Raw genomic sequence first — 229,062 nt, 5'->3', positions numbered from 1 at the left:
CGGCCGATCCGGAGTGCACCGTGCGGATGGAAGCGAGCAGGAACTCGGGGTCGGCGTCCTTGAGCAGGAAGCCGCTCGCGCCCTGGCGGATCGCGCGCGCCGCGGCTTCGTCGAGGTCGAACGTGGTCAGCATGACCACGCGCGGCGGGTCGGCGCCGAACGAGTCGTCGCGCAGCAGCTCGGCGGTCGCCTCGAGCCCGTCCATGACCGGCATCCGAATGTCCATGAGCACGACATCGGGCCGGGTGGCCCGCACGACGGTGAGCGCCTCCCGGCCGTTGGCTGCCTCGCCGACGACGTCGAGGTCGGCCTGCGAGTCGACGAGCATGCGGATGCCCGCGCGAAACAGCGCCTGATCGTCGACCAGGACCACGCGGATGCCGCTCACCGGTGGCACCCGGACCGGCGCCGGGGCGCTCGCACGATCCTCACAGGCCCGCCCCCCGCCCGATCGGCAGTTCGGCCCCGACCACGAAGTCGCCGCCGGAATCCGCCGCGCTGAGGTGGCCGCCGACCAGGTGGGCCCGCTCCCCCATCCCGAGCAGCCCGTGCCCCGACTCTCCCGGATGATGACCCGGCCGCAGCCGGTTGCGCACCTCGAGCGCGACCCGGTCGGGATGCCACGCGAGCGTCACGGCGACCGGCGCGCCGCCGCCGTGCCGGAGCGCGTTCGTCAGCGCCTCCTGCAGGATGCGGTACACCGCCAGCTGCACGGACGCCGGCGGCTGGCCGAGAGGTGCCGGGTCCACGTCGATGTTCAAGTCCACGCCCGCCGCGCGCACCTGGGCGTACAGCTCCTCGAGGTCGGCCAGCGTCGGCTGCGGGCCGGCGGGTTCGCTGTGGCGCAGCTGCGTCAGCAGCACCCGGACGTCGGCGAGCGCCGCCCGCGCGATCGTCGAAATGGTCCCCAGCGCGGCGGTGGCCACCTGAGGATCGGATGCCGCGGCATAGCGCGCCCCGTCCGCCTGGGCGATCACGACCGCCAGCGAGTGGGCGACGACGTCGTGCATGTCCCGGGCGATCCGCACGCGCTCCTGCTCGATCGCGGCATCCGCCTCGGCGACCTCCTGCGCTTCGCGGTTCAGCCGGGCGCGGAGGGCGGTGCGCACCAGGGCGCCGACCGTCCACGCCAGCAGCAGCGCGAACGCCGCCGCGACCAAGAGCGCCACGGCCGCCGAGATGGTGCGCGGCGACAGGTCCCCCCCGCCGATGATCGACGCGGAGAACAGGTAGACGGTGATGACGATCGCACCGAACACCGCCGACGCGAAGCCGGCCCAGTACACCCGCGTCGTGCCGTACGCGGCGGTGGCGTACAGGACGCCGAAGATCGCGACGTCCGCCGCCGTGGGCGGGCGTCCCAGGGACATCTGCACGATGGCCCCCGCCCACGCCAACCCCAGGGCGATCGGCGGCGACCACCGGCGGATCGCGAGTGCCGCGGCGAAGATCAGGACGATCGTCACGCCGCCCAGAATGCTCCCCTCCGAGACGTCGCCGACCGCGAACTCCAGCGGCAGCGCGACGGCGAGGAACGCCGCCGCGACGACGAGGTCGACCACGACCTGATATGTCTTGAGGGGGCGGAACACGGCTTCACGCTACGGGAGACGCAGTGCCGCGGCATCCGTCTTCAGATGTATCTGCAAAACGCTTGCCGGGGATCACCCTCAGGCTTTACTGTCCGGACACAGGCTGAAACCGACGGGAAATGTGCGGGCACCAAGATCGACCCGCGGGGAAGATCCCACCGGCACCCGAACCGGTCCCGACGGCATCGGCGGAAAACGGATCAGCGACGGACGGACGGACGGAGACCGGCATGACGACGGTACGCGCGGCGATCACCCAGACCACCTGGACAGGCGACAAGGAGTCGATGCTCGACAAGCACGAGCAGTTCGCTCGGGATGCCGCGGCCCAAGGGGCGCAGGTCATCTGCTTTCAGGAGCTGTTCTACGGCCCCTACTTCGGCATCACGCAGGACAAGAAGTACTACGACTACGCGGAGCCCGTCGACGGGCCCATCGTGACGCGGTTCGCGGCGCTCGCCAAGGAGCTGGGCATGGTGATGGTGCTGCCGATCTACGAGGAGCAGCAGACCGGCGTGTACTACAACACGGCCGTCGTGGTGGATGCCGATGGCACCGTCCTGGGCAGCTACCGCAAGAACCACATCCCCCACGTGGAGAAGTTCTGGGAGAAGTTCTACTTCCGCCCGGGCAACCTCGGCTACCCGGTGTGGGACACCGCGGTGGGCAAGATCGGCGTCATCATCTGCTACGACCGGCACTTCCCCGAGGCATGGCGAGAGCTGGGCCTGAACGGCGCCCACCTCGCCTTCAATCCGAACGCGACCAAGCCCGGGCTGTCCAACCGCCTGTGGGAGGTCGAGGGGCCCGCCGCCGCCGTGGCGAACGGGTACTTCGTGCTGCAGCCCAACCGGGTCGGCCTCGAGGACAACGAGTACGGCGATCAGGCGGTGAACTTCTACGGCACCAGCAACGTGATCGACCCGCGCGGCAACTTCGTCGGGGAGCGCGGCTCGGGCGAGCACGAGGAGCTGCTCATCCGCGACCTGGACATGAACCTGGTGCGCGAGATGCGCGACGACTGGCAGTTCTACCGCGACCGCCGGCCCGACACCTACGGCGAGATCAGCGCACCATGACCGCGCCGCCGCCTCTCCGCCCCCGCTCGCCTGTCGCAACACGCCGGCGCGGGCGGCGGAACGTGACAGGCGAACCGGGTGGGCACTCCCGCCACCCCCGCTCGCCTGTCGCAACACGCCGGCGCGGGCGGCGGAACGTGACAGGCGAACAACAGGCAACGAGGGAGACTGAGGGATGACGACCACACTGATCACCGGCGGAACGGTCGTCTCGGCGACCGGGCGGTCGCAGGCGGACGTGCTCATCGACGGCGAGACCATCGTCGCGCTGCTGCGACCGGGCTCGGAGCTACTCGGGACGGATGTCGCGGCATCCGTCGACACTGTCCTGGACGCGACCGGCAAGTACGTGATCCCGGGCGGCATCGACGCGCACACGCACATGGAGCTGCCGTTCGGCGGCACCGCGGCGATCGACACGTTCGAGACCGGCACCCGGGCGGCCGCCTGGGGCGGGACCACGAGCATCATCGACTTCGCGGTGCAGCGCTCCGGCGAGCGCATCCAGGACGGTCTGGCCGCCTGGCACGCCAAGGCCGCGGGCAACTGCGCGATCGACTACGGCTTCCACCAGATCATCGGCGGTGTGGACGAAGACGCCCTCGCCGCGATGCCCGGCCTCATCGACGAGGGCATCACGAGCTTCAAGCTGTTCATGGCCTACCCGGGCGTCTTCTACTCGGATGACGGGCAGGTGCTGCGCGCGATGCAGGTCTCGCGCGAGACCGGACTGCTGACCATGATGCACGCGGAGAACGGACCCGTCATCGACGTGCTCGCCGCCCAACTGGTCGCCGAGGGCAAGACGGACCCGTACTTCCACGGCATCGCCCGGGCGTGGCAGATGGAGGAGGAGGCCACACACCGCTCGATCATGATCGCGAACCTCACCGGCGCGCCCCTCTACGTCGTGCACGTGAGCGCGAAGCAGGCCGTCGCCCAGATCGCGACCGCGCGGGATCGCGGACAGAACGTGTTCGGCGAGACGTGCCCGCAGTACCTGTATCTCTCGCTCGAGGAGCAGCTCGGCGCCTCCAGCGAGGAATGGGGCCGGTTCGAAGGCGCGAAGTGGGTGTGCTCCACGCCGCTGCGTTCCCGCGCCGAAGGCCACCAGGACCACATGTGGCAGGCCCTGCGCACGAACGACCTGCAGATGGTCTCAACCGACCACTGCCCGTTCTGCATGAAGGATCAGAAGGAGCTCGGGCGCGACGACTTCCGCGCGATCCCGAACGGCATCGGGTCCATCGAGCACCGCATGGACCTCATGTATCAGGGCGTCGTGACCGGAAAGATCACACTCGAACGCTGGGTGGAGCTGACCTCGACCACGCCCGCGCGCATGTTCGGGCTGTACGGCCGCAAGGGCGTCCTGCAGCCCGGCGCCGACGCCGACGTGGTGATCTACGACCCGAAGGGCCACACTTCGATCGGGCTGAACAAGACCCATCACATGAACATGGACCACTCCGCCTGGGAGGGCTTCGAGATCGACGGTCACGTCGACACCGTCCTCTCGCGGGGCAAAGTGATCGTGGACGGCAACGAGTACCTGGGGGCCAAGGGCGACGGGCGATTCCTCAAGCGCGGCCTGAGCCAGTACCTCACATGACACATGACTGACGGGAACGATTGACATGGACTTCGGCGTTGTTCTGCAGACCAACCCGCCCGCCGCCCGCACGATCCAGCTCGCCAAGCTCGCCGAGGCGCACGGATTCAACCACGTGTGGACATTCGACTCGCACCTGCTGTGGCAGGAGCCGTACGTCATCCACTCCGCCATCCTCGCCGAGACCAAGCGGGTCACCGTCGGGCCCTTCGTCACCAACCCCGCGACGCGCGACTGGACGGTGACGGCATCCGTCTTCGCCACCCTCAACGAGATGTACGGCAACCGCACCATCTGCGGCATCGGCCGCGGCGACTCGGCGGTGCGCGTCACCAACGGCAAGCCGGTGACGATGAGCGAGCTGCGCGAATCGATCCACGTCATCCGCGAACTCGGCAACTCGCGGGCGGTGGAGTACAACGGCGCCACCGTGCGGTTCCCGTGGAGCCGGGGCTCCGAGCTCGAGGTGTGGGTCGCCGCCTACGGACCCCTCGCGCTGAAGCTCACCGGCGAGGTGGGCGACGGGTTCATCCTGCAGCTGGCCGACCTCGACATCGCCGCGTGGATGATCAAGACGGTGCGGGATGCCGCGGCCAATGTGGGCCGCGACCCCGACTCGATCGCGTTCTGCGTGGCGGCGCCGATGTACATCGGCGACGACTGGCAGCACATGCGCGACCAGTGCCGCTGGTTCGGCGGGATGGTCGGCAACCACGTGGCGGACATCGTCGCCAAGTACGGGCACCACGGCGCGGTGCCCGACGCGCTCACCGACTACATCGCCGGACGCCAGGGGTACGACTACAACACCCACGGCAAGTCCGACAACGACCACGTCGATTTCGTCCCCGACGAGATCATCGACCGCTTCTGCATCCTCGGCACGGCGGACCAGCACATCGCCAAGCTCGAGAAGCTCCGCGCGATCGGGGTGACCCAGTTCGCGGGCTACCTCCAGCACGACAACAAGGAAGAGACGCTCCGTGTGTACGGCGAGACGGTCATCCCGGCCCTGTCCGAGCACATGAACGCCAAGGAATGACGCGCCCGCCCATGACGACGACCCTGGAGCCGATCCGCGAGCAGCCGGTGCCGCCGACCCGCGCACGATCCGCGCGCACGGGTCGGCCGCGCGCCCTGTCGGCGTGGGCATGGGGTGCCGTCGGGGTCCTGCTGGTCGCCCTGGTGTGGGAGCTGTACAAGCTCCTCGGGCCCGCGGACGGCGTCGTGATCCTCGGGTTGCGCGTGCTGCCTCGGACCACCGACCTGGCGATGCCGCACATCTGGGACATGATCGCGCGACTGATCGCGCCGGTCACCCGCGCGGAGGGCTCCCCGCCGCTGTGGGGGGTCATCGCGATCGCCGCGCTGACCACCCTGGGCATCGCGGCGGTGGGCTGGATCGTCGGCGTCGTCGTGGGCATCGGCCTGGCTCTGGTGATGCAGCGCTGGCGCCTGGTGGAGTGGGGCCTGCTGCCCTGGATCATCCTCAGCCAGACGGTGCCGCTGATCGCGTTCGCGCCGATCGTGAAGAGCTGGGGTTCGCGGGTGGAGATCGGGCCGGTCCAGTGGCAGGACTGGATGTCGGTCGCGCTGATCGCCTCGTACCTGGCGTTCTTCCCGGTCGCGGTCGGCGCGCTGCGTGGTCTGCAGTCCCCCGATCGCATCCACACCGAGCTGATGCGCACGTACGCCGCCGGCTACTGGCAGACGCTGCGGCGACTGCGGTTTCCGGCATCCGTCCCCTACCTGCTGCCGGCCCTCCGCCTCGGCGCGGCCAACGCCGTGATCGGCGCCGTCGTCGCGGAGGTCTCCACCGGGCTGCAGGGCGGGATCGGACGGCTGCTGATCCAGTTCGCCGGCCAGGCGTCCGGCGATCCGTCGAAGGCGTGGGGACCGATCTTCGGATCGATCGCCCTCGGACTGGTCGCGGCCGGCGCGGTGGCGATGCTCGGACTGCTGTTGAAGGATTACCGACGAGGAGAAGCGACCTGATGGCCGTTGGACACGCGCAGCACGACTCGACGGAGGCCACCGGCACGCACTCCGTCGTCGTACGGGACGTCGCCAAGACGTTTCCCACCAAGACGGGCGACGTCAGCGCGCTCCAAGGCATCGACCTGACCGTCGCGGACGGCGAGTTCGTCGCGCTGATCGGCCCGTCGGGATGCGGCAAGTCCACGCTGCTGCGCCTGATCGCCGACCTCGATCCCCCCACGGCGGGCACGATCGAGGTCTTCGGCAAGCCCGCGGACCGGGCACGCCGGGATCAGGACTACGGCATCGCGTTCCAGCAGGCCGGCCTGCTGCCCTGGCGGACGGTCGCGGCCAACATCTCCCTCCCCCTCGAGCTGCACGGCGTCGGCGCGGCGGAGCGCAAGACCCGCGTGGCCGAGCTCGCGGAACTGGTGGGGCTCACCGACTTCGCCGACCGGCATCCGGATCAGCTCTCCGGCGGGATGCAGCAGCGGGTCGCGATCGCGCGCTCGCTGGCCGAGCGCCCCCGGCTGCTGCTGATGGACGAACCGTTCGGCGCGCTGGATGAGATGACCCGCGAACACATGCAGACCGAGCTCTCGCGCATCGCCGCCGAGACCGGCGCGGCCGTCGTGTTCGTGACGCACTCGATCCCCGAGGCGGTGTTCCTCTCCGACCGCGTCGTGGTGATGTCCCCCCGCCCGGGCCGGATCACGCACATCATCGAGACCGGGTTCGGGAAGGATGCCGCGCGCGACGAATCGCTGCGCGAATCACCCGCGTTCTTCTCCCGGGTGACGGCGGTTCGCGAAGCCCTGCACGGCACCCCGGTGCCGACCGGCGGCCGGGAGCTGCGATGACCACCCTTCGACAGGCTCAGGGACCCGGAGCCGGCGCCCGGGAAGCGCCGGCGGGCTGGAGCCCGGCGACCGAGCGGCGCCTGCGGGTCATCGCGCCCATCGCGGTGGGGCTGCTGGGGCTCGGGACGTGGCAGTTCCTGGTCAGCGTCGTCGGCGTCTCCGACTACCTGCTGCCCAGTCCCGCCGCCATCGCGGCGCAGTTCGCCGAGTTCGGCGGCGCCATCTGGCAGGCGGCCCTGATCACCGGGACCAACGCCCTGATCGGCCTGGTCGTCGGCACGATCCTGGCGATCGTGCTCGCCGCGCTGGCATCCCGCTGGCGGGCCGTCGACGGGATGTCCGCGCCGATCGTCGCATCCCTGGCCGTCGTGCCGATCGTCGCACTGGCTCCCGTGCTGAACTCGATGTTCGGCGCCGACAGCCAGTTCGGTCGACAGGCCATCGCGGCTCTGGCATCCTTCGTCCCCGTCTTCCTCAACACTCTCCGCGGCCTGCGCCAGACTCGGCCGGTGCATCGCGACCTGATGCGCAGCTACGCGGCCACCGGCGCGCAGTCGTTCCGCACCGTGACCCTCCCCACCGCCCTGCCGTACCTGCTCACCGGTGTGCGGATCGCCAGCTCGCTCGCCGTGATCTCCGCGCTCGTCGCGGAGTATTTCGGCGGCCCGCGGGGCGGCCTGGGCAGCGCCATCTCGACGTCGGCGGCCACGAGCGCCTACGCCCGCGCGTGGGCGTACGTGGTGGCGGCGATCGTCGTCGGCCTGATCTTCTACCTCGCCACGGCGCTCGCCGAGCGCCTGGTCTTGCGCCGCATCCCGGTCGGAGGCGTGCAATGACGCGCTCTCCGCAGGATGCCGCGCCCCCTCGTCCTCGCCCGGCGAGGTCGGATCCGCACCACCGCAGCACTCCGCAAGAGAACCCGAAAGGAACGACATGAGACACAGCACACGTCGCGGCCTCACGAGGCGCGCAGCAACGGCGGGCGCCTTCGCGCTGTCGGCCGCGCTCATCCTGACCGCCTGCTCGGGCGGAGGCGGCGCATCGCCGACCTCCGACGGCGGCGAGGACGGTGAGCTGACCCAGGTCAAGCTCCAGCTCCAGTGGCTGCCCCAGGCGCAGTTCGCCGGCTACTTCGCCGCGGCCGAACAGGGCTACTTCAAGGACGAAGGACTCGAGGTCGAGATCATCCCCTCAGGCGGGGACATCGTGCCGCAGGACGCCCTCGCCAACGGCGACGTCGACTTCGCGGTCGCGTGGGTGCCGAAAGTGCTCGGATCGATCGAGGCCGGCGCCAACCTCACCGACATCGCGCAGATCTTCCAGCGCTCCGGGACGCTCCAGGTGTCGTGGGCGGACTCGGGCATCGACTCGGTGGCCGACTTCGAGGGCAAGAAGATCGGATCGTGGGGCTTCGGCAACGAGTGGGAGATCTTCGCGGCCATGGCCGCCGAGGACCTGGACGCGAGCACCGTCGAGATCATCACGCAGGACTTCAATATGAACGCGTTCCTGCAGAACGACATCGACGCCGCCCAGGCGATGACCTACAACGAGTACGCGCAGCTGCTCGAGACGGAGAACCCCGAGACCGGCGAGCTCTACCAGCCGGACGACTTCAACGTCATCAGCTACCAGGACACCGTGGGCGCCATGCTGCAGGACGCGATCTGGGCCGACACCGAGCGGCTCGATTCGGATCAGGAGTACGCCGACACGGCCGTGAAGTTCCTCAAGGCCGTCATCAAGGGATGGGTGTACGCGCGGGACAACGCCGAAGAGGCCGCGGCGATCACGATCGCCTCCGGCTCCGCCTGGGGTCCCAGCCATGAGCTGTGGATGATGAACGAGACCAACAAGCTCATCTGGCCCGCGCCCGAAGGCATCGGCATCATCGACGAGTCTGCGTGGAAGCAGACCGTCGAGGGCGCGCTCGCCGCCGTCAACGAGACCGGCGCGCACCTGATCACGAAGCAGCCGCCGGCGACCGCGTGGAGCAACGAGTTCATCCAGAAGGCGCTGGATGAGCTCGAGGAGGAAGGCGGCATCGACCTGACCGGCGAGGGCTTCACGCCGATGGAGGTCAAGCTGGAGGCGGGCGGCAACTAGCCGAACACCGGATGCCGGTCGCTGAGCGCGCGCGTGCCGCGGCGCTCAGCGGCCGGTTCCGAGTTGCCAATCGGTCGCCGAGCGAGGAGCGTGGCCGTAAGAGACGAAGAGACTACGGAAAGCCAGACGAAAAGGACACGACGATGACGACGACATCCGCCACAGACCTGGACGAGACCACCAAGCAGCTCGACCGGGAGTACGTCTTCCATTCCTGGTCCGCGCAGGCGTCCCTCGACCCGATGGTCATCGCCGGCGGCGACGGCACCGTCGTCTGGGACCATGCCGGCAACCGCTACCTGGACTTCTCGAGCCAGCTGGTGAACGTCAACATCGGGCACCAGCATCCCGCCGTCGTCCGAGCGATCCAGGAACAGGCGGCCGTCCTTTCCACGATCGGGCCGGCGACCGCCAACCTCACCCGCGGCCAGGCCGCGGAGCGCATCGTCGCGCGCGCCGGGGCACCGTTCTCGAAGGTCTTCTTCACCAACGGCGGTGCGGACGCCATCGAGAACGCGATCCGGATGGCGAGGCTGCACACCGGGCGCGACAAGGTGCTCTCGACCTACCGCTCGTACCACGGCAACACCGGGGCGGCGATCGTCTCGACCGGGGACTGGCGCCGCATCCCGAACGAGTACGCACGCGGGCACGTCCACTTCTTCGGACCGTACCTGTACCGCAGCGAGTTCTGGTCCGACAGTCCCGAGCAGGAGAGCGAACGCGCCCTGCACCACCTCGAGCGGGTCATCCAGTCCGAGGGCCCGAGCGGCATCGCCGCCATCCTGCTGGAGTCCGTGCCCGGCACCGCCGGCATCCTGATCCCGCCGCCGGGCTACCTGGCCGGAGTCCGTGCGCTCGCCGACAAGTACGGCATCGTGCTGATCCTCGACGAGGTGATGGCGGGCTTCGGGCGGACCGGCCGCTGGTTCGCCTTCCAGGGGCACGACGTCGTACCCGACCTGATCGCCTTCGCGAAGGGCGTCAACTCGGGATACGTGCCGGTGGGCGGTGTCGCGATCTCCGAGGAGATCTCCGCGACGTTCGACGAGCGGGTCTTCCCCGGGGGACTCACCTACAGCGGCCACCCCCTGGCCGCGGCATCCATCATCGGCGCACTCGACGCGATGGAATCCGAGGGTATCGTCGATAACGCCCGCCGCGTGGGAGCGGACGCGATCGGCCCCGCCCTCGCGGAGCTGCAGGAGCGGCATCCGCTCGTCGGAGAGGTCCGCGGCGAGGGAGTGTTCTGGGCGATCGAGCTCGTGGCCGACCGCGCGACGCGCGAGCCGGTCGCGGCCGGTGTGATCGGGCAGCTCAAGAAGGAGCTCGTGACGCGCGGCCTGCTGCCGTTCGCGGCGGACAACCGCATCCACGTCGTACCGCCGTGCGTGGTGACCGACGACCAGGTCGCTCAGGCGATGGAAATCTACGACGAGGCGCTCACCGCCGTCGAACGCGCCTGACCCGCGCCCGCGAGGCGGGCGAACTACCGAGACCAACGACGGCGATTTACGCTGGTCGTGCACCCGTGGCCCAAGAGGCCAGGAAGAGAAGGAAACACACCATGACCGACACGACCACACTCGAGCAGACGAAGCAGTCCGCCACCACGATCCTCGACCACTGGGTCGACGGAAAGACCTGGGCAGGCTCGTCCACCCGCACCGCGCCGGTGTACAACCCGGCGCTGGGCACCGTGCAGCGCGAGGTGCGCCTGGCCTCCACCGCCGACGTCGACCAGGCCGTCGCCTCGGCGTCCGCCGCCTGGGCGCAGTGGCGCGATTCGTCGATCTCGAAGCGCACGGCTGTGCTGTTCGCGTTCCGCGAGCTGCTGAACGCTCGCAAGCAGGAGCTCGCCGAGATCCTCACCTCCGAGCACGGCAAGGTGCTCTCCGACGCCCTCGGCGAGATCGCCCGCGGCATGGAGGTCGTCGAGTTCGCGTGCGGGCTGGGGCACCTCACGAAGGGCGCGTACTCCGAGAACGTCTCGACCGGCGTCGACGTGTACACGCTCAAGCAGCCGCTCGGGGTCGTCGGGATCATCAGCCCGTTCAACTTCCCGGCGATGGTGCCGCTGTGGTTCTTCTCGATCGCGCTCGCCGCCGGCAACGCCGTGATCCTGAAGCCCTCCGAGAAGGACCCGAGCGCGGCGAACTGGATGGCCGCACTGCTGAAGGAAGCGGGACTGCCCGACGGCGTCCTGAACGTCGTGCACGGCGACAAGGAGTCCGTCGACGCGCTGCTGGAGCACCCGGACGTGCGGGCGATCTCGTTCGTCGGGTCGACGCCGATCGCGAAGTACGTGTACGAGACGGCGACCGGGCACGGCAAGCGCGTGCAGGCTCTCGGCGGCGCGAAGAACCACATGCTCGTACTGCCGGATGCCGACCTCGACCTCGCCGCGGATGCCGCGGTCAACGCGGGCTTCGGCTCGGCCGGTGAGCGTTGCATGGCCATCTCGGTCGTGCTCGCCGTCGACACGATCGCCGACGAGTTCGTCACCAAGGTCTCCGAGCGCATGGCGACGCTCCGCACCGGCGACGGCACCCGCGGCTCCGACATGGGACCGCTCATCACCGAGGTGCACCGCGACAAGGTCGCGTCGTACATCGACGTCGCCGCTGCCGACGGCGCGTCCGTGGTCGTGGACGGCCGCGGCATCGAGGTGGACGGCGACCCGGACGGCTTCTGGCTCGGACCGACCCTGATCGACAACGTGCCGACCTCCTCCTCGGTGTACCTCGATGAGATCTTCGGCCCTGTGCTGTCGGTCGTGCGCATCGACGGATACGAAGAGGGCCTCGGCATCATCAACAGCAGTCAGTACGGCAACGGCACCGCGATCTTCACGAACGACGGCGGCGCGGCCCGGCGCTTCCAGCGTGAGGTGCACGTCGGCATGATCGGCATCAACGTGCCGATCCCGGTGCCGGTCGCGTACCACTCGTTCGGCGGCTGGAAGGCGTCGCTGTTCGGCGACGCGAAGGCATACGGCCCGCACGGCTTCGACTTCTTCACGCAGGAGAAGGCCGTGACTTCGCGCTGGCTCGACCCGTCGCACGGCGGACTGAACCTGGGGTTCCCCCAGCACGACTGATCCGGCCCACCCGTCCGCCCCGCTGCCCGGGGTGCACGCCCGGGTCGCGAGGGTGCACGCCCCGACTGCCGAGAGTGCACGCCCGGCTGCCGAGAGTGCACGTTACCGCCGCCGAGGGTGCACGTCGCCGCCCACGAAAGTGCACGTCCCGCTCGCGAGAGTGCATCCCCTGCCCCGAACTTGCACGTCCGGGGCGGAGCGACGTGCACTCTCGCAAGCAGCAACATGCACTCTCGCGAGCCGGGACATGCACTCTCGCGAGCCGGGACATGCACTCTCGCCAGCCGGGACATGCACTCTCGCCAGCCGGGACATGCACTCTCGCGAGCTGGGACATGCACTCTCGCGAGCTGGGACATGCACGCTCGCGAGCGGCGGGGGCGGCACGGGTACGATTTACCGAAACCACCCACCGCCGCGCGCGCGGCCCGACCTCGCAGATCGGAGGTTCCCCACATGTCCAGCACGATGCACACCACCCCCGGTGCACAGAAGGCGATCATCGGCGAGCCCGAGGTCGTCGAGGACACCCGCGCCCTGGCCCGCGACGTCGAGAGCTCGCCCGCGTGGCTGAGCCTCAAGGCGTCGGCCACGGCGCTCCAGTCCATGCAGGCCCAGGACGGTTCGGTTCCGGATGCCGCGGACCACGCCGCCGCCAGGCAGCACGTCGCCGCGATCGTCGCCGCGATCGGTGACCTCAGCCCTCGCTTCCCGCATGATGCCGCGTACTTGCGGACATCCGTGACGGATTTCGAGCGCTGGGCCGAGGGGGACTTCGGCGTACCCGACTTCTTCGACTCGCTGGTCGCGTTCCAGCCGCAGGAGCGGCGCGTGGACGGCATCCGTCACCTCGTCGTGTTCCCGATGTACACGCAGAACGGGTCGTCCAACCGGTACGTCGAGGCGCTGATCGTCGAGGTGATCTGGCCCGAGTTCATCGCGCAACTCGAGACCGAGTACGCCAACCGGCTGTTCGTCTCGCTGCGGCTCGTGGACTTCACACCGGGGTACGACACGAACTCGGCCGTCCTGTTTCCCGAGACCGTCGCCATGCGCGAGATCCCGGCGTTCACGTGGGGCGCGATCTTCCAGGACCGCGAGGCGGCGCGCTACCGGCGCGTCGTGCACGCGGCATCCGCCATCACGAAGCTCGACCTGCCCGCTGAGGCGGAGCGGATGCTGGAGGACCAGGCCCTCGCGGAGAAGACGTTCGTGATGTGGGACATCATCCACGACCGCACGCACATGCGCGGCGACCTGCCCTTCGATCCCTTCATGATCAAGCAGCGGATGCCGTACTTCCTGTACTCGCTCGAAGAGCTGCGCTGCGACCTCACGGCCTTCCGCGAGGTCGTGGCGATCCAGAAGCGCCTGAGCGAGAGGGTCGAGTCGGGCGCGACGCTCTCGAACGCGGAGTCCGAGATGCTCGAGCACGCGCGCCTCGTGCAGTACGCCGTGATCTTCGACCGGATCTTCCGATTCGCGATCACCGGCACGCGCGTGCGCAACTACGACGCGGTGGGCGGACAGCTGCTGTTCGCCTGGCTGCACCAGCGCGGCGTCCTGCACTGGACGGACACCTCGCTCGCCTTCGACTGGGCCGACGTGCCGGCGGCGGTCGTGGCGCTCGGCGACGCGATCGACGAGCTGTACTGGCGCTCGATCGACCGGCCGAAGACCGCGCACTGGCTGGCCGCATACGAACTCGTGCGGGGCACGCTCACACCGAACCCGGCGTCGCGCTGGGCGCGCGGCCTGCCCGACGACGTCCTCGCCGGCCCGCCGAAGGGGTACACCGACGCGGTGCTGGACGACGAGTTCCCGCTGTCGATGTTCTTCGAAGCGCTGGAGAAGAAGATGCGCCCGGTGATCGAGTCCACGGCCGGCATCCGCGCAGACGATGCCTGACATCGCGAACCGTCTGGTGCTGGTCGCAGGAGCGACCAGCACCAGCGGGCTGACCTGCGCGCGCGCCCTGACTGCGGCCGGAGCGCGGGTCGTGGCGGTCGGGCGGGATGCCGGAAAGCTCGACGCGCTCGCCGCAGAGGTCCCCGGCATCTCGGTGCGCGCCTGCGACCTCACCGACGAGTCGGCGGTGCAGGACCTGGCCCAGCAGGTGCACGACTCCGATGGCCGGGTGGACGGCATCGTGCACCTGGTCGGGGGCTGGCGCGGGGGCGGCGGACTGGCCGGCCAGAGCGACGAGGACTACCGATTCCTCGAGCGCTCGTTCACGGCTCTGCGGCACGTCAGTCGCGCTTTCGACTCCGATCTGCGTGCGTCGCCGGCCGGTCGCCTCGCGATCGTGTCCTCGACCTCGGTCACCCGGCCCCTCGCGGGCGGGGCGAACTACGCCGCCGTCAAGGCCGCGAGTGAGGCCTGGACCCGTGCCGTCGCGCAGGGCTTCGGCAAGAGCGCGAGGGATGCCGGCGCCGAGCTGTCCGCGGCGGCCGTGATCTTCCGCGTGAAGACCCTGGCGGGGCTGGAGGACGCGCTCGCCGCGCGCGTGGTGGGCCTGTGGGACGCCGACGCGGCATCCCTCAACGACACCGTCGTCACCCTCGGCGACGACTGAGGCGCGGCGCACCATCGAGCTCCGGGCCCCCGGCGCGATCAGGCGACCGGGTCGGCTTCGAGCGAGCCGACACGATCAGGCGACCTGGTCGGCTTCGAGCGAGCCGACACGATCAGGCGACCGGATCGGCTACGAGCGGGCCGACACGATCAGGCGACCGGGTCGGCATCGAGCGGGTCCGGAGCGCGCTCGTACTCCTTCGACAGCGTCCGGTAGCTGCGCGTGGTGAACGCGAGCAGCGCCACGACGACCATGATGAGACCGCTGACGAGGAACACGAGCGCGATGCCCCGCGCCTCGCCGTCGCCGAGGAGCCACCCCCACGCCTGCTGACCGGCATCCGAATCCATGTACGGGATGATCCAGAACTGCGCGATCGGTGCGATGAGGAACGCCGTGATCGGCGCGGCGGCCGACTCGAACGCCGCCGCGAAGCCGAAGACCCGCCCCTGCGTGCGGAACGGCACGACTTTCTGGATGACGGTCTGCTCCGACGCCTCGACGGCGGGCACCAGCGCCATGTAGACCCAGATGCCCGCGGCGTACAGCCACCACCAGTCGCGGATCGTGAAGAGCGCGCCCAGTACCCCCATGGCCACGACGACGAGCAGCATCGTGCGGATCGGGTTGCGGCCGAGTCCGCGCGCGGCGATCACGATGCCGCCGATGATGAACCCCGTCGAGGCGACCCCGAGCACCACACCCCACCACTCGACGGGGAACAGCGTCAGTCCGTAGGGGTCCATCAGCGCCATGTAGACACCGCCGATGAGGTTGTTGAACGTGGCGAAGATGATCAGCGCGAACAGGCCCGGAGCCGACCGGATCGCGCGGATGCTGCCGCGCACGTCCACGACCGGCTGGCGTTCGCCCTCACGGACGGGTCTGTCTTCGGGGATCCGCAGGAATGCGACGTGAAGCAGCGCCAGCAGCGTGAAGGCTATCGCGATGACGAGTGTCCAGCCCATGCCGAGCAGACCGATCGCCAGCCCGCTGAACACGCTCGTGACGGTGAACGCGATCCCCTGCACGGTGCCGACCATGCCGTTGGCGTTCGCGTGCCGCTCTACGGGGACCAGCAGCGTGACGGTCGTGGACAGCGCGATGTTGCGCATGTTCTCGATGACCCCACCGAACAGGATGATGCCGGAGAACAGCCAGAACCACGGCCCGCCGATGTCCAGGAGCGCGGACTCGGGCTGGGCGAGGTAGAGCGCGCCCGCGACGAGGAACGACGCCAGCGTGATCAGGCTCGAGAGCACCATCACCACGTGCTTGCGGTAGCGATCGACGATCGTGCCGAACACCATCGAGAAGATCGCGACGAACAGCATGTACGCACCGCCGATGATGCCGGTCGCCAGCACCGACTGCGTCTCGATGTAGACCCAGAAGGTGAGGGCGAACCACAGAAAGCTCGTGGTGATGTTCGCGATCGCCGTATTGACCAGCACTTGGACGAACGTGCGCATGCCGCCGGGCGGCGGGGCCGGCGCGTGGTGCGCAGGTGACTGCTCCGCGGTCCCGTTCTGTGCGGCCGCCATAGCGCCCGAGTCGCCTGGGGAGGTCATTTCGCGAGGATACCCACGGCTCCCGACATCCGGAACCCCGCATCCGCTCGCGGAGCCCGTCGGGCTCCGCAGCCACAAGTTGCGGCATCCCGCACCAACGCGCCCGCAGAACGTGACTGCGGATCGGCTGGGTCGCGCAGCCCCATCGCGCTCCGCAGTCACAAGTCGCGGCATCCCGCACCAACGCGCCCGCAGAACCTGACTGCGGAGCGCCCGGGCTGCGCAGCCCCGTCGCGCTCCGCAGCCACAAGTTGCGGTATCCCACGCCAACGCACGCGCAGAACCTGACTGCGGAGCACGGGGCTGCGCAGGCCCGTCGCGCTCCGCAGCCACAAGTTGCGGCATCCCGCCCCAACGCGCCCGCAGAACCTGACGGCGGAGCGCCCGGCTCGCGCAACCCCTCGGCTTCCGCAGCCACAAGTTGCGGCATCCCACACCAACGCGCGCGCAGAAAGGGACTGGGGAACACCGGGCACGGCCCCGCGCGGGACGCAGCGCGCGCCCGGGAGAGGGACACCCGGCGGCCGTAGGCTTGAGGCGTGACTCCGCTTCATGACACCGCCCTGCGCGGCTTCGCGTCCGACAACTACTCCGGCATCCACCCCGAGGTGCTCGCCGCCATCGTGGTCGCGAACGACGGCCATCAGGTCGCCTACGGCGAGGACGACTACACCGCGCGGCTGCAGGAGGTCTTCGCCCACCACTTCGGCGACGGCGTCGAGGCGTTCCCCGTGTTCAACGGCACCGGCGCGAACGTCGTCGGCCTCCAGTCGATGCTCCCCCGCTGGGGCGCGGTGATCGCGGCGTCCACCGCCCACATCAACGTGGACGAGGGGGGTGCGCCGGAGCGCGTCGCCGGCATCAAGCTCCTCACCGTGCCGACCGACGACGGCAAGCTCACGCCCGAGCTCATCGACCGCGAGGCCTGGGGGTGGGGCGACGAGCACCGCGCTCAGCCGCTCGTGGTCTCGGTGGCCCAATCCACCGAGCTCGGCACGGTGTATTCCGTCGACGAGCTGCGGGCGATCGCCGATCACACGCACGCGCTCGGGATGAAGCTGCACATGGACGGCGCCCGCGTCTCCAACGCCGCAGCCTCGCTCGGACTGCCGCTGCGCGCCTTCACGCGGGACATCGGGGTGGATGTCCTCAGCTTCGGCGGCACGAAGAACGGCGCGATGCTGGGCGAGGCGATCGTCGTCCTCGATCCCGAGGCCTCGACCGGCCTGACCTTCCTGCGCAAGCTGAACATGCAGCTCTCATCGAAGATGCGCTTCGTCTCGGCGCAGCTCATCGCACTGCTGGAGGGCGACCTGTGGCTGCGCAACGCATCCCACTCGAACGCCATGGCGGCGCGCCTGCGGGCCACCGTCGAGGCGGGCCTGGCCGACGGATCCCTTCGTGGCGTGGCATTCACTCAGCCGACCCAGGCCAACGGCGTGTTCGCGACGCTCCCCGCCGGTGTGGCCGACCGGCTGCGCGAGGCGTTCCGCTTCTACGACTGGGATGCCGCGAAGAACGAAGTCCGCTGGATGTGCTCCTTCGACACCAGCGAAGCCGACGTGGACGCCTTCGCCGCAGAGCTCGCCCGCCTCGTCGCCTAGACACAGAGCGGCATCCTCATATCTATTCACCGGAATATAACTCGCGCATTCGGGTTGTAACCGGTACGCCCCCAGCACATTCTGGGAGGGCGGAAGACGAAGAGGAAGAGGAAGATCATGGCTCGGTTCGATGACCGTGTCGCCCTGGTGACGGGCGGCGCAAGCGGTATTGGCAAGGCGACGGCACTCCGGATCGCTTCGGAAGGCGGCGCGGTCGTGATCGCGGACGTGCAGGACGACGCCGGCGCGGCCGTCGTGGCCGAGATCGAGGCCTCCGGAGCGAAGGCCGCCTTCGTGCACCTCGACGTGACCAGCGAGCAGGGCTGGGCCGACGCGGTCGCCGCGACCGTGCAGAAGTTCGGCGGACTCGACGTGCTGGTCAACAACGCCGGCATCGGCGACACCGAGCCGCTCGAAGTGACCACCCTCGCCACGTGGGACAAGGTCGTCGCCGTGACGCAGACCAGCGTCTTCCTGGGCATGAAGGCCGCCGCCGATGCGCTCAAGGCGAGCGGCAACGGATCCGTCGTCAACATCAGCTCGATGTACGGCATCGTCGGCTCGGGCGTCAGCCCCGCCTACCACGCCGCCAAGGGCGCCGTCCGGCTGCTCACCAAGACGACAGCGCTGGGCTGGGCGAAGGAGGGTGTGCGCGTCAACTCCGTGCACCCCGGCTTCGTCGACACCCCGATCCTGGGTGAGACCGACCGCGACATGCTCATCGCCGGCACCCCGATGGGTCGGCTGGGCCGCCCCGAGGAGATGGCGGCGCTCATCGCGTTCGTCGCGAGCGACGACGCGAGCTTCGCGACCGGCGCCGAGTTCGTCGCCGACGGCGGCGTCACCGCCGGCTGACACCAGGCATCCCCGCAGCCCCGAGAGCGGGTCGCTCATCGACGCGGCGGGACCGGAAGGTCCCGCCGCGTCGTCGTTCCCGCCACGCACAGCCGGCGGCCGCTAGGACAGGACGTCCTTCGTGACGAACCGTGCGATCGCCGCGCCACCGAAGACCAGCACGTATCCCGCCTGAAGCACGGCGTTCCCGGCGAAGGAGTCCCAGACCATCGGCGAGCGCAGCAGATCGGCGAACTCCAGCCAGCGATCCGTGAACAGCCAGGGATGCAGCGCCTCCAGCTGCGGGATCGCTCCGACGATCTGCGCGGTGACCGCCAGGATCGCTGTCGCCGCCATGGCTCCGATGGGCACGGTGGTCAGCGTCGAGAAGAAGAGTCCGATCGCCGACAGTCCGAGGAGCGAGACGGACACGTAGGCGGCGATCGCGAGCAGCCGGATCAGCCCTTCGCCGACCGAGACCTGCGCTCCCGACAGCAGCGTCACCGGTCCGACCGGAAACAGCGCCCAGCCCGCGAGTGACCCGACCACCACGACCGTGAGCGTGCCGGCGATACAGAACGCCGCCGCGAAGAGGTACTTCACGACCAGCAGCCGTACCCGCCCGGCCGGCGCCAGCAGAAGGTACCGGAGCGTTCCGTGACCGGCCTCGCCGGCGATCGCGTCGCCGGACGCGACGCTCACCGTGAGCGGGAGGAACAGCGGGATGGCGACCGTCATCGCCGCCAGCCCCACGAACAGGCCGTTGCCGGCGATCTGATCGAGGAAGGCGGGACCGCGTCCCGGGTTCGAGCCGCCCACCAGCCGGATGGCGATCGCGATCAGAATGGGGATCAGCGCGAGCGCCCCGAGCATCGCCCACGTCCGCCGGCGTCGGAACTGCGTGGCCATCTCATTCCCCAGCAGCTGCACCGTGCCGCCTGCCGGGCGTCCGCCCCGGACGCCACGCCCGTCCGCCGTGGAGGCGGCACGCTCACGCGAGGACATCGAACCCCTCGCCGGTCAGTTCGACGAACCGCTGCTCGAGACTCGCGCCGACGACCTCGAAGCCGCGCACCCGCACGCCCGCGGCCACGAGCGCCCGGACGATCGCCTCGGGCTCGACGTCGTCGGGCATCGCGGCGGACACCTGATCCAGATCGGATGCCGCGCCCTGCGCGTCCGCCTGGACACCCAGGTCCGCGAGCACGCCGCGCGCGAGCGGAAGGTCGGGCGTGCGGACGCGGACGCGACCCCGCCCACCCGAACGTCGGAAACCCTCGAGCGTGCCCTGGGCCACCAGGCGCCCCGCGCTCATGACCCCGACGTGCGTGCAGAGCTGCTCGACCTCGGCGAGGAGGTGGCTGGAGACGAAGACGGTGGTGCCGTCCGCCGCGAACGAGCGGATGAGCGCCCGCACCTCGCGGGTGCCCTGCGGGTCGAGGCCGTTCGTCGGCTCGTCCAAGACGAGCAGCTCCCGCGGCATGAGCAGGGCGTTGGCCAGACCGAGCCGCTGCTTCATGCCCAGCGAGTACGCGTGGGCCTTCTTTCCCGCCGCGTGCGAGAGCCCCACCCGATCCAGCGCTGCGGCCACCCGCGCCTGCCGAGTGCGCGGAGACGAGTGCCGGTCGGCCGCGTCGAAGCGCCGCAGATTCTGCTCGCCGGTGAGGAACGGTGAGAAGGCCGGTCCTTCCACGAGCGCACCCACCCGCGGGAGGACCGCATCCAGCGCCTGCGGCATCGGCGAACCCAGCACCTGCGCTGCACCGCTGGTCGCCCGCAGCAGTCCGAGCAGCATCCGGATCGTGGTGGTCTTTCCTGAGCCGTTCGGCCCCAGGAAGCCGAAGACGGCCCCTCGCGGGACGGCAAGATCGACCGCGTCGACCGCCGTCTGCGCGCCGAAGCGCTTGGTGAGGCCGGACGTCTCGACGGCCAGCTCGGCGGCGGGATCCGCGCGCGTCACCGGGTCAACGGCCAGTCTGTGCGGCCTCGACCAGGCGAGACGCCGGAACAGCGCCTGCCAGCATCCGCCCGTCGTCGGTGATGAGCACGCTCACCAGCGAGGTCTGCAGCACCCTTCCGCCGTCGACGGCGGTGGTGACCGCCTCGAGCAGGGCACGCTGTTCCGCGTCGAGCTCAGCGGTGCCGTTCGATCCCGGCAGCTGGACCACCGCGGACCAGCCCTTCCCGGAGACGATCGGCGCGTCCGGGTTCGCGCGCGACGCCGAGTCCTCGGGTGCGGGCAGCGGCAGCTCCTCGTCCACGACGGCGATGCCCTCGCCCGGAGTGAAATCGAACACCGACGGGTCGGGAGCGTCGAAGCTGACGCGCGTGAACGCGATCTCGAACGCCGGCTCGTCCGCCCCGCGCGCGGAGACCGAGGCAGCCAGCGCGACGCCGTTCTCACCGTCGATCGCGAATCGGACGTCGCCGACGAGCGTGTCCGCGGTGCGCGGGGTCAGAATGAGCTCGTACACGTCGCGACCGGCGACGCGTGCGTCGGTGCCGACGGTGACCTCGGTGGTCTCGTCCAGGCGGGCCAGAGCGTCATCGAGCATCCGGTCGGGCGTGGGTATCGCCGGGTCCGCGGAGGAGTCCTCGCGCCGGCTGTGCCCCTGCTCGAACTCAGCGCCGGCCGGGAGGGTGAAGCGCGTGGCTGTCTGGGTCTCGCTGTCGACATACCAGGCCTGTCCGGCCTCGCCGTCGACGTACACGTTGCGCTCGGCGAGCGGGTCGAGAACCTGCAGGCGGGCGCGCTCACCGTCGAGGTACACGTTCGCGGTGTGCGTGCCGGTGACCAGCGCGAGAAGGTCCGCGACGTCGGGTGCTGCCGGCCCCGTGTCGCCCGAGCCGGACGTGCCGGTCAGCGCATCGAGGTCGGGAAGCCCCAGCGCGGAGGTTTGAGCGATCGTGCCGCTGAGCGCGTCCACCTCGCTGGCGCCGGCGAATTCGATCAGCTCCGCAGGGCTCTTGTCCGGCAGATCGACCGCTCCGCTCGCTGCCATCGGAACGAGGATGACCGCACCTGCGACCAGCGGCACCGCCAGCGCGGCGGTCCACGCGAGCGCACGGGCGCGACCGGCGGGGCTCATGCGCCCCAGGCTACGCCGGTCGCGGCATCCCGTCCCCGGTCACAGAGAACACTCAGGATGCCGCCTCAGCGCAGCGCGCCGACACTGGCCAGACCCAGGCGGATGAGGGTCCCCCGGCCGCCCTCCATCTCGGCGGCGACAGCGTCCGATGCCGCCTCCCTCGGCGGCATCCAGGTCACCTCGAGCGCATCCTGGCGCGGCTCGCACGTGCCCGTGACCGGCACCATGAACGCGAGGGAGACCGCGTGCTGCCGGTCGTCGTGGAATGCCGAGATCCCCGGCATCGGAAAGTACTCCGCCACCGTGAACGGCACCGGCTGCGGCGGAAGCAGCGGGAACGCCATCGGTCCGAGGTCGTTCTCGAGGTGCCGGAACAGCGCGTCGCGCACGGTCTCGCCGTAGCGGACGCGTCCGCTGACGATCGTGCGCGTCATCTCACCCAGCGGGGTGGCGCGCAGCAGGATTCCGACCTCGGTGACCGCGCCGAGACCGTCCGTGCGCATCGGGATCGCCTCGACGTAGAGGATCGGAAGTCGGCGCCGCGCCTCGGCGAGCTCGATCTCGGACAGCCAGCCCGGGTTGGCCGCGCTGCTGGGTGTCGGGGAACCGAAGGACCCGTTTCCGAGCGAGCGCGGGTCCCCGCCGAAGCCCTGGCCCCGGAGCGGGTCGTCCACGCCACCCGCGTCGTCGCGGTCGTCAGGGTCGGGATCGGGGGTTCGGACTGCCATGTCTCCTGTATACCTCAGGCATCCCGTGCGCGCCGCACGTCGGCCGGGACTGGAATGATGGGCGCATGGCCGAGCACCCCGCCCTCGACGACTCCGTCGCCCTGTGGTCCGCCCCCGCTGCGGAGCGGGCGGGCAGACCGCTGCTGATCCTGTTGCACGGCTACGGCGCCGACGAGCACGACCTGTTCGGGCTCGTCCCGTACCTGCCGCCGCAGTTCGTCGTCGCGGCCCTGCGGGCGCCGCTCGCGCCGCCCTTCCCCGCTCCGGGCTACTCCTGGTACCCGATCGAGGGTCTGGACGGACGTGATGCCACTCATGTGACGGATGCCGCATCCCTCGTCGTCGACTGGATCGACGCGGTCTCGGCCGATTCGCCGGTCGGGCTGCTGGGCTTCTCGCAGGGCGCGGCGGTCGCGCTCCAGGCGATGCGGCTGCAGCCGGAACGCTTCGCTTTCGCGGTGAACCTCAGCGGTTACGCCACTCCGGGAGCGCTGCCCGGAGACGCAGCGCTCGCCATCCGCCGGCCGCCGGTGTTCTGGGGACGCGGGACCCACGACGACGTGATCCCGTCCTTCCTGGTCGAGCACACGGTGATGTGGCTTCCCGAGCACGCCGACCTCAGCGGACGCCTGTACCAGGGGCTGACCCACAGCGTCTCGGAGCCGGAGCTCGACGACGTGCGGATCTTCTTGGACAAGCAGCTCGAGCACATCGCGTCGGATTCGAAAACCTGAAAAACGGCGGATGCTGCGGCCGCGACATCCGCTATTCTGGTGGTCCTTGTTCCCCACGTGAGGATCCTCCGGTGAGACTGTTCGACCCTTCCGCGCCCGCATCCGCGCGCTGACCCGTCGACGCTCACCCTCCGGGGCTCCGCCCCCGTTGAGCATCGCCCGACGCCTCTGAGCGAGGCCGGGTGACCGGTGTCAGTGCTGTGACCGCTGGGGCTCCGCCCCAGATCCGCGGCCCGCTCACGCGTGGCCCTGAACTCCAGGCACAGACATCCGGGAGGCCTCATGCCTGCTCACACCCTCATCCCCTCGGTCCTGCTGGACCGTGTCACCTTCGCGTGGCCGGACGGCTCCGTCGCGCTCGCCGATGTCACCGGCGCGTTCGGTACGGGCCGCACCGGGCTGGTCGGCCGCAACGGCTCCGGCAAGTCCACCCTGCTCCGGCTGATCGCGGGCGAGCTCGCACCCACCGCGGGTGAGGTCGCGACCGCGTCGGAGGTCGCCTATCTGCCGCAGCGGCTGACGCTCGACGTGCGGCGATCCGTCGCAGAGCTGCTCGGCGTCGCCGAGACCCTCGCCGCGCTGCGCGCGATCGAGTCCGGGGACGCCGACCCGCGGCACTTCGACGCGGTCGGCGACGACTGGGACATCGAGGCCCGCGCCCACGCGGCGCTGGCCGAGGCCGGTCTGCAAACCGACATGCTCGACCGCCGCGTCGGCGAGCTGTCGGGCGGCGAGGCCGTGCTGACCGCGATCGCGGGCATCCGGCTGCGCGGTCCGTCGGTCGCGCTGCTCGACGAGCCCACCAACAACCTCGACCGCGATGCGCGGGCTCGGCTCGCCGACATGGTGCGCGGCTGGCGTGGCGCGCTCATCGTCGTGAGTCACGACCTCGCGCTGCTCGAGCTCATGGACGACACCGCCGAGCTGTACGAGAACCGGCTGTCGGTGTTCGGCGGACCGTACTCGCAGTGGCGGGAGCGATTGGATGCCGAGCAGGACGCGGCGCGCCAGGCTCAGCGCGCCGCGGCCCAGCTCGTCAAGCGGGAGAAGCGCGACCGGATCGAGGCGGAGGTGAAGATCGCGAAGCGAAGGGCGGTGGGTCACAAGGCGCAGGTCGAGAAGCGCGTCCCGGGGATCGTCGCGGGCGGGCGCAAGCGCGCCGCCGAGGTGTCGGCCGGGAAGATGCGCACCGAGATGCGCGATCGCGAGACCACAGCGCGCGCGACCCTGGATGCCGCGGAGCGGAACGTGCGGGAGGTCGACGCGATCCGCATCGACCTGCCCGACCCCGGTGTGCCGGCCGGCCGGCGCATCGCGACGATCGGCGACGGACGGCACTCGTGGGTCATCCAGGGCCCGGAGCGGGTGGCCCTGATCGGACCGAACGGCGTCGGCAAGACGACGCTCCTGGAGCGGCTCGTCGGTGGCTGGTCGACCGGCGCCGCGGCGGCGGGTGCCGCGGCGGGCGCGGCCGCAGACGCGCACACCGACCGGATCGGCTATCTGCCGCAGCGGGTCGACAGCTTGGATGACGCGGCGTCAGTGATCGAGAACGTGCGGAGTGCGGCATCCGCAGTGCCCGTCGGAGAACTGCGGAACCGGCTCGCGCGCTTCCGCATCCGGGGCGATGCGGTCGACCGGCCGGTCTCGACGCTGTCCGGCGGCGAGCGTTTCCGAGTGGCACTGGCTCGGCTGCTGCTGGCCGACCCGCCGCCCCAGCTGCTCGTGCTGGACGAACCCACCAACAACCTCGATCTGGACACGGTGGACCGCTTCGTCGAGGCGCTGTCGGCGTACCGCGGAGCGGTGCTGATCGTCAGTCACGACGACGCGTTCCTGGACCGGCTCGGCATCGATCTGCGCCTCGAGCTGAGCGCCGACGGGTCGATGACCGCGGCGTAGCCGGAGTGCGGCGCGGCATAGCCGGGGCACGGCGCGGCATAGCCGGGGCACGGCGCGGCACTTTCCTGCTCGCGCGCCACAGATCCGCGGCGCGCGAGCAGGTTTCCGCCGCTCATGCGCACACCGACCGGGTCTCCCCACCGTCGATGCCCGCGGGGCGTTGCGCAGGCCCTGGCGCGCGGCCGAGTCGGCCGTCAGGATGGTGGTCATGAACCGACTCGTCCGTCCTCACCAGGGTCGCCTGATCGCCGGCGTGTGCGCGGCGGTCGCGGATCGCTTCGGATGCAGCGTGCTGCCGGTCCGGATCCTCACGGTCGCCGCGACGGTGTTCTTCGGGCTGTCGATCTGGATCTACCTCGTGCTCTGGATCCTCATTCCGTCCGAGAGCTGACGAAGCGATCCTGCCCGCCTGCCTCCGGGCGGGGCACTCGGGGGGGTCAGGGCAGGATCGAGTCCACGTAACCGCCGTCAACCCGCACCGCGCCCCCCGTGGTCGCCGAGGCGAGCGGCGAGCTGAGGTAGACGACCATGTTCGCGATCTCCTCGGGCTCGATGAACCGCTGCAGCAGCGACTGCGGCCGGTGGGTCCTCATGAACTCGCGCTCGGCCTCGTCCCAGGGCAGATCGCGGTCGACGAGCTCGTAGACGAAGTCCTCCACGCCGCCGGTGCGGGTGGGTCCGGCGATCACGGAGTTGACCGTGACGCCCGTGCCGGCGGCCGCCTTGGCGAAACCCCGCGAGATGGCCAGCAGCGCGGTCTTCGACATCCCGTAATGGATCATCTCGGCCGGAATCACCACCGCGGAGTCGCTGGCGATGTTCAGCACACGACCCCACCCCCGCGCCATCATTCCCGGCAGGTAGGCGCGGATGAGGCGGACCGCTGCGAGATCGTTGACCACGAAGTACCGCAGCCACTCGTCATCGCTGATCTCGAGCGGATCGGCCGCGCCGAAGATCCCCAGATTGTTGATGAGGACGTCCGGATCGGGAAGGGCGGCCGTGACCACGGCGGCCCCCTCGGGTGTGGTGACATCGGCCACCACCGGCACGAGATCCGCGCCCGGCACCGCGGCGGCGAGCTCGGCGATCGCCCGCTGGACGGATGCATCGCTGCGCCCGTTGACGCCGACCCGCGCGCCCGCCGCGGCGAGTCCGCGCGCGATGGCCAGTCCGATGCCCTGCGTGGACCCGGTCACAAGGGCGGTGCGTCCGGTCAGATCGATGAGCATGCTGGTCCTCTCGACGTCGGCGACACTCACCTGCCCGTGCGCCTCGTCGCGTCGGCACGCACGCAGGCATGTGGAGCAGCTGCGAAAACGTGTCGCAGGTGCGACGGCAGAAAGCCTAGCGAGACGACCGGTCGGCCGGGGAACACGTCGCCAGGCGCGGCAGCGGGGCTCGATCGCCCTCGGCGCAACCCCGCCCCGATGTCGTCCCCAGCGACCAAGATGGAGGAATGGCCAACGTGCTCGAGCGGTTCGGTCCTGCCACGCAGGACTGGTTCCGCGGCGCGTTCGCGGCAGCGACGCCCGCGCAGCTGGGCGCCTGGGACGCCATCTCGCACGGCAAGCATGCGCTGGTGGTCGCACCGACCGGGTCGGGCAAGACGCTCTCGGCGTTCCTCTGGGCGATCGACCGGGTCTTCTCAGAGAAGGATGCCGCACCCGCACCGGCCGCGAAGGCGCGCGGTCGCGCATCGCCGGCACCGCTCACCACAACGCGGATCCTCTACATCTCGCCGCTGAAGGCGCTCGGCGTCGATGTGGAGCGGAACCTGCGCTCCCCGCTCGTCGGGATCAGTCAGTCCGCGCGGCGCCTCGGGATCACCGTGCCCGGAGTGACGGTGGGCGTCCGCTCGGGCGACACGACCTCGTCGGACCGCCGCAAGCTCGTCACCGCGCCCCCGGACATCCTCATCACGACTCCGGAGTCGCTGTACCTGATGCTGACCAGCCAGGCCGGTGAGACTCTTCGGGGCGTGCACACCGTGATCATCGACGAGGTCCACGCGGTGGCTGCCACCAAGCGCGGCGCGCACCTCGCGGTCAGCCTGGAACGCCTTGACGACATGCTGGACCGGCCCGCGCAGCGCATCGGGCTCTCCGCGACCGTCCGTCCGATCGACGAGGTCGCCCGCTTCCTGGGCGGCTCGGCGCCGGTCGAGATCGTCGCTCCGCCCGCGACGAAGACCTTCGATCTGACGGTGGTGGTCCCCGTCGACGACATGCTCAACCCGCCGCCCCCGCCGGGCGCCGAGGTTCAGCCACCGGGCGAGGGCGCCGGATCGGAAGGGGGCGCCCCGATCGACGAGGACTGGTTCACCGACGGTGGCCGGCCCGGGACCGGCTCGACGAGCGCGCCGACCTCCTCGACGACCGAGATGACCGGCTCGCTGTGGCCGCACGTCGAAGAGGCGATCGTCGACCGCATCCTGCAGCACCGCTCCACCATCGTGTTCTCCAACTCCCGGCGCCTCGCCGAGCGGCTGACCGGACGCCTCAACGAGATCTACGCCGAGCGGCTCGGCCTGGGTGTTCCGGAGGCCGCGATCCCGGCCGCGATGATGGCGCAGGCCGGTATCAGCGCAGGTGCCGACGCGGTGCTGGCGAAGGCGCACCACGGCTCGGTGTCCAAGGAGCAGCGCGCCCAGGTCGAGGAGGAGCTGAAGGCCGGCATCCTTCGCTGCGTCGTGGCGACCAGCAGCCTCGAGCTGGGAATCGACATGGGCGCCGTGGACCTCGTCATCCAGGTCGAGGCGCCGCCGAGCGCCGCATCTGGGCTGCAGCGGATCGGCCGCGCCGGGCACCAGGTCGGTGAGGTCAGCCGCGCCGCCCTGTTCCCGAAGCATCGCGGCGACGTGCTGCACACCGCGATCGTGACCGAGCGGATGCTGGCCGGCCAGATCGAGGCGATCTCGGTGCCGCAGAACCCGCTCGACATCCTCGCGCAGCAGACGGTCGCGGCCTCTGCGCTGGGCCCGGTCGACGTCGAGGGCTGGTTCGAGACGGTCAAGCGCAGCGCCCCGTTCCGCACCCTCCCCCGCTCGGCGTACGAGGCGACTCTCGATCTGCTCGCGGGCCGATTCCCCTCCGACGAGTTCGCCGAGCTGCGGCCCCGTCTGGTCTGGGATCGTGACCAGGGAACGCTGACCGGCCGGCCGGGCGCGCAGCGCATCGCGGTCACGAGCGGCGGCACCATCCCCGACCGCGGGCTGTTCGGCGTGTTCGTCGCCGGCGAGTCGCAGAACGCGCGCGTCGGTGAATTGGACGAGGAGATGGTCTACGAGTCGCGCGTGAACGACGTGTTCACCCTTGGCACCACCAGCTGGCGCATCGTGGAGATCACGCACGACCGGGTCAACGTGCTCCCCGCGTACGGGCAGCCGGGCAAGCTGCCGTTCTGGCACGGCGATGGCCTCGGCCGCCCGGCGGAGCTCGGAGAAGCGCTCGGAAAGTTCTCCCGCGAGGTGTCGGCGTCTCCGCCCGCGAAGGCCCGCGAGCGCCTCACCGACGCGGGGCTCGACGAGAACGCATCCACCAACCTGCTCGCCTACCTCGCCGAGCAGCGCGAGGCCACCGGAACCCTCCCGACCGATAAGTCCCTCACCGTCGAGCGCGGTCGCGACGAGGTCGGCGACTGGCGCGTGATCCTCCATTCCCCATACGGCATGAAGGTGCACGGGCCGTGGGCCCTCGCAGTGAACGCGCGGATCCGCGAGCGCCTCGGGGTCGAAGGATCCGCGGTGGCCAGCGATGACGGCATCATCGCGCGGGTTCCGGATGCCGCGGCAGAACCCCCGGGCGCCGAGCTGTTCGTCTTCGAACCCGATGAGCTCGAGCAGATCGTCACCGACGAGGTCGGCGGCTCCGCGCTGTTCGCCTCGCGCTTCCGCGAGTGCGCCGCCCGCGCGCTCCTCATGCCGCGCATGAACCCGAACCGCCGGTCGCCGCTCTGGCAGCAGCGTCAGCGTTCTGCGCAGCTGCTCGAGGTGGCGCGGCGATACCCGACGTTCCCGATCATCCTCGAGACACTGCGCGAAGTGCTGCAGGACGTGTACGACGTTCCCGCGCTGCTGCGCATCGCGCGCCGGATCGGAGAGCGCAGCATCCGTCTGGTGGAGATCACGACGAGCCAGCCTTCGCCGTACGCCCGCGATCTGCTCTTCGGATATGTCGGTGCGTTCATGTACGAGGGCGACTCGCCGCTGGCCGAGCGGCGAGCGGCCGCACTGTCGGTCGATCCTGCGCTGCTGAGCGAATTGCTCGGCAAGGTCGAGATGCGCGAGCTGCTCGACCCCGAGATCATGGCGCAGTTCGAGCGGGAGGCACAGCGGCTCGACCCCGACCGTCATGCCCGGGGTCTCGAGGGCGTCGCCGACCTGCTGCGGATGCTGGGACCCCTCGACGCCGCGGAGGTCGCGGCTCGGCTCGAGCCATCGGGCTCGGGCTCGGGGTCGGGGTCGGAGGAGCACCTTCCGTCGATCGTGTCCGCGGAATCCGACGAGATCGCGTCGTCGCGGGATCAGACCGCGGCAGAGGTTCCTCGGGCTCGTTCTGACACCGCGACGACGGCCGAAGCATCCGCTCATCTGGATGAGCTGATCGCCACCCGACGGGCGATACCCGTGACGATCGCGGGGGTCACGCGCGTGGCGGCCATCGAGGACGCCGGACGACTGCGCGATGCCCTCGGTGCCGCCCTGCCCGTCGGCATCCCCAACGCGTTCCTGGAACCCTTCGCCGACCCGCTCGGCGACCTGGTCGCCCGCTTCGCGCGCACGCACGGACCCTTTCCGACGCATGCCGTCGCCACCCGACTCGGCGTCGGCGTCGCGGTCGCACGGCTCACCCTGCAGCGTCTGGAGGGCCAGGGGCGCATCGCGAGCGGGTTCTTCCTGCCTCAGACGGATGCGACCGGCGACGAGACCGAGTGGTGCGACTCGGAAGTGCTGCGGCGGCTGCGGATGCGCTCGCTCGCGGCGATCCGCGGAAGCGTCGAGCCGGTCTCGCCCGAGGCTTTCGCCCGATTCCTGCCGGTCTGGCAGCACCTCACACGACCGCTGGAGGGCATCGACGGGGTGGCCGCGGTCATCGAGCAGCTGGCCGGCGTGCCGATTCCGGCGAGCGCCTGGGAATCCCTCGTGCTGCCGTCGCGGGTCTCCGATTACACCCCCGCGATGCTGGACGAGCTCACCGCGACGGGAGAGGTGATCTGGTCCGGCCACGGCGCGCTGCCGGGCCGTGATGGGTGGGTCGCGCTGCACCCCGCCGACACGGCACCCCTCACCCTGCAGTCGCCCGAGGACGAGCTGGTCGCCGGCTCCCTCGAAGAGCGCCTCGTGGACGCGCTCGCCTCGGGCGGTGCCTACTTCGCCACCCAGCTGCGCCAGCTCACCGGCGCCGAGAACGAGCAGTCCGTGGTCGAGGCGCTGTGGAGCCTTACCTGGTCCGGCCGGGTCACCAACGACACGTTCGCCCCGATCCGGATGCTGCTCGGGGGCGGATCACAAGCCCACCGCACCGCGCGCAAGGCCCCCCGCGCGCGGCTGTATCGTGGCGCCGCGATCCCGCGGACGAGTGCGCCACCGCGGCCCCCGGCGCTCGGCGGCCGCTGGTCGCTGCTGCCCGAGCCGGAGCCCGAGCCCACGCTGCGCGCGACGGCGGCGGCGAGTCTGCTGCTGGATCGGTACGGCGTGGTCACGCGGGGGTCGGTGCAGGCCGAGGGCTTGCCCGGCGGATTCGCGCAGGCGTACCGCGTCCTCGCGGGGTTCGAGCAGGCCGGCCACTGCCGGCGCGGCTACGTCATCGAAAAGCTCGGCGCCGCACAGTTCGCGGCGTCGGCCACCGTCGATCGCCTTCGCGAATTCGCGGGGCTGCAGGACCCGCCACCGCTGCGGGCGGTCACGCTCGCCGCCACCGATCCGGCGAACCCGTACGGCGCCGCGCTGGCCTGGCCGGCGCTGGAGGGCATCGCGCATCGCCCCGGCCGCAAGGCGGGCGGCCTGGTCGTCGTCGTGGACGGCGCACTGGTGCTGTACCTGGAGCGCGGCGGCAAGTCGGCGCTCGCCTTCACGGACGATGAGGCGGTTCTGGCCGCCGGCACCCGCGATCTGGTCGCGACCGCGCGCGCACGGCGCCTCGCGACGTTGACCATCGAGCAGGTCAACGGTGTGTTCGTCTACGGCACGCCCGTCGGACGCGCACTGCGCGATGCCGGCTTCGTCGAGTCGCCCCGGGGCCTCACCCTGCGCCGCGCGACGGCCGGAGACGCGCTTCGCGAGGCGGCGCGTGCCTGAGGGCGACACCGTCCATCGCGCCGCGCAGCGGCTTCACGACGCGCTGGCCGGCAGCGAGGTCACCCGCTTCGAGCTGCGGGTGCCGCAGCTGGCCACGGCGGACCTGCGGGGCATGCCCGTGCATTCCGTCGTCGCCCGCGGCAAGCATCTGCTGCATCGCATCGGCGAGTGGACCCTGCACTCACATCTGAAGATGGAGGGCGAGTGGCGGGTGTACCGCCGGGGTGAGCCCTGGCGCAAGCCCGCGTTCCAGGCGCGCGCGATCGTGGGCACCGAGGAGTGGGACACGGTGGGGTTCGACCTCGCCGACATCGATCTGGTGCCCACGCGCGATGAAGGCAGCCTGGTCGACTACCTCGGTCCCGACCCGCTGGGCCCCGACTGGGACCCGGCGGAGGCCACCCGCAGGCTGGGTGCGGATCCCCGGGCCGCGCACGTCGCCGTGCTCGACCAGCGCAACGTCGCCGGATTCGGCAACGTGTACGCCAACGAGATGCTCTTCGTCCGCGGCATCCTGCCGACCAAGCCCGCGACCGAGGTGGATGCCGCGGCCCTTCTCGATCTGGGCGCCCGCATGATCCGCGCCAACGTGCACCGCGCGGCGCGCACCTTCACCGGCGAGGACCGCCCGGGTCGCCGGTTCTGGGTCTACGGCCGCGCCGGCAAGCCCTGCCGGCGCTGCGGCACCCTGATCCAGGAGGGCAGTCTCGGAGCGGGGCCGACGAGCGAGCGGAACGTGTTCTGGTGTCCGCGGTGCCAGGTCTGACGACGGCGGCCTCGCGCCGTCGTAGGGCTGCGCGGACACACCGCCCTCGATCGAACGGGCCCGACCCGGCAGGATGGGGACACCAACCGACAGGGGAGTGAACCCGTGGGCACGACGGTCTTCGAGCGACAGCGGCCGGCAGCATCCATCGTCGAGCACAGCCTGGCCGCGACGCGGCAGAGCATCTTCTGGCTCGACGATCTGGCAGCGCCGCCGTCTCGGGCCGCGCTGGCGGGGACCCATGACGCGGACCTCGTGATCGTCGGTGCCGGATACACCGGGCTGTGGACGGCGTTGCTGGCGCGCCGCCGCGATCCGGATGCCCGCATCGCGATCGTGGAGGCGCGGACGGTCGGCTGGGCGGCGTCCGGGCGCAACGGCGGGTTCTGCGAAGCGAGCCTCACCCATGGCCGCGACAACGGTCTGGCACGGTGGCCGGACGAGATCGACGCGCTGGATCACCTCGGCGAGCAGAACCTCGACGCGATGGGCGCCGACATCGCGGAGTGGGGGATCGACGCGGAGTGGGAGCGGGTCGGTGCGCTCTCCGTGGCGACGGAGCCGCACCAGCTCGCGTGGCTGGACGAATGGATGCAGGATGCCGCGGCCCGCGGTGAGAGCGGACTGGTGCGGCTCGATGCGGCGCAGGTTCAGGCATCCGTCGCCTCCCCGACGTATCTGGGCGCCGTCTTCGAGACGCAGTCGAACGCCCTCGTGCACCCCGGCCGACTGGCCACCGGGCTTGCGCGCGCGGCAGAGGAGCGGGACGTCCGGATCTTCGAGCACTCGCCGGTGCGGCGCATCGACACCTCCGCCGACGGCGTCGAGGTGATCACCGAGAACGGACGCATCTCCGCCCGCAAAGCGGTGCTGGCCACGAACGTGTTCCCGTCGCTGCTGAAGCGGAATGCGCTGATGACCGTGCCCGTCTACGACTACGTGCTCATGACCGAGCCGCTGACGGACGAGCAGCGTGCGGCGATCGGATGGAACGAACGGCAGGGACTCAGCGACCTCGCGAACCAGTTCCACTACTTCCGGCAGAGCGCCGACGGGCGCATCCTGTTCGGCGGGTACGACGCCGTCTACCACTACGGCGGGCGGGTGCGGGCGGCCTACGAGGACCGGCCGGAGACTTTCCGCACGCTCGCGAGCCACTTCTTCACGATGTTCCCCCAGCTCGAGGGTCTGCGGTTCACGCACCGCTGGGCGGGGGCGATCGACACCTGCTCACGTTTCTGCGCCTTCTTCGGCACGGCGCGCGGCGGAAAGGTCGCGTACGCCGCCGGGTTCACCGGTCTGGGGGTCGCGGCCACCCGCTTCGCCGGCGAGGTGATGCTCGACCTGCTCGACGGCATCCCGACCGAGCGGACGTCGCTGCGGATGGTGCGGGAGAGGCCGCTGCCGTTCCCGCCAGAACCGGCCGCCGCGATCGGCATCAATGCGACCCGGTGGTCGTTGGATCGCGCCGACCACCACGACGGGCGCCGGAATCTGCTGCTTCGGACGCTGGACGCGCTCGGCCTGGGTTTCGACTCGTAGTCCGCAGTGCTTCCGGCGGGTGCGGTGAGGGGTGCACAACGTCGCGACCGCCGCATCACCCGGTGCGCTGACCCGCGGAATTCCGCCGGCCCCCGCGCGGTCGACGCGGGAATGGCGACGTTGTGCGCACCCGCGCGCGCACGGACGCGCCGGCAGGGACGTGGCGGCACCGGCGGGGCCGTTGATGGGCGTGTGCACAACGTCACCACCGCCGCATCGGCCGGTGCGCCGACCCGCGGAATTCCGCCGGCCCCGACGCGGTCGACGCGGGAATGGCGACGTTGTGCACACCCGGGCGCCGATACCGACTCCGAAGGAATCCGATCCGCCGTCGAGACCGAATAACAGCTGCCGAGGGGTGGGTGCGGCCAAGCCGATGCGAGGGAATGAATTCGCGGCGGGTCAGGTTATTCATGTATCGGCTTGAATGCGCCGTTGGAGGGCACCGTGGGTAAGAATTACATCGACATCGAGAACGACCGTGGTGAGATGCTGCGCTACCGCAAGCACACGAACGGACGGGGCCTGATCGCGCACGGCGCGAAGGTGCACCCGAGCGCGATCGTGGAGATCGGCGCCTACGTCGAGCCCGGAGTTCACATCGCCGCCGGTGCACACGTGGGCCGCGGCGTGTGGGTGGAACAGGATGCCGTGATCGGGCCCGAGGCCGACATCGCCCCGCACGCGCACATCGGCTCGGGCGCTGCCATCGGCGCGGGAGCGAAGATCGGCGTGCGCACCTATGTCGGCACCGGCGCCCGCGTCGCCGTCGGCTCGCTCATCGGAGACGACGAGACCATCGGAGACGGCGAGCGCGTCGCGACCGACCGCCGCGGGCTGCGCCTGGCGGCCTGATCCCGCACGCCCAGCGCGGGCGGGTTGCGACCTCTGAACCCGGGGTTCTCCTTTCGAGGGCACGGGACCAGGGTCGACAGACCGGGCACGTCGACGATGCCGCCTAGGCTCGCAGCGTGATTCGACAGTTCGCGATCGGCATCCTCTGCCTCGCAGCGGTGGCGGTCGCGATCTGGCTGGCCGTGCCCCGCGATCCCGGCGATCCGGTCGGCTCGACGGCTGTGGCGGTCGAGGATCCGCCCGGCATCCCGGACGACGCGTTCGAGATGACCGTCGAGAGCGTGCACGACGGCGACACCCTGCGCGCGCACGTTGCGAAGCCGAACGGCGTCGTGACCGATGCCGGCTCGACCCGCGTCCGCCTCATCGGCGTGGACACACCCGAGATCGCGCCGGAACCGGAGTGCTGGGGCACGGAGGCGACAGCCCGGCTTCGCGCGCTGCTCCCGCCGGGCTCCACGGTGTGGGGCGCCCCTGACCGCGAGGTGCTCGACCGGTACGACCGGCACCTGCTGTACCTGTGGACGCCGGACGGGCTCTTCGTCAACGCCGAACTGGTGGCGCAGGGCGACGCGGCCGTTCTGCCCGTGGCCCCGAACACGCGTCACGAGACGCTGCTGCGTTCCCTCGAGGCGGAGGCATCCATGGCCGGACGCGGACAGTGGGGCGCGTGCTGAGCCCGGTCAGCGGTCAGGCGAACAGGAACAGCACGAAGCCGATCAGCGGCAGGGTGCCCTGGATCAGCGCCGGCCGCAGATAGGTGCGGCCGCTGGTCAGCAGCACGAGCGACGCCGCGACCATCGAGCCGAGGCTGAACAGCACCAGCGTCACGCCCCCGACCCGTAGCGCAGACTCTCCACCGCCGGCCCAGAACAGCACCAGCCCGAGGGTCGCCCCGATCGCGAGGAACAGGTTGTAGAACCCCTGGTTGTACGCCATCGGCTTGGTCGTATCGGCTGCGGCCTGGTCGGGAACTCCGAAGCGCTTCCACACCCGCGGCTGCGTCCACTGCACGCTCTCCATCACGAAGATGTACACGTGCAGGAGCGCAGCGAGGGCTGCGAAGACCGTTGCGATGATCGCGATCATGAGCGAACACTAGCGCCCGACTACGCTTGCCGCATGGCGAAAAGCGGTGGTTCGCGCGGCCGTTCCGGTCGACCGGCGGGATCAGCGCGCCCGGCGCGACGCAATCGCGCTGCGGTACCTCAGCGGACGGCGAAGGCGAAGACGCCCAAGGCCGTCACCCCGGCGCCTCCCCCACCGCCGGCCGCGGCCAGGTTCGTGCTCGGGGCGATTCCGGGCGCTACTCTCGGCGGCTGGGTCGACGCGTGGCGCGAGCGGATGCCGCGGACCGAGTTGCAGCTGCACCCCCTCGATTTCGCGACGCAGCGCACCGCGCTCCTCGAGCAGGGCCTCGACGCGGCGGTCGTGCGTCTGCCGATCGACACCGACGGCCTGTCCGTGATCCCGCTCTACGACGAGACGGCTGTCGTGGTCACCTCGGCCGAGTCGCACCTGACGGCCGCTGACGAGCTCGAGATGGGCGATCTCGCCGGGGAGATCCTGATCGTGCCGCGCGACGATGTTCTCGGCCCCGTGGTCCCGGGCGCCGCGTCGGCGACCTTCGCCCCGCCGGAGGACACCGAGCAGGCGATCGCCACCGTCGCCGCCGGGGTGGGGATCATCATCGTCCCCATGTCGCTGGCGCGTCTGCACCGCCGCAAGGATGCCGCCTACCGGCCGTTGCGCGACGGGCCCACGTCCACGGTCGCCCTGGTCTGGCCGACCGAGCGCACCACCCCGGAGGTCGAGGCGTTCATCGGAATCGTCCGCGGGCGGACACCGAACTCGTCCCGCGGCTGAGACGTCGATCGGGGGATGTCGCCGACCTGGGTCTCTGCGACATCCCCCGCGGAACGGCCGACGAAGACCGACGCGCCCCGATCGCGCCCCACCGGTCTTCGTGCCCCCAGCAGACGATGCCCCCCGGTATCGCCCTGCGTGGGCCGTTCTACCCATCAGGAGCCGGCATCCGCCGTCCTGATACATCCGTGGCGAACTTTCCTGCCGGAGACTCAGAAACCCGACCCGTGCACCTGGAAGGGGGCGACGATTCCCGTGCGATCGGACGCCGCGGCCAACGCCACGCTGGGAGCCTCCCCCGCGGCAAGCCCCTCGTGCATCGCACCCAGCAGCTCGCAGGCGTCGTCGTCGGCGACGACCACGGGCGCGGCGACGACGCAACGCACGCCGGCGTGCAACCAGACCCGCGTCATGCCGATCGCCTCCTCGCCCCAGCGCACTGACGAACGGCCCACCTCGCACGCCGACAGCACCACCGTGTCGGGAACACTCTCGATGAGATCGACGTCGTAGCCGAAGAGCGTGCCGTCGGCGAGTTCGAGACCGGAGAACAGCGGATGGTCGACCGCGTGGCGGCCATGTGCCGCGATATGCAGCACATCCACGCGCGAGGCCAGCTGCGTGGTCTCGGCGATCCCCGCCGGGGCGAGCGTTGCGGCTCCGGGCCACGCCGCGGCTCCGGCAGTCGCCTCCTCGAGGCCGCGCGGCACGCGAGGACCGACGGCGAACCCTGCCGACACCGGACGCCGAGGCTGTCGCTCGAAACGCAGCCACCGGGATGCCGATGCGGCGAGAGTGAATGTCCGTCCGCGCATGGCAGGCAGCATCGCCCAGGGCACTCCGTTCAGGACGCCCGGCACCGTGAGGACGATCCGGCGCCCGTCGACCAGAGCAAGGGCCGGATCGAGCAGGGACCGCGACAGTGCGGCGAGGCGGTGCTCGAGAGAGCGGCGAACGACGTCCGCCATCGGCCCCTCACGGACGGTCGCCACCATGTCGAGATCCGACCGCAGCCCCGACATCAGCCGCTGGATGCCGGACCACTCATCGAGCGGGACGATGCGCGTGCCCTCGGTCGTGACGATCAGAACCGACAGCCCCTCCGGCGAGAAGACGAAAGCCGCGAGCGCCGTCGAGTCGTCGAGTGCCGCGTGGAACTCGTCCAGTGTCGCGCGCTTGTGGACTTCGACCGAACCTGTTCCGGACCACTGCCGCTCGCGTGCCCGGTTCCGCAATTCGGCGGCACGTGGACTGGCGGGCCAGTCATCGGAGTCGGCCTTCAGCATGCGCAGCTCGGCGAGGTCGTCAGCGAGTGCCTCGTCGCGGGGGGGACGCAGCGGCACGACTTGCAGGCTCAGGTGCCGCGCGCGTTCCGCCCACTCGAACATGACGTCTGGCCGCCCCGATCGCATCGCGGAGCTCAGCCCTGCGCCCATCAGCCCGTTCCCGTGCATCGCGATCGACGTCTGCAGGTCGAGGCTGCCGAAGTCCCGTTGCCAGTCCGCGAATGCGTCGAGGCCGCGCGCAGCGTGCCGACCGGCCTCGGAATGCCGACCGCGTGCCGCCGCACGTACCGCGCGCACCTCGTGTGCGAGCAGCCGCACATCCAACGTCGCCGTCGCCGGCACTCGGGTGGAGGATCGCTCGCCCGCGCCCGCGAGACCGGTGCGCGCCGCCCACAGCTGACGCGTCAACCGCAGTGCCGCCGCTTCGCTGCGCAGCCCCTCCCGGTCGAGGGCCGACGCCGCCTGATCGACCTCCTCCGCGCGCGGCACGCGCGCGGGGCCGGGCACCACGGCGCCGCCGTGGACGACCTGCCCGCCGCTGAGCTCAGCCCGCAGCCGAACGGCCTCCGCTCGCTGTGCCCACGGGTCGTTCCCGATGGCGCGAAACCGTCTGGTCGCGGTCGCAGCGACTCTCCGCGCGCGGGCCGGGTCGTGCGTGAGCAGCGACGATGCGAGCTGGAATTCGGCTTCAGCGCGCTCCTTGGGCATCCGGGCCGATCCGAACACCCTCGCCGCGCGAGTCAGCAGTTCCTCCGCCTCCCGCGTCAGGCCGGCCTCCCGGAGGACTTCCGCGCGATCCAGGTCGCTGATCGCGCTCCCCGGCCGCGATGCGGCCGCCAGCGTCTCCCGGGCGGCAGTCATCTCCGTGAGAGCAGCCACGAGATCACCACGAAGCAAATCGATGTACCCGAGGTTGTGCCGCGCCTCGGCCTCGTCGACGGCGAGGGCGCTCCGCGCGTAGATCTCGGCGGCCGTACCGGTGTCTTGCGCGGCGCGGTCGAGTTCGCGACGCTGCATGCTGATCAGGCTGCGGTTGATGAGCAGATGGGCGCGGGCGACCGGCTCATCGATCGTGGCGATCGCGCGACTCAACCACTGGTCGGCGTCGTCCAGCCGCCCGGCGAATTCGGCGATCGATCCGAGCTGACCCTCGAGGATCGCCGTCGTCGCGCTCGACAGCCCGGGACCCTGCAGGGTCTCAAGACACAGCTGCTCCGCCTCTGCCACCCTTCCCGTCCGCACCAGGATGACCGCTCGGGTACCCGCGATGCGCCCACGGAGGTCGACGTCGTCGGTCAGCGCCTCGGCGCGCGCCAGCGTGCGCTCCGCAGCGGTGAGCCTGCCGCGGTTGGCCAGCTCTACCGCCGCGCGGTGAAGAGACTCCGCCGAACGCCCCATCCCCACATCATGCCGTCATCGGCGAACCCGGGCACAGCGCCACCTCATCGCGACGGCGCTCGCCCATCTCGCAGGGAACGGAGCACGCGCTTGTTCGCCTTCCGCAGCGCCGCCACTCGATCCGACGCCGTGGTCAACGCGCCGGCCATGAGAGGCTCGGCCAGTTCCGCGGCCAGCCGCGCGGCCGCGTACGGCGCGGCGAACGAGGTGCCGCTCCACAGTGCGAAGCCGCCGGTCAGGTCATCCGGGTCGATCGTCTCGCGCGGCAGCTCGCCGCGGTCATCGCGCACGCTCGGCTGCATTCCGCCGTTGAAGGGCGGCTGCGTGCTCATCACGGTCGCCCCGGGCGCGAAGGTCGACACCCACGGACCGAGGTTGCTGAACAGCGCAACCGTTCCGTTGGGGTTGAGTGCGCCGACCGACAGGTGCGGCGCCGCGTCCCGAGGATCGGGCACGACGAACTCGGCATCCGGCCACGCCCACAGCGCCGCCGGGAAGGCCGGCCGGTCCGTCGCGTCATTGCCGGCGGAGCAGACGATGGCGCACCCCCGACGACGCGCCACGAGCAGCATCTCGGCGAGCGTGCGATCGAACAGGTGGTCCTCGGGCGTCTCGTGGTAGTACCCGAGCGACAGGTTGATGACGTCGATCTGACGGCCTCCCTGGCGCGGAGTGCGGGCCATCCACTTCACGAGGGACCGCACCGCGAGGATGAAGTCGCCCTCCAGCACATGGCCTTCACTGTCGGCCACGCGCACGCTGATGACATCGGCTTCCGGACAGACCTGCCGGATGATTCCCGCGATGAAGGTGCCGTGTCCGGCGGACTCGTCGAGGGCACCGTCGAACGGTCCCGCGAGGTCTCCGGTGAGCTCGGGATCCGTCTCACGGTCAGCCAGACCGATCACCTTCCGGTCCAGTTGCGGATAGCGCGTCACCACGTCATCGGGCAGCCACTCGTGCGCACCGCACCCGGTGTCGAGCACAGCCACCACCGGGCGGCGCCCGCGTTTGGAGAGCGTGGCCGTCCGGACGGGGGGCGGGCCGACGTAGGAGACGACCTGTCTGCCGCCACTGCCCGGCTCCCCGTAGCTGTCGATTCCGTAGGGATTGGTCTTGGTCCCGAACGGGTTCGTCTTCGTTCCGAAGGGGTTCGTCTTCGTCCCGAATGGGTTCGTCTTGGTCCCGAATGGGTTCGTCTTGGTCCCGAACGGATCGACCGACATGACGTGGTCCAGGGTCACGCCTGCGAGCGCCTTGCCATTTCGCGCCCGCGCCCGCTGGAGCAGCCTCCACGCGTCGATGGGCGGCACCGGCTGATCGTCCTTGTCAGGGCTGGGCTGCGGGAAGATCCGCACCCGGTAGATCGTCGGCAGGTCCAGCTCGCGCCGGCCGCGACGGGCGCGTTCGGTCGCCGTAACGACGTCCAGATCGGTCCCGTCGATATTCTGCAGTTCGATACCCCAGCCGAAGTCCGCCGCGGCGGGGCGAAGCGCGTCGAGTACGGGTTCGAGGTCCTCGGTGCTGGTCACGAGAAGGTGGTCCGGAGCATACGAGGTCGGGTAGGCGTTGACTCCCTCGACCGGCTCACTCGTCGGGTCCAGGGGCACGCCGGAGGCGCGGGCCGCATCGTAGCGATGGCGCCAGTTATGCGGGCGACCGCCCGCTGAACCGCGCGCGGGATCGCCGGGGGGCAGAGTGCTCATCTCTTCTCCTCGTCATAGAAAGGATGCCGGGCCCACGGCCGCGGCATCCGCTCGGTTCACACCTCGAATTGTGGGGTTTGGAAGTCACGCATATCGCCGTCTCCGGCGCGGACGATCAGACGCAGACGAGACGCGCCGCGGGGCACATCCTCGAAGGCGAACCTTCCGTGCTCGCCGGGCTCGGTGGTCCACTCGCGCTCGCCTTGGCTCAGGCGAATGGCAAGCGCCGCGGCATCCACCCAGCCGTCGATGCGGCGCGTGCCCTCCTCGGTCGCGGACACGTGCACCAGGATGCTCGTCGTGCCATCGGTGAACTGCAGGGTCGCCGTGTCGGTCTCGCCCCGCACGGCGGACAGTTCGGAGGCTTCGACGAGCGTGAGCATCGCGTACTCGCGGGAGAGGTCTTCGACGGCGACGGTCGCCACCATCCGGTCGACGAGGTCGGCCGGCATCGGGTCGGCGTCCTGCCACATCGCACGCATCCGGGCGAACAGGGCCGCGTCGGCGGCGAAGTCTTCAGTCTCCATCGGAATACCCTCCTTCGCCGTCGCCCTCCAGCAGGGCGCGGAGCTTGCCGAGACAACGCCGACGCGTCGGCCCGATCGACCCGATCGGCATGGCCATGTCCTGCGCGATGCGCGCATAATCGGGTCGCTCCTCGAACGCGACGATGCGCAGCAGGCGCTGGCACCGCTCGTTGAGTCGCGTGACGGCGCGCCACAGACGACGGGATCGGTCGTCGGTGACGGCGGTCTGCTCTGCGGACTCCTGGGTAGGAAGATTCGGTTCGAGGCTCTCCATCTCGGTCGGGTCGGCGCGGCGCTGCAGCTTGCCCACCCGCCACGCCTCGCGGCGGGCGACCATCGTCAGCCACCCCGAGACGGCCAGCGGCTCGGTGATCGCCGTGTGCCGGCGCACCAGCGTGAGCCACGTCGTCTGCACGACGTCCTCGGCCAGCGCGCGGTCCAGACCGTACGCACGGACCACGTGCCACAGCAGCGGGGTCATCAGCCTCACGAGCTCGTCCATCGCGCGGGTATCGCCATCGCGCCATCTCAGGAACAGGGCTGCGGCGCGCTCCCACCGCGTCGGCTCGGCGGAGCCGACTGATGCTTCGGCGCTCTCGTGCGTCATAGCGCCCATTGTGTCCACTCCCAGAGGAGCGCGATAGGAGCAATCCTGATACACCGGGCCTCAGCACACCGAGGTTCGTCGCCTCAACGCCGCTTTGCGGCATTGACCCGACCCCTCGGCGCAACGGAGCGGAAGATGTCTCGATACGCGCGCTGAGCGCGCTACTCGACCTAGACCCGGGTCGCCTCAACGCCGCTTTGCGGCATTGACCCGACCCGCGTCTAGACTCACGCCATGACGACGGCGCCGCTGCTCTACGTGTGCGTGCGGCCGCAGCAGGGTGCGGCCGCAGCGGAATACGAGTCCTTCCGCGCGGGCGCCCGCCTCGACGACGCGCAGCTGGTTCAGCTCGACCTCGTCCGCGACCCGCTGCCCGATGACGCCTTCGAGCGCTACAGCGGATTCTTCGTCGGCGGCAGTCCCTTCAACGTGACCGACCCGGAATCGTCGAAGACCGACGTGCAGCGCCGGCTCGAAGCCGATCTGGAGCGCATCGCGACCGCGACCATGGATTCCTCCGGTCCGGCCGCGCTGTTCACGTGCTACGGCATCGGCATCGTCACGCGCCTCCTCGGCGGCGAGGTGACCCGTGCCTACCGGGAGGACACCGGACCCGTCTCGGTCGACCTGACCCCCGACGGGGAACGCGATCCACTGCTGGGGACGCTCGCCCGCCGGTTCACCGCGCTGGCCGCCCACAAGGAGGGGTCCGGTCACGTTCCGCCCGGAGCCACGCTGCTCGCCACGAACGAGGCATCCCCCGTCCAGGCGTACCGCGTCGGCGACCGCCTCTACGCGACGCAATTCCACCCCGAGCCCACGACGCAGGCATTCACCGAGCGCATGGCCGTCTATCGCGACGACGGCTACTTCCCCGCCAGCGACTACGAGACGGTGGCCGGTCGCGTGCTGGCGGCATCCGTCACCGAGCCGGCACGGTTGCTGCGCGCCTTCGCACGCACGTTCGGCCCGGGCTGACGCTACGCGCCCGCCGGCGGGTGCAGCAGCAGGTCGACGCGCTCATCGAGGTACTGCGCCAGCGGCATGAAGCCACCCGCGGCGCTCCAGCGCACCCGGGGGGTGCCCTCCTGCAGCACGAGCGGGCCGGATGCCGCGCCGCGATCGACCGCGTCGACATCGAGCAGCTGCCACCCGATGTGCACGGTCTCGCCCTCCGCGATACCGCCGAGAGCGGCGGCGGCGGCCAGCTCGGCTCGACGGCGCTGCGATTCCGCGGTGAAGCCACGGCGCACCTCGCGGCGCGCGCGCACGATGTCGCCGGTGGCCAGCACCTCGTCGTCGGTGAGCAGCAGCACCCCCAGGTGCCAGGCGGCGCCACGACGGACGATGCGCGTCGATCGGCCGATCCCGAACAGCCGCCGCGGCGTGATGAGCTCGCCGAGGGCCTCCTGCGGCGCGCCGGCGAGGCGAGAGCGTGCCTGCTGGATGAGCGCGTTCGTGCTCACGCGCGATCGTCCTCCAGCTCGGCGGATGCCGTCACCTTCCGCTCACCGCGCAGGCTCATCGCGATCAGCGGGAACAGCAGCACCGACAGCATCCCCGCGCCGACCAGCACGGCCGCTGCGGCGCTGGGCAGGATGCCTTCGTCGACGCCGATCCCGGTGACGGCGACGATGATCGGCAGACCGGTCGCCCCGAGCAGGGCGACGGCGATCCGGTCGCGCGGCGTGGAACCGGCCGGTGCGGCGAGCATCGACGGAAGACCGCGCACCAGGAACAGGAGGATGACCACGAGCGGCACGACCGCCAGCAGGATGGGGGTCTCCATCAACGAGGCCAGGTCGAACGTGACGCCCGTGTAGATGAAGAAGACGGGCACCAGGAAGCCGAAGGCGACGGCCTCGACCTTGCTCTCCACGACCCTGCGGTCCGATTCCCTGGCGTCGCGCATGAGCAGGCGCCAGACGATTCCCGCGGCGAACGCGCCCAGCAGCAGGTCGAGGTCCAGGACGATGCTCAGCGCAACCAGAGCCGCGAGGATCAGGAACACGACGCGGATCGCGAACTGACCGGACGTGTGCAGCGAGGCGTTGACGGCACGGTGCATCGCGCCTCTCGGCATCCGGAACGCCAGCCAGATCGCCAGGCCGGCGACCACGCCGAAGATCAGCAGCACGATCGACTCGATGCCCGGATCGCGCCCGCCGAGGAACAGCGAGATCGCGATCAGGGGTCCGAACTCGCCGACCGCGCCGATCGCCCCGATCGCCCGTCCGAAGGGTGTGTGCAGCTCGCCGGCGTCGCGCAGGATCGGAAGGATGGTCCCGAGCGCTGTCGAGGCCAGGGCGACGCCGACGATGATCGCGATCTCGCCGGGGAAGAGGATCCACGTGAGCGCCACGCCGGCGGCGAGGCTGATCAGCCAGCCGCCGGCGGCCGCGCGGCCGGTGCGGCCCCGGAAAGCGGTGAACTCGATCTCGGATCCGGCGACGAAGAACAGCATGGCCAGACCGAACTCCGACAGCGCCCCCACGAAGTCCGACGCCTCCGCCCAGCCCAGCAGCGACGGGCCGACGAGAATCCCGAGCAGAAGCTCGAACACCACGATGGGGATGCGCACCCACCTGCCCAGGCTGCGCGCGAACAGCGGCGCCAGCACGGCGAGCAGCGGAATGACGAGAAGGGTCGGCTCGAGCTGGTCCACGATTCACCGTACCGACTCGCCGGGGCCGCCGCGGTCAGCGCAGCACGTCGTCCAGCCATTGCATGAGACCGGGCAGCGCAAGGTATGCGACGGTGCCGTGCGTGGCGAAAGGAATCGTCTCGTAGGTCACGCGGACGCCGAGAGAGGCCTCGTGCTGCACGAAATCGGCCGTGTCATCGGGGACGACGAGCTCGTCGTCCAGTCCCTGCGCGATGAACAGGGGCGCGTCGAACCCGGTCGAGCCCGCCGAGTTCTCGGCCAGCAGCGCGGACCACGGCGCAGTGGTGGTGGGGTCGCTGGTCGTGAAGTCGCCGATGAGCGGCTGACCGATCTCGTGCAGTTCGGGGATGTTGCTGAGCAGGCACAGCCGGTTCATGCGCGGCACGGTCTCCAGAGCGGCGGGCGTCAGGATGTCGGCCAGCTCGGCGTCGGGATACACGGATGCGAACGCCGTGAACGCGTAGGAGCCGATCGTGACGCCGGAGATGTCGTCCAGGTGGGCGCTCATCAGGTCGATGAGGTTCGCGGCGGGCGCTGCGGCGGCGACCGCCTCGATCCGCAGCTCGGGGGCGTACGAGGCCGCCCCCTCGGCCGCGAACAGGACTGCGGCGCCGCCCTGCGAATGCCCCCACAGCACGACGCGGTCACTCGCCCGCGCCTCGGGCACGCTGCGCGCGGCGCGCACGGCATCCAGCACGGCGTTGCCGCCGGTGACCCCGACGAGGTAGGAATCGGGACCGTCGGTGCCCATCCCGACGTAGTCGGTCGCCACGACCGCGTACCCGCGATTGAGCAGGAAGCGCAGACCCTCGATCCCCAGGAACGGATCGAAGCCGTACGACGGCGCGCAGTCGCGGGCGGCTCCGGTCGTCGGATGCCCCCACGACACGACGACGCGTCCGCCCGGCGGGGCGGGCAGAAGCGGAACGACGAGCACACCGGTGGCGACCACGCCGTCGCCGTGGACATCCGTCGTGCGGTACATGATCCGCCAGGCTCGGGCGGCGAGGGGCGCCCCCAGCAGCGGGTCGATCTTCACGAGCGATCCGGGGTCGCCGGTCGCGGCATCCGGGGGCTGTTCGTAGAACGCGTCGATCCCGGCCCGCTCCAGCGCATCACCGGCGACCCGCACCGCCTCGACGGCGACCACACCGCTCAGCACGGCCAGCAGAGCCGCCATGAAGACGGTCGCCCACCGGTACCCGGGTTTCACGCGGTCGTCTTCGCACTCATCCGAGCGTCTCGCGTGCCCGGTCGGCCTGCCGCGCCGCCGCGCGCGCCTTGTCCGCAGCTTCGGACCGAACGGTTTCCAGGCGCGCCGCCTCGTGATCGGCCTTGTCCGCGTCCACTTCGAGACGAGCGAGCTCGGCGCGCAGATCCCCGACCCGCTCCCGCAGCAGGTCACCCCGCTCGCGGACCTTCGCCAGTGCGGTGTCGATGCGGGTGAGTTCACGCTCCGCTTCGCCCGAGGCGCGCTCGGCCTCGCGCAGCGCGCGCTCCGCCGCCTTGCGCGCCCGCCTCTCGGCGAGGTCGTCACGGGTGGGAGCAGGTGCGTCCGGGACTCCCGGCAGGCTGCCTCCGACGGCATCGGACACGTCGACGGCGTCGAACCCGCCGGCCTCCAGCGGGCGGATGAGGCGCCCCGTCATGACGGCTGCGGCAGCCGCGGCATCCATCACCGCCGCATTGAGGGTCTTCTCCACGTCCGTGCGCGCCGAAGCGCTGACCGCGACGCCGCGATCGCGCGCGAGGTCGACCGCCTGCGTCGCGAGGGCAGTGACCAGCGCGCGACGCTGACGGCTCAGCCGGCCGAGCTCGGCGGCGTCGAGGTCGTCCTGCGCCTCGCGCAGCGCGCCGGCCAGCTCGAGGGCCTCGCCGAGTTGCCCGTCGCGCGCCAGCAGATCGACGGCCCAGGCCGACGCGGTCGGCTTGCGCAGAGCCTTCACCTTGGCGGCGAGAGCCCGATCGGATGCCGCGGCCCGCACGTTCCGCGCCGCGGTGAACTCCTCGGGGGGCAGTGCGTACAGCTCCGCGGCGATCTCGTCCAGCTGCGCTTGGTCGGCGGCGGCCTTGTCGGCGGAGGGGTGCACGGGACCATTCTGTCGGGCGGGCCCCCCGAGCGCGAGAAGCCCGCGGCTCGTGGCTCGCGTTCGGTGGCTCCCCTGTCACAACACGCCGACGCCACCCGCAGATCGCGACAGGCGAGCACCCCGGCTCCGGCGCGACCCCGGGGCTCCGCTGTCACGACATGCCGACGCGACCCACAGATCGCGACAGGCGAGCACCCCGGCTCCGGCGCGACCCCGGGGCTCCGCTGTCACAACACGCCGACGCCACCCGCAGATCGCGACAGGTGAGCAAGACTGACCGGCGGCGAGCCGGGGACTCAAGGCGAGCTGCGACCCCGGCATTCGAGGTGGCTGCGAGCCGCGGACTCGCGGCGAGCTGCGACCTGGGGACTCCTGGCAAGCGCGACTCTGGGGTTCCCCTGTCACAACATGCCGACACCGCCCACGCATCGCGACAGGCGAGCACCCGGGTCCGGCGCGACCCAGGGTTCCGCTGTCACAACACGCCCCCGCCACCCACGCATCGCGACAGGCGAGCCAAAGTGCGCGGCTGCGAGTCGGCGCGGCGCCCCGGGGGGCTTCCGACTCAGGCTCGAGCGACGAGCGCCGCCTGTCGCGCCGCTCCGAGCGCGACGTACTCCCCCGGGGGCGGGACCTCGACGGGAATGCCGAACACCTGGGGTGCGATCGTGCGCACCGCCTCCGACTGCGCGCCTCCGCCGATGAGCAGCGCCCGCTCCAGCGGAACACCCAGCGACCGCAGCGCGGAAAGCCCCGCGGCGAGGCCACTCAGCATCCCCTCGACCGCAGCCCGGGCGAGGTTCTCGCGGGTCGTGGAGGCGAGGGTCATGCCGGTGAGGGATGCTGTGGCATCGGGCAGATTCGGCGTCCGCTCGCCCTCGAAATAGGGCACCAGACGAAGTCCGCGCGCGCCCGGTTCGGCGGCGAGCGCGAGCCGGCCGAGCTCGGCGTGGTCGACCGCCAGGAGGCCGGCGACGGCGTCGAGCACACGGGCGGCGTTCAGCGTCGCGACCAGTGGCAGGAACCGGCCTGTGCAGTCGGCGAACCCCGCGACCGTGCCGCTCGGATCGATCGTGCGCTGGTCGCTCACCGCGAAGACCGTGCCGCTCGTGCCGATCGAGACCACGACGTCTCCGGGGCCCGCGCCGAGGCCCAGCGCCGCGCCGGCGTTGTCGCCCGCCCCTGGCCCGACCCTGCGGCCGGCGTCGTCGAGCACCCATTCCGCCGGGCCGAGCACGCGCGGAAGGATCGCGTCGTGTCCCAGAGCCGCGGCGAGCAGCTCACGGTCGTACCCGCCGCTCGCCGGGTTCCAGTAGCCCGTGCCCGAGGCATCCGATCGATCGGTGACGAGCTCGTCGAGCACCGGCCCACGCGGGGACTCCCCCTCGGGACCGAACCCGCGCAGCCGCCAGGTCAGCCAATCGTGGGGCAGCGCGACCGCGGCCACGCGTGCGGCGTTCTCGGGCTCGGAGTCGCGCAGCCACCGCAGCTTCGTGATCGTGAACGACGCGACGGGCACCAGTCCGCTCCGCTGGGCGAGGGCCTCGGCGCCGAACTCGGCGATGAGGTCCACGGCCGCCGCTGCGGAGCGCGTATCGTTCCACAGCAGCGCGGGACGGATGACGCGGCCGGCGTCGTCGAGCACGACCATGCCGTGCTGCTGACCGCCGATCGCCCACGCCGCGAGATCCGCCGTCCCGCCCGCCGCCGCGATCGCATCCTGCAGCGCGCTCCACCAGGCGGCCGGATCCACCTCGGTGCCGTTCGGGTGCGTAGCGCGGCCCTCGCGCACGATGGCGTTGGTCTCGGCATCCGTCACCACGACCTTGCAGGACTGCGTCGACGAGTCGACTCCCATGACCAGCGTCATCGCTCGCCCTTCCCTTCAACCGTGTCCCACTTCTGCATCCGACACGCCGTGCCGGGCATGCAGAAGTGGGACACCGAAACCGATCAGCCGCGCGCGCCGAGCAGGTGCTCGGTCGCGAGCTGCTGCAGGCGGACGAACCCGAAGCCCTTGCCGCCGAGGTACACCGACGGGTCGAAGTCCTCGTAGGCCGAGCGGTCGGCGAGGAAGTCCGTGTAGCTCTCGCCCTCGTTCAGCGTCGGCACCGACAGCTCGGCGACCTTGGACGCCTCGAGCGCCTCCTGCACCTCGGGGTCGGCGCGGAAGGCCGCGGCGCGCTCCTTGAGCAGCAGGTACGTGCGCATGTTGGCGGATGCCGAATCCCACACGCCCTTCTCGTCCTCGGTGCGGCTGGGCTTGTAGTCGAAGTGGCGAGGGCCCTCGTAGGCGGGCACGCCACCGGGTCCGCCGTTCTCGAGCAGATCCACCAGCGCGAAGGCGTTGTGCAGATCGCCGTGACCGAAGACGAGATCCTGGTCGTACTTGATGCCGCGCTGGCCGTTCAGATCGATGTGGAACAGCTTGCCGTGGTACAGCGCCTGGGCGATGCCGGCGGCGAAGTTCAGCCCGGCCATCTGCTCGTGCCCGACCTCGGGGTTCAGGCCGACCAGCTCGGGGCGCTCGAGCGAGTCGATGAACGCGAGCGCGTGGCCCAGGGTCGGCAGCAGGATGTCGCCACGGGGCTCGTTCGGCTTCGGCTCGATGGCGAAGCGGATGTCGTAGCCCTTGTCGGTGACGTAGTCCCCGAGCAGGTTGACGGCCTCGCGGTAGCGCTCGAGCGCCTGGCGGATGTCCTTGGCCGCGTCGTACTCGGCGCCCTCGCGGCCGCCCCACATCACGAACGTCTTCGCGCCCAGCTCGGCACCGAGGTCGAGCTGGCGGAACACCTTGCGCAGCGCGAAGCGCCGCACATCGCGGTCGTTCGAGGTGAAGCCGCCGTCCTTGAACACCGGGGCGCTGAAGAGGTTCGTCGTCACCATCGGCACGATCATGCCGGTGTCGGCGAGCGCACCCTTCAGGCGGTCGATCTGCTTCTGGCGTTCGGCATCCGTCGAGCCGAAGGCGAACAGGTCGTCGTCGTGGAAGGTGAGGCCGTAGGCGCCGAGCTCGGTGAGCTTCTCGACGGCGTGGACGACGTCAAGCGCAGGACGAGTCGGTCCGCCGAATGGATCGGTGCCGTTGTATCCGACGGTCCAGAGTCCGAACGAGAATTTGTCGGCAGTTGTGGGGGTAGGCATGACGCTCCTTCGCGGGAATTGTTGCGTGTGACAACGTATACCAGAATGGATGCCGCGTCCAGCCCGGGCGGACCGATCTCGGAGGCCCTCTACAGTGAGAATATGAACGAACCCGTGGGCAGCCGCCAAGCGAACCTGTCCCGGCTTCTGCGCCTTGCCCACCTCGAGGGTCCGCTCTCGCGCGCCATCTTGACGGGCGCGACGGGCCTGAACCGCTCCACGATCGCAGACCTCGTCGGCGACCTCGTCGCGCTCGGCCTGGTCGAAGAGCGGGCGCCGGATCCGAGCAGGCGCGTCGGGCGGCCGTCGCCCCTGGTGACCGCGCATCCTCGGGTCGTGGCCGTGGCCGCCAACCCCGAGATCGACGCCCTCACGCTCGCCGTCGTCGGGCTCGATCGCACCGTGCGCCGCCGCGAACGCATCGAGATGACGGGCCTCATCGGCCCCGTGCGCACCGCCGAACTCATCGGCGAGCGCGTCGCGGCGTGGCGCAACGATGACCTCGCCGACACCGCGATCGCCGGAGTCGGCATCGCGGTGCCGGGCCTGGTGCGCACGTCGGACGGGATGGTGCGCGATGCGCCCCACCTGAGGTGGACCGACACCGCGCTTCGCGAGCTCGTCGAGGCCGAAACCGACCTGCCGACCGTCGTGGGCAACGATGCCGCGCTGGGCGTTCTCGCCGAGCACCTCTTCGGCGCCGCGCGCGGGATCGACAACGTCGTCTACCTCAACGGCGGGGCGAGCGGCATCGGCGGCGGACTGATCGTGCACGGGATGCTGGTCTCCGGCGCCTCGGGCTACTCCGGCGAATTCGGCCAGAACCGTCCGGGAATCGCATCGATCGCCGATCGTCGAGCCGCCGACGGCGTCCTCGAGGACGAGGTCAGCCGCACGCGCCTCCTGGCGGTCCTCGGCCGGGACAACGCCGACGAGCCTGCTCTCGCCCACCTGCTGAGCACCACCGACGCCCCCGACGTTCTCGAAGAGATCGCCCGCCAGCGCCGCATCCTGGCCACCGCTCTGGCCAACGCGGTCAACGTGCTCAATCCCGCCGTGGTGGTGCTCGGCGGATTCCTCGCGATGCTGGCGGCGAACGACGCCGAAGGACTGACCGCGGCCGTCGCCGCCCAGACGATGCACGCCAACGGCGAGGATCTCGACATCCGGCCGGCTGCGCTCGCCGAAGATCGACTGCTCATCGGCGCCGCGGAGGCGGCGTTCGGCGAGCTGCTGCGGGACCCGTCAGGTTTCGTCCTGAAGTGACACACCGCCGCCTCGTCAGGCGGGCGGGGCTGTCGTGTCCCGCGGGACGAGCCGTGTCGGAAGCGCGATATGCGTCGACGGGGGAACCTCGCCCTGCATCAGCGTGAGCAGCAGCCGGGCCGCCTCGGCTCCGAGCGTCTGCATGGGCTGGCGAACGGTCGACAGTGCGGGGGTCGCCTTCGCCGCCTCGGGCACATCGTCGAACCCGATGATCGAGAGGTGACCGGGAACGTCCAGCCCGAGCTCCCCCGCGACTTTGACGATCTCGAGCGCCGAGATGTCGTTGGCAGCGAAGATCGCCGTCGGTCGATCGGTGCGCCGGAGCATCTCGAGGGCGGCCACCCGGACGGCGTCCTGACGGTAGCTGCCGGAGCCGACCAGGCCCGGATCCACGGAGATGCCGGCATCCGCCAGTGCGCGCCGGTACCCGGCATCGCGTGCGATCGAGGAGCGCAGGTCGCGCCGACCGGCGATGAAGCCGATGCGGGAATGGCCGAGCTCGATGAGGTGTCGCGTCGCCTGCAGCGCTCCGCCGTAGCTGTCGCTCTCCACGGTCGGGAGGTCGGCCGGTCCGGTGTGCGGGTCGATCGCGACGACGGGCACCTCGGTGCCGACGTTCACGACGGTCGGTGTGACCATGATGGCGCCGTCGATCAGAGTGCCGCTCAGCCGCGACAGCGAACGACGCTCCCACCCCTCGGCGGCGCCGCGTGAACCCGCGTACGCGAGCAGGTCGTAGCGCGAATCGCTCAGCGCCTGACCCACGCCTTTGAGGATCTCCGCGCTGAACGGCTCGAAGTCTGCGACGAGCACGCCGATGACGCCGGTCCTGCGAGATCGCATGCTGCTCGCGATGAGGCTGGATTCGTACCCGAGGTCGGCGACGACCGCGAGGACACGATCGACGGTCTCGCTGGCCACGCCATACCGCCCGTTGACCGCCTTCGAGACGGTCGCGACCGATACGCCGGCCGCGGCAGCGACATCCATGATCGTGGGACGACGGCTCATGTTTCGAAAGCATAACGGCCTCGAAACCGTTATTGAAAACGTTTGACAACCTTTTTGTTGTGACCACACACTTTTGCTGATCGGCTTGCACGCCGAGCAACTGCGCGACCGGATCGCGCTGACCAACGGCATCTCGGAGCAGAGGTGCTCCTCAACGAAGAGAACGGGAATCACATGAAGGGCAAGAGAATCCTCGCGGGTTCGGCAGCACTCGTCGTCGGCGCGCTCGCGTTCGCCGGCTGCAGTGCGGGCGGCTCAGGCGAGAACAGCGACGGCACGGTCGAGATGACGCTGTGGCAGAACTCGACGACCGGGCCCGGCCAGCAGTTCTGGAAGGACGCCATCGCCGCGTTCGAGGAAGAGAACCCGAACGTCACGATCAAGATGCAGTCCGTCCAGAACGAAGACATGGATGGCAAGCTGCAGACGTCGCTGAACGCCGGCGACCCGCCGGACATCTTCCTCCAGCGCGGCGGCGGCAAGATGGCTGCCATGGTGCAGGCCAATCAGCTGATGGACCTCACCGGCAAGATCACGGGCGAGGCGGCGGACAACATCCCGGAGGGCTCGTTCAAGGCCGAGACCTATCAGGACAAGCTCTGGGCGATCCCGCTGTCCGTGCTGCCCGGTGGCATCTTCTACAGCCAGGACCTCTACGAAGCCGCCGGTGTCACCGAGACGCCGACGACCATCGACGAGATGGTGGCCGCGAACGACAAGCTGAAGGCGACCGGCGTCGCGCCGCTCGCCCTCGGCGCGAAGGACGCCTGGCCCGCAGCGCACTGGTTCTACTGGTTCGCCCTGCGCGAGTGCTCGCCCGCGACCGTGGAGGAGACCGGCGACTCGAAGGACTTCAGCGACCCTTGTTGGTTGAAGGCCGCTCAGGACCTCGCGGACTTCAACGCGACGGAGCCCTTCAACGAAGGCTTCCTCACGACCGCGGCCCAGCAGGGTGCCGGCAGCTCGGCCGGTCTCGTCGCCAACCACAAGGCGGGCGGCGAACTGATGGGCGCATGGGACCCGGGCGTGATCGCCTCGCTGACGCCCGACGAGAAGCCGCTGCCGGATCTCGCCTGGTACCCGTTCCCGGAGGTTCCGGGCGGAGCGGGTGAGCCCGGCTCGATGATGGGTGGCGTCGATGGCTACTCCTGCTCGGCGCAAGCGCCGAAGGAATGCGTCGACTTCCTCAGCTTCGTCGGCTCGGACGCTCAGCAGACCGCGTACTACGAGGCGTTCTCGTCCCCGCCCGTCAACACGGTCGCCCAGGAGGCTGTCACCGAGTCGTACCTGATTCAGATCCTCGAGGCCTACAACAAGGCGCCGTTCGTCTCGCAGTGGCTCGACACGGTGCTCGGTCAGAACGTCGGCAACGCACTGAACGTCTCGGTCGTGTCGCTGCTCGCCGGGCAGAGCACGCCGCAGCAGATGATCGACGAGGCCAACGCGGCCGGGGCGAAGGGCTAGGAACACTTCCCATGCATGCAAGCGAGACACCGAAGACGGACGATCGCCCGGAGACGGATCTCGCGCAGCGCACCGGGGGCGGCGGCGTCACGTCGCCGCCCCCGGCATCGCCGCGCCGCCGACCCCGAGGAATCGGATGGTCAGGCCGATTCGAGATCGCCCTGCTGGCTGGGCCGGCAATGATCGTCTTCGTCGGCTTCGTCATCTTCCCGATGGTCATGGCGGCGTACTACGGCTTCTTCAGATGGCAAGGCTATGGACCGCCGACGGATTTCGTGGGCCTGCAGAACTACTTCCTGATCCTGACCGACCCCGACTTCCAAGAAGCACTCGGCCACAACGCATTCATCGTGGTGATGTCGATCGTCATCCAGGGACCCGCGGCCCTGCTGATCGCGCTGCTGCTGAACCGCAAGATGCGCGGGCAGTCGATCATCCGGGTGCTCATCTTCGCGCCCTATGTGATCGCGGAAGTCGTCGTCGGCACGGGCTTCGCCCTCCTGCTGGCGACCAATGGCGCCCTCAACGGAGTGCTCGAGAACCTCGGACTCTCCGGACTCGCCCGGGACTGGCTCGCTGATCCCAGCATCGCCATCTGGACCCTCATGGCGATCCTCACGTGGAAGTACGTCGGCTTCGCGGTCATCCTGTTCCTCGCGGGACTCCAGGGCATCCCCGACGAGCTCTACGAGGCCGCCGCGATCGATGGCGCCAGCTACTGGCAGATCCAGCGACGCATCACGATCCCGCTTCTGAGCCCGACCCTGCGCATCTGGGTATTCCTGTCGATCATCGGGGCACTGCAGCTGTTCGACCTGGTGTACATCATCTGGGGGCAGTACGTCGCGCCGGTGGCAGGCACATCCACGATGGCGACCTACATGGTCTCCAACGGCCGCAACGCGGGCAACTTCGGCTACGGCAACGCCGTCGCCGTCGTCATCTTCCTGATCTCCCTCGTCGTCGCCCTGATCTACCAGCGCTTCGTGCTGCGCCGCGACACCGCCGGCGCGCTCACTGAAAGGACCACCCGATGACCGCCGCCTTGGCGACCATTGAGCTGCCGCCACCACGACGTCAGCGCATGCAGGCCGGCACGCCTGCCGTGTACTTCGTCTCGCTGGTCGTGATCGCGCTCATGCTGGGACCGATCATCTACATCATCCTCGGTGGATTCCGCTCGAATTCCCAGATCACGGCGGACCCCGGCGGGTTTCCCGACCCGTGGGTCTGGGAGAACTACTTCGAGGTGCTGACGGGCGGCGTCTTCTGGCAGCTGGTGCTCAACTCCACGATCGTCGGGGTCGCGACCACTGTGGGCGTCATCCTGCTCGGCCTCATGGCGAGCTACGTGCTCGCCAGGTACCGGTTCCGGGGGCGAGGAGCGATGTACGCGCTGTTCGCGGCGGGACTCATGTTCCCGATCACCGTCGCCATCACCCCCCTCTACATCGTCGTCCGCGACCTCGGCCTCATCAATACGCTCGCCGGCGTCATCCTGCCCCAGATCGCGTTCGCCCTGCCGGTGACGATCATCATCCTGGTGCCGTTCCTGCGTGCGATCCCCGATGAGATCGAGGAGGCCGCGTTCATCGACGGATGCAGCCGCCTGGGATTCTTCTGGCGCATGGTGCTTCCGCTGGCGATTCCGGGCGTCATCACGGTTGGAATCCTCGCCTTCATCGGCAGCTGGAACAGCTACCTCCTGCCGCTGTTCCTCCTCAACGACAATGCGAACTTCACGCTGCCGCTGGGCGTCCAGGCGTTCTCATCGCAGTACTCGCAAGACACCGCAAAGGTGCTTGCCTTCACGTCGCTGTCGATGATCCCGGCGCTTGTCTTCTTCAGCCTCTTCGAGCGACGCATCGTCGGCGGTCTGACGGGGGCGGTCAAGGGATGAGCGGCGTCGGCCTGCCCGCCGTCTCGGCGCGGGTGCGATCTCTGCACGCGCAGATGACCATCGACGAGAAGCTGGCACAGCTCGTCGGCTACTGGGTCGACCAGGGCCACGAGGTCGTCGCGCCGATGGCGGGCGAGATGGTGACCTCGACCAAGTACGAGGACGCCACAGTGAACGGCATCGGACATCTCACGCGTGTCTACGGCACGCGTCCCGTGGATCCGGTGGAGCGCGCGTCTTGGCTCTGGGCGGAACAGCGTCGGCTGCGGGAGCAGACCCGACTCGGAATCCCCGCCATCGTCCACGAGGAGTGCCTCACCGGCCTCGCCGCGTGGAAGGCCGCGACCTTCCCCACTCCTCTGGCGTGGGGTGCGGCCTTCGATCCCGAGCTGACCGAGGAGCTCGGTCACGCGATCGGCCGCTCGATGGCGGAGCTGGGAATCCATCAGGGCCTCGCCCCGGTGCTGGACGTGGTCATGGATCCCCGTTGGGGTCGCGTCGACGAGTGCATCTCGGAGGACCCGTACGTCGTCGGAACGATCGGCACCGCCTACGTGCGCGGGCTCCAGTCCGCCGGGGTGCACGCCACTCTCAAGCACTTCGCGGGCTACTCGGCCTCGCAGGCGGGGCGCAACCACGCGCCGGTGCACATGGGCCGACGCCGCCTGCAGGACATCATGCTGCCGCCGTTCGAGATGGCGGTGCGCGACGGAGGTGTGCGCTCGGTGATGAACTCGTACGCCGAGATCGACGGCGTGCCGGTCGCGTCCGACCCCGAACTGCTCACCGGGCTGCTGCGCGACGAGTGGGGGTTCGACGGCACGGTCGTCGCCGACTACTTCTCGGTCGCTTTCCTGCACGCACTGCACGGCGTGGCCGCCGATCTCGGCGAGGCCGCGCTGCTCGCCCTGCGGGCGGGCATCGACGTCGAGCTTCCCACCGGAGACGCGTTCGTCGATCCGCTCCGCGAGCGGCTCGGCACGGATCCCCAGGCGCTCGCCGACGTGGATCGCGCGGTCCTGCGGGTGCTCTCACAGAAGGAGGAACTGGGACTGCTCGACGAGGACTTCTCGTCGCCCCCGACGAGCGTCGAGCTGGACGGTCCGCGGATGCGTGAGCTGGCGCGGCGGGCGGCCGAGGAATCGATCGTGCTGCTGCACAACGACGGGATGCTGCCGCTCGCCGAACCGCGGACGATCGCGCTGATCGGCCCCAACGCCGACGCGGCCGAGGCGCTCATGGGCTGCTACTCGTTCGCCAACCACGTTCTCGCGCACCACCCGGGCACCGAGCTCGGCTTCGAGATCCCCACGGTCGCGGAGGCATTGCACGCGGAGTTGCCGCACGCCGTGTTCGTGCACGAGCGGGGCTGCGACGTCGAGGACGGCGACCCCACCGGCATCGCGGCCGCGGTCGAGGCCGCGACACGCGCAGACGTGGCAGTCGTCGTGGTCGGCGACCGTGCGGGGTTGTTCGGTCGCGGCACGGTCGGCGAGGGGAACGACGTCGACGACCTCGAGCTGCCCGGCGCGCAGCGCCTCCTCGTCGAATCTGTCGTGGCGACGGGCACCCCGACGGTCGTCGTGGTCATCTCGGGTCGCCCCTACGCGATCGGCTGGATGCTGCACGGCGCGTCGGCTGCCGGCGCGGTCGTGCAGGCATTCTTCCCCGGCGAGGAGGGCGGTCCCGCGATCGCGCGCGTCCTCTCCGGCGCGACCGTCCCCTCGGGCAGGCTTCCCGTGTCCCTGCCCCGCTCGGCGGGCGCCCAGCCGTACACGTACCTGCATCCCGTGCTCGGCGGTCCCACCGAGATCACCAGCGCGGACAACACCCCCGCCCTGCCCTTCGGACACGGGCTGAGCTACACCACGTTCACCCACGAGGACCTCGCCGCCGCGGATGCGGCCACCGACGGGGCGATCATCGCGAGCGTGCGGGTGTCGAACACCGGCGCCCGGACCGGCACCGATGTGGTCCAGCTCTATGCGCGCGACCTCGTCGGCTCGGTGACCCGCCCGGTCGCCCAGCTTCTGGCGTACCAGCGCGTCACCCTCGAGCCGGGCGGCTCGGCGACCGTGACGTTCACGGTGCCGACGTCGCGGTTGGCCTTCACCGGCCGCGACGGGCGTCGCATCGTCGAGCCCGGCGCCGTCCAGCTCTGGGTGGGACCGTCGTGTGCGCAGCGGGAGGCCGAGGCCCTGGTCCAGCTCACCGGTCCCGTGCGTGCGATCACCGGGGATTCCCCACGGATGGCTACCGCGACGGTCTCTCTGCTGGTCGCCGAACGCCGCTGATGCTGAGGCCCGGGGTGCCGATTCCCGCACCCCGGGCCTCGTCGTCCGCCGGATGTCCTACCTGGTCGAGAACGGCGCGCGGGCCGTGGTCACGGATTCCGCCAGGATGCCGCGGGGGTGAGGGGCACGATCGGCGGGCGCTCCACGGTGGTCCGCAGCGGCTCGCGCACGCCCGACGACGCCGAGGCCGTGAGCGCGGTCATGATCTCGAGCACGTGGAGCGCCATCGCCCCGCTCGCACGCGCAGGCCCGGCCACGAGGTCGAGCAGGCCGATCCCGCGGCCCGCGTCGACGTACCCGGCGGACGGCTCGAGGGTCTCCCACGAGCCGCCGCGGCGGTGCACCTGCACGTCGCCGGCGAAGGCGTTGGGGTCCGGCACGACCAACGACCCGTCGATGCCATGGACCTCGATGGGCGCGGTGGCGGACGCGACAGCGTCGAAGCTCATGGTCACGGTCGAGATCGCTCCCGACGCATGGTGCAGGATGCCGGTGAGGTGCGTGTCGACCTCGACGGCGATGCTCTCCCCCGCCCGCGGCCCCGCGGCGATCACGCGCTCGTCGCGCGAGCGCGAGGCGGCGCCCGACACCGCCCTTACCGGCCCGAGCAGCTGGACGAGGGACGTGATGTAGTACGGGCCCATGTCAAGGAGCGGGCCGCCGCCCGCACGGTAGTAGAAGTCGGGATTCGGATGCCACGACTCGTGGCCCGCCGAGATCCACATGGCCGACGCCGCCACCGGGGGCCCGATCAGGCCGTCGTCGATCGCGGCGCGCGCCGTTTGGACGCCGGTGCCGAGCACGGTGTCCGGCGCCCCGCCGACGCGGACGCCCGCGACGGCCGCGGCATCCATGATGCGTGTCGCGTCGGCGAGCGTCGCCGCCAGGGGCTTCTCGCCGTAGACGTCCTTGCCCTGCGCGATCGCAGCGAGCGCCACCTCGGCGTGCGCAGCGGGGATGGTGAGGTTGAGGACGGTGCGGATGCCGGGATCCGCGAGCAGCTCGTCGGTGGTGAGCGCCCGGCATCCGGGGATCGCCTCCGCCGCCGCCTGCGTCCGCGCCGCGTCGAGATCGGCGACGGCCGCGATGCGAACGCTCGACGCGCGGGCGAGCGTGGCGAGGTACTGACCCGAGATGACGCCGAGCCCGACGATGCCGATGTCGGTCACCGGGCCGCCCACAGCATCCCCCGCTCGATGATCGTGCGGACGTTGTCGTCCTGCAGCACGTCGAGGCTGTGCCCCGGCGTGGATACGAAGACGCGGCCCTGCCCCCAGTCACGCGTCCAGACCGCGGGCGAGGTGATGGGTCGATGCCACGGATGGTACGGCTGCACGGGGTGGGTGGTCGTCGCGAGCACGTCGATCAGATCGTCGTGGAGCACCCAGTACTGCTCGGTGGTCAGCACGAAATCGTCGATGCCGGCCATGATCTCGTGGGTGCGGCCGAGGTCGGTGATCTCGACGGTGTGGTCGAGGTAGTTGTCGGTCTGATCGCCGCGCACCTCGTCCGGGTGCTTCGACGGGTGGGTGGCGAACTGCCCGCCCACGAGCTGCAGGTAATCCGAGTTGGCGCGGAACGAGTCGGCGATGCCGCCGTGCCAGCCGGCCAGGCCGGTGCCCGCGGCGACGGCCTCGCGCAGTCCGCGCACCGCCTCGGCAGAGGCCTCGGACATGGTGACGGACTGCACGACGAGGTCGGTGGTCGCCATGCGGTCGGCGTCGGCATACACCTGCGGATCGTCTTCGACGGTGACGTCGAAGCCGCGGTCGCGGAGGAACGGCAGGAACAGGTCGGTCGCTTCGACCGGGTGGTGTCCGTCCCATCCGCCTCGGACGACGAGGGCGGTGCGAGTCATGCGTGGGGGTCCCTTCGGGGGAGCGGCGTCGGCGGAAGTCGCCGGCGTGAGGTCATCGACGATGCCACCGCGGCTTCCGCCGGTCGAGAAGCTTGCGCAAAACCTCGCCGGTGCGCGAAAGTGGTCCGATGTCTTCCCGCGTGACTCTGGTCGCGGTCGCGGCCGAGGCCGGCGTCAGCGTCGGGACGGCGTCGCGGGCACTGTCGGGACGCGGCGACCTCGCCCCCGCGACGCGGCGCCGCGTGCTGACCGCCGCCCGCGAGCTGGGCTACCTCCGGGACCCCGGGCTCGGCGGGCGCCCGTCCCGATCCGCGCTCCTGCTCGACCTCGTGCTCGGTTCGTACCACAACGCCTACTCCGACGAGGTGACCGCGGGTGCCCGCAGCGCCGCCGCAGTGGCCGGCTACGACCTCGTGCTCACCGAGGAGCGCGACACGCCCGACGACGACTGGCCCATGCGCATCCACCGCCGAGGCTCGGCCGGCGTGGTGCTGGGGCTCATCGCGCCGACCGCCGCGCAGCTGGCGGCGCTGACCCATGCCGACATCCCCGTCGTCCTGATGGATCCGCGGGCCGAGACCTCTCGGGGCCTCACGAGCGTGCAGACGACCGACCGCGAGGGTGGGCTGGCGGCGGCGCTGCACCTCGCCGAACGCGGCGCGACCCGGTTCGCGATCGTGCTCGGCTCCCCGCCATACCGGTACGGCCGCGCGCGCAACACCGGCTTCCGCGCCGGGCTGCGGCTGGTCCGGCCCGGCGCCGAGCTCGCCGCGGTGCAGGCCGACTGGGGCGGGGCGTCCGCGCGCCAGGCGGTGCTGCCGCTGCTGCGCGCACTCCGGCCGGGCGAACGGCTCGGGGTGTTCGCCTGCTCCGACGAGATGGCGGCAGGGGTCTACGCCGCGGCCGCGGCGACCGGGCGGCGCATCCCGGAGGACGTCCTCGTCGTCGGCTTCGACGACCTCCGCGGTGCGCGCTGGCTCACGCCCCCTCTCACCACGGTGCGGCAGCCGATCCGCGAGATGGCCGCGGCCGCGGTCACCGCCCTCGCCGAAGCCGCGGGCGGTGCTGTCCTGGCGCCGTCGCCGATCGTGCTGCCCGCCCGGCTCATCCCGCGCGGCTCGACCTGAACGCACCCACGTCCGGTGGGACTCGACACCGTGAAACATCGGGCGCGTGACCGAAGGCCGGCGCGTGGAGCGCGGCCAGCCCGCGCACGTGGACCCCAGACGCGCGGAGAGCCGGTCGCGGGATCCGCTGACCAGCGACCGCTTCGCACCGCTGCGAACGGCGACATGATCCGATCACGATTCCGCAGTTTGTTCACGCGAGCGGCGCCACGAGGGCTTAGGGTGACTCGGTGGGCACCATTTACTACGGCGGATCGGCCACGCCGATTCACATCGAGGATCGCGCGCTGGCGCACCTCAAGGTCGTCATCGCCACCAAGCTGCGGCGGAGCGAAAGCTTCACGGTGACGTGGCGGCATCCCGACGGCCAGCCGCGGGGGCGCAGCACGATCTGGCTGCACCCGTCGATCCCTCTGCGCTTCGTCTTCGACGACCCAGAGCCGGCGGTTCTCAGTCGCGAGTGGATCGAGGAGCTCGCGAGCTCGGCGAACTCGTCGGGCGGCATCACGCTCATCGCCGAGCACTTCGACACCGGCCCGGTGGAGGTCATCGAGGCGAGTGAGCCCGCACTCGCGGTGGGCAAGGTCGAAGTCGAGGAGCTGTCGATCGACAAGCTCACGGTCGGGGGCAATGAGGTAGGCGGGTCGAGCCTGGCCACCGGCCACGACGTGCTGCAGACGTCAGAGCTTCCCGCGCACACCGAGAACTGACCGCTCGCGGCTGCCGACGAGCGTCACTCCTCGATGGGAGTGTCCTCCGACGGCTCCGGCGTGATCGTCAGGCCGTTCGGACCGCTCGCGGCCTGCATCAGTTCTTCGATCCACGCGCGATTGATGCGCGGGTTGCGGCTGCCGAAGAAGTGGAACTGGATCGGCACAGACGGGTGCATCCAGAAGCTGCGCCGGCCACTGCCGTCGCCGACCTCGACGTCGAACATGAAAGCCTCTGTGCGACGCAGCTTGTTCATCACCACGATGCGAAGATGCGCCAACGTCCGGTCGTCGATGTCGACCGAGTTTGCCATCGTGTCGTAAATGAACCTGCCCATGAATGCGAGCCTACTCGCGCGCGCGCGGATCCGGCGGCGACCCCGCGGAGACGACCGGCTCGACGATCTCGCGCTCGCCCGGCATCCCGCGCTCGACGACGGCGCCGGTGGTGACGCTGCGATACGCACGGAACACGATCGGCAACCCGCGCGCTCGGCTCCACTCCATGGAGTCGGTGACCTGGACATGCACGCACGGCTCGGTGCTGTTGCCCGAGTTGCCGCACTCCCCCACCTGATCGCACGCCGCTACGACATCGCCCACGTCGACCCGCACGCTGCCGAGCTTCAGATGCACGAGAGCCACGAACGGCCCGGTCGGGCCGAGGGCGATGACGACGTGGTTGCCGGCGATCGCACCGATCCCTCTCCGTACCCGCGCGGGCTGCCCGAGCAGATAGGGCAGGAGCGTCAGCTGCGACCGTCTGCCGACGTGATCGGGTTCGCCGTCGTGGGCGGCGGCGACGGTCCCCGCGGCGGGGGCGAGGAGCGGCTGCCCGAAACCCCTGAACGTCTCGGGCGTCTCGGACGCCAGCCACGCCCGCCATCCGGGCGGCGCCGACCGGCCGCGCTCGTCGACGGCGACGAAGTCGACCGCGTATGTGACGCCGAACAGGTGCGTTCCGTGGCTGGGGACCCGGCGGGCGGGGCTCATCTCCGTGCGCCACGTGCCACGGAAGGGCAGCTCCAGAACGACCGGTGTGCTGGGGGTCATCGCGGTCACCCCCGCAGCGTCGCGAGTCCGGCGACGTCGTAGGCGAGCTCGACGGCCTCGAAGATCGCATCGTCGATGGTGCGCGGTGTGAAGGCGTCGCCGATGGCGACGATCCGCGTTCCCGGCCACGGGTCGTCCGCTCCGATTCCCGCGATCGCGACCGACGCGCGTGGTTCGATCGCCACGATCGCGTCCAGCCCATCGCGGACCCCGACGGCGCCGGTCACGGTGTCGGTCAGCGCGAGAGAGCCCGGGGCCACCAGGTCCACGCGGTGGGATACGCAGCGTTCGAAGCCGCGATGGGAACCGAGGCTCTCCAGCAGCAGGGGGCGGTCGTAGCCGGCGCCGACGTGCGGGAACACCGTCTCGAACGGCGTCACCAGGGTCAGCTGGTCCACCTTCGTGAGCAGGGTGAGGACGATGCCCGAGGCATACGCCGTGCCATCGGCATCGATGACGGCGACCCTTCTGCCCAGGGAGGCGGGATCGGATGCCGCGGTGAACGCGTCGACGGTCCAGCCGTCGGGGAATCCGCCGCGGTACGCGCCGCCGATCGCCAGTGAAGTGGCGCGGGGAGCGATGGCGCCGGTTGCGATCACGATCCCCTCCGGCTGCCCTTGGCGAAGCAGCTCCGCGGTCGCATTCACCCCGAGTCGCACCCGCACGCCGGCCGCCGCCAGATCCCGGCGCAGATCGTCGATGAGCAGATGGATGCTGTCACGGCCGGGCACCGCGCCGGCGAGCCGCAGCTGTCCGCCGAGGTGCGCGGTCCGCTCCAGCAGCGTCACCGCGTGGCCGTCCGAGGCGAGTTCGACCGCGGCACGCATGCCGGCCGGTCCACCGCCGACGACGACCCAGCGCTGCGCGGACGCCGCCGCCGGGCGCGGAGTGCGCTCCCGCTCACGGCCGGCCAACGGGTTCACGGTGCACGACATGGGGAGTCCCCGACTGCCTCGGCCGAGGCATCCCTGATTCAGACGGATGCAATGACGGATGCTGTCCTCGCGGCCATCGCGCAGCTTCAGCGCCAGGTCGGGGTCCGCGATCTGGGCGCGGGTCAGGGCCACCATGTCCGCGATCCCGTCACGGATCACCGCGTCGGCCTGTTCGACGGACAGCGCGGCGCCGACCCCGAAGACCGGGATGCCGGGGTTGGCGGCCTTGACCGCTGCGACCTCATCGCGCAGCCATGCGTACGGCATCGCCGAGGACGGGAAGACGTAGTGGACGTTGTGGTAGCCGCCACCGGCGAGATCGAGGAAATCGATGCGGGAGGATTCCTGGAGCATTCCGATCACGGTGCGCAGGGCGGCGGCATCCATTCCCTCCGGATGGAACTCGTTCGCGACGATGCGGATGCCGACCACGAAGTCCTCACCCACCCGCTCGCGGACCGCTGCCAGGACTTCGCGGGTGAATCTGACGCGGCCCTCGAGATCGCCGCCGTATTCATCGGTGCGCGCGTTGTAGAGGGGCGAGAGGAACTGGTGCAGGAGATAGCCGTGGGCCATGTGCACCTCTACCCCGTCGAACCCCCCTCGCTGGGCGATCTCGGCGGAACGCGCCCAGGACTCCGTGAACTCTCCGATGTCCGCGACGCTCATCTCGCGCGTCGCGTGCGCGGTAGACGGCGAGAGTATGCGCGAGGGAGCATATACCGGTCGCGGGCCGTCGGGACCGTCGGGCATCGCCTGGGCTCCGTGATGGTTCAGCTGGACGAAGATCTTCGCGCCGGCGTCGTGGATCGCATCGGTCATGCGCCGGTCTGCGTCTGCAGCCTCCGGGCGGAAGGCATCTTGGAAGCCGCGGATCGATCCGGAAGGGTGCACGAACTGATTGCCCGCGACGAACAGCCCGCAGCCTCCCTGCGAGCGACGGACGAAGTACGCGGTCTCGCGGTCGGACTCGACGCGATCGGAGTACTGCTTGGAGTGGGCGGCCTGCATGATCCGATTCGGCACGGTGATGCCGCCGATGCGCAGCGGTTCGAACAGCGGCGACGCAACGCTCGGAGGGGGGCTCATACGCCCATCCTTCCGCGGAGCGACCGCGAGGGCGAGTCGCGATGACCCTGGCGGGAATGCGGCGGGTGCGGTTGGCTGAGAGGAGGCACTGCAGGATCGTGGCGCGCAGCGTCACCGAAGTGGATCGGAGGAACTCCCATGCGGGAATTCGCAGACGAAGCCGTGACGGAGATGACGCAGGACGAGTGCTGGCACCTGCTCGAGCATGCCGAGGTGGGGCGGCTGGCGCTGTCGGTGCGGGATGAGGTCGACATCTACCCGCTGAACTTCGTGGTGTCCGAGGGCGCTCTGTACTTCCGGACGTCGCCCGGATCGAAACTCGCCGAGCTGACCGCGAACCCGCGCGTCGCGCTGGAGGCGGACCGCTACGACGACGTCGCCGCAGCGAGCGTCATCGTGAAAGGACTGGCCGAGCGCCTGGAGCTGCAGAGCGAGATCGACGCCGCCGACGAGCTGCCGCTGCACCCGTGGATCCCGACGCTCAAGTACCGCTGGGTGCGCATCGTCCCCACGCGGATCACCGGACGCCGCTTCACCCGCGCGCCGGAGCCCGACCGCTACAGCGTCGTCGACGGAGGACCGACCGCCTGAGCTCGATCCGTACGCGTTGCCGACGACCCGTGCGAGCGAGCGGACGGGCCGGGCACCGCAGGACGCCCGGCCCGTCCACCGGCTACTGCGCGATCTGCACGACGCCGAAGTCGGTCTCGGCCGCGGTGCGGTACAGCAGCAGCAGACCGGTCTGCGTGGACGGCGCGGTCGAGCCGGTCGCCTGGACGGGGACCGTGGCCCGTCCCTTCGCGGGCACGGTGACGGTGCCCGACGGGGTGTATTTCGCGTCTCCCCACGTGTACGTCTGGTCCTCGATGGCGTCCGTAAGAGCCCCGCTGAAGTAGTTGTCGTACGCGTACACGCTGTAGCCGAACGTCTGCCCAGGCGTGATCCCGAGCGCCTGCAGTGGCACCGTGAAGATCTGCGTCGACGAATCGAACCCGCCGTCGACGTAGAAGTACGCCGACGACGCACCGGTGTTCAGATCCGCGACGTAGACCGCCGTCTGCCCGGTGACGGCGAAGCCGCCGACTTCGGCGTTGTACACGACGTAGTCATCGGCGCCGTCGTTGTTCGCATCGACGTAGATGTCGAACTCCGCCGGGTAGGGCAGCACGGTGCGGCGGTCGTAGGTCGCGACCGCGAATTGAACGGCGCCCTCTCCGCCGTCTCGGACACCGACCGCGGCGAGGTCGATGACGGCGGCGTTGCTGCCCGGCGAACCCGGCTCGCCCGGCGCGGGGTCGGGATACTCCGGGCTCGTGCCGGTGAGCGCGAACAGTTCCACGTCGCCCGCGGCGAGCAGAGAGCTGTTCTTGAGCTTCAGGGAGCCTGCGCCGGACTTCTTGACTGTGACCGTCGAATCCGCGCTCACGTCCGCAGCCTTCTTGGGAAGCACGGTCCAACCGACCTTCACGCTGTCGCTGTCGGAGGTGGCGGTGATCCAGCCGTCGAACTCCGGGCCGTTGAGCAGCGAGCCATCGCCGCCGGTCGCTCCCACGCTGTCGAACGGCCAGTCCGGCAGCGTGGACCCGTCGATGCTCACCATGACCTTGATCTTCTGCGTCTTGCCCTTCGGGACCATCACATTCTCGGGAGCGGTGCGAATGGTCACCGCGCCGCCGGCCCGGTCTGCCTCGTCGCGGTAGCTCACCGCCAGCGCGTACCGACGGTTCTGGTCCGAGGTATTGGTGAGGGTCAACTCGACATCGGTCTTGTAGACCTTGGTGACCGACGGGATGCCGAGACCGATGTTGCCGCCCGTTCCCGTGGTGGCCAGCACGCCGACCGCGTCGGCCGAGGGCGCAACGCGTACCTCACCGGCACCGATCCGCGAGATCGGGGTGGTGATGAAGCCATCGGCGGTGGGCGTGCGGTTCGTGTTGTCGGCGCCGTTGAGCAGACGCGCCTTGATCACCGACGGTGGGGCGCTCTCGAACTTGTCGATCAGAAGCGCCGCCGCCCCCGACACGACCGGGGCCGCTCCGGAGGTGCCGCCGAAGTTGGTCTCCTCGGTGGCTGTCCCGGTCTCGGCCGAGAGCCACGCGCCCGGGGCGCCGATGTCCGGCTTCGCGCGGTGACCGTCGATCGTGGTGCCGCGGCTGGAGGTCCCCACCATCGTGTTGGTCAGTGCGATCGCGTCGGCCGGGTCGATGGTCACGCTCGACGCGCCGTCCGCGATGAGCCGGGCACCGGCGGCCTGCGAGATGCTGAAGGTCGGAACGACCACCGGGACGGTGCTGCCGAAGCTGAAGCTCGGCGGGTCGCCGGGCGCGTTGTTGTAGATGATGACGGCGCTGGCACCGGCATCCTGTGCGAAGACCGCCTTGTCCGACACGTTGCAGGCACCGCGCTGGACGAGCGCAACCGCACCGTCAGGGAAGGAAGCATACGCGTCGGCCGAGCAGCCGACACCGCCGTCGTCGGCCGGCCGGGCCAGTGACCCGCTGAGCACGGACGTCGGAGCCGGTGACCAGGTCTGCAGCACCGCGTTGGTGATCGCCGGTCCGGCATCCGGCTGGATGACCCACTGCCGGTCGTCCGGAAGAGCGGTCTGCGCCACACTGATCACCCCGGCTGCGGATGACGGCGATCCCACGATGAACGGGCGGTCCGCCGAGTTGCCGGCCGATACGACCACGACCACGCCGGCGTTCACCAGGTTGTCGGCGGTCGTCGTCGAATCGTCCTGCTCCTGACCGTACGAAGATCCGAGCGACATGTTCACCACGTCGACCGCGTCCGAGATGTCACCGTCGCCATTGGGATCCAGCGACCAGTCCATGCCCAGCAGCATGGCCACCCCGTCGCACGAGGTCGACACCGCCGAGCAGACCTTGACCGCGTAGAGATCGGTCCCCGGGGCTATGCCCTGGTGGCTGCCGTCGGCGCTGCGGCCCCCGATGATGTCGGCGACGTGCGTGCCGTGGCCCGCCCCGGAGCCGGCGTCGATGGGGTTCGGGTCGAAGACCGCAGGACCGTTCGGCCACTCCTCGCCGACGAAGTCGATCCCGCCCTTGACCTTCGGCGCGTCCGGCCCGAACAAGGTCGCGCACACGCCCGTCGGAGCCGCTGCCGCGCCGGCGAAGCACTCGTCGGTGACCGCCTGGTCGCCGGGGCCGCCGAGGTTGGCGTGGGTGAAGTCGATGCCCGAGTCCAGCACGGCGACCTTCACCCCGGTTCCGTCGAAGCCCGCGTCATGCAGCGGCCGCGCCTGCACGTAATCGATGGCTTGGGCCAGACTGCCCGACTCGGCAGCGTCCGAGGGCGCCGCGTGCGTCTCGTAGGTGCGGATGGGCCGGACCGACAGGACGTTGGGGAGTGCGGCGATGTCCGCGAGCCGGCCGGCGTCGACCGAGAGCACCACCAGATTGGCCGCCAGGTCGGTGCGCCCGAGCTCGGTGACGCCGAGCCCGCTCGCTTCGGCGAGGAACTGATCCTGCTGAGCGGCGACCTTGTCCTTCTGGGCGCGCTGGTCCGCCTGGCCGGGCACCTGTCCGTCGGCGAGCGCACCCTCCGGCAGCGACTCGGCGATCGCCGGCTCGGCGAGCCGCACACTGACCTCGACCGTGCCGCTGGCTCTGCGCAGCGAGTCCGCCAGCCCGCGGGGAGCCGGGGCGGTCGATCCGTCGTCGGTCACGGCATCCGGCAGAGTCGGTGCAGATATCGGATCGTCCGCCCACGCGGCCGAGGATCCGAAGACGAGGGCGGGGACTGGGACAGCGGCGACGAGACCGGTGACAAGCGTGCGAAGGCGACGGTTCATGACACTCCCGGGGGGTTGAGGTCGTGACGACGCGAAACGAACGGCGATGTTCGCGTCACGGCTGGCAGACAGCGGCACGAGTCTATGTGCGCCCCCGACGGCAAGGCAATGCTCGCCGCCCACCCGGCAGCATGGCTCGCGCCACCCCGGGAAACGACGCCGTTCCCGCACGACGACGACAGGGCCGCAGCATCGGATGCTGCGGCCCTGTCTCGGGTGACCGGTCAGACGGTCGAAGCGGTGTCGCGCTTCGGGAGCACCCAGCCGGGCCGCACGAAGTGGCAGGTGTATCCGTGCGGGATCCGCACGAGGTAGTCCTGGTGCTCGGGCTCTGCCTCCCAGAACGGGCCCGCGGGCTCGATCGTGGTGACCGCCTTCGCGGGCCAGAGTCCCGACGCATCCACGTCGGCGATGGTCTCGCGGGCGATCTCCTCCTGCTCGGGCGTGAGCGGGAAGATGGCCGAGCGATAGCTGGACCCGATGTCGTTGCCCTGACGGTTCAGCGTCGACGGGTCGTGGATCTGGAAGAAGAACGCCAGGATGTCGCGGTACGTGGTCTGCGTGGGATCGAACACGATCTCGACAGCCTCGGCGTGACCGCGGTGGTTGCGGTATGTCGCATGGTCGTTGCTTCCGCCGGTGTAGCCGACACGGGTGTCGAGCACGCCGGGCTGCTTGCGGATGAGGTCCTCGACGCCCCAGAAACAGCCGCCGGCGAGCACGGCCGTCTCGGTGCCGGGGGTGCGGGTGATGGTTCCTGTGTCGGTCATGATGCGTTCTCCTGATTGGTGGTGGTGTCCTCGAAGAGCCTCCGGTAGTCACCGTAGCCCTGCTCCTCCAGCTCTGCGACGGGCACGAAGCGCAGCGCTGCCGAGTTCATGCAGTAGCGCAGGCCGCCGGCCTCCCGAGGCCCGTCGTCGAAGACGTGGCCGAGGTGACTGTCCGCGCCGGACGAACGCACCTCGGTGCGCTTCATCCACAGCATCCGGTCGACCTTCTCCGTGACGGCCTGCGCATCGATCGGCTTCGTGAAGCTCGGCCATCCGGTGCCGCTTTCGTACTTGTCGGTCGACGAGAACAGCGGCTGACCCGAGACGACGTCTACGTAGATGCCGGCCTCGTGGTTGTTCCAGTACTCGTTGCGGAACGGCGGCTCGGTGCCGTCGTCCTGGGTGACCCGGTACTGAGCGGGTGTGAGGCGACTGAGGGCATCGGCAGTCGCGCGGTAGTCCTGTGACACGTTTCCTCCTTGTGCGACGCGGCTGGCTGCTGCGTCACAGAGAAGAACAGAGGGCACGGCGTTTTTGGTCCCGTGAAGCTGAAAGCACGCCGTGAGTTCGCAGCGGCATCAGAGCGCGGGCCGACGCATCCTGTTGGAGAAGCTGGAGCCCGCCAGGACGCCGAGCGCGACCGCGACCATCGTGGACAGGGTCGCGATCAGCGATGACGACCCCGCCGCATCGCCACCCAGCACGTCGGCCACACCGACGAGGCCCAGTGCGCCGGGAACGAGGAGCCAGAATGCCGGAGTGAAGCTGACCAGTGCGGCGGGACCCGACGGCTGCCGTGCCACCAGGGCGGCGACGGGGGTCACCACCAGACCGCCGACGAAGGCGGACAGCACGCCTCCCAGCAGCACCCCACCGAGCACCTGCGCCGCATAGCCGACGGCCAGCACCAGCAGGATCCAGGGCATCGTGCGGCGCGGGGCGCTCCGGTGCACGCAGATGGCCACGCCGAAGACGGCGACGGCGATCCACGGCGCGATCGGACCGAGCGCGGTCGGCTGCGAGGTGAACTCGAAGTCGGGCACGCCCACCACGGCGGCGGCGGTGACGATCCCGGCGCCGAGGAGGAGGAGCTGCATCACACCGGCTGCCAGTCGCCCCGCGCCGGAGATCATGTGCCCGGTGCACAGTTCGAGCACGGCCGTCGTCAGCAGCGCTCCGGGCAGCAGCACGACCAGCGGAGCGAACAGCGCCGGCAGGATGCCGCCCTCCGACCCCGATCGAAGGAGAAGAAACACCGCGAGGGCGACGCCGAAGGCGATCGCCACCGTGATCAACGCCCCATAGCGCCGCGGCAGCCGCTCGCTCACGAGCAGAGCCGCACCGGCCAGGAGGCCGAGTGCAGCGGAGAGCGAAACGCCCGTCCATGACGCGCCCAGCAGCACTGAGAGCGCCCCGCTGAGAAACGCGTAGGCCACGATCCTGGCCACCCGCGGATACGTCGGTCGCATCTGATGGATCCGGCCGATGCGCTCCACCGTCGAGCGCGCATCCAAGACGCCGGTGCGCGCAGCATCCACGGTGCGCTGGACCTCGTCCACCTGGGACAGCAGGAGCTGACCGTCGCCGCTCGCCACGGCGCCGGTCTGCTGCTGCCCCTCACCGCGTGCCGAGACCAGGAGCGCGTTGGGGAATACCAGCGCCTCGCTCTGCGGCAGCCCGTTGACACGAGCGATGTCGCCGAGCACGTTCTGAATCGTGTCGACGGAGTACCCCGCCTGGATCATCGCGCTGCCCACCGCCTCCGCCGCCGCGAGCGCCGCGGAAGCGTCGGGCTCATCCTCGCCGGTGACCGGGAGGGAGCCGGTGATCACCGCCGCGCGCGCGCTGATCGCGATGTCGTGCTGGGCCCTCGGTCGCAACGCGAGAAGGAGGATCACTGCGCCGACGAGCACGCCGATCGCGATGAACGTCGAGGTCACAGTGGGGTCCAGGTCTGCCGGGGATGGTGTGCATTCTCACACGCGGGCGTCGGAGTTGGCAGAGAATCCGACGCCCGAGAATCCGGAGGCCGGGAATTCGGATCCCCGAATTCGACTTGTCGCCGTGGTGGAGGTCGACGAGAATGCACACAAATGTCCGACTTGACGCGCACCCCGTCGACGCCCAATCCCGAACCCGCTGAGCAGCGCTCGCGCACTCGGCGCTCCATCGCGGAGAAGATCGGCGATCTGGGGCAGACCCGCATCGGCGCCCTGCTTCTTCTGATCGCGACGCTCGCCGCGATCATCTGGGCGAACGTGGCCTCGGGGTCGTACGCGACGCTGTGGGAGACGCACCTGACCGTCGGGGTGGGGGATCTGCAGCTCGATTTCACCCTGCATGCTCTCGTGAACGATGCCCTCATGGCGATCTTCTTCTTCACCGTCGGGCTCGAGGTCCGGCGCGAGTTCGCGATCGGCGAACTGACCAGCTGGTCCCGAGCCATGGTGCCGGTCGTCGCGGCCGTCGCCGGGCTCGCGGTGCCCGCGCTGCTGTTCGTCCTCATCGCCGCGGGCTCCGGGTACGAGGCCGCATGGGGAATCGTGATCTCCACGGACACGGCGTTCCTCGTCGGCGCGCTCGCGCTGATCGGGCCGCGCGTTCCCGGTCGGCTGCGCGTATTCCTGCTGACCCTCGCGGTGGTGGATGACATCGGGGCGCTGAGCATCATCGCGTTGGTCTACACCGAGAATTTCAACCCGCTCCCGCTCCTCGTCGCCGCGGCCGGGTTGGCGGGGGTGTACTTCACCCGATACCTGCGCGGTGGGCGGGGCCCGGTCTACGCGACCCTGGCGATCATCGTGTGGCTGGCTTTTCTGGCCTCCGGCGTGCACCCCACCCTCGCCGGCGTCGCGATCGCCCTCCTCGTGCCGGTGTATCGTCCTGACCGTCGCGATGTGGAGCACGCGCTCGATCTGGCGCGCACGTTCCGGCAGTCCCCCAACACGCAGTACGCGCGTGCGGCGGCGAACAGCCTGCGCGAATCCATCTCGATCAACGAGCGGCTCCAGTCCGCGTACGCCCCGTACGTCGCGTACGTCATCCTCCCGCTGTTCGCACTGGCCAACGCGGGCGTCGTGCTCAGCCCCGAGATCCTCGCGGGCGCGATGACGTCGGCGCTGACGTGGGGCATCGTCGTCGGCCTGGTGGTGGGCAAGTTCCTGGGCGTCTTCGGGTCCGCCGCCATCCTGCGCCTCCTGCGTCTGGGCGAATTCGGGCCGGGACTGACACTGGACCGCATCGCCGGCGGAGCGGCGCTGTGCGGCATCGGATTCACCATCTCGCTGTTCATCGTCGACCTGGCCATCGATGATCCTGCGGCGCAGAACCAAGCACGCGTCGGCGTGCTCGCCGCGTCCGTGCTCGCCTTCATCATCGCCACCGTGATCTTCCGCGTCTCGGACGCCGTCCATCCGGATGTCGATTCAGGCCAGACGCTGATGCGGCGGGTCGACCCCCAGCGCGACCATGTGTTCGGCGCGGCGGATGCCCCGTTCACGATCGTGGAGTACGGCGACTTCCAGTGCGGCTTCTGCCTCAAAGCCTCCGGCTCGATCCAGGAGGTGCACGACCAGCTCGGCGACAGGCTCCGCTACGTCTGGCGCCACGCGCCGCTCACAACGGTGCACCCGAACGCGCTCGCCGGCGCAGAGGCGGCAGAAGCGGCATCCTTGCAGGGAAAGTTCTTCGACTTCGAACGAGGGTTGTTCGCCGACCAGGAGAACCAGCGGCCGTCCGACATCATCCGCCTCGCACGGGAGCTCGGTCTCGACGTCCCCAAGTTCGAGAGGGACCTCATGTCCGCTGAGGTCACCGGGCGCGTGCAGGACGACATGCTGGATGCCGAGGCGATGGGCATCACGTCGGTGCCGACGCTGTTCATCAACGGCCGGCGGCACACCGGTCCCTACGACGCCCAGTCCCTCATCCGCGCTCTCGAGCAGTCCGAGCAGGAACCGCAGCCCGCTGCCCCCGCCCGATAGTGCGGGGACGATCGAAAGCAGTCTGGTGAAGATGGAAAACGACAATCTGGATCCCATCCAGCGCCCCGACCTGACCGACGCGCAGTGGGAGCGCCTGCTCGACTTCGGCACCCCGCAGGATGTCGCGGCAGGCGAATACCTCTTTCGCTCGGGCGACCGGGAATACGACATGATCCTCGTCGAGTCGGGCGAGCTCGAGGTTGTGCGCGATTCGCTGTGGTGGGTCGAGGAGGCCGTGATCGCGCGGCCGGGCCCGCGCTCGTTCGTCGGCGAACTGGGCCTGCTCAATGGCCAGGGCGCGTTCCTGTCCGCGCGGATGTCCACGCCGGGACGGGTGTCGATGGTGACGCGGACCGATCTGCGCCGTCTCATGAGCGAGGATGACGAGCTGTGCGACCTCATCCTCCACGCGCTGTGGGCTCGTCGCGAGTCGCTGCGCAAGGGCCCGGCGGCGCTGACGCTCAAGCTCGTCGGCCCCACCTCATCGCGGGATTTCCTCTCGCTTCGCCGATTCGCCGAGCGACTCGATCTGGTGCATTCCGCGGTCGAGCTGCAGCCCGGTGAACTCGGATCCCTCACCGGTCACGGGATCACCGTCGACGATCTTCCGGTCGCGTTCATCCAGGGAGAGCCCCTTCTGCGGGCCACGCCCGGCATGGTCGCCGAGCGCCTGGGTCTGAGCTACCAGGCCAACGGAGACGAGATCGTGGATCTCGTGGTCGTGGGCGGCGGCCCCGCCGGGCTGGCGGCGGCGATCTACGGCGCCTCGGAAGGGCTGAGCACGGTGCTGCTGGATGCCGTCGCTCCCGGCGGCCAGGCCGCGGCGACATCGCGCATCGAGAACTTCCTGGGCTTCCCCTTCGGGGTGAGCGGACGGGACCTGATCGGTCAGGCCTCACTGCAGGCCCTCAAATTCGGCGTCCGCGTCTACGCGCCGTGCGAGGCGGTCAAGCTGGAGCCCGCGGACGAACTTCTGGATGTCACCCTCACCGACGGGCGCATCATCCGCACCCGCACCGCGATCGTCACATCCGGGGCCGCCTACCGCCGCCTCGAGCTGGATCGCTGGTCGGACTTCGAGCGGGCGGGGATCTACTACGCGGCGACGCAGCTGGAGCTGCGCCAGGTCATGGAGTCACCGGTCGTCGTCGTCGGCGGTGCCAATTCCGCCGGTCAGGCCTCTCTCTACCTCGCGGCGAACGGCTGTCCGGTCCGGCTGGTCGTGCGCGGCCAGGACCTCGGTGCACGGATGTCGTCCTACCTGGTCGAGCGCCTCATGGAGGATCCGCGGGTGGAGATCCACACCGGGTCCCGCATCGTCGGACTCGACGGCGAAGAGGCGCTGGAGCGGGTCAGCATCGACACCGTCGGCGATGTCGACGCCCGTGGACTGTTCTGCTTCATAGGCGCGGAGCCGGCCACCTCGTGGCTGACGATGCTCGATCGGGATCAGGACGGATTCATCCGGACCGGTACCGACGTCGCCGCCCAGACGCTGCAGCAGTGGCAGCATCTCGGCCGGGAACCGCTGCCGTTCGAAACGTCCACGCCGCGGGTCTTCGCCGCCGGGGACGTACGACGCGGGTCGATGAAGCGCGTCGCGGCGGCCGTGGGCGAGGGGTCCAGCGCGGTGGCCTCGGTGCACCGCGCGCTCGCGAGCTGACGCCGCGGCATCCCGCCGGTTGCCGCCACGGACCGGGAACGGAGTGCAGTCGCAGCCGCTGGCCCGAGCGGCTACTGTGTAAGCGTGCTGACCTGTCGTTGTTGTCGCTGAGCGCCTCGCGCTCACTCCGACGACCCCGACGATCTCCCGCGCCTCTGACGCGCGGCCTCTCTCTCAGGACACCATCGTGCGATACGCCCAGAGCGTGACCGACCTCGTCGGCAACACTCCCCTCGTCCGCCTCAACCGCGTCACCACCGGCATCCGCGCCACGGTCCTCGCCAAGGTCGAGTACTTCAACCCGGGTGGTTCGTCCAAGGACCGGATTGCGGCCAACATCATCGAGGCGGCCGAACGCGACGGGCTGCTGCGCCCCGGCGGCACGATCGTCGAGCCCACCAGTGGCAACACCGGGGTGGGCCTCGCCCTGGTCGCCCAGCAGCGCGGGTATCGGTGCGTCTTCGTCGTTCCCGACAAGGTCGCCGAGGACAAACGTGCGGTGCTGCGCGCGTACGGCGCCGAGGTCGTGGTCGCCCCGACCGCGGTGGAGCCCGACGATCCCCGGTCGTACTACAGCATCTCGGCACGCCTGGTCGCCGAGATCGACGGCGCGTACATGCCCAACCAGTACGCGAATCCGCACGGACCGCGCAGCCACTTCGAGTCCACCGGCCCCGAGATCTGGCGCGACACCGACGGGCGGGTCACCCACTTCGTCGCCGGGATCGGCACGGGGGGCACGATCACCGGCGCCGGGCGCTATCTGACCGAGGCATCGGCCGGCGCCGTGCGGATCATCGGCGCCGACCCGGAGGGGTCCATCTACTCGGGCGGGCCGGTGCACACGTACGACGTCGAAGGCGTCGGCGAGGACTTCTGGCCCGCCGCGTACGACCCGAGCGTGGTCGACGAGATCCACCGCATCGGCGACGCCGAGTCGTTCGCGATGACCCGGCGCCTCGCCCGCGAAGAGGGGCTCCTCGTCGGCGGTTCCAGCGGAATGGCCGTCGTCGCCGCCCTCCGCGCTGCGAAGGACCTGCCCGAGGATGCGGTCGTGGTCGTGCTGCTGCCGGATCACGGCCGCGGCTACATGAGCAAGCTCTTCGACGACGACTGGATGCGCGCCCACGGCTATTCGGCATCAGACGATTCCACCCCCACCACCAGGAGCAGCTCATGACCGATCCCACCGACCACTCGACGCGCGGTTTCGACAGCCTTGCCGTGCACGCCGGGCAGGCCTTCGATCCCGCGACCGGTGCGGTCATCCCGCCCGTGCATTTCTCGACGACCTACGCGCAGGACGGCATCGGCGGTCTGCGTCAGGGCTACGAGTACGGTCGCAGCGGCAACCCCACACGGAACGCGCTCCAGACCCAGCTCGCCGCGATCGAGGGTGGCCGTCACGGTCTGTCGTTCTCGTCCGGACTCGCGGCCGAAGACGCCCTGCTCCGGTCGGTGCTGAAGCCCGGCGACGAGGTGCTGCTCGGCAACGACGTCTACGGCGGGACCTATCGTCTGATCGCACGCATCCTCGGCCCGTGGGGCATCGGGCTGCGCATCGTCGACATGAGCGATCTGGATGCTGTCGCAGCGGCTCTCGAGGAGCGACCCGCACGCGTGCTCTGGGTCGAGACGCCCAGCAACCCGCTCCTGCGGATCACCGACATCGCCGGACTCGCGCGCCTCGGCCACGACGCCGGTGCGCTCGTCGTGGTCGACAACACCTTCGCATCGCCCGCGCTGCAGCAGCCGCTGCGGCACGGCGCAGACGTGGTCGTGCACTCCGCGACGAAGTATCTCGGCGGCCATTCGGATGTCGTCGGCGGCGCGCTGGTGATCGACGACGACGCCGTCGCCGAGGGCGCGCGCTTCCTGCAGTTCGCCGCCGGCGCGGTCTCGGGCCCGCTGGATGCGTGGCTGACCACGCGCGGCATCAAGACCCTCGGCATCCGCATGCAGAGACACAGCGAGAACGCGGCGGCCATCGCGGCGTTCCTCGACGGCCACGATCGCGTCGCCCGGGTCTACTACCCGGGGCTCCCGTCGCACCCCGGGCACCAGCTGGCCGCCCGCCAGATGTCCGGCTTCGGGGGCATCGTCTCGGTCGCGCTCGGCGACGCCGCATCCGCCCGCCGATTCGCCGAGTCGACGCGCCTGTTCCAGCTCGCCGAGTCGCTCGGCGGCGTCGAATCGCTCGTCAACTATCCCCACGAGATGACACACGCCTCGGTGCGCGGCACGGAACTGGCGGTCCCCGAGGACGTCGTGCGCCTGTCGGTGGGCATAGAGAGCATCGATGACCTGCTCCACGACATCGACAGCGCTCTGGCGGCGCGATAGGGAGGCCCGCCGGGGCTAGTCGACCGGATCGATGCTCAGGCTGTCCCACCGTTCCGGCCCGACCCGCCATGGTCGGGCCAGGCCGGCGACGAGCGCCGCTACGGCGAACCCCAGGCCCGGTCCTGATGGGATGTGCCCGACGAGCGCCATCCCCCCGAACACCGACACGATGCCCAGTGCGCCGACCGTCCACGCGGCGCGACGCCGAGTTCCGAGTTCGCGGCGGAGCGCACGCCCCAGCAGCAGGAACATCACCGCGGCGGCGAGGAACCCGACCCCCGTGAGGACGAATCCGATGAATCCGAGCACCTCGTCGGGGAGGGCGTAGTCGCCGAAGACACCCACCGTCACGAGTGCGAGCGTGGCGATCACGGCACTCCACGCGCGACGGAGCCGCTCAGTGAAGCGAACCCACTGGCTGCCGACGACGCCGACCAGCCCGACGAGCCCGATCACCCAGGCACCCAGATACATCAGCCCGTAGCCGTCGTACTGCGCTGTCGAACCGGGGTCGAGCGCGCCGCCGCTGACGAGCGGATCCTGCAGAGCGGCCAGCCAGTCATGCGGCGCTTGGTACTCATCTCCGTAGGCGCCGAAGTACGAGAGCGCGAAGGCAGGGGTGATGAGCACGACGAGCAGACCGCCCAGCGCCATCACCCACCGACCCCACATGCAGCCTCCTCGGCGCCCCGCGTCGGCGTCCGATCACACCGGAAGCGCACGCTCCCGTCCGGCCGCCCGCGCCTCATCGAGGAGCACGTCGTCGGCGCGGCGGTACATGTCCATGGCCTGTTCGGGGGTGTCCCCGACAGCGGTCATCCCCACTCTTCCGATCTCCGTGAGGGAACTGATCATGTGGAAGACGATGCCGGATTGGTGGGCCTGGTCGAAGTGCAGTCCGTGCCGTGCCACAACATCGAACAGGTCCTCGACCGAGAGCGCGCGCAGCTCGGGAGCCTCGAGGTGATCGGTCGCGACGAGGTGCTTCACTGCGCCCCCGGTCGTGAGATACCTGCCCGATGCGCCGTCGTACGTTCCGTCGGTCAGGAACTGCAGTGTGAGGAACGGGTGAGTCGTGCCGCCCTTTCGCAGGTTCAACTCGATCGCGTAGGCCGACCAACCGCCGGCGGCGTCCCTCACCACCACGAAGTCCACCGCGAAGCGGCCCAGGACCCCTTCCTGGGCGAGACGCTCGCCGATCGTCACCGCGGGCTCGCTGATCAGCCTCGAGTACGCCGGATCGGCGGGGAACGTGCACCCCAGATAGCTCTGTCCGCTGGCGCCGCCGAGCAGCTGATCGTGCGTGGAGAGCAGCTCGACCGTGCCGTCGGGTCGCGCGCGAAGTTGCACGCTGGGGCTGCGAAGCTCGCCGCCGGTGATGCGCTCCTCCACGATCCCGCCGTCCGCTTCGAGCTTCGCGACATACGCCCCGAACTCGACGTGCGGAGACTCGAGCTGCATCTGCCCGATGCGTTCGAGAATGGCGCGGCGTCTGTCGGCGGGAGAGACGTCCATGATCCCCCCGAGGTCGACCAGGGCGTTCCCCGCGCCGGAGACGCCGTCGTTGAGCTTGACGATCACCTGGCTCATCGCTGACCGCTGCGCCAGCATCCCGTCGACGGCCGAGGCGACGTCCTCCAGGCTGTGCAGGTCCTCGGCGCCGAGCGGGTGCGGCACGCCTACCTCGCCGAAGAGGCGACGACATCCCGTCTTGGTTCCCAGTGACGCCAGGCGCGGGTCGCTCCCGTACAGCGGGATGCCGAGGCTCAACGCGATGTCCCGCTCGAGTTCGGTGGTGCTGTACGGGATCAGGTGACACCGCTCGCGGTTCGGCACCCGGCTCGCGATGCGGGCCAGCATCCGCGGTCGCTCGAGCAGCTTCTGGCTGAGCGGGCGCACAGACGCGTCCCCCACCGGCAGGAGCGACAGGCGCGCCAGCGCATGACTCGGGATGACCCCGGGGAGCAGCGCGATGTAGTACTCGATGATCTTCGGATCGATAGGCATCGAGGTGACGTAGATCATCCGCAGGTGCGGCTGTCGCAGCAGCAGAAGCAGAAAGAGGAAGCGCTCCTCGTACGCCTGCGTCAGGCTTCCGCTGCTATACCCGGCCGGCGTGACGGACGGGACGACGACCACGGATTCGTCATCGAAGTCCAGCTTCATCGAGTCCCACACCGCATGCATCCGCTCCTGCAGTCGACGGAACCTCGCGTTGCGCTCTTCGGCACCGAGCGATGACAGCGTCCTCAGCGCGAGTCGTGACCCTTCGTTCTCGATGCTCGTCATGGCATGACCTCGCTCTCCCGGTCCGCTCGCGATTCGTCGATGCCGGTCACATCGAACACCCGGATCGGCCGACTGAAACCGCGCAGTTCGAGCGCTCCGACCGATTCGCCCACCGCGAGGCCTTCGGTGGCGGAGTACACGCGCTGGGCGACGAGGATCTGCCATGCGAGGGCTTCACCGCAGAGGCGGGCAGCCAGGTTCGTGACGCTGCCGATAGCGGCGTAATCGAACCGGCCCTCGAAGCCGATGCGGCCGAGGGTCGCGAATCCCTGCGCGATACCGATACCGAGGGCGAGATCATGGCCCCGCCCTTGCCATCCGGCCGCCAGCTCGGTGACGCGATCCCGCATCGCCACGGCCATCGTGACGGCCCGTTCCGCGGCGTCCTCGCAGGTCATCGGGTCGTTGAAGAACACCATCAGGCCGTCTCCGGTGAAACGCTCCAGCGTGCCTTCGAACCGATGGATGAGCTCGCCGAGCGCGGAGTGGTACTCCCCCAGCACGTGCATGACCTCTTCGGGCTCGCTCGATTCGGCGAAGGGGGTGAAGCCGCGCAGGTCGCAGAACACCACGACGATCTCACGGCGGTGGCTCGCCAGAAATCGCTCGTCGCCCGAGTCGATGATCAGATCCACCAGTTGCGGCGAGAGGAATCTCCGCAGTCGGTTGACCCGTTGCAGCTCGTCGACCTGAGCGCGCACGCGCGCCTCCAGCTCGCTGTTCCAACGGGCCAACTCGGCGGATTGCCGCTCGATCGTGTCCTGGTAGCGCTTCACGCGGGTCAGCGAGGCGACGCGAGCCAGCAGTTCGCTCCGATCGAACGGCTTGCTCACGAAGTCGTCCGCCCCCGCCTCGATAGCGCGGAGCTTCTCCTGGTCGCCGCTCGCGGTGATCATCACGATGGGCAGGAACTCGAAGCCCGGAAGTACTCGAATGCGCCGGCACACCTCGTAGCCGTCCATTCCCGGCATGAGGATGTCCAGCAGCACGAGATCGACCTTGGACGTCGGAAGCAGCGACAGCGCCTCCTCGCCGGAGGAAGCCGTCACGATGCGGTAGCCCCGAGGGCTCAGGACGGCATCCAGGAGCCGGAGGTTCTGGGGCAGGTCGTCGACCGCGAGGATCGTGAGCGGGTCAGCCGACATCGGCACGCCCTCTGCTGAGGAAGTTCTCGACCTGCGCCGCCAACGCCTTCACACTGATCGGCTTGCCGAGATAGCCGTCGAACCCCTCCCGCCAGGCGCGCTCCTGGTCCTCTCTCATGGCGAAGGCCGTCACCGCCACAACCGGGACCGCGTCCAGCCGCGGGTCCTGGCGCAGCAGCCGCAGCGCCTCGTAGCCGTCGATGCCAGGCAGCTGGATGTCCATTAGCACCAGGTCCGGCTCGCAGGTCTGTGCCAGGCTGACTCCTTCCTCGCCGGAGGGCGCAGCCACCACTTCGTAGCCGGACACGGTGAGGACGTCGCGGACCAGCTTCATGTTCAGCGGGTTGTCCTCGACGACGAGGATGCGGTGGCCCGGCATCAGGTCGGTCCTTTCGTCGACACCGGCGCCTCCCGGGACGGGACTGCGGGCAGCGTTCCGGCCCGCCGCAGCGCAGCCACGAGTGATTCTCGAGCGACGGGTTTGACGAGGTAGTCGGCCGCGCCCGCCGACAGGCCGCGCTGCTGCTCGTCGAGAATCGAAACGATGATGATCGGGATGCTGCGGCTCGCGTCATCGGCTCGCATCCGCTCGAGAACCTCCCAGCCGTCGAGCCCGGGCAGCCGGATGTCGAGGACGACGGCCGCCGGCGTCACCGAACGGATCAGTTCGAGCCCTTCCTCGCCGCTGCGCGCGTGGGCAACCCGCACCCCCAGTCCGTCGAGGTATGCCGTCATCAGGTCCAGGGACGCTCGGTCGTCGTCCACGACGACGATCACCGGGAGGTCGGCCGCGGCATCCGCCATCCGGCGCGCTCTCTCGCCGATCGGGCCGAGCGGCACCGTGAAGCCGAAGATGCTGCCTTCGCCGAGTTCCGACTGGAGCCACATCGACCCACCCAGCAGCGCGACGATGCGGCGGCACAGTGTCAGACCGAGGCCGGTGCCCTCTTCCCGTTGCGTGCCGCGTCGCCCTTGCTGGAACGACTCGAAGATGCGCTCCCGGTCCTCGGGCGGGATCCCGATGCCGTTGTCGGCCACGGTGACCGCGATGGAGTCGTCCTGTCGCTTCGCCACCACCGCGATGCGACCGCCGTCCGGGGTGAACTTGACAGCGTTGCTCAGCAGGTTCAGCAGCACCTGCTTGAATCGCAGTTCGTCGGAGTCGAGCGTGTCCACCCCGTCCTCGATCTCGAGGGACAGCGCGATCCCGTGCGCCGCGGCCCGCTCGCGGACCAGCGAGAGCCCGTAGTCCAGCGCTCCGCGTACCGAGAAGACAGATCGCTCCAGCTGCATCCTGCCCGCCTCGACCTTCGACAGATCGAGGATGTCGTTCAGCAGCTGCAGCAGATGTCTGCCCGAGGAGAGGATGTCGCGGAGGTACTCATCCTGTCTTTCGTTGAGTTCGCCGAACATGCGCTCCAGCAGCACTTCGGAGAATCCGATGACGGCGTTCAACGGTGTCCGCAGCTCGTGCGACATGCTGGCGAGGAACTCGGACTTGTGCTGACTCACGACCTGCAGCTCGGCGGTCTTGGTCTCCAGCTCGCGGAACAGTTGCGCGTTCCAGACGGCGAGCGCGGACTGACCCGCGAAGGTCTCCAGGAACTCGATCGTGTCCGCAGAGAACGCACCGGGCGTCTTGCGCCTGACCACCAGGGCACCGATGATGCGTTCGCCGCGCAGCACGGGCACGGCCAGGACCGACCGCCAGCCGTCATCGTGCAGCAGGCGGAGGTGCGGATCGAGCGCCACTGTGTTCAGATCGGCCACGGCGATCGGATGCCCCTCCCGCGCCGAGCGTCCGACCAGCGTCGTTTCCAGCTCGACCCTGATCGTGCGCAGCTTCGCCAGCAGCTCCGGGCTGCTCGCATAGGCGCTCCGCACCGTGAAGCAGCGCTCCTCTTCGATGTACTCCATGATCGATCCGCCGTCGCATCCCGAGAACCGGACGGCGTTCATGATGATGTTGGAGAGGACCTCGTCCAGGACCAGGCTCGAGCTGACGATGCCGCCGACCTCGCTCAGAGCCTCCAGCTGCTCGACCTTTCGCCCGAGCTCCAGACTGCGCTCCTCGAGCGCGCGGACCAGATGCACGTTGCGCACGACGACCGCCGCCTGCGCGGCGAACGCGCCGACCAGCGCCAGCGCCCGGTCGTCGAAGGGATCCACGGCGGTGCGAACCAGCGACAGCGCGCCGACGACCTCGTCGTCCAGGAGCATCGGTGCGGCCATCACCGTCCGGAACCTCACGATCCGCTGCACGTCCTGACGCCCGTACTCCGGGTCGGTGAGCACGTCCGGGATCTGCTGGATGTTGCGATCCGCGGTGACCAGTCCGAGCAGCGACGCGCGGTCCAGGTTGAACGGGTGATCGCCGACATAGCTGACGTATTCGTCCGAGAAGCCGACGGACGATGAGAGAACGAAGTGGCCGCCCTCGATGAGCATGATCGCGGCGGCCTCGCACCGGCACAGCCGACGGACGCTCTCGACGATGCTGTCGAGGACCGCGTCGGGGTCGGATGCCGATCGACCGAGTGCGATCAGCACTTCGTTCATGGCCGCGAACTGTTCGGTGGCATCGGCGAGGTCGCGCTGAAGAGTCTCAGACTCTTCTTGGGTGATCTGCCGACCGCGCCCCATGATCATGGCCTCCTCTCTAGAGACCGTGCGCTCGCCCGCGACTTCAGCCGACATCCTCCTCGCGGCCCCAGGGCGGCGCAAGAGCGTCCGTCGTCACGCGCAGAGGAGCCGCGGACCCGCGTGAAGCGGCCGACGCGACGTTCGCACGAGACGGACGGGCCGTACGCTGGCCTCATGAGTGAACGCGGTGCCGTGTCGTTGGGGATTGCAGCATCCGTCGGACCTGAACTGGCGGGACTGCTGGCACCGGCGGTCGAAGCGGCCGGCTTCCACGCGTTGTGGGTGAACGACACACCGGGCGCTGATGCCTTCCCGGTCTTGGATGCCGCCGCGCGCGCGACCTCGCGCCTGGTCCTGGCAACCGGAGTCCTTCCGGTGGACAGGCGCCCCGCCGCGACCATCCTCGGCGAGGTGCAGGCCGGCCAGCTGCCGCAGGAGCGGCTCGTGCTCGGCGTCGGCTCCGGTCAGACCACCGTGGGCGCGCTGGATCGGGTGGGGGCGGCGGTCTCCGAACTGCGCGACGCCCTGTCCGCGCGCATCGTCGTCGGCGCTCTCGGCCCGAAGATGCGCCGCCTCGCCGTGGAGAAATCCGACGGCGTCCTGCTGAGCTGGCTCACCCCCGCGATCGCCCGAGCGCAAGCGGAGGAGGCGCGAGCCGTCGCACCCCGCACCCACGTGGCCCTGTACGTGCGCACCGCGCTGGACTCCGACGCCCACGCTCGTCTCCAGGTCGAGACCGCCCGCTACGCGGCGGTCCCGGCGTACGCCGCGAACTTCGCCCGCCAGGGAGTCGACCCCGATCGCACGGTGTGGGACGCGGCAACTGAGCCCGGCCCGGACCGTCTCGCCGACTACCGGACCGGGGTGGACGAGGTCATCCTGCGTGCCATCACCGCTGAAGACACGCTCGACGCGTATCTCCGTTTCGTGGAGCAGGCGCGCGAACTGCTCTGAATCGCATCACGGACTGGTGGCGCTCTGAGCCGCAGTGCCGGGCGCTGAGGCCCCTCTGGGCGCCGCTCATCCCGGCAACCGGGGGCGCCGACGCCGCCGGGCAAGGAAGAGACCCCCGGTCCGGGGGGCTACCGGGGGTCTCTCTTCCGCGGAAAGGGCGATCCGTGCGTGCCGCCCGATCCCACGATGCCCATCGATCGGGCGGTCCTGCACTATCAACCCTAAGAAGACCGCACGGGGCTGTCTGTCCTCACTTCGGTGGACACGGACCGTCCGCGGTCAGCGGTCGTCGTAGCGCGCGGCGACCTGGTCCGCGATGGCGGAGGCGACATCGCGGGCTGCCCGCATCCGCTCCACATCGGCCTCGAGCTCACCGCGCGCGCCGCCGGCGCCGCCGTGCGCGCCGGCGAGCCGGAGGTTCGCGCGGAGGTTGATCGACGCACCTGCGATGCCGGCGGACAGCGCCTCTCCCGAGACGGCGAGATCCGCAGCAAGGTGCGGGTTGCCGATCTCACGGAGCAGGCGCAGTTCATCGAGCATTCCCACACCGACGCCGCCGAGCGCGCCGGAGGACCGCGCGGCACGGATCGCGGCATCCCGTACCCGATCGTCTCTCGCGGGGTCGTCCGCGGCGACGCGCAGCGCAGCTCCCAGCTCGGCGGAGCTGACACCGTCCGCCTCCGCGGCGCCCAGGGCGGTGAGACGGACGTCGACGAGCCGTGCCGCGCACGCGATGGCACGGGGGTCATCCGGCGTGTATTCGGCGACCATGCGTAGCAGCGCGGCCGAGAGGGCGAGCATCACACCGCACGCCGCACCGCCCCCGGGAGCCCCATCGGGCTGAGCGAGTTTGTCGAGCCAGGCCGAGAGCGAGGTGGATGCCGGGATCCGTGCGGAGTCGTCCATAGGCGACACCCTAGTTTCTCCACCCAGGCGGCGTCCGTCGAGAAGGCTGAAGAGCGCGGACGTTGCGTATGTCGACGACCCGCGTAGCGTTGCCGACATGACGAATCAACGACCCGACGATCGCCCTGCCGACGAGAACGGCTCCCCGCTCGGCGGTGACGAGACGACCGAGGATCAGCTCGACGCGGACAACGCGGTCGAAGAAGACATGCTCAAGACGCTCGACCCGGACGCGCCTCCGGCCTGAGCGACGCGTCGGCGACTGACGCCCGAGGGGTCAGATGACCTCGTCCCAGTCGATGTGATCCCGGATCGTCACTGCTCTGCGGGGCAGCTGCGGCGAGCGGCGACCTTCGATCGCGCGGGTCTTGCCGAGGATCGCCAGGATCGTGTCGGGCTCGACGAGCTCTTCCTCGACCTTGTCTTCGAACGTGACCGAGAGATCGATCTGCCAGCCGATCCTGAACTGGACTCGGTGGATCATCCCGTTCGCCGCGATGAAGGGGATCTCGACCACGTCGAGATCCCGGAGCTTCGCGAGCGCGAGCCCGTAGCCGGTGACTGCGTCGGCGATCTCGGTCCCGGTCAGGAAGGATCCGCCCGCGGTCACGATCGTCTTCACGTCAGCCCCCCGTCATCCCATCTGAAACGGCCCGGGGCCCGGAGTGACATCTGCATCGTAGGGGATTCCGCGGGGAGCCGACAGGGGTCTCGTCACAGGTCGATCTGTCGTTCCACGACCTGTGCGGCGAGCACACCGAGCCGCATCTGATGCGCGCGGGCGTATTCACGCAGGAGGGTGAACGCCTCGTCGATCGGCACGCCGCGTGTGTGCGCCACCACGCCTTTCGCCTGCTCGATCACGATGCGGCTGTTCAGCGCGCCCTGAAGCTGCTCGCTCAGGATCGAGCTCTCGCGGATCGCCTTCTCGTGCAGGATGCCGATCGTCGCCACATCGGCGAACGCCTGCGCGGCGACGATGTCCTCGGTCGGCGCCTCGCCCGGCGAGGATCGCAGCAGGCTCAGCGTACCGATGCTGGTATCGCGCAACCGCAGCGGCAGGGCGTCCAGCGCTCGGAACCCCTGCCGAAGCGCGCTCGCCCGGAACAGCTGCCACGGCGGGGCGGAATCGGCAAGGTCTGGGACCGTGATGCGACGGCCGGTGCGATAGCACTCCACGCAGGGTCCGTCGTCCGAGCCCAGCTGCATCAGCTCCAAGAAACTCCGGTCCTCGCTCGTCGAAGCGACCACGTCCAGTTCACCGCGGGAATCCGCCAGGAGGATGCCCGCCGCCGTCATCTCCAGCGCGTCACGGCACGTGTCCACGAGCACCTGCAGCAGTTCGACCACGTCGTAGTCATCGACCAGGGTGTCGGCGAGGCGGGCGAACGTCTGAAAGAGCCGCCCGTCGCGTGTCAAGCGCGTCATTGGACCACCTCGATCCGCGTTCCTTCACGCCGGAACCGGAGTCGTCCGTCGATGACGTCCTGAGCGACGTCCATCATGGACCGGTCCGCCGCGAACGCGTGGCCCTGGATCACCAGCCGCGCGTCTTCCGCGGAGAGGCCGATCTGCGCGAGAACCATGCCGGTGGCCTGGTGGACGAGCCTCCGCGAGTACCCGTTCCCGGCCCCATCCGGTTCGCCGATCGAAGTCAGGGCGCGGCGCAGGATGAGCCGACCGACCACCTCGGCCATCATGCCTGCCTGCTTCGTCTGGTCGTCGTCGAGCGCGACCGGAGCCCGCGAGTACAGGTCGATGGCACCGAAGCGCAGCGGACCGACGATCAGCGGGAACGCGAACAGCGAGCTGACCTCGGCGACCGGGATCGCGGCGGCGAAGGCCGGCCACGCGCTCGGCCCGGTGGCCAGGACGTCGGGGTGCAGTACCGCGGCGCCTGACCGGACGGCATCCCAGCACGGTCCTTCGCCGAGATCGAACTGCAACTCGTCAAGCCGCGCCGCGTACTCGTCGCTGGCCGCGACCGTTTCGCTTCCGAGGAACCCTCCGACGGTCGAAACCGCAGCGCCGGTCACCGGGAACACCTCGACGAAAGCCGCGCAGAAGACCTCCGGCTGGTCCCGCGCGCGATCGAGAGCGTTCATCGCAGCGGCGAACGAATCACTCACGCCGAGCCTCCCGGATCCTTCGATCAACGGTACCGCGCATCGCGGAATCAGTCACCGTACCTCCGCGTCCGCCGGCGCCGGCCCGGCCGGTCACGACGCGTCCCGTTCCGAGTGCCCCAGCGTGCGAGCGAGGTGGAGCTGCCGATCCTGGTCGCGCAGATAGCCCGCGTATCCTCCCGGCGTGCGCCCGAAGAAGCGCCCCGACGTGACGACCTCGGCGGCGTCCGTCGCATGCACCAGCGCGCCGTTCGCGCGGCACGCGTCGACCAGGCGAACGTCTTCGTGCTCGTCCACTTCGACGAAGCCGCCCGCCTGCAGGTAGGTGCTGGCGCGAATCCCGAGGTTCGCTCCGTGGGTGTGCCCGTTCGGGAACCCTGGCCGGTGCGTCTCCAGCCACAGCCGCCGGTGCCGGGGAGTGAGGTCGTGGAAGTCCGGCCGCACGGTGCCGACGACGACGTCCGCGCCCACGTCGGCGGCGTCCAGCTGCGCGACGATCCAGTTCGCAGGAACCGTGGAATCGGCATCCGTGTTGGCGATCCAGATGTGCCCCGGTGGCACGTGGGACAGCGTCGCGAGCGCCGACTCGATCCCCCGCACGCGGGCGGCGCCCACCGCATTGGCATCGACGTGGATCATCGGAAACGGATGCCGCGCCGCGATCACCGCGGAACCGTCCGAGCACGCGTCCAGGACCACCCGCACCACGCAGGGGACCCCGGCCGCCGCGATCGCCTCGCTGAGGGACACCAGACAGCGTCCGAGCAGGGCTGCCTCATCATGAACGGGAACGACGACGACAACCGCCGCGATGGAGGTCGCGCTCACCGCAGGCCCTCCCGGTGAGCCACCGACACGGCCGCACCGCGACAGAACACCTCGAGCAGGAAGTCCTCCTCCTCGTGGAGAGCCAGACGCTGCCACGACGGCACCGACCGCAGCACGTGATGGACCCGGTCTCCGGACAGCGGATACTCAGCCACCGGATGCCGCCAATGGCAGGCGATCACGCATCCCCTGTCCGCGAGCGCGGCCTCCATGAGTGCGACCGTGCGCGCCAGGTCGCGCTCGGACATGTAGTACCCGACTTCGGACAGGACGATCGTGTCGAAGCCGCCGGCGGGCCAGTCGTCGGGGACTCCGCCCTGGAGGAACGTGACGGAGGGGTCCTCGCCGACGCGCGCCCGAGCGGCCTCGACCGCCGCCAGGGAGGGATCCAGAGCGACGAGCGTCTCGGCCCGGCGAGCCAGGGCGGTCGTGATCAGGCCGGTCGAACAGCCGATCTCCAGGGTCCGCCCGATGGAACGCGAAGGCAGGCTGGCCAGCAGCAGAGCGCGCTTGCGCTCCTCGTACCACCGCGTCTCGAACCCCCACGGGTCGTCATGGCGGGCATAGAAGTCCTCGAACCACTCGGCGGGCAGCGAACGGGAGGGCTGCGGCGCCTCGTCGATGTAGAACTCGGTGTCCCGCTCGAAATGCGCCTGCATCGCCTCATGCACGATCGCCTCGTCCCCCCGGGCATCGGACAACGGCCGGATCTGCGAGACGTGCAGGCCCATTGCGCGGGCCTTGATGGCTCGTTCGCAAGGCGTGAGAGCCAGGACGACCCCGGCATCCCAGGGCACGTCCTCGGGTCCTCCCCAGTGCCAGAGCCAGATCGGATAGCCCAGGTGACGAATCCGGCGGGCAGCCGCGGCGCGCCCGCCGGCCTCGGCTGCGACGCGATGATCCCGATGCCCGTCTCCGGACCACGGGGTCACGAGCAGGGAGCGATCCGCCGTGGTCGCGCTCTCCCCCAGTGCGGCGGTCAACTGCTCCTCGAGCTCTCTCGTGTTCTCACGCAGACCCCCGTCCGGCAGCCCGAGGAACTGAACGCGCGCGTCGGGTGCGAGTGCATGCACCGCGCGGAGCACCTCGTCCCTGCGGGTCGAGCGCAGTTCGGTCGGCGAGTGGGTGGGAGAGAGCGGGTGGGATGCTTCGCCGTCCGTCGCGACCACGACGGTGACCCGGCCACCGTGTTCGTGCACGCGACGGATCAGACCACCGGCCCCCAGGGTCTCATCATCCGGGTGCGCGGCCACCACGAACAGGTCGTCCACACTCTCGTCGAGCACGCGGGCCGTGCCGAAGCGCTTCTCAGCCGCCCACACGTCCTCCGGAGTCCCTGTCTCGAGATGGCTGAATGCCGCCATCATGCGCCCGTGGTCTCGAGAATCAGACGCCCGGCCCGCGCGGCGTCTCGTGGACCGTGATGCTGGCGGAGGTAGAGGTGCAGATCCGCCACGCGCCGCGCGTGCCGTTCATCTGCCACCAGTGGCCCCGGGCCGAGGGCTGCGTCCGCCTCGGTCAGCGTCAAGGTCGCGGCGTCGACGACGGTGCCGCGGACACGTTCCGCGAGCAGGCGATCCCCGATCCGGTCCGACCCGCTCGCGTCGATGAGGTCGGCCGCCTCCGCCAGGACGCTCCGCGCGGCCCAGAGTGCGGCATCCACCCTCCCCAGGTGCACGAGCGCGAGCTGATCGGCGCGGTCCGCTCCGGCCGCGTCGACGAGTCGCTCGGCAACGCCGACGGCCGCACCCCACCAGCAGGCCGCGACCGACATTCCTCCCCACGCGAATCCCGGCCGCGTGAGGTACCAGTCGGCTCCGCCGATCGGCACGGCCGGGACGTCATCGAAGTCCACCGGCGCGCTGACGACGTCGACCAGTCCGCGTGGGAACCACGGCCCGTCATGCGCGTGGACTCCGGGGGATCGCAGTTCGACGGCGAAAAGGCCACGACGGCGGTCATCGATGGATGCCGTGACCAGCGCATGAGTGAGATGCCCGGCCAGCGAGCACCAGGGTTTCGTCCCACTGAGCCGCCACGCCCCGGTCCCACCGGACGCGTGCAGCCTCATGTCGCTCGCCTCGGCGGCGAACACACCCCACGACGAGTTCTGATCGGCGTGTATGCCATCCAGCTCTGGGCCATCCGCGCCGCCGGAGGCCGCCTCGCGCGCCTGGTGCAGAATGCCGAGCGCGTCGAGATGCGGCTCCAGCATGCGCGCCGCCGAGACGTCCCGAGCCGCGGTGGCCGCGAGCAGTTCCCAGAGCTGCCGCGTGTTTCCCGCGCCGATCCGCGGAGCGCGCCGACCCACTTCGATGCACCAGGCGAGGGTGGCTGCGGGGTCGGTTCCGAACCCCGGAACGGACGCGGCGCGCTCCAGCGCCTCGGCGATCAGCGGGGCGAGCACGGCGTCGGGGGCGAGGGATGTCGCGGCTGCGGTCATGGGATGGTGGCCTCCTCTCTGGAGGCTACGACGCCGCGCGACGCGAGCGCATGCGCTTGACATTCCCGCAGTGGCACGACTACGGGCGTCCCTGTCAACCCCTCCCCGGGATCGGCCCGGGTGCGGCTGAATGGGTCTGACCCATCCGATCCATCAGTGAGGAGCACCCATGGTGCAGATCATCGAAACCATCGATGTCGACGTTCCGGTCCGCACGGCCTACAACCAGTGGACCCAGTTCGAGAACTTTCCGGAGTTCCTCGACGAAGTGGAATCGATCACCCAGCTCGACGAGACGCACACGCACTGGAAGGTGCGGGTGGGCGGCGTGGAGCGGGAGTTCGACGCCGAGATCACCGAGCAGCACCCCGACGAGCGCGTCGCGTGGCACAGCACGGGCGGCGAGACCCACCACGCGGGCGTCGTCACGTTCCACAAGCTCACGGACACCACCAGCCGCGTCACCGTCCAGCTCGATTGGGAGCCCGAGGGCCTGCTGGAGAAGGTCGGTTCACTGGTCGGCGCGGGCTCGCACGCGGTGAAGAAGGACCTGAAGAACTTCAAGGAGTTCATCGAGAGCCGGGGAGCCGAGAGCGGCGCGTGGCGGGGAGACGTTCAGCCGTAGGACACGCAAAGGAGCGCGGCGGACATGAGGCGGCAGCAGGACACCACCATCGGGATGCGCGCGGTCTTCTGGACCTGGATGGGGATCATCATCGCGGGACTCGCGGTGATGATCTCGATCCCGTTGACCGGTCATTGACGTGCGCAGCTTCCTTCGCGACAACGGACTGAGTGTCTTCTTCCTGGTCCTCTTCGTCGCCGCGCTCATCGGACAGTCGATCGCCGGCCACGCGAACAACAACGAAGAGCTGGTCATGCATGGGCAGCCGGCCGTCTCATACGTTCAGTTCGTCACGTCGTCGGCGTTCCTGGTCGATGTCGCCGAGAATTGGCAGTCCGAATTCCTCCAGTTCTTCCTGTTCATCTTCGCGACGATCTGGTTCGTCCAACGAGGCTCGCCGGAGTCGAAGAGGCCCGGCGACCAAGGCACCGGCTCGGACGCGGAACAGGCCGTCGGGCGCCACGCGCGAGACGACTCTCCGCTGTGGGCGAGGGTCGGAGGGTGGCGGCGTGCGGTGTACTCGAACTCGCTCCTGCTCGTGATGGGGGCGATCTTCGTGCTGTCCTGGCTCGCCCAGTCGCTCGGTGGCCTGGTGGTCGCCAACGACGAGAACGCCCAGCACGGGGTGGCCGCCGAGACGTGGCTGGAGTACATCGTCTCGCCGGAGTTCTGGAATCGCACGCTGCAGAACTGGCAGTCGGAGTTCCTGGCGGTCGGCGCCATGGTCGCGTTCGCCATCTATCTGAGGCAGCGCGGCTCGAGCGAATCCAAGCCGGTGGGGACGCCGCATCACACGACGTCCGTGGAGTCCGAGTAGAAATGCCGTCATGGCGACACGCGCGGTGAGGTCGCAGACTATCCGCATGATCCAGGACCGTCGCCCGTGGGTGCTGCACGTCGATCTCGACCAGTTCATCGCCGCGGTCGAAGTGCTGCGGCATCCCGAACTGGCCGGCAAGCCGCTGATCGTCGGGGGCCGGGGCGACCCGACCGAGCGCGCCGTCGTATCCACCGCCTCTTACGAGGCACGCGAGTTCGGAGTCGGGTCCGGGATGCCGCTGCGCCTTGCCGCACGGAAGGCGCCGGAGGCCGTGATCCTTCCGGTGGATGCCGGGGCCTACACCGCGGCATCCGAGCAGGTGATGACGACGCTGCGGGCGCAGCCCGGTGCGATCGTGCAGGTGCTGGGGTGGGATGAGGCGTTCATCGGGATCGAGACCGACGACCCCGAGGCGTATGCGCGTCGCCTGCAGCACGCCGTGCTGGAGAACACGGATCTGCACTGCAGCGTGGGCATCGGCGACACCCTCGTCCGCGCGAAGGTCGCGACCGGCTTCGGCAAGCCGCGCGGCGTGTTCCGCCTCACCGCCGAGAATTGGCTCGAGGTGATGGGAGCACGCCCCACGATCGATCTCTGGGGCGTGGGCAGCAAGATCTCGAAGCGGTTGGCGGGCTTGGGAATCCTCACGGTGGCTGAGCTGGCCTCCACCGACCCGGAGAGCCTGAGGGCGGAGTTCGGCCCGCGCATGGGTCCCTGGTACGTGCAGCTGGGCAGAGGCGACGGCGCGAGCATCGTCGACGACGCCCCGTGGGTGGCGCGCGGGCACGGCAGGGAGACCACCTTCCAGCAGAACCTCAGCGACCGCGCCGACATCGAGCAAGCGGCACGCGAGCTGCTCGAGCAGGTGCTCGACGATGTCGCAGCCGAGGGACGACCCGTCGTCGGCCTCGGGCTCAAGGTGCGTTACGCACCGTTTTCGACCAAGACGTTCACGAAGAAGATCGCGCCCACCTTCGACCGCGCCACCGTGGTGGGCAAGACGATGGAACTGGTCGAGAAGATCGACCGTGATCGACCGCTCCGTCTTCTCGGAGTCCGTGCGGAGATGGCGATGCCGGACGACGCGCGTGAGGGCCACTCGCCGACGCGCAGCGGATGGTGAGCCTCCCGCCCTCAGCCGGCGTGCAAGATCTCGCAGTCGCCCCCGGGCGAGAGGATGGTCTCGTGGCCGTCGTCGTACCGCACGACCAGCAGCGGACTCTCCTCGCTGCCACGCACCTCGATCACTTCACCCACTCGCTCCGCCGCACCGACCGTGCGTCCATGGATTCGGACGCGGTCACCCACAATTGCGTGCATCGTCGAACACCTCCAGCGTCAGGATAACGCGCGCGCTTGCCCCAGACGAGGCCCCCAATGCCGGGCGTTCGCTCGCAGGGGGTCAGGCGTGCTGCTCGGAATGCCGTTCGTCCGTTGATGCGGACGCGGGTGCACCCGCGTCAGGGAGGTTGCCCGCGAACTGCATCGCCTCCTCGTCGAACCGCTCGAGCGCTACGTCGACGGAGTCGAATGCCGGTTCGATCCGGTATGTGGCCATGATGTCCTCCGAGGTGTGAGTACCAGTGGAGTCGACCAGGGTCCGGGGGCAACTGCGACCAGAGTACGACCGCAGCCGGAGTGGGGCAAGGCCTGTGTACGGGTCCACCCGCGTCCGAGGCTGCTCCCCTGTCACAACACGCCCGCCGCACCCGCGCTTCGCGACAGGCGAGCAACCGAACACCCGCGTCCGAGGACGCTCCCCTGTCACAACACGCCCGCGACGCCCGCGCTTCGCGACAGGTGAGCGGAGGGGCAGCCTCACGGCGCGTGAGCTCGCTGCCGCTGCCCGCTACGGCGTCGGGGCGTTCTGGGCCGGGTCCACCGACTGAGGATCCCGCCTGGTGACGGCGATCAGCCCGACGATCAGGGTGATGCCCGCCGCAGCCCACAGGGACCCTGCCGTGAACAGCGTGTCGATGAGGAACCCCAGCGCCGCGCCGGCCGCGAAAGCAATCAGCACACCCCCGTAGATGAGCGCCGACTGGGCGTCGACGCGGCGGCCGGCGGCGCTCGATGGCACGAGAACCCTGCCGAGCAGGCTGAAGAACGACTGCACGACGAAGGTCACCGCGATGTTGCCGTACAGCATGCCGTGGTCGCGGTGGAAGGCGTTCCCCTGCGACCCCGCCACGAAGCTCACCCCCAGCGCGACGACCATGGCCGGAGCCACGCCCGCAGTCGCAAGTGCACCGAGCACGAGGATGATACCGGCCTGCACGAACAGCACCGGACCGCTGTACGTCCGGCCGCTGCGGATCAGCAGTGTCACCACGATGGCATTGACCCCGGCTCCGAGTCCGAAGCAGAGGATCGACGCGAGCGCTCGCGCGATGTGGGACCAGTCGCCCATGGCGAGGCTGTAGCCGGCGGTCACGAGATTGCCCGACTGCACCGTCGCGAAGGTCCCCGTCTCGGCGAGCGACCACGCGTTCAGCATGCCCGCGATGGCTGCCAGCAGGATACCGACCATCGGACGCTCCATGAACGGGAACGTCGTGACCCGGGTGCCTGGGTCCGAGCGAGCGATCGTCATCTCCGTGCGCTCCCGGTTTCCTCCCCGCGCCGCCCCACCGCGCCGATCGCTCTCCCGAGATCGCCGGTTTGCGAGAGACCCTCAGGCCGCGGCATCGCTCGAACGCCCCGAGGCCTGAAGAATGAGCTCAGCGATCTCGTGCGGATGCGTCACGAGGGAGAGGTGGCCGCTGTCGAGCTCGACGGTCGTAGCGTGCATTCTGGCGGCCAGGAAGCGCTCGAGGTCGGTCGTCGTCGTCCGGTCCTGAAGCGACACCGCGTACCAGCAGGGCTTGTTCTGCCAGGCCGCCGCGGTGGTGCGCGAGGCGAACAGCGTGTCCGAGATCCGGCCCTGAACGGCATACAGCACCTTCGCGCGCGCGGGCTCGACACCGTTGGCGAAGTCGTCCAGAAAGGCCTGTTCGCTCAGCTGCGCGAATCCGTTGGCGTGGACGAGCCCGGCGGTGGCCGGCGGCGCCGGATATTGTGCGGCCAGCGCCCCATAGTCCTCCCCCGCCTCGGGCGCCCGCGCCGCGACGAAGACCAGCGCGGACACGTTCGGGTGGTCGCCGGTCTCGCTGATCACCGTTCCCGCCCACGAATGTCCGACCAGCACTGTCGGTCCGTCCTGCAGGTCGAGGGCGCGGCGCGTGGCCGCCGCGTCATCCTCGAGGGACGTCAGCGGATTCTGCACCGATGTGACGTTCAGGCCGGCGGCCTGCAGCAATGTGATGACGTCGGCCCAGGACGAGCCGTCGGCGTACGCGCCGTGCACCATGACGACGTTGTGGGCCACCGAGACCCCGGTGGTATCCGGCGGAGCGGTCGATTCGGATGTCGCAGACACGTATTCCCCCTGTTCGGCTGTTGACGAACCAGTTATACCGGCCCTACCCTGGCGAGCGATAGGCCCCGGGCACCCCCGCGAGCATTTGCTCGATGACCGACACGCCCGGTCAAGCGAGAGGGTGATCCATGGACTCGAGTGGTGCTGCTGCGCCCCAGCACGAGGAGCCGGTGTTCGGAAATCCGGATCTGCCGCCGGAGGGAATCGTCAACACGGCCGGGGATCCGGCCAGCACGGTGATGACGGGTCCGCAGAACCCGGTGATCGAGGGGCAGTTCCCGAACCAGATCACCGCGCCGGCGACCGACATCAGCACCCAGCCGTTCTTCTGGTCCTCGTTCAACATCGCGCCCCGCCGGATACAGCGCGGCGGGTGGGCGCGAGAGGTTACCGGTGCGGACTTCGCGATCTCGGACGAGATCGCCGGAGTGAACATGTACCTGGAGGCCGGCGGCATCCGGGAGCTGCACTGGCATCAGACAGCGGAGTGGGCGATCATGACCCGCGGCCGCTGCCGCGTGACCACCCTCAGCCGCACCGGCCTGCCCAGCGTGGAGGACGTCGAGGAAGGCGACCTGTGGTTCTTCCCCGCCGGCCTGCCGCATTCACTGCAGGGGCTGGGACCGGACGGGGCGGAGTTCGTCCTCGCCTTCGATGACGGCGCACAGTCCGAGAGCAACACGCTGCTGCTCACCGACTGGTTCGCGCACACACCACCGGAGGTGCTGGCCAAGAATTTCGGTGTCGCCCAAGAGGTTTTCAAGGACATCCCCCTGCACAACCTGTGGATCTTCCCCGGCGAGGTCCCCGGAGACCTGGAAGCAGACCAAGCCGCTGCCGGGGTGCAGTGGGGCACGGAACCGGTGATATTCCGTCTCTCCCGCACACAGCCGGTGCACACCAACAGCGGGGGCAGCATCCAGATCGCCGATTCGACCACCTTCCCCGCCTCGAATACCGTCGCCGCGGCGCTGGTGACCATCAACCCCGGCTCGATGAGGGAACTGCACTGGCACCCCAACGCCGACGAGTGGGGGTACTTTCTGCGCGGGTCCGCCCGAATGACCGTGTTCAACACCGGCCCACATGCCACCACGACCGACTTCCGCCCCGGCGACGTCGCCGTCGTGGGTCGCAACCTCGGCCACTATGTGGAGAACACCGGCGATGACGTCTTGCAGTACATCGAGGTGTTCCGCAGCGACCACTACGAAGAGGTCTCCCTCGCCCAGTGGCTCGGCCACCTGCCGCCCGCGCTGGTGAGCCAGCACCTGAACATCCCCGCGGAGGTCCTCGCCACCTTCCCCCGCGACACCCAGGGCATCGTCCCGCTCCGCTGAAGCGGCCGAGACGAAAAGCACGTAGGGCGGACGAGACTCAGCAGGGCCTCGAGCGGGCTCAGCCCACGGTCAGCGCGGCTGGCGCTGCGGTCTGCGACGCGTCGACCGCGACGTCGAAATGCTCGGCGATGAGGGTGATGCCGCCCGAGGAATTGGCGGAGTTGGCGAGCTCTTCGATCCACGGCCGGCTGAGTTCTGCCGGCTCGGGGTCGTCGAAGACGAAACGCAACGGAATCGACGGCTGCAGCCAGATGGTGCTGCGCCCGCGCGGCTGATCGTCGGGGTGCTGCCACGTCAGCGTGAAGCTCTCGCTTCGCCGCAGCTTCGTGGCGATGACGACCTTCAGATGCGCCAGCGCGCGGTCGTCGACGTGAATCGCAGTCGATTCACCGTAATAGAGAGTCCCCACTCTGTCACCATAGGCGCCCCTCCGACGAAAGGCGTCATTGTGCCCTTCTGGCGCCCCCGCGCCGCGGATGACGTGTCGCACGAGGTGCGGGTGAACCGCACCCGGGCGCCGCGCGGCGCCACGATATGCAATATCCAAGACGGTAGAATGTCCGGATGCCGATTCCCTCCTCCAGCAACATGCTCGCTCGCTCCCTCCTGCGCGATGACGTGTATCGGTCGCTGCGCGATGCGATCGTCGACGGGAGCTTCGAGCCTGGCGAGCGGCTGCGTGATCAGGAGCTCGAGGCATGGCTCGGAGTGAGCCGCACCCCCATTCGGGAGGCCCTCCTGCGCCTCGCGCAGGCGGGCCTCGTGATCGCCCAACCCGGGCGCGCGACCACCGTCGCGCCGACGGATCCGAAGAACATCAGCAATGCGCAGAGCGTCGCCGCCGCAATGCACGAACTCGCCGCGCGATCGGCCGTCCCCGCCCTGGCGCAGAGGGACCTGACCGCCATGGAGAGCGCGAACGAACGGTTCGCGACGGCACTCGAGGCTCTCGACGTGGACTCGGCGATGCGATCGGACGACGAGTTCCACGGAGTACTCGTCCACGCCAGCGGCAACGCGATGATCGCCGAGGTGCTCGAGCAGGTCACGCCGCTCATCCGGCGCGCCGAACGGCAGCGATTCGCATCGATGGCGGGCCGCGACTCCGTGCAGCAGCACCGAGAGATCATCGAGCGGGCGGCAGCCGGCGACGCGGAGGGCGCCGCCGAACTCAGCCGCGTGAACTGGATGACCCTCAATCGGGAGCTCACAGACCCTGCGGGGTGACAGCGCGATTCATCGACCGTCATCGCGACGGAATCTCCTCGTCCTTTCCGTGTATGCGGATCTAGACTGTGATTTATGTCTCAGATTCGGATCAAGGATGCCGCGGTGTACCTTGCTGTCAGCGACGACACGGTCCGCCGCTGGATCGACAACGGAATCCTCTCAAGCACGCGTGATGACGCCGGCAAGACGGTGGTCGACGGGCTGGAGCTCGCCCGCCTCGCACGCAAGAACTCCGTCCTCCCCGTCGATCCCGCCGAGATCGGCCGATCGGCCCGCAACCGGTTCGTCGGGCTCGTCACCGAGGTCGTCTCGGACACCGTCATGTCGCAGGTCGAGCTGCAGTGCGGTCCGCACCGGGTCGTCTCTCTCATGAGCACGGAGGCCGTTCGGGAACTCGGCCTGGAGCCGGGCTCCGTCGCGGTCGCCGTCGTGAAGGCGACCACGGTACTGATCGAAACGCCCCTCGTCAAGGCCGCGCCCTGATGGTGCGGCCCGCAGCTCGACGTGCCGGCATCCTGATCGCCGCCGTGGTGGCGGCGGGACTGACGGGCTGCGCCGGGAGCACGGCAGGCGGGTCCGCGACTGCTGGGCCGAACGCCGACACCATCGAGGGCTCGATCACGGTGTTCGCCGCCGCCTCGTTGAAGGCGACGTTCACCGAGGTCGCCACGTCGTTCGAGCAGGCCCACCCCGAGACGACGGTGCGATTGAGCTTCGCCGGATCGAGCGACCTGGCGACGCAGATCCTGGAGGGTGCGCCCGCGGACGTCTTCGCGTCGGCGGACGAGCGCACCATGGCGAAGGTCACCGACGCGGACCTCGTGGCGGGCGAACCGGTCCCGTTCGCCACCAATGTGCTGCAGATCGCCGTGCCGCCCGCCAATCCGCGGGGAATCACGACGTTCTCGGATTTGGCCGCGCCGGGGCTGAAGGTGGTGATCTGCGCGCCGGAGGTGCCGTGCGGAGCCGCCGCAGCCCGGGTCGCCGAGGCGGCCGGTGTCGCGCTGACCCCGGTCAGCGAGGAGTCCTCCGTCACGGACGTGCTCGGCAAGGTGACCTCCGGCGAGGCGGATGCCGGGCTCGTCTACGCAACCGACGTCCTGGCGGCCGGATCTGCCATCCACGGCATCGAGATCGATGCGGCACGGAATGCGGCCAACACCTATCCGATCGCCGCATTGACGGATGCCGGGGCCCCGGTCGCCGCGAAGGCGTTCGTCGATTTCATCCTGAGCGAGACCGGTCGCCGCGCACTCACCGCGGCCGGGTTCGGTCTGCCGTAGCGACCGCTCATGTCTTCGCACACTCCTTTCGCGAGCGTCCCCCGCTGGGTGGGGGGCATCGCGGTGATCGGCGCGCTCTTCGTCCTGCTGCCGCTGGTCGCCATGCTCGGACGTGTGAACTGGGCGGAGTTCATTCCGCTGGTCACGTCCGAGTCCTCGCTGGCCGCGCTGTGGCTGAGTCTTCGCACCTCGGTCGCTGCCACCGCGCTGTGCATCGTGTTCGGCATCCCGATGGCGCTCGTTCTCGCGCGCTCGCGCTTTCCGGGTCAGCGCCTGCTCCGCTCGCTCGTTCTGCTGCCGCTCGTCCTGCCGCCGGTCGTGGGCGGCATCGCCCTGCTCTCGACCTTCGGGCGTCGCGGCCTGCTCGGTTCGACGTTTCAGTTCCTGGGCATCGACATCGCCTTCTCCACGACCGCGGTGGTGTTGGCCCAGACCTTCGTGGCGCTGCCCTTCCTGGTGCTCAGCCTCGAAGGCGCACTGCGTACCGTCGGGACCCGCTACGAGGCGATCGGTGCGACCCTCGGCGCTCATCCGACCACCGTGCTGCGGCGCATCACCGTGCCGCTCGTCCTGCCCGCGCTGATCTCCGGAGCGGTGCTGTCCTTCGCGCGCGCTCTGGGCGAGTTCGGTGCGACGCTCACCTTCGCCGGCAGCCTGCAGGGCACCACGCGAACACTGCCGCTGGAGATCTATCTGCAGCGCGAAGTCGACCCCGATGCCGCCATCGCGCTCTCGCTGGTGCTGATCGTGGTCGCGGTGATCGTCGTGGGGCTCGCGCACCAAGCGGGCAGCGCCGCACCGCTGCGACAGGCGGCTCGAGCATGATGCTGAGATTCGACGCGGCCATCGCCGCACGTGGGTTCGACGTTCAGCTCCGCGTCGAAGCCGGGGAGACGATCGCCGTCCTCGGTCCCAACGGCGCGGGAAAGTCGACGCTGGTCAACATCCTGGCCGGGCTGCTGCGACCCGACGCCGGCAGCGCCGAGCTCGACGGCCGAGAGCTGTTCGACCTCGGGGAGAACAGACGGGCGTGGACGGCGCCGCATGCCCGCGGCGTCTCGACCCTGTCGCAGGACGCGGACCTTTTCCCACACCTCAGCGTGCTCGAGAACGTCGCCTTCAGCGCTCGCAGCAAGGGCATCCGCAAGACCCGGGCGCATGAGCTGGCGCGGCACTGGCTCGGCGAAGTGGATGCTGTCCCGTTCGCTTCCCGCAGACCCGCCGACCTTTCCGGCGGACAGGCACAGCGCGTCGCCATCGCCCGCGCTCTCGCGTCGGACCCCAAGCTTCTGCTCCTGGACGAGCCCCTCGCCGCACTGGATGTCGCCGTCGCTCCCGCGATCCGACGCACGTTGCTGCGCGTCCTGAAGGATCGCACCGCCATCATCGTCACGCACGACATCCTCGATGCGCTCACCCTCGCCGACCGAGTCGTCGTGCTCGGCCACGGGCGGATCATCGAGGAAGGGCCCACGCGCGACACTCTGGACCGCCCTCGGACCGCGTTCACCGCGGGCCTGGCCGCCCTCAACCTCCTCACCGGCATCCGGACCCGCTCCGGCATGGTCACCGATGCCGGAGACGAGATCACCAGCAGCGTCCCGACGGATGCCCCCCTCGGCTCTCGCGTGGCTGCAACCATCCGTCCCACATCGGTGCGCGTCGCCGTCGATCAGCCGGCGGCGGCGTCCCCGAACCTGCTCACGGGCGCGATCCTCGACCTGGAGCCGCGCGGCGACATCATCAGGATTCGATCCGACACGATCTCGGCGGACCTGACACCGTCCGCCGTCGCCGATGCGCAACTCACGACCGGCACCGAGGTCCGGTTCACGTTCGAACCCGGAGCGGTCACCATCTATCCCGCGTACCGGGGGGATCCGCCTCGGTAGGGATGCGGGATCCCAGGTGGGCGGGGCTTCACGTCCGGAGAGGTGCCCCTGCTGCCGCAGATCAGCCGTCGGCGGAAGCGGCCTCATCGGTGGTCGCGAAGCGGATCAGCTTGTGGGTGCCATCGCACCACGGCTTGATCGCGGATGCGCCGCACCGGCACAGTGCGACAGTCCGGCGTGGACTGTCGACCACGTGTCCGTCGTCACCCAAGATCTGCACGGCACCGCGCACCAGGAGGGGCCCGTCCTTGCACGCCGTGATCTGCGGGACGTACTCAGTCACGATCACCCGCCGGCAGATCTGCGCCGGGGCGGAGCGAACTGCGTCCCGCTTCGAAGGCGTCGCCGATGCTGTCGGCGACGCGACCATCGAGGAAGAGGCAGGCGGCTGCCCCGAAGAAGATGTCCGGGATCAGGTCGGGTCGGTCCTCCCCGAGGCTGCCGGCGAGGTCCCGCGCCGCGATCTGCTCGTGCACCGCATCGGCCTCGACGTGCTCGTCGAAATACTCCGTCACGTCCGCACCGAAGCCGAGCCGGCGGAATCCGTCGCCGTACATGCGGTTCGGAAGCGAGGACGTCATCTCGAAGGCCGCGAGGTGACCGACGATCGCGCCCAGCAGTCGGCGATTCATCCCGAACATCGACATCGCGTTCTGCGACGCGAGAGTGATCGCGGGGACGAGGTCCACGTACCGGCCGTAGGTCGCGTCCAGTCCCACCCCGCGCATGGTGCGCGCGAAGATCTCGGCGTGCATGCGTTCCGGGCGCCCGGCGCCGTACTCGTCGGACTGGATCTCGACGAGCGCGACCTTCGCCCGTCCGGTGAGCCGAGGAATGGCCCACGAATGCGGATCCGCCTCGCGGAGCGTGTAGACGCTGCGCTGGATGAGGAACTCTCGCGCCTGGGCCGACGTGGCGTGCTTGGCCAGGAACCGCGACAGCGACGGGCCGGGCGTGGGCGCGGTCAGGCTGAAGAGGGCGGATGCGATGGACTCGGCATCCGCAGATGGCAGTTCCGGCGGCGTGACGGTCCGGCGCAGTTCGGTCTCGAACGCTGACTCGATCGCCGTCCGCACCTCGAGCAGCCCGGCGTGCCACTCCCACTCGGGGTCGATCCAGTCCAGAGACCCGTATGCGCCGGCATAGAGCAGGAACAGGGAGAGCTGCAGGTCCTCGTCCGCCGCGACGTCGCGCGATGCAGCCACGGACCGGCGGGTCGCTTCGATCAGCGAGTCGCCGAACGGCGCAGCGGGATCGGCCCGGCGAAGAAGATCGAGCAGCAACGCGCTGACCGGACCCCGCGCCCGCGCACGCACATCCGACGGGGCTTCTACGTCGGTGATCGTCATCTTCGCTCCCGCACGACTCGACGCCGTCGGGCGACGGTGTCGGAATCCAAGATCCCATCACGGGCGCTTTTCTCGCCGGGGCTTGACGGCGACGCTGCTTGCAGGTACCGGTACCCGCCCATGCACGCAGAAGCGGCGGAGATAGTACGCGAGCCGTCAGCCGGCTGTCCAGCCCGATGCGTCTCGCCCGTCGAGAGCGGAAGGTGAATCGCATCCCGCGATTCCAAGGAGGAATGCATGTACTTACACGTTCAGCGACTGATCAACGAGATCGAACAGGACGAGCCGGATCCGGCGGCGGCCAACGCGCTCCAGGAGGGGCTGGGCGGCCAGTTCGGCGAGATGCGGACGATGATGCAGTACCTGTTCCAGAGCATCAACTTCCGTGGTCCTGACGCCAAGCCCTATCGCGACCTCATTCAGGGAATCGGGACGGAGGAGATCAGCCACGTCGAGCTGATCGGCACCACGATCTCCCGACTGCTGGACGGCTCGCCGCGGTACCAGGGGAAGAAGACCGACCCGGTGGACGCCCCCGGTGCCGGCGGGGCGATTCCCCTGAACATCGCCCTGGACCACAGCAACATCCACCACTACCTGGTCGGTGCGCAGGGGGCACTTCCGGTGGATGCTGCCGGCAACCCGTGGATGGGCAGCTACGTCTACAACTCGGGCAACCTCGTGCTCGACCTGCTCTACAACCTCATGCTCGAATCGACCGGTCGGCTGCAGAAGTGCCGCCTGTACGAGATGACGGACAACAAGATGGCGCGGTCGACCATCTCGTACCTGATCGTCCGCGACCAGGCCCACGAGAACGCCTACGCGCGGGCCCTCGAGACCCTCGGCGTCAACTGGAATGCGGCGTTGCCTATTCCCAAGACGAACGCGGAGAGCTTCCCCGAGGTCAAGCGGCTCATCGACATGGGACTGCAGAGCAAGCAGTACTCGTTCGACCTTGATGCCCAGTCCGAGGCCGGCAAGATCTTCCAGGGAATGTCGCCGTCGAAGGACGGGACGAAGCTCAACGCCACCGAGCAGGCACCGGACGGCGCCCCGTTGACGATCTCGCCCGAGCGGTTCGAGGAGTTCTCGCCCGGTGCCGACAAGGATCTCCAGGAGCTGATTGCGGCCACGGCCGCGATGGAGATGGCGGACATCGACGCCACCTTCGGCAGACTCGGCTGACACAACGGACACCCGCCGGGCGTGGGGGCGGCGGCGCTCCGCTGGACGACGTCGCCCCCGCTAAGCCGGTGACGAGCATCGGCGAGGCGGGTGACGAGCCGTCCCTAGCGCGGCAGGACCGTCAGCACCCGTTGGATGTGCTCGCGGAAGTCGGACATGAAGTTGCGGAGGAACTCTTCCGTCGCGGGATTGGAGACCGACCCGTCCTCGCTGAAGACCTCCGGCGAGAAGTGGATATAGGCCTCGGGCGCGGTCATCTGGCGCGCATTGCAGAAGCTGAGGACTCCACGCAGGCTCTGCTGCGCGACGGCCGTTCCGATGGACCCGACCGACGCCCCGATCACAGCGGCGGGGATGTGATCGAAGGAGTTCTCTCCCCACGGGCGAGATGCCCAGTCGATCGCGTTCTTCAACCCGCCGGGGATGGAACGGTTGTATTCCGGCGTCACGAACAGAACAGCCTGCGTTGCCGCGATCGCCTCCTTCAGCGCCCGCGCCGCGGGGGGATAATCCGCGTCATAGTCCTGGCTGTAGAGCGGTAGATCGCGGATCGGGATCTCGGTGAATTCCAACTCGTCGGGCGACAGCCGGATGAGGGCTTTGGAGAGGATTCGGTTGATCGAGGTGGAGGAAAGACTCCCGACGAAGTATCCGACTCGGTATGACATGGCTGCTCCTGACTCAGTGGTCCCCCCGAGGTCATTCTCGCCCCGACTCAATCGCCGCAACACCCCTTGTGGTCCGCGCGCTTGCATGCGATGTCGGATCTGCGCAAGCCCCCCCGTCCGAGCCGGCTTGTCAGCAATGCTGGGCTCCTTGGAGGTGCGACATGAAGGCGATGGTCTACCGAGGACCGTACAAGATCCGCGTGGAGGAGAAGCCCGATCCCAAGATCGAGCATCCGAACGACGCGATCGTGCGGGTCGAGCTGGCCTCGATCTGCGGTTCTGACCTGCACCTGTATCACGGCATGATGCCGGACACCCGAATCGGGCATACGTTCGGCCACGAGTTCATCGGCACGATCGAGCAGGTCGGTTCGTCCGTCCAGAACGTCAAGATCGGTGACCGGGTGATGGTGCCGTTCAACATCTACTGCGGCTCGTGCTTCTTCTGCGCGCGGGGTCTGTTCTCCAACTGTCACAACGTCAACGCGAACGCCACCGCCGTCGGCGGCATCTACGGGTACTCCCACACCAGCGGCGGCTACGACGGCGGGCAGGCCGAGCGCGTGCGCGTCCCCTTCGCGGACGTCGGTCCGTCCGTCATCCCGGAGGGGATCACGGACGAGAACGCCCTTCTTCTGACGGATGCCTTCTCGACCGGCTACTTCGGCGCCCAGCTCGCTGACATCGTCGAGGGCGACACCGCGGTGGTCTTCGGGGCTGGTCCGGTCGGTCTTGCGGCGGCACGATCGTGCTGGCTCATGGGCGCTGGGCGGGTCATCGTCGTGGACTATCTGGACTTCCGGCTGGAGAAGGCGAAAACCTTCGCGTTCGCCGAGACGGTGAACTTCGGGCAGATGGGCGACATCGTCCGCTACCTCAAGCGGGCCACCGACGGTCTCGGGGCCGACGTCGCGATCGACGCCGTCGGGGCAGAGGCCGATGGGCATGTCATGCAGCACGTGACCGCGGCGAAGCTGAAGATGCAGGGCGGATCGCCCGTCGCCCTGAACTGGGCGATCGACTCGGTCCGCAAGGGCGGCACCGTCTCGGTGATGGGCGCCTACGGGCCGCTGTTCAGCGCAGTGAAATTCGGTGACGCGATGAACAAGGGCCTCACCATCCGCACCAACCAAGCTCCCGTGAAGCGGCAGTGGCCCCGGCTCTGGGAGCACATCCGCAACGGGATCATCATGCCGAGCGACCTGATCACCCACCGGATACCCCTGGATGAGATCGCGGAGGGCTACCACCTCTTCTCGTCGAAACTGGATGACTGCATCAAGCCGGTCGTCACGCCGGCTTAGCCCGGCGAGGCCGTCAACCGCGGAGGAACAATATGCCTTACACGTCCGAAAAGCCCGGCACGAGGCCGACCGCAGAAGAGTTGCGCGCCCGCATCCCGGGGTGGGGCGCCGACCTTGATCCCGCCGACCGACCGGCGTTTCCGCGGGAGCAGCCGGGCATCATCACCGGCGCCCATTGGGACCTGCCGCCCCAGCAGCCGAATCCGGGTCGGCGAGAGAGATCCGTGGAGCACCTGCGGCTCACTCCGGTGTTCGGAACCGCGCAGCCCCTGAGGGGCGTGGCCGGCGTCATCCGCAGATACGCCTACGACACTTACAGCGAAGGGCAGACCGCCCACTGGCTGCTGCTCATTCTGGGCGACCGGGTGGACGCGATGACGGCGCACCTGAAGTCGTTCGCAACGCTGCGGCCGGACAATCCGATCGCCGAAAGCGGCATCCTCGGCGAGCGCGGCCGCCGACCGCTGGCCTCGCGCGTCGGGCGCGGTCGTATCGATCTCAAGCATGCGTGGCTGGACCCGATCCTCGTGCTCGGGCCCTGGGTTCTGACGGCGGTCGTCACGATACGGACGCTGCGGCGGATCGCACGGCGCTGACATCACCTGCCTTGCCGTCACACGATCCGGTGGTCGTGGATCGTCGAGGTCAGAGTCGACCCGTTCAGATCGAGGTAGAGCTGTCGCTCGGTGATCGACAGCGTCGCCGTGTTGCGCCGCTCCAGCACCGCGACGGCGGAGTCGACGAAGCCCGGGTCGAAGCTGTGCAGAGTGATCGCCTCGGCGTTGTGGATCCGCTTCCCTGCCCACGGCGCCAGCACCTTGGCCGGATCACGGTGGGTGTAGACCAGCGTGCGGTCCGCGAGCTTGCTGCCGAAGTGCAGCCGTTCGGCATCCGGCGCGCCCACTTCGATCCACGAGGTCAGCCGGCCGGTCGCATCGCGCACGACGATCGCCGGCTCGTTCGTCGTCGATATCCCTTCGCCGAAGGCGATGCCCTCCTCGAACTCGAGGCAGTACGCCAGCACGCGCGTCATCATGAACGCGTCCGTCTCGGAGGGATGGCGGGCAACCCGAAGGGCCAGCTCGTCGTAGACACCGCGATCCACATCGGCCAGCTGCACGGTGAACGTGTGGATCGTCGCGCCTGATGCCATAGCGACCGAGCCTACGCGCTGCCCATGTGCGCGCTGCGTCGTCGCGTGTGCGCAGATGTCGCGGCGTGACGCCCGCGAGGGCCGTTGCGCCTCAGCTCGCCGGCGAAGTCTGTAGCGTCTATATATGAGCCAACCCGCACCGACGACCCCGCGCGCGGATGACGCGTCGCGGCACGCGTTCGGACCCTCGCTCTCGGCCGAGGACTTCAAGACGCTGTTCCGCGGTCATCCCGGTGGGGTTTCGATCATCACCGCCGACGCGGGCGACGGCCCCGTCGCGCTGACGGCGACCTCCGTGTCATCGGTGAGCGCGGACCCGCCGCTGCTGGTCTTCTCGATATCGGACCAATCCTCTGCCGCCGAGGTGCTCGCCCGCGCCGAGACGGTCATCGTTCATCTGCTGGACGCACACGATGTCGAGCTGGCTCGACTCGGCGCCGCCAGCGGCCGCGATCGCTTCGCCGACCCGCAACGGTTCTCGCGACTGCCCACGGGCGAGCCCGTGTATCACGACGTGCGAGCGTGGGTGCGGTGCGCGGTCATCGGCCGGATGGATGCCGGCGGCTCGACCGTCTTCGCCGCGCACGCTCTGAATTCGCAGGTCGAGCGAGACATCTCGCCGGGCGAGCACGGCGATGCGCTGGTGTACCACAACCGTTCGTGGCACCGGCTCGGCGACCACTCCCGCATCGAGGACGAGTAGCCGCGACCGCACGGCGGGTTCCGCTCGCGCCGTCTGCTTGGTGGGCCGGGGTCGGCTTGATCGCGTCGGGGAGTCCCGCCTCGGATCGGTCGGTATCCTGACACGACGGTGTCGGGAGGAACGGTGATGAGCGATCTGCAGACGCGGCATCCCGATTCCGCCGGACTCTCGCGAGTCTGCGGTCATCTGCTGCGACTCGCGCAGCAGGTGCACAACGCGCAGTGGCTGGAGGAGGTCGGCAGCGATCCGACGAGCCCGCAGTATGCGGTGCTCGCGGCGATCGCGGCTTCGCCGGGCGCAGACCAGCGCCATGTGTCCGACGTGGCGTCCCTCGACACGTCGTCCACGATGGATGTCGTGGCGCGCTTGGCCGGACGCGGGTGGGTCACGCGGGCGCGGAGTCCCTCGGATGCGCGGCGGGACATCCTGATGCCCGCGGCGGGCGCCGTCGACGCGCTTGCGAGCCTGCGCACGAAGGTCCAGAGAGTGCAGGAACGCCTGCTGGCCCCGCTTCCCACCGAGGCCCGCGGTGAGTTCACGGAACTGCTCCGGCGCACGGCCCGCGTCGACCCGCGGGGCGAGGACGGCACGTACTCTCCGCTGCACATCCCCGGGCACCTGCTGCGGCGTGCGCAGCAGGTGCACACCGCGCTGTTCGCCGCGGAGTTCGATCGGGAACTCACCGGTCCGCAGTATGCCGCGTTGCGCGTGCTGGCCACCCACCCGTCGATCAGCCAGCGTGAACTCGGCGAGCTGGCGGCGCTGGACAAGTCCACGGCCGCAGACCTCGTCCAGCGCCTTGCGCGTCGCGGGTGGATCACGCGAGAACCGGATGCCGCGGACGGCCGCCGCCGCGTGCTTTCGCTCAGCCCCGCGGGGGAGTCCGCGGTGAGTGGATTCACGCCCCGCGTCGCCCTCGTGCAGGAGCGGCTGCTGGAACCGCTCACCCCGCAGGACCGGGAGAGATTCCTGGCATTGCTGGCGCCGGTCGCCTATATCGCAGCGCCCTGAGCGCCATGTCGGGCGGGCGCTTGGACACTGCTCGCCTTGTGTTCGGACACGCGCCTGCGGTATCCTCCGTATACGTACTAATTCCGGGTCGGTCTCGCGGACGAGCGATCCCACGCAAAGGAGCGGCCATGCAGGCGTACTTGAACGGCTTCCACACCGGCGATCCGGCGATCCTGCGCGCCGACCCGGCCGCGACGAACGAGCCGAAGGGCGACGACACCGTCGACGTGCTCATCGTCGGCACCGGACCCGCCGGCTGCGTGCTGGGCGCCCAGCTCGCCGCCTTTCCGGGCATTCGCACCCGCATCGTCGAGCGCCGTGCCGGTGCGCTCGAGCTGGGCCAGGCGGACGGCATCGCGTGCCGTTCGGTGGAGATGTTCGAGGCGTTCGATATCGCCGACCGCGTGCTGAAAGAGGCGGCGCAGGTCACCGAGACCGTCTTCTGGCGCCCGGACCCCGCCGACGGTTCCCGCATCGTGCGCAGCGGGCGGATCCAGGATGTCGAAGAGGGACTCTCCGAGTTCCCCCACGTCATCTTGAACCAGGCCCGCGTGCAGGAGTTCCTGCTCGAGAAGATGCGCACCGCCCCTCGCCGGCTCGAGCCGGAGTACGGCGTCGAAGTGCTGGCGGTGGACGTGACGGATGCCGCGGACTACCCGGTCGTGGTCCGGATGCGCCGCGTCGACACCGGTGAGGAGAGCATCGTGCGAGCGCGGTACGTCGTCGGCTGCGACGGCGCGCGCAGCACCGTGCGGCAGTCGATCGGCCGGGTGCTGCACGGCGACTCGGCCAACCAGGCGTGGGGCGTCATGGATGCGCTGGTGGTCACCGACTATCCGGACATCCGCTTCAAGTCGGTCATCCAGTCCACCGACGCCGGCAACATGATCATCATCCCGCGCGAGGGCGGCTACCTCGTCCGGTTCTACATCGAGATGGACGAACTGGACCCCGGCGAGCGTGTCGCCGGGCGTGCCATCACCTCGGACGATCTGATCGCGGCCGCGGGCCGCATCCTTCACCCGCACGCGCTCGAGGTCAAAGAGATCGTCTGGTGGTCGGTCTACGAGATCGGCCAGCGACTCACGGACAAGTTCGACGATGTGCCGGTGGACCAGATCGCGACGCGCCTGCCTCGTGTCTTCGTCGCCGGCGACGCGTGCCACACCCACAGCCCGAAGGCCGGGCAGGGCATGAACGTGTCCATGCAGGATGCGTTCAACATCGGCTGGAAGCTCGCCGCCGTCCTCGAGGGTCGCAGCGCCCCCGAGCTGCTGCACACGTACTCTGCGGAGCGCCAGGCCGTCGCGCAGAACCTGATCGACTTCGACAAGGAGTGGGCCGCGATGATGAGCGCGAAGCCCTTGGATGCCGGCTCGGGCGAGGGCGTGGATCCGGCCGCGCTGCAGAACCACTTCCAGAAGCAGGGCCGCTACACCGCCGGGACGGCCACGCACTATCCCCCCGCCCTCCTCACCGGCGACGCGACCTGGCAGCACCTCGCGACCGGTTTTCCGATCGGCGAGCGATTCCATTCCGCGCCGGTCGCGCGCATCGGGGACGCCGAGCCGCTCGAGCTGGGCCATGTCCACCGCGCCGACGGTCGCTGGCGCCTCTATGCATTCGGCGATCGGCGCACCGTCACCGACCCCGCCTCACGGCTCCGGGCGTTCGCGGAGCAGTGGATGGACGGCCCGGCCACGCGCGTCACCCCGGACGGCGCGGACATCGACGCGGTCATCGATGTGCGCGGCATCCTGCAACAGAGCCATCGCGAGGTGGAGCCGACAGCCTTGCCCGAGCTGCTGCGTCCGCACAAGGGCCGGTACGGACTGGCCGACTACGACAAGGCGTTCGCGCCGTCGGCGAAGGGCGACGACATCTTCGACGCGCGGGGCATCGACCGCGCCACCGGATGCCTCGTCCTGGTACGCCCGGACCAGTACGTCGCACACGTGCTGCCGCTGGATGCCGTCGGCGAGCTCGAGGACTTCCTCGCCAGGTTCCTGCAGCCGCAGCGGTCCGACGCCGAACTTCGCGTGTGACGCCCGCGTTCCGGGGTCTCGGTGCTCTCAGGCCCGAACGGTATCGTGACAGTACCGGCGAATGCCGGATCAGGGAAGAGTTTCGCTGACCGTTGGGCAACCGCCCGGCCACGACTCCGTCGCCTCCTCTGAATCACTCAGAGGAATGTCATGCTCTCGTCCGTCCCCAGTTCTGATTCCATCGCGGCCTCGTTGCCCTCCGGCACCACGGCCATCGTCTACTGCGAGGGGCAGTTCGGTCAGCAGGACGGCAAGACCGCCAACGGTCTCGTGCGCCACTCCGAGCGGTACGAGATCCTGAGCGTCATCGACAGCACGCGGGCGGGTGCCGACGCCGGTATGCATCTCGATGGCGTCGCCAACGGCATCCCGGTGCTCGGCAACCTGGCCGAGGCGATCGCCTCCGCCGGGCGGGTGCCCGACTACCTCATCTGCGGCATCGCGCCGGCCTCCGGGCTGCTTTCCGCGGCACAGCGCGTCGTGCTGCTCGAGGGCATCGCGCGGGGCATGCACATCATCAACGGCCTCCACGAGTTCCTCAATGACGACATCGAGTTCGCCGCTGCCAGCCTCCTCGCCGATGTCACGATCACCGACGTGCGCCAGCCGAAGGCGAAGCAGGACCTCCACCAGTTCTCGGGACGGATCTTCGACGTCCCGTGCCCCCGGATCGCCGTCCTCGGCACGGACGGGGCGATCGGCAAGCGCACGACGGCCACCCTTCTGGTCCAGTCGCTCAACGCCCGGGGAATCAAGGCGGTCCTGGTCGGCACGGGCCAGACGACGCTCATCCAGGGCGGCAAGTACGGCGTCGCGCTGGACGCCATGGTTCCGCAGTTCTGCTCCGGCGAGGTGGAGAATCAGGTCGTCGCCGCATACGAGGGCGAACATCCCGACATCATCGTCGTCGAGGGTCAGGGTGCGCTCAGCCATCCGGCCTATCTGACGTCGGCATACATCCTGCGCGGAAGCCGGCCGGCCGGCGTCATCGTGCAGCATGCTCCGAAGCGCACGTCGCTGGGAGACTTCCCGATGCTCCCGATGCCGACCGTAGCCAGCGAGATCGCACTCATCGAGGCGTTCGCCGACACCACAGTCATCGGCGTCACCATCAATCACGAGCACATGAGCGACGACGAAGTGGGCACGGTGATCGACGAATACGAACTCGACCTGGGCATGCCCGTCACTGACCCCCTCACCCGTCCGCTCGATCGGCTCGTGGACATGGTGCTGCGCGCGTTCCCCGCCCTCGAGATGAGCGCCCCGGCGCCCGCTCCGCTCTGACGAGGGCACGTTCGAGGCGGTCCCGGACCCACGAGAAACTGCGTTAGCACAGGTGACGCCAGCGCGCGAGCCCCCTCTGGGTCCGGCATCCGCGACGTAACGTGGCAGGCACGGGAGACACCCGGATTCGCACGGAAGGAATCGCAATGGGACTCGACGACAAGATCAAGAACGCAGCCGAAGACGTGACCGGCAAGGCCAAAGAGGCTGTCGGCAAGGGAACGAACAACGAAAGCCTCGAGCGTGAGGGCGAGGCCGACCAGACGAAGGCCAACCTCAAGAAGGCCGGCGAGAACGTCAAAGACGCGTTCAAGTAAGCCGCTGGATGAGAACCCCCCGTGCCGTTCGGCCGGGGGGTTCTCGCGCGCCTGGATCGTGAACGGCAGGCGGAGCCACAGCTCCCCCTCCGGCACGCCTGATTCCGCAGTCACTTGTTGCGAAGCGCAGGCGGGCCGATCCCGCCATTTACGACTGCGGAACGCGAGAACGTCGCCGACGGGAACCACGCGCTCCGGTGGGTCGCGGGTCCGTCAGGACAGATGAACCGGCTGAGGGCGAGACTTGTGCACCCAGTCCGCGCCCACCGCCTTCTGCTGCCCCTCGCCCCCGTTTTCGGCGCTCTGCCCTGCGGGCACCAGGCTGACGACGATCGACTTGGCGGCCGGCTGGTTGCTGCCGAGGGCGGTCGCATCCAGCGGGAGCAGCGGGTTGGTCTCCGGGTAGTAGGCGGCAGCGCAGCCGCGCGGAATGTCGTACTCGACGATCCTGAAGTCGCGGACCGATCGGGCGACAGCATCCTGATCCCAATGGGTGATCAGATCGACGTGATCTCCGTCGTCGAAACCCAGCGCGGCGATGTCGTCGCGATGGAGGAAGACGACCTTCCGCCCGCCGTTGACCCCTCGATAGCGGTCGCTGAGCCCGTACACGGTCGTATTGAACTGATCGTGACTGCGCATGGTCTGCAGGAGCAGATGCCGGGGAGGGACATCGAGCAGCTCGAGGGGGGAGACGACGAACTCGGCGCGTCCCGATCCGGTCTGGAAGGTCCGAGAGTCGCGTGGTGGATGCGGCATCAGAAAGCCGCCCGGGGCACGGACGTTGACCTCATAGGCCTCGCACCCCGCGACGACGCGGGAGATGTGGCGTCGGATGAGTCGGTAGTCATCGCGCATGCCCCTCCAGTCGATGCCCATGCGCTGGTCCAGCGTCTTCTCGGCGATCGAGGTGATGATCGAGACCTCGGAGCGAAGGTGCGGGCTCGCGGGGTGGAGCGGGCCCCGAGAGGAGTGCACGGAGCACGTGGAATCCTCGACCGAGATCCACTGCGGCCCGCTCGCCTGCACGTCGTGCTCGGTGCGCCCCAGCGTCGGCAGGATCAGCGCGGTCTCGCCGCACACGAGATGCGATCGGTTGATCTTGGTGGAGATCTGCACCGTCAGCTTCGCCCGCCGCAGCGCGCGATACGTGACGCCGCTGTCCGGGCTCGCCTGCACGAAGTTGCCCCCGAGCCCGACGAACACCGTGACCTCTCCGTCGCGCAGAGCCCGGATCGAGTCGACGACGTCATGCCCTGGTTCGCGGGGCGGGTCGAATCCGAACTCCTCCTGCAGCTTGTCCAGAAAGGCCGTCGGCGGCCGTTCCCAGATCCCCATCGTGCGATCGCCCTGCACGTTCGAGTGACCGCGCAATGGCAGAAGGCCCGCTCCCGGCTTGCCGATGTTCCCCTGAGCGAGCGCGACGTTCACGATCTCCTTCACCGTGGCGACACCGTTGCGGTGCTGACAGATGCCCATCGCCCAGCAGAACACCGTCTTCTTGGAGTCGGCGATCATTCGCGCCGCGGCTTCGATCTCTCCGCGGGCAAGACCGGTCGCTTCCACCACCTGGTCCCAGTCGACGGTCCGCACATGCTCGGCCCATGCGTCGAAACCGCTGGTGTAGCGGTCGATGAAGTCGTGGTCCAGAGCGTCCCACTGCACAAGCAGCGACCCGATCGCCTGGAAGAGGGCCAGGTCTCCGTTGATCTTCACCTGCAGGTGAAGATCGGCCACCCGGATGCCGCGGCCGAGGACGTCTCGTGGGCTCTGCGGGTTCTTGAACCGGGTGAGCCCGGTCTCTTTGAGCGGGTTGATGGCGAGGACCTTCGCGCCGCGCCGCTTCGCGATCTCCACGTGCGTGAGCATGCGGGGATGGTTGGTGCCCGGATTGTGTCCGGCGAGGATGAGCAGATCGGCCTGCTCGACGTCGGCCATGACCACGCTGGCCTTGCCGATCCCGATCGACTCGGCGAGCGCGACGCTGGTCGACTCGTGACACATGTTGGAGCAGTCGGGCAGGTTGTTCGTGCCGAACGCCCGGGCGAACAGCTGGTAGGCGAACGCCGCTTCGTTGGAGGCACGCCCCGAGGTGTAGAACGTCGCCTGATTCGGACTGGACAGTCCCTGTAATTCGGCGGCGATCAGCTCGAACGCCTCGTCCCATCCGATCGGCGCGTAGTGCGTGGCTCCGGGACGCTTGACCATCGGGTGAGTGATGCGTCCCTGCTGACCCAGCCAGTACTCCGAATGGGAGTCCATCTCGGCGATGCTGTGGGCGGCGAAGAACTCCGGTGTCGCGCGGTCCTCGGTCGCCTCCTCTGCGACCGCCTTGGCGCCGTTCTCGCAGAACTCGGCGGGATGCCGCTGGCCGGGGTCAGGGTCGGGCCACGCGCAGCTCATGCAGTCGAAGCCGCCGACCTGATTCATCGTGAGCCAGGTGCGCGCGGTGCGGGCGACCCCATCGCGCGGCAGTGCGCGTTCGGCGGCGACGACGACTCCACGGGCGCCAGCAGCGACGGGATCCGGTTTCGAGATGCGCAGCTTCGACTCGTCGTAATCGGCGATCTGTCGCTTCTTGGCCAACAGTCCTCTTCACCGCCGACGCGCGGACGCCGGCCATCAGGCCGAAGGCTGGGTGCACTTCGCAGTCAGCATCATCGTCCCCCCGCGGGCATGTGGCAAGGGTGTGAAGCGGGAGCGCCCCTTCAGGACGCCGAACGGGATGCCGCGGCAGGTGTGCCGCCCGCGCCGGTTGTCGCGACCGACCGGGGCATCGCGAACGAGCCGAACAGGTGGATGAGCGCGAACACGAGCATCAGGGTGAACACGACGCCGATGGCCGACTGAACGACCAACGGGTCTTGGTCGCGCGCCGCGTCCCCGAGCATCGCCTTCCCGACCGCGCCCAACGCGGCAACTCCGAGGACCTGACCGAGGGAACGGAAGAACGTGACGAGCCCGGTGACCATTCCGCGCTGATTCCATGCAACGCTTTCCTGAAGCGCCACCAGCCCCGGCACCGTCGTAAGGCCGAAACCGATCCCCACCAGGGCTGCACAGGCAGCCACCGTGAACACGGACGGGTAGTGGGCGAATGCCGCCAAGCCTGCAACCCCGGCGACGGCGAGCACCGCTCCCAGAACGGTTGTGCGGCGCAATCCCCACCGCAGGGACAGGGTGCCGGCGAGCGCAGAGGATGCCGGTAACCCCAACGCCATCGCCGCGACCGCCACGCCTGCCCAGATCGGCGATGCCCCTCCCGCCACCTGCAGATAGATCGGGGCGAAGGCGGTCAGCCCGACCATGATTCCACCCATCATCAGACCCAGGACCGCCATGACCACGACGAGACGGCGGCGGAACAACCCCAGGGGGATGATCGGCTCGGCGGCACGCCGCTCGCGAAGGACGAACGCGACAAGCAGTGCGGCGCCGACCGCGAAGATCGTCAGACTCGTCGCAGACGTCCACGCCCAGGCACCACCGCCCTCGAGGGCGCCGAGGACGAGCAGGGACAGCGCCCCGGTGATCAGGACAGCTCCGGCATAGTCGATCCGGTGCGCTCGACGCTCGACCTGCTCGTGCACGTTTCGGTAAATGAGCCAGAGTGCCAGCACGCCGATCGGCAGATTGATCAGGAAGACCAGCCGCCACGCGTCCATCATCGCGAAGAAGCCACCCACAAGCGGGCCAATCACGGATGCCGCGGCGAGGGTTACCGCGATGTGACCCTGTACCCGGGCACGATCTTCGCGGTTGTAGAGGTCACCGATGACCGTGAGCGCGAGGGATTGGATAGAACCGCCACCCAGGGCTTGGACCACCCGGAATGCGATGAGAGATGGCATGCTCCATGCCAGGCCACAGAGCACGGAGCCGAGAACGAACACGGAGATTCCGACCAGGAGCAGGCGCTTGCGCCCGACGATGTCCGCGAGCCGGGAGACGACGGGGACCGTAACCGTCATGGTCAGGAGATAGACGGAGAAGAGCCACGGGAACGACGAGAAACCGCCGATGTCGGCTGCGATCGACGGCACCGCGGTGGCGATCACCCACTGCGCCATGCCGATCAGGAAGGTCGCAAGGAGCAGCGCGAGGAGCGCAGGGCCGCGATCGGAACGCAGGCCGATGTCGTCGGACACGTCTACAGCGCATCTTCCTGCTGACGCGAAATCGGTTCGAGGCGCACAGATACCACGGCGGGCGTGCCCTCTGCCACTTTCCTCAGACCAGTCCGCAGGGCCCTCTCCAGGGCGTCGAATTCGGTGACCGTCTCACCCCAGGCGTTGCCTGCCGCGGCGGCGATCGCCGGGAAGTCCGCGCTCTGCTGCAGGTTGACCCAGTAGCGGTCGCTCTGATCGGCGGACTGGCCCGCGTGCTGGCGAGTGAGATTGCGCTTTGTGGCGTTCCAGCCGCCGTTGTCGAGCACGACAGTCAGCACGGGGATGCGGTAGCGGTCCGCGACCCAGTACGTCGAAGAAGGCACAGTGAAGAAGAAGGTCCCGTCACCGACGATGCTGACGACCGTTCGATCCCGATTGGCGAGCTTGACGCCGAGAGCTCCCCCTCCGGACCACCCCAGCGAAGTGCCGCGATTGCCGAAGACGGTTCCGGCCTTGCGCCTCGGCAGATGCTTCCACACGGTGGGTGCCTCAGAGATGGCCTCATTGACGACGATGGCGTCATCGTCGATGAGTCCGGCGAGCACATGCGACACACTCGCGGGAGTGAGCCGACCTGCCACCAGATCCCCTTGAACAGCTTCATCCCAGCGTTGTCGCATCTCGCGACCTCGAGCGGCGGCAGCTTCGACGCGTCCGCGCGTGCGGGCGGACCCCGATGCGCTCAGGCTGGGATCGTCTTCACCACCGGAGCGCAGTGCCGCGAGGACCTGATCGAGCACCAGACCACTGTCCGCACGGATGAATCGGTCTGCCGGCACATACCAGAGCGGGATGGATTGCTGCAGGGGATCCTCGTTGATGACGAAGATCTTCGTGCCGGGGCGTGGCTTGCCGGACCCGGCAAGCCACGGCGCGTCGGTGTCGATCGCCACGATGACGTCCGCGTCGGCGATCGCCGGATGCGGATCATCGCCCAGGTGGAGCGGGTGGTCGAAGGGGAAGCTCAGGACTTCCGCGTTGAATTCGACCACCGGCACACCGAGCCGCTCCGCCACCTCGACGAGCTTCGCCACCGATGCCTGTGCGCGACCCAGGTAGGTCGTCACGATGACGGGTCGCCGCGAGCTCTGCAGGTCGCGAATGAGTTCGTCCACCAGATCGCCCTGTGCCGGGATGGGGGCGACGGGCGACCACTGCTGTGGTGTGAGGTCCGGCCGCGGCACTTCCTCGGCGAGCACCTCCCGAGCGCCGGTGAGGTAGACCGGACCTGCGGGTGCGCTGGAGGCGATCTGCAGAGCTCGGTGGACCAGCTGCGGCACGTTTCTGCCGGTGCGGATGTCGTAATTCCACTTCACGTACTGGCGCACCAGCGCATGCTGGTCGGGGGCGTCCTGGAGGTGGTTGACGTGCGTGTTGCGCGACCCTGGAAGCTCGCCCTCGAGGGTGAACGGGGTGAGCCCGGCGAAGATGAACACGGGGACGCGCGAGCGCGCGGCATTGTGCACGGCACCGCCCAAGTTGGCCGTGCCGACGTCCGTGTGGATGAAAACCGCCTGTGGTTCGCCCGTCGCGGCGGCGTAGCCGTGGGCGGCACTCAGCGCGGTGTACTCGTGCGGGCAGATGACGACCGCCGGCACGTCGATGCCTCGTTCACGATCGGCCGCCAGCGCCTCGATAATGGCGGGGTGGTCACTGCCGAAGTTCGCGAAGAGGTACTTCACGCCCGCCTCGCGCAGCGATTCGAGCAGCAGGGCTGCCGTCGACGGAAGCTGAGTCACCGCCTACCCCTTCGCTTCGGGGAAGGACTGGACATCGACACTGTGGAATTGCAGGTACTCGTCGATGCCGTACGGCGACCCCTCCCAGCCGATCCCGCTCTGCTTCCACCCGCCGAAGGGGATCTCCCGCGACCCCGTGTGACTGAACAGATGATTGTTCACGATCGTCATGCCGGCCTCGATGCGAGATGCGACGGCGAGCGCGCGCTCCGTCGAGCGTGACCACACCGACGAGCACAGCCCGTACTCGGTGTCGTTGGCCAGCGCAATCGCCTGCTCTTCGCCGTCGTAGACGACCACGGGGAGGACGGGTCCGAACTGCTCCTCGCAGACGATCTCATCGTCTGGCTGCGCGTCGAGCACCACGGCAGGCAGCAGGAAGAAGCCGTCGTCCCAGGCCCCGGCATCCGTCTTCGTCCCCAGAACGCGAACATCCCGACCCTGTGCCATCGTCCGCTCCAGCAACCCGCGGACCTTCGTCAGCTGTCCCTCGTTGTTGAGTGGACCCATGGTCGCTCGCGAGTCCAGCACGTCTCCCACGGCGATGCGATCGACCCGATCGACCAGCAGTCGGCGAAACTCATCGATCCGCGAGCGCGGCACGTAGACCCGCTTGACCGCGAAACACACCTGACCGGCTCGACGGAACGCCGAGTCCACGATGCGATCGACGGTGACGGGGAGGTCGGCATCATCCAGCACGATCGCCGGGTCATTTCCACCGAGCTCGAAATGCACGCCCTTGAGCAGGTCCGCCGCTTGGCGCATGATGTGACGAGCCGTCTCTCCACCACCCGTGAAAGAGACCTTGCGCACGTGCCGATGAGCAATAAGCGCACTGCCGACCTCGCCACCGCCGTTGACCACATTGACGACTCCCGGCGGGAGGATCGACGCGGCGATGCGGCCGATGAGGGAGACGCCGAGCGGTGCGAAGGGCGACGGCTTCAGCACGATTGCGTTACCGGCGGCCAGAGCCGGCGCGATCTTGTTGGCCGTGAGGATCATCGGGGCGTTCCATGGGACGATGCACGCCACCACGCCGAAGGGCTTCCGCTCGATCCGCACGAACGTCCCCGGCGAATCCGACGCGTGGTCTCGGGGCGCCAGCTTTGCTTCGAGTTGATCTCCGACCTCGCGGAAGGCGTTTCCGGCGCCCATCAGCTCGCGCCGGATGATCGCGCGGACGCTGCCGTTCTCTCGGGCCACCAACGTCGCGAGCCCCTCCGCGTGGGCGTCGAGTTCGTCCCCGATCCGAGCCAGGAGCGCGACGCGCTCGCCGACGGGGGTCGCCGCCCATGCGGAGGAGGCGGCGAACGCAGCGTCGACCGCGGCGGCGACCTGCTCGACGGTCCCGTCTACCACGGTGCCGACGAGCTCGCTGCGTCGGCCGGGATTGCGCACCTCGAGGAGGCTGTCTCCGGGCACACCGATCCCATCGATGATCTGGTCCAGCCGTACGGTCTCGGATGCGTCGGGCAGCGCGAATGTCATCTTCGTCCTTTGTCCAGAATCGATCGGATCCGAGGCCTGTTCGACCTGCTCGGACCGGCTCACGAGTCGCGGGGCATCACTAGTGAGAGCAGGTGGCTGCGCAGCGCGAGGAAGTCTTCGCTCGATCGCGTCTCCACCTGCGACCGCTCTTCACCGAGGGAGACCTCGACCACCTCTTTCACGACGCTCGGGTTCTTCGAGAGCACGACGATCCGGTCACCCAGGTAGATCGCCTCGTCGATGTCGTGTGTGACGAGCACCACGGTGATCCCCAGCTCACGCCGCACCTTCAGGATCAGATCCTCGAGGTCGAAGCGGGTCTGCGCGTCGACGGACGCGAACGGCTCGTCCATGAGGAGCAGCTCGGGTCGATAAGACAGCGCGCGCGCTATCGCCACGCGCTGCTGCATACCGCCGGACAGCTCCCACGGGTACTTCTTCTCGACGTGCCCCAGGCCGACACTGGCGAGCGCCTCGCTGACGCGCTGAGCCCGCTCGGCCTTGGGCACTCCGCGAGCGGCGAGCGGCAACGCGACGTTCTTCCCGTTCGTGTACCAGGGGTACAGCGACCGGCTGTAGTCCTGGAAGACGAGTCCGAGCTGCTCGGGGACGCTCGTCAGGAGTCGGCCTTCGAAGGTCACCGCTCCCGAGCTGGGAGCGGCGAGGCCGGAGATGCAGCGCAAGAGTGTCGTCTTGCCGGCGCCGCTGGGCCCGACGATGCAGACGAACTCGCCTTTGTCCACGCTGAAGGACACCCGATCGATCGCCATGTTGGCTTGATCGGTGCCTTCGTTGTAGATCTTGCGGAGATCCTCGACGGCGAGGACGACCTCGGTCGCGGTGGAAACGGTGAGCGTCATGTCGGACTCCTTCTACGATCCACCGAGCGCGCGCGACCGGTAATACCAGCGCAGCGTCACACGCTCGACGAGGACGAACAGATAGTTCAGCAGGGTTCCGATGAGGGCCAGCACGATGATGCCGGTCCACATCTTCTTGATGGCGAATTCGGCCTGCGACTGGAGGATGAAATAGCCGATGCCAGAGCGAGCCGCGACCATCTCGCTGACCACCATCAGGATGATTCCGACGGTCAAGCTGGCGCGCAGCCCGGCAGCGATCTGGGGCGCGGCGCCAGGCAGGACGAGTGAGAAGTACGTGCGCCACCCCCCCAGCCGGAGCGCCTTGGCCGTATCGAACTTGACGGTATCGATCCCGCGCATGCCGTCCAGAGTGTTCAGAAGCGTCGGCCAGATCGATCCGAGGGCGATGAGGGCGACCTGACGCATGTCGCCGATGCCGAAGATCGCAATCATCGCGGGGAGCAAGGCGGGCGCCGGCAAGACGTACAGGAAGTAGATGAGAGGGTTCGCGGCGATCCGCAGATACCGCAGGCGCCACAGCAGTGATCCACCGATAAGGCCGATCAGCGTGCCGAAGACGTAGCCGATCAGCAGATTGCGAAGGCTCGAGACCGCGTTCGTCCAGGCGCCGAAGACGACCCACTGGTTCCACGTCTCGACGAGGATGTCCCCGAGGGGTGGGAAGAACGGCGACGTGCTGGAGGCAGTGGCGGCCCACCACAGCGCAACCAGCAGCACGGGCAACCAGAGGGCCGTTGCTATTCGGGCGACGCGCCGCAGCGGACTGGACGCGCGCACCGGACGCCGGCGCGCCGTCGGCACTGCGCTCGTAATGAGTCGGGTCATGCGCCGGCCACCTTGTTGGACGCGCGGATGTTGCGCTGCGATTCGTGCCAGTGCATGACTCTGCGCTCCATGAGGAAGAATGCTCCGGTCAGCGTGATCCCCAGCAGACCGGCGACGAGGATGTATGCGTACATGGTCGGGTATGCGCTCGTCCCGGCGTTCTGGGCGAGCAGGATGTTGCGGCCGATGCCTTCGGCGCCGCCCACGATCTCGGCGACGACCGCGAGGATCAGCGCCTGCGCCGACGCGATGCGCATGCCGGTGACGAGATACGGTGACGCACTCGGGATTACGACGGTGAAGAACCGCCGCACCCCGCCGACCCCGAGCGCCTTGGCGGTGTCCAGGACGATCGGGTCCATCGACCGGACGCCGTAGATCACCTGGATGACGAACGGCCAGAACGCGGCGAAGCAGATCAGGAACACCTTCATCGGCAGGCTTGATCCCGCGACGAGGATGACGATCGGAAGGATGGCGATCGCGGGGATCGCCTTGAAGATCTCGATGACGGGTGCCGCGCTGCGCTGTGCGAAGTCACTGAATGCGAGGGCGGTGCCGACGATGAGACCGAGCGCGATCGTAATGCTCATACCGATCACCCACCCGATCAAGGTCGCCCCGACCGCACTCCAGAGCCTGGCCGAGGTAACCTCGGCCCACAGCGCCCCGACCGAGTCCGTCATTGTGGGGAACTCGCTGGGGCTGACCACCTGCGTGACCGTGATCAGTTGCCAGAACAAGAGCACGATGAGCACGGTCAGCGAAGGGAGGACCCAGGTGATCCATCCGCGTGCTGTCGTACTCATCGTGCTCCTCGTGTTCATCAGTCAATACGGGTGGTCACTGCGCGGCAGCGCCGTCTATTCGAGCGCGCCCGACCACACCAATGTCGACACGTCCAGCGCCTCGATGGCCGACTTGGCCGACGCATCCTCGCTGTATTTCACGAGGAACTTCTGAGCCGTCTCGAATGCCTTCAGGTTCAGCTGCGGCACGCCGCCGATGTTCCAGCGCGCTCCGGCCGCCTGCTCCGTGGTGATACCGAGGCCGGGGACGAGCGCTGCACGCGCAGCATCCGGATCGGCGGTCGCCGCCTCAATGGATTCCGCCATCGCGTCGGCGAACGCCTTGACGGTGTTCGGGTTCTGATCGATGAACGACTGCGACGCATTGAAGAACGTCGTCGCGGTGTCCTGGAACATCACGCGGTTGTTGTACTCCAGGGCGACCCCGCCGTTGGCCAGCGCGTCTCCAGCGAAGGGCCACTGCATGACAGCGACGTCCACGTCGCCGTTCTGCAGAGCCGCGGCCATCTGCCCGAAGGGCAACTGGACGAGCTCGATGGACTTCGGGTCGATGCCGGCTTCCTCGGCGAGCGCCCAGGCGGTCAGCGTGTTGTGGGAGGACAATCCGACCGTCGCGAGCTTCTTGCCTTCGAGGCCGGAGAAGTCCGTGATGCCCGACGCGGCCGACGCGATGGTCACGGTGCCTTCGTCGTCAGGACGGATCTGGCCTTCGATGGTGGCCACCGCACGAATCGGGATGCCGTTCGCATTAGCCGTCAGCACGTGCACGACCGTCGCGAAACCCAGATCGTACGTCCCACTCGCGACGCCCGACACGATGGCCGCCACGTCCGTCTGGGGCACGATCTCGAGCTCGAGGCCGTGCTCCTCGAAGATTCCGGATTCCATGCCGTAGTACATCGGCGCGAATTGCGAGGAGGGATTGATCGCGATGGTGAGGCTGGCCTTCTCCGGCTCACTGTCCGCGGCCGCATCGGGCACATCGGAGGCGCCAGCGGGGGATGCCGGTGTGGAGGAGCATGCGGCCAGCAGAATCGCCGCCGCAGCGGCGGTGGCAAGGCCACCGAGCGTGCGCTTGGTCAGGAACTTCATTGTTACCTCTTGTCTGGGATCGGTTGGTGTTCGTGCGATGTGCGCGCTGGCCGCGGACGAGCTCCCTCGTGGGTCACAGGCCGAGCAGCTTCGTCACATTTCCGTGGTAGATCGCTTCGCGATCGGAATCCGAAAGAATGTCCATCTCTTGGAGATTGCCGATCGTTGCCCGGATGTAGCCGGGGCCCTTCTCCGGGTCGAAGGGCGAGTCGGAGCCGAACAGCGTGTGATCGACGCCGAAGAACTTGATCGCCGTGCGCATCGCATCGCCCGCTCCGAAGTAGGCGGTGTCGACGTAGAAGTTCTTGAAGTACTCGATGGGGCGCTTCGTCAGCGGATACCCCGTCACGTCCTCGACTTGATCGGGAGGCGTGCGTGCGCCGAGCTGGTCCCATCCCGGGCCGACCCGACCGGCGAAGTGCGGGATCATCGCGCCGCCGTGGTGAATGAGGAACTTGATCTCCGGTAGGCGCTCGAAGATGCCGGCGAAGACGAGACGGGACATGAACGCCGACAGGTCGTACTCCCAGCCGAGGGTCCACCAGATCTCGAACTTAGACCGCTCCTCGGTCTTGTAGTCAGCCCAGCTGGAGTCGCGGCACGGGTGCACCTGGATCATCTTGTTTCCGCGTTTGGCGACCGCTTCGTAGAACGGGAAGAACTTCTCCTGATCCATCGGACCACCGTGGTGGTGCGTGTAGATCTGCACGCCGACGGCTCCGAGTTCGTCGAACGCGCGCTCGGCCTCGCCGATCGCGGCGTCCACGTCGTCGAGCGAAACGGCAGCGCAGAATCCCGCGAAGCGATCCGGATGATCGCGGACGATTTCGGCCATGCCGTCATTGGCGACACGAGCGAGCTCGAGGGTGCGCTCGACTGGTCCGAGGTCCTCGAGCGGCGGCGCCGCCGTGTTGATGATCTGGCGGTAGTCCGAGCCGAACTCATCCATCACCCGGAAGCGCACGTCCAGGTCGACGAGCGCGGGAATGCTGCTGACCCGCTTTTGGATGTTGCGAGCGACCGGACTGTCATCGATCGCGAACAGGCGCTTCGCGTACTCGCGCGGCAGCAGGTGGCAGAAGGCATCGGTCTTCATCGGCAGAATTCCCTTCGAGAGACCGCGTCGGCGCGGTCTCGCTGTCCCATGAGCAAACGCGCAACGGCGAGATGGGGGAACAGAACCTGCCGCGCGATTCTGCAGGACGGAATCTCCAGCACGGCAAATCCGCCCGGTGCCGGGGTGAGCGCTCGCGCTACAGATCGGCTCGGATGCGCGCGGCGCACCCCCGAAGCTCGATGACGATCTCACGCATTCGTGCCCGTGGAAGTCGCGCGCTCGGCGCCGACATCGCCACTGCCGCGATCGTCCGGCCCAGGTGGTCGCGGAGTGGAACCGCAACCGCGCTCAGCCCGGCTACGCTCTCACCTCGGTTCACCGCGTATCCCCGCATCATGACGATCGACAGCTCCTCGAGCAGCTGTGTGAACGTTCTCGTGCGCGGCGTGAGCTTCTTCAGCCGGCCCGGGTACATCTCGCGGAGCGCTTCGCGGGACATCTCGGCAAGGAGCACCTTGCCGCCGGAAACCGCGTACGCGGGCAGCAGCGTGCCGGTCAGCACGTGTGTGCGCACCCGCTGATCGCTCTCAAAGCCCGCTACGAATCGCACCGACCGGCCTTCGAGGACCATCAAGTTCACCGTCTCGCCCAGTCGCCCGGCCAGTGCTTTGATGTGGGGCTCACCCGCGGCCCGCAGATCCAGCGCACGCGTGCTCTGCATCCCCAATTCGATGAGAGTCGATCCGGCGCGGTAGGCCTTGGTAACCCGGTCCTGAGTGAGAAAACCGCGCGCCGCCAACGTGGTGATCAGCCTGTGCGCCGTGGAGGGGGCGACCCCCAACTCGCGTGCTGTCTCCGTCACGCGCAATTCTGGCTGCTCCTGGAGAAGCAGGAGGATGCTCAGCGCGTGATCGACCGATTCCACCCGGTGGCGTGGCTGATCGCCGTCATTAACCATCGCGAAGCTCTCCCCCGGTCGCCGTTCAGCGCAGGCCGAGCTCGCTCGCCAACGATGCCAACGCAGGCAACGGGTCCTCCTGTGCGGGGAGGATCTGGACGCAGACGTGGTCGGCACCGGCATCCAGGTGGGACTGCACTGCCGCCGCGAGAACCGCCGGTGTTCCATGGGGCACGAGAGCGTCGACCGCCTCGTCGGTGGCGCCGTCGTTCAGGTCGGCGGCAGAGAAGCCGTGGCTTTGGAGCGTGCGACGGTAGTTCGACAGCGCGAGGTAGCGGGAGAGGAACGTGCGGGCGGTCGCCCGTGAGGCTGCGACGTCGGTATTCGCAACCATTCGCTGCTCGGGCGCGACCAGGGCGTCAGGGCCGACGACGCCCCGAGCGAAGCGGGTGTGCGCCGCGGTCGTCATGTACGGGTGCGTGCCGGCGGAACGCTCGGCCGAGAGCGCCAGCGTTCGCGGGCCCAGTGCCGAGACCACCCGGCGGCCGACGGGCACGCCTTCGGCGTCGAGGGCGTCCAAGTAGGCGACCAGCGCGGCGAACGGCTTCTGATAGCGATCGCCGAGCGCCTCACGGTGTCCGATACCGATCCCCAGGGTGAACCTTCCCGGGTGCGTTCGTTCCAGACGATGGAAGGATGCCGCGACCTCGGCGGCAGGCGACTTCCAGATGTTGACGATGCCGGTGGCGATCCTGAGGTGCTCGGTCGCGTTCAGGAGCGTCGCCGCGATGGCGAGGTCGGCATCGGGGGAACCGCCGATCCAGAGCGTGCCATAGCCGAGCTGCTCGATGCCGGCAGCCAGGTCGGGCGTGAGAAGCGGGCCGCTGCGCCAGACTCCGATTCGACCGTAGGTGCGTGCCGCGGACGAAGACGTGGTCATTGGGGCTCCGATATCAGAGGGCTGAACCGACGAGTGCGGTCCCGCTCGACCGTATCAACCGACCGCCCGCGCCCGATCATCCGTCCGACGCGGCCTGCTCGTCTTCTTCGGGATCGACGGTGGAATCACCCGCGCGTCGCTGAGGACCGAGTGTCACACTGGACGCATGGCTGAATTGAAGACGGTGCCGACGGACGCGAATGTCGAGGACTTCCTGCACGCGGCCACTCCCGCCCGCCGGAAGGAGGACGGTCTGCGTCTTGCCGAGATCTTCCGCGATGTCACCGGCACAGACCCCGTTCTGTGGGGGCCGTCCATCGTCGGATACGGAAGCTACCACTACGTGTCGCCGGCGAATCCACGCACCCATGGCGAATGGATGAAGACCGGTTTCTCACCGCGCAAGGCGCAACTGTCGCTGTACGGTCTGAAGGATCAGCCCGAGGCTGCAGCGCTGCTGCCCTCTCTGGGCACCTACACCGAAGGCGCCGGCTGTCTCTACGTGAAGAAGCTCGACGACATCGATCTCGATGTGCTGCGCCGGCTGATCGCGATCGCGTGGTCCCGGGCCGACGACCCGGACCCGGCTTCCTGAGGCTCCCCCGCCGCTCGCCTGTCACGAACCGCGGCCCTCGCCGGCATGTCGTGACAGGCGAACCTGAGTTGCGCGGGACAACCCCGCCGCTCGCCTGTCACGAACCGCGGCCCTCGCCGGCATGTCGTGACAGGCGAACGGGAGTTGTGCGGGTCAAGGGCGCACGGGCGGCCGCAGCGTCAGCGTCGGTCCAGCCCCGCGTGCAGCCGGGCTACGACGGCGGCATCCACGCCGATCTCACTCAGGTAGGCGGGCACCCCGCCGTGTTCCTCCTCCACGATCCGCAGCGCGTCCCTCAGCGCGGACGCCGGCGACCCGGCCAGCACCTCGAGCAACTCATCCGTCAACGACACTCCGAACCGGCGGGCCTTGCGCACCATCTGGTCTGTCCAGACGCCGGCGAGATTGGACGCGCTCGATTCGAAGTCCGCCGTCACTGTGTCGGTGTCGACGCCGAGCGCGAGGAGGGTCAGCGCCACGACGATCCCCGCCCGGTCCTTGCCCGCGGTGCAGTGGACGACCACGGGGCCCTCGGCATCCGCGATCGCGCGGATCGCCGCCCCCACCTGAGTGCCTTCCTGCTCCAGGATGTTGCGATACACCGCGGCGAGCGTGATCGTCGAAGGATCGAATCTGCGTCCGACACCTCGGATCGGGATGCTGAGATACTCCGCCCCGACGCCGCGGAGCCGGTCCCGCCCCGTCAGCCGCCTGTCCAGCCGGGATCGCAGGTCGATGACTCGGCTGATTCCCATGCCTGCGAGCTGACTGCGACCCCGGGCGGTGAGCCCGTGCAGAGCATCGGAGCGATACAGCCGTCCCGGGCGGAGGAGGCCGGGCGACACTTCGCGAAAGTTGAACGTCCCCTCCACGCTCAGCCGCGTGGCGTGGGGCGTGGGATCGGGAATCACACCTGCACCCTATCCGGCCCGCCGCTCGGGGTCCGACCCCCACGGGGCCGGACCCTTTGCTCTGCGGTCAGCTGATCTTGCGCCGGTAGATCGCCATCGCGGCGAAGTACGCGACGATCAGGATGCCGAGGCACCAGGCCAGCGCGAGCCAGATGTCGGTGCCGACGGGCTGCTGGGCGAAGATGTCGCGGATCGTGTTGACGATGGGCGTCACCGGCTGATTCTCGGCGAACCACGCGACGGGAGCGGGCATCGTGTCGGTGGGCACGAAGGCCGAGCTGATGAACGGCAGGAAGATGAGCGGATACGAGAACGCGCTCGCGCCGTCCACCGTCTTGGCCGAGAGCCCCGCGATCACGGCGATCCAGGTCAGCGCCAGCGTGAACAGGATCAGGATGCCGGCCACCGCGAGCCAGCCCAGCACACTCGCCCCGGTGCGGAAGCCCAGGATGAAGGCCACACCCACGACGATCGTGAGCGAGATCAGGTTCGCAACCAGCGAGGTCAGTACGTGCGCCCACAGCGCGCTCGACCGTGCGATCGGCATGGACTGGAAGCGTTCGAAGATCCCGCCCTGCAGATCGAGGAAGAGCCGGTAGGCCGTGTACGCGATGCCCGATGCAATCGTGATCAGCAGGATGCCGGGCAGCATGTAGTCGATATACGAATACGACCCGGTGTCGATGGCTCCACCGAAGACGAAGACGAACAGCAGCATGAGCGCGACCGGCGTGACCGCCGTCGTGATGATGGTGTCCGGGCTGCGCAGGATGTGACGCAGCGACCGCCCGGTCAGGACGGTGGTGTCGGGGAGGAAGTGCGTAGCGGTCATGATCGTTCCTTCCTGGTTGTCCGCGCGGCGCCTGCGGTGTCCTCGCTGACGCTCTCGTCGCCTTCGCCGACGATCGCGAGGAAGACCTCTTCGAGGCTGGGCTGCTTCTCGATGTACTCGACCTTCGCCGGAGGCAGAAGCTGCTTGAGCTCGGCGAGAGTGCCGTTCACGATGATCCGGCCCTGGTGAAGGATCGCGATCTGGTCGGCGAGCTGTTCCGCCTCATCCAGGTACTGCGTCGTGAGCAGCACCGTCGTTCCCCTGCTGGCGAGTTCCCTGACGGTCTGCCACACCTCCAGGCGCGCCTGCGGGTCCAGGCCGGTGGTCGGCTCGTCGAGGAAGATGACGTCCGGATTCCCGATGAGGCTCATCGCGATGTCGAGGCGCCGCCGCATCCCACCGGAATAGGTCGCCACCCGCCGACCCCCTGCCTCGGTCAGCGCGAACCGGGCGAGCAGGTCGTCCGCGATCGCCCCGGGATCCTTGAGGTGCCGAAGCCGAGCGACCAGCACGAGGTTCTCCCGCCCGCTGAGGATTTCGTCGACGGCCGCGAACTGCCCCGTGAGGCTGATCGACTCCCGCACCTTCTGCGGTTGCGTCGCGACGTCGAAGCCGCTCACGGCGGCGGAACCGGCATCCTGTTTCAGAAGGGTGGACAGGATCCGCACGACGGTGGTCTTGCCGGCGCCGTTCGAGCCGAGCAGGGCGAAGATGCTGCCCGGGGCCACGTCGAAGTCGACGCCGCGCAGCACGTCCACGTCCTTGAAGGACTTCTGCAGATCCATCACCCGGATCGCAGCATCCGAGGTCATTGCTCTCCTCCTCCTCGCTCCGCGTCCGCGATCGCCTTGTTCAGCCGAGCGCGCTCCTTGTCGATCCACTGCTTGCCGGAGTACGCCTGCGCGAAGGTCTCGGCGAATTCGACCGGATCGTCGCCGACGATGTCACGCAGCGGCGTGCCGTCGACGGCGGCGCGCTCCCACAGGTCAGCCAGGTCGCCGAACATCGTGACGAGCGTGTCCCCGTCGGTGATGCCCCCGGACACCAGCAGATACCGATGAGTCGCCTTCGCGGCGGTTGCGTACGGCTCAGGAAGGGCCTCGATACGGGCCCTGTCCTGCTTGTACTGCTTCTTCTGCTCCAGGGACCCGGTGAGGGCCTCGATCCATTTCGCAACCATGATCACTTCTCTCCTTCGTGGAGCTGTCCGATACGTTCTGCGAGGAAGCTCCAGGTCCTCCAGAATTCGTCGAGCTGTCCGCGCCCTTGCGCGTTGATCGAGTACACCTTCCGCGGCGGCCCCTTCTCGGAGGGGACCTTCTCCACATCCACGAATCCGCGCTGCTCGATGCGCACGAGCAGGGCGTAGATCGTGCCTTCGACGAGGTCGGTGAAACCCTGATCGCGAAGACGTGCCGTGATCTCGTAGCCGTACGCAGGGCGCACGTCCAGAATCGCGAGCACGATGCCTTCGAGTGTGCCCTTGAGCATCTCGGTCATCTGGCTGCCCATCACCCACCGTCCGTTCTACTCTGTGTCACTGTGTACCAGTAGACGGTAACACTGACTACCACTAGATAGCAACACATATTAGTGGTTGGACCACGAGCGGCGACCCGCTCGACGGGCACCGGCCCCCGCGCTAGCGTTCCAGTCGGGGGAAGCATGCATGTCGAAGTGCTCGTCGTCGCAGCCGGACCGGCCGGGCTCACGGTCGCCGCGTCTTTGGGACGCATCGGTCTCGACGCGCGAGCAGCAGCGCGGGCGATCGCCAGAGACATGCGATCTCGCCGAGCGTCCGTCCGGACTCGGCGCGAAGCGTCGTGAGAGGAGCATGGGTATGACCCCTGCCATTCAGACTTCGCAACTGCACAAGCGGTACGGACGTCGCACGGCAGTGCACGCCCTCGACCTCACTGTCGAACCCGGCACGGTCTTCGGCCTGATCGGTCCGAACGGAGCCGGCAAGACCACGACACTGCGAATGCTGCTGGACATCATCCGCCCCTCCGGGGGTGTCGCGCGCGTGCTCGGGTCCGATCCGAGGCGCGGCGGGCCGGCCCTGCGGCGCCGGATCGGCTTCGTGCCCGGAGACCTCCGGCTCGAAGGCCGCGTCACCGGCAGGCGTCTTCTCGACTTCTACGCGCAGGTGTCCGGGCCGGTCGCGCCTGGCGCACGAGACGAACTCGCCGAGCGTCTCGGTCTGGACCTGACCAGGCCCGTGCGGACCCTGTCGAAGGGCAACAAGCAGAAACTCGGACTGGTGCAGGCGTTCATGCACAAGCCCGAGCTGCTCGTGCTCGATGAGCCGACCAGCGGGCTGGATCCGCTTGTCCAACGGGAGTTCCTCGAGATGGTGCGGCAGGCTCGAGCCGCCGGTCAGACGGTGCTGCTGAGCTCGCACGTGCTCAGCGAGATACAGCAGACCGCGGATGCCGTCGCCGTGCTGAGCGCGGGGCGTATCGTCGCGCACGGGAACGTCGCATCCCTCCGCCTGGCAGCGGTCCGGCGGCTCAGTGTCGGACTTGTGGATGCCGATCCCGGGATCCTCGACGTCGAGCTGCGCCCGCTGGGCCAGCTGAGCGATCTGCACGTGGCGGCGCACCCGGGCGGCTCGGTTCGCGTGACGGCAACGATCGAGGGCGACATCGATCCGGTGATCAAAGCGCTCGCGCGGCACCGGGTATCCGACCTCACCGTGGAGGAACCCGACCTTGAGGAATCCGTCCTCCGCCTCTACGGCGCAAGCGAGGAGGAGGGCGGTCGTGCGTAAGCTGCCCCTCTTCCGGCGCACGCTCCGGGAGTCGTGGCGCGGGCTGCTCGGATGGACGCTGGGAATCACGGCGGCCCTGGCCCTGTACCTTCCCCTGTATCCCAGCATCGGCGGCAACGACCAGCTGCAGCAGATCATCGACGGCCTGCCCCCGGAACTGGTCTCCGCACTCGGCTATGAGCAGATCGGAACGGGTGCCGGCTACGCGCAGGCCACGTTCTACGGACTCGTCGGGTTCGTGCTGGTGACGATCGCGGCGACCTCGTGGGGAGCGAGCGCGGTGGCGGGCGCCGAAGAGTCGGGGCGCCTCGAACTGGACCTCGCCCACGGCATCGGGCGGCGTTCCTACGCGCTACAGGCGGCGCTGGCCCTGCTCGTCCGCCTGCTGTGGCTCACCGCTGTGGCCGGCATGATCGTGGCGCTGCTGAACGTGCCGTCGCAGCTGAAAATCGACCCGGCGAACATCGTTGCCGCGACGGCGGCACTGCTGGGACTGACGCTGCTCGGCGGAGGCACCGCTCTGCTGGTCGGCGCTCTCACCGGCCGGAGATCCTGGGCAACGGCGGCCGGCGCCGGGATCGCCGTCGTCGGCTACGCCCTCAACGCGGTCGCCAATCAGGTTCCCGATGCGCAGTGGCTGCGCATCCTCTCGCCGTATTCGTGGGCGTATCACCGGCCGCCGCTCTCCGACGGGGCGGATGCGCTCGGGCTCGCCGTGTTGTGGGCAGCGTCCGCCGTCGTGATCGCGGCGAGCGCGGAGGCTCTGCAACGGCGCGATGTCACGGCATGACCCGAAACTGCACATCCTCCCGTGTCCGCGATCGTCCGTGCTCGTGCCTACGGCCTTGCCCCACCGTCACCACCAGGATCTGCCGCGGAGCAACTCGCCGAAGTCCTCGGGTGACCCGCGCCCGGTGTGGCGGGACCCGAGGTAGCTCTCCACGACGGCTCGTCCGAGATCATCGAGTTCCGGTGCGACCACGTGTCCTCCTGCGCGGCGGGCGAGCGCGTCGATGAACCGAGCCAGGCCGGGGTCGTCCCCCAGCCGGAAGAATGTCGTCTGCGCGCCGAGTCGCTGCACCGTGTCGAGTTCACGCACGGTGAGCGCCACTGTGCGCGGGTCCGGGGGGTAGGCGAAGTACACGGAGCCGTCCGGATCCAGATGCGACGTCGGCTCACCGTCGGTGACGATCAGCAGGACGGGCTGCGCGGTGGGGTTGCGGCGGAAGTGCCGTTGAGCGAGAAGAAGAGCATGGTGCAGGTTCGTGCCCTTGTCCCACACGGCATCCTTGGCCGTCAGCTGCTCGATATCGGTCACCTCCGCGTGCCGGGCGAACGCGATCAGCTGAAGCCTGTCGCCGCGGAAACGCGTGGAGATGAGGTGATGCAGGGCCAGAGCGGTGCGCTTCATCGGCACCCACCGCCCGTCCATCGCCATCGAGAACGAGGTGTCGACGAGCAGCGCGACCGCCGCCTGCGTGCGTTCTTCGGTTTCGACCACCGCGACATCGCGTGTCTCGAGCCGCACTCCGGCTGACGCATCTGCGCCGGACGCGACCGTTCGCAGGACGGCGTTGGACACCGTCCGCGGAATGTCCCAGGCCTCGGTGTCGCCGAACGCCCACTCCCTCGTCGACCCGGTGCGGTCGCCCGCGGCCCCGGCGTGACGCGTCTCACGGCGGCCGCCGCGCCCGGACTGACGCGTGGCGATGTCCCGCAGCAGCGCACGACCGAGTTGCCGCATCGCGCGGGGAGTGAGCCGCAGCGCCCCGTCGGATGCCCGATGCAGCATCCCGGTGTCCTTCAGTTCCTGTTCGAGGTCGCGCAGGGCGCGGGCGCTGACTGCGGCATCATCGCCGACGAGGCGCCCGAGCGCATCCACGTCGATGTCGTCCATCCGGGCTCCGGGATAGGACTGGCCCAGCTGGTCGGACAGCGAGTCGAGGTCGGAGAGCTCCTGCATGATTCCCGTCGCCTCACCGAGACCGGTCGGCTCGTCGCCCGAGAAGGATGCCGAACCGCTCCAGTCCTCGTCGGGTCGCAACGAACGCAGGTTGTCGTCGAGGCGTGACAAGGACTGCATCAGCTCCGGCGATCCGAACGCCTGGGCGGCGAGATTCATCAGTTCGTCCTGCTGCTCGGGAGTCATGGAGTTGAGCATCCGCTGGGCCGCGGCGGAACGCTCCGCGAGGGTGTCCAGCAGCTCGTCGAGATTCTGAGGATTCTCGGGGAACTGCTCGCCGTGCTTCCGCGTGAACTCGTCGAAGTCCCCGGCGGTGTCCTCTCCGAGCCGGCGCTTTTCGAGCAGGTCGTTCAGGTCACCGAGCATGTCGCGGACCGCTCGGCGATCGGCATCCGTCGCACTCTCGAGGGCGCTCTTCATCCCGGCGAATCGCTGGTCCAGCAGCTCGCGGCCGAGCAGCTCCTTGATCCGCTCGTAGTCGGAACGCGCCGCGGGGCTTCGCCACTCGTAGTCGGACAGGTCGTTCACGGCCGCCGCCGTGCTGGGGGGCAGATTCTCGAGCCGCATCTCGGCGAACGCTCGGACGTCGTCGTCGATGTCGACGTCGCGGACGAGGTGCTTGCGCTCCTCGAGCACTGCGCGGTCCAGGAGTTGTCGCACTTCGTCCAGTGTGCCGCCGAGCCGGTGCCGCCGCACCAGGTCTGCGCGACGCTCGCGCACCCGTCGGGCCAGGTCGTCGAGACCCTGCTGATCGCGGGCGCCGCGGCGCAGGTATTCGCGCACGGCGCGCTCGGCCGAAGTTCCGGACATGACATCGCGCCCGATCGCCTCCAGCGCTTCCTGCACCGGGACGGGCGGGGCGAGCGGGTCCGGCCCGCCGGCGTATCGTCCGTACCGGGTGGTATGCGGGGGGACCCGATGGAACCCGCGCACCATCAGCGGATGCCGCCTGTTCGAGTCATCCGCGTCGCTCGAGTGCGCTCAGCCATAGGCGGTCTCTCCGGCGGCACTGTCCTTGCTGATTCGCCGCTCCAGGTAGAGCATCTCGAGCAAGAGCTCGAGCGCTCCGGCCCGCTCCCCGGGCGTCTGCGCCTCGAGCCGGTCTGCCACCTCGTCGTACAGATCGGACTCGCCGAGCACCGGCATCGCCGCGAGCACAGCGGCGGCGGGAACCTGCTCGCCCGTCATCACCGTCGCACCGTCGTGCAGGGCGTCCACGAGCACGCGCGCGTCGATGCCGCGCAGGTGGGTGCGTGCGGTCTCGGCGATCGCCGTGCGCAGCAGATGCTCGAGGATGGCACGCTCGCGGCCCTCCTCGCCCGTCTCGAACTCGATCTTGCCCCCCAGGACGTCGACCGCGGTCTCGAGGTCGACGGGCCGCGCCACTCCGACCTCTTCGTGCTGACGCGTCGCGCGGTGCAGGGCCGCCGCAGCGATCGTCTCCGCCCCGGCGATGGCGAAGCGCGCCGAGACACCGGCACGCTGGTCGACGGCATCCGATTCCCGAAGATTGCGGGTGAAGCGCGCCAGCACCTCGAGCAGGTGCGCGGGGACGGCGGCGACGAGGTCAGCCTCTTGCCGGATGACCGCCACCTCCTCCTCGATGCTCGGCGGGTAGTGGGTGCGGATCTCCGCGCCGAAGCGGTCCTGAAGCGGAGTGATGATGCGCCCTCGGTTGGTGTAGTCCTCAGGGTTCGCGGTGGCGACGACGAGCACATCGAGGTTGAGGCGCAGCACGTAGCCGCGGATCTGGATGTCGCGCTCCTCCATGACGTTCAGCAGGGACACCTGAATGCGCTCGGCGAGATCGGGCAGTTCGTTGATGGCGACGATTCCGCGGTGGCTGCGCGGGATCAGCCCATAGTGGATCGTCTCGGGGTCGCCGAGCGAGCGGCCCTCGGCGACCTTGATCGGATCGACATCACCGATGAGGTCGGCCACCGAAGTATCGGGGGTGGCGAGCTTCTCGACATATCGCTCTGAGCGATGGCGCCACTGCACCGGGAGATCGTCGCCCAGCTCGGCTGCACGTCGAGCTGACGCGGGTGTGACCGGATGGAAGGGGTGCTCGCCCAGCTCGGATCCGGCGATGACCGGCGTCCACTCGTCGAGCAGGCTGGCAAGGCTGCGCAGCAGCCGCGTCTTGCCCTGACCGCGCTCACCCAGCAGGACGACGTCGTGTCCGGCGAGCAGAGCGCGTTCCAGCTGAGGAATCACCGTGGTGTCGAACCCGTGGATGCCGGGCCACGGGGCGCGCTCATCGGCCAGCGCCGCCAGGAGGTTCTCGCGCAGTTCGACGCGCAGCGGGCGGTAGGTGTGACCCGACGCGCGCAGCTCACCGGTCGTGGCGATCGCAGAAGGCGATGATCTCATGACGAGAGGGTAAATCTCCTCTGCGGGGGTGTGGGCCGGATGCCGTATTTTGTCCGGCCGAACCTCATGCGCCGGCTCCGGCGTCGTCGTCCTGGCTGGTCGGCGTTCGCAGCCCCGGTGCGGCGAAGGCCAGGGAGGAAGATGATGTCTCCATGGAACTGAGGCGTGGAAGAGCGTGGTCGGTCACAACGCTTGCCGCGGCATCCGCTCTTCTGCTGACGCTGACGGCGTGTGGCGGCTCGGGTGCGTCGCCCGTGACGCCCAGCTCGAGCGCCTCGCCGAGCGGCGAGAGCGCTGCGGCGGAGGAATTGGTCGACATCGGGGGTGACCGCGCCGTGTTCCTGCGGTGCGCCGGCACGGGCTCGCCCACCGTGCTGCTCATCTCAGGGACGCGAGGCGCGGCCGACGAATGGGACACGCTGCTCCCGGACGCGGATCCGGATGCCGTGTCCACCTTCGACGAACTCTCCCGGACAACGCGGGTGTGCTCCTACGATCGGCCGGGAACGACCCGGGCGTCGGGCGCGCTCTCCCCCTCGACCGTTGTCGCCCAGCCGACCACCGCGCGCCAGAGCGCGGACGATCTGGCGAAGGCGATGGATGCCGCCGCCGAGCCCGGTCCGTACGTTGTCGTGGGGCTGTCCTGGGGCGGCTTGATCGGGCAGGACTTCGCACGGACGCATCCTGCCGAAGTCGCCGGACTCGTCCTCGTCGACTCGGCCAGCGAGTACCTCGCCGAGACGTTCTCACCCGACCAATGGGCGCGGTGGATGGCCCTGATCGCGGCGAGCGGAGACGCGCTCGGCTCGGAGGTGCCGGCGTACGAGCCGAGCATCTCGGAACTGCGGGCGGTCGCAGCGCTGCCCGACATTCCCGTGGTCGTGCTCTCTTCGGATCATCCGTGGGACCTGCAGGTCACACCCGGTGAATCGACGTGGCCCGGCTGGGTCGCAGCCCAAGCCGCGCTCGCGCAGGCGTTGCACGCCGAGCACATCACCAACACCGACAGCGGGCACGGTATCCCGGTCGAGCAGCCTGCGCTTGTGACGGCCGCGATCCTCGGGGTCGTGGACAGCGTCAGAGCTGCCGGATCAACCGGATAGAGCCTCTGCTGTGCGGACGACGATGAGGCCCTTGCCTCGCCTGGCGACATGCAATATATTACATCCCAAATGCCTGGCAAGAGCCAGCGGACCCTGGACGTGCACCGGTCACCCGGCGCGATCGAATTGGAGAAATCATGAGCAGTGATCAAGACATCAAGAACGTGGTGCTGGTGCATGGAGCGTTTGTCGATGGTTCGGGATGGCGCGGCGTGTACGACAACCTGACAGCTCAGGGGTACCGGGTCACAATCGTGCAGATCCCACTCACCTCGCTGGAAGACGACGTCGCGGCGACCACCCGAGTGCTGAACCGGCAGGACGGGCCGGCGATTCTCGTTGCCCATTCCTGGGGCGGCACGGTCATCACCGAGGCCGGGGTGCACCCGAACGTCGCCGGACTGGTCTACGTGTCGGCGCTCGCGCCCGACACGGGGGAGACCACGTCGCAGCAGTACGAGGGATTCGCCCCGACCCCCGACTTCGTCATCGACGTCGGCGACGACGGGTACGGGTTCCTCAACCACGACCTGTTCAAGGCGGGCTTCGCCGCAGACGCCAGCGACGCCGACGCGGCCTTCCTCCGCGACTCGCAGGTGCCCATCAACATGTCGGCATTCGGCGTCCCGGTGAAGTACGCCGCCTGGCGCGACAAGCCGACCTGGGCGATCATCGCGGAGCAGGACAAGTCCTTCGACCAGGCGATGCTGCAGCACATGGCCGAGCGCATGGGGGCCGAGATCACGACGGTGCCGGCCAGCCACGACGTGTTCATCACCCAACACGGCGTCGTCTCCGACGTCATCGTCACGGCCGCGCACGACGCTGCGCGCGTCGTCGCCCTCTGAACACGCCTTGCCGCCGCTGGGCGGGCTCGCATGTCGTGCGGGCCGGCTCACTCCCCCGAAGGGTCCGGCATGACGGTCATGCCCTTCAGGTGGCGCGTGACCCGCGGGCCGCGCCGACGATACGCGCGAGAGCCCACCCGGCGGCGGAGATCAGAGGGATGGCCACGATGACGATGGCGATCGGGTTGGGGCGGAACCTCACCCCGTCGGCGCCGCTCACGTACGCGCCGGCAGGGAGGACGTAGCCGCCTCCACCGCCGCCGCTTCCGGCGCCCCTGCCGGCCGGCACCGTGCCTCCTTCGACCTTCTCGCCGGAACCCTCACCCGCCCCGAAACCGAAGATGACAAGGGCGGCCGGCACGAGTTCGCGGCCGCCGAGCGTGATGGCTTCGCCGTAGGCCATCTTGACGCCCCAGGAGGGCGTCGACACGGCCATCTTCTGGCTGAGGTTCTCCATGCGTCGACGGTACGCGGGTCGGCCGCGACTGGCCAGGCGTACTGCGACGCAAGGGTGAACTCAGCGAGGACCGCGGCATCCGCAGATGCGATCCCGGGGACGGGTCAGCGTCCGAGCAGGTCGTCGACGCCCGCAGCGGGCAGCGCGACGGTCACCCGTGTTCCCCACGGGTCGGCGAGCACGACCGATCGTCCGGTATCGGCGAAGGCAAGTCGGTGGCGGGTGAGTCGCGCGCCGAGCGCGTCGAGGTCCTCGCGGTCGGGCACGGTGATGGCGACGTCGCCGAGACCGAGGGCGGCCGCGCGCGGGCCGGCACCGGCGCTGTTCCACACGTTCATCGCGACGTGATGGTGGTAGCCGCCGGCCGAGGCGAACAGTGCGCCGGGGTAGGTCGCGACGGTCGTCTCGAAGCCGAGCGCGTCGACATAGAAGGCCCGGGCGCGTGCGATGTCGCCCACCTGGAGATGAACATGACCGACGCGGCCGGCCGAGGTGGCGACCGAGTCGACGGCGTTCTCATCCAAGTGTCGGCGAAGGTAGGCGTTCGGGTCGAGGTACAGGCTGTCCATCTGCAGCTGACCACCGGCATAGGTCCAATCAGACCGGTCGCGATCCACGTACAGTTCGACGCCGTTGCCTTCGGGGTCGGTGAAGTAGAACGCCTCGCTGACGAGGTGATCACTGGAGCCGGTGAAGCGGCTGCGCGGATGCTGCGCCGCACGGTAGACCGTCGCGGCGAGCGCCGATGCGTCGTCGAACAGGAACGCCGTGTGGAACAGACCGGCCTGGCGCGGGTCGACGGCGGGCAGGTTCGGCGTCTCGATCAGACGGAGCATCGGAGTGCCGCCGCGACCGAGCACCCGGTGCACCTCGTTGCCACGCGCACGCTCCTCGAGCGGCTCGAATGCCAGCGCATCGGAGTAGTACGAAGACATCGTCGACAAGTCCCCGACGCGCAGGGTCACGGCATCCATCACCGTCTGCGGATCGAGGATGCGGTCGGGCGCCGAGGTGCGCTGGGTGCTCGTGGTGGGTGCGACCATGATTCGTCTCTCTCTGTCTGTCTGTGCCTGCCCGGCCGGAGGACCCGGCCGGGCAGGGTGTGGGTTAGCGAACGGAGGCGAAGCCGCCCGTCCAGGCGATCTGCTCGCCCACGGCGAGGGTGAGCTGCAGGAAGCCGAGGGCCTCGAGCTCGCTGGCCCGCGAGAGCGAACCGGCATCGATCGCGCCCAGGCCGCCGGCCTCGATCGCGGAGATCAGGCCGGACTTGGCGGCGGCGTCGTCGCCGGCGACCAGGACAGTGGTCGGCAGGTCGCCGACCTTGCCGGATGCGAGCGTGGCGGCGAAGTTGGTGTTGAAGGCCTTGACGACGCTGCTCTGCGGCAGCTTCTCCTGGATCTGCGCCGTGAGCGAAGAGCCGGCAGGCACGACCAGCGAGTCGAAGGTGGAGAAGTCGACCGGGTTGGTGATGTCGACGACCGTCTTGCCGGTGAGCTGGGTGGCGTAGGCCGCGACGATCTCGTCGACGGCGGGGTGCGGAACGGCGAGGACGACGATGTCACCCTCGATGAGTGCGGTGCCCACACGGTCGCGACCGATGTACGTGACGCTGTTTCCGCCTGCGGCGAAGACTCCGCCGATCGCGTTGGCCATGTTGCCGGTACCGAAGATGGTGACGCTGGTCATGAAGATCTCTCCTTGGGATGCCGGTGACCCGGACTTGGTTGTACTTACAACTAAGACCATAGCCGGGTTTACTTGTAGATGCAACTATTGGTACGATGCTCGTATGGACGACAGCGGATTGACCCAGGACGAACGCGTCGCGGTCGCGAGACTCCACGCGCTGCTCGAGCTCCTGCCCACCGCTCTGGACCAGCACCTTGCGCCGGCCGGGCTCACCTCGTTCGAGTTCACCCTGCTCGAGGCGCTGAACGAATCGGACGCGCACCGCCTGCGCATGAGCGCTCTCGCCGCGCGAACCAACGCCACACTCCCCCGGCTGTCGCGCGTCGTCACAACCCTGGAGCGGAAGGGGCTGGTGGAGCGCGCACCCTGCCTTGAAGACGGCCGCGCCACCAACGCTCAGCTCACGGCCGCGGGTGAAGCGGCCTACGAGGCGAGTCGGTCGCTGTACGCCACCGCCGTGCGCCGCATGGTGCTGGACGGACTCGACGCCGACGGAGTGACGCAGCTCGCCGATCTCTCGTACTCGATCCTTACCAAGCTCGACCCGGATGCACGGCTCAAGGTCACCGAGGCCGGCCGGGCGTGCGCCGCCGATCCGTCGGGCGGGGATTCCGAGGATCTCGTTTCTTGCGCCGCCGATCCCAGACTCATGGATAGCGAAGGCCCCGAGCTCGCGGGGGCCCGCGCGTCCTGACAGTTCGAGCGCATGCAGTTGATTCGGACGATCAGGCGGTATCCCGTGATCACGGCCTCGACGGCCGTCCTCGCGGTCGTGCTCGTCCTCCAGCTGGTGGGCGCGGCATCCGTGTCTCGATGGCTTGCAATCAGCTACGTCGGGGTGTTCATCGTGTGGACGCTCGTCGGAATGGTGCGGGATGTGCTCCGCGGGCACATCGGGCTCGATATCCTCGCGGTGGTCGCGATGATCGCGACCCTCGCCGTCGGGGAATACCTTGCCTCGTTGATCGTCGTTCTCATGCTCTCCGGCGGGGAAGCACTCGAGGATTTCGCCGGTCGCCGCGCTCGACGCGATCTGACGGCGCTGCTGGATAGATCACCTCGGATTGCGCACGTCGTCCGCTCGCAGTCCGCCGAACCCGATGCGGTTCAGGACCGTGCCGTGGACGATGTCGCGATCGGCGACGTTCTTCTCGTGCGGCCCTCTGAGATCGTGCCGGTCGACGGGATCCTGCTCACCTCCAGCGGCACGTTCGATGAGTCCTCGCTCACCGGCGAGAGCATGCCGGTGAGCCGCAATGCGGGAGGCGAGGTGCTGTCGGGAGCGATCAATGGAACGCGCGCCGTGCGGATCCGTGCCACGCGTCGCAGCGCGGACAGCCAGTATCAGCAGATCGTCGCGCTCGTCCAAGACGCCCAGGACTCCCGGGCCCCCGTCGTCCGCCTCGCTGACCGTTTCGCGATCCCGTTCACTGCGATCTCGCTCGTTCTGGCCGGCACCGGGTGGGCGTTGTCGGGCGACCCGACCCGCTTCGCCGAGGTGCTGGTACTCGCGACTCCCTGTCCTCTGCTCATCGCGGCTCCGGTCGCCTTCCTGGGTGGACTCTCGCGCGCAGCGAAGACCGGCGTGATCATGAAGAGCGGCGCGGTCATCGAGCAGCTCGCGCGCGCGCGATCGGTCGCGTTCGACAAGACGGGAACGCTCACGGCGGGGCGACCCGCTCTGGTCGACGTCCGGCCCGCCGAGGGCTTCACCGCCGACGAGGTGCTTCTTCTCGCGGCATCCGCCGAACAGTACTCCTCCCACGTCCTCGCCGAGGGCATCCGGCGCGCCGCCGTGGAACAGGGTTTCGACCTGGTGGCGACGGACGACGCCATCGAGGTCGCCACCAACGGGGTGGAGGCCGTGTTCGACGGGCGCCGGGTTGTGGTCGGCAAACCCGCGTACATCACCGCACTCGCGCCCGAGACCGAGCGCGCGGCCCTCGGCCCTGGCGAGGCTGCCGCCTATGTTGCGATCGACGGGCGATTCGCCGGCGTCCTCGTCCTGGCCGACGATCCCAGGCCCGAATCCTCCCGGGTCGTTGAATGGCTGCGAAGCAACGGCGTCGAGCGGATCACGATGCTCACCGGGGACGCCCTCCCCACCGCGATGTCCATCGCCCGCCAGGTGGGGATCGAGGAAGTGCACGCCGAACTGCTCCCGCCGGAGAAGGTCCACCTCGCTGCGCAGCTGCGTCCTCGCCCGGTGATGATGGTCGGCGATGGCGTGAACGATGCTCCCGTGCTCGCGGCATCCGACATCGGCGTCGCCATGGGCGCGAAGGGCGCCACCGCGGCCGGAGACGCCGCTGATGTCGTCATCCTGGTCGACTCTCTGGACAAGATCGTGGACGCCGTCTCGATCGGCCAGCACACGCTGCGGGTGGCGCTGACCGCCATCTGGATCGGTATCGGGCTGAGCATCGGGCTCATGATCGTCGCCATGACCGGGGTGATCCCTGCCGTCGCCGGTGCCCTCATCCAGGAACTCGTCGATCTCGCAACGATCCTCTACGCACTTCGCGCTCTGGGTGGGCCTCCGAGCGGGCTGACTGCGCGCGCGTCGCACGGCACACCGACTCCCGTCCGTGCGTGAACAGGCGCGTCAGACCCGCTGTCGCACCACCCGTGCCGTCGTGGCCGGGTCGGGTCTGTGCATCACGGACTCGGGCACGATCACCAGCTCGGCGGCAGGCATCTGCTCCGCGAGACGGTCGGTCGCCGTCACGAGGAGGGGGAAGGTCTGCTCACCGCGCAGGATCGTGACGGGCTGCGGGACGGAGAGCATCCCACGCGTCGGCGTGGAGACCTGCGCCGTCAATCTCGCGTCGTAGACGGTGGACTGTGCGAGCGGTACGAGTCTCTCGAACAGGTCGCTCTGCCGAATCGACTCCACCATCTCGGCGGGCAGCTCCACACCCTCGAGCTGGAACGTGAGGACGGCATCTTCGTTCTTGCCGGCATCCACCAACTGCTGCAGGCGGTCGGCGAGCAGGGGGTCGGGCTCTGCCACACCGAAGCGGAACGGCGGCTCGGAGAGGAACAACGCGGTGATCGGCACCCCTCGCGAGGCGGCGTAGAGGGCCAGCACCGCACCGGATGAGTGTCCGAGCACGATCGCCTCGCCACCGACCGCCGCGATGACGGCGGCGAGATCGCTCACCTCGTCTTCGGGGAGGGACCCGCGCATGTCTCCGCTCGCCCCACGGGCCCGCCTGTCCACCGTGACCGCCTGAAAGCCGGCGTCGGCGAGCGCGGCGGCGATCGCGGCACCGTCTGCCGCCACTGAGAACGCACCGCCGACGATGACGATCGGCGGGCCGTCACCGACCCGTTCGAAAGCGATGGTCGTGCCGTCCGCGGATATCGCTGTCTGCATTCCGTCACCAAACCACGAGCCGACGACACTGGCAAGGTCGGGCCGCGGACCGCGTGACGGCCCCTATTTGATCGACCCTCTGGTGACACCGGAGATCACCCAGCGCTGCGAGAAGATGTAGACGATCAACAGCGGCGCCATGGCCATCAGATACGACGCGAAGGCCACCGTGTAGTCGGTGTTGAACTGGCCCTGGAAGACGTACTGCGCGAGGGGCAGGGTTCGGGCGCTCGGTTCGGTGAGCACCACGAGCGGCATGATGAAGTCATTCCATGCCCACACGCAGGTGAGGATGCCGACGGTGGCGTTCATCGGCATCAGCAGGGGGAAGATGACCGACCGGAACACGCGCCATGTCGAGGCCCCGTCCATCCTCGCCGCTTCTTCCAACTCGATCGGGATCGAGCGGATGTATGCCGTGTAGATGAAGATGTTCAGCGACAGCCCGTAGATCGTATAGAGGATGATCATTCCGACCTGGTTGTCCAGCCCCAGGGTCGCGGTCTGCTTCACGAGCGGCAGCATGATGATCGGGAACGGGATGAACAGCGCTGCGAGCAGGTAGAAGAACACGCCCTTGAAGAAGGGCCGGTGGATGTTCCGGGCCAGCGCGTACGCGACGACCGAGCTGGTCAGCAGGGTGAAGAAGACCGCACCCACGGTGATGAACGCCGTGTTGGCCAGCGCCTGGGGGAAGCTCGTCTTGACCCACGCGTCGGCGAAATTCTCCCACCGGATCGGGTTGGGAAGCTCGAACCCGGTGCCGGCGGTGAGCTGCTCCGGGGTCTTCAGCGCCACCACGACGGCCAGGTACAGCGGGACGAGCACGGTGAGCGAGCACACCGCGATCAATGCGGTCGCCCACCAGTTCGTGCGACGGGTGTCGTCTTCGCGATCGCTCTGGCGCTTGCGGCGCCCGTTGGCGGTGACGGCGTCGAGCTCTTGCTCCAGCTGTGGAGCGACGTTCGTTGCGGTAGTCATCAGAAATCGGCCTCTCTGCGCTGAAGGACCCGGAATTGGAAGAGCGAGACGATCGTGATCACGATGAAGAAGACCACCGCGTTGGCGGTCTGGTAGGCGAACTCACCGCCGGAGAACCCGCCACGGAAGATCAGCAGGGTCACGGATTCGGTGGAGGTCCCTGGGCCACCGTTGGTCAGGGCGACGATGGGGTCGAACACCTGCAGGAAGCCCTTGAGGCTCAGCACGACGTTGATCGTGAAGAACGCGCCGATGAGCGGGAAGGTGATGGATGTGAACTGACGCCACGCGGAGGCACCGTCCAGCGACGCCGCCTCGTACATCTCCGCCGGGATCGTCTGAAGCCCGGACAGGTAGATGATGATCGCGAATGCACAGGCCTGCCAGACGGCCAGCGCCACGATCGCCGTGCACGCCCACTGCTCGTTGGCGAGGATGTTGTCGGCGAACAGCGGGATGCCCGCAAGGATCTTCGGCAGCGAGTTCGAGAAGAAGAACTGGAACACGTAGCCGATGACCAGGATCGCGAGGATGTAGGGCACGAAGTACACACCCCGCCAGAAGTTGCGCGCCTTGATCTTGGCGTTCAATCCCAGCGCGATCGCGAGCGAGAACGCGTTCGTCAGGATCGTGGCGACGATGGCGAAGAGGAACGAGAACCCGTACGCCTGCAGAACCCGGTCATCTTGGAAGAGGTTGAAGTAGTTCGACAGTCCCACGAAGTTCCAGGCGCCGTAGCCGGCGTAGTTCGTGAAGCTGAAGAAGATCCCGACCAGGACGGGGAGTGTGTGGAACCCCGCGAACGCGATGACGGCCGGCCACACCATCCAGTAGAACGCCGCAGAGGCGCGCCGGTTCTCTGTTCTGATTCGTCCAGCGCGCTTGGGCGCCGCGCCGTCCGTGGCGCTGCTGCGCACCGCTTGGGTGATGGTCATTGGTCCTCTCCCGTCGTGACCGGAATCGTCCGAGCGGCGACCTTGCGCCACTCGTTGTCGAGTGTTTTCAGTGCGGCCTCCGCGTCACCGTTGAACAGGAACTCCTGGTCGATCGGGATCAGCGGGACTGCCGGCGGGATCTGGTGATCGATGAACCCCGTGATCCTCCCGTCGTCGAAGAACGGCTTGACCGACTGCAGTGCGGGATCGTCACTGATCTGCGCACCCTCCACCGAGGGCACCATGTTCTGCGAGGCCGCGAAGCCCTCGATCACGTCGGTCTGGAACGCGTAGTCGATGAAGCGCATCGCGGCTTCCTGCTTCGGGTTGTTCTTGCCCATCGTGAAGACGACGTCGACGCCGGAGACGAGGAGCCGATCGTCGGGGTCATCCGTTCCGGGGTACGGGAAGATGCCCATCTCGATGTCGGGATTGACCTGCTTGATCGGGTTCGTTGCCCAGATGCCCTGAAGCAGCATCGCGACCTCGCCGTTGGCGAACGCGGCGTTGCCGTCGTCGTAGGTCTTGCCCCGGTAGCCGTCCTGCATGTACGAGTACAGCGTGTACTGCTGGTCCATCATCTCGGCGAAGTCCTTCTGGAACGACACTTCGGAGTCAGGGCCGATGTCGGTGCCTTGCGCGCGCATCTTGTCGAAGAAGTCGTCTTGCGCGGGGTATGCGCCCAGGGCGTTCCACGAAGGGACGCCCGTCCATGAATCAGCCAGCGTCCCGTAGAACGGAGTGATCCCGGCGGCGGTGAGCGCGTCGCAGAGGGCGATGAACTCGTCCCACGTCTCGGGGACTTCGAGCCCTTGCTCCTCGAAGATGGCGGCGTTGTAGATGACGCCGTTGGCGTTGTTCACGTAGCCGAGCCCGTTGACCTCGTCGCCATAGGTACCGAGGTCGGCGAGGATGTCCTGCACCGCCGGGTTGATGGTCTCGAGCACCGGCTCGTCGGAGAAGTCGTAGAACACCCCGGCCTCTGCAAGTCGCCCGAAATTGCCGTTCGCGTTCAACGTGACGATGTCGGGAACGCGGTCCTTGACGAGCAGCGTGCGGATCAGCGTGTCCGCATCCGCGACCTGGTTCTGCACGATGCGGATGTCCGGATTCTCGGCCTCGAAGTCCGCGATCATCTGGTTGAAGTCCTCGAGGGCCTCACCCTTGAACTGGAAGAAGTTCAGTGTCGTCACTTCGCCCGACGCGTCGCTCGCGCAGGCGTTCAACCCGATCGCGAGTCCCGCCGTGGCGAGAACCGCGACAGCCCGGACGGTCGTTCGCATTCTCTTGGTCATCGTGCGCCTCCTTGCGCGGTCGTGGTGCGGGGGATGCTGCGTTCAGTCGTCCGTGAGGAGTTCGAGCACGCGCGCCTGCTGGGGGAACTGGACCGGCGGACGCAGGCCGACCGACTCCAGCTCGAGGCCGGTCAGCGCCGTGTCCTGGTGGGCCCAGGCGAGCGGGGACTGGCCGGGATGGTCACCACGTCCGTCGGCGGCGATGACCCGCACCCGGTACCTGCGTTCCGCGTCCAGCCCCGGCAGCCGCACGCGCCCGGCGGGGTACGCGACCGACGTCTCGGTCTGAGTGATGGTGAAGACGGCGGATGCTGCGTCCGCAGCGACCATGCCGCGCACATCGATCCCCGGATCGGTCCCGTCGACATGAACGACCCGGCCCGTCGCGATCAGCGGTCGCAGCCGCTTCGCCAGGGCGACCCACCAGACGATCTGCTCCCGGGTCGCCTCATCGACCGCGGTCAGGTCCCACTCGATCCCGAAGTGGCCGAACAGGGCGACCGCCCCGCTGAGTGCCAGGGAGACCGTGCGGCCGGAGGCGTGGACGATGGGGCTGGTCAGGTGCATTCCCATCAACTCCGGGGCGACGACCAGGCCGGTGTAACGCTGGTTCGCGAGACGCTCGAGCGGGTCGAGGCTGTCGCTGGTCCAGATGCGATCGGTGCGATCGAGGATCCCGAGGTCGACGCGGGCGCCGCCCGATGCGCAGCTCTCGATCTCCAAGCGCGGATGGCGGGCCTTCAGTTCGTCGAGCAGGCGATACAGCGCGAGGGTGTGGTCGTGCACCCGGCTGCTTCCTCCCGGCCCACTGCCCGCATCGACGAGATCGCGATTGTGATCCCACTTCAGGTAGGCGATCGGGTACTCCTCGAGCAGGGCGTGCAGTCGTCCCGAGATGTAGTCATAGGCGTCGGGGTGGGCGAGGTCGAGCACCTGCTGCTGCCGAGCCGACGGCGGCAGCGCCATCCGCCCGCGGAGGATCCAGTCCGGATGCCTGCGCGCGAGGTCGCTGTCGGGATTGATCATCTCGGGTTCGACCCACAGCCCGAATTCCATCCCCAGCTCGCGCACCTGGTCGATGAGCGGGTGCAACCCGTCCGGCCACACGTCCCGGTCGACGAACCAATCCCCCAGACCCGCCGTGTCGTCGCGTCGGCCCGTGAACCACCCGTCGTCGAGCACGAACCGCTCGACGCCGACCCCGGCCGCGGCATCCGCCAGCGCGGCGAGCTTCTCGAGAGAGTGGTCGAAGTAAACCGCCTCCCACGTGTTCAGTGTGACCGGGCGCGGGCGTCGCGGATGCTGCGGACGGGCACGCCACTCCTCGTGGAAGCGAGCGGACAGCTCCGTCAGGCCATCGCCCCACGAGCCGATCACCCACGGGCTCTGAAGCGACTCTCCTGGGGCGAGGATGACCTCGCCGGCGAGCAGCAGCTCTCCGCCCGACAGGAACGCCTCGCCGGTGGTCGTCCGCTCCGCCGTGACACGGTGATTGCCGCTCCATGCCACGTGGATGCCGTGCACCCGCCCGTTCTCGAAGCCGAAGCCCGGCCGTCCGGCGGCGAGAAGCAGCGTCGCGTCCGCACCGGGCCGACCGCGTCGGCTCTCACGCGTGTGCGTGCCGAATGTGAAGGCACGCCGCTGCGGAGTGCGCTCACGCAGGTGCCGACCCGTCGTGTCGAGGATCTCCGTGGCGTCCCAGGGCATCGGGAAGATGATCTGGAGTGACTGCAGCGTGTACCGCGAGGCGCCGGTGTTGCGCAGCAGGATGCGCTGGTGCAGCAGTCCGCTGGCGCCCACTCGCAACTCGATCTGGGCGGCGAGCTGCGCTTCGGAGTCGACGAGTGAGATCGTCGCGCGATGATAGTTCGACTGCACGCCCGCCAGCTCGAAGCGGATGCTCCCACCGGCGCCGTCGCGGTGTCCCTCGATACCGGGCGTGCCGAGCCAGCCGCCGGCCGGCGTCGGGAGCAGTCCCAGGCGCGGGGTCTCGTCGAGGCCACCGGACACCCGTTGCGGGCGGGCGGCAAGGGCGAGGGAGGCCAGCGACAGGGGCGTCGATCCGACCAGTTCCCGACCCCAGTGAACGATGGCGGGGTGAGGCTGCGCAGTCATGTCCACGACGACGCTCGTCCCGCCCCGACGCAGATGCAATGTACTCATCGGATACTCCGAGACCGCCGCCGTGTCGGTGCGCTCGGGGCCGATCGCTCCGCTGTGAGTTGCCACGTATTACTTTTACAACGGAAATAACTCATCGGTCAAGTGGGTTGACGGTTTGTTTTCTGCGATGTATCGACGCGAGTTGGTGCCACAATGGAAGCAACTGGGGAGGTGCGGTGCTGACCGAAAGCCATGAGGCGCTCGCTCGCGAAGTGCTCATCCACGGGCCCATCGGGCGAAGCGCGCTCGGCCGGAGGCTGGGTCTGTCGCCGGCGAGCTTGACGCGTCTGGCGAAGCCCTTTCTGGAGCGCGGACTCTTCGTCGAGCGCGGTGAAGAGTCCAACGGAGCAGTCGGCCGCCCGGTCCGCCCGCTCGACATCGCCCCGGACCTCGGCTCCTTCGCGGGGATGAAGATCACCGGAGACGCGGTCTACGCCGTCCTGACCGACGCTCGTGCGCAGATCCTCGCCGAACGCGTCGTCGCGCTCAGGGCCACCACGCCCGAGGCGGTCGTGGGCGTGCTGGCCGGAATCGTGTCCGACTTCTCCGCGGTGACGACCGCCCCGCTCGTCGGGGTGGGCGTCAGCCTCGGTGGAGCGGTCGATGACTCCGGCCGAGTCATCCGCGCTCCCTTCCTGGACTGGGTGGACGTCGACTTCGGACCATCGCTCTCGTCCGTCACGGGACTGAATGTGACCGTGGAGAACGACGTCGTCGCGCTGGTCGAAGCCGAACGCTGGTTCGGCGCGGGCAGAGGCCGCAGCGGATTCTCGGTGATCACCATCGGCGCGGGTGTCGGCTACGGTCTGGTGGTCGGCGGGGAATCGGTGCACACCAGAGGGGCCGGCGTCGGCCTCGGTGGGCACATCCCGCTCGACCCCACCGGCCCACTGTGCCCCCAGGGGCACCGCGGCTGCTCCACCGCGGTGCTGACCTCCATCGGAATGTGTGCGCAGGTGGCATCCGCCCTCGGCCGCCCCGTCGATTACGCCGAGGTGCTTTCCCTCGCTGCCGCCGGCGATCCGGTGGCCACTGCGGTGGTGGATGCCGCGGCCCGCGGTCTCGGACGGATGATCGCACTCGCGGCGAACCTCACCATGCAGCCCACGGTCGTGCTCGCCGGCGACGGGATCGGGCTGTGGGAACTGGCCGCATCGCAGGTCCGCGTCGCGGCCGCTGCCGACCGCGATCCCCTCGCCGAACCGGTCGAGATCCTCGTGGATGACGCGGGGTTCCGCGCGTGGGCGCGCGGCGCCGCCGCCGTGGCGATCCAAGCGGCCGTCGCACGCCTGGCGACCTCCGAGCTGCTGCGGGGTGACCCCGCAGCGCCGAGACGACCGTGACTGCGTGACGCCGGACCGCACCCTCGCCGGGAGCGTGGGACCACCTCAGCTCGGGCCCCTGCCGGCGCGATCCGGTCGGCATCCCTTCACCCGGTCGTGCTCCCCCGGATCACCAGCGCGGTCGACACGGACTCGGCAAGCGGAAGTCGGTGCCCCTCGATCCTGTCCACGAGCATGGCGACCGCCCGCTCACCGAGACGGTCGAAATCCTGCCGAACGGTCGTGAGCGGCGGGCGGAAGTCGGCGGCATCCGGGACATCGTCGAATCCGATGACGCTCACGTCCCCAGGCACGTATCGATCGCCCTCGAAGAGTGCCCGCAGGACACCGAGCGCCATCTGGTCGTTCGCCGCGAACACTGCGGTCACCGATGCGTCCGCGGCCAGCAGCGCTCCCGCGTGATGCCCGGATGCCGCGGTCCAATCGCCGCGGAACGGCTCGATGACGGGCGCACCCGCGTGCTGCAGGGCTTCGCGCCACCCTCGTTCGCGTTCGTCCGCGGCAAACGAGCCTCGCGGCCCGGCGATGTGGCGCACCGACGAATGACCGAGCGCAAGGAGGTGCTCGGTCGCGTTCCGCGCGCCGTCCGCGTGAGCCGTGGCGATGACCCCGAACCTGTCATCCGGAGGCGAGTCGACCACGACCAGCTCGAGCCGCGCCGGAGCGGGCGCGTCCCGGGCGACCGCGCTCGCTTCGTTCAGCACGAGGGCGCCGTCCACGCCGTGCTCGCGCAGGCGCTCGAAGGCGTTCTCGATATCGGCCTCGGGGCCGAGAGTGACGACCGTGAGCGCATACCCCCGCGCTCCCGCGGCATCGGCCACCGCCTGCAGCATGCGCGAGTTGCCGACGGTCGCGAGGGTGGACACCACCAGGCCGATCGTCTGGGTTCGCCCTGTTCGCAGCGCACGCGCCGCCCGGTGGGGACGGTAGCCGAGAACGGCCATCGCCTCTTCGACGCGGGCCCGGGTGGCCGGATCGACGCGGGGACTGGCATTGGCGACCCGCGACACGGTCTGTCCCGAGACACCGGCGTGCGCGGCGACGTCCGCCATCGAGACGCGGCGATCAGTGCTCGAGCCCACCGTCAGCCTCCTCGCATCGTTCCGGCGTGTTGACGCTACCACGCAGGATTGCTACCGTGTTGACGTGAACATGAGCTCTCTTGGCCGCCCGCCCAGCGTCCAGACGCTGGGCGCCGGCGTGGTGAGACGCGCGACGCGTCTCGCGGACGGTCGCGAGTTGATCTACTTCGACGACGCCGATACGAGCCTCGGCGAGGAGCGCTCGATCGACACCCGCACCCTCGACGCTCGGCCGGCGACCGCGATGATGCGGCGTGATGTGCTGACCGGCGACTGGATCTCGATTGCCGCATCGCGGCAGAATCGCGCCTTCCTGCCTCCTGCCCATCTCGATCCGCTCGCGCCGCAGACACCGACGAATCCCTCCGAGATCCCGTCGACGTACGATGTGGCGGTCTTCGAGAACAAGTCACCGTCGTTCGGTCCTGGCCTGGCTGCGGCCAGCGGCGAGGTCGAGGCCGCCCGCGACGCGCCGCTCGGCCTCGACGACCTCGACGCCCCAGGGCTCGAACGGTCCCGCAGCGCCATCGGGCGCTGCGAAGTGGTCTGCTTCTCGCCCTCCCACACGGGGTCGTTCGGCACTCAGACCCCCCGCCGGGCGCGCACGGTGATCGAGGCATGGGCCGACCGCACCGCCGCACTGTCGGCTTTGCCCGGCGTGCAGCAGGTGTTCCCCTTCGAGAATCGGGGTGAAGAGATCGGCGTGACGCTGCACCACCCGCACGGACAGATCTACGCCTACCCCTACATCACCCCACATACCAAGCTGCTGCTCGCCGCGATCGAGCGCGAGGGTGACGACCTGTTCGCGCGGATCGTCGCGGCCGAGGGATCCGGCCCTCGTGTCGTCCTGGACTCGGAGCACTGGATCGCCTACGTCCCGTTCGCGGCACGGTGGCCCATCGAAGTCCATCTGACCCCGCGCCGGCACGTCCCCGACCTCGCCGCGACATCGGCCCCGGAGCGCGACGAGCTCGCCGACGTCTACCTGCGCCTGCTCCGCGGACTCGACGCGCTCTACGAGACCCCGACCCCCTACATCGCGGCGTGGCATCAGTCCCCCGCGCATGTCGGGCGCGACACCGTCCGTCTGCACCTCGCACTCACCTCTCCGCGCCGCGCCGCCGACAAGCTCAAATACCTCGCCGGATCTGAGGCGGCCATGGGTGCCTGGATCGGCGACATCCCCCCCGAAACGTCCGCTGCCCGGCTGCGTGAGGCGATCGCGTCGTGAGTGCGACCGACACGGATGCCGCGGCCCGGGCGGGAGCTCTGCTGCAACGCATCGGCGGTTCGTCGCCTCTGGGCGAGTGGTCGGCGCCCGGACGCGTGAATCTCATCGGGGAGCACACCGATTACAACGACGGCTTCGTGCTGCCGTTCGCGATCGATCGCCGCACCCATGTGGCGGTCGCCGGCCGGGACGACGGCGTCATCCGCGTCGCGTCGACCGTCACTCGCGACGACGTCGAGATCCCCCTCGCCGACCTGCCCGCACTGTTCCCGTCCCGCGGACGCGTGCCCGAGTGGACCGCCTACCCGCTCGGCGTCGCGTGGGCGCTGGTCGCCGAATCCGGAGTCGAGCACCGAGATCTGCGCGGTCTGGACATCGCCATCGCATCGGACGTCCCCGTCGGCGCGGGCCTGTCCTCCTCGGCCGCGATCGAGGGCGCGACCGCAGCGGCGCTCAATGACGTATGGGAACTCGGACTCGAGCCCACTGCCCTCGCCCGCGTGGGTCGCACGGCCGAGAACGACGCTGTCGGGGCCCCCACCGGCATCATGGATCAGATGGCGGCGATGCTCGGCCGCACCGACGCCGGCATCTTCCTGGACTGCCGGTCACTCGAGGCGACCGTCGTCGACCTCGGATTCGCCGCCGCGCAACTCGACGTGCTCGTGATCGACACCGGCGTGAAGCACTCGCACGCCACCGGCGGGTACGGCGAGCGCCGCTCGTCGTGCGAGCGCGGCGCCCGGGCCATGGGCGTCTCCGCCCTGCGCGATCTCGGCGTCGACGATATTGCGCGCGCGGCAGACCTGATGGATGAGGTCACGTATCGCCGAGTGCGCCACATCGTGACCGAGAATCAGCGCGTCCTCGATACCGTGCGCACCCTCCGCGCCCAGGGCGCCGGTGCGATCGGCGACCTGCTGCTCTCCTCCCACGCATCCATGCGCGATGACTTCGAGATCTCGATCGCAGAGCTCGACACCGCCGTCGACGCGGCGATGGGCGCCGGCGCCATCGGCGCCCGGATGACCGGAGGCGGCTTCGGAGGCGCCGCCATAGCGCTCGTGCCACGTGTTCGGGTCGCATCGACGATGGATGCTGTGGCTGCCGCATTCGCAGCATCCGGGTTCCGAGCCCCGACCATGTTCACCGTCACCCCGTCGGAGGGCGCGCGTCGCGATGCCTGAGGAGATGGGCGTGACGTGATCCCCGGAGCGTCCGGACGGGCGGGCTATCCTCGGGGACGCAGTCGCACATTCGGCAGGATCGGCGCGGGCAGTGGCGCCTCCTGACCCGCGGGGAACTCGCCGAACAGCCGAGGTTTTCCCACGTCGTCGACGTGCTCGGGTTCGAAGCCGAGTTCCGATTGATAGCGACGGCGGAACTCCACGACTTCTTCGTGTGTCCGGCCGACGAAGTTCCACCACATCACGATCTGTTCGTCGAACGGAATCCCGCCCAGCAGGATGGCGCGGGCACCCTCCGGCCCGGCCGTGATTTCGATCGTGTCCGAGCCGGCGGGCACATAGGCCAGGACGCGGTGCTGCACCGCGGCACGATCGACCATCAGGGTTCCGGTCTCCGCGAGCACGGCGTGCTCGAAGTCAGGCCGTGCCTCGAGTGAGACGGTGGCGTTTGGGTCGATGAGGAGTTCGGCGCCCAACAGCTCCGCGGTCCGCGTCTGAACGGGGGACGCCGAGCCGAGCAGCTGGCCGATGAACACCCTCGCGACCATTCCGGGATGGTGCACGGGGTCCGGGGCGAAGTGCTCGAAGTGGTTGTCGCTGAAGCGCGCAGCCGCGGGCAAGGCGTACCACAGCTGGACTCCGTGCAGCGTGGCGGTGTCTTCGGTGCTGATCTCGGAGTGCGTGATCCCTCTGCCGGAGATCATCAGATTGAGCTCGCCCGGGACGACGTCGGCCGCGTTGCCACCGGAATCAAGATGCGCGATGCGCCCGGTGAACAGCCATGAGACCGTCGCCAACCCGGTATGAGGATGCCGCGGCACGACCATCCCTCCTGAGCTCGCAACCTCGTCGGGGCCATAGTGGTCGAGGAAGCACCACGAGCCGACGAATGAGCGGGCTTTGGAAGGCAACGTCCGGTACACCGTCATCGCTCGCGGCCCGCCCAAGGGCACTTCTCGCGGATCCAGCAGTTCGACGCCGTCACAGGGCTGGGCGGCCTCGAGCACGACCTCGCGAGGGTGCGCCTCGGGGTTGGTCATCGGATCCGCCTCCCTGGAATCGCACGCTCGGACGCGGATTGCTCGCTGAATCGAGATGCGGTCGGTCGCCGTGATCGTCACGGGCTACGTGAAACCCTAATCGCGCACGGGTGAACGCTCCGGTATCTCACCGACTCGTGCGGAATCAGTCAGTAGCGCCGCCCGAGTTCGGTGGGGTAGGTGAGCGAGCGACGACGTCAGTAACCGGCGACCAGGCCCCCGTCGCACCTGATCTGCTCGCCGGTGACGTAGGACGCCTGAACGCTGCAGAGGAAGGCCACCACCGCCGCGAACTCCTCTGGAGAGCCGTACCGTCCGGCGGGGATCGCCGCGCGGGAGCGGGCGTTCAGGTCTTCGACGTCAACGTTCGCCGCCGCGGCGCGGTGACTGTCGAGCTGCGTGAGGCGATCGGTGCCGATCAGTCCAGGAAGCACCATATTGACCGTGACCCCGTCGGAAGCGACCTCGCGCGAAAGCGTCTTCAGGTATCCGGCCAGCCCGGACCGCGCGATGTTGGACAACGCGAGGCCGGCGAGCGGCTCTTGGATCGAGGTGGAACCGATCGCGACGATCCGCCCCCAACCGCGTGAGCGCATCGCAGGCAAGAAGAGCTCGGTGATCTCGATCTGACGGACCAGCAGCGTCTCGACCGCGCTGCGCACCTCGGCGGAGGTGAGCCCGGATGCCGGTCCCGGCGCTGGCCCCCCGGAGTTCAGCACCAGGATGTCGATCTCACCCAGCCGAGCGGCCGCGTCCTCGGCGAGCGTCCGAGCGGAGTCCGGCTGAGAGAGGTCGCACACCAGGGCGACGGAACCCTCGTGCGCCCCCGCGAGCTCGATCGCCCGCTCCCGGCGACGACCCACGAATCCCACACGTGCGCCTTCGCTCGCGAGCGCACTCGCGGACGCGCCGCCAAGGCCCGACGTCGAGCCGAGCACGAGTGCGGCTTTGCCCCTGATCCCCAGATCCACAGTGGCTCCTTCCCTCATGCCGGCGGCGGAATCCCCGCTCGGCGGTGGCGAGTCCGGCCACCGGATAGGAGCCGGGAGCAACACGCGCCGCGAATGGGGACCACGATAGCGGCGTGCGCGATTTCACCGGTGCTGATCAGCCGCATCCAGAGCAACCTCGTTCTTGCCCACCCGGTCAGCTTCAGCGGCGGCGCGGGGCGTGATCGAAGATGAGACTGGTGTTCGTGGCTGCCACCTCCTCACGGAGGCTGAGCGTGTCGGAGACGAGTTCTCGCAGCGCCACGGCGTCTGCCACGGCGACGTGGAGCAGGAAATCGCGGTCGCCGGCCACGAAATACACGTGGCGCGTGGCAGGCAGCTGCTCGAGGTAGGCCTGGAAGCGCCGCAGGTTGCCGCGGGCGTGAGCGTGCAGACGGATGGAGATGAGAGCTTCGAGCTTGAGTCCGAGCCGGGCCGGATCGATGTCGGCGTGGAATCCGTGTATCACCCCGGATGCGACCAGCGCTCGTACCCGCTTGTGGCACGTGGATGCGGGTATGCCCACGCGCGAGGCGAGATCGTTGTTCGTGAGGCGACCGTCTCGTTCCAGCTCGCCCAGGATCGCGCGATCGATCGTGTCCAGTCGGACCTCGACAGAATCTTCCTCCGACATATCAACGCCCTCCGAAGTGTGCAGAATATTTCCATTTGGATGCTTGGCAGAACAAACCTCTCACCACATGTCACGCAGAGGAAGAGATTCTGCATACTGTTCGTGTCTTGTCGGTCGTGTATCAGGGAGGATACGAATGACGCGGTCGATCGTGGTCGGTGCGGGAATGGTCGGCCTGGCGACGGCTTGGCATCTGCAGGAACAGGGCGTCGAGGTCACCATCGTTGACCGTGCGGGGATCGCGGCCGGATCGTCGTGGGGCAATGCCGGATACCTGACGCCGGGCAAGACGGTCCCGCTCGCCGACCCGAGCCTTTGGACGTACGGACCGAAAGCACTGATCGACCCGGATGCCGCCCTCCACGTTCCGTTCCGCGTCGACCCTGGCTTGTGGTCGTTCCTGGCGCGATTCAGTTCCCATGGCACGATGCGCGCCTGGCACCGCACCATGGCAGCGCTCACGCCGATCAACAACATCTCTCTGGCCGGGTTCGACGAGCTGATCCATGGAGGAGTGGACGCGTGGACCCGCGAAGGGCCGTTCGTCATCGGATTCACCGCCGAGTCGCAGGGGAGGGCGTTCCTCGGCGAGATCGCGCGGGTGGCCGGCCACGGTCAGGACGTTCCCATCGAACGGCTCGACAATCCACGGGATCTCGCGCCGCAGCTGTCCGACGCGGTGCAGGTCGCGTACCGGCTCGACGGGCAGCGCTTCATCGAACCGGGCCCCTTCGTTCACGCAGTGGGCGACGCAGTCAGGGCGCGCGGCGCAGAGCTGCGTACGGGTAACGCCGTCACCGGCGTCAGCTCCAATGGCAAGCCCGCGATCACCCTCGATACCGGGGAGCGCCTCACGGCTGACTCCGTCGTCATCGCGACGGGAGCGTGGATGCCGCAACTCGCACGGCCCCTCGGTGTGAAGGTGCGCGTGCAGGCCGGCCGCGGCTACTCGTTCACGGTGGACACGGACGAACCGACACGGCATCCGGTCTATTTCCCGTTCCAGCGCATCGCATGCACGCCCTACCAGGGCCGTTTCCGGCTCGCCGGGACGATGGAGTTCCGCGGTCCCGACGAACCATCGCAGCCGCGCCGCATCCAGTCCATCGTCAACCAGGCTCGCGACTTGTTCACCGGCATCGACCTCGACTCCCGTCACGACGAATGGGTCGGCTCCCGGCCTGTCACCCCGGACGGCCTCCCTGTCGTGGGGGCTACCCGTGCCCCCGGCGTGTACGTCGCCGGCGGCCACGGAATGTGGGGCATCGTCCTGGGCCCCGCCACCGGCAAGCTGCTCGTGAAGCAGATCCTCACCGGCGAAATCGATCCCGTCATCGCCCCCTTCGACCCGCTCCGCTGAGCGGCGCGCCACTCGGCCGGCGCACACCTTGTTCAGCGCGCTAAGAAGCACCCCGCCAGATCGGACTCGGGGTCGAGACGAAGATGTCTGGCGTCAGAACGCCGGTGTGCTCACAGGGGCGTGATGATGGCTGCCCAGCTGCTCAAAACCGTAGGCGACCGAGATCACGGTCGATTCATCGAAGGGTCGGCCGAGGATTTCCATACCGACAGGCAACCCGTGAGAGCTGAAACCAGCAGGGATGCTCAGTGCCGGCATACCAGCCGACGAGGCGAGAACCGACGGCGACAGAAAGCCGTCGACGGTGTTCCACGCGGGGTCCATCACATCGCCCAGAAGGGGCGGCGTGGATTGGGTCGTCGGAAAGACGAACGCGTCCAGTCGGTTCGCCTCAAGGGTGCCGACGAGTCTGGAGAGCAGTTCCTCGCGCGCTTCGATCGCCGCATGGAACGCAGAACTCGAAGTACGGCCATCGGATGGGTCGCCGATATATGAAAGCAACGGAATCCGGGGATCGAACCCGCCCTGCCCCACAATGTCTTCGATCCGAGTGAACGGTACGCCCGGCTGTTCCTTCAACCAGTTGTTGAGATCGCGCCTCGCCGCGAACCGGTAGAGAAATGTTCGCTCGATCAGGCGAGGCAGCCATTCCTCTTCGACGTCCACGAGAGTCGCCCCGCCGGCCATGCATTGGAGGAGCGCGGATTCCATGACGCGATTCACCTCACGGGTGTCTACGGAATCGGGAGCGAATGCGCCCCTCAAGACGCCCAAGCGCTTTCCGCGCATCGAGTCTTCTCGTAATGCGTTCACGTACGGAGCGCCGCGACGGGCGAATGAGTGTCGATGCGTCAGCGGATCGGCCGGGTCGAATCCGACGAGGACGTCGAAGACCTTCGTCAGATCCGTGACATTTCGCGCCATCGGCCCGATCGTGTCCTGCATGGCAACGATCGGGCTGCAGCCGTCTCGGCTCACCAGTCCCGGCGTCGGGCGCAACCCGACGAGATTGCAGAACGCGGCCGGCAACCGGATGGACGATCCCGTGTCCGTGCCCAACCCGATGGGGGCATATCCCGCGGCGATGCCCACTGCCGTGCCGCTGCTGGATCCCCCCGCACTGTGGCCCAGCGCGTGAGGGTTCTTGGTCCAGCCGCTTCGGGATGAGTTGGCGAACCAGGCAGAGGCCCAGTCCGGCATCGTCGTCTTACCGATTACGATCGCGCCCGCGCCGCGGAGGTTCGACACCACGGTGGCGTCGCGCGCGCTGCGGTAGTCCCGAAAGCCCTTGCTGCCGAAGGACGTTGGCATGCCAGATGTGAGGAGGTTGTCCTTGACGACGACTGGCACGCCGAAGAGCGGACCGGGGGTGGCACCGGCCCGCAGGGCTGCGTCCAGCCCTTCCGCGACCTGCAGTGATTCGTCGCTGACCGTCACCATCGCGTTGAGAGCGGGACCCGATTGATCGAATGCATCAATACGCGCGTGGTGCGCCGTCACCAGTTCGACAACGGACACCTCACCGGCGAGGAGAGCCGTTCGGGCGTCGGCGATCGTCATCTGAGTCAGGGGCTTTCCGTTGATTTCCATCGCATCGTCTCTCTTGTCACATCTGTCGTCTGAGTCCACAAACGGGGTTGTGCGCGCCTCGATTGTTCTGGCTCGGCGGTGAGTCGGCTACTTGTGCTGCCTCGGGTATGCGCGTTCGGCGATCTGCATCTCCTCGTAGACATCGTGGCGCACTATGAATCGCGCAGCCGACCGCGTGGGACTGCCCACCATCTGAGTGTCACCGATGCCCTGATGCAGAACTGTCCGCGATGACTGAGACATCACACATGCACGTACCAAGAAGTGTGGGCAAAGTGCGCGCACGGAGCCTGACCCCGCGCAAAGCGAAAGCCCCGACATCCCAATGTTTACAAGGGATCTCGGGGCTTCCAAGCTGGCGGTGACGGTGGGATTTGAACCCAAAGAGGTTGGATCCTCCTCGTTCCTGATCGGTCAGAAACCGCGGAATCACGCCGTTCTCGGCGGGGTGGAAGCTTGGCCAGACTCGGTTCGTTCGGCCGCGATCGCCGTCGCTTGTGGGCAAGATGTGGGCACGCCCTCTTGGCCGCCGGAGGGCAGGATCGAGTGCTCCGCTCCGGCGTCGGAGCTTTCCCAGTTGTACACGCCTCAATCGCCGACGTCAGCAGGGGTCCGTGAGCGGAGACGGAGAGATGTGAAGCCTCGGACCGCGTGACGGGTCCCCCCTAGCAGGGCCCAGAATTTCCCGTCGCAGGCGAATCCACGCACTCGTTGCACTCGTTTCGCACACCGAACTCAGCATCATCCGCGCCGCCAGTTCGCGCTGAGTACGCACAGACAATCACCCGAGACGCGGCATCGTATGAACCCAGCACCACCTCCGCGTCAGGATCTGCCGCGTTTGATCGCGGTGAGCGACAGCCCACGCACGGAGCTCGTCATGCAGCCACCCCTTCATGTTGGCAAGACCACGAGACGGCCTCATGAGGCCAGAAGAGCGGTAGCGCAAGTTGGCACGGAACATTCGACACGTGCCCAGCTGGAATGCGCCCGGAACCGATGAGTGGAATACCGGGCGCATCGTCTGCGAAAACGTTGCAGGCTGAAACTCGCTGAATCGAGACGAAGGAGTTCTCATGTCCAATGATCGCCTACTCGCTCGTCGGGATCTCGAGTTCATGTTGTACGAGTGGCTCAAAGTCGATCAGCTGGCCGCGCGAGAGCGTTTCCACGCCTACGACCGCGACATGTTCGACTCCGTCCTCGACCTCGCTGAACACTTGGGCACGGAAGTCTTCGCCCCAATCAATCGTCTGCTTGACGAGAACGAACCGCGTATGGGCCTGGACGGACGAGTTATCCAGCCGCCTGAACTGCTCACGGCACTCCGAGCATTTGGCGAGTCCGGCCTCATCGCGAGCACATTCGACGAGGAAATTGGAGGCGCGCAGCTTCCCTACGCCGTCCGTTCAGCGTGCATGACGTACCTGGCCGCCGGATCCCTCGCAACATACGCCTACCCGTTCCTCTCCGAAGCGAACGCACACCTTCTCGTCACTCACGGAACACCCGGACAGATTGCAACGTTTGCGATCCCAATCCTCGAAGGCAGATGGTTCGGCACGATGTGCCTGTCTGAGCAGCAGGCAGGCTCGTCTCTCGGCGACATCACGACGATTGCGGTTCCGCAGGAGGACGGGACACATCGCGTGTTCGGCTCGAAGATGTGGATCTCCGGTGGGGACCACGAACTCGCCGACAACATCGTTCACCTGGTGCTTGCGCGCACCCCTGGTGCGCCGGTTGGTCCGAGGGGACTGTCGCTGTTCATCGTGCCGCGTCATCTTCCGGACGGGTCCGGCGAACCGGGCGAACGGAACGACGTCACGCTCGTCGGCCTGAATCACAAGATGGGGTACCGAGGGACGACGAATACGCTGCTCGCGTTCGGAGACGGGGCGCACACGCCGGGCGCGCAGGCTGGAGCGGTGGGCTTCCTCGTCGGGGAGGTGGGCTCCGGGCTGCCGATCATGTTCGACATGATGAACGAGGCGCGCATCGGCGTGGGCGCCGGGGCTGTCGCAGTTGGTTACACCGGCTATCTCCACTCGCTGGCATATGCGCGCGAACGGCCGCAGGGTCGGCCTATGAACCTGAAGGATGCAAGCGCGCCCCAGGTTCCGATCATCGACCACCCCGACGTGCGGCGGATGCTCCTCGCGCAAAAGGCGTACGTGGAGGGCGGTCTCGCCCTCGTCCTCTTCTGCGCTCTACTCGTCGATGAGCAGCTCACGGCCTCCACGGATGACGCCGCCGCGGAAGCGACGTTACTCCTCGGCCTGCTCACGCCCATCGCGAAGTCGTGGCCGTCGCGGTGGTGTCTGACTGCGAACGACCTTGCGATCCAGGTGCACGGCGGATACGGGTACACCCGAGACTTCCCGGTGGAGCAGTTCTACCGGGACAACCGGCTGAACATGATCCACGAGGGCACCCACGGCATCCAGGCCGTCGATCTGATCGGTCGCAAGATCCTCAGGTCCTCGGACGGCCTTCGCTCGCTGTGGACGAGGATGGAGCGCTCGATCGCGGCGGCGACAGCCGTGGGCGGTGCGCCAGCGCGTCACGCCGCAGCGCTCGCGCATCACATCGCTGAGGTCAAGGCCGCGCTCGAGGACACCAGGGAGGTAGAGGCGCTGCTTGCGAATGCGACGAGTGGTCTCGAGGCGATCGGACATGTCGTTGTGGCCTGGTTGTGGCTCGAGCAGGAGTGTGTTGCCAGGTCTGGGACCGGTGCATTTTATGAGGGCAAGCGCAGTGCAGCGGAGTACTTCTTTGCGCACGAACTCCCGATTGTCACCCCGCTGCTCGACACCCTGCGGCGCCGGGACCGACTCTTCCTCGATCTCGACCCGAACTCGCTCTGACCTGGTCGGTAGGATGACGGCGATGACCGGCGACGATGCAGCGCATGTGAGCGGGGCTCCCAACGCTGGTCCTGCGGAAGCCTTCCGCATAGCTCGGCGCCGGTTCATGTCGGGTGAACGCATCGACATGCAAGATCTCGCGCGCGACCTGGGGGTCGATCGCAGCACATTGTTCCGCTGGGTCGGCAATCGTGACACCCTGCTGGTCAGCGTTCTGACATCTCTTACCGACCCCACTCTCGCAAGAATTGAGGCGTCGCTCGACGAAACAGGCGCCCGTCGGATCGCTCGTGCGGCCGGCGCATACGCCGAGGCGTTGCTCTCGGCGAGCTACTACCGCGTCTTCCTGCGGCGCGAGCCCGAGCGCGCCCTACGGCTCATCACGACGAAGGAATCTCACCTGCAGCAGCACGTCGTCAACCGCTTCGAGAAGATGATCACGCACGAGCGGGAAACCGGGCTGCTTCGGCACCCGCTCGACGCGCACGACCTCGCGTACCTCGTCGTGCGCGTGATCGAGTCGTTCGTCTACTCCGACTTGATCACCGGCGACGAGCCGAATGCCGAGAAAGTCGAGGCGGCGATCGCCGTCGTCGTGCGCGTCGATTCCGACTAGCGGATTCTGTCTTGATCCGTCGCGGAGGGACGTGTCACCGTTGCAACACATCACGATTCGTTGCATCGATGGAGGTGGCAGGTGGTGGAAGTGCTTTCAGGTGTCGACGGTGTCACCCGGGCGATCGGACGTCAGCTGGGGCCATCGCGCTGGCACAGGCTGACTCAGGCCACGATCACCGACTTCGCTGATGCCACCGGCGACCATCAGTGGATCCACGTGGACGAGATCCGTGCAAGAACCGGACCGTTCGGAACGACCATCGCGCACGGTTATCTCACGCTCTCGCTCGTTCCTAAGCTCCTCGACGAGCTCGTGCGGGTCGACGGCTTTGCAATGAGCATCAACTACGGCCTCAACCGGGTGCGTTTCCCGGCGGCGGTCCCGGTCGACTCGCGCATTCGCCTCTCGGCGACACTCGAGTCGCTGACCCCCGTGAGTCTCGGACATCAACTCGTGATTACGGGGACTGTGGAGATCCACGGACTCACCAAACCCGGGTGCGTGGTCGAGTCTGTCGTTCTCCTCGTTCCCTGACATTCGACCAGAAAAGAGGAAGACCATGCCCGAAGCAGTGATTGTCTCCGCCGCGCGCAGTCCGATCGGACGAGCCTACAAAGGCTCGCTGAGAGACATCCGCCCCGATGACCTGGCGGCGACGATCGTCCGCGCCGCGGTGGACAAGATCCCCGAGCTCGACCCGCGACAGATTGACGACCTGATCCTCGGATGCGGGCTGCCCGGTGGCGAGTCTGGAAACAACATGGGCCGGGTTGTCTCCGTCCTGAACGGGTGGGACTCTGTGCCCGGGACCACCGTGACGCGCTACTGCGCATCGTCGGTGCAGACAACCCGAATGGCCTTCCACGCGATCGCAGCGGGCGAAGGGGACATCTACATCTCCGCAGGCGTGGAGACCGTCTCGCGGTATACAAAAGGTACCTCGGACACCCTCCCGGACACGCTCAATCCGATCTTCGACGACGCCGTGGCCCGCACGTCGGCGACCGCAGCGCTCCCTCTCGGCACGGCGTGGCACGACCCGCGCGAATCGGGAGAGCTTCCCGACGTGTACATCTCCATGGGGCAGACCGCCGAGAACCTGGCATCAGCCAGGGGCCTTCACCGACGCGAGCTCGACGAGTTCGCTGTCCGCTCGCAGAACCTGACCGAACAGGCGATCGCAAGCGGATTCTGGGCGCGCGAGATCACGCCGGTGTCGACGCGGGACGGCGTTGTCGTCGCATCCGACGATGGTCCCAGGAGCGGGGTCACGTACGCGACGATGAGTCAGCTTGAACCGGTCTTCCGGGCCGACGGTGTCGTCACAGCCGGCAACTGCTGTGCGCTGAACGACGGTGCCGCAGCGGTCGTCATCATGTCGGACAGCAAGGCGGCCGAACTGGGAATCACCCCACTCGCGCGGATCGTCGCGACTGGCGTGTCGGGGCTGTCCCCCGAGATCATGGGCCTCGGCCCGGTTGACGCGACCCGTCGCGCGCTCGCCAACGCTCGCATGACGATCGATGACATCGACCTCGTCGAGATCAACGAGGCGTTCGCCGCCCAGGTAATCCCCTCTTACCAGGACCTCGGGATCGACATTGATCGTCTCAATGTCAACGGAGGCGCGATTGCCATCGGCCACCCCTTCGGCATGACCGGCGCACGCCTGCAGAACACGATGATCAACTCCCTGCAATGGCACGACCGGACCACTGGACTGATCACGATGTGCGTCGGTGGCGGAATGGGCATGGCACTCATCCTGGAGCGAGTGTCATGACTAGACGTCGGCTCGATGATCTGTTCCGCCTCGACGGCAAGGTGGCGATCGTCACCGGGGCATCCAGCGGTCTCGGGGTCGCGATCGCCGACGCGCTCGCCGAGGCCGGCGCCGATGTGGCATTGGGCGCGCGCCGCATGGCGGGCCTGCTCACCACGGCGCAGGCAGTCGAGGCGAGCGGGCGGGAGCCGCTCGCGGTGACGACGGATGTCGCAGACCCGTCGTCGTGCCAGGCGCTCGTGGATGCCGCGATGGAGCGGTTCGGACGTGTCGACGTCCTCGTGAACAACGCGGGGGTGGCCACGTCGGTACCCGCCACACGAGAAACCCCTGACCAGTTCCGCGCCGTCATCGATGTGAACCTCAACGGCAGCTACTGGATGGCGCAGGCCTGCGGGCGAGTCATGCTCCCTGGCTCGAGCATCGTCAACATCTCCTCAGTGCTCGGCATCACCACCGGCGGTCTGCCCCAGGCCGCGTACAGCTCGTCGAAGGCGGGCCTACTGGGGCTCACTCGGGACCTGGCGCAACAGTGGACCGGCCGAAAGGGCATCCGCGTCAACGCGATCGCCCCTGGATTCTTCGCGACGGAGATGACCGACCAGTACGACGACGGATACTTCGAGTCCGCACGACGGCGCCTGCTGATAGACCGAATGGGCGATCCACGCGAGCTCGCATCATCCGTCGTGTTCCTCGCCTCCGATGCCGCAAGCTACATCACCGGCCAGACTCTGGTCGTCGATGGCGGCACCACTATTACCTGACATCACAACATAGAAAGGGCTCCCCCCATGGCTCAGTTCAAGGGCCGCGTCGCGGTGATCACCGGCGGCGGGCGCGGGATCGGATTCGCCGTCGCGAACCGATTCGCCGAGGAAGGCGCATCGGTCGCGCTGATCGACATCGACGAGGATGCCGCGGCCGCAGCTGCTGCTCGGCTTCCGGGTGCGGTCCCTCACGTAGGGATCGGCGCAAATGTCTCCGTCACCGCCGACGTCGACGCCGCCGTCGCGCGCACCGTCGAGGAACTCGGAGGTGTGCACATCCTCATGAACAACGCCGGGGTCACGCGAGACAACCTGTTGTTCAAGATGACAGACGACGATTGGGACCTGGTGATGAACGTGCACCTCCGGGGCGCCTTTCTCTTCTCCCGCGCCGTTCAAGCGCACTTCGTGCGAGAGCGCTATGGCAAGATCATCAACGTCTCGTCGATCTCGGCGCTCGGCAACCGCGGCCAGGCGAACTACTCCGCGGCGAAGATGGGCATCCAGGGATTCACCCGCACGCTCGCGCTCGAGCTGGGTCCGTTCGGCGTGAATGTCAACGCCATCGCTCCCGGGTTCATCGCTACCGAAATGACCGACGCCACCGCCGTTCGGCTAGGCGTGCCGGTCGACGAGTTTCGACGCATGAACGCGGAGGCGACTCCCGTCCGACGCGTCGGGACCCCTGAAGACATCGCCGCAGTTGCCGCGTTCCTCGCATCAGATCAGTCGTCATACGTCACGGGCCAAACACTCTACGTCGACGGCGGCGCCTCGGTTCCCTGAGCCGTGCGTGTCAGCGACGGAAAAGGCGGCCGGGGGAGGAACCCCCCGGCCGCCTGTTCGCGCTGAGTATCAGCGAGTGAGCTGCGCCTCGGCGGGCAGGCTCGCTGCCCACTCTGTGAGCACAGCCACGTACCGCTCGGGGTCGAACATGTGCATCATGTGGAAGGCATCCGGGAGCAGTGTGTAGTCGACCCTGACGCCGGCAGACTCCATGAGCTCCCGCGCACGCTCAGCTTGCTCGTCGCTCAGGGCGCCCAGCAATTCACCCGTCTCCGGATCGACCATGTGCATGTGGTGCGTGATGAGGATGGGTGTCTTGACCTGGCTTAGCATCACCTCGTGGGGGCAGTTCACCGCAACCGTGCCCTCGATGAACGCGCGCCCCCATTCGGGGTCGTACTCCCGAAGGTTCTGCGGCGGCTCGTCCGCCTGCGGGAAGAGCTGCATCACTTTGGCCGGGGATGCTTTCGCTCCAGCGATGAATCCGGCCCAGTCTCCGATGCTCCACTGGTCGCCGAGGTGATCGCGGTAGAGCTCGAAAGCGGGGCCTGCGGCCTGACGCACCGAGTGCCCGATCGAGGGATTAACTTCGGATGCGAAGAAGGGAGCGTCCTCGCAGAGGGCCGCACGGATCTGACCGGGCATCGCGAACGCGGACAGCCACGCCGCCAGAACACCGCCTGAGGAATTGCCCGCGACAATCACGGGACGCCGGATGACGATTGAAATGAAGCGGACGAGGTCGTTCCCGAAGTTGTCGAGGCTGTAGCGCTTCGGTGTCCAGGTGCTTCGGCCCTGACCACGCATGTCCACGGCGAAGACATGGAACCGCTCAGCGAGGATCCCCATCGCCACCTCGTATCCCCACCAGGACCCGCTCTGCTCAGGGATGAGCAGGAGTGGAGGATTCTTGGGGGAGCCCGCCTCCGCGTAGTTCATCGTGATCTCACCGAGATTGACTTGCTTCTCTGGGAACGCGTGGGGGACGAAGATGTCGTCGGGTGCGTGCATGACAGGCATTTTGCTCTCCTTCGAGCGATAGGTGTTGGGTGTTTTGGGGTGATCCCTATTCGGCATCCCACTGCCGAGCGAGGGTCGTATAGAAGTCGATGAGTTCGGGCCGATCAATCGATCCGGGACTGCAGACGTCGTCGGCGAGCGCGCCTTGCAGGATGCGTTTGATGGGGACTTCGAGCTTCTTCCCCGTTTTCGTGTGGGGAAGCGCGTCGACGATGTGGAACTCGTCGGGAACGTGCCTGGGCGAGGCCTCGGCGCGCAACCGCTGGCGTAGCTCGTCTATCGTCGCCTGGTCGATTTCGTACCCGGGGCTCGCCACCAGGAACATCGGCATCCGGTATCCGCCGCCAGGTCGCTCCACTCCGACCACCAAGGCCTCGGCAATCGCGCGGTGTGACTCCACGACGGTGTAGAGATCGGCCGAGCCGATGCGCACGCCGTTGCGATTCAAAGTGGAGTCGGACCGGCCGTGAATCTCGAAACTGCCGTCGCTGGCGTGAGTCACCCAGTCGCCGTGTCGCCAGACTCCGTCATACCTCTGGAAATAGGCTTCTCGGTATCGGCGACCGTCGGCGTCGCCCCACAGCCCCAGGGGCATCGAGGGCATCGGCTGCGTAATCACTAGCTCGGCGACGCTGTCGCGCACCGCTTCACCATTCTCGTCGAACGCGGCGACCGCGACACCGAGTATGGGTCCGGGTATCCGGCCGGCCTCTGCGGAAAGCGAGGGGGCGCCACCGACGAACGAACTTGCGACGTCAGTTCCGCCGCTGCTGGAAACGACGGGGATGTCAGGAGACACCGCGTCCGACACCCATTGAGCCAGGTTCGGTGACATTGGCGCGCCGGTCACCGCAAGCATCCGGAGCGAGGAGAAGTCATGGGCGAGCCCGGGCTGAAGTCCTCGTGCGGCGCAAACCTGCAGGTGCCCGGGGCTGGTTCCGAACACGCGCACGCGCTCGTCCGCGACGATCTGCCAAAGGCGGTCCGCCGTCGGCTGGACAGGGCTGCCCTCATACGCCACCGCGGTGACGCCACTCAACAGCGCCCCCACCACGATATTCCACAGCATCCAGTTCGTCGTGGTGTACCAGAAGAACGCATCACCGGGGCCAAGATCCATCTGCAGACCGAACAACTCCACATGGGTGACGATGATCCCGGCGTGGCCGTGCACGATGCCCTTGGGCCTACCGGTCGTCCCAGAAGAGAAGAGCACCCACAGTGGATGCTCTGCGGAGACCTGCTCGGTGCGGAGGCAGATGCCGCCGACCGCCGCACGGTCATCGACCACCTCTGCCCAGCGCTCGACGCGAATATCGGTTGCCGGGGCGTCCGCAATCGTCGGTCGCGAGTCGACCACGATCAGAGCCTCGACACCGATCAGCGTGGCGAGCTCGGAGACTGCCTCGCGGCGATCGTGCGATCGGCCTCCGAACTCGTAGCCGGTCGAGGCGACGAGGACGCGAGGCGAGAGCTGGCTAAGCCTCTCGGCTGCGGCTTGGGCGCCGTAGTCGGGCGCGCAGCATGCCCAGGTCGCGCCAACCGCAGCCGATCCCAGGAACGCGACGATCGCCTCCTGTGCGTTGGGCAGGTACCCGGCCACTCGATCTCCGGGGCGAATGCCGAGTGTCCGAAGCAGATCCGCGAATACGGCGACGCTGTCTAGCAGCCCAGGCCAGGAGAGCTCGCGACGAGTGCCATCCTCCGCTAGCGACACGACCGCCGCGCCAGGCAGCTCGCGGTGGCGCGCGACCTGGTCGACATAGTTGAGCCTCGCGCCGGCGAACCACCGGGCGCCCGGCATTGAGTGCCGATCGACCACCTGCCGATACGGCGCGGACGAGACGACGGAAAAGAAGTCCCACACTCGAGCCCAGAACAATTCCGGTTCGGTCACAGACCACTCGTGCAGCTGCGCGTAAGTGCTGGCGTCGACGCCGTGGAATTCGGCGACCTGCGCAGCAAAGCGGCCGATCGATGTCGCCTCATCGAGGCAAGCATCATGATGCGGCGCCGCGCTGGATCCCATTCCGCCATCGTCGGCGCAGTCGTCCGCGGTTCGCATCCGCTATTCCGACCATCGGAACGACATTTCCTGGCGATCAGCCCGGGTCGGCGGCATCCATCGTGCGAGCGATCGCAAGCCCCACCGTTCGCAGCGCGACCCGATTTGCGGCGACTGAGCCTCCTGCCGCCGGAGCGACGAGCGAGATCGCACCCAACAGTCGCCCTCGCCGCGTGAGGATCGGTGCGGCAACAGTGGACATCGCCGCGGGCTGCGCCGCGGCAGGGTTGGCCCCCGTAATCTCACACACGCCCTCGGTGCGGACGGCCGCAAGCAGCTCGCGGAGTCGGGACGTGCGGCCGTCGACTTCGAGCCGGGCGAGAAACGAACCCCGGAGTGACTCCGGCGCGTGTGCGAGCAGCGCGACGCCGACTCCAGTCGTGTCGAGGGGCAGACGTCCACCGACACGGTATTTCACGGTCGTGGCGTCTCGAGCGGACAGGCGCTCCACGAGCACCGCCTCGTTGCCGTCGCGGACTGCGAGAAGGACGTGCTGCCCCGTGATCCGGTGCAAGTCCTCCATGAAGGGCAGAGCGGTGGCCCGTAGCCCGTAGCCTCGCGGGCCGAGGGATGCGATCTCCATCATCCGCAGTCCGATGACGAACTCGCCGTTGTCGAGTCGCTCGAGCGCTGCGAGGCTCACAAGTTGCGTGGCCAGACGGAACGTCGTCGTCTTCGGCAGGTCCGCACGAGCTGCAAGCTGCTGCAGCGTCAGCGATCGGGTCGGCGCATCCGCGAAGGCGTGCAGCAGTCGGAAAGCACGCTCCAGGACAGGCTCCCCCGACTTTGGGCGTCCCCCGGTCGGGCGAGAGGTTTGTGTTCCGCTCATCGGAATCGTTGGTGCGTCGGTGCTCCCATACCCCGAACGATAGCCCAATGAAAACTTCATACGACTACGCGGATGTGGTCGTCGTCGGAGCGGGCCCCGCAGGGCTCGCCGTCGCCGCCGAGCTGGCCTTCCACGGTCGACGCTGCGCCGTGATCGAACCACGCACGAAGATCAGTCACACCCGGCCGCGAGCGAAGACCACCAGCGTGCGCACGATGGAGCACTTCCGTCGGTGGGGCATCGCCGAGGACATCCGCCGCGCGGCCGCGCTCCCGTCGACGTGGTGTCGACGCGCGGTGTTCTGCGACACCGTCACAGGGGCGGTGATCACAGAGTTCGACGACATCTTCGGGCTCAGCGCTGCCGAGAATGGGCTCTCGGCCGAGTCAGGGCAGCAGATCGCCCAGCCAGTCGTAGAGCAGGTATTGCGCCGTCACGTGCGCGAAAGCGGATTCGCGGACCTGCGGCTCGGCGACGCAGTGGAAGAACTCGTCGAGCATCAGGACAGCGTCGAGCTCGTCGTGCGCCGGTTCGACGGCTCGACATATCGGATGCGGACTCGGTACGTGCTGGGCTGCGATGGTGCGAGGAGCACCGTCCGGGAGCAGATCGGTGTCGTGTTGGCGGGTTCGAGCGCGCCGGTTCCTAACCTGAATGTCGTCTTTCGTGCACCCGACCTTCACCCGCCGATGGGCGATGCCCTCCACTATTGGGTGTTGGGCACGGAGACGCCCGGCATCGTGGGCCCGCTCGACCGCAAGGATCTCTGGTGGGCATCGCTGAGCGGTGCAGGGGAATGCGACGATCCGCACCAGATCAGCCGACTGGTCGAGCAGCTGATCGGTCCCGCGGGAGCGGATGTCGCGGTCGACGTCCTGGCCACGGACCCGTGGACACCTCGGATGCTGATCGCCGATCGATTCGCGACTGACCGCATCTTCCTCGTCGGCGAGAGCGCCCACGTGAACCCGCCGCTAGGCGGACACGGGTTCAACACGAGCATCGGGGATGCGGTGAACATCGGGTGGAAGCTGGCAGCTGTTCTGGACGGCTGGGCCGATCCGTCGCTTCTCGCCACCTACGAAACGGAGCGCCGAGGGATCGCAGCCGCCACCATCGCATCCGCCGCGCGCAACCTCGCGGCGACCGGCCCCGCCTTGACGTCTGAGGCGGACATGATCCAGGCGACGAAGTTCGAGGAGTTCCACTCACTCGGGCTGGTGCTTGGTTACACCTATGACACCAACCACCCCATCGATGTCACCGCGTATCGACCGTCGACTCAGGTCGGCGCGCGTCTCCCCCACCGATGGGTCAGACCCGGTCATTCCATCTTCGACGACCTCGGGCCCTCGCTGTCCCTGCTGCACCCGCGCGATGCCGATGCGGTGCTTCTTGCCGAAACGACCGCCCGCTTCGAGTCGTGCGGCGTGCCGCTCGTGATGATCGTGGTCGACTCCGACCAGGTCGACACCGAGGCGCCCTTTCTGCTGATCCGCCCGGATCAGCACATCGCATGGCGCGGAAACGACCCGCGCGATGCCGATCCCGCCATCATCACCTCATCGAAGAAGAGAGCAGCAGCATGACCATCGATCACAGTCAGTACTTCCTGACAGCCAGACCCCGACCAATCCGCCCGCCAAAGCTCCACCACGCCACGTTCATGACCATGGATGTTGACGCGATGGTCGCCTTCTACGAACTCGTCGCCGGTCTGCAACCGGTGTACTACTCGCAGCACGCGGCGTGGCTGACCAACGACGATGCCAACCACCGCATCGCGCTGCTGAGGATTCCCGGAGTGCACCCACCTGTCGACAAGCCGCATAGCGCCGGCTTGCATCACACGGCTTTCGAGTACGACAGCTTCGACGGATGGATCGACAACTACGAGCGGCTTCGCGATGCGGGTGTCGCGCCCACTGTGTGTGTTGACCATGGCATGACCATCTCGATGTACTACCAGGATCCCGACGGCAATGGTGTCGAGATCCAAGTGGATGCCTTCAATGACTGGGCCATGTCAAAGGAGTGGATGTGGGCCTCCCAGGAGTTCGCGGAGGACCAGATCGGACCGCAATTCGATCCCGAAAAGGTGCTCACCGCCTATCGGGCGGGAGCGACCGCCCAGGAGATCCACGAACGCGCGCGCAATGGTGAGTTCCTCCCCGAGCATCCGCGGCAGGGTATGTGGTTCGATGACCCGTGGCCGGGTCGGATCGCCATCGAACCCGGCCTGGCTGCTGGTGTGCTCCTGCCCGGCACGGAGGGCTGAGGCATGAGGATCGCGAATCTGTCGGGTCGAGCGGTACTCATCCACCAAGGGCACGCCGTTGACATCGCCGGCGCTAGCAGCGGGCGGTTTGGTCCTGCGCCTCGCGCGATCTTCGACGCGTGGGACGAATTCACACACTGGTCGGCAAGCACCGAGCTCCCCGTAGGCGATGAGTTCGACCCTGCCGCGCTGGGACCACCAATCCCCGACCCCCGACAAATCTTCGCGATCGGGTTGAACTACCGCGATCACGCCGACGAGGCCGGGCTCGCGTACCCGGAGCACATCGTCGTGTTCACCAAGTTCGCTTCGTCGCTCGCCGGCCCCGAGGCGAAGGTGACGCTCCCGAGCGCATTCGTCGACTTCGAGACGGAACTCGTCGTCGTAGTCGGCAGCGAATCGCATCGCCTCCGCTCCCTCGAGGACGCGCGGCTAGCGATCGCAGGTTACGCGGTCGGGCAGGACTATAGCGAGCGCGCCGTGCAGTTGCGCGGACCCGTGCCGCAGTTCAGCCTGGGCAAGTCATACCCGGCGTTCGCACCGTTCGGACCCGCCGTCGTTACCCGCGACGAACTCGGCGATCCGGACTCGCTCCGCATCACCGCCCGCATCACGGGACCCACCGCTGAGGCACAGGGTGCGTCTCCCTTCACATTGCAAGACGGATCCACGGCCGACCTCATCTTCTCGGTGGAGCAGGTCATCCACGATCTCTCGCAAGTGGTGACGCTGTATCCCGGCGACCTCATCTTCACTGGTACGCCGGCAGGTGTAGGCGGAACTCGCGGGATCTTCCTGCAGCCCGGCGATCGCCTGATAAGTACGATCGACGGCATCGGCTCGCTGGACAACCGCTTCATTGATGGCGCGGGTCCTGACTCGCGGTAGCCCGAACGAACGGTGCAGGGCGCCCCGTCCGTTCGTGGCGTGGCGGCCCTCGAACCTGTCATGGCCCGACCTTCGGTGGGCAGCGTGCCCACGCGAAATGATGTGGGCAAACGGGTGGGCACGGGCGACTCCGGCAGCTGGAAAGCTCGTCCTCGTTCGGTCTCGTTCCTGCTCGATCACTCTCGATCCAATTCCTCCCAGAGCATGTGGCGCCCGAGGAAACCCCTGATCAGGTCGTGCCCACAATTCAGAAGGAACGAGAAGGAACCAAAAGTAATGAGCCGGATCGAAACCTACTGAAAAGGAATTCGATCCGGCCCAAAGTGGCGGTGACGGTGGGATTTGAACCCACGGTAGGGGGTTACCCTACACAACTTTTCGAGAGTTGTACCTTCGGCCGCTCGGACACGTCACCGCCGATGAGTTTACGTCACGGCGCGCCGAGCCGCCAATCGACAGAACCGGGCTCCGTGACGACCGCACCGACCCGCCCGGACGCCCTCGCTCAGGACTAAGTTGGGCGGGGTGAGCCTCACCTTGGACGCGCAGCAGCGCCTGGTCGTCTGGATCGCAGCGCTCGCATCATTCGTGGCCTTCCTCGACGGCACAGTTGTGAACGTCGCGCTTCCCGCCATCAGTCGCGAACTCGGCGGCGGCCTCGTCACGCAGCAGTGGACGGTCGATGCGTACCTGATCACCCTCAGCGCGCTGATCCTGCTGGCCGGCTCGGCGAGTGACGCATTCGGCCGCGTCCTGGTGATGAGGATCGGCCTCATCGGCTTCGGCATCGCCTCCATCGCGATCGCGGCAGCACCCGATCCTCTCTTCCTGATCATCGCGCGCGCCGCGCAGGGAGCAGCCGGCGCGTTTCTGGTGCCGAGCTCGCTCGCCCTGATCACCTCCACGATCCGCGGCCCGCTGCAGGGCAAAGCGATCGGACTCTGGACGGCGCTGACGACCAGCGCGATGATCGCCGGTCCTCTCATCGGCGGTCTGTTCGTCGACCTCCTCTCATGGCGCTTCGTGTTCCTCATCAACGCCGTGCCGATCGCCATCACCCTCTGGCTGCTCACGCGCCTGAAGGCGCGCGACGTTCGCAAGCCCGGCACGCGGATCGACTGGCTCGGTGGCGCGATGTGCACGTTCGGCCTGGGCGCGGCCGTGTACGCGCTGATCGAACAGCCCAACTTCGGGTGGGCGGCCCCGGGAATCTGGATCCCCCTGACGGCCGGCATCCTGCTGTTCGCAGGGTTCCTGGTGCGCCAGCACACGGCGGCCGCCCCGATTCTGCCTCTCGGCCTGTTCAAGATCCGAAACTTCTGGACCGGCAACGTCGCGACCTTCTTCGTCTACGGCGCCCTGTCGCTCAACGGCTTCGTCGTCGCCGTCTACCTTCAGCAGGGCGCGGGGCTCCCCGCAACGCTCGCGGGGCTCGCGAGCATCCCGACCACGATCCTGATGATCGTGCTCAGCTCGAGGATGGGAGCCCTGGCCGGCAAGTGGGGGCCGCGCCTGTTCATGACCGTGGGACCCATCCTGATGGCGCTCGGCGCCCTCCTGCTGCTGACCGTGAACGAGGACTTCGACTATTGGACCCAGGTCCTTCCGAGCATGATCGTGTTCGGACTCGGCCTCGCCACGACCGTCTCGCCGCTCACCGCGGCAATCCTGGGCGCGGTCGACAGCGCCCGGTCGGGCATCGCGTCGGCGGTCAACAATGCCGTCGCCCGGGTCGCCGGCCTGCTCGTGATCGCGATGCTCGCCGCGATCGTGGGCGGATCACTCGATCTCGCCGGCTTCCACCGCGCCGCGATCGTGACCGCCGTCTTCATGGCGATCGGCGGCGTCGTCTCGTTCATCGGGATCCGCAACGGGATGCCGCAACCCGGCGACGACACGCCCGCCCAGACCCCGGCGGCTGACCCCGGTCCTATCGTGCCCGGCATCCGTCGCCCGTCGGACTGAACGCATGACCGTCATCGAGAACTCGAAACTCACCGTGGTCGGCGCCGGCAGCGTGGGCTCCAGCACCGCGTACGCCGCGCTGATCCGGGGTTCCGCGAGACACGTCGCGCTGTACGACATCGCCACGGCGAAGGTGGAGGCCGAGGTCCTCGATCTCGCCCACGGCACGCAGTTCACCGGCTCGAGCGACATCGTCGGCGGCAGCGACATCTCCGTCGTCGAGGGCTCGCATGTCGTGGTGATCACGGCGGGCGCGAAGCAGAACCCCGGGCAGACGCGGATCGAGCTCGCGGGCGTGAATGCCGGCATCCTCAAGACGATGCTGCCGCAGCTGCTGGAAGCGGCACCGCACGCGATCTACGTCATCGTGACCAACCCGTGCGATGTGCTCACGGTGCTGGCGCGGGAGGACACCGGGCTTCCGCCCGAGCGGATCTTCGCCTCGGGCACGGTGCTGGACACCTCGCGCCTGCGGTGGAAGCTCGGCGAGCGCGCGGGGGTTTCCACCTCGAGCGTGCACGCGTACATCGTGGGCGAACATGGCGATACGGAGTTCCCGCTGTGGTCGAAAGCGACGATCGGCACCGTCCCGATCCTCGAATGGGAGACCGATGGCCACCCGCGGATGACCCCGGACGAACTGGACGCCATCGCCGTGGACGTGCGGGATGCCGCATACAAAGTGATCCTGGGCAAGGGCGCGACCAACTACGCGATCGGGCTCTCGAGTGCGCGGATCGTCGAGGCGATCCTCCGCGACGAGCACGCGGTGATGCCGGTGAGCACCGTCCTGCACGACTACCACGGGATCGACGGCGTGGCCCTGTCGGTTCCCTCGGTCGTCAGCGCCTCCGGCGCGGTGCCCATCCGGGAGACCCCGTTCTCGGCGAGCGAGCTGGGGCTGCTGCGCCGTTCGGCTGACGCCATTCGCGAGGTCGCCGCCTCCCTCCGCTGAGCGCGGCACCGTCCGCGTGTCATGGCAGTGACGACGGGATGCCGCGGACCGGCGGGCCGCGGCATCCGACTGTCTGATGCCGCGCCTACCCTGGGAGCATGGCCACCCGACGCACGACCGCGACCGCGCCGTATCGGTGCACCGAGTGCGGCTGGACCGCGCTGAAGTGGGTCGGTCGGTGCGGTGAGTGCCAGCAGTGGGGGACGGTGGTCGAAGCATCCGAGCCGACCGGCCTGAACCGTTCCGTCGCCGCCGTCTCGCCCGGGACCGATCGGATGGCCCGCCCCATCACGGCGATCGACTCACGCGACACCCCACGCCGGACGACCGGCGTCGGCGAGTTCGATCGAGTGCTCGGCGGCGGGATCGTGCCCGGCGCGGCGATTCTGCTGTCCGGCGAGCCCGGGGTGGGCAAGTCGACCCTGCTGCTCGAGGTCGCCGCCGCCAGCGCACGCGCCGGACGACGCGTGCTCTACGCGAGCGCCGAAGAATCGACCGGTCAGGTGCGACTCCGCGCCGAACGCACGGGGGCGCTGCACGACGAGCTGTATCTCGCGGCCGAGACCGATCTCGCGACGATCCTCGGCCACATCGACCAGGTTCAGCCCGAGTTGCTGATCGTCGACTCGGTGCAGACGGTGTCTTCGTCACTGTCCGAGGGCATGGCCGGGCACCCCAGCCAGGTGCGCGAGGTCGCCTCCACCCTCATTCGCGTCGCGAAGGAGCGTGGGCTGCCCGTCGTCCTCGTCGGTCACGTGACCAAGGACGGCTCGATCGCCGGGCCCCGGATCCTGGAGCACCTGGTCGACGTGGTGTGCCAGTTCGAGGGTGACCGGCAGACGTCGCTGCGCTTCGTGCGCGCGCTGAAGAATCGCTTCGGGCCGACGGACGAGGTCGGATGCTTCGACATGACGGGTGCGGGAATCGCCGAGGTCGCCGACCCCAGCGCCCTGTTCCTCGGCCACGGCAGCCCGGAACCGGGAACCTGCGTGGCGATCGCCCTCGAAGGACGGCGCGCGTTGCCGGTCGAGGTGCAGGCGCTCACGATCCAAACCTCGGCTCCGAACCCGCGACGCATCGTCAACGGCGTCGACAGCGCGCGCGTGGCGATGGTGCTGGCGGTGCTCGAGAAGAAGGCCAAGATCGTCACCTCCAACCTCGACGTGTACGTCTCGACCGTCGGCGGTGTGCGATTCACCGAACCGGCCGCGGACCTCGCCATCGCCATCGCGGTCGCCGGCTCAGTGCGGAACGAGTCGGTGCCGAAGACGCTCGCCGCGATCGGCGAGCTGAGCCTCGCGGGTGAGATCCGCCCGGTGACGCAGACCGCACAGCGGCGCAGCGAGGCCGCGCGCCTCGGCTACAGCGAGTTCATCGACAACCGCTCGCGCACCCTGCGAGGGGCGCTTGACGACGTGCGTGCGCGTTCGCGATCCCTTCCCGGCGCGGACGTGCCGGACTTCTAGCGCCGGCCCCGCACCGCGCTGCGACCACCCGGTGTCTGCGGATGGCTGCCGCGCTGCTGACTCTGCATGCGGGCCAACGCGATGGGGATCACAAGGCCCGCGGTACACACGACTCCGACGATCAGGAACTCCATCGCCTGAGCATGCCAGGCCGCGTCGCCGAAGTCGAGGCGGACGACGGCGAGCCGCTTCAGGCGTCGAGCGCGGTGATGAGCGCCGCCGGGCTCGCCTGCATCGGATGCGGTCCGGCGATGTCGAAGAAGACGGTGGTGATGGTCTCCTCGTGCAGTCCCAGGAACGCACGCAACCAGCCCGGGCTGTTGAGCGCGACCTTGGCGGGGAGGGATGCCGGCTTGTTCGCAGCGTCACTGAACAGCAGCAGCGCGACCTGGCCGGTCTTCGGGTCGCGGTAGGTCCACACCTCGTCGGCACCAGACGCGTCGGGCGTCGACTCGTCGGCCGCAGCATCCGCCGCAATGAGGGGTACGACGGTCGGCCCGTGCCGCAGCGCGAACGCGACCGCCGCCAGATCCTGCGTCTGAAGCGCATCGCTGAGCGCCGTGTTGCGGAACTCAGGGAGTTCGTCGCCCTCGGCGGCGTCGGTCTGGTCTGCTGATGCCATCGCTCCACGCTACCGAACGCTTTCCGTCCCGTCGCTCGCGTCGACCGGTCGTCGCGCGGAACACAGCCGGAAAGCTCCGGTTCAGGCGAGGAAGCCGCGCAGCAGTGCCTCGGACCCGGCCAGGTGTTCCAGGATCGCCGCCTCCGCGGCATCCGCTCGTCCGGTGAGGATCGCGGTCACGATGCGCTCGTGCTGAGCGTTGGAGTGCTCGATGTTGCGCGGCAGCAGCGGGAACGTGTCGAGCCAGGCGTTCACGCGCGCACGGTTCTCGGCCGCGAGGGCGACGAGTGAGGGGATGCCCGCGACCTCCGCGATCGTGAGGTGCAGCAGGGTGTCCAGGCGGCGGTACTCCGCCGTGTCGGCCGCGGTGGCAGCCTCATAGCGGGCCCACAGCTCGGCGCGGGCCTCGGGTGTCAGGGTGCGCCCCGCCGCCGTCCTCGCGGCGCCCGCCTCGAGCACGCGTCGAAGACCCAGAACGTCCTCGAGCTCGTCGAGCGGCACGACGCCGGGGTGCGGCGCCTGCGGCAGCGGATCGGCGACGAAGGTCCCGCCGTAACGACCCCGGCGACGGACGAGGTACCCGGTGTCGGCCAGCTCTCGGATCGCCTCCCGCACCGTGTCGCGGCTGACCTCGTACCGGCTCGCGAGCTCGCGCTCGGGCGGCAGCGACTCCCCCGGCGCGACCACGCCCAGGCGGACGGTCTGCACGAGCCGCGCGACGGTGTCTTCCAGCGCGTTCCCTGCTCGCAGGGGTCGGTAGACGGCCCGGCGCACCTCCCGCAGCGGTGTTTCGGTCATCGTGAGCCCCCCGTCCGCGCACCGTCGTGTGCACAACTCCGCGAATCCGCGCGCGCGGCGACGAAAACGGGGTCGATCCCCGGCATCCGTCGCCGATTTGGCGAAGTTGTGCACATGCCCGCGCCTAGAGGGGGGTCACGTAGGCGTTGGTGATGCCACCGTCGACCACGAAAGCGGTCGCGGTCATGAACGACGCGTCGTCCGAGGCGAGGAAGGCGACCGCGGCGGCCAGCTCCTCGGGCTCGGCGAACCGGCCCATCGGCACGTGGACGAGGCGACGCTGGGCCCGCTCGGGATCCTTGGCGAACAGCTCCTGCAGCAGCGGCGTGTTGACCGGGCCCGGGCACAGCGCGTTCACGCGGATGCCTTGGCGCGCGAACTGAACCCCGAGTTCGCGGGTCATCGCGAGCACCCCGCCCTTGGACGCGGTGTACGAGATCTGCGAAGTCGCCGAGCCCAGCAACGCCACGAACGAGGCGGTGTTGATGATCGAGCCTCTGCCCGCCGGCACCATGTGACGCAGCGCCGCCCTCGAGCACAGGTAGACGCTCTTGAGGTTGACGTCCTGCACGCGATCCCACGCCGGCAGCTCGGTGGTCTCAATCGAATCGTCGTCCGCGGGCGAGATGCCGGCGTTGTTGAACGCGATGTCGAGGCGCCCGAACTCGGCGGCAACCCCATCGAAGAGCGCGTTCACCTGCGTCTCGTCGGCGACATCGACACGACGGAAGACACCGCCGACCTCGGATGCCGCCGCCTCCCCCGTCGCGGGATCGACGTCGGCGATCACGACGAACGCGCCTTCGGCCGCGAAGCGACGGGCGGTCGCGAGTCCGATCCCGCTCGCGCCGCCGGTGATGACGGCGACGCGGTCCTTCAGTCGCTGGGTGAGATCGACGGTCATTGCGCTGCTCCCGAGTGGGTGAGGTCCCGAAAAGGCGGCGGAAAGGCCCTCGGGAGGATGCGAATTGGGGACACGGAATCGGCGCGGGAGAGTGCCATGCTCATCAGGCATCGCCCGTCGCGTAGAAGACGTTCTTCGTCTCTGTGAAGTGCTCCGCCGCATCGGGCCCGAGCTCGCGGCCGAGCCCTGAGGCCTTCATACCGCCGAAGGGCGTCGTATAGCGGACCGACGAGTGCGAGTTGACCGACAGGACGCCGCTCTTCACGGCGCGCGAGACGCGCACCGCGCGGCCGAGGTTCTCGGTCCAGATCGACCCGGCGAGGCCGAAGATCGTGTCGTTGGCGAGGCGGATCGCGTCGGCCTCGTCCTCGAACGGCAGCACCGCGACGACCGGGCCGAAGATCTCGTGCTGGGCGACGCGGTCCCGCGGCGATTCGGGCAGCACGACGGCCGGCGCGAACCAGAAGCCCGGATCGTTGGGTGCCGAGCCTCGGAAGGCGACGCGTGAGTGCTTCACGAACGGGATGACCGAGTCACGGTGCGCTGCCGAGATGAGAGGACCCATCTCGGTCGCCTCGTCGCGCGGATCACCGACGCGCCAGTCGGCGACGGCGGGTTCGAGCAGCTCGAGGAAGCGGTCGAACACAGAGTGCTGTACGAGGATGCGGCTGCGGGCGCAGCAGTCCTGACCCGCGTTGTCGAACACGGCGCCCGGGGCCGATGCGGCGGCCCGCTCCAGATCGGCGTCCGCGAAGATGATGTTCGCGCTCTTGCCGCCCAGCTCGAGCGTCACGGGCTTGAGCGCGCGGGCACAGCCGGCCGCGACATCCGTTCCCACCTCCGTCGAGCCGGTGAAGACGACCTTGCGCACGTCGGGATGCGTGACGAATCGCTGCCCCACGACCGACCCCGACCCGGTGACGACCTCGAACAGCCCCTCGGGCAGACCGGACTCCAGGGCGAGCTCACCGAGCCGCATCGCCGTCAGCGGTGTCAGCTCGGCGGGCTTGAGTACCACCGCGTTGCCGGCGGCGAGCGCGGGCGCGAAGCCCCACGCGGCGATCGTCATCGGGAAGTTCCACGGCACGATGATCCCCACGACGCCGTACGGCTCGTGGAAGGTGACATCGATGCCGCCGGCGACCGGGATCTGCTGCCCCGACAGCCGCTCGGGCGCTCCCGCGTAGAAGTTCAGCACCTGCGCGACATGGGACGCCTCCCAACGGGCGGAGCTGATCGGATGCCCCGAGTTCATCACCTCGAGTTGGGCGAGCTCCTCGATCCGAGCCTCCACGGCGCGCGCGAACGACCGCAGCGCGTCCGCTCGGGCGACGGGGGGCAGCGCTGCCCAGGATCTCTGCGCCGTGACCGCGCGAGCGATCGCCGCGTCCACCTCGCCGACCCCGGCTCGAGGCACCTCGCGGATCGGCGCAGCCGTCGCTGGATTGATCAGTGTGAACGTGCTCACGGCATCGCCTCCGATGTGGGCTCGTGCTCGGATGGGCGCGCGGCGCCGTACCGGGACGCGGCATGGATGGATGCTTGGGCGACCAGTCCCGCGAAGAGCCGCCGGTCTTCGGTGTCCTGCTCGGGGTGCCACTGCACGCCGAGCACGTATCCGGCCTCGGTGGACTCTACGGCCTGGACGAGCCCGTCGTCGGTGCGCGCGGTGACGACGAGACCGTCGCCGAGCCGGTCGACGCCCTGGTGGTGGTAGCTGTGGACCACGAGGTCGCCCTCGCCGACGATGTCGGCCAGCGCGGTGCCGTCGTGGACCGCCACGGTGTTGGAGGCGAAGACGCCCCCGCCGACGCGGTAACGTTCCGTGCCCAGCGACTCGGGCAGGTGCTGCTGGAGAGTCCCTCCGCGTGCGACGTTGACCAGCTGCAGGCCTCGGCAGATCGCCAGCACCGGAATGCGCCGCTCGTCCGCGCCGCGGAAGAGCGACAGCTCCCAGGCGTCCCGCTCCGGGCGGGGCGGGTCGGTGCGCGGATGCCGCTCCGCCCCGTACAGCTCGGGCTGCACGTCGAGCCCACCGGTCAAGATGAGGCCGTCCAGTCCGTCCAGAACAACGGATGCCGCGAGCTCGGGATTCGGCTGCGGCGGCAGCAGCACCGCGACCCCGCCCGAGGCGGCGACGGCGTCGAAGTAGACGTGCGGCAGGAACGCGGCGCGGACATCCCACACGCCCTGCTTGGCCTGCTCGAGATACGTCGTCAGGCCGATGACCGGCGCGCGTCGGTGCGACCCCGCGGTCCCCGAGCCCACCCGCCCGGTGCCCGAGTCCACCCGCCCGGTCCCCGAGTCCACCCGCCCGGTCCCTGAGCTCGTCGAAGGGTCAGAGGCGTTCGAAACCACGGATCCGCTCCCAGTCGGTCACGGCCGCGTCGTACGCCTCGACCTCGATCCGCGCCTGGTGGAGATAGTGATCGACCATCTCGTCGCCGAAGGCCTCCCGGGCGATCGCGGACTGCTCGAACAGCTGCGCCGCCTCCCGCAGGGTCGTCGGCAGGTGGTCGACACCCGCCGTGTACGCATTGCCGGCGAGTGGTTCGGGCAGCGGGAGTTCGTTCGCGATGCCGTGCAACCCGCCGGCGATGATCGCGGAGATGCCGAGGTAGGGGTTGAGGTCGCCGCCGGGAACCCGGTTCTCGACCCGCAGTGACGGGCCGTGTCCGACGATGCGCAGAGCGCACGTCCGGTTGTCCAGGCCCCAGGCGACGCCGGTGGGGGCGAAGGACCCCTTCTGGAAGCGCTTGTACGAGTTGATGGTCGGGGCGTACAGCAGGGTGAACTCGCGCAGGGTCGCCAGGATGCCGGCGATCCAATGCCCCATCAGCGGGCTGAACCCGTACTCGCCGTCACCGGCCATCACCGGCCCCCCGCCCTGGTCGCGCACCGAGAGGTGGACGTGACAGCTGTTGCCCTCGCGCTCGTTGAACTTCGCCATGAACGTGATCGACTTGCCGTGCTTCTCGGCGATCTCCTTCGCGCCGTTCTTGTAGATGGTGTGCTGGTCGGCCGTTTCCAGGGCCTCGGCATAGCGGAACGCGATCTCCTGCTGACCGAGGTTGCACTCGCCCTTGACGCCTTCGCTGTACATGCCGGCGCCGTCCATCCCACGGCGGATGTCGCGCAGCAGCGGCTCGAGCCGGCCGGAGGCGAGGATGTCGTAGTCGACGTTGTAGTCCGTCGAGGGCTTCAGGTCCCGGTAGCCCCGCGCCCAGGCATCCCGATACGTGTCGTCGAAGACGAGGAACTCCAGCTCCGTGCCGGCGTATGCCGTGAGCCCGCGCTCGGCCAGGCGATCCCGCTGATGCGTGAGGATCGCGCGCGGCGACTGCACGACCGGTTCGCCGCCCTGCCACGCCAGATCCGCCATCACCAGCGCGGTGCCCTCCAGCCACGGCATGCGCCGCAGGGTGTCGGGGTCCGACAGCAGCATCATGTCGCCGTAGCCCTTCTCCCAGCTGGACATCGCGTAGCCGTCGATGGTGTTCATATCGACGTCGACCGACAGCAGGTAGTTGCACGCCTCGGCGCCGTGCGGCAGCACCTCCTCCTGGAAGAAGCGAGCCGACACCCGTTTGCCGACCAGCCGGCCCTGGGCGTCGGGGAAGGCGACGATCACGGTATCGATCTCGTCGGCCGCGATCGCCGCGTTCAACTCCGAGACGCTGAGGTTTCCTGGCATCCGTCACCCTCCCTGAGCGCGCAGGCTGCGCGCGGCACGAGCGCGATTCCGGGCGTCCGCGCTGCGTCCACTGTAATCAGAAAGTTCGTTTCAAAGGTAGACAGAACCCACCTTTAGGCATCACAATCATGCCCATGGCGCCCGCTCCGCGCCGCACCCGACTGCTCGGAGGATCGATGACTCAGTCCAGCAATGTGCCCGCTCGCAGTGACTCGGCCAAGGTCGCCGGAGCAACCTATACACGGGCGGGTGAAGGGTACTTCGAGAAGAGGACGCTGAAACGGTCAGCGGGAATCTGGGGCCTGTGGGGGCTGGCGGTCGCCGCGGTCATCTCGGGCGACTTCTCCGGGTGGAACTTCGGCATCGACTTCGCCGGATTCGGCGGCATGCTGATCGCCTTCGTGATCCTCGTCGCGATGTACTACGGCATGATCTTCTCGATCGGAGAGATGGCGGCCGCGATGCCGCACACCGGCGGCGCCTACTCGTTCGCGCGATCGGCGATGGGACCCTGGGGCGGCTTGATCACCGGAGCGGCCGAGACCATCGAGTACGTCGCGACCACGGCGGTCATCGTGTACTTCTCCGCCTCGTACGCCGACGCGATCACGACCGAGCTGCTGAACTTCTCGATGCCGACCTGGGTGTGGTGGATCATCCTCTACGTCGCATTCATCGCGCTGAACTCCTCGGGCGCTGCCATCTCGTTCCGGTTCGCGATCGTGGTCTCGATCATCTCCATCGGCATCATCGTGGTCTTCTCGCTCATGTCGCTGTTCACCGGCGCGTTCTCGTGGGACGCGCTCTGGAACATCGAGCCCGATCCGGGGCAGACGGCATTCCTGCCCCACGGGTTCTTCCCGATCCTGTTCGCGCTGCCGTTCGCCATGTGGTTCTTCCTCGGGATCGAGGAGCTGCCGCTCGCGGCGGAAGAATCCCACAACCCGGTGCGCGACATTCCGAAGGCGGGATTCTGGGCCCGCGGCACGCTGATCGTCACGGGCCTGCTGGTGCTGTTCCTCAACACCGGAGTCATCGGCGCGGAGGCGACGGGCGTGGCCGCGGAGCCGCTGCTGGACGGATTCCGGGCGATCGTCGGCGACCAGCTCGCCGCGCTGCTGGCCCTGTTCGCGCTGGTCGGGCTGCTGGCCTCACTGCAGGGCATCATGTTCGCCTACGGACGCAACATGTACTCGCTCTCGCGCGCGGGCTACTACCCGAAGTTCCTCTCGCTCACCGGCAAGCGGCAGACCCCGTGGGTCGCCCTCGCGGTGGGCGCGGTGATCGGGTTCATCGCCCTGGTCGTGCTGGACAGCCTTGCCGCCGTCAACGAGGGCGCAGGCGCCGTGGCAGGCGCGATCGTGCTGAACATCGCGGTCTGGGGCGCGGTGCTCGCGTACCTGCTGCAGATGATCTCGTTCATCATCCTGCGCAAGAAGTTCCCGAACGCGAGCCGACCGTACGTCAGCCCGTGGGGGATCCCCGGGGCGGTCATCGCCGCGGTCATCGCTGCGCTGATCTTCGTCGGCTTCCTCCTCAACCCGACGTTCCTGCCGGCCATCATCGCCATCGGAATCGTCTACGTCGTGATCCTCGTCGGCTTCGCCGTGTCGTTCCGCCACCGCCTCGTTCTGTCTCCCGAGGAGGAGTACGCGCTGTCCGGCGGCACGCATCGAGACCCCCAGGCAGAGGGATATGACGCGATGGAGTCGGAAGTCTTCGGCGACAAGTCCTAGCATGGGGGAAGCGGGGTCGGAGTGGTCCGGGGGGATACTCCGGCCCTGCGTTCTTTCCCGAGCGTGACGATCAGCCGTCCGAGCGACGGGAAATCGATTCTCATCAGGAGTATTCGGTGACCGGTGCGCGACGCGGAGCCGTCGCCGCTCGCCTCTGGAGCGCCGTCCGTCGAACCACACCGGCGCCCGCCTGAGGGGAAAAACATGGCCCCCTCGGACCACCCCCTGCGCGGGGGATGACTCGAGAGGGCCACATGCTCACCGTGGGCTCGTATTTCTCGCTGGGGACGAAATGCTGCTGGGGACAGCTAGGAGCCGATAGAACCGGGAGCTGATTCAAGATTACGCGGGTGTCGAAGAACCGTCTGTCCCCTCTTCGGGGGACAGGTTCAGTAGAGGAAGATCTGCTTCGACTGCGTCGAGGGGATGCCGCCGATTTCGACGCTGAGATGGTACGAAGCCCCGTCGCCGGGCGCGACCTGCCGGTCGCCGGCGCCGCAGTCGCCGACCGAGGAGCGGGTGCGATCCCAGGTGAGCGGAGCGGCGCTGGAGACGGACTGACCCGCCGCAAGGAGCACGAGCATGTCGCTGGGTTCGGTCTGACAGTCCGTGGAGCGCCACCAGACGTCGTCGCCGCTGACGATGAGAAACGACTGCTTGCTCGTGCCCACGTTCAGCGTGCAGTCCGTCGAGCCGGCGTTGGTCAGCCGGATCGACAGCTGCGGATTCTGACCCGGGTCATAGGTGTCCTGATCGGTGAGCGGCTCGACCGTGACATCCCGCGCCATACAGGCCTTGGCGGTGGGGGTCGCGGTGTCGGAGGGTGCCGCGGAGGGCGAGGGAACAGCATCCGCCGTCCCTTCCGGGGTCGGCGCTCCGCTCGGCGTCGGGGTCGACGTCCCGGGTACGGGGAGGTCGCTGACGCCACCCTGCACCGAGGTCGGTGTCGGGTCCGGTGCGGTCGCGGATGCTCCTCGCCACGGTTGTGCGATGAGCACCCACACGAGCGCGGCGGCAGCCAGCAGCGCGAGCAGCAGCACGATGCGCCGGCGCCGGTAGACCGCCGGCGACAGCCGTCTGCGGGGAGGTGCGGCGCTCATGCCTCCAGGCTAAGCCCGCGTCGCGAGCCGCTCCGGGTCGGCGCGCCCCTTTCGGACATCGGCCTCGCGACCGCGGCGCAGCGGCCGTCGTCAGCGGGTGCGGAGGCCGTCCAGCGCGACCGACATCACGTCGGATGCGAGCTCGGCGGCACCCTCCGGACCGGTCGGTCGGTACCACTCGACAATCGAGTTGACCATGCCGAACAGCAGGCGGGTGGCGACCGAGGCATCGACGTCCGCGCGTACGGTGCCCTCCTCCTGCGCGGCACGCACCATTCCGGTGACCTCATGATCGAAGGCACGGCGACGCCCCAGCGCCTGCCGCTCGACATCGCTGTTGCCGCGGACCCGCAGGAGAAGCGTGACGAAGGGAAGTTTGTCGACGAGGACGCGGACCGCGCCGCGCAGCACGTACCCGAGCCGTTCGCCGGCGCCGCCCTCGCGCGCACCGGGCTCGGAAAGCACTCCCTCGAGTCCGCCCAGGGCCTCTTCGAGCGCGACACCCAGCAGGTGCTCCTTCGAATCGAAGTGGTGGTACAGCGCGGACTTCGACAGGCCCAGCCGGGCGGCCAGCGACGACACCGAGGTCGCGTCGTAGCCCTGGGTGATGAAGACCTCGACCGCGATCTCGAGGATCTGCCGCCGGTCGTATCCCGGTCGCCCCCGACGTGCGGGGGCGAGGGCGGCTGCGGCGGTGATATCGGGCACGCCTCCAGTGTGGCACCCGCATCCGTCGGCGAGCGCTTTTCCTGAACGATCGGTAAGGTATTGGCGAGTGCGACGACCTACACCTACGGAGACACTGATGAGCGGCATCCTGCCCAGCTATATACAAGGCGCGTGGTGGACCCCCGCAGACGATGCGGGCGCGACGGACGTGCGCGACGCGTCGACCGGCGAGGTCGTCGCCCGGGTGAGCACGGCAGGACTCGATCTCGGCGCCGCGCTCGAGTACGCCCGGACCGTCGGCCAGGCGAGCATCGGAGCACTCACGTTCCACGAGCGGGCGGTGCTGCTCAAGAAGCTGGCGCTGGCGCTGACCGAGCGCAAGGACGAGCTGTACGCGCTGTCGGCGCGCACCGGTGCCACGAAGGCCGACTCCTGGGTCGATATCGACGGCGGCATCGGCGTGCTGTTCTCGTACTCGGGCAAGGCGCGACGCGAGATGCCGAACACGCGCGTCTTCGTCGACGGGCCCGTCGAGCCGTTGTCCAAGGACGGCTCGTTCCTCGGCCGGCACATCTACACGCGGCTGCCGGGGGTGGCCGTCCAGGTGAACGCCTTCAACTTCCCCGTCTGGGGCTCGCTGGAGAAATTCGCCCCCGCGTTCCTCGCGGGCATGCCGACGCTGGTCAAGCCCGCGACGCCGACCGGCTACCTGGCCGAGGCGTTCGTGCGCATCCTCGTCGACTCGGGACTGCTGCCGGACGGGGCGCTTCAGCTGGTGAGCGGCAGTGTGCCCGGTCTGTTCGATCACCTGCGTCTGGGCGACATCGTCGGCTTCACCGGCAGCGCGACGACGGCCGAGATGCTGCGCGCGCACGACAGCGTCCAGACCGGTGGAGTGCGATTCACCAGCGAGACCGACTCGATCAACGCGTCCGTGCTCGGACCCGATGCGGTCGCCGGAACACCGGAGTTCGAGGCCTACGTCCGTCAGCTCGTCACCGAGATGACCTCGAAGGCCGGACAGAAGTGCACCGCGATCCGCAGGGCACTGGTCCCCGCCGCATCCGTCGACGCCGTCATCGAGGCCGTGCGCGCCCGCATCGCCGAGCGCGTGGTCGTCGGAGACCCGCGTGCGGACGGTGTGACCATGGGCCCGCTCGCCTCCACCGCGCAGCGCGACGACGTGCTGGCGCAGGTCGCGCGACTCGAAGCCGCCGGTGGCGAGGTCGTGATCGGCTCGACCGGCACGCCGTCCGTGACTCGCGCCGACGGCTCGGTGGGCGAGTCCCCCGACGGCGCCTTCGTGACGCCGCTGATGCTGCGATTCGCGGATGCCGCGGCCGACGCCGTGCACCAGCTCGAGGCGTTCGGTCCGGTCGCGTCCGTCCTCGCCTACGACACGGTCGCCGAGGCCGCTGATCTCGTCGCGCGCGGCGGCGGATCGCTCGTCACCAGCATCGCGACGCACGACCCGGAGGTTGCACTGGAACTGATGAGCCGGATCTCGGCGTTCAACGGCCGCGTGCTGCTGCTGGACCGCGACGACGCCCGCTCCTCGACCGGACACGGCTCGCCGCTGCCGAATCTGGTGCACGGCGGTCCGGGTCGCGCCGGTGGCGGCGAAGAGCTCGGCGGCATCCGCGCCGTCCTTCACCACATGCAGCGGACCGCCGTGCAGGGCTCACCCGAGATGCTCACCGCGCTCACCGGCGTCTGGCACGCCGGTGCTGCCGCCAACTCCGCGGGGCGGCATCCGTTCCGCAAGTCCCTCGCGGAGCTGCGGATCGGAGATCAGATCGTGTCGGCCTCACGGGAGGTGACCCTCGCCGACATCGAGACGTTCGCGCACTTCACAGGCGACACGTTCTATGCCCACATGGACGAAGAGGCCGCAGCGGCGAACCCGTTCTTCCCTGGCCGGGTCGCGCACGGGTATCTTCTCGTCTCGTGGGCCGCCGGACTGTTCGTCGATCCCGAGCCGGGTCCGGTGCTCGCCAACTACGGACTGGAGAACCTGCGCTTCCTCACGCCGGTCTCGCCCGGCGATGAGATCCGGGTCGAGCTCACGGCGAAGCAGATCACGCCGCGCGAGACCGACGAGTACGGCGAGGTGCGCTGGGATGCCGTCATCCGCAACCAGAAGGACGAGGTGGTCGCGCAATACGACGTGCTGACCCTCGTCGCCAAGCAGCTCGCCGCCGCCTGAGGCCGAGCCTGCCGGCCGTCCCCGCGCACAACGTCGCTGATCCGGCCGTCACGCCACCCTGAGGTGCGCCGGGCCAGCCCATCGGCGCCGATCGGCGACGTTGTGCACGGCGTTGCTACTGGTCGGCGTGCACGGCGTTGCTACTGGTCGGCCAGGGTGCGGTCCGTAACCAGCGACCGCCCGCGGACCTCGGCCACGACGTCGCCGGTCTCGTCGGTGACGGTGACGTCGTAGAGCCCGGACCGCCCGTTGCGCGCACGCCGGACCGCGGTGGCCGTCAGCGTCTGCCCGGTCGTCGTCGACTTGAGGAACGTCACATCGGCGCCCTGCGCGACCGTGATGCGCTCGTCCTCGTTGCACGCGATCGCGAAGGCGGTGTCGGCGAGGGCGAACACGAGCCCGCCGTGGGTGATGTGGAAGCCGTTGGTCATGTCGTCGCGGACTCGCATCGAGACGACCGCTCGACCCGGTTCGTCGTGCTCGACGACCATCCCGAGTGCCGCCGAGGCGAGGTCTCGCTGCATCATCGCTTTCGTGGGTCGCTCCATGTCTGCCATAATAACTAAACGATCGTTCTGTAAACCACCGTTCCGTCCAGGCAGGAGTCGACGATGACCACCGCACAGCTCAGCACCGTCGAGCCGGAGCTCACCGACGAAGAGCGCCGCTTCTCGGAGATCATCGCGGCGGACTCCCGCGTCGAGCCGCGCGATTGGATGCCGGACGCCTACCGCCGGACTCTGATCCGGCAGATCTCGCAGCACGGCCACTCCGAGATCATCGGCATGCAGCCCGAGGGAAACTGGATCACCCGAGCACCGAGCCTGAAGCGCAAGGCGATCCTGATGGCCAAGGTGCAGGACGAGGCGGGCCACGGACTGTACCTCTACTCGGCCGCCCAGACCCTCGGCATCACCCGCGACGAGATCACCGAGCAGCTGATCACCGGCAAGGCGAAGTACTCCTCGATCTTCAACTACCCGACACCCACCTGGGCCGACATGGGCGCGATCGGCTGGCTCGTCGACGGAGCCGCGATCTGCAACCAGGTGCCCCTGTGCCGCGCGTCGTACGGTCCGTACGGCCGCGCGATGGTCCGGATCTGCAAGGAGGAGTCGTTCCACCAGCGCCAGGGCTTCGAGATCCTGCTCACTCTCATGCAGGGCTCCCCCGCCCAGCGGGAGATGGCCCAGGATGCCGTGAACCGCTGGTACTGGCCCAGCCTGATGATGTTCGGCCCGCCCGATGACCAGTCCCCGAACTCCGCCCAGTCCACGGCGTGGAAGATCAAGCGGTTCTCGAACGACGAACTGCGGCAGCGATTCATCGGGATGCTGGTTCCCCAGGCCGAGGCGCTGGGCGTCACGCTGCCCGATCCTCACCTGCGCTGGGACGAGGAGACACAGCAGTACGCGCACAGCGAGATCGACTGGACCGAGTTCTTCGAGGTGCTCGCCGGGCGTGGACCGATGAACGCCGAGCGCCTGCGGGCGCGTCGGGAGGCACACGAGAACGGCGCCTGGGTGCGAGAGGCCGCCGCCGAGTATGCACGCAAGCGTCTCGATACGCGCGCTCCGCGACCACCGAGCGATGCCGAAGGGGCGGGGGCGTGATGGGCACCCTCCCCACGCCCCCTCCGGGCGGCGCCGACGCGCCGGCCGGAGCCTCCGGGCGCGTGGGCCCAGGCGCATCGCCCACCGAGCAGTGGCCGCTCTGGGAGGTCTTCGTGCGCGCCAACCGCGGACTCAGCCACGTGCACGCCGGGTCGCTGCACGCCCCCGACGCCGAGATGGCCGTGCGCAACGCCCGCGACCTGTACACCCGACGCGGGGAGGGCACCTCCATCTGGGTCGTGCCCGCGGACGCCATCACGACGAGCGACCCTGATGCGAAGGGCGCGTTCTTCGAGAGCCCAGCCGGCAAGAACTACCGGCACGCGGCGTACTACAAGGCCTCCGAGGGGGTGCCGCACCTGTGACTGGCGCAGACGAAGAATCCCACGTCCACGGGTCGGTCACCGTCGACGAGATCGAGCTCGCCGCCGAGCTCGCCGGGAGCGGCGACGCGGTCGCCTCCCCCGATGTCGCCGAATACGCGCTCTGGCTCGGCGACGATGCGCTGATCCTGTCCCAGCAGCTGGGGTGGTGGATCGCGCGGGCCCCGGAGCTCGAGGAGGACGTCGCGCTGGCCAACATCGCCCTCGACCTGCTCGGCCACGCCCGCTCGCTGCTGCGGTATGCCGGGAGCGGCATGCCGGCACGTGCCGGGACGGCCGGGACAGCAGACCGCCGCACCGAGGACGATCTCGCCTACTTCCGCGACGAGCACGAGTTCCGCTGCGCGTGGATCGTGGAGCAGCCCAACGGCGACTTCGCCCAGACGATCGCCCGGCAACTCGTAGTCGCGACCTACATGTTCGAGCTGTACTCGGGGCTGCGTCACTCGCGGGACGAGACGCTGGCCGCGATCGCCGAGAAGTCCCTGAAAGAGGTCGACTACCACCGCGACCACGCCATCCAGTGGGTGCTGCGCCTGGCCGGCGGCACCGAGGAGTCCCGAGCCCGGATGATCCGCGCCGTCGAGAACGTGTGGCCGTACGTCGACGAGCTCTTCCGCGACGAGCCCGTCCTCGACCGCCTGGAGGGCATCGCGGTGCGCCCGTCGACCCTGCGCGACGGCTTCGACGCCGTGATCGCGACGGTCTTCGCAGAGGCGGAGCTGGACGTGCCGCAAGGCTTCGTCTCGGCCGGGGGCGGGCGGCGCGGCACGCATTTCTCGACGTTGGGCTATCTGCTCGCCGAGATGCAGGTGCTCGCGCGACAGCATCCGGGGGTGACCTGGTGAGACCTCCCGCAGTCGCGCACCCCGTGCACTCGCGCGAGCACGCGTGGACGGTGGCGGCGACCGTCACCGATCCCGAGGTGCCCGTGCTCACGATCGAAGACCTCGGCGTGCTGCGCGAGGTCGAGGTCGACGGCGACCGGGCGACCGTCACGATCACGCCGACGTACAGCGGATGCCCCGCGCTCGAGGCGATGCGCGACGACGTGGTCCTCGCCCTCACCGCAGCCGGATACGACACCGTCGACGTGCGCACCACGCTGACACCCGCGTGGACGACGGACTGGATGACGGATGCCGGCAAGCGCAAGCTGACCGAGTACGGCATCGCGCCGCCATCCGGCCGTGCCGCGCTCGGGCAGGGGCCGATCCGTCTGCGCCTGGCCGTCAAGTGCCCGCGGTGCGGATCGCTCGACACGCACGAGGTCTCCCGCTTCGGCTCGACCTCCTGCAAGGCCCTCTACGAGTGCCGGGCGTGTCTCGAGCCGTTCGACTTCTTCAAGGTGCTGTGAGCGCGCCGGTGAACACCGCCACGCGCCGCCGGGCACGCTTCCACGAACTCGAGGTCGCCGAGGTGCGCCCGCTCACGGCCGAGAGCATCGAGGTGACCTTCGCGGTCCCGCCCGAGCTGCAGGGCGACTACGACTACCTGCCCGGCCAGTACGTCGCGCTGCGCGCGCACGTCGACGGGCGCGAAGTCCGCCGCAGCTACTCGATCTGCCGGCCGCCGTCGTCCGCCGGATCGCCAGGCTCGGGGACCGAGCTGTCCATCGCCATCAAGCGCGACCTCGGCGGCCTGTTCTCGGTATGGGCCCACGAGAACCTGAAGGCGGGAGACCGCGTCGACGTGATGAGCCCCGAGGGAACCTTCACCTCGAACCTCCCCGACCTCGACGGCGCGCACCTGGCCGGGATCGCCGCCGGCTCGGGCATCACGCCGATGATGTCGCTCGCGGCATCGGTCCTCGCCGCATCGCCGACCGCCCGCTTCACGCTCGTCTACACCAACCGCGCGACGCAGGACGTGATGTTCCTGGAGGAGCTCGCCGATCTGAAGGACCGCTACCCGGCACGCCTGGCGCTGCACCACGTGCTCTCCCGCGAGCAGCGGGCGGCCCCTCTGCTGTCGGGTCGCATCGACGCTCAGAAGCTCGACGCGATCCTCGACAAGCTGGTGCATCCGGCATCCGTCACCGAGTGGTTCCTGTGCGGGCCGTTCGAACTGGTCACCCTGTGCCGCGACACCCTGGCGCGTCGCGGAGTGCCGGCGGGCGACATCCGCTTCGAGCTGTTCACGACGGATGCCGACGAGCCCCGCGTCGACCGTGGCCGACCCGTCGACGTGCGCCCGGGCGACGAGACGCGCACCGTCGAGTTCACCCTGGACGGGCTGTCCTCGACCGTGCAGTCGCCCGTCGCGGCGAACGAGGCGATCCTGGATGCCGCGCTCCGCGTCCGCGGCGACGTGCCGTTCGCCTGCGCGGGCGGGGTGTGCGGCACATGTCGCGCCCGCCTGGTCGAGGGCGACGTGCGCATGACGCAGAACTTCGCGCTCGAACCCGACGAGATCGAGCGCGGGTACGTGCTGACCTGCCAGTCCCATCCGACGACCGATCGTGTCGTCGTGGACTACGACGTCTAGGAGCCGCAATGATCGACCTCACCATCGCAGATGACGTCGCGCACGTCGTGCTGAACGCCCCCGCGAAGCGCAACGCGCTCGATGAGTCGGCGCTGGGCGAGCTCGGCCGCGCGTACGACGCCGCCGAAGCCGCCGGAGTGCGCGCGCTGATCCTGCGCGGCGAGGGGCCCGCGTTCTGCGCAGGCCGCGACATCTCGGACGTCGATCCGCGCGACGACGACGTGCTGGGGTACCTGAGCGGACTGGTCACCCCGCTGCTGCGGCGCATGGCGGCCTTTCCCGCCCCGACGTTCGCGGCCGCGCAGGGCGCGTGCCTCGGCGTCGGCCTGGGGCTGCTGATCGCGACGGATGTGGTCTACGTCGCCGACACCGCCAAGATCGGCTCCCCGTTCGCGGCCCTGGGGGCGACCCTGGACTCGGGCGGACACGCGCTGTTCTACGAGCGCCTCGGCGCTCACAAGACCCTCGACCTGATCTACACCGGGCGCCTCATGAGCGGCACCGAGGCGGTGCAGTCCGGTCTCTTCTCACGCGTGTTCCCCGGCGACGACGTGCTGCCCGCGACGGTGGAGGCGGCATCCCGTGCGGCCTCCGGCGCCACCGCGGCGTTCCAGGCGAGCAAGGCACTCGTGGCGCGGATCCGCGACGAGCGCCTCGCGCTGTGGGATGCCGTGGATCTGGAGAACGCCGCGCAGGCCGCGCTGTGCGATACGGACGACTATCGAGAGGGTTTCGCGGCGTTCCAGCAGAAGCGGCCGGCGGTGTTCGTCGGGCGCTGAGCGGCCGCTCTTGCCGTCTAGAGGTGCTTGAGCATCCGCGTATTGCCGAGCGTGTTCGGCTTGACGTGGGCGAGGTCGAGGAACTCCGCGACGCCCTCGTCAGGGCTGCGAATGAGCTGCGAGTACACGTCGGGATCGACGATCTGCTCGCCGATCGGGGTGAATCCTCGGCGGGTGAAGAAGTCGACCTCGAACGTCAGACAGAACAGGCGCGTCAGGCCGAGACCGCGCGCGTTCGCCTCGAGGGCCGTCACGATCTCGCCGCCGACCCCGTGGTGCAGCCACTCGTCCGCGACGATCAGGGTGCGGACCTCGCCGAGGTCCTCCCAGATGACGTGCAGGGCGCCGCATCCGATCAGCTCCCCGGCCGGATCCTCGGCGACCACGAACTGCTGAACGGCCTCGTACAGGACGACGAGGTCCTTGCCGAGCAGGATCCGCCTCTGCACGTACGGCTCGAGCAGATCACGGATGCCGCGGATATCCGCCGCCCGCGCCGCCCGCACCGTGTATTCGCTCACCGACCCAGCCTACGGCCGCGTCCGCCTTTCCCAGGATCGCCCCCCTCGTTCACTTGCCCTGTTTGTACGCGGAAAGGCGCTCCCGGCGTACAAACAGGGCAAGTGAACGGGGCGGGCACGGGCTCGCGCGGACCCACGACGACGAAGAGCGGATGCTCCCCACGCCCTCTCCACGCATCGCGTCGCGCTGCGTGGAGCCTCGGGGCGCGTGGGCCCACAGCATCCGCTCTTCGCTTTCCGGGCTCCGCCGGATCGAGGCTTACTCGCCCGTCGCGACCGCGAGGTCGGGAGTCGAGCTGATCTCGCCCGCCGAGGTGATGCCGACGGCGACCTTGTCGCCGCGCGGGCCGTTCTCGAAGACGAACTCACCGTCCACGGCGTCGACCTTGACGTGGTCGCCCGCGTTCAGCTCGCCGTGCAGGATGCGCTCCGACAGCCGGTCCTCGACCTCGCGCTGCATCGCACGACGCAGCGGCCGCGCGCCGAGGGCGGGGTCGAACCCGATCTCGATGAGCTTCTCCTTGGCGGCCTGCGACAGCTCGATCGTCATGTCGCGGTCCAGCAGCCGGTCGCCGAGGCGCTTGGTGAACAGGTCCACGATCTGGATCAGCTCGGGCTTGCTCAGCTGCGGGAAGACGATGATGTCATCGACACGGTTGAGGAACTCGGGCTTGAAGTGCCGCTTGAGCTCTTCCTGCACCTTGCCCCGCATGCGGTCGTACGACGTCGCCGTGTCGCCCTCGACCTGGAACCCGACCGGGCCGCCCGCGATGTCGCGCGCACCCAGGTTGGTCGTCATGATGATGACGGTGTTCTTGAAGTCGACGACACGACCCTGACCGTCCGTCAGACGACCCTCCTCGAGGATCTGCAGGAGCGAGTTGAAGATGTCCGGGTGGGCCTTCTCGATCTCGTCGAACAGCACCACGGAGAACGGCTTGCGGCGCACCTTCTCGGTGAGCTGACCGCCCTCTTCGAAGCCGACGAACCCGGGAGGGGCACCGAAGAGCCGCGACACGGTGTGCTTCTCGCCGAACTCCGACATGTCGAGCGAGATCAGCGCGGCCTCGTCGTCGAACAGGAACTCCGCGAGCGCCTTGGCCAGCTCCGTCTTTCCGACGCCGGTGGGCCCGGCGAAGATGAACGAGCCGTTCGGGCGCTTCGGGTCCTTGAGCCCGGCGCGCTGGCGGCGGATCGTCTTGGCGAGCGCCGAGATCGCCTCTTCCTGGCCGATGACCCGCTGGTGCAGGGCCTTCTCCATGAAGACCAGACGGCTGGACTCCTCCTCGGTGAGCTTGAACACCGGGATGCCGGTGGCCTGAGCGAGAACCTCCGCGATCAGACCCTCGTCGACCACGGCGTGGGTCGCGACGTCGCCGCTCTTCCACTGCTTCTCCAGGCGCAGGCGCTCGGCCAGAAGTGACTTCTCCTCGTCGCGCAGCGACGCGGCCTTCTCGAAGTCCTGGTCCTCGGACGCCTGCTCCTTCTGCTGGCGCACATCGGCGATCTTGTCGTCGAACTCACGCAGCTCGGGCGGCGACGAGAGGATCGACAGGCGCAGGCGGGCGCCGGCCTCGTCGATCAGGTCGATCGCCTTGTCCGGCAGGAAGCGGTCGCTGACGTACCGGTCGGCAAGATTCGCGGCGGCCACGATCGCGCCGTCCGTGATCTGCACCTTGTGGTGCGCCTCGTAACGGTCGCGCAGCCCCTTGAGGATGTTGATCGCGTGGGGCAGGCTCGGCTCGGCGACCTGGATCGGCTGGAAGCGACGCTCGAGGGCGGCATCCTTCTCGAAGTGCTTGCGGTACTCGTCGAGGGTGGTCGCACCGATCGTCTGGAGCTCTCCCCGTGCCAGGAGCGGCTTGAGGATGGATGCCGCGTCGATCGCGCCTTCGGCGGCACCGGCCCCGACCAGCGTGTGGATCTCGTCGATGAAGACGATGATGTCGCCGCGGGTGCGGATCTCCTTGGTGACCTTCTTCAGTCGCTCCTCGAAGTCGCCGCGGTAGCGGGACCCGGCGATGAGCGAGCCGAGGTCGAGCGAGTAGACCTGCTTGTCCTTGAGCGTCTCGGGCACGTCGTTCTTCACGATCGCCTGCGCGAGACCCTCGACGACGGCGGTCTTTCCGACACCGGGCTCGCCGATCAGGACGGGGTTGTTCTTGGAGCGGCGAGACAGGATCTGCATGACCCGCTCGATCTCCTTCTCGCGCCCGATCACCGGGTCGAGCTTGTTCTCGCGCGCAGCCTGCGTGAGGTTGCGACCGAACTGGTCGAGCACCGCAGAACCTCCCTGAGCGGCTTGGGTGTTGTCGTGTGCGGCACCGCTGACGGCGGCGGGCTCCTTGCCCTGGTAACCCGAGAGCAGCTGGATGACCTGCTGGCGCACCTTGTTGAGGTCGGCGCCGAGCTTGACCAGCACCTGGGCCGCGACGCCTTCGCCTTCGCGGATCAGGCCGAGCAGGATGTGCTCGGTGCCGATGTAATTGTGACCGAGCTGCAGCGCTTCGCGCAGGGACAGCTCGAGCACCTTCTTGGCGCGCGGCGTGAAGGGGATGTGGCCGGTCGGCTGCTGCTGCCCCTGGCCGATGATGTCCTGCACCTGCTCGCGCACGGCGTCGAGCGAGATGCCCAGCGACTCGAGCGCCTTGGCGGCGACACCTTCACCCTCGTGAATGAGACCGAGCAGGATGTGCTCGGTGCCGATGTAGTTGTGGTTGAGCATCTTCGCCTCTTCTTGGGCGAGCACAACCACACGACGGGCACGGTCCGTGAATCTCTCGAACATCATCCATTCCTCCGGCACTGGGCCAACGGGCGCACTGGGAGCGCCTTACATCGAGGGTAACGACGGGCGGATGCCGTTACGCCGGTGTTCGCCATGGGCATAGCGCCTTGGCACCGCCGGCGCGGTGGAGTATCGCGGACGGTTGACACCGGCATCCCCTCCGCATATCGTTTCTCGATAATAACGATTATCGATATGAATCTGTCGAGCGGCGCATCCCTGGCCGGCCCGCGCTCGAGCGAATGACGCTGCGGGAAGGCTTCCTGGGCAGCGCGAAATGGAAGGACTCCTCTGATGACCACTCCCGCAACTGTGTCCCAGAGCATCGAACGGGGCATCCTCGGGCTGTTCGTCGCCGCGGCCGCGGTCGTCGGAATCCTGCTGCTGCTGCCGCCCATCCGCCAGATCGCCCAGATCGCTGCCGGCACCACCCCGGTGGGACTGCTCACGGACGCGGAGGTTCCGCACGCCGCATCCGGGGCAGGCGCGGGCATCCAATCGGCGACGTTCGAGACGGCGTGGGTTCTCGCGACCGGCCTCGGCGACGCCACCCGGGGCCTCGTGGCGGCCGGGATCGGATTCGGCGCGCTCACCGCCGCGACCACCGCGGGGGCGATCGTCTACTTCTTCTTGCTGCTGATGTGGAAGCGCCCCTTCCACCGATCATTGGTCGTCGCGACCCAGATCGCCGGCGGTGCGCTGCTTGTCGGCAGCGTGCTCTCCGGCGGGCTGGGAGGGCTCGGACGCATGATGGCCGCCTCGGAGCTCAACCCGATCGCCGGCGACGTCTTCCTCGTCGGGTTCTCCTTCGAGCCCGGGGTTCTGCTGGCCGGCGTCGCCGTGCTCGCGCTGTCGTTCGTGTTCGATCGCGGGCAGCGCCTGCAGCGCGACACCGAGGGACTCGTGTGACCCCCGCAGAGGACGAGGGTCCGAGCGGCGTGCACTGCCGGCTCGACGAGCTGCTCGAGGCGCGGGGAATGACGCTGACCCGGCTCTCGGAGCTGGTCGGGGTCTCGGTCGTGAACCTCTCGGTGCTCAAGAACGATCGCGCCCGCGCGATCCGGTACTCCACCCTCGCCGCGCTCTGCCGCGTGCTGGACTGCGAGATCGGCGAGCTGCTGGTCCTGCGCGAGCCGTAGCGCGCGCGCCGCGCCCCCTGGTGCTCCGCAGTCCGTTTCTGCGGGCGTGTACCCGGGGTGTCCCGCAACTACTGACTGCGGAGCACACGCACGGCGCGGACCGGTGCTCCGCAGTCGGTTTCCGCGGGACGCGCGCGCGGACGCCGCGGCTTCTGACTGCGGAGCGCATACGCGGCGCGGGTCCCCCGGGCTCCGCAGTCCGTTTCTGCGGGACGCACGCGCGCGGATGCCGCGGCTTCTGACTGCGGAGCGCACTGCGCGGACCCGGTGCTTCGCAGTCGGTTTCTGCGGGACGCACGCGGACGGACGCCGCGGCTTCTGACTGCGGAGCGCACGCACGGCGCGGACCCGGTGCTCCACAGTCCGTTTCCGCGGGACGCACGCGGACGGATGCCGCGGCTTCTGACTGCGGCACACATACGCGGCGCGGCCCCCGTGGCTCCGCAGTCGGATTCCGCGGGACGCACGCGCGCGGATGCCGCAACCACTGACTGCGGAACACATGCGCGGCGCGGCGCGCGGGTCACACGTCCGCGCGGGACCGACGCGCCTGCCGCACCCGCCGCACGAGCGCGGATGCACCGTCGAAGACATCGGACTTGGTGACCCGGACGACGAACCACCCCATCGCGGCCAAGGCCTCGTACCGCGCGATGTCCTTCGCCCACTGCGCGGGATCGGTGAGGTGCTGTTCGCCCTCGTACTCGATCGCGATCATCAGCTCCGGATAGGCCAGGTCGACGCACGCGACGAGCTCGCCCGTCTCGTCGCGGACGGCGAAGTTCAGTTCTGGTTCCGGCATCCCCGCGTCCACGAGGATCAGCCGGCATCGCGTCTCCATGCGCGAAGCCGAGCGGACGCGCACGCGGGGCAGCGCGCGGCGGAGCGCCCGGATGCCGACCCGACGACCGGCGGCCGCTGCGGCACGGAGCTGGTCCGGCGTTGCGAGGGGCGGAGGGTCGTCGCGGAACATCTGCTCCCGCACGACCGCGTCACCGACGGCGACGAGGTCGTACTCGTCCACGATGACGGCCCCGAGCATCGCCCACGTGCTCGCAGCGGTCGTCAGGCGCACCCCGGACAGCCCGTGCTCGATCACCCGCGCGCTCCCGGGTCTGACCTGGTGCCCCCGGACGCCGGCGTGACGCGGATGCCGCAGCGGGGAGAACACTCCGACGTCGAGCGGCCGAAGGCGACCGAACGTGTCGCGCAGAAGCGACGACGGTACCGGAAGCCCCCAGAGGACCGCCGCCGTGACGTGGGTGAAGTACTGGTTCGCCGGCATCGTGCGCGCGAACGCGATGGCCCGTGCGCGCAGTTCGCTCGCGGCCGTCTCACCCGCGCTCAGCGCCGAGGTCCGCGGCCGGAAGCCGTCAGCGCGGACGACACGCAGGCCGCGATACGGCGCCTCGAGGTCCCGCGCGCGCAGCCGCGAAGGCGTAACCCCCGCGCGACGGGCGTCCGCCACGGTGAACACGGAGCCGAGATGTGGCGGAAGCGACGGACGCGGCATCCGTCCACGCTGACGTCCGCGCACACTTGCGCGCGACCCATCGCGCACGTACTGGGGACAACCTCGGCGTGCGCGCTGCGCGGGAGGAGTCGCCGACGCCGGCGCTCCGCAGTCACATTCCGCGCGCGAGCGAGCACAACGGCCGCAGAAAGCGACTGCGGAGCGAAACGTCCCGGCGCTCCGCAGTCACATTCCGCACGCGAGCGAGCACAACGGCCGCAGAAAGCGACTGCGGAGCGAAACGTCCCGGCGCTCCGGAGCCACTTTCCGCGCGCGAGCGAGCGTAGGGGTCGCAGAAAGCGACTGCGGAGCGAAACGTCCCGGCGCTCCGCAGTCACTCTCCGCGCGCGGGCGAGCGTAGGGGTCGCGGAAAGCGACTGCGGAGCGAACCTGCGCAGCGGTCCGCAGACCTGCGCAGCGGTCCGCAGACCCGCGCAGCGGTCCGCAGTCCCGCGCAGCGCTGACGTGCGCGTGCAGGGCGGATGCCGCGGCCGCGGCATCCGTGGGCCGACGTCAGTGCTCGCCGACGATGGGAATGCGCACGTTGTCGAACTCGGCGCCGGTGAGCACCGCGAAGGTCTCGGAGTCATCCTCCAGGCCCTGGACGGTGGCGATCACGGCGCGCGGCGCCATGTCCATGGTGCAGACCTGATCCGCCGGCGGTGACGCGAAGACGACGGTGACGTCGGACGGACCCGAGGTCGTGACGGTCTCGATCATCGGCGCGCAGGTCGACGACCCCCACGTCAGGATCACGAACTGGCCGTCCGCATCGGTCCAACCGGCGGTCGGCAGGTAGTCGGTCTCGGCGCCGGGGGTGAGCCCCGCGACGCCGTCGAGGTCGGTGTCGCCGTGCCGGCCGTCACCGGTCACCTGGATCTCCAGATCCTGGGCGGGATCCACGCCCTCGGGCAGCGAGACGAGCGTGACCCGCGGGGCGTAGTCCGCGGTGCAGGCGGTCTGCGCGTCGGGCTCGACGAGCGTGACGCTGAGCACCGCACCGTCGAGGGTCGCGTCCTCGGCGATGGGCACGCAGCCCGAACTGCCCTGCGTGACGATGCCGATCATGCGCCCGTTGTCCAGCCATGCGGCGTCGATCTCCTGCTCGGTGCTTCCCCCCGTGGAGGAACCGGGGCTGGAGGACGGCCCGCCGGCGACCGGAGTCGCGCATCCGGCGAGGGCGATGCCGGCGAGCAGCACGGCGGCGGGCAGAGCGAGCAGGCGTCGCGCGAGGATCATGAGCCGATCCTGCCGCATCACGACTGGACGCCGCCAGGGAATCCGGTCACGGAGATGTCACGACCGCTCCGCGTGTCACTGCAGTGCGGAGGTCAGCCGGGCCAGGTTGTCCAGCACCGTGGAACGAAGCGGCTGCTTCTCCCACTCCTCGAGCGTGAGCTGGCGGCTCAGCGCACGGTAGCTCGCCTCGACGTCGCGCATCTCGGTGACGAACTGCTCACCCCGCACGAGCATCGAGATCTCCATGTTGAGACCGAACGAGCGCATGTCCATGTTGCTGGACCCGATGATGCCGAAGCCGTCGTCGATGGTCATCGACTTGCTGTGCAGGATGAAGGGCTTGCGGTACATCCAGATCTTCACACCCGCGCGCAGCAGCACCTCGTAGTAGCTGCGCTGGGCGTGGTAGACGATCGCCTGGTCGCCCTCCTCCGAGACGAACAGCTCGACGTGCAGACCGCGATGGCAGGCGGTCGTGATCGCGAGCAGCAGCGCCTCGTCGGGCACGAAGTAGGGGCTGACGATGATGATCTTGCGCTGGGCGTAGTAGATGAGGCCGAGGAAGAGCCGCAGATTGTTCTCGAATTCGAAACCGGGGCCGGAAGGGATGATCTGGCAGTCCAGATCGCCGGGGCCGGACGTCACGTCGAACAGGTCGATCTCGTCGGTCAGGACCTCGTTGGTCTCACTGAACCAGTCCGAGAGGAAGACCGCGTTGACCGACGCAACCACGGGCCCCTCCAGCCGCGCCATCAGGTCGACCCAGTGCAGCCCCCGCTTGATGTTCTTCTTCAAGTTGTACGTGGAGTCCGTGACGTTCTGCGAACCCATGAACGCGACGTTGCCGTCGATCACCAGAAGCTTGCGGTGGTTGCGCAGGTCGGGGCGCTGATACTTGCCCTTGAACGGCTGGACCGGCAGCATCAGGTGCCATTGGGCCCCCATCGCGTCGAGCCTCTTCAAGGTCTTCTTGTAGAACGGCTTGCCGCGGTTGGCCCAGTGGTCGAGCAGGACCCGCACGGTGACGCCGCGTGCGGCGACCTCTTCCAGGGCACGGAACAGGTTGTCCGTCGCGGTGTCCGTCTGCAGGATGTAGAACTCGATGTGTACGTACCGGGTCGCCTGCCGGATCGCGTCCGCCATGTCGTCGAGGCTCTGCTGGTAGTCCGAGATCAGGTGCGCCGCGTTGTCGCCCGCCAACGGCATGGCACCGAGATTGCGATTGAGCGTCACCAACGAGGTGAACCAGTCCGGTGCGTTCGGGCGCAGCGTCCCGAAGTCGAGCGACTCGCTGGTCTCGTGGATGTAGGTGTTGATCTCCTGCTGCATGCGGCGGCGCTTGCGGGGAAGCCGCGGATTGCCGATGAGCAGAAAGAGGAAGACCCCGATCAGCGGAATGAAGTAGATCGCGAGCAGCCATGCCATGGCCGCGGTCGGACGGCGATTGCGCGGCACGACGATGATCGCGGCGACGCGAATGGTGATGTCCGTGAGAAAAACCAGGACCAGCCACCACGTCGCGTCGAACGTGACAGTCATCAACTGGCCTCCCCGCCCGGACGTTCCCCCAGCGTACGGGAGATCGTCTCAGCGCTCGGACGCCGCAGACGCCGCCGGCGGCAGACCGCGCTTGGCCCGTTCCTGCGCCTCGACCCGTGCGTACACGCGCCGCTCGGTGCGGTCGCTGCGCAGGATGCTGCGAAGGATGAAGAAGAACAGCCCGCTCACCACGACCGTGGGCAGCAGCGACCAGAAGACCGCGACCCAGTAGCTATCCATGTCTCCAGGATACCGTCCGCCGGTTCCTCCCCACCCCGGGGTGATCCGCGTCCCCTCCACAGTGCGTGCCCCCACCCGTTTCGCAGGCCCCCGACAGCCCAGGGTCGACTCATGACCACGACCGTCAAGGCCGCGAACGCGGCGCAATTCCTGTCCCTCGTTCCCAAGATGCTCGGGTACCGCCCCACCCGCAGTCTCGTCCTCGTTCCTTTCACCGGGGCGCGGAGCGTCGGCGCGATGCGATTCGACCTGCCCGAAACGGCGGACATCGATGAGCTCGACCGTTTCGCCGCCACGCTGATCGGGATGGTCTGCCGTCTTCCGGAGGCGGATGCCGTGGCCTGCATCGCATACACCGATGCGGTCTTCGGCGCCGACGGGATGCCGCATCGCGAGCTGATCGCCGCGCTCGAACGCCGCGCCGACGCGTGCGGCATCCGCGTGACCGATGCCCTGTGTGTCGCGGCGGACGGCTGGGGTTCCGTCTTCGATCCCTCCTGCCCGCCGTCCGGTCATCCTCTGCTCGAGCTGGGCAGCGAACCCGCGGGCGCCGGTCACCTGGCGGTCGCCGACGGAGATCAGGCGGCGGGCGCGGAACTGCCGCGCGTCCATCTGGATGAGAGCGAGCGAACGGCGCGAGCGCTCGCGTCTCTCGAGGACGCGGTCCGGCTGCTCTGCGGTCCGGATTCTGGTGCGCGGCCGTCGGATACGAGGACATCCGGGGATCAACCGACGGATGCCGCGGCATCCGTCGCCGAGTCCGCCGGCCAGCGCCGCGTGGACCCCCGCGCGCTCGCGGCGGTGTGCACGCTCGATGACCTGCCGACGCTCTTCGAGGACGCGTTGGGGTGGGATGCCGAATCCCTCGCCCCGTTCGATGCGGCGGCCCTGGTCTGGTGCCTCGGGCGGCCCGCGCTGCGCGACATCGCCCTCGTGCAGTGGTGCGGCGGCATGGCCGCGGGTGACGAGGCGCTGGAAGCGCAGCTGCGCTGGGAGGCGGGCGAGGAGTACCCCACCCATCTGGCGATGAAGATGTGGGGGGAGGGTGAGCGGCCGGATCCCGACCGGCTCGAAGCCGCGCTCACCCTCTCCCGACGCATCGCGGCGGCCGCTCCCCGGGCGGAGCGGGCGGGTCCCCTCGCCGCGTGCGCCTGGCTGGCGTGGGCTCTGGGCCGCTCCACGCACGCCGACCGCTACGCGACGCGCGCCTGCGAGATCGAGCCGGAGCACGGGCTGGCCGAGATCGTCCGTTCCTTCGTCCACGCCGGGCATCTTCCCGACTGGGCGTTCCGGCGCGGCTGATGCGGCGCCCGTCGCCCGTGCTGCGACCACCGCGCTCGGCGGCTACTTCACCAGCGGGAAGAGGATCGTCTCGCGAATGCCCAGACCTGTGATCGCCATCAGCAGGCGGTCGATGCCCATCCCGAGTCCCCCCGAGGGCGGCATCCCGTGCTCGAGCGCACGCAGGAACTCTTCGTCGACGCGCATGGCTTCGGTGTCGCCCCGCGCCGCCAGCTTGGCCTGCTCGGTGAAACGTTCCCGCTGGATGACGGGATCGACGAGCTCGGAATACCCGGTCGCCAACTCGAAGCCGCGGATATACAGGTCCCACTTCTCGACGACGCCCGGAATCGAGCGGTGCTCTCGGACGAGCGGGCTGGTGTCCAGCGGGAAGTCCAGAACGAATGTGGGGCGCACGAGGCCGGGCTTGACGAAGTGCTCCCACAGCTCCTCGACGAGCTTGCCCGGCGTGGCGAGCGGCGGCTCCTGGATACCCTCCCGCGCGACGAGCGCCCGCAGGTCCTCCAGCGAGGTCTGCGGCGTGATCGTGACGCCGGATGCCGCGGACAGCGAGTCGTACATCGAGATGCGGTCCCACTGGCCGCCGAGGTCGTACTCGGTCCCGTCCGCCCAGGTCACCGTCGTAGAGCCGGTCACCGCCATTGCCGCATTCTGGACGAGGTCCTGCGTCAGGTCGGCGATGCCGTGATAGTCGGAGTAGGCCTCGTAGGACTCGAGCATCGCGAACTCGGGGCTGTGCGTTGAGTCGGCACCCTCGTTGCGGAAGTTCCGGTTGATCTCGAACACCCGGTCCAGCCCGCCGACGACGGCGCGCTTGAGGAACAGTTCGGGGGCGATGCGCAGGTACAGCTCGGTGTCGAACGCGTTCGAGCGCGTCACGAACGGCCGGGCGGACGCCCCGCCGTGCTGCACCTGCAGCATCGGCGTCTCGACTTCGATGTACCCGCGATCCGTGAACGTCTGGCGCAGAGAGGCGTTGACCTTCGCGCGTGCCCGCACCGTCTCGCGAGCCTGATCGCGCACGATCAGGTCGAGGAAGCGGCTGCGGACGCGGCTCTCCTCCGACAGTTCGCCGTACATGTTGGGCAGCGGCAGAATCGCCTTGGCCGCGATCTGCCAATCCGACGCCATGATCGACAGCTCTCCGCGACGGCTGGAGATGACCTCGCCGCGCACGAAGACGTGGTCACCGAGGTCGACGAGCTCCTTCCACCGCTGCAGCGATTCCTCGCCCACACCGGCGAGCGAGACCATCGCCTGGATGCGGCTGCCGTCTCCGGCCTGCAGGGTCGCAAAGCACAGTTTGCCGGTGTTGCGGCTGAAGACGACGCGGCCGGCGACCGCGGCGATCACGCCGGTCTCGGCACCCGCCTCGAGCTCGCCGAACCGGGCACGAAGCGCCGGGATGGTGTCGGTGATCGGCAGGGTGACCGGGTAGGCCCCGCCCGCGGCATCCGGTCGTTCGGCGATCAGGCGCTCGCGCTTGGCCAGTCGCACGGCCTTCTGCTCGAACGCTTCGGCAAGCTCAGCGGGGTCCACACCCTCGTCGGTCGGCTCGGTCGCGTCGTCGGGCGCAGGCGTAGTGCTCATCGTTTCGGGCTCCTCGGAAGTCGGGGCCAGTCTATCCGCGGGCGCGAAGAGACCTGGCGGCGGAGGCAGCGACGGGGCCGCCTGCGCTCATCCGTCGATCGGCGCCGTCGGATCGTCGGTGGCCGCGGAGCCCGCTGCGGACAGCGCCTGATCGACCGTGGAGTGCACGAGCGCGGACAGGTACCGGCCGGGGTCGGGCACACCCGCTTCCGCGAGCAGCCGCGTGGACTGGCGGACGATGGACTGGGAGAACTCGGTGGCGGTCTCGAGCGCCTCCGCGTACGCGGCACGAGACTCTTCGGCGACGACGACCGGCTCGCAGCCGAGCTCGACGGCGAGGGCCTGGGCGATCGGCAGCACGGGTCCGGGGGCGGTGACGGCGGCATAGGCCTGCGAGAGCTGACGCAGATCCATCGACGTCCCCGTGAACGCCACGGCCGGGTGGACGGCCAGCGGGATCGCCCCCATCGCCGCGGCGGGGCCGAGCGCGCCGATGCCGTAGGCGGGGTCGGTGTGCAGGACGAGCTGGCCCGGCTGCCACGCGCCCAGCTCGGCCAGTCCGGCGACCAGTCCGGGCAGCTCGTCGTGCGGTACAGCGATGATGACGAGTTCGCTGCGCCGAACGACCTCGAGGGCATCGAGGAAGGGCACGCCGGGCAGGATCGCCTCGACGCGCTCTTCGTCCGAGCCGCGGGTGATTCCGACCACCGCATGCCCCGCTCCGCCGAGGGCGGCCCCCAGGACGGGACCGACGCGGCCCGCGCCGATGATTCCGACGCCGAGCCGCCCGTCCCGCCTCACCGTGCTCGCCGTTCGTCGACGGGCTCGGGGACGGACGGGTCGCCCGCCCAGCGGTGGCTGTGATCGCTCGCGGCCGCCGTGAGCGCCGCGGCTTCGGCATCCTCGAAGAGCGCGAGCGCGGCATCCCGATCGAGGATCCCCAATCGGCCGTACACGCGTCCCGAAATCGTGTGGGCACGGATGCCGGCCACGGAAAGGGCGCGATCGATCGGGCCCTGCTCGATGCCGATGCTCTGCAGTCGGGCGAGGGGGAAGACGGCGAGTTTGCGCCAGATCATGCCGCGCCGGAGCAGCAGCGCCTGCGGGAGGAGGAGGAAGCCATTGCGCTTCCAGGAGAGCGGACGCAGCAGGCGCGCGCGCCGCGGCGTGTTCGTGTACGGATCGTCCGGCTTCGGGCCGAGGACGCCGTGCTCGAACACCAACGGCCACTCGCTCTCGGGCAGGTTGGGCAGCAGCAGACGCATCACACGCTCGACGTCTTCGCGGGTGCCGACCGGCAGCACCGTCGTGAACTGGTCCGCGTTGGCGTCGGCGATCCCCCGCCCGGACAGACGGTTGACCGTGATGGACCACCAGCCGAACGGCCGCCACAGGATCGACTGGTCGACTTCGACGGCGTGCACGCGCCCGGGAGGGAGGATCTCGGTGATGGTCGTGAACAGACCGAAGGTGATGCGCACGCCGCTGGGCGTCGGGGCGATCGAGTAGCGCAGCGATCGCGTGATGGTGCGCACCCAGTACGCACCGAAGCCGATGAGCGCGGGCACGAGGCTGAACAGCACCCACGGGGTGCCCGCGATGGAACCGACGATGATCGCGACGATGATCGCGAGCAGCCAGAGGGTGGAGGTGCTGAGCAGACGCGACGCGATGAGCCGCCCGACGGGGATGTGCACCACCGATTCGGGTTCGCTGACGGGCTCTTCGGCGCCTGTGATGAGGCCGTTGATGCCCGCGCTGACCACGGATGCCGCGTTGGCCACCCGGGACACGCTCGGTGCGACACCCGCGACGCGTGCCTCCGCCAGACGCCGGCCGGACGCGAGTCGGAGGATGTCGGCCCGCACCGCCTCCGCGTTCGGAGTGGACAGGTATTCGAGTTTGACGTTCGAGTCCAGTCCGGCGCCGACGACTTCGAGCTTGGCCATGCCCACCAGCCGCGCGAACATCGGGCGCGTGAGGTTGACTCCCTGGACGCGGTCCAGGGGCGCGCGCCGATGCGTCCGGAACAGCACGCCGCTGCGCACTTCGACGTCGTCCCCGGTGATGCGGAACGTGTGGAAGCGCCAGGACAGGTAGAACAGGGCGATGAGCACCAGCAGGATGGCCAGCAGCGCGAGCCCCGCGACCAGCACGAGGTTGTTGGCGAGGATGTAATCGATCGGATCGCCGCTCTGCCACTCGTCGACCTCGACGTCGATGTCGTCGTCGAGCCAGGGCAGAAAGATGAAGACGAGCCGGTCGCGCAGGTTGGCGATCACGATGCCGGCGATGACGACCAGGAACAGCCCGCCGCGGAACAGGGGGGTCAGCGGATGCAGGCGGTGCCACTCGCCGTCGGTCAGGGAAGGCGCGGCCGCGGGCGGACCCGATGCAGGACCGCTCGGCGGAAGCGGGGGCGTGGTGTGCACCTACAGACCCGTCCGGCGCGTCTCAGCCACATCGACGAGGGTGTCGCGCAGCCGCTCCGCCGCCTCCTGCTTCAGCCCGGGGATGACGACCCCGGTGGATGCCGCCGCGGTGACCAGCTTCAGCTGAGCGATGCCGAAGCCCCGATCGAGCGGGCCGTGCGTGATGTCCACGAGCTGCATCCGCCCGTAGGGCACCGCGACCACACGCTGCCACAGGATGCCGCGGCGGAACACGAGGTCGTCATGACGCAGCTGATATCCGTACGCACGCGCCTGACGGGGTGTGATCGCGATCGTCCAGATCAGGATGATCAGGAAGATGCCGCCCGGGATCCATGCCCACCACTGGTGCCACAGCAGTGTGAGCAGGAGCACGGCGGTCAGGACGATCAGAACGAGCACGCCCGTCGAGATGAGCTGCACCCAGACGTACTGACGGGCCAGCTGATGCCAGGTGCCGTCGCCGAGCGGAAGACGCGCGGCCGCGCGAGGTTCGCGGATCGACGAGTACGTGTCCGCGTCCAGCACATCCAGCGCGTCGAGCGGGACCGGGGTCTCCGTCGGGGTGACCGCTTCGGGGGCGTGCGGGGGGACCACGTCGGGGGCGTGGGTCAGCGAGCCAGGGCCTTCGGGGGGAACCGGGTTGCCGGGATCTGCGGGGGCTGGCTCGTCACGTGGCGAGTCCGGGGTCGTCGCCTCCGGGATGTTCGTCATCGTCGTCCTTCCGGATCGTGCAGAGGTGCTCGGCATACAGCCCTGCGGCCACCAGCAGCGCACCGCACACCGCGGTTGCGATGATGGCGCCCAACGAGCCTACCGAGGGAGAAACCGGGCGGGTCAGCAGGAACAGCGCCAGACCCCCGGCAAGGCCTCCGACGGCGGCACCGACGATGCTCGACGCCTTCGCGAGCATTGCGATGCGCAGCGCCCAGAAGGGATTGACCGGCTGCCCGTGCGCCCCACGTGTAGCGCGACGGATGGGCAGCGCGAGCGCGACGACGACCCCGCCGAGCAAGACGAGGAAGATCGGCAGCGTGACAGAGGGGATGAAGGTGGCCCGCCCCGCGGCGGTGAGCCCCTGGTCGAGCAGGAATCCCAGTGCGATCCCGATGGCCGCCGCGATCAGCAGGATGCCGGCGCCGGTTCGCCTCACGAGCCGCTCCGCAGGCGTTCGAGGAGGACCTCGACCCTGCCCCGACCCGGCAGCTCCGCGTCCGGATCGATGCTCAGCCACGGCACGAGCACGAAGTCACGCTCGGCGGCCCGGGGGTGCGGCAGGGTCAGCACGGCGTCGTCGCTGGTCACGCTGCCGTAGGAGATCAGGTCCAGATCCAGCGTCCGATCCCCCCACCGCTCGCGTCGCTCCCGCCCGTGGCGGGCCTCGATCGCCTGCAGAAAGGCGAGCAGCAGGGACGGAGCAAGGCGGGTCGTCACCAGGGCGACGGCGTTCAGGTATGCCGGCGCCGCGGCATCCGGGCCCTCGGGCTTGACCGCCACCGACTCGACCGGCGCGGACGCGCGCACGTCGTCGACCAGTGGCAGGCGGCGCAGCTCGGCGATCGCAGCATCCAGCGTCGCTGCGCGGTCGCCGAGGTTGGCCCCGAGGGCGACGACCGCCCGTACGGGCGTCGGATCCGTCCGGGGCGCGTCGACGTCGATGCCCTCGGCAAGCCGGCGGTTCACGAGCGGGCGTCCCGTCCGGTCCGGCGGATCGTCACGGACACGTCCGCGAACTGCAGTTCGATCGGCGCAGCGGGCTTGTGCACCGTCACCGCGACCATCCGCACGCCGTCGTACTCGAGCAGCGCGTCCGCGATGCGCTGGGCGAGCGCCTCGAGCAGGTTCACCGGTTCGCCGCCGACGATGGCGGCGATCCGTTCGGCCGCCTCGCCGTAATGCACGGTATCGGCGACGTCATCGCTGACCGCGGCCGCCGCGGTGCTGACGTAGAGCGTCGCGTCGATGATGAAGTACTGACCGTCGCGGCGCTCGCTCTCGAACACGCCATGCCGACCGAACACCCGCAGGCCGGTCAGCGTGATCTCGTCCGTGAAGTCCATCGACTCTCCCTCACCCTCGGCGTGCGGCCGGGCGCCACCACTCATCGGCGATCCGCAGTGCATCCCGCGTCCCTGCCACATCGTGCACGCGGACCGCCCACGCCTCCGCTTGTGCCGACAGAACACTCGTGACCGCCGTCGCGAGATCGCGTCGCGGCTGCGACACCTCGTCCTCGGCATCCGCGCTGAGCACCTCGGCCAGGAACCGCTTGCGGCTGGTCCCGACCAGCACGCGGTGTCCGAGCCCGGCGATGCGCGGCAGCGCCCTGAGCACGTCCCAGTTCTGCGCGCCTTTCTTGCCGAACCCGATCCCCGGGTCGACGATGACCCGGGCGGGGGGGATGCCGGCGGCCGCAGCAGCCTCCACGCGCTCGGACAGCTCTCTGAGCACCTCGTGCACGACGTCTTCGTACTCGGCACGCGCATACATGTCCGTGGACGGCCCGCGCCAGTGGCCGATCGCGAGGTCGGCATCCGTGGACGCGACCGCCGCGAGGAGGTCCGGGTCGGCGAGCCCGCCCGAGACGTCGTTCACGATGCGGGCACCGGCCTCGACCGCGGCCAGAGCGGTCGAAGCGTTCATCGTGTCGACACTGACCGCCGCACCGGCGTCCGCCAGCGCCCGAACGACCGGCAGGACCCGCTCCTGCTCGACGCGCGGGGAGACCCGCTCCGATCCCGGGCGTGTGGATTCGCCGCCCACGTCCAGGATGTGCGCTCCCTGCGAGCGCAGCAGCAGACCGTGGGCGATCGCCGCGTCAGGGTCTACGAAGCGGCCGCCGTCGCTGAAGGAGTCCGGGGTGACGTTGACGATCCCCATGATGAGGGTGCTCATCCGCGCGGCGCTCCGAGCAGCGCGATCAACTCCGCCCGTGCAGCGGGTTCGGACAGTTCGCCCCGGGCCGCGATGGTGATCGTGGATGCCTCGGTCTGCCGGTCACCGCGCATCGTGACGCACTCGTGGCTGGCGTCGAGGACGACGAGTACTCCGCGGGCGTCGAGGGAGTCCGCGATCGTGTCGGCGATCTGCTCACCGAGACGTTCCTGCACCTGAGGCCGGGAGGCCAGGATGTCGACGACCTTGGGCAGCGCGCCGAGTCCGACCACTTGTTCGCCGGGGAGGTAGGCGATGTGCGCGTGCCCGCGGAACGGAAGCAGGTGGTGCTCGCACACCGATCGGAAGCGGATGTCGCGGAGCATGACCGCGCCCGACGGCAGCGTGTCCGGAGCGGGGCCCCGCGCGACGGAGATCGTGTGCGCGAGGGGGGCCGCGGCATCCATCCCCACACCGGAGAAGAACTCCGCGTACGCGTCCGCGACCCGTTGCGGGGTCAGGTGCACGCCGGGGCGCTCGGGGTCCTCACCGATCGCCGCCAGCAGCTCTCGGACGAGCGCGGCGACACGCTCACGATCGACGGCCACAGGCCCGAGCCTACGCGGTCGCGGGGCGCGCCTGACCGGTGGGACGACGCTTCGTGGCTTTCTCGGGGGCGCCCTGCTCGGCCTCGACGGCCGCGGCGATGCCCTCCGGCTGGGCGCGACGCGGCACCTCGACGGGCGGCTGGAACGAGACCGGCCGCTCGTTGCTCGAGAGCCACTGCGGACGCGGCGGAAGCCGCTTGACGTCCTTGAAGATCTCGGCGAGCTCGAGGTGGTCCAGGGTCTCCTTCTCGAGCAGCTCGAGGGCGAGGCGGTCCAGGACATCACGATTGTCGTTGAGCACCTGGTAGGCCTCGTTGTGCGCCTGCTCGATCAGGGCGCGGACTTGGAGGTCGATGCGCTCGGCGAGCTTCTCGCTGAACTCCCGGCCGTGGCCCATGTCACGGCCCATGAAGACCTCGCCGCTGGCGGAGCCGAGCTTGACCGGTCCCACCTCGTTGGTCATGCCGTACTCGGTGACCATCTTGCGCGCGATGCCGGTGGCCTTCTCGATGTCGTTGGATGCGCCGGTCGTGGGGTCGTGGAAGACGATCTCCTCGGCGACGCGACCGCCCATCGCGTAGGCGAGCTGGTCCTGCAGCTCGTTGCGGGTGATGGAGTACTTGTCATCCAGCGGCAGCACCATCGTGTACCCGAGGGCCTTGCCGCGGGGCAGGATGGTCACCTTCGTGACGGGGTCGGTGTTGTTCATCGCCGCCGCTGCGAGCGCGTGACCGCCTTCGTGGTAGGCGGTGATGAGCTTCTCCTTGTCGCGCATGACGCGCGTGCGACGCTGCGGACCGGCGATGACCCGGTCGATCGCCTCGTCCAGAGCGCGGTTGTCGATCAGCTGCGCGTTCGAGCGGGCGGTGAGCAGCGCGGCCTCGTTCAGGACGTTCGCCAGGTCGGCGCCGGTGAATCCGGGTGTCTTGCGGGCGACGACTTCGAGGTCCACGCCCTCGGCGAGGGGCTTGCCGCGCCCGTGCACCTCGAGGATCCGCTTGCGGCCCTTCAGGTCCGGCGCGTCGACGCCGATCTGTCGGTCGAAGCGTCCGGGGCGCAGCAGCGCGGGGTCGAGGATGTCGGGGCGGTTCGTCGCCGCGATGACGATGACGTTGACCTTCGGGTCGAAGCCGTCCATCTCCACGAGCATCTGGTTCAGCGTCTGCTCACGCTCGTCGTGACCGCCGCCCATTCCGGCGCCACGATGGCGGCCGACGGCGTCGATCTCGTCGATGAAGATGATCGCCGGCGAGCTCTCCTTGGCCTGGTTGAACAGGTCGCGGACGCGGCTCGCGCCGACGCCGACGAACATCTCGACGAAGTCGGAGCCCGAGATCGAGTAGAACGGCACACCGGCTTCGCCGGCCACGGCACGGGCGAGGAGCGTCTTGCCGGTTCCGGGAGGGCCGTACAGCAGTACGCCCTTGGGGATGCGGGCGCCGACGGCCTGGAACTTGGAGGGGTCCTTGAGGAAGTCCTTGATCTCCTGCATCTCTTCGATCGCCTCATCTGCCCCGGCGACATCGTCGAAGGTGACGGTGGGAGTCTCTTTGGAGACGAGCTTGGCTTTGGACTTGCCGAACTGCATGACCTTGCTTCCACCGCCCTGGGCGCTGGAGAGCAGGAACCAGAAGAGCAGGCCGAGCAGCAGCAGCGGCAGCATCAGCGAGAGGAAGCCGTCGAACCAGCTCGGACGCGGCACCGAGTCGTTGAAGCCGTCGGCCGGGTCGGCCGCGGTGACGGCGTCGACGACCTCTGCGGCCCGCGCGGAGACGTAGTAGAACTGCACGTCCGACGCGCCCTCGTAGGGCTTGGATAGCTTCATGTCGACGCGCTGATCGCCGTCGGTGTTGAGAACCTCGGTGACCGTCGAGCCGCTCAGGAGCTTGAGCCCCTCCTGCGTCGAGATCTGCTTGGCTCCGCCAAGGCTGGAGATGAGCGAGAACCCGACGATCAGGAAGATCCCGATCAGCAGCACGTAGAAGAGCGGGTTTCGGGTGATCTTCTTGAAGTCCATGGTGCGGGCGGCGCCCGTTCCCTTTCGTCGACGATCCGTCCGCACGAGGACTCGGGGCCTCGGCGACGGTGGAATCAGGGTATCGCGGGCTGTCTATGCCCAGTCTGTGCATTCGCCGACGGCGGAATCGTCGACGGCGTCGCGTGCGGCATCCCGGGCGATGTCGACGGCGGCGACGCGTGCGTGCGGCCGATCGCTGCGAGCGGGGCCCCCGTCAGTGCCGATCGGGCTCCCTGAGCCGCCGATCCTGTGTTCGCTTGCCCTGGATGTACGCCCGAGACGCCGTTTCGTGTACATCCAGGGCAAGTGAACGAACGATCGGGCGGGGCAGTGCGGGCAGGTCAGCTGTAGACGTGCGGGGCGAGGATCGCCACATCGCGGAGATTGCGGTACTTCTCGGCGTAATCCAGGCCGTAGCCGACGACGAATTCGTTCGCGATGTCGAAGCCGACGTAGCGGCAGTCGACGTGCACCTTCGCGGCATCCGGCTTGCGCAGCAGAGCGAACACCTCGACGGATGCCGCGCCCCTCGAGGCGAAGTTCTCCAGCAGCCAGCTCAGGGTCAGGCCGGAGTCGATGATGTCCTCGACGATCAGCACGTGCCGATCGTGGAGGTCCTCGTCGAGGTCCTTGCGGATCTGCACCACACCGCTGGATTTCGTGCTCGCGCCATACGAGGACACCGCCATCCAGTCGATCGGAGCCACGGTCGGCAGAGCACGAGAGAAGTCCGCCATGACCATGATCGCGCCTTTGAGCACCCCGACCAGCAGAAGATCCTTGTCCGCGTAATCCACGGCGACCTGTGCGGCGATCTCGTCGAGCCGCTTCAGGATCTGCTCCTCGGTGACGAGGATTTCGGTGATCTCGCTCTGGATGTCGACGGCGCGCATGGTCCGAGTGTATGGCGTGCGTCAGCAAGCCAGGGGTGTGGGGCGGAGCCCCGCAAAGAACTGCGCGTCAGCAAGCCAGGGGTGTGGGGCGGAGCCCCGCAAGGGACCGTGCGTCAGCAAGCCAGGGGTGTGGGGCGGAGCCCCACAAGGAACCGTGCGTCAGCAAGCCAGGGGTGTGGGGCGGAGCCCCGCAAAGAACTGCGCGTCAGCAAGCCAGGGGTGTGGGGCGGAGCCCCACGAGGAACCGTGCGTCAGCGCGCACGGTCGACCTGGCCTGCGCGCGCAGCCGACCGTAGGCTTGCCGGGCGGGCGACGAGGCCTGTCAGAACGAGGGAGTAAGCGCATGACCGGAATGGACGACATCCTCAAGGCCCTTCCCATCGACGACATCGCCTCTCGGCTGGGCGTCGACCCCGGTCAGGCCCGACAGGCCGTCGAAGAGGGCGGCGCGACGATTCTGAGCGGTCTGCAGCGCAACGCCCAGACCCCGGACGGTGCCGCCGCAATCGAGAAGGCGCTCGGCAAGCACGGCGGCGAGGTCGCGGGCGGCCGCGTCGACCTGAACGCGCTCGACACCGCCGACGGCGAGAAGATCCTCGGCCACATCTTCGACGGACAGGAACAGGCCGTCGCCCAGAAGCTCACGCAGGAGCCCAAGACCGCGGGGATCGACTTCGGCAAGCTCCTGCCGATCCTCGCTCCCATCATCATGGGATTCATCGCCAATCAGCAGAAGGACAAGGCGCCCACCCAGGACGCGGGTTCCGAGGGCGGCGGACTCGGTGGCCTGATCGGCGGGCTGCTCGGTGGCGGCGGCTCGGGATCGTCCGGAATCGACATCGGCGGTCTGCTCGGCGGACTTCTGGGAGGCAAGAAGTAACGCCACGAGCGGTTCAGGATGCCGTGAACTCCAGTCGTCCGCCGGCGCGTCGGACACGGCATCCGGGCAGGTCGATCGGTCCCTGCCCGGACCAGTCCGTGACCAGTCGGGCGACTTCGAGCGTCTGCGTGCGAGTGAGGCTCGCGCCGAACTCAGCCGCCACCACGCGGCGGATGATGCGGTGGCGCAGCGCCGCGGGGTTGGCCGCAAGAGCGGCGACCGAGACCGAGATGCCCGCCTCGGCGTGCTCGACGATGTCTTCGATCGTCTCATGGATCATCTCGTCGAAGGCCGCGGCATCCTCGCGCAGTTGCAGGGCCGTACGGGCCAGCGCTTCGGCGATCCCCGGACCGAGTTCTGCCTCGAGCACGGGGAGCACGGCCTCGCGAACGCGCACGCGGGCAAAGCGCCGGTCGGCGTTGTGCGGGTCCTCCCACGGCTCGACGCGCTGCGCGAGGCAGGCCGCGCGGGTGATCCCGCGGCGCACGCCCAACAGCGGTCGCAGGAGGGCGATGCCCGAGGTCAGTTCGCCGGCCGGCGCCATGCCCTGCAGGCTGGCGGCACCCGACCCGCGCGCGAGCCCCAGCAGCACGGTCTCAGCCTGGTCATCGAGCGTGTGCCCCACCAGCACGGCGCGCGCGTCGATCGCCGAGGCTTCGGCGGCGAGCGCGGCGTAGCGCGCCGCGCGCGCGGACGCCTCCGGTCCGCCGTCTGCACCGACATCGACGCGCACGACGCGCGCCTCGATCCCGAGCGCTGCGGCCCGATCGGCGGCCAGCGCCGCGGCATCCGCTGAGCCCTGCTGCAGCCCGTGATCGACGGTCACCGCCACCGCGCGCACCCCGAGCTTCGGGGCCTCGAAGGCAGCCGCCGCGGTCAGGGCGAGCGAATCGGCGCCTCCGGAGAGCGCGACGACAACGGCGTCGCCCGGCGCCAGACCGGCAAGGGCGGCCCGCACGGCCAGCCGCACTTCGGCGATGGCGGGGTCGAGGCTCGGGCGGGTGTCCACGCTCCCACGGTATCGCCGTGTCGTGTCAAAGCGACGGGCGCAACTGCGGTGCACGGCACCCGGCGGCGGTGAAGGCCGCCATTTCTCCCCGCTTTTTGACGGCCGACGCGCGCGAGTAGGCTGGTTCGCGGCATTCCCCACCCGTCATTCAAGGAGCACACGCATGGGCGCACACGACGCCGTCATCGAGATCCCCCGCGGCAGCCGCGTCAAGTACGAGGTCGATCACGGCACCGGGCGGGTCTTTCTGGACCGCGTCCTGTTCACTCCGATGGGCTACCCCGCCGACTACGGGTTCTTCGAGAACACCCTCGGCGAGGACGGCGACCCCCTCGACGTGCTCGTGCTGCTCGATGTCACCCTCTTCCCGGGCGTGATGGTCAACGTGCGTCCGGTGGGCGTGCTGAAGATGAAGGACGAGGCGGGCGGCGACGACAAGCTGGTGGCGGTCCTGACCAAGGACCCCCGCTGGAGCCACATCCAGGACCTCGACGACATTCCCGAGTACACGAAGAAGGAGATCGAGCACTTCTTCGAGCACTACAAGGATCTCGAGCCCAACAAGTGGGTCAAGGTCGACGCGTGGGGCGACCGGGCTGAGGCCGACCGCATCCTCGACGAGGCCATCGTCCGCTTCGCCGAGCACGAGGGCGAGACCAAGACACAGGGTGAGGGCATCGCGCCCAAGACCGTCTGACCGCACGACGCAGAAGGCGGATGCCGCGCACCAGCGCGTCGTCCGCCTTCAGTGTTCGGAGCCTGCGTGCGGCAACGGTGGCGGGCTAGAGCCAGACACCCCGGTCGGCCATGAACGGCGCCGGGTTGGTCGTGCGCCCGTTCAGATACACCTCGAAGTGGAGGTGGCAGCCGAAGGAGTTGCCGGTCTGCCCGGTGGCCGCGATGAGGTCGCCGGAGTTGACCCATTGGCCGTACCTGACGTAGAAGCCGCCGTTGGAGATGTGCGCGTACCCGGTGGCGACACCGCTGCCGTGATCGATCTTGACGTAGTTGCCGTAGCCGCCGTTGTATCCCGCAAAGACCACCGTGCCGGAGTAGGCGGCGTAGATGCCCGACCAGCATGCCTGCCCGAGGTCGGTCCCCTCGTGGTAGCCGCTGGAGCAATAGCCGCTGCCGCATTGCACGTATCTGGGGCCGTAGCCCGAGGACACGCCGCCGCCGCCGGGTCTCGACCAACCGGAGCCGCCGCCTCCACCGCCGCCGCCTCCACCGCCACCGCCACCGCCACCGCCACCGCCGCCACCCGCCGCGGCTGCGGCGGCTGCTGCCGCCGCTGCGCGCCGGTCGGCTTCGGCGCGCAGTTCCGCCTGGCGCTTCTCTTCGGCGATTCGTGCCGCTTCGACGCCGGCCTGGTAGTCGGCGATCGTCTTGCTCGTAGTGTCCTGCAGTGCAGCGAGCTGCGCCTCGAGCGTCGCCAGGTTGGCGGTCTGGGCGTCGAGAGCAGCCTGGGCCGCATTGGCCGCTTCCTGCGCGACGACCATCTTCTGCTCGGCATCCCGCTGCAGGCGATCGCGCTCCGCCCGGGCGACGACGGCCTGATCGCTGAGACTCTGCGCCGAGTCGCGCGCCATGACCGCGTCGGAGTACACCGCGCTGTTGCGCTCGATGAGCTTGTCCATCGTGCCCAGACGGGCGAGCAGGTCATCCGTCGATGCTGCGGAGCCGGCGAAGAACAACTCGAGCGACGTGTCATCGCCGCCGTTGCGGTAGAGCTGCGCGGCCAGGCGACCGGCTTTGTTCGCCGAGTCCGTAGCCTGCGCGGCCTGCTGGTCCGCCTGCGCCTGGAGTTCGTCGGCGCGCCGGGCCTGGGCGAAGAAGGCCTGCTGTGCTTCGTAGAAGACGTCCGACGCCAGCTTGGCTGCTTCTTGGGTGCGAGCGACTTCGCTGTTGAGGCTCTGAATGAGCCCCTGGATCTTGGACACCTCGGCGGCCTTGGCGGCCTCGTTGGCCTTGGCAGCCTGCACGTCGTCCCACGACGGATACGTCGCGCCGAACGCCGAGGAGATCACGGGACCACCGGTCGCTCCGAGAGCGACGATGCCGAGCACGCCCAGGCCCAGTGCACCTCGCCGGCTCACCGCCGGCCAGAGCGTGCGCCGCTCAGCAGGCGTCGGAGCGCAACCGCACTCGTCCTGGGTCTTATCGGGCTCCACGGATCCTCCCGTCGCGGGTCGACTTCCCTCACACTAGCAACATCAGTCACATGCGCAACGGAAACCTTCGCTTGCTCCCATCCTGCTCCTTGCAGGCGGTGCGCTCCACCCATCTCACTCGGCGTGGAGCCCGGATGGCCGCTGGCGCGCCCGCAGACACGGAATCGGACCCCCGCGGCGAACACGGCCGCCGCGCACCCCTAGACTGAGGACTACCGCGCTCTTCGCAGTCCGCGAGGTCGATTGGCGGATCAGCGTTGGATTGCGTATGCTTGAGCGTCGGTAACGGTGAGCCCCCGGGTTCATCCGGCCCCATCGTTTAGCGGCCTAGGACGCCGCCCTTTCACGGCGGTAGCACGGGTTCGAATCCCGTTGGGGTCACGCCCGACATACAACTTCATATGCATGGCCCTGTAGCGCAGCTGGTTAGCGTGCCGCCCTGTCACGGCGGAGGTCGCGGGTTCAAGTCCCGTCAGGGTCGCTCTATGGCGACAGGCCCTTTTTTCGAAGAGGGCCTTTCGTCTAGGACGTGACATCCTCGGATGCCGCGTGGCTCTGTAGCTCAGTTGGTAGAGCGCACGACTGAAAATCGTGAGGTCACGGGATCGACGCCCGTCGGAGCCACTGAAACCCTCTTCTGGCTTCTACAGGAGGGGGTTTCTTCATTAGCGACGCCCCTGCGTCGCGCAAGATCCGGATCCTGACGCGACATACGGTCCGGATATCCGAGAGCCCATACGCCGTCGCAACATGGCGGGCGCTGGGCTGGGGGGATGCCCGCACCCACCACCGAACTGCTTGTGCATGACGAGGAGATCCGCGCGAACACCGCGCTGCTCGCCCGACCCAGCGGCGAACTCCTTCACGACACAGCGGGGGCGACCGTCCCGACAGAGGCGCGCGCATGAGCGCTCCGGCGAACTCCCGTGGCCCGCGGCTGCTGTGGGCGGACGGTCTGAAAGGGGCGTTGATCGTCCTCGTCGTGCTGTGGCACGTCGTCATGAAGACCTACCTGCAGATCGACTGGCAGCTCGGCATCCCGATCCCCGGTGTCTGGGGACTCGCCGGCGATCTGATCTGGCCGTTGCTCATGCCGCTGTTCCTGCTGATGTCGGGCTTCTTCGCAGCGAATGCCTACGAACGGCCCTGGTCGGCGGTGTTCCGCCCCCGCGTCGTTCGTCTCCTCTACCTGTACCTGCTGTGGACGCTGATCCACATGGCGGCGATGTGGGCTTTCCCCGACTTCCCCACCCTCATCCCGCGCAGCCTCGCCGAGTTCATCGAGGCCATCACGATCAGCCCGCCGAACACCTGGTATCTATACGCGCTGGCCCTCTACTTCGTGGTCGCCAAGGCATTGCGACGCGCCCCCCGGTGGTCGGTGATCGCCGGTGCGGCCGTCCTGTCCGTCACGGTCTCGGCCGGTCTGATCGACGTCGTGAGCAACCGCGGCTCTCTGCTCTACAACCTGCTGTTCTTCCTGCTGGGCCTTCATCTCGCTCCGCAGATCCGGCGTCTGGTCGCCCGGTCGACTCCGGTCACAGCGATGCTCTCGGTCGTCGTCTACGTCCTCGCCTTCGCGGCGATGCGGATCACGGACTCGGCGACCGTCCCGGGCGTGTGGCCGGCCGTGTCGCTGATCGGAGTGGTGATGGGGGTCCTGGTCGCGCCCGTCCTGGCCCGAGTGCCGCTCCTCGGCCGAGGAATGAGCTGGCTCGGCGCGCGCACCCTCGTTATCTACGTCGCCCATATGCCGTTGCTGGCGTTCGCCGACTTTCTCCTGGTCGGATGGCTGTCGGGTGCTCGGGTCGCGGTGCAGCTGGGCGCTGCCGTGCTCCTTCCGCTGGCGCTCACCGCGGTCATCGTCGCGACGAGCACGGCGCTCGGTCACCTGATCGTCAGGGATCGCCTGTTCTGGCTGCTCGACCTGCCGGCGCGGCGCTCGACGGCGCGACCGCGGCGGCGAAACGCGGTGCGTGCGCTGCCGCGTTCCGTGCCGTGGCGTGGCGCCGTCGCGGTGATGCTCCTGATCGCGACCGGCGCGGTCGCCGGGGGCGGGTCCGGCATCGCGGGGTGTCCGTCCGACCCTCCCCGCCGCCCCGCATCGCACGCGGGGCAGGTGAGCATCGGCGGCGCGGGCGACGTTCTGCTCTACGACGTCGGCCACGACGTTCCCGCCGACCGCGGGAAGGATCATTTCGACGAGGTGCGTCCGTGGTTCACCCAGGACATCGTGACCGGCAACCTCGAGCAGGTCATCTCGGCCGACACGGGGTACGACAAATGCGAAGCGCGGGCCGAGTGCCTGGCGTTTCGAAGCGCCGCCGACGCGGCTCCCCTGTTCGCAGGCTTCGATCTGCTGAATCTTGCGAACAATCACACCGGTGACTTCGGCCACGAGGGATACGTCAACACGCAGCAGAACCTCGCCGCCACCGGCATCCGCACCGTGGGCGCGCGGAACGAGATCTCCTGCACCCGTGTCGGGAACCTCACGGTGGCCGTGCTGGGTTTCGCCCCCTACGGCGACACCAACCGGCTCACGGATCTGCGTCACGTCCGCGAGGTGGTTCAGGCGGCAGCGTCGACGGCGGACATCGTCGTCGCGCACGCGCACATGGGCGCAGAGGGCTCGGATGCCGAGGCCGTGACGCCCGGGATGGAGACGATGTACGGCGAGAAGAGGGGCGACGTGATCGCGTTCTCGCACGCGGCGATCGATGCCGGCGCCGATCTGGTCCTCGGGCACGGGCCGCACGTGCTGCGCGGCATGGAGTTCTACCAGGACAGGCTCATCGCCTACAGTCTCGGGAACTTCGGCGGCGGCGGGGTCTTCGGCGCCGATCAGGCCACACGGTATGGGGCATACCTCGAGGTGAGTCTGGATGCCGAGGGGAGCGTGATCGATGGGCGCGTGCGCTCGGTCCGGTTCGAGCATGAGGACGGCAGACCGGTTCCCGACCCCGAGGGCCGAGCGGCGCAGCTGATGGATGAGCGCGGCCGACGCGACTTTCCCCGCACCGCGCCTCCGATCGACCCCGACGGCCGTTTCACGCCACCGGCGACGCACGATGCAGCCCATTGACGCCGCACGCCGGAGTTGGAAGTCTGACCACGGAGCCTGTAGGGGCGGGCTCGGAAGGCGGGCGACATGGCCATGTCCGAACGTGCCGTCAGGGCGAAGTCCTCCGTGGACCGCGTGACGGCCTTCTTCTCCCGGATCCAGGCGGTCGCGCAGGATCCCGATGCGATGGACTTCACGTTCGGCAACCCGCACGAGATGGCGCTGGCCGGGCTCACGGGTGCCATGGCCGCACAGCTCGCACCGCGAACGGTCGACTGGTACGCCTACAAGACGAACGAGCGGCCCGCGCAGGAGGCGGTGGCCGCGGGCCTCACTGACGAACTCGGACTGGACTTCCAGCCGGAGGACATCGCGATGACCCAGGGCGCCTTCGGCGCGATCGCACTGGCGCTCACCCTGGTCGCCGACGCCGGCACCGAAGTGGTCATCCCGGTCCCCGGGTGGTTCTGCTACGAGCCGATGCTGCACGCGGCCAACCTCGTTCCGGTCGCCGCGGCCCTCGATCCCTCCGACTTCTCCCTCGACGTCGACGCGATCGCACGGGCGATCAGTCCGCGCACGCGACTCGTGATCGTCAACTCTCCTTCGAACCCGACAGGCAGGGTCTTCCCGAGGGAGACGTGGGTCGAGCTGGCCGTCGTGCTGGAGGCGGCCTCCCGCACCCACGGGCACCGGATCTGGCTCCTCTCCGACGAGCCGTACCGGCGCATCCGCTTCGACGGGATCGGGTTCGACAGTCCCGCGGCCTCGTATCCGTGGACCATGATCGACTACAGCTACGGCAAGGTGCTCCTCGCCCCCGGGCAGCGGCTCGGCTACCTCGCGCTCTCGCCCCTTCTGCCGACCACAGAGCGGGACGAGCTCCGCGAGGCCTTCATGCCGACCCAGCTCGCCATCGGCTGGGGCTTTCCCAACGCACTCATGCAGTACAGCGTGCCCGCCCTCGAGGACGTGTCCATCGACATCCCCGAACTGACCCGCAAGCGCGACCGTCTGTACGGTGCACTCGATGAGGCGGGGTACACGCTGACCCGGCCGGAGGGCACGTTCTACCTGTGGGGCCGCGCTCCCGATGGCGACGCGCAGGCCTTCTGCGACGCACTGGCCGTCGAGGGCATCCATCTCATGCCGGGCACGATCTTCGATCGCCCCGAGCATTTCCGCGTCTCGCTGACCGCGACGATGGACACCATCGAACGCGCGCTTCCGCGGCTCGTGGCGGCCGCACCCGGGCGCTGACGTCGCGAGTCGCCCTGACGCCGCATGTCACGGCTCCCGCGTCACGTCCACCTGGATCTCGGCGGCGAGACGCTCGAGCGCGGCCTGCACCGCGTCGACATCGACGGATGCCGGGACCTCCGCGGCGATGGTCGCCTCGAACAGCCGGCCACCGGACATCGCCGCATCGCGCGTCTCGGTGGTCATCCGCTCGATGCTCAGGCCGTGCGCGCTGAGGGTGGAGGAGACCTCGCGGACGATGCCCGGGTGGTCGTTGCCGAGCACACGGAACGAGAAAGAGCGCGGAGGCGCGGCATCCTTGGTCCCCGCACCGCCCGCGTGGGTCGTCACCGTGAGAAGACCGTCGAGAGCGCCCAGTGCCGCGCGCAGCTCTTCGACGCGATCGTCGCCGACGGACACCTCGATGATGCCGGCGAAGGCACCGGACAGCTCTGCCAGCTGGCTGTTCTCCCAGTTGCCGCCGTGAGCGGTGACGACATCCGCCACGGCCGCGACGAGCCCCTGTCGATCATCTCCGACGACGGTGAGGACGAGCGTTGTCATGAGCGACAGCGTAGCGATCCGCGCCGCACCGCGGTCGGCTCGGCCCCGAACCTCGCGTGCACCCGCTCCCTCGGGTCTCAGGATCCACGCCGTACGATATGCGATGAGGCGCATGTCCGATGGTCGGGGCGCCCACTGTCTGGGGTAAGAAGCTGTGACCGATTCCACACGTAACCGCGCGCATCGCGTGTCCGCTCGCGTCCGCCGTCGTCGGCGGCTGGCGACCTTCCTGGCCGCGATCGTCCTGATCGCCGGCGTGGTGACGACCGTGTCCGTGCTGGCGCTGACACGCGGCGGCGAAGCTCCCGTCGCAGACGAATCCGAGGCTCCCGCGACGACGACACCACCTCCCGCGCCGGCGTCGGACGACCAGACCCCCGCCCGCCAGCTGCTGGCATCGACCGATGACCCGGAGGCGTGTGCCGTCAGCTTTCAGGGCGACGCGGTGGTGGACGCTCCGATGCTGCAGACGCAGGGGCAGCTCTTCTCCGGGCTGCCCGTCCCGCAACGCGACGGCTTCGTTTTCGCCGGGTGGTACGCCACGCCCGAGGACGCCGCGGCGTTCGCCATCCCCAGCCGGGTGAACGGCTCGGAACCGGTCGCATGCACGGACCAGGAGACCACGCTGTACGCGTCGTGGAAGACGCCGGAAGAGAACGCGGCGGAGAACGCCCGGATACCGATCCTGATGTACCACCAGTTCACGCCGAAACCGGAGGGCGAGGACAACTGGCTGCGCGGCAACTACGCGTACATCGGCGACTTCGACGCGCACATGAACCACATCGCCACGACCGGGTTCTACCTGCCGACGTGGGATGAGCTCAGCGCCTTCATCGACGGCCGGCTGTTCCTACCTGCCCACTCGGTGATCATCACCGACGATGACTGCGACATCACGTGGCTGGAGATGGGCATGCCAGTCGTCATCGAGGATCAGCTGCTGACGACAGCGTTCTGCATCACCGTAGACGGCACCGGCCCCTCGCCGTCGATGTACGTGCAGCAGCGTTCGCACACGCACAACATGCACAGCGCGGGAGCGAACGGGCAGGGCCGCATCGTCAACTGGACGATCCCGGAGATCGTCGCGGACATGGAGACCTCGGCGACTGTCCTCGGCGGCGTCAAGCAGGTCATGGCCTACCCCTTCGGCCACTACAACGACAACGCGAAGGAAGGGCTGCGTCAGGCGGGGTACGAGATGGCGCGGACGATCGAGCCGGGCTACGTCACGATCGGCACCGACAAGCTGGCGCTGCCCACGATCCGCATCAACTACGGCATGGGGCTGAACGCGCTCATCGGACTGATCGGCTGACGCGCTGTACTTTGTGGGGCTCCGCCCCACACCCCCGGCTCGCTGACGCCCGCCACTTCATGGGGCTCCGCCCCACACCCCCGGCTCGCTGACGCGGGGCCTACAACTCCCCGGGCGACATCGCCTGTGCATCGAGCTCGTCCACGAGCTGGCGTGCGCGGCTGGTCGCGCCCGCCTTGCGCGGTGCGTAGACCACCAGTGAGTGGAAGACGAACCGCACGATGAACGCCACGAACAGCGTGATGGCCGTGGCGATCACGGCGGAGATGTGCCCCCCGCTCACCATGAGCGCGACGATCGGGATGCGGATCAGCAGCTCGGTGTTGTTGAACGTGAAGGACTTGATGAAGCGCGACCACACACCGGACGCTTCGCCCTTCATGTCCTGGAAGACGAAGCGCTCCTGCAGCAGGAAGTTGCCGATGATCGTCAGCTCGGACGCGATGATCGCCGCGACGATGTAGTTGACGCCCAGCTGCGTGAGCGCCCAGACGATCGCGACGTTGACGAGTGCTCCGAGGCCGCCGATGACGGCGAACAGCGACATCTTGCCGAACCGCAGCGCCGTCAGCTGAGTGAGGAAGTGCATCCCCTGGCGCATCGACGCCTTGGATTCGCCCGCATGCCTCCCGGCGAAATCGAACGGAACCTCCGCGACGCGGAGATTCTTCCGGGCCAGGATCTCGAGCAGGATCTTGAATCCGCGCGGTCTGAGGGTCTCGGCATCCACCGCCCTGCGGTCGATCAGGAAGAACCCGGTCATCGGGTCGGACACTCCCCGGAGTCGGATGGGGAACATCGCGCGCGTCAAGGCGGTCGCCGCCTTGGACACCAGCACGCGCGTGCGGTCGGCAAGACCTGCGCTGGTGCCGTCGCCGGCGTAGCGGGACGCGACGACGAGATCGACGTCGCCGCGCAGGAACCTCGCGTAGATGTCGCGGATCTCCTCGGGTGGATGCTGCAGGTCGCCGTCCATGACGAGGCAGGCGTCGGCCTCGGCCGCGGCGAAGCCTTCGAGGACAGCGCCGCCCAGTCCCCCCGTCCGGTGGTCCCGGTGGATCAGCCGGATCGGCAGGGCAGCGGATGCCGCGACCTCACGAACGACGTCCGGCGTGGAATCCGTGCTGTCGTCGACGAAGATGATCTCGGCATCGATGCCGGCGGTCTCGGCGGTCACACGACGAACGAGCTCCGCCACGTTGGGAGCCTCGTTGTAGGTGGGGACGATGATCGACAGTTGCATGCGGGTTCAATCGTCCCATGTGCACGAACCCCGCGCACCCGGCAGGCGTCCAGGGTTCATACGGGAGAATGGATGCATGACTTCCCCCACCTCGACCATCACCGTGTACGGCGCCGACTGGTGCCGTGACTGCGTCCGCACGAAGACCCAGCTCGACGCGCTGGGAGTCACCTTCACGTATGTCGACCTGGTCGCCGACCCCCCGGCCGCCGACATCGCGCGGGACATCTCCGGTCGCACCAGCATCCCCGTCGTGGTCTACCCGGATGCCTCGCACCACGTCGAGCCGTCCAACGCCGCCGTCGAAGCGAAGCTGCGCGAGCTCGCGATCATCTAGCAGCGCTCCGCCGGGTGCCGCTGAGTAGGCTCGTCCTGTGAGCGAAGGCGTCGAGGGCAATACGCGCGCGATCGAAGGATCGGTCGTCACCGACTTCTCCGATCGGATGAGCTATGGCGGGTACCTCGAGCTCGACACGCTCCTGGCCGCCCAGCACCCGCTGAGCTCTCCGGAGCACCACGACGAGCTGCTGTTCATCATCCAGCACCAGACCACGGAGCTGTGGCTGAAGCTCGTGCTGCACGAACTGGCGGCCGCGTGCCGATTCCTCCGTGAGGATCAGCTCGCGCCGGCGCTGAAGTGCATCGCCCGCGTCAAGCACATTCAGCGCACGCTGACCGAGCAGTGGTCGGTTCTGGCCACGCTGACGCCCGCCGAATATGCGCAGTTCCGCGGTGTGCTCGGAAACGCGAGCGGGTTCCAGTCCGCGCAGTACCGCGCGGTCGAGTTCACACTCGGCAACAAGAACGCCGGCATGCTGCGTGTGTTCTCGGCGGATCCCGCCGCGCTCGAGCTGGTGCGCGCGACACTCGAGGCGCCCAGCCTGTATGACGAGTTCCTGCGGCGGCTCTCCCGCGCTGGGTATCCGATCCCGGCGACGATTCTGGAACGCGACGTCACGCAGGCGTGGACGTTCACCCCCGAGCTCGTGCCGATCTTCGCCTCGATCTACGCCGATCCGCAGGCTCATTGGGCGGCCTACGAGACGTGCGAGGAGCTCGTCGATCTGGAGGACAACTTCCAGCTGTGGCGCTTCCGGCACCTCAAGACCGTCGACCGGATCATCGGCTTCAAGAAGGGCACCGGCGGCTCGAGCGGGGTTCCGTTCCTGCAGAAGGCGCTCGAACTGACGTTCTTCCCCGAGCTCTTCGCCGTGCGCACCGAGATCGGCCAGTGACGGATGCCGGGCGGGCGATCGCGGGAGGGTGCCGGGCGGGCGACCAACCACGAACTGCGTGACCTCCTCGGCGACGACGTCGGACTGTGCCGTCGTGCGATCTCCGGCGACGCCGGTGTCGTCCTGCCGCCGTTCATCGACCATCACGTGCACCTGCATCTCATCGACGAGCGTCGTCTCGGCCGTTCCGGCATCGCCGGCGTGCTCGACCTCGGCGGCGACCCTGTCGAGCTCGCGCGGCGCACGCCCGACGCCATGCCTCGAGTGGCATATGCCGGTGCGTTCCTCACCGCGCCCGGCGGGTACCCGGGCGGGCGCTCGTGGGCGCCGCCGGGCACCGTCCGCGAAGTGCACGATCCCTCCGCGCACCCCGGTGTCAACGGCGGCGCGGCGACGGCGGTCGACGAGCAGGCGGAGTTCGGGGCAGCGGTGATCAAGGTCGCGCTGAACGCGGCTGCCGGACCGGTGATCGATGCCGCAACGCTGGCGACGATCATCGCGACGGCACGCACGCACGCGCTGCCGGTGGTGGCCCACGCCGAGGGCGCCGGCATGGCCCGAGTGGCGATCGACGCCGGTGTGGACGCCCTCGCCCACACCCCGTTCAGCGAACGGCTCGATCCTTCCCTCATCGCGGCAGCCGTCGCGATCGGCCAGCGGTGGATCTCGACGCTGGACATCCACCGCGCGGATGCGGCAAACCTCGACCACGCCAGAGCGAATCTCGAGCACTTCCTCGCCGCGGGCGGAAGCGTGCTGTACGGAACCGATCTGGGCAACGGCGACCTCCCGACCGGCGTCAATGCGCGTGAGCTGAGCGCGCTGCACGAGGCGGGCCTGCGCGGCCAAGCGCTGCTGGACGCCCTCACCGACCCGTGGCCGGGCAGTGAGCGGTCCCAGGCCGTCGCCACGTTCATCGCGGGGAATCCGCCCGCATCCTCGTCTGCCGTGCCCGCCTGGCTGGCCGGCGCGACCGTGGTTCCGACCGAGGAGTTGATTGCCGATGAGCACGGCTGATCGTCCCCGCGTGCCAGACTCCGGCGCTCCGGCGCCGGCCGCGCTTGCCGCCGAGGCATCCGCACTGGATGCGTCCGATCCGCTCGCGGCCCTGCGCGACGAGTTCATAGGTTCCGACACGTCGCTGGTGTATTTCGACGGCAATTCGCTCGGCCGGCCCCTGCGCCGCAGCGCGTCGCGCATGGAGAGCTTCGTGCACGAGCAGTGGGGCGGGCGCCTCATCCGCGGATGGGACGAGTCCTGGATGGCCCTGCCGTTCGAGATCGGCGACACGGTGGCACGCGCGGTCATCGGCGCGGCCGCGGGTCAGACCGTC

210 protein-coding genes, 4 tRNA genes and 2 pseudogenes (2 of these 216 only partly in view) are annotated in these 229,062 nt (G+C 68.9%); 101 read left to right on the top strand and 115 right to left on the bottom strand.

Annotated features, from left to right (window positions below; translation table 11 throughout):
- A protein-coding gene (locus ABD655_RS03685; protein ID WP_344711691.1) for a response regulator crosses the window boundary here: on the bottom strand, positions 1-388 show its 5' portion. The gene continues 269 nt to the left of window position 1, outside the view; 388 of the gene's 657 nt are visible here — the first part of the coding sequence; the start codon lies at positions 386-388; its stop codon lies off the left edge, out of view.
- Positions 389-428: 40 nt separating this feature from the next.
- The gene (locus tag ABD655_RS03680; RefSeq protein WP_344711690.1) at positions 429-1,592 is read right to left on the bottom strand and encodes a sensor histidine kinase; all 1,164 of its coding nucleotides are present in this window, start codon (positions 1,590-1,592) and stop codon (positions 429-431) included.
- A 230-nt stretch (positions 1,593-1,822) separates the two neighbouring features.
- On the opposite strand from ABD655_RS03680, the gene ABD655_RS03675 reads away from it, so the two are divergent.
- The 11 genes from ABD655_RS03675 to ABD655_RS03625 all read left to right on the top strand — a co-directional run bounded on the left by ABD655_RS03675 (position 1,823) and on the right by ABD655_RS03625 (position 14,901).
- Positions 1,823-2,671, top strand: a complete 849-nt coding sequence (locus ABD655_RS03675; protein ID WP_344711689.1) for a nitrilase-related carbon-nitrogen hydrolase — start codon at positions 1,823-1,825, stop codon at positions 2,669-2,671.
- A gap of 175 nt (positions 2,672-2,846) precedes the next feature.
- Positions 2,847-4,283 (top strand): dihydropyrimidinase, encoded by a 1,437-nt coding sequence (gene hydA, locus ABD655_RS03670; protein ID WP_344711688.1) that lies wholly within the window; start codon positions 2,847-2,849, stop codon positions 4,281-4,283.
- Between the two features lie 25 nt (positions 4,284-4,308).
- Positions 4,309-5,325 carry a TIGR03842 family LLM class F420-dependent oxidoreductase gene (locus tag ABD655_RS03665; RefSeq protein ID WP_344711687.1) on the top strand — a complete coding sequence of 339 codons (1,017 nt, stop codon included), beginning with the start codon at positions 4,309-4,311 and terminating at the stop codon, positions 5,323-5,325.
- Between the two features lie 11 nt (positions 5,326-5,336).
- Complete coding sequence (locus ABD655_RS03660; RefSeq protein ID WP_344711686.1) at positions 5,337-6,278, top strand: ABC transporter permease; 942 nt, start codon at positions 5,337-5,339, stop codon at positions 6,276-6,278.
- Positions 6,278-7,120 carry an ABC transporter ATP-binding protein gene (locus ABD655_RS03655; protein WP_344711685.1) on the top strand — a complete coding sequence of 281 codons (843 nt, stop codon included), beginning with the start codon at positions 6,278-6,280 and terminating at the stop codon, positions 7,118-7,120. The genes ABD655_RS03660 and ABD655_RS03655 overlap by 1 nt, the downstream gene beginning before the upstream one ends.
- Positions 7,117-7,956, top strand: coding sequence for an ABC transporter permease (locus tag ABD655_RS03650; protein WP_344711684.1), 840 nt, complete (start codon positions 7,117-7,119; stop codon positions 7,954-7,956). Before ABD655_RS03655 ends, ABD655_RS03650 begins: the two co-directional genes overlap by 4 nt.
- Positions 7,957-8,053: 97 nt before the next feature.
- Positions 8,054-9,226 carry an ABC transporter substrate-binding protein gene (locus tag ABD655_RS03645; RefSeq protein ID WP_344711683.1) on the top strand — a complete coding sequence of 391 codons (1,173 nt, stop codon included), beginning with the start codon at positions 8,054-8,056 and terminating at the stop codon, positions 9,224-9,226.
- 143 nt (positions 9,227-9,369) lie between these two features.
- Positions 9,370-10,692 (top strand): aspartate aminotransferase family protein, encoded by a 1,323-nt coding sequence (locus ABD655_RS03640; protein WP_344711682.1) that lies wholly within the window; start codon positions 9,370-9,372, stop codon positions 10,690-10,692.
- A 101-nt stretch (positions 10,693-10,793) separates the two neighbouring features.
- Positions 10,794-12,326: a CoA-acylating methylmalonate-semialdehyde dehydrogenase gene (locus ABD655_RS03635; RefSeq protein ID WP_344711681.1), complete on the top strand. Its 1,533-nt coding sequence runs from the start codon at positions 10,794-10,796 to the stop codon at positions 12,324-12,326.
- 456 nt (positions 12,327-12,782) lie between these two features.
- On the top strand, positions 12,783-14,234 hold the full coding sequence (locus ABD655_RS03630; RefSeq protein WP_344711680.1) for a DUF6421 family protein: 1,452 nt from the start codon (positions 12,783-12,785) through the stop codon (positions 14,232-14,234).
- Positions 14,227-14,901, top strand: a complete 675-nt coding sequence (locus tag ABD655_RS03625) for an SDR family NAD(P)-dependent oxidoreductase (RefSeq protein WP_344711679.1) — start codon at positions 14,227-14,229, stop codon at positions 14,899-14,901. Before ABD655_RS03630 ends, ABD655_RS03625 begins: the two co-directional genes overlap by 8 nt.
- 149 nt (positions 14,902-15,050) lie before the next feature.
- On the opposite strand, the gene ABD655_RS03620 is transcribed toward ABD655_RS03625, so the two are convergent.
- Complete coding sequence (locus ABD655_RS03620) at positions 15,051-16,373, bottom strand: MFS transporter (protein WP_344715657.1); 1,323 nt, start codon at positions 16,371-16,373, stop codon at positions 15,051-15,053.
- 638 nt (positions 16,374-17,011) lie between these two features.
- Here ABD655_RS03620 and ABD655_RS03615 point away from each other — a divergent pair.
- Positions 17,012-18,076, top strand: coding sequence for a threonine aldolase family protein (locus ABD655_RS03615; protein ID WP_344711678.1), 1,065 nt, complete (start codon positions 17,012-17,014; stop codon positions 18,074-18,076).
- Positions 18,077-18,193: 117 nt separating this feature from the next.
- Positions 18,194-18,931 (top strand): SDR family NAD(P)-dependent oxidoreductase, encoded by a 738-nt coding sequence (locus ABD655_RS03610; protein ID WP_344711677.1) that lies wholly within the window; start codon positions 18,194-18,196, stop codon positions 18,929-18,931.
- 102 nt (positions 18,932-19,033) lie between these two features.
- Here ABD655_RS03610 and ABD655_RS03605 read toward each other — a convergent pair whose 3' ends face one another.
- From ABD655_RS03605 to ABD655_RS03590, 4 genes are all read right to left on the bottom strand, one after another.
- Positions 19,034-19,915 (bottom strand): ABC transporter permease, encoded by an 882-nt coding sequence (locus tag ABD655_RS03605; RefSeq protein WP_344711676.1) that lies wholly within the window; start codon positions 19,913-19,915, stop codon positions 19,034-19,036.
- Entirely contained in the window at positions 19,902-20,870 is a 969-nt protein-coding gene (locus ABD655_RS03600; RefSeq protein WP_344711675.1) for an ABC transporter ATP-binding protein, read from the bottom strand. The genes ABD655_RS03605 and ABD655_RS03600 overlap by 14 nt, the downstream gene beginning before the upstream one ends.
- Positions 20,871-20,874: 4 nt before the next feature.
- Positions 20,875-21,999, bottom strand: a complete 1,125-nt coding sequence (locus ABD655_RS03595; RefSeq protein ID WP_344711674.1) for a LolA family protein — start codon at positions 21,997-21,999, stop codon at positions 20,875-20,877.
- Between the two features lie 65 nt (positions 22,000-22,064).
- The gene (locus ABD655_RS03590; protein WP_344711673.1) at positions 22,065-22,727 is read right to left on the bottom strand and encodes an NUDIX hydrolase family protein; all 663 of its coding nucleotides are present in this window, start codon (positions 22,725-22,727) and stop codon (positions 22,065-22,067) included.
- Positions 22,728-22,792: 65 nt separating this feature from the next.
- On the opposite strand from ABD655_RS03590, the gene ABD655_RS03585 reads away from it, so the two are divergent.
- The 3 genes from ABD655_RS03585 (at position 22,793) to ABD655_RS03575 (ending at position 25,754) form a co-directional block, all read left to right on the top strand.
- Positions 22,793-23,461 (top strand): alpha/beta hydrolase, encoded by a 669-nt coding sequence (locus ABD655_RS03585; protein ID WP_344711672.1) that lies wholly within the window; start codon positions 22,793-22,795, stop codon positions 23,459-23,461.
- Positions 23,462-23,743: 282 nt separating this feature from the next.
- Positions 23,744-25,363: an ABC-F family ATP-binding cassette domain-containing protein gene (locus tag ABD655_RS03580; RefSeq protein ID WP_344711671.1), complete on the top strand. Its 1,620-nt coding sequence runs from the start codon at positions 23,744-23,746 to the stop codon at positions 25,361-25,363.
- Positions 25,364-25,571: 208 nt separating this feature from the next.
- Entirely contained in the window at positions 25,572-25,754 is a 183-nt protein-coding gene (locus ABD655_RS03575; RefSeq protein ID WP_344711670.1) for a PspC domain-containing protein, read from the top strand.
- Positions 25,755-25,800: 46 nt separating this feature from the next.
- On the opposite strand, the gene ABD655_RS03570 is transcribed toward ABD655_RS03575, so the two are convergent.
- Positions 25,801-26,595, bottom strand: coding sequence for an SDR family NAD(P)-dependent oxidoreductase (locus tag ABD655_RS03570; RefSeq protein WP_344715654.1), 795 nt, complete (start codon positions 26,593-26,595; stop codon positions 25,801-25,803).
- Between the two features lie 227 nt (positions 26,596-26,822).
- Here ABD655_RS03570 and ABD655_RS03565 point away from each other — a divergent pair, with 227 nt between their 5' ends.
- The 5 genes from ABD655_RS03565 (at position 26,823) to ABD655_RS03545 (ending at position 35,501) form a co-directional block, all read left to right on the top strand.
- Positions 26,823-31,661: an Lhr family ATP-dependent helicase gene (locus ABD655_RS03565; RefSeq protein WP_344711669.1), complete on the top strand. Its 4,839-nt coding sequence runs from the start codon at positions 26,823-26,825 to the stop codon at positions 31,659-31,661.
- A complete protein-coding gene (locus ABD655_RS03560; protein WP_344711668.1) occupies positions 31,654-32,427 on the top strand; it encodes a DNA-formamidopyrimidine glycosylase family protein in 774 nt (257 codons plus the stop codon). The genes ABD655_RS03565 and ABD655_RS03560 overlap by 8 nt, the downstream gene beginning before the upstream one ends.
- Before the next feature lie 105 nt (positions 32,428-32,532).
- Entirely contained in the window at positions 32,533-33,969 is a 1,437-nt protein-coding gene (locus tag ABD655_RS03555) for an NAD(P)/FAD-dependent oxidoreductase (protein ID WP_344711667.1), read from the top strand.
- A gap of 447 nt (positions 33,970-34,416) precedes the next feature.
- A complete protein-coding gene (locus ABD655_RS03550) occupies positions 34,417-34,824 on the top strand; it encodes an LbetaH domain-containing protein (RefSeq protein WP_344711666.1) in 408 nt (135 codons plus the stop codon).
- 116 nt (positions 34,825-34,940) lie between these two features.
- Positions 34,941-35,501, top strand: a complete 561-nt coding sequence (locus tag ABD655_RS03545; protein ID WP_344711665.1) for a thermonuclease family protein — start codon at positions 34,941-34,943, stop codon at positions 35,499-35,501.
- A 13-nt stretch (positions 35,502-35,514) separates the two neighbouring features.
- Here ABD655_RS03545 and ABD655_RS03540 read toward each other — a convergent pair whose 3' ends face one another.
- Positions 35,515-35,913, bottom strand: coding sequence for a DUF1304 domain-containing protein (locus ABD655_RS03540; protein ID WP_344711664.1), 399 nt, complete (start codon positions 35,911-35,913; stop codon positions 35,515-35,517).
- A gap of 33 nt (positions 35,914-35,946) precedes the next feature.
- On the opposite strand from ABD655_RS03540, the gene ABD655_RS03535 reads away from it, so the two are divergent.
- Positions 35,947-36,690 (top strand): LysR family substrate-binding domain-containing protein, encoded by a 744-nt coding sequence (locus ABD655_RS03535; RefSeq protein ID WP_344711663.1) that lies wholly within the window; start codon positions 35,947-35,949, stop codon positions 36,688-36,690.
- 212 nt (positions 36,691-36,902) lie between these two features.
- Here the strand turns inward: ABD655_RS03535 and ABD655_RS03530 are convergent, their stop codons facing one another.
- From ABD655_RS03530 to ABD655_RS03515, 4 genes are read right to left on the bottom strand one after another with little or no spacing between them, the layout of a single operon-like run.
- Entirely contained in the window at positions 36,903-39,374 is a 2,472-nt protein-coding gene (locus ABD655_RS03530) for a CHAT domain-containing protein (protein WP_344711662.1), read from the bottom strand.
- Positions 39,375-39,418: 44 nt separating this feature from the next.
- The gene (locus ABD655_RS03525; protein WP_344711661.1) at positions 39,419-41,080 is read right to left on the bottom strand and encodes a S8 family peptidase; all 1,662 of its coding nucleotides are present in this window, start codon (positions 41,078-41,080) and stop codon (positions 39,419-39,421) included.
- Positions 41,081-41,136: 56 nt separating this feature from the next.
- On the bottom strand, positions 41,137-41,607 hold the full coding sequence (locus ABD655_RS03520) for a hypothetical protein (RefSeq protein WP_344711660.1): 471 nt from the start codon (positions 41,605-41,607) through the stop codon (positions 41,137-41,139).
- Positions 41,597-42,214 carry an RNA polymerase sigma factor gene (locus tag ABD655_RS03515; protein WP_344711659.1) on the bottom strand — a complete coding sequence of 206 codons (618 nt, stop codon included), beginning with the start codon at positions 42,212-42,214 and terminating at the stop codon, positions 41,597-41,599. Before ABD655_RS03515 ends, ABD655_RS03520 begins: the two co-directional genes overlap by 11 nt.
- A gap of 234 nt (positions 42,215-42,448) precedes the next feature.
- On the opposite strand from ABD655_RS03515, the gene ABD655_RS03510 reads away from it, so the two are divergent.
- A complete protein-coding gene (locus ABD655_RS03510; RefSeq protein WP_344711658.1) occupies positions 42,449-43,192 on the top strand; it encodes a glutamine amidotransferase-related protein in 744 nt (247 codons plus the stop codon).
- 2 nt (positions 43,193-43,194) lie between these two features.
- Here the strand turns inward: ABD655_RS03510 and ABD655_RS03505 are convergent, their stop codons facing one another.
- The 6 genes from ABD655_RS03505 to xylA form a co-directional block, all read right to left on the bottom strand.
- Complete coding sequence (locus ABD655_RS03505; protein WP_344711657.1) at positions 43,195-43,680, bottom strand: glutaminase; 486 nt, start codon at positions 43,678-43,680, stop codon at positions 43,195-43,197.
- Complete coding sequence (locus ABD655_RS03500; protein WP_344711656.1) at positions 43,677-44,879, bottom strand: cation:proton antiporter; 1,203 nt, start codon at positions 44,877-44,879, stop codon at positions 43,677-43,679. The genes ABD655_RS03505 and ABD655_RS03500 overlap by 4 nt, the downstream gene beginning before the upstream one ends.
- Positions 44,880-44,913: 34 nt before the next feature.
- Positions 44,914-46,092: an alpha/beta fold hydrolase gene (locus tag ABD655_RS03495; RefSeq protein ID WP_344711655.1), complete on the bottom strand. Its 1,179-nt coding sequence runs from the start codon at positions 46,090-46,092 to the stop codon at positions 44,914-44,916.
- A 16-nt stretch (positions 46,093-46,108) separates the two neighbouring features.
- Positions 46,109-46,969, bottom strand: a complete 861-nt coding sequence (locus ABD655_RS03490) for a transposase (protein ID WP_344711654.1) — start codon at positions 46,967-46,969, stop codon at positions 46,109-46,111.
- 565 nt (positions 46,970-47,534) lie between these two features.
- Positions 47,535-48,839 (bottom strand): xylulokinase, encoded by a 1,305-nt coding sequence (gene xylB / locus ABD655_RS03485; RefSeq protein WP_344711653.1) that lies wholly within the window; start codon positions 48,837-48,839, stop codon positions 47,535-47,537.
- Between the two features lie 83 nt (positions 48,840-48,922).
- On the bottom strand, positions 48,923-50,113 hold the full coding sequence (gene xylA, locus ABD655_RS03480; RefSeq protein ID WP_344711652.1) for a xylose isomerase: 1,191 nt from the start codon (positions 50,111-50,113) through the stop codon (positions 48,923-48,925).
- Between the two features lie 102 nt (positions 50,114-50,215).
- Between xylA and ABD655_RS03475 the strand changes: the two genes are divergently transcribed.
- Entirely contained in the window at positions 50,216-51,379 is a 1,164-nt protein-coding gene (locus tag ABD655_RS03475; protein ID WP_344711651.1) for an ROK family protein, read from the top strand.
- A 15-nt stretch (positions 51,380-51,394) separates the two neighbouring features.
- Here the strand turns inward: ABD655_RS03475 and ABD655_RS03470 are convergent, their stop codons facing one another.
- Positions 51,395-52,390, bottom strand: coding sequence for a LacI family DNA-binding transcriptional regulator (locus ABD655_RS03470; RefSeq protein ID WP_344711650.1), 996 nt, complete (start codon positions 52,388-52,390; stop codon positions 51,395-51,397).
- A gap of 174 nt (positions 52,391-52,564) precedes the next feature.
- On the opposite strand from ABD655_RS03470, the gene ABD655_RS03465 reads away from it, so the two are divergent.
- From ABD655_RS03465 to ABD655_RS03450, 4 genes are read left to right on the top strand one after another with little or no spacing between them, the layout of a single operon-like run.
- Positions 52,565-53,854, top strand: a complete 1,290-nt coding sequence (locus ABD655_RS03465; protein ID WP_344711649.1) for an ABC transporter substrate-binding protein — start codon at positions 52,565-52,567, stop codon at positions 53,852-53,854.
- A gap of 11 nt (positions 53,855-53,865) precedes the next feature.
- Positions 53,866-54,891 (top strand): carbohydrate ABC transporter permease, encoded by a 1,026-nt coding sequence (locus ABD655_RS03460; RefSeq protein WP_344711648.1) that lies wholly within the window; start codon positions 53,866-53,868, stop codon positions 54,889-54,891.
- Complete coding sequence (locus tag ABD655_RS03455; protein WP_344711647.1) at positions 54,888-55,754, top strand: carbohydrate ABC transporter permease; 867 nt, start codon at positions 54,888-54,890, stop codon at positions 55,752-55,754. The genes ABD655_RS03460 and ABD655_RS03455 overlap by 4 nt, the downstream gene beginning before the upstream one ends.
- A complete protein-coding gene (locus ABD655_RS03450; RefSeq protein WP_344711646.1) occupies positions 55,751-58,048 on the top strand; it encodes a beta-xylosidase/alpha-l-arabinosidase in 2,298 nt (765 codons plus the stop codon). Before ABD655_RS03455 ends, ABD655_RS03450 begins: the two co-directional genes overlap by 4 nt.
- 89 nt (positions 58,049-58,137) lie before the next feature.
- Here ABD655_RS03450 and ABD655_RS03445 read toward each other — a convergent pair whose 3' ends face one another.
- The gene (locus ABD655_RS03445; RefSeq protein ID WP_378720955.1) at positions 58,138-59,229 is read right to left on the bottom strand and encodes a Gfo/Idh/MocA family protein; all 1,092 of its coding nucleotides are present in this window, start codon (positions 59,227-59,229) and stop codon (positions 58,138-58,140) included.
- Positions 59,214-59,906: a ThuA domain-containing protein gene (locus tag ABD655_RS03440; RefSeq protein WP_344711644.1), complete on the bottom strand. Its 693-nt coding sequence runs from the start codon at positions 59,904-59,906 to the stop codon at positions 59,214-59,216. Before ABD655_RS03440 ends, ABD655_RS03445 begins: the two co-directional genes overlap by 16 nt.
- 128 nt (positions 59,907-60,034) lie before the next feature.
- On the opposite strand from ABD655_RS03440, the gene ABD655_RS03435 reads away from it, so the two are divergent.
- A complete protein-coding gene (locus ABD655_RS03435) occupies positions 60,035-61,033 on the top strand; it encodes a LacI family DNA-binding transcriptional regulator (RefSeq protein ID WP_344711643.1) in 999 nt (332 codons plus the stop codon).
- 230 nt (positions 61,034-61,263) lie between these two features.
- Positions 61,264-61,566, top strand: a pseudogene (locus ABD655_RS03430) (DUF7882 family protein); the annotation flags it as partial.
- Positions 61,567-61,766: 200 nt separating this feature from the next.
- Here the strand turns inward: ABD655_RS03430 and ABD655_RS03425 are convergent.
- From ABD655_RS03425 to ABD655_RS03415, 3 genes are read right to left on the bottom strand one after another with little or no spacing between them, the layout of a single operon-like run.
- Positions 61,767-62,081 carry a DUF7882 family protein gene (locus tag ABD655_RS03425; protein ID WP_344711642.1) on the bottom strand — a complete coding sequence of 105 codons (315 nt, stop codon included), beginning with the start codon at positions 62,079-62,081 and terminating at the stop codon, positions 61,767-61,769.
- A 10-nt stretch (positions 62,082-62,091) separates the two neighbouring features.
- Positions 62,092-62,796 (bottom strand): M23 family metallopeptidase, encoded by a 705-nt coding sequence (locus ABD655_RS03420; RefSeq protein WP_344715652.1) that lies wholly within the window; start codon positions 62,794-62,796, stop codon positions 62,092-62,094.
- Between the two features lie 5 nt (positions 62,797-62,801).
- Entirely contained in the window at positions 62,802-64,820 is a 2,019-nt protein-coding gene (locus ABD655_RS03415; RefSeq protein ID WP_344711641.1) for an oxidoreductase, read from the bottom strand.
- A 138-nt stretch (positions 64,821-64,958) separates the two neighbouring features.
- Here ABD655_RS03415 and ABD655_RS03410 point away from each other — a divergent pair, with 138 nt between their 5' ends.
- Entirely contained in the window at positions 64,959-65,411 is a 453-nt protein-coding gene (locus tag ABD655_RS03410; RefSeq protein ID WP_344711640.1) for a pyridoxamine 5'-phosphate oxidase family protein, read from the top strand.
- 82 nt (positions 65,412-65,493) lie between these two features.
- Here the strand turns inward: ABD655_RS03410 and ABD655_RS03405 are convergent, their stop codons facing one another.
- The 4 genes from ABD655_RS03405 to ABD655_RS03390 all read right to left on the bottom strand — a co-directional run bounded on the left by ABD655_RS03405 (position 65,494) and on the right by ABD655_RS03390 (position 71,347).
- Complete coding sequence (locus ABD655_RS03405) at positions 65,494-68,637, bottom strand: S8 family serine peptidase (RefSeq protein ID WP_344711639.1); 3,144 nt, start codon at positions 68,635-68,637, stop codon at positions 65,494-65,496.
- A gap of 224 nt (positions 68,638-68,861) precedes the next feature.
- Positions 68,862-69,407 (bottom strand): peptide-methionine (S)-S-oxide reductase MsrA, encoded by a 546-nt coding sequence (gene msrA / locus ABD655_RS03400; protein ID WP_344711637.1) that lies wholly within the window; start codon positions 69,405-69,407, stop codon positions 68,862-68,864.
- Complete coding sequence (msrB, locus tag ABD655_RS03395; RefSeq protein WP_344711636.1) at positions 69,404-69,877, bottom strand: peptide-methionine (R)-S-oxide reductase MsrB; 474 nt, start codon at positions 69,875-69,877, stop codon at positions 69,404-69,406. Before msrB ends, msrA begins: the two co-directional genes overlap by 4 nt.
- A gap of 108 nt (positions 69,878-69,985) precedes the next feature.
- Positions 69,986-71,347, bottom strand: coding sequence for a threonine/serine exporter family protein (locus tag ABD655_RS03390; protein WP_344711635.1), 1,362 nt, complete (start codon positions 71,345-71,347; stop codon positions 69,986-69,988).
- Positions 71,348-71,500: 153 nt separating this feature from the next.
- On the opposite strand from ABD655_RS03390, the gene nhaA reads away from it, so the two are divergent.
- The 4 genes and pseudogenes from nhaA to ABD655_RS03370 all read left to right on the top strand — a co-directional run bounded on the left by nhaA (position 71,501) and on the right by ABD655_RS03370 (position 77,396).
- Positions 71,501-73,390 carry a Na+/H+ antiporter NhaA gene (gene nhaA, locus ABD655_RS03385; protein ID WP_344711634.1) on the top strand — a complete coding sequence of 630 codons (1,890 nt, stop codon included), beginning with the start codon at positions 71,501-71,503 and terminating at the stop codon, positions 73,388-73,390.
- A 31-nt stretch (positions 73,391-73,421) separates the two neighbouring features.
- Positions 73,422-75,053: an FAD-dependent oxidoreductase gene (locus ABD655_RS03380; RefSeq protein ID WP_344711633.1), complete on the top strand. Its 1,632-nt coding sequence runs from the start codon at positions 73,422-73,424 to the stop codon at positions 75,051-75,053.
- 187 nt (positions 75,054-75,240) lie between these two features.
- Positions 75,241-76,209, top strand: a pseudogene (locus tag ABD655_RS03375) (pyridoxal-phosphate dependent enzyme); the annotation flags it as partial.
- A 20-nt stretch (positions 76,210-76,229) separates the two neighbouring features.
- A complete protein-coding gene (locus ABD655_RS03370) occupies positions 76,230-77,396 on the top strand; it encodes a cystathionine gamma-synthase (protein ID WP_344711632.1) in 1,167 nt (388 codons plus the stop codon).
- A gap of 15 nt (positions 77,397-77,411) precedes the next feature.
- On the opposite strand, the gene ABD655_RS03365 is transcribed toward ABD655_RS03370, so the two are convergent.
- From ABD655_RS03365 to ABD655_RS03345, 5 genes are read right to left on the bottom strand one after another with little or no spacing between them, the layout of a single operon-like run.
- A complete protein-coding gene (locus ABD655_RS03365) occupies positions 77,412-78,068 on the bottom strand; it encodes a hypothetical protein (RefSeq protein WP_344711631.1) in 657 nt (218 codons plus the stop codon).
- Between the two features lie 33 nt (positions 78,069-78,101).
- On the bottom strand, positions 78,102-79,685 hold the full coding sequence (locus ABD655_RS03360; protein WP_344711630.1) for a peptide ligase PGM1-related protein: 1,584 nt from the start codon (positions 79,683-79,685) through the stop codon (positions 78,102-78,104).
- Entirely contained in the window at positions 79,682-80,830 is a 1,149-nt protein-coding gene (locus ABD655_RS03355) for a response regulator (protein WP_344711629.1), read from the bottom strand. Before ABD655_RS03355 ends, ABD655_RS03360 begins: the two co-directional genes overlap by 4 nt.
- Positions 80,820-81,209, bottom strand: a complete 390-nt coding sequence (locus ABD655_RS03350) for a response regulator (protein ID WP_344711628.1) — start codon at positions 81,207-81,209, stop codon at positions 80,820-80,822. Before ABD655_RS03350 ends, ABD655_RS03355 begins: the two co-directional genes overlap by 11 nt.
- Entirely contained in the window at positions 81,209-83,527 is a 2,319-nt protein-coding gene (locus tag ABD655_RS03345) for a hybrid sensor histidine kinase/response regulator (RefSeq protein WP_344711627.1), read from the bottom strand. Before ABD655_RS03345 ends, ABD655_RS03350 begins: the two co-directional genes overlap by 1 nt.
- Positions 83,528-83,647: 120 nt before the next feature.
- On the opposite strand from ABD655_RS03345, the gene ABD655_RS03340 reads away from it, so the two are divergent.
- Entirely contained in the window at positions 83,648-84,427 is a 780-nt protein-coding gene (locus tag ABD655_RS03340) for an LLM class flavin-dependent oxidoreductase (protein ID WP_344711626.1), read from the top strand.
- A gap of 279 nt (positions 84,428-84,706) precedes the next feature.
- On the opposite strand, the gene ABD655_RS03335 is transcribed toward ABD655_RS03340, so the two are convergent.
- Positions 84,707-85,333 (bottom strand): cyclodeaminase/cyclohydrolase family protein, encoded by a 627-nt coding sequence (locus ABD655_RS03335; protein ID WP_344711625.1) that lies wholly within the window; start codon positions 85,331-85,333, stop codon positions 84,707-84,709.
- A gap of 97 nt (positions 85,334-85,430) precedes the next feature.
- On the opposite strand from ABD655_RS03335, the gene ABD655_RS03330 reads away from it, so the two are divergent.
- Positions 85,431-85,580, top strand: coding sequence for a hypothetical protein (locus ABD655_RS03330; RefSeq protein WP_344711624.1), 150 nt, complete (start codon positions 85,431-85,433; stop codon positions 85,578-85,580).
- Between the two features lie 30 nt (positions 85,581-85,610).
- Here the strand turns inward: ABD655_RS03330 and ABD655_RS03325 are convergent, their stop codons facing one another.
- From ABD655_RS03325 to ABD655_RS03300, 6 genes are all read right to left on the bottom strand, one after another.
- Positions 85,611-85,955 (bottom strand): hypothetical protein, encoded by a 345-nt coding sequence (locus ABD655_RS03325; protein WP_344711623.1) that lies wholly within the window; start codon positions 85,953-85,955, stop codon positions 85,611-85,613.
- 92 nt (positions 85,956-86,047) lie between these two features.
- A complete protein-coding gene (locus tag ABD655_RS03320) occupies positions 86,048-86,761 on the bottom strand; it encodes a GAF and ANTAR domain-containing protein (RefSeq protein WP_344711622.1) in 714 nt (237 codons plus the stop codon).
- Complete coding sequence (locus ABD655_RS03315) at positions 86,758-87,462, bottom strand: GAF and ANTAR domain-containing protein (protein WP_344711620.1); 705 nt, start codon at positions 87,460-87,462, stop codon at positions 86,758-86,760. The genes ABD655_RS03320 and ABD655_RS03315 overlap by 4 nt, the downstream gene beginning before the upstream one ends.
- 90 nt (positions 87,463-87,552) lie before the next feature.
- Entirely contained in the window at positions 87,553-88,287 is a 735-nt protein-coding gene (locus tag ABD655_RS03310; RefSeq protein WP_344711619.1) for a glycosyltransferase family 2 protein, read from the bottom strand.
- A complete protein-coding gene (locus ABD655_RS03305) occupies positions 88,284-89,654 on the bottom strand; it encodes a PIG-L family deacetylase (RefSeq protein ID WP_344711618.1) in 1,371 nt (456 codons plus the stop codon). Before ABD655_RS03305 ends, ABD655_RS03310 begins: the two co-directional genes overlap by 4 nt.
- Entirely contained in the window at positions 89,651-90,730 is a 1,080-nt protein-coding gene (locus ABD655_RS03300; protein WP_344711617.1) for an acyl-CoA dehydrogenase, read from the bottom strand. The genes ABD655_RS03305 and ABD655_RS03300 overlap by 4 nt, the downstream gene beginning before the upstream one ends.
- Positions 90,731-90,899: 169 nt before the next feature.
- On the opposite strand from ABD655_RS03300, the gene ABD655_RS03295 reads away from it, so the two are divergent.
- The 3 genes from ABD655_RS03295 (at position 90,900) to ABD655_RS03285 (ending at position 93,298) form a co-directional block, all read left to right on the top strand.
- Complete coding sequence (locus tag ABD655_RS03295; protein ID WP_344711615.1) at positions 90,900-91,355, top strand: SRPBCC family protein; 456 nt, start codon at positions 90,900-90,902, stop codon at positions 91,353-91,355.
- Between the two features lie 139 nt (positions 91,356-91,494).
- Positions 91,495-92,172, top strand: a complete 678-nt coding sequence (locus tag ABD655_RS03290; protein WP_344711613.1) for a DUF6766 family protein — start codon at positions 91,495-91,497, stop codon at positions 92,170-92,172.
- 46 nt (positions 92,173-92,218) lie between these two features.
- Positions 92,219-93,298: a DNA polymerase IV gene (locus tag ABD655_RS03285; protein WP_344711612.1), complete on the top strand. Its 1,080-nt coding sequence runs from the start codon at positions 92,219-92,221 to the stop codon at positions 93,296-93,298.
- Between the two features lie 11 nt (positions 93,299-93,309).
- Here ABD655_RS03285 and ABD655_RS03280 read toward each other — a convergent pair whose 3' ends face one another.
- From ABD655_RS03280 to ABD655_RS03265, 4 genes are all read right to left on the bottom strand, one after another.
- A complete protein-coding gene (locus ABD655_RS03280) occupies positions 93,310-93,495 on the bottom strand; it encodes a DUF1918 domain-containing protein (RefSeq protein WP_344711611.1) in 186 nt (61 codons plus the stop codon).
- An 82-nt stretch (positions 93,496-93,577) separates the two neighbouring features.
- Entirely contained in the window at positions 93,578-93,733 is a 156-nt protein-coding gene (locus tag ABD655_RS03275) for a hypothetical protein (protein ID WP_344711610.1), read from the bottom strand.
- 291 nt (positions 93,734-94,024) lie between these two features.
- Entirely contained in the window at positions 94,025-94,768 is a 744-nt protein-coding gene (locus ABD655_RS03270) for a YoaK family protein (protein ID WP_344711609.1), read from the bottom strand.
- 81 nt (positions 94,769-94,849) lie between these two features.
- Positions 94,850-95,593, bottom strand: a complete 744-nt coding sequence (locus ABD655_RS03265; protein ID WP_344711608.1) for an alpha/beta fold hydrolase — start codon at positions 95,591-95,593, stop codon at positions 94,850-94,852.
- Positions 95,594-95,721: 128 nt separating this feature from the next.
- On the opposite strand from ABD655_RS03265, the gene ABD655_RS03260 reads away from it, so the two are divergent.
- Positions 95,722-96,933, top strand: coding sequence for a cupin domain-containing protein (locus ABD655_RS03260; protein ID WP_344711607.1), 1,212 nt, complete (start codon positions 95,722-95,724; stop codon positions 96,931-96,933).
- 58 nt (positions 96,934-96,991) lie between these two features.
- Here the strand turns inward: ABD655_RS03260 and ABD655_RS03255 are convergent, their stop codons facing one another.
- Positions 96,992-97,342 (bottom strand): DUF7882 family protein, encoded by a 351-nt coding sequence (locus ABD655_RS03255; RefSeq protein ID WP_344711606.1) that lies wholly within the window; start codon positions 97,340-97,342, stop codon positions 96,992-96,994.
- Positions 97,343-97,497: 155 nt separating this feature from the next.
- Here ABD655_RS03255 and ABD655_RS03250 point away from each other — a divergent pair, with 155 nt between their 5' ends.
- The 5 genes from ABD655_RS03250 (at position 97,498) to ABD655_RS03230 (ending at position 101,338) form a co-directional block, all read left to right on the top strand.
- Positions 97,498-98,160: a GntR family transcriptional regulator gene (locus ABD655_RS03250; protein WP_344711605.1), complete on the top strand. Its 663-nt coding sequence runs from the start codon at positions 97,498-97,500 to the stop codon at positions 98,158-98,160.
- 75 nt (positions 98,161-98,235) lie between these two features.
- The gene (locus ABD655_RS03245) at positions 98,236-98,646 is read left to right on the top strand and encodes a TOBE domain-containing protein (protein WP_344711604.1); all 411 of its coding nucleotides are present in this window, start codon (positions 98,236-98,238) and stop codon (positions 98,644-98,646) included.
- Positions 98,646-99,446 carry a molybdate ABC transporter substrate-binding protein gene (gene modA, locus ABD655_RS03240; RefSeq protein WP_344711603.1) on the top strand — a complete coding sequence of 267 codons (801 nt, stop codon included), beginning with the start codon at positions 98,646-98,648 and terminating at the stop codon, positions 99,444-99,446. The genes ABD655_RS03245 and modA overlap by 1 nt, the downstream gene beginning before the upstream one ends.
- Before the next feature lie 9 nt (positions 99,447-99,455).
- Positions 99,456-100,271, top strand: a complete 816-nt coding sequence (locus ABD655_RS03235; protein ID WP_344711602.1) for an ABC transporter permease — start codon at positions 99,456-99,458, stop codon at positions 100,269-100,271.
- Positions 100,268-101,338, top strand: coding sequence for a sulfate/molybdate ABC transporter ATP-binding protein (locus ABD655_RS03230; protein WP_344711601.1), 1,071 nt, complete (start codon positions 100,268-100,270; stop codon positions 101,336-101,338). The genes ABD655_RS03235 and ABD655_RS03230 overlap by 4 nt, the downstream gene beginning before the upstream one ends.
- Before the next feature lie 61 nt (positions 101,339-101,399).
- Here ABD655_RS03230 and ABD655_RS03225 read toward each other — a convergent pair whose 3' ends face one another.
- A complete protein-coding gene (locus ABD655_RS03225; RefSeq protein WP_344711600.1) occupies positions 101,400-101,621 on the bottom strand; it encodes a CDGSH iron-sulfur domain-containing protein in 222 nt (73 codons plus the stop codon).
- Positions 101,614-102,687, bottom strand: a complete 1,074-nt coding sequence (locus ABD655_RS03220) for an iron-containing redox enzyme family protein (RefSeq protein ID WP_344711599.1) — start codon at positions 102,685-102,687, stop codon at positions 101,614-101,616. The genes ABD655_RS03225 and ABD655_RS03220 overlap by 8 nt, the downstream gene beginning before the upstream one ends.
- Before the next feature lie 237 nt (positions 102,688-102,924).
- Between ABD655_RS03220 and ABD655_RS03215 the strand changes: the two genes are divergently transcribed.
- A complete protein-coding gene (locus ABD655_RS03215; protein WP_344711598.1) occupies positions 102,925-103,875 on the top strand; it encodes a manganese catalase family protein in 951 nt (316 codons plus the stop codon).
- 104 nt (positions 103,876-103,979) lie between these two features.
- On the opposite strand, the gene ABD655_RS03210 is transcribed toward ABD655_RS03215, so the two are convergent.
- Positions 103,980-104,543, bottom strand: a complete 564-nt coding sequence (locus ABD655_RS03210) for an NADPH-dependent FMN reductase (RefSeq protein WP_344711597.1) — start codon at positions 104,541-104,543, stop codon at positions 103,980-103,982.
- Positions 104,544-104,704: 161 nt separating this feature from the next.
- Between ABD655_RS03210 and ABD655_RS03205 the strand changes: the two genes are divergently transcribed.
- Together ABD655_RS03205 and ABD655_RS03200 are read left to right on the top strand one after the other, a co-directional pair.
- Positions 104,705-105,847: a zinc-dependent alcohol dehydrogenase gene (locus ABD655_RS03205; protein ID WP_344711596.1), complete on the top strand. Its 1,143-nt coding sequence runs from the start codon at positions 104,705-104,707 to the stop codon at positions 105,845-105,847.
- Positions 105,848-105,879: 32 nt separating this feature from the next.
- Positions 105,880-106,443, top strand: a complete 564-nt coding sequence (locus tag ABD655_RS03200) for a hypothetical protein (protein WP_344711595.1) — start codon at positions 105,880-105,882, stop codon at positions 106,441-106,443.
- A 17-nt stretch (positions 106,444-106,460) separates the two neighbouring features.
- Here ABD655_RS03200 and ABD655_RS03195 read toward each other — a convergent pair whose 3' ends face one another.
- Positions 106,461-107,000, bottom strand: coding sequence for a YaeQ family protein (locus ABD655_RS03195; protein ID WP_344711594.1), 540 nt, complete (start codon positions 106,998-107,000; stop codon positions 106,461-106,463).
- 124 nt (positions 107,001-107,124) lie between these two features.
- On the opposite strand from ABD655_RS03195, the gene ABD655_RS03190 reads away from it, so the two are divergent.
- From ABD655_RS03190 to ABD655_RS03170, 5 genes are all read left to right on the top strand, one after another.
- The gene (locus tag ABD655_RS03190) at positions 107,125-107,703 is read left to right on the top strand and encodes a flavin reductase family protein (RefSeq protein WP_344711593.1); all 579 of its coding nucleotides are present in this window, start codon (positions 107,125-107,127) and stop codon (positions 107,701-107,703) included.
- Between the two features lie 126 nt (positions 107,704-107,829).
- Entirely contained in the window at positions 107,830-108,714 is an 885-nt protein-coding gene (locus tag ABD655_RS03185) for a MarR family winged helix-turn-helix transcriptional regulator (RefSeq protein ID WP_344711592.1), read from the top strand.
- Between the two features lie 128 nt (positions 108,715-108,842).
- Complete coding sequence (locus ABD655_RS03180) at positions 108,843-110,759, top strand: FAD-binding monooxygenase (RefSeq protein ID WP_344711591.1); 1,917 nt, start codon at positions 108,843-108,845, stop codon at positions 110,757-110,759.
- Between the two features lie 150 nt (positions 110,760-110,909).
- A complete protein-coding gene (locus tag ABD655_RS03175) occupies positions 110,910-112,046 on the top strand; it encodes an N-acetyltransferase DgcN family protein (protein WP_344711590.1) in 1,137 nt (378 codons plus the stop codon).
- Between the two features lie 146 nt (positions 112,047-112,192).
- On the top strand, positions 112,193-112,363 hold the full coding sequence (locus ABD655_RS03170) for a CsbD family protein (RefSeq protein WP_344711589.1): 171 nt from the start codon (positions 112,193-112,195) through the stop codon (positions 112,361-112,363).
- A 213-nt stretch (positions 112,364-112,576) separates the two neighbouring features.
- Here the strand turns inward: ABD655_RS03170 and ABD655_RS03165 are convergent, their stop codons facing one another.
- The 11 genes from ABD655_RS03165 to ABD655_RS03115 form a co-directional block, all read right to left on the bottom strand.
- On the bottom strand, positions 112,577-114,949 hold the full coding sequence (locus tag ABD655_RS03165) for an FdhF/YdeP family oxidoreductase (protein WP_344711588.1): 2,373 nt from the start codon (positions 114,947-114,949) through the stop codon (positions 112,577-112,579).
- A gap of 122 nt (positions 114,950-115,071) precedes the next feature.
- Positions 115,072-116,511 (bottom strand): MFS transporter, encoded by a 1,440-nt coding sequence (locus tag ABD655_RS03160; RefSeq protein ID WP_344711587.1) that lies wholly within the window; start codon positions 116,509-116,511, stop codon positions 115,072-115,074.
- Between the two features lie 2 nt (positions 116,512-116,513).
- A complete protein-coding gene (locus ABD655_RS03155; protein WP_344711586.1) occupies positions 116,514-118,271 on the bottom strand; it encodes a thiamine pyrophosphate-requiring protein in 1,758 nt (585 codons plus the stop codon).
- Between the two features lie 3 nt (positions 118,272-118,274).
- Complete coding sequence (locus tag ABD655_RS03150; protein ID WP_344711585.1) at positions 118,275-119,765, bottom strand: aldehyde dehydrogenase family protein; 1,491 nt, start codon at positions 119,763-119,765, stop codon at positions 118,275-118,277.
- A gap of 59 nt (positions 119,766-119,824) precedes the next feature.
- Positions 119,825-120,625, bottom strand: coding sequence for an ABC transporter ATP-binding protein (locus tag ABD655_RS03145; protein WP_344711584.1), 801 nt, complete (start codon positions 120,623-120,625; stop codon positions 119,825-119,827).
- Positions 120,626-120,637: 12 nt separating this feature from the next.
- On the bottom strand, positions 120,638-121,474 hold the full coding sequence (locus ABD655_RS03140; RefSeq protein ID WP_344711583.1) for an ABC transporter permease: 837 nt from the start codon (positions 121,472-121,474) through the stop codon (positions 120,638-120,640).
- Positions 121,471-122,283: an ABC transporter permease gene (locus ABD655_RS03135; protein WP_344711582.1), complete on the bottom strand. Its 813-nt coding sequence runs from the start codon at positions 122,281-122,283 to the stop codon at positions 121,471-121,473. The genes ABD655_RS03140 and ABD655_RS03135 overlap by 4 nt, the downstream gene beginning before the upstream one ends.
- A 54-nt stretch (positions 122,284-122,337) precedes the next feature.
- Entirely contained in the window at positions 122,338-123,375 is a 1,038-nt protein-coding gene (locus tag ABD655_RS03130) for an ABC transporter substrate-binding protein (RefSeq protein ID WP_344711581.1), read from the bottom strand.
- Positions 123,376-123,448: 73 nt separating this feature from the next.
- Entirely contained in the window at positions 123,449-124,471 is a 1,023-nt protein-coding gene (locus ABD655_RS03125; protein ID WP_344711580.1) for an amidohydrolase family protein, read from the bottom strand.
- A 157-nt stretch (positions 124,472-124,628) separates the two neighbouring features.
- Positions 124,629-125,390: an IclR family transcriptional regulator gene (locus tag ABD655_RS03120; protein ID WP_344711579.1), complete on the bottom strand. Its 762-nt coding sequence runs from the start codon at positions 125,388-125,390 to the stop codon at positions 124,629-124,631.
- Between the two features lie 25 nt (positions 125,391-125,415).
- Complete coding sequence (locus ABD655_RS03115; protein WP_344711578.1) at positions 125,416-126,270, bottom strand: TIGR03620 family F420-dependent LLM class oxidoreductase; 855 nt, start codon at positions 126,268-126,270, stop codon at positions 125,416-125,418.
- A gap of 166 nt (positions 126,271-126,436) precedes the next feature.
- Between ABD655_RS03115 and ABD655_RS03110 the strand changes: the two genes are divergently transcribed.
- Positions 126,437-126,865, top strand: coding sequence for a DUF1801 domain-containing protein (locus ABD655_RS03110; protein ID WP_344711577.1), 429 nt, complete (start codon positions 126,437-126,439; stop codon positions 126,863-126,865).
- Positions 126,866-127,044: 179 nt separating this feature from the next.
- Here ABD655_RS03110 and ABD655_RS03105 read toward each other — a convergent pair whose 3' ends face one another.
- From ABD655_RS03105 to ABD655_RS03085, 5 genes are all read right to left on the bottom strand, one after another.
- Positions 127,045-127,776, bottom strand: a complete 732-nt coding sequence (locus tag ABD655_RS03105; protein WP_344711576.1) for a tyrosine-protein phosphatase — start codon at positions 127,774-127,776, stop codon at positions 127,045-127,047.
- A 67-nt stretch (positions 127,777-127,843) separates the two neighbouring features.
- The gene (locus ABD655_RS03100) at positions 127,844-128,608 is read right to left on the bottom strand and encodes an ABC transporter permease (protein ID WP_344711575.1); all 765 of its coding nucleotides are present in this window, start codon (positions 128,606-128,608) and stop codon (positions 127,844-127,846) included.
- On the bottom strand, positions 128,605-129,420 hold the full coding sequence (locus ABD655_RS03095; protein ID WP_344711574.1) for an ABC transporter ATP-binding protein: 816 nt from the start codon (positions 129,418-129,420) through the stop codon (positions 128,605-128,607). The genes ABD655_RS03100 and ABD655_RS03095 overlap by 4 nt, the downstream gene beginning before the upstream one ends.
- Positions 129,417-129,788, bottom strand: coding sequence for a DUF1048 domain-containing protein (locus tag ABD655_RS03090; RefSeq protein ID WP_344711573.1), 372 nt, complete (start codon positions 129,786-129,788; stop codon positions 129,417-129,419). Before ABD655_RS03090 ends, ABD655_RS03095 begins: the two co-directional genes overlap by 4 nt.
- A gap of 2 nt (positions 129,789-129,790) precedes the next feature.
- The gene (locus ABD655_RS03085) at positions 129,791-130,120 is read right to left on the bottom strand and encodes a PadR family transcriptional regulator (RefSeq protein ID WP_344711572.1); all 330 of its coding nucleotides are present in this window, start codon (positions 130,118-130,120) and stop codon (positions 129,791-129,793) included.
- 328 nt (positions 130,121-130,448) lie between these two features.
- Here ABD655_RS03085 and ABD655_RS03080 point away from each other — a divergent pair, with 328 nt between their 5' ends.
- Together ABD655_RS03080 and ABD655_RS03075 are read left to right on the top strand one after the other, a co-directional pair.
- Positions 130,449-131,381 (top strand): ABC transporter ATP-binding protein, encoded by a 933-nt coding sequence (locus ABD655_RS03080; protein WP_344711571.1) that lies wholly within the window; start codon positions 130,449-130,451, stop codon positions 131,379-131,381.
- Entirely contained in the window at positions 131,374-132,171 is a 798-nt protein-coding gene (locus tag ABD655_RS03075) for an ABC transporter permease subunit (RefSeq protein WP_344711570.1), read from the top strand. The genes ABD655_RS03080 and ABD655_RS03075 overlap by 8 nt, the downstream gene beginning before the upstream one ends.
- Before the next feature lie 66 nt (positions 132,172-132,237).
- Here the strand turns inward: ABD655_RS03075 and ABD655_RS03070 are convergent, their stop codons facing one another.
- The gene (locus ABD655_RS03070; protein ID WP_344711569.1) at positions 132,238-134,280 is read right to left on the bottom strand and encodes a vWA domain-containing protein; all 2,043 of its coding nucleotides are present in this window, start codon (positions 134,278-134,280) and stop codon (positions 132,238-132,240) included.
- Positions 134,281-134,325: 45 nt separating this feature from the next.
- Positions 134,326-135,717, bottom strand: a complete 1,392-nt coding sequence (locus tag ABD655_RS03065) for a sigma 54-interacting transcriptional regulator (RefSeq protein WP_344711568.1) — start codon at positions 135,715-135,717, stop codon at positions 134,326-134,328.
- Positions 135,718-135,869: 152 nt separating this feature from the next.
- Here ABD655_RS03065 and ABD655_RS03060 point away from each other — a divergent pair, with 152 nt between their 5' ends.
- Both ABD655_RS03060 and ABD655_RS03055 read left to right on the top strand, forming a co-directional pair.
- Positions 135,870-136,820, top strand: coding sequence for an alpha/beta fold hydrolase (locus ABD655_RS03060; RefSeq protein ID WP_344711567.1), 951 nt, complete (start codon positions 135,870-135,872; stop codon positions 136,818-136,820).
- A 137-nt stretch (positions 136,821-136,957) separates the two neighbouring features.
- Positions 136,958-137,668, top strand: a complete 711-nt coding sequence (locus ABD655_RS03055) for an alpha/beta fold hydrolase (RefSeq protein WP_344711566.1) — start codon at positions 136,958-136,960, stop codon at positions 137,666-137,668.
- Between the two features lie 85 nt (positions 137,669-137,753).
- On the opposite strand, the gene ABD655_RS03050 is transcribed toward ABD655_RS03055, so the two are convergent.
- The 3 genes from ABD655_RS03050 to ABD655_RS03040 all read right to left on the bottom strand — a co-directional run bounded on the left by ABD655_RS03050 (position 137,754) and on the right by ABD655_RS03040 (position 139,811).
- On the bottom strand, positions 137,754-138,125 hold the full coding sequence (locus tag ABD655_RS03050) for a hypothetical protein (RefSeq protein ID WP_344711565.1): 372 nt from the start codon (positions 138,123-138,125) through the stop codon (positions 137,754-137,756).
- Between the two features lie 104 nt (positions 138,126-138,229).
- On the bottom strand, positions 138,230-139,168 hold the full coding sequence (locus tag ABD655_RS03045) for a VOC family protein (protein ID WP_344711564.1): 939 nt from the start codon (positions 139,166-139,168) through the stop codon (positions 138,230-138,232).
- Positions 139,169-139,232: 64 nt separating this feature from the next.
- Positions 139,233-139,811, bottom strand: coding sequence for an NADPH-dependent F420 reductase (locus tag ABD655_RS03040; RefSeq protein ID WP_344711563.1), 579 nt, complete (start codon positions 139,809-139,811; stop codon positions 139,233-139,235).
- 103 nt (positions 139,812-139,914) lie between these two features.
- On the opposite strand from ABD655_RS03040, the gene ABD655_RS03035 reads away from it, so the two are divergent.
- Positions 139,915-140,508 carry a MarR family winged helix-turn-helix transcriptional regulator gene (locus ABD655_RS03035; protein ID WP_344711562.1) on the top strand — a complete coding sequence of 198 codons (594 nt, stop codon included), beginning with the start codon at positions 139,915-139,917 and terminating at the stop codon, positions 140,506-140,508.
- A 12-nt stretch (positions 140,509-140,520) separates the two neighbouring features.
- Complete coding sequence (locus tag ABD655_RS03030; protein ID WP_344711561.1) at positions 140,521-142,410, top strand: heavy metal translocating P-type ATPase; 1,890 nt, start codon at positions 140,521-140,523, stop codon at positions 142,408-142,410.
- 9 nt (positions 142,411-142,419) lie between these two features.
- Here ABD655_RS03030 and ABD655_RS03025 read toward each other — a convergent pair whose 3' ends face one another.
- From ABD655_RS03025 to ABD655_RS03005, 5 genes are all read right to left on the bottom strand, one after another.
- Positions 142,420-143,193 (bottom strand): alpha/beta fold hydrolase, encoded by a 774-nt coding sequence (locus tag ABD655_RS03025; protein WP_344711560.1) that lies wholly within the window; start codon positions 143,191-143,193, stop codon positions 142,420-142,422.
- A gap of 63 nt (positions 143,194-143,256) precedes the next feature.
- Complete coding sequence (locus ABD655_RS03020) at positions 143,257-144,174, bottom strand: carbohydrate ABC transporter permease (protein ID WP_344711559.1); 918 nt, start codon at positions 144,172-144,174, stop codon at positions 143,257-143,259.
- A complete protein-coding gene (locus ABD655_RS03015) occupies positions 144,174-145,109 on the bottom strand; it encodes a carbohydrate ABC transporter permease (RefSeq protein ID WP_344711558.1) in 936 nt (311 codons plus the stop codon). The genes ABD655_RS03020 and ABD655_RS03015 overlap by 1 nt, the downstream gene beginning before the upstream one ends.
- Entirely contained in the window at positions 145,106-146,404 is a 1,299-nt protein-coding gene (locus ABD655_RS03010; protein WP_344711557.1) for an ABC transporter substrate-binding protein, read from the bottom strand. The genes ABD655_RS03015 and ABD655_RS03010 overlap by 4 nt, the downstream gene beginning before the upstream one ends.
- A gap of 42 nt (positions 146,405-146,446) precedes the next feature.
- Positions 146,447-148,567 (bottom strand): alpha-galactosidase, encoded by a 2,121-nt coding sequence (locus tag ABD655_RS03005; protein WP_378721002.1) that lies wholly within the window; start codon positions 148,565-148,567, stop codon positions 146,447-146,449.
- Positions 148,568-148,743: 176 nt separating this feature from the next.
- On the opposite strand from ABD655_RS03005, the gene ABD655_RS03000 reads away from it, so the two are divergent.
- On the top strand, positions 148,744-149,910 hold the full coding sequence (locus ABD655_RS03000; RefSeq protein WP_344711555.1) for an ROK family protein: 1,167 nt from the start codon (positions 148,744-148,746) through the stop codon (positions 149,908-149,910).
- An 86-nt stretch (positions 149,911-149,996) separates the two neighbouring features.
- On the opposite strand, the gene ABD655_RS02995 is transcribed toward ABD655_RS03000, so the two are convergent.
- Complete coding sequence (locus ABD655_RS02995; protein WP_344715648.1) at positions 149,997-150,962, bottom strand: LacI family DNA-binding transcriptional regulator; 966 nt, start codon at positions 150,960-150,962, stop codon at positions 149,997-149,999.
- 100 nt (positions 150,963-151,062) lie between these two features.
- Between ABD655_RS02995 and galT the strand changes: the two genes are divergently transcribed.
- Positions 151,063-152,226, top strand: a complete 1,164-nt coding sequence (gene galT / locus ABD655_RS02990; RefSeq protein WP_344711554.1) for a galactose-1-phosphate uridylyltransferase — start codon at positions 151,063-151,065, stop codon at positions 152,224-152,226.
- Complete coding sequence (gene galK, locus ABD655_RS02985; RefSeq protein ID WP_378720924.1) at positions 152,223-153,413, top strand: galactokinase; 1,191 nt, start codon at positions 152,223-152,225, stop codon at positions 153,411-153,413. The genes galT and galK overlap by 4 nt, the downstream gene beginning before the upstream one ends.
- A 44-nt stretch (positions 153,414-153,457) precedes the next feature.
- Here galK and ABD655_RS02980 read toward each other — a convergent pair whose 3' ends face one another.
- The 3 genes from ABD655_RS02980 to ABD655_RS02970 form a co-directional block, all read right to left on the bottom strand.
- A complete protein-coding gene (locus tag ABD655_RS02980) occupies positions 153,458-154,453 on the bottom strand; it encodes a pirin family protein (RefSeq protein ID WP_344711553.1) in 996 nt (331 codons plus the stop codon).
- Positions 154,454-154,650: 197 nt separating this feature from the next.
- The gene (locus ABD655_RS02975) at positions 154,651-155,424 is read right to left on the bottom strand and encodes an SDR family oxidoreductase (RefSeq protein WP_344711552.1); all 774 of its coding nucleotides are present in this window, start codon (positions 155,422-155,424) and stop codon (positions 154,651-154,653) included.
- 181 nt (positions 155,425-155,605) lie between these two features.
- Entirely contained in the window at positions 155,606-156,076 is a 471-nt protein-coding gene (locus tag ABD655_RS02970; protein WP_344711551.1) for an Lrp/AsnC family transcriptional regulator, read from the bottom strand.
- Here ABD655_RS02970 and ABD655_RS02965 point away from each other — a divergent pair.
- Complete coding sequence (locus ABD655_RS02965) at positions 155,961-157,436, top strand: NAD(P)/FAD-dependent oxidoreductase (RefSeq protein ID WP_378720921.1); 1,476 nt, start codon at positions 155,961-155,963, stop codon at positions 157,434-157,436. The two genes, ABD655_RS02970 and ABD655_RS02965, sit on opposite strands and share 116 nt — an antisense overlap.
- 93 nt (positions 157,437-157,529) lie before the next feature.
- Here ABD655_RS02965 and ABD655_RS02960 read toward each other — a convergent pair whose 3' ends face one another.
- Entirely contained in the window at positions 157,530-159,026 is a 1,497-nt protein-coding gene (locus ABD655_RS02960) for an amidase (RefSeq protein ID WP_344711549.1), read from the bottom strand.
- A gap of 1,076 nt (positions 159,027-160,102) precedes the next feature.
- Between ABD655_RS02960 and ABD655_RS02955 the strand changes: the two genes are divergently transcribed.
- The 6 genes from ABD655_RS02955 (at position 160,103) to ABD655_RS02930 (ending at position 165,851) form a co-directional block, all read left to right on the top strand.
- The gene (locus ABD655_RS02955; RefSeq protein ID WP_344711548.1) at positions 160,103-161,893 is read left to right on the top strand and encodes an acyl-CoA dehydrogenase; all 1,791 of its coding nucleotides are present in this window, start codon (positions 160,103-160,105) and stop codon (positions 161,891-161,893) included.
- 22 nt (positions 161,894-161,915) lie between these two features.
- Positions 161,916-162,509 (top strand): QsdR family transcriptional regulator, encoded by a 594-nt coding sequence (locus ABD655_RS02950; protein WP_344711547.1) that lies wholly within the window; start codon positions 161,916-161,918, stop codon positions 162,507-162,509.
- Positions 162,510-162,590: 81 nt separating this feature from the next.
- Positions 162,591-163,046, top strand: coding sequence for a MaoC family dehydratase (locus ABD655_RS02945; protein WP_344711546.1), 456 nt, complete (start codon positions 162,591-162,593; stop codon positions 163,044-163,046).
- Between the two features lie 25 nt (positions 163,047-163,071).
- The gene (locus ABD655_RS02940) at positions 163,072-164,295 is read left to right on the top strand and encodes an acetyl-CoA C-acetyltransferase (RefSeq protein WP_344711545.1); all 1,224 of its coding nucleotides are present in this window, start codon (positions 163,072-163,074) and stop codon (positions 164,293-164,295) included.
- Complete coding sequence (locus ABD655_RS02935) at positions 164,292-165,062, top strand: SDR family NAD(P)-dependent oxidoreductase (RefSeq protein ID WP_344711544.1); 771 nt, start codon at positions 164,292-164,294, stop codon at positions 165,060-165,062. Before ABD655_RS02940 ends, ABD655_RS02935 begins: the two co-directional genes overlap by 4 nt.
- Before the next feature lie 27 nt (positions 165,063-165,089).
- Positions 165,090-165,851, top strand: a complete 762-nt coding sequence (locus tag ABD655_RS02930; RefSeq protein WP_344711543.1) for an SDR family NAD(P)-dependent oxidoreductase — start codon at positions 165,090-165,092, stop codon at positions 165,849-165,851.
- A gap of 69 nt (positions 165,852-165,920) precedes the next feature.
- Here ABD655_RS02930 and ABD655_RS02925 read toward each other — a convergent pair whose 3' ends face one another.
- From ABD655_RS02925 to ABD655_RS02915, 3 genes are all read right to left on the bottom strand, one after another.
- A complete protein-coding gene (locus tag ABD655_RS02925) occupies positions 165,921-166,871 on the bottom strand; it encodes an alpha/beta fold hydrolase (protein WP_344711542.1) in 951 nt (316 codons plus the stop codon).
- Between the two features lie 46 nt (positions 166,872-166,917).
- On the bottom strand, positions 166,918-168,900 hold the full coding sequence (locus ABD655_RS02920; protein WP_344711541.1) for an acetoacetate--CoA ligase: 1,983 nt from the start codon (positions 168,898-168,900) through the stop codon (positions 166,918-166,920).
- A gap of 73 nt (positions 168,901-168,973) precedes the next feature.
- Complete coding sequence (locus tag ABD655_RS02915) at positions 168,974-169,765, bottom strand: IclR family transcriptional regulator (protein ID WP_344711540.1); 792 nt, start codon at positions 169,763-169,765, stop codon at positions 168,974-168,976.
- A 47-nt stretch (positions 169,766-169,812) separates the two neighbouring features.
- Here ABD655_RS02915 and ABD655_RS02910 point away from each other — a divergent pair, with 47 nt between their 5' ends.
- Genes ABD655_RS02910 through ABD655_RS02900 form a run of 3 tightly spaced genes read left to right on the top strand, consistent with a single transcriptional unit; the run spans position 169,813 to position 172,931 of the window.
- Entirely contained in the window at positions 169,813-171,354 is a 1,542-nt protein-coding gene (locus ABD655_RS02910; protein ID WP_344711539.1) for an FAD-dependent monooxygenase, read from the top strand.
- Positions 171,282-172,043 (top strand): VOC family protein, encoded by a 762-nt coding sequence (locus tag ABD655_RS02905; protein ID WP_344711538.1) that lies wholly within the window; start codon positions 171,282-171,284, stop codon positions 172,041-172,043. The genes ABD655_RS02910 and ABD655_RS02905 overlap by 73 nt, the downstream gene beginning before the upstream one ends.
- Before the next feature lie 3 nt (positions 172,044-172,046).
- Positions 172,047-172,931, top strand: a complete 885-nt coding sequence (locus ABD655_RS02900) for a fumarylacetoacetate hydrolase family protein (RefSeq protein ID WP_344711537.1) — start codon at positions 172,047-172,049, stop codon at positions 172,929-172,931.
- Between the two features lie 324 nt (positions 172,932-173,255).
- On the opposite strand, the gene ABD655_RS02895 is transcribed toward ABD655_RS02900, so the two are convergent.
- Positions 173,256-173,346 (bottom strand) — tRNA-Ser (locus ABD655_RS02895).
- A gap of 110 nt (positions 173,347-173,456) precedes the next feature.
- Between ABD655_RS02895 and ABD655_RS02890 the strand changes: the two genes are divergently transcribed.
- The 3 genes from ABD655_RS02890 to radA all read left to right on the top strand — a co-directional run bounded on the left by ABD655_RS02890 (position 173,457) and on the right by radA (position 177,317).
- Positions 173,457-174,896, top strand: coding sequence for an MFS transporter (locus ABD655_RS02890; RefSeq protein WP_344711536.1), 1,440 nt, complete (start codon positions 173,457-173,459; stop codon positions 174,894-174,896).
- A gap of 4 nt (positions 174,897-174,900) precedes the next feature.
- Positions 174,901-175,851, top strand: coding sequence for an L-lactate dehydrogenase (locus ABD655_RS02885; protein WP_344711535.1), 951 nt, complete (start codon positions 174,901-174,903; stop codon positions 175,849-175,851).
- A gap of 98 nt (positions 175,852-175,949) precedes the next feature.
- Positions 175,950-177,317 (top strand): DNA repair protein RadA, encoded by a 1,368-nt coding sequence (gene radA, locus ABD655_RS02880; protein ID WP_344711534.1) that lies wholly within the window; start codon positions 175,950-175,952, stop codon positions 177,315-177,317.
- Between the two features lie 190 nt (positions 177,318-177,507).
- On the opposite strand, the gene ABD655_RS02875 is transcribed toward radA, so the two are convergent.
- From ABD655_RS02875 to ABD655_RS02850, 6 genes are all read right to left on the bottom strand, one after another.
- Positions 177,508-177,939 carry a dehydrogenase gene (locus tag ABD655_RS02875; RefSeq protein WP_344711533.1) on the bottom strand — a complete coding sequence of 144 codons (432 nt, stop codon included), beginning with the start codon at positions 177,937-177,939 and terminating at the stop codon, positions 177,508-177,510.
- An 81-nt stretch (positions 177,940-178,020) separates the two neighbouring features.
- On the bottom strand, positions 178,021-178,737 hold the full coding sequence (locus ABD655_RS02870) for a FadR/GntR family transcriptional regulator (protein ID WP_344711532.1): 717 nt from the start codon (positions 178,735-178,737) through the stop codon (positions 178,021-178,023).
- Positions 178,738-178,861: 124 nt separating this feature from the next.
- Positions 178,862-179,641 carry a 3-oxoacyl-ACP reductase gene (locus ABD655_RS02865; RefSeq protein ID WP_344711531.1) on the bottom strand — a complete coding sequence of 260 codons (780 nt, stop codon included), beginning with the start codon at positions 179,639-179,641 and terminating at the stop codon, positions 178,862-178,864.
- A 103-nt stretch (positions 179,642-179,744) separates the two neighbouring features.
- Positions 179,745-181,109: an aldehyde dehydrogenase family protein gene (locus tag ABD655_RS02860; RefSeq protein ID WP_344711530.1), complete on the bottom strand. Its 1,365-nt coding sequence runs from the start codon at positions 181,107-181,109 to the stop codon at positions 179,745-179,747.
- A complete protein-coding gene (locus ABD655_RS02855) occupies positions 181,106-181,909 on the bottom strand; it encodes a gamma-glutamyl-gamma-aminobutyrate hydrolase family protein (RefSeq protein ID WP_344715645.1) in 804 nt (267 codons plus the stop codon). The genes ABD655_RS02860 and ABD655_RS02855 overlap by 4 nt, the downstream gene beginning before the upstream one ends.
- A gap of 70 nt (positions 181,910-181,979) precedes the next feature.
- Entirely contained in the window at positions 181,980-183,335 is a 1,356-nt protein-coding gene (locus ABD655_RS02850) for a glutamine synthetase family protein (RefSeq protein WP_344711529.1), read from the bottom strand.
- A gap of 176 nt (positions 183,336-183,511) precedes the next feature.
- Between ABD655_RS02850 and ABD655_RS02845 the strand changes: the two genes are divergently transcribed.
- Complete coding sequence (locus tag ABD655_RS02845; RefSeq protein WP_344715643.1) at positions 183,512-185,071, top strand: amino acid permease; 1,560 nt, start codon at positions 183,512-183,514, stop codon at positions 185,069-185,071.
- A gap of 389 nt (positions 185,072-185,460) precedes the next feature.
- Here ABD655_RS02845 and ABD655_RS02840 read toward each other — a convergent pair whose 3' ends face one another.
- Positions 185,461-186,171, bottom strand: a complete 711-nt coding sequence (locus tag ABD655_RS02840; protein WP_344711528.1) for a hypothetical protein — start codon at positions 186,169-186,171, stop codon at positions 185,461-185,463.
- 90 nt (positions 186,172-186,261) lie between these two features.
- A complete protein-coding gene (locus ABD655_RS02835) occupies positions 186,262-186,879 on the bottom strand; it encodes a TetR/AcrR family transcriptional regulator (RefSeq protein ID WP_378720909.1) in 618 nt (205 codons plus the stop codon).
- Positions 186,880-186,976: 97 nt separating this feature from the next.
- Between ABD655_RS02835 and paaZ the strand changes: the two genes are divergently transcribed.
- Positions 186,977-189,046, top strand: coding sequence for a phenylacetic acid degradation bifunctional protein PaaZ (gene paaZ, locus ABD655_RS02830; protein ID WP_344711527.1), 2,070 nt, complete (start codon positions 186,977-186,979; stop codon positions 189,044-189,046).
- A gap of 140 nt (positions 189,047-189,186) precedes the next feature.
- On the opposite strand, the gene paaI is transcribed toward paaZ, so the two are convergent.
- The gene (gene paaI, locus ABD655_RS02825; RefSeq protein WP_344711526.1) at positions 189,187-189,594 is read right to left on the bottom strand and encodes a hydroxyphenylacetyl-CoA thioesterase PaaI; all 408 of its coding nucleotides are present in this window, start codon (positions 189,592-189,594) and stop codon (positions 189,187-189,189) included.
- 63 nt (positions 189,595-189,657) lie between these two features.
- On the opposite strand from paaI, the gene paaA reads away from it, so the two are divergent.
- The 6 genes from paaA to ABD655_RS02795 are packed head-to-tail and all read left to right on the top strand — an operon-like array spanning position 189,658 to position 194,308.
- Positions 189,658-190,659: a 1,2-phenylacetyl-CoA epoxidase subunit PaaA gene (gene paaA, locus ABD655_RS02820; protein WP_344711525.1), complete on the top strand. Its 1,002-nt coding sequence runs from the start codon at positions 189,658-189,660 to the stop codon at positions 190,657-190,659.
- Complete coding sequence (paaB, locus tag ABD655_RS02815; RefSeq protein WP_378721001.1) at positions 190,659-191,024, top strand: 1,2-phenylacetyl-CoA epoxidase subunit PaaB; 366 nt, start codon at positions 190,659-190,661, stop codon at positions 191,022-191,024. The genes paaA and paaB overlap by 1 nt, the downstream gene beginning before the upstream one ends.
- A complete protein-coding gene (gene paaC, locus ABD655_RS02810) occupies positions 191,021-191,890 on the top strand; it encodes a 1,2-phenylacetyl-CoA epoxidase subunit PaaC (RefSeq protein WP_344711523.1) in 870 nt (289 codons plus the stop codon). Before paaB ends, paaC begins: the two co-directional genes overlap by 4 nt.
- Positions 191,887-192,399, top strand: coding sequence for a 1,2-phenylacetyl-CoA epoxidase subunit PaaD (paaD, locus tag ABD655_RS02805; protein WP_344711522.1), 513 nt, complete (start codon positions 191,887-191,889; stop codon positions 192,397-192,399). The genes paaC and paaD overlap by 4 nt, the downstream gene beginning before the upstream one ends.
- The gene (gene paaE / locus ABD655_RS02800; RefSeq protein WP_378720905.1) at positions 192,396-193,529 is read left to right on the top strand and encodes a 1,2-phenylacetyl-CoA epoxidase subunit PaaE; all 1,134 of its coding nucleotides are present in this window, start codon (positions 192,396-192,398) and stop codon (positions 193,527-193,529) included. Before paaD ends, paaE begins: the two co-directional genes overlap by 4 nt.
- An 8-nt stretch (positions 193,530-193,537) precedes the next feature.
- Positions 193,538-194,308, top strand: coding sequence for an enoyl-CoA hydratase/isomerase family protein (locus ABD655_RS02795; RefSeq protein WP_344711520.1), 771 nt, complete (start codon positions 193,538-193,540; stop codon positions 194,306-194,308).
- Between the two features lie 17 nt (positions 194,309-194,325).
- On the opposite strand, the gene ABD655_RS02790 is transcribed toward ABD655_RS02795, so the two are convergent.
- Entirely contained in the window at positions 194,326-194,829 is a 504-nt protein-coding gene (locus tag ABD655_RS02790) for an amino-acid N-acetyltransferase (protein ID WP_344711519.1), read from the bottom strand.
- A 259-nt stretch (positions 194,830-195,088) separates the two neighbouring features.
- Positions 195,089-197,617: an ATP-dependent Clp protease ATP-binding subunit gene (locus ABD655_RS02785; RefSeq protein WP_344711518.1), complete on the bottom strand. Its 2,529-nt coding sequence runs from the start codon at positions 197,615-197,617 to the stop codon at positions 195,089-195,091.
- A gap of 294 nt (positions 197,618-197,911) precedes the next feature.
- On the opposite strand from ABD655_RS02785, the gene ABD655_RS02780 reads away from it, so the two are divergent.
- Positions 197,912-198,526, top strand: coding sequence for a hypothetical protein (locus ABD655_RS02780; RefSeq protein ID WP_344711517.1), 615 nt, complete (start codon positions 197,912-197,914; stop codon positions 198,524-198,526).
- Entirely contained in the window at positions 198,523-198,756 is a 234-nt protein-coding gene (locus ABD655_RS02775) for a helix-turn-helix domain-containing protein (RefSeq protein WP_344711516.1), read from the top strand. The genes ABD655_RS02780 and ABD655_RS02775 overlap by 4 nt, the downstream gene beginning before the upstream one ends.
- 523 nt (positions 198,757-199,279) lie before the next feature.
- Here ABD655_RS02775 and ABD655_RS02770 read toward each other — a convergent pair.
- From ABD655_RS02770 to ABD655_RS02755, 4 genes are all read right to left on the bottom strand, one after another.
- Positions 199,280-200,269, bottom strand: coding sequence for an endonuclease domain-containing protein (locus tag ABD655_RS02770; protein ID WP_344711515.1), 990 nt, complete (start codon positions 200,267-200,269; stop codon positions 199,280-199,282).
- Positions 200,270-200,782: 513 nt separating this feature from the next.
- On the bottom strand, positions 200,783-201,508 hold the full coding sequence (locus ABD655_RS02765; RefSeq protein WP_344711514.1) for a hypothetical protein: 726 nt from the start codon (positions 201,506-201,508) through the stop codon (positions 200,783-200,785).
- Positions 201,509-201,583: 75 nt separating this feature from the next.
- A complete protein-coding gene (gene cls, locus ABD655_RS02760) occupies positions 201,584-203,047 on the bottom strand; it encodes a cardiolipin synthase (RefSeq protein WP_344711513.1) in 1,464 nt (487 codons plus the stop codon).
- A gap of 48 nt (positions 203,048-203,095) precedes the next feature.
- Positions 203,096-203,287, bottom strand: a complete 192-nt coding sequence (locus tag ABD655_RS02755) for a hypothetical protein (protein ID WP_344711512.1) — start codon at positions 203,285-203,287, stop codon at positions 203,096-203,098.
- A 111-nt stretch (positions 203,288-203,398) separates the two neighbouring features.
- Here ABD655_RS02755 and ABD655_RS02750 point away from each other — a divergent pair, with 111 nt between their 5' ends.
- Complete coding sequence (locus ABD655_RS02750; RefSeq protein ID WP_344711511.1) at positions 203,399-204,589, top strand: DUF4192 family protein; 1,191 nt, start codon at positions 203,399-203,401, stop codon at positions 204,587-204,589.
- A 42-nt stretch (positions 204,590-204,631) separates the two neighbouring features.
- On the opposite strand, the gene lysS is transcribed toward ABD655_RS02750, so the two are convergent.
- The 11 genes from lysS to hpt all read right to left on the bottom strand — a co-directional run bounded on the left by lysS (position 204,632) and on the right by hpt (position 215,003).
- Positions 204,632-206,179: a lysine--tRNA ligase gene (gene lysS / locus ABD655_RS02745; protein ID WP_344711510.1), complete on the bottom strand. Its 1,548-nt coding sequence runs from the start codon at positions 206,177-206,179 to the stop codon at positions 204,632-204,634.
- An 87-nt stretch (positions 206,180-206,266) separates the two neighbouring features.
- Positions 206,267-206,980 (bottom strand): DUF2520 domain-containing protein, encoded by a 714-nt coding sequence (locus ABD655_RS02740; RefSeq protein ID WP_344711509.1) that lies wholly within the window; start codon positions 206,978-206,980, stop codon positions 206,267-206,269.
- A complete protein-coding gene (locus tag ABD655_RS02735; protein WP_344711508.1) occupies positions 206,977-208,611 on the bottom strand; it encodes a PH domain-containing protein in 1,635 nt (544 codons plus the stop codon). Before ABD655_RS02735 ends, ABD655_RS02740 begins: the two co-directional genes overlap by 4 nt.
- Positions 208,612-209,325 (bottom strand): PH domain-containing protein, encoded by a 714-nt coding sequence (locus ABD655_RS02730; RefSeq protein ID WP_344711507.1) that lies wholly within the window; start codon positions 209,323-209,325, stop codon positions 208,612-208,614.
- On the bottom strand, positions 209,282-209,764 hold the full coding sequence (locus ABD655_RS02725) for a DUF3180 domain-containing protein (protein WP_344711506.1): 483 nt from the start codon (positions 209,762-209,764) through the stop codon (positions 209,282-209,284). Before ABD655_RS02725 ends, ABD655_RS02730 begins: the two co-directional genes overlap by 44 nt.
- Complete coding sequence (gene folK, locus ABD655_RS02720) at positions 209,761-210,294, bottom strand: 2-amino-4-hydroxy-6-hydroxymethyldihydropteridine diphosphokinase (protein ID WP_344711505.1); 534 nt, start codon at positions 210,292-210,294, stop codon at positions 209,761-209,763. The genes ABD655_RS02725 and folK overlap by 4 nt, the downstream gene beginning before the upstream one ends.
- The gene (gene folB, locus ABD655_RS02715; protein WP_344711504.1) at positions 210,291-210,671 is read right to left on the bottom strand and encodes a dihydroneopterin aldolase; all 381 of its coding nucleotides are present in this window, start codon (positions 210,669-210,671) and stop codon (positions 210,291-210,293) included. The genes folK and folB overlap by 4 nt, the downstream gene beginning before the upstream one ends.
- A gap of 10 nt (positions 210,672-210,681) precedes the next feature.
- A complete protein-coding gene (gene folP / locus ABD655_RS02710) occupies positions 210,682-211,506 on the bottom strand; it encodes a dihydropteroate synthase (protein WP_344711503.1) in 825 nt (274 codons plus the stop codon).
- On the bottom strand, positions 211,503-212,093 hold the full coding sequence (folE, locus tag ABD655_RS02705) for a GTP cyclohydrolase I (RefSeq protein ID WP_344711502.1): 591 nt from the start codon (positions 212,091-212,093) through the stop codon (positions 211,503-211,505). Before folE ends, folP begins: the two co-directional genes overlap by 4 nt.
- 10 nt (positions 212,094-212,103) lie before the next feature.
- A complete protein-coding gene (gene ftsH / locus ABD655_RS02700) occupies positions 212,104-214,110 on the bottom strand; it encodes an ATP-dependent zinc metalloprotease FtsH (RefSeq protein WP_344711501.1) in 2,007 nt (668 codons plus the stop codon).
- Positions 214,111-214,451: 341 nt separating this feature from the next.
- Positions 214,452-215,003 carry a hypoxanthine phosphoribosyltransferase gene (gene hpt / locus ABD655_RS02695; protein ID WP_344711500.1) on the bottom strand — a complete coding sequence of 184 codons (552 nt, stop codon included), beginning with the start codon at positions 215,001-215,003 and terminating at the stop codon, positions 214,452-214,454.
- A gap of 343 nt (positions 215,004-215,346) precedes the next feature.
- Here hpt and ABD655_RS02690 point away from each other — a divergent pair, with 343 nt between their 5' ends.
- Complete coding sequence (locus tag ABD655_RS02690) at positions 215,347-215,883, top strand: DUF937 domain-containing protein (RefSeq protein WP_344711499.1); 537 nt, start codon at positions 215,347-215,349, stop codon at positions 215,881-215,883.
- A 13-nt stretch (positions 215,884-215,896) separates the two neighbouring features.
- Here ABD655_RS02690 and tilS read toward each other — a convergent pair whose 3' ends face one another.
- On the bottom strand, positions 215,897-216,892 hold the full coding sequence (gene tilS, locus ABD655_RS02685) for a tRNA lysidine(34) synthetase TilS (RefSeq protein WP_344711498.1): 996 nt from the start codon (positions 216,890-216,892) through the stop codon (positions 215,897-215,899).
- Between the two features lie 163 nt (positions 216,893-217,055).
- Between tilS and ppa the strand changes: the two genes are divergently transcribed.
- Entirely contained in the window at positions 217,056-217,589 is a 534-nt protein-coding gene (ppa, locus tag ABD655_RS02680; RefSeq protein WP_344711497.1) for an inorganic diphosphatase, read from the top strand.
- An 85-nt stretch (positions 217,590-217,674) separates the two neighbouring features.
- Here ppa and ABD655_RS02675 read toward each other — a convergent pair whose 3' ends face one another.
- Positions 217,675-219,063 carry a peptidoglycan DD-metalloendopeptidase family protein gene (locus tag ABD655_RS02675; protein WP_425561667.1) on the bottom strand — a complete coding sequence of 463 codons (1,389 nt, stop codon included), beginning with the start codon at positions 219,061-219,063 and terminating at the stop codon, positions 217,675-217,677.
- A 308-nt stretch (positions 219,064-219,371) separates the two neighbouring features.
- On the opposite strand from ABD655_RS02675, the gene ABD655_RS02670 reads away from it, so the two are divergent.
- The 6 genes from ABD655_RS02670 to ABD655_RS02645 all read left to right on the top strand — a co-directional run bounded on the left by ABD655_RS02670 (position 219,372) and on the right by ABD655_RS02645 (position 223,387).
- Positions 219,372-219,444 (top strand) — tRNA-Glu (locus ABD655_RS02670).
- A 26-nt stretch (positions 219,445-219,470) separates the two neighbouring features.
- Positions 219,471-219,544, top strand: a tRNA-Asp gene (locus tag ABD655_RS02665).
- Positions 219,545-219,614: 70 nt separating this feature from the next.
- Positions 219,615-219,687: transfer RNA gene (locus tag ABD655_RS02660), tRNA-Phe, on the top strand.
- A 149-nt stretch (positions 219,688-219,836) separates the two neighbouring features.
- A complete protein-coding gene (locus ABD655_RS02655; protein ID WP_344711495.1) occupies positions 219,837-219,971 on the top strand; it encodes a hypothetical protein in 135 nt (44 codons plus the stop codon).
- Positions 219,968-222,148 (top strand): CapA family protein, encoded by a 2,181-nt coding sequence (locus ABD655_RS02650; protein ID WP_344711494.1) that lies wholly within the window; start codon positions 219,968-219,970, stop codon positions 222,146-222,148. The genes ABD655_RS02655 and ABD655_RS02650 overlap by 4 nt, the downstream gene beginning before the upstream one ends.
- 66 nt (positions 222,149-222,214) lie before the next feature.
- A complete protein-coding gene (locus tag ABD655_RS02645) occupies positions 222,215-223,387 on the top strand; it encodes an aminotransferase class I/II-fold pyridoxal phosphate-dependent enzyme (RefSeq protein ID WP_344711493.1) in 1,173 nt (390 codons plus the stop codon).
- A gap of 27 nt (positions 223,388-223,414) precedes the next feature.
- Here ABD655_RS02645 and ABD655_RS02640 read toward each other — a convergent pair whose 3' ends face one another.
- Entirely contained in the window at positions 223,415-223,930 is a 516-nt protein-coding gene (locus ABD655_RS02640; protein WP_344711492.1) for a glycine cleavage system transcriptional repressor, read from the bottom strand.
- 187 nt (positions 223,931-224,117) lie between these two features.
- Between ABD655_RS02640 and ABD655_RS02635 the strand changes: the two genes are divergently transcribed.
- Complete coding sequence (locus tag ABD655_RS02635; protein WP_344711491.1) at positions 224,118-225,251, top strand: xylanase; 1,134 nt, start codon at positions 224,118-224,120, stop codon at positions 225,249-225,251.
- A 100-nt stretch (positions 225,252-225,351) separates the two neighbouring features.
- On the opposite strand, the gene ABD655_RS02630 is transcribed toward ABD655_RS02635, so the two are convergent.
- Positions 225,352-226,494 (bottom strand): glycosyltransferase, encoded by a 1,143-nt coding sequence (locus tag ABD655_RS02630; protein ID WP_344711490.1) that lies wholly within the window; start codon positions 226,492-226,494, stop codon positions 225,352-225,354.
- A gap of 76 nt (positions 226,495-226,570) precedes the next feature.
- On the opposite strand from ABD655_RS02630, the gene ABD655_RS02625 reads away from it, so the two are divergent.
- The 4 genes in view from ABD655_RS02625 to ABD655_RS02610 are tightly spaced (at most 37 nt apart) and all read left to right on the top strand, a layout consistent with a single transcriptional unit that may run on beyond the window.
- Entirely contained in the window at positions 226,571-226,831 is a 261-nt protein-coding gene (locus tag ABD655_RS02625) for a glutaredoxin family protein (RefSeq protein WP_344711489.1), read from the top strand.
- A gap of 37 nt (positions 226,832-226,868) precedes the next feature.
- Positions 226,869-227,729, top strand: a complete 861-nt coding sequence (gene kynA / locus ABD655_RS02620; protein ID WP_344711488.1) for a tryptophan 2,3-dioxygenase — start codon at positions 226,869-226,871, stop codon at positions 227,727-227,729.
- Between the two features lie 3 nt (positions 227,730-227,732).
- The gene (locus tag ABD655_RS02615) at positions 227,733-228,746 is read left to right on the top strand and encodes an amidohydrolase family protein (protein WP_344711487.1); all 1,014 of its coding nucleotides are present in this window, start codon (positions 227,733-227,735) and stop codon (positions 228,744-228,746) included.
- On the top strand, positions 228,733-229,062 hold the 5' portion of the coding sequence (locus ABD655_RS02610; protein WP_344711486.1) for a kynureninase. Its footprint extends 966 nt past the window's final position; only the first 330 of its 1,296 coding nucleotides appear in the window; it begins with the start codon at positions 228,733-228,735; its stop codon lies beyond the right edge, outside the window. The genes ABD655_RS02615 and ABD655_RS02610 overlap by 14 nt, the downstream gene beginning before the upstream one ends.

Source organism: Microbacterium terregens (genome assembly GCF_039534975.1).
GTDB lineage: Bacteria > Actinomycetota > Actinomycetes > Actinomycetales > Microbacteriaceae > Microbacterium > Microbacterium terregens.
The sequence above is the reverse complement of the archived record's forward strand: the minus strand, read 5'-3'. Positions and strand labels throughout refer to the sequence as shown.

Bases quoted from the DNA above. Each gene is read 5' to 3' on its own strand.
- ABD655_RS02765 (WP_344711514.1), bottom strand. From the start codon at position 201,508: ATGATCCTCGCGCGACGCCTGCTCGCTCTGCCCGCCGCCGTGCTGCTC.
- ABD655_RS02770 (WP_344711515.1), bottom strand. From the start codon at position 200,269: ATGCCGCGTCCGTCGCTTCCGCCACATCTCGGCTCCGTGTTCACCGTG.
- ABD655_RS03420 (WP_344715652.1), bottom strand. From the start codon at position 62,796: ATGACCCCCAGCACACCGGTCGTTCTGGAGCTGCCCTTCCGTGGCACG.
- folB (WP_344711504.1), bottom strand. From the start codon at position 210,671: ATGGACTTCACGGACGAGATCACGCTGACCGGCCTGCGGGTGTTCGGT.
- ABD655_RS03370 (WP_344711632.1), top strand. From the start codon at position 76,230: ATGACCGATCCCACCGACCACTCGACGCGCGGTTTCGACAGCCTTGCC.
- ABD655_RS03055 (WP_344711566.1), top strand. From the start codon at position 136,958: ATGAGCAGTGATCAAGACATCAAGAACGTGGTGCTGGTGCATGGAGCG.
- ABD655_RS03120 (WP_344711579.1), bottom strand. From the start codon at position 125,390: ATGGTTAATGACGGCGATCAGCCACGCCACCGGGTGGAATCGGTCGAT.
- ABD655_RS02690 (WP_344711499.1), top strand. From the start codon at position 215,347: ATGACCGGAATGGACGACATCCTCAAGGCCCTTCCCATCGACGACATC.
- ABD655_RS03115 (WP_344711578.1), bottom strand. From the start codon at position 126,270: ATGACCACGTCTTCGTCCGCGGCACGCACCTACGGTCGAATCGGAGTC.
- ABD655_RS02840 (WP_344711528.1), bottom strand. From the start codon at position 186,171: ATGAGCGCCGCACCTCCCCGCAGACGGCTGTCGCCGGCGGTCTACCGG.
- ABD655_RS03345 (WP_344711627.1), bottom strand. From the start codon at position 83,527: ATGTCGGCTGAAGTCGCGGGCGAGCGCACGGTCTCTAGAGAGGAGGCC.
- ABD655_RS03150 (WP_344711585.1), bottom strand. From the start codon at position 119,765: ATGACATTCGCGCTGCCCGACGCATCCGAGACCGTACGGCTGGACCAG.
- galT (WP_344711554.1), top strand. From the start codon at position 151,063: ATGAGCTCTCTTGGCCGCCCGCCCAGCGTCCAGACGCTGGGCGCCGGC.
- ABD655_RS03065 (WP_344711568.1), bottom strand. From the start codon at position 135,717: ATGAGATCATCGCCTTCTGCGATCGCCACGACCGGTGAGCTGCGCGCG.
- ABD655_RS02625 (WP_344711489.1), top strand. From the start codon at position 226,571: ATGACTTCCCCCACCTCGACCATCACCGTGTACGGCGCCGACTGGTGC.
- ABD655_RS03435 (WP_344711643.1), top strand. From the start codon at position 60,035: ATGTCTTCCCGCGTGACTCTGGTCGCGGTCGCGGCCGAGGCCGGCGTC.
- ABD655_RS03675 (WP_344711689.1), top strand. From the start codon at position 1,823: ATGACGACGGTACGCGCGGCGATCACCCAGACCACCTGGACAGGCGAC.
- ABD655_RS03380 (WP_344711633.1), top strand. From the start codon at position 73,422: ATGGAAAACGACAATCTGGATCCCATCCAGCGCCCCGACCTGACCGAC.
- ABD655_RS02795 (WP_344711520.1), top strand. From the start codon at position 193,538: ATGATCGACCTCACCATCGCAGATGACGTCGCGCACGTCGTGCTGAAC.
- ABD655_RS03280 (WP_344711611.1), bottom strand. From the start codon at position 93,495: ATGCACGCAATTGTGGGTGACCGCGTCCGAATCCATGGACGCACGGTC.
- ABD655_RS03145 (WP_344711584.1), bottom strand. From the start codon at position 120,625: ATGACGCTCACCGTTTCCACCGCGACCGAGGTCGTCCTCGCCGTCGAG.
- ABD655_RS03220 (WP_344711599.1), bottom strand. From the start codon at position 102,687: ATGACGATCACCGACGTAGAAGCCCCGTCGGATGTGCGTGCGCGGGCG.
- ABD655_RS02630 (WP_344711490.1), bottom strand. From the start codon at position 226,494: ATGCAACTGTCGATCATCGTCCCCACCTACAACGAGGCTCCCAACGTG.
- ABD655_RS02940 (WP_344711545.1), top strand. From the start codon at position 163,072: ATGCCCGAAGCAGTGATTGTCTCCGCCGCGCGCAGTCCGATCGGACGA.
- paaB (WP_378721001.1), top strand. From the start codon at position 190,659: ATGGGCACCCTCCCCACGCCCCCTCCGGGCGGCGCCGACGCGCCGGCC.
- ABD655_RS02950 (WP_344711547.1), top strand. From the start codon at position 161,916: ATGACCGGCGACGATGCAGCGCATGTGAGCGGGGCTCCCAACGCTGGT.
- ABD655_RS03170 (WP_344711589.1), top strand. From the start codon at position 112,193: ATGGGACTCGACGACAAGATCAAGAACGCAGCCGAAGACGTGACCGGC.
- ABD655_RS02875 (WP_344711533.1), bottom strand. From the start codon at position 177,939: ATGGCATCAGCAGACCAGACCGACGCCGCCGAGGGCGACGAACTCCCT.
- ABD655_RS03245 (WP_344711604.1), top strand. From the start codon at position 98,236: ATGTCTCAGATTCGGATCAAGGATGCCGCGGTGTACCTTGCTGTCAGC.
- ABD655_RS03210 (WP_344711597.1), bottom strand. From the start codon at position 104,543: ATGTCATACCGAGTCGGATACTTCGTCGGGAGTCTTTCCTCCACCTCG.
- ABD655_RS03180 (WP_344711591.1), top strand. From the start codon at position 108,843: ATGCAGGCGTACTTGAACGGCTTCCACACCGGCGATCCGGCGATCCTG.
- cls (WP_344711513.1), bottom strand. From the start codon at position 203,047: ATGACTGTCACGTTCGACGCGACGTGGTGGCTGGTCCTGGTTTTTCTC.
- ABD655_RS02650 (WP_344711494.1), top strand. From the start codon at position 219,968: ATGAGCGCTCCGGCGAACTCCCGTGGCCCGCGGCTGCTGTGGGCGGAC.
- ABD655_RS02645 (WP_344711493.1), top strand. From the start codon at position 222,215: ATGGCCATGTCCGAACGTGCCGTCAGGGCGAAGTCCTCCGTGGACCGC.
- ABD655_RS03635 (WP_344711681.1), top strand. From the start codon at position 10,794: ATGACCGACACGACCACACTCGAGCAGACGAAGCAGTCCGCCACCACG.
- ABD655_RS03050 (WP_344711565.1), bottom strand. From the start codon at position 138,125: ATGGAGAACCTCAGCCAGAAGATGGCCGTGTCGACGCCCTCCTGGGGC.
- ABD655_RS03355 (WP_344711629.1), bottom strand. From the start codon at position 80,830: ATGTCGGCTGACCCGCTCACGATCCTCGCGGTCGACGACCTGCCCCAG.
- ABD655_RS03335 (WP_344711625.1), bottom strand. From the start codon at position 85,333: ATGGACGACTCCGCACGGATCCCGGCATCCACCTCGCTCTCGGCCTGG.
- ABD655_RS03580 (WP_344711671.1), top strand. From the start codon at position 23,744: ATGCCTGCTCACACCCTCATCCCCTCGGTCCTGCTGGACCGTGTCACC.
- xylB (WP_344711653.1), bottom strand. From the start codon at position 48,839: ATGACGCTGGTCATGGGAGTCGACTCGTCGACGCAGTCCTGCAAGGTC.
- ABD655_RS03130 (WP_344711581.1), bottom strand. From the start codon at position 123,375: ATGAAGTTCCTGACCAAGCGCACGCTCGGTGGCCTTGCCACCGCCGCT.
- hydA (WP_344711688.1), top strand. From the start codon at position 2,847: ATGACGACCACACTGATCACCGGCGGAACGGTCGTCTCGGCGACCGGG.
- modA (WP_344711603.1), top strand. From the start codon at position 98,646: ATGGTGCGGCCCGCAGCTCGACGTGCCGGCATCCTGATCGCCGCCGTG.
- ABD655_RS03535 (WP_344711663.1), top strand. From the start codon at position 35,947: ATGGCGAAAAGCGGTGGTTCGCGCGGCCGTTCCGGTCGACCGGCGGGA.
- ABD655_RS03585 (WP_344711672.1), top strand. From the start codon at position 22,793: ATGGCCGAGCACCCCGCCCTCGACGACTCCGTCGCCCTGTGGTCCGCC.
- ABD655_RS02900 (WP_344711537.1), top strand. From the start codon at position 172,047: ATGAGGATCGCGAATCTGTCGGGTCGAGCGGTACTCATCCACCAAGGG.
- paaZ (WP_344711527.1), top strand. From the start codon at position 186,977: ATGAGCGGCATCCTGCCCAGCTATATACAAGGCGCGTGGTGGACCCCC.
- ABD655_RS02640 (WP_344711492.1), bottom strand. From the start codon at position 223,930: ATGACAACGCTCGTCCTCACCGTCGTCGGAGATGATCGACAGGGGCTC.
- ABD655_RS03340 (WP_344711626.1), top strand. From the start codon at position 83,648: ATGAGTGAACGCGGTGCCGTGTCGTTGGGGATTGCAGCATCCGTCGGA.
- ABD655_RS02865 (WP_344711531.1), bottom strand. From the start codon at position 179,641: ATGACCGTCGATCTCACCCAGCGACTGAAGGACCGCGTCGCCGTCATC.
- ABD655_RS03195 (WP_344711594.1), bottom strand. From the start codon at position 107,000: ATGGCATCAGGCGCGACGATCCACACGTTCACCGTGCAGCTGGCCGAT.
- ABD655_RS03520 (WP_344711660.1), bottom strand. From the start codon at position 41,607: ATGGAGACTGAAGACTTCGCCGCCGACGCGGCCCTGTTCGCCCGGATG.
- ABD655_RS03530 (WP_344711662.1), bottom strand. From the start codon at position 39,374: ATGGGGCGTTCGGCGGAGTCTCTTCACCGCGCGGCGGTAGAGCTGGCC.
- ABD655_RS02965 (WP_378720921.1), top strand. From the start codon at position 155,961: ATGCCCACGCGCGAGGCGAGATCGTTGTTCGTGAGGCGACCGTCTCGT.
- ABD655_RS03510 (WP_344711658.1), top strand. From the start codon at position 42,449: ATGACGACGGCGCCGCTGCTCTACGTGTGCGTGCGGCCGCAGCAGGGT.
- ABD655_RS03040 (WP_344711563.1), bottom strand. From the start codon at position 139,811: ATGACCAGCGTCACCATCTTCGGTACCGGCAACATGGCCAACGCGATC.
- ABD655_RS02935 (WP_344711544.1), top strand. From the start codon at position 164,292: ATGACTAGACGTCGGCTCGATGATCTGTTCCGCCTCGACGGCAAGGTG.
- ABD655_RS02615 (WP_344711487.1), top strand. From the start codon at position 227,733: ATGCCGGGCGGGCGATCGCGGGAGGGTGCCGGGCGGGCGACCAACCAC.
- radA (WP_344711534.1), top strand. From the start codon at position 175,950: ATGGCCACCCGACGCACGACCGCGACCGCGCCGTATCGGTGCACCGAG.
- ABD655_RS03275 (WP_344711610.1), bottom strand. From the start codon at position 93,733: ATGGCCACATACCGGATCGAACCGGCATTCGACTCCGTCGACGTAGCG.
- ABD655_RS03205 (WP_344711596.1), top strand. From the start codon at position 104,705: ATGAAGGCGATGGTCTACCGAGGACCGTACAAGATCCGCGTGGAGGAG.
- ABD655_RS03100 (WP_344711575.1), bottom strand. From the start codon at position 128,608: ATGACCGCTACGCACTTCCTCCCCGACACCACCGTCCTGACCGGGCGG.
- ABD655_RS03110 (WP_344711577.1), top strand. From the start codon at position 126,437: ATGGCTGAATTGAAGACGGTGCCGACGGACGCGAATGTCGAGGACTTC.
- ABD655_RS03350 (WP_344711628.1), bottom strand. From the start codon at position 81,209: ATGCCGGGCCACCGCATCCTCGTCGTCGAGGACAACCCGCTGAACATG.
- ABD655_RS03525 (WP_344711661.1), bottom strand. From the start codon at position 41,080: ATGAGCACTCTGCCCCCCGGCGATCCCGCGCGCGGTTCAGCGGGCGGT.
- ABD655_RS03020 (WP_344711559.1), bottom strand. From the start codon at position 144,174: ATGACTACCGCAACGAACGTCGCTCCACAGCTGGAGCAAGAGCTCGAC.
- ABD655_RS02845 (WP_344715643.1), top strand. From the start codon at position 183,512: ATGACTCAGTCCAGCAATGTGCCCGCTCGCAGTGACTCGGCCAAGGTC.
- ABD655_RS03320 (WP_344711622.1), bottom strand. From the start codon at position 86,761: ATGACGCGCTTGACACGCGACGGGCGGCTCTTTCAGACGTTCGCCCGC.
- lysS (WP_344711510.1), bottom strand. From the start codon at position 206,179: ATGAGCACTACGCCTGCGCCCGACGACGCGACCGAGCCGACCGACGAG.
- ABD655_RS03660 (WP_344711686.1), top strand. From the start codon at position 5,337: ATGACGACGACCCTGGAGCCGATCCGCGAGCAGCCGGTGCCGCCGACC.
- ABD655_RS03450 (WP_344711646.1), top strand. From the start codon at position 55,751: ATGAGCGGCGTCGGCCTGCCCGCCGTCTCGGCGCGGGTGCGATCTCTG.
- ABD655_RS02925 (WP_344711542.1), bottom strand. From the start codon at position 166,871: ATGCCTGTCATGCACGCACCCGACGACATCTTCGTCCCCCACGCGTTC.
- ABD655_RS03250 (WP_344711605.1), top strand. From the start codon at position 97,498: ATGCCGATTCCCTCCTCCAGCAACATGCTCGCTCGCTCCCTCCTGCGC.
- hpt (WP_344711500.1), bottom strand. From the start codon at position 215,003: ATGCGCGCCGTCGACATCCAGAGCGAGATCACCGAAATCCTCGTCACC.
- ABD655_RS03625 (WP_344711679.1), top strand. From the start codon at position 14,227: ATGCCTGACATCGCGAACCGTCTGGTGCTGGTCGCAGGAGCGACCAGC.
- ABD655_RS03300 (WP_344711617.1), bottom strand. From the start codon at position 90,730: ATGACCGCAGCCGCGACATCCCTCGCCCCCGACGCCGTGCTCGCCCCG.
- ABD655_RS02785 (WP_344711518.1), bottom strand. From the start codon at position 197,617: ATGTTCGAGAGATTCACGGACCGTGCCCGTCGTGTGGTTGTGCTCGCC.
- ABD655_RS02905 (WP_344711538.1), top strand. From the start codon at position 171,282: ATGGCGCGGAAACGACCCGCGCGATGCCGATCCCGCCATCATCACCTC.
- ABD655_RS03260 (WP_344711607.1), top strand. From the start codon at position 95,722: ATGGACTCGAGTGGTGCTGCTGCGCCCCAGCACGAGGAGCCGGTGTTC.
- ABD655_RS03270 (WP_344711609.1), bottom strand. From the start codon at position 94,768: ATGACGATCGCTCGCTCGGACCCAGGCACCCGGGTCACGACGTTCCCG.
- ABD655_RS03045 (WP_344711564.1), bottom strand. From the start codon at position 139,168: ATGGTCGCACCCACCACGAGCACCCAGCGCACCTCGGCGCCCGACCGC.
- ABD655_RS03650 (WP_344711684.1), top strand. From the start codon at position 7,117: ATGACCACCCTTCGACAGGCTCAGGGACCCGGAGCCGGCGCCCGGGAA.
- ABD655_RS03620 (WP_344715657.1), bottom strand. From the start codon at position 16,373: ATGCGCACGTTCGTCCAAGTGCTGGTCAATACGGCGATCGCGAACATC.
- ABD655_RS03360 (WP_344711630.1), bottom strand. From the start codon at position 79,685: ATGACGAGCATCGAGAACGAAGGGTCACGACTCGCGCTGAGGACGCTG.
- ABD655_RS03200 (WP_344711595.1), top strand. From the start codon at position 105,880: ATGCCTTACACGTCCGAAAAGCCCGGCACGAGGCCGACCGCAGAAGAG.
- ABD655_RS03470 (WP_344711650.1), bottom strand. From the start codon at position 52,390: ATGAGCCGTCGTCCCACGATCATGGATGTCGCTGCCGCGGCCGGCGTA.
- ABD655_RS03640 (WP_344711682.1), top strand. From the start codon at position 9,370: ATGACGACGACATCCGCCACAGACCTGGACGAGACCACCAAGCAGCTC.
- ABD655_RS03005 (WP_378721002.1), bottom strand. From the start codon at position 148,567: ATGAGTACATTGCATCTGCGTCGGGGCGGGACGAGCGTCGTCGTGGAC.
- xylA (WP_344711652.1), bottom strand. From the start codon at position 50,113: ATGCCTACCCCCACAACTGCCGACAAATTCTCGTTCGGACTCTGGACC.
- ABD655_RS03605 (WP_344711676.1), bottom strand. From the start codon at position 19,915: ATGTCCTCGCGTGAGCGTGCCGCCTCCACGGCGGACGGGCGTGGCGTC.
- ABD655_RS03655 (WP_344711685.1), top strand. From the start codon at position 6,278: ATGGCCGTTGGACACGCGCAGCACGACTCGACGGAGGCCACCGGCACG.
- ABD655_RS03565 (WP_344711669.1), top strand. From the start codon at position 26,823: ATGGCCAACGTGCTCGAGCGGTTCGGTCCTGCCACGCAGGACTGGTTC.
- ABD655_RS03405 (WP_344711639.1), bottom strand. From the start codon at position 68,637: ATGAACCGTCGCCTTCGCACGCTTGTCACCGGTCTCGTCGCCGCTGTC.
- ABD655_RS03455 (WP_344711647.1), top strand. From the start codon at position 54,888: ATGACCGCCGCCTTGGCGACCATTGAGCTGCCGCCACCACGACGTCAG.
- ABD655_RS03030 (WP_344711561.1), top strand. From the start codon at position 140,521: ATGCAGTTGATTCGGACGATCAGGCGGTATCCCGTGATCACGGCCTCG.
- ABD655_RS03090 (WP_344711573.1), bottom strand. From the start codon at position 129,788: ATGGTTGCGAAATGGATCGAGGCCCTCACCGGGTCCCTGGAGCAGAAG.
- ABD655_RS02730 (WP_344711507.1), bottom strand. From the start codon at position 209,325: ATGACGAACATCCCGGAGGCGACGACCCCGGACTCGCCACGTGACGAG.
- ABD655_RS02780 (WP_344711517.1), top strand. From the start codon at position 197,912: ATGACCACTCCCGCAACTGTGTCCCAGAGCATCGAACGGGGCATCCTC.
- nhaA (WP_344711634.1), top strand. From the start codon at position 71,501: ATGTCCGACTTGACGCGCACCCCGTCGACGCCCAATCCCGAACCCGCT.
- ABD655_RS03060 (WP_344711567.1), top strand. From the start codon at position 135,870: ATGGAACTGAGGCGTGGAAGAGCGTGGTCGGTCACAACGCTTGCCGCG.
- ABD655_RS03440 (WP_344711644.1), bottom strand. From the start codon at position 59,906: ATGACTCGCACCGCCCTCGTCGTCCGAGGCGGATGGGACGGACACCAC.
- ABD655_RS03010 (WP_344711557.1), bottom strand. From the start codon at position 146,404: ATGACCAAGAGAATGCGAACGACCGTCCGGGCTGTCGCGGTTCTCGCC.
- ABD655_RS03415 (WP_344711641.1), bottom strand. From the start codon at position 64,820: ATGAGCCCCCCTCCGAGCGTTGCGTCGCCGCTGTTCGAACCGCTGCGC.
- ABD655_RS02930 (WP_344711543.1), top strand. From the start codon at position 165,090: ATGGCTCAGTTCAAGGGCCGCGTCGCGGTGATCACCGGCGGCGGGCGC.
- folP (WP_344711503.1), bottom strand. From the start codon at position 211,506: ATGAGCACCCTCATCATGGGGATCGTCAACGTCACCCCGGACTCCTTC.
- ABD655_RS03070 (WP_344711569.1), bottom strand. From the start codon at position 134,280: ATGGTGCGCGGGTTCCATCGGGTCCCCCCGCATACCACCCGGTACGGA.
- ABD655_RS03095 (WP_344711574.1), bottom strand. From the start codon at position 129,420: ATGACCTCGGATGCTGCGATCCGGGTGATGGATCTGCAGAAGTCCTTC.
- ABD655_RS02655 (WP_344711495.1), top strand. From the start codon at position 219,837: ATGCCCGCACCCACCACCGAACTGCTTGTGCATGACGAGGAGATCCGC.
- ABD655_RS02750 (WP_344711511.1), top strand. From the start codon at position 203,399: ATGACCACGACCGTCAAGGCCGCGAACGCGGCGCAATTCCTGTCCCTC.
- ftsH (WP_344711501.1), bottom strand. From the start codon at position 214,110: ATGGACTTCAAGAAGATCACCCGAAACCCGCTCTTCTACGTGCTGCTG.
- ABD655_RS02980 (WP_344711553.1), bottom strand. From the start codon at position 154,453: ATGACCAACCCCGAGGCGCACCCTCGCGAGGTCGTGCTCGAGGCCGCC.
- ABD655_RS03330 (WP_344711624.1), top strand. From the start codon at position 85,431: ATGACGAATCAACGACCCGACGATCGCCCTGCCGACGAGAACGGCTCC.
- ABD655_RS02915 (WP_344711540.1), bottom strand. From the start codon at position 169,765: ATGAGCGGAACACAAACCTCTCGCCCGACCGGGGGACGCCCAAAGTCG.
- ABD655_RS03630 (WP_344711680.1), top strand. From the start codon at position 12,783: ATGTCCAGCACGATGCACACCACCCCCGGTGCACAGAAGGCGATCATC.
- ABD655_RS02885 (WP_344711535.1), top strand. From the start codon at position 174,901: ATGACCGTCATCGAGAACTCGAAACTCACCGTGGTCGGCGCCGGCAGC.
- ABD655_RS03465 (WP_344711649.1), top strand. From the start codon at position 52,565: ATGAAGGGCAAGAGAATCCTCGCGGGTTCGGCAGCACTCGTCGTCGGC.
- ABD655_RS03035 (WP_344711562.1), top strand. From the start codon at position 139,915: ATGGACGACAGCGGATTGACCCAGGACGAACGCGTCGCGGTCGCGAGA.
- paaI (WP_344711526.1), bottom strand. From the start codon at position 189,594: ATGGAGCGACCCACGAAAGCGATGATGCAGCGAGACCTCGCCTCGGCG.
- ABD655_RS03410 (WP_344711640.1), top strand. From the start codon at position 64,959: ATGCGGGAATTCGCAGACGAAGCCGTGACGGAGATGACGCAGGACGAG.
- ABD655_RS02920 (WP_344711541.1), bottom strand. From the start codon at position 168,900: ATGGGATCCAGCGCGGCGCCGCATCATGATGCTTGCCTCGATGAGGCG.
- ABD655_RS03515 (WP_344711659.1), bottom strand. From the start codon at position 42,214: ATGACGCACGAGAGCGCCGAAGCATCAGTCGGCTCCGCCGAGCCGACG.
- ABD655_RS02960 (WP_344711549.1), bottom strand. From the start codon at position 159,026: ATGGAAATCAACGGAAAGCCCCTGACTCAGATGACGATCGCCGACGCC.
- ABD655_RS03080 (WP_344711571.1), top strand. From the start codon at position 130,449: ATGACCCCTGCCATTCAGACTTCGCAACTGCACAAGCGGTACGGACGT.
- ABD655_RS02755 (WP_344711512.1), bottom strand. From the start codon at position 203,287: ATGGATAGCTACTGGGTCGCGGTCTTCTGGTCGCTGCTGCCCACGGTC.
- ABD655_RS03575 (WP_344711670.1), top strand. From the start codon at position 25,572: ATGAACCGACTCGTCCGTCCTCACCAGGGTCGCCTGATCGCCGGCGTG.
- ABD655_RS03460 (WP_344711648.1), top strand. From the start codon at position 53,866: ATGCATGCAAGCGAGACACCGAAGACGGACGATCGCCCGGAGACGGAT.
- ABD655_RS02870 (WP_344711532.1), bottom strand. From the start codon at position 178,737: ATGACCGAAACACCGCTGCGGGAGGTGCGCCGGGCCGTCTACCGACCC.
- ABD655_RS03305 (WP_344711618.1), bottom strand. From the start codon at position 89,654: ATGATGGCGGCATTCAGCCATCTCGAGACAGGGACTCCGGAGGACGTG.
- ABD655_RS03230 (WP_344711601.1), top strand. From the start codon at position 100,268: ATGATGCTGAGATTCGACGCGGCCATCGCCGCACGTGGGTTCGACGTT.
- ABD655_RS02955 (WP_344711548.1), top strand. From the start codon at position 160,103: ATGTCCAATGATCGCCTACTCGCTCGTCGGGATCTCGAGTTCATGTTG.
- ABD655_RS02910 (WP_344711539.1), top strand. From the start codon at position 169,813: ATGAAAACTTCATACGACTACGCGGATGTGGTCGTCGTCGGAGCGGGC.
- ABD655_RS03175 (WP_344711590.1), top strand. From the start codon at position 110,910: ATGCTCTCGTCCGTCCCCAGTTCTGATTCCATCGCGGCCTCGTTGCCC.
- ABD655_RS02970 (WP_344711551.1), bottom strand. From the start codon at position 156,076: ATGTCGGAGGAAGATTCTGTCGAGGTCCGACTGGACACGATCGATCGC.
- ABD655_RS03610 (WP_344711677.1), top strand. From the start codon at position 18,194: ATGGCTCGGTTCGATGACCGTGTCGCCCTGGTGACGGGCGGCGCAAGC.
- ABD655_RS03235 (WP_344711602.1), top strand. From the start codon at position 99,456: ATGTCTTCGCACACTCCTTTCGCGAGCGTCCCCCGCTGGGTGGGGGGC.
- ABD655_RS02850 (WP_344711529.1), bottom strand. From the start codon at position 183,335: ATGCCAGGAAACCTCAGCGTCTCGGAGTTGAACGCGGCGATCGCGGCC.
- ABD655_RS03295 (WP_344711615.1), top strand. From the start codon at position 90,900: ATGGTGCAGATCATCGAAACCATCGATGTCGACGTTCCGGTCCGCACG.
- ABD655_RS03190 (WP_344711593.1), top strand. From the start codon at position 107,125: ATGAGCCAACCCGCACCGACGACCCCGCGCGCGGATGACGCGTCGCGG.
- ppa (WP_344711497.1), top strand. From the start codon at position 217,056: ATGGGCGCACACGACGCCGTCATCGAGATCCCCCGCGGCAGCCGCGTC.
- ABD655_RS03140 (WP_344711583.1), bottom strand. From the start codon at position 121,474: ATGACCCGACTCATTACGAGCGCAGTGCCGACGGCGCGCCGGCGTCCG.
- msrA (WP_344711637.1), bottom strand. From the start codon at position 69,407: ATGACCGACACAGGAACCATCACCCGCACCCCCGGCACCGAGACGGCC.
- ABD655_RS03540 (WP_344711664.1), bottom strand. From the start codon at position 35,913: ATGATCGCGATCATCGCAACGGTCTTCGCAGCCCTCGCTGCGCTCCTG.
- ABD655_RS03015 (WP_344711558.1), bottom strand. From the start codon at position 145,109: ATGACCATCACCCAAGCGGTGCGCAGCAGCGCCACGGACGGCGCGGCG.
- ABD655_RS03025 (WP_344711560.1), bottom strand. From the start codon at position 143,193: ATGCAGACAGCGATATCCGCGGACGGCACGACCATCGCTTTCGAACGG.
- ABD655_RS03285 (WP_344711612.1), top strand. From the start codon at position 92,219: ATGATCCAGGACCGTCGCCCGTGGGTGCTGCACGTCGATCTCGACCAG.
- paaA (WP_344711525.1), top strand. From the start codon at position 189,658: ATGACCACCGCACAGCTCAGCACCGTCGAGCCGGAGCTCACCGACGAA.
- ABD655_RS03590 (WP_344711673.1), bottom strand. From the start codon at position 22,727: ATGGCAGTCCGAACCCCCGATCCCGACCCTGACGACCGCGACGACGCG.
- ABD655_RS03595 (WP_344711674.1), bottom strand. From the start codon at position 21,999: ATGAGCCCCGCCGGTCGCGCCCGTGCGCTCGCGTGGACCGCCGCGCTG.
- ABD655_RS03135 (WP_344711582.1), bottom strand. From the start codon at position 122,283: ATGAGTACGACAGCACGCGGATGGATCACCTGGGTCCTCCCTTCGCTG.
- ABD655_RS03085 (WP_344711572.1), bottom strand. From the start codon at position 130,120: ATGGGCAGCCAGATGACCGAGATGCTCAAGGGCACACTCGAAGGCATC.
- ABD655_RS03570 (WP_344715654.1), bottom strand. From the start codon at position 26,595: ATGCTCATCGATCTGACCGGACGCACCGCCCTTGTGACCGGGTCCACG.
- ABD655_RS03365 (WP_344711631.1), bottom strand. From the start codon at position 78,068: ATGTGGGGTCGGTGGGTGATGGCGCTGGGCGGTCTGCTCGTCGTGCTC.
- ABD655_RS03665 (WP_344711687.1), top strand. From the start codon at position 4,309: ATGGACTTCGGCGTTGTTCTGCAGACCAACCCGCCCGCCGCCCGCACG.
- ABD655_RS03215 (WP_344711598.1), top strand. From the start codon at position 102,925: ATGTACTTACACGTTCAGCGACTGATCAACGAGATCGAACAGGACGAG.
- ABD655_RS03475 (WP_344711651.1), top strand. From the start codon at position 50,216: ATGAACGAACCCGTGGGCAGCCGCCAAGCGAACCTGTCCCGGCTTCTG.
- ABD655_RS03125 (WP_344711580.1), bottom strand. From the start codon at position 124,471: ATGAAGACCGATGCCTTCTGCCACCTGCTGCCGCGCGAGTACGCGAAG.
- ABD655_RS03185 (WP_344711592.1), top strand. From the start codon at position 107,830: ATGAGCGATCTGCAGACGCGGCATCCCGATTCCGCCGGACTCTCGCGA.
- ABD655_RS03645 (WP_344711683.1), top strand. From the start codon at position 8,054: ATGAGACACAGCACACGTCGCGGCCTCACGAGGCGCGCAGCAACGGCG.
- ABD655_RS03425 (WP_344711642.1), bottom strand. From the start codon at position 62,081: ATGGGCAGGTTCATTTACGACACGATGGCAAACTCGGTCGACATCGAC.
- ABD655_RS02995 (WP_344715648.1), bottom strand. From the start codon at position 150,962: ATGGCGGACGTCGCCGCGCACGCCGGTGTCTCGGGACAGACCGTGTCG.